The following is a 225,771-nucleotide window of genomic DNA, read 5'->3' on the forward strand; positions in this document are numbered from 1 at the left end:
ACCGAGCACCGTGATCGAGCACGGGATCATCGACCCCGGGCACCTGTGGACCGGCGAGGAGCCGCGCGCCGCGGTCGTCGTCAACGAACCCCTGCGCCGCGGCCGTACGACCGGAACCGACCTGCTGCCGGAGTTCGCCCGCGCCGTGCCGCTCGACGTGTTCGGCATGCGCACCGAAGGGCTCGCCGGCCACCTCGGTCTGCCGCCCGACCTCCTGCGCAGCCGCGACCTGCCGCAGAGCGCGCTGCACCGACAGATGGCGCGCTGCCGCATGTACCTCCACCCCGTCCGCTGGACATCCCTCGGACTGTCCCTGCTGGAGGCGATGTTCCTCGGGATGCCCGTCGTGGCCCTCGACACCACCGAGGTGCGCGAGGCCGTCCCCGAGGGGGCCGGGGTGGTGTCCAACCGGCTCGACGTCCTGCGGGACGCCCTGCGCGGATTCCTCGCGGATCCCGTGGACGCCCGCCTGACAGGGGAGGCCGCCAGGTCTGCGGCACAGGCCCGCTACGGAGAACGGCGCTTCCGGGACGACTGGGAACGCCTGATCAAGGAGGTCACCCGATGAGTGCCAGCCACCCTCCGGCCCGCCGGGTCGCCATGGTGTCCGAGCACGCGAGCCCCCTGGCCGCCCTCGGCGGTCCCGACGCGGGCGGCCAGAACGTGTACGTGGCACAACTCGCCGGCCGGCTGGCCCGCCGGGGCTACGACGTGGTCGTGTACACCCGCCGGGACGACCCCCGGCTCCCGGACCACGTCACCACACCCGACGGATTCCGCGTCGTCCATGTGCCCGTCGGACCGCCCGCCCCGGTCCCCAAGGACGAACTGCCGTCCTGCATGCCGGAGTTCGGTCAGTTCCTGGCCCGCCAGTGGGCGGCCGCACCCCCCGACGTGGTGCACGCCCACTTCTGGATGTCGGGATGGGCCGCGCTCACCGGGGCGAAGGGTCTCGGGGTGCCCGTCGTGCAGACCTACCACGCGCTGGGCACCGTGAAGCGGCGCCACCAGGGCGCCGCCGACACCAGCCCGCCCGAACGCGTCGCCATCGAGAAGGCCGTCGGCCGCGCGGCCGGCCTGATCCTCGCCACCTGCCGGGACGAGGTGGCCGAACTCGTCGCCATGGGCCTGCCCCGGCACCGGATCACGGTCGTGCCCTGCGGAGTCGACCCCGACCGGTTCGCGCCGGTCGCCGACGCCCGGCGGTCCGCCGCAGCACCCCGGCGGCTCCTCGCCGTCGGCCGGCTCGTGCCCCGCAAGGGCTTCGACCGCGCGATCCGCGCCCTGGCCGGCGTCCCCGACACCGAACTCCTCATCGCGGGCGGCCCCGACCCCGCCCTCCTGACCGCCGAACCGGAGGCCGAGCGGCTGCGCGCCCTCGCCGAGGAGCACGGCGTGGCCGACCGGGTCACCCTGCTCGGCGGGGTGAGCCCCGACCGGATGCCCCAGCTGATGTCCAGCGCGGACCTGGTGCTGTCCCTGCCCCGCTACGAACCGTTCGGCATCGTCCCGGTCGAGGCGATGGCCTGCCGCGCCCCCGTCCTCGCCACGGCCGTCGGCGGCCAGCTCGACACCGTCGTGCACGGCGTCACCGGCGAACTGGTCCCGCCCGACGGCGACCACGACCTCAGCGGCACGATCCGCCGCCTCCTGGACGACCCCGACCTGCTCGCCCACTACGGCGAACAGGGACGGCGCCGGGTGCTGGACCACTACACCTGGGACCGCGTGGCCGACGGCGTGACCCGGGCCTACAGCGCTGTCTCCTCCGTCCCCTCGCTCTCGGGAGCCGTCCGATGACACTCGCCACCGACGTCACCCACTGCGACGCCCTGATCAGGGCCCTCCAAGGGTTCCGCGACTACGGCGGCCCGCGCCTGGAACGCTGGGGCACCGATCTGGCCGCCCGCCTCGGCGCGGGCTCCCGGCTGCTCGTCGCCGGCAACGGCGGCAGCGCCGCCCAGGCCCAGCACCTGACCGCCGAACTGGTCGGCCGCTACCGCGACGACCGGCCACCGTTCTCCGCGCTCGCCCTGCACGCCGACACCTCCTCCACCACCGCCATCGCCAACGACTACGGCGTCCAGGAGATCTTCGCCCGGCAGGTGGCGGCGCACGGCCGCTCCGGTGACGTGCTGATGCTGCTGTCCACCAGCGGTGCCAGCGACAACCTCCTCGTCGCGGCGAGCGAGGCACACCGCCACGGCATGACGGTGTGGGCGCTCACCGGCCCCGCCCCCAACCCCCTGGCCGACGCCGCCGACGACACCCTGTGCGTGGCCGCGGCGACGTCGGCCACCGTCCAGGAACTGCACCTGGTCGCCGTCCACATGCTCTGCGAGTACTTCGACCGGACCGTCGGAGCGCCCCGGCACGCGGAGCCCTGGGCCTTCGTCACCCAGGACGCGGCGGGGGAGGTCACATGAGCGCCGCCGCCCCCCTGCTGGTCGTCGGGGACGCCCTCCTCGACCACGACATCTGCGGCCGGGTCGAGCGCCTGGCCCCCGACGCACCCGTGCCCGTCGTCAGCGACACCCGGCGCGCCACCCGCCCCGGCGGAGCGGCACTCGCCGCCTGCCTGGCCGCCGCCGACGGCCGGCCGGTCACCCTGGTCACCGCGCTGGGCGACGACCCCGCCAGCGCCACCCTGCGCCGGCTGCTGGCCGGCCGGGTCCACCTGGTGGAACTGCCGCTCACCGGAGCCCTGTCCAGCAAGACCCGCGTCCTCGCCGACGACCGGCCCCTGCTGCGCCTGGACGACGGCGACGGCCGGACCCGCGAGAGCACCCGGCAGGCGTGCCAGGCCGTCGCCGAGGGGTCGGCCGTCCTCGTCGCCGACTACGGCCGCGGCACCGCCGACGCCCTGCGCGACCCCCTCACCGACGCGGCCGGACGGGTCCCCGTCGTCTGGGATCCGCACCCGCGCGGGCATCAGCCGGTGGCGGGCGTACGGCTCGCGACACCCTCGGCGAGCGAGGCGCAGGCCTTCGCCCGCCGCGACGCCGAGGCCCGGCCGGGCGGCGAGCTGCACGCCGCCGCCCAGGACGCCGACCGGCTGGTGCACCTGTGGCGGGCCGCCTCGGTGGCCGTCACGCTGGGCGGCCGCGGCGCCCTGCTCTCGCACGGCGGCACCCCCCTGCTGGTGCCGTCGCCGGTCACCGCGGAGGGCGACGCCTGCGGCGCGGGGGACCGGTTCGCGGCGACCGCCGCCGGACTCCTCGCGGACGGCGAGATCGTCGAGACGGCCGTACGGGGTGCCGTGCACGCCGCCACCCGGTACGTCGCCGAAGGCGGTGCCGGGTCCGTCCATGTGACCCCGGACCCCGCCGCCCGCCCCGCCGAGCCGGAACCGACGGACGACGCGCTGCGCACCGCCGCCCGGGTCCGGGCCGCCGGCGGCACCGTGGTGGCCGCCGGCGGCTGCTTCGACCTCCTGCACGCCGGGCATGTCGCCCTGCTGCAGGCCGCCCGGCGCACCGGCGACTGCCTGGTGGTGTGCGTCAACTCGGACGCGTCCGTACGCCGCCGCAAGGGCGGGGGACGCCCCTTCGTCCCGGTCGCCGACCGGGTCCGGGTGCTGCGCGCCCTGGAGTGCGTGGACGCGGTCGCCGTCTTCGACGAGGACACCCCCGAACGCCTCCTCGGCGAACTGCGCCCGCACATCTGGGCCAAGGGCGGCGACTACGCCCGCACCCCGCTGCCGGAGACCCCGCTGGTGGAGAGCTGGGGCGGCCAGGTCGTCCTGTTCCCCTACCTCGACGGCCGCTCCACCACCGGCATCGCCGAACGGGCGGCCCTGACCCCCTCCACGGCCACCCCGGCACGGAGGCGACGGTGACCGAGCGACGCGGGTCCGCACGGCGTGAGGGGGTTCCAGGCGCGGGGATCGGTACGCCCTCGCGGCCCCGCCTGCTCGTGCTGCGGGCGCTGGGCCTCGGGGACCTGCTCACCGCCGTACCCGCCCTGCGGGGAATACGGCGGGCCTTCGCCGGGCACCACGTCGTGCTGGCGCTGCCTCCCGCGCTCCGCGAGGCGGCGCTGACCACCGGTGCCGTCGACGACGTCCTGCCCGCCGAGGCACCGGGCCGGGCGGTGCCGTCGCTGGACCACTGGGCCGGGCCGCCGCCGGACATCGCCATCGACCTGCACGGCAACGGCCCGGCCAGCCGCGACGCGCTCGCCGCCCTCACCCCCCGCCGGCTCCTGGCCCACGCCGACCCCACCCGGCCCCCCGTGTGGCGGCCCGACGAGCACGAGCGGCAACGATGGTGCCGCTTCCTGGCCTCCTACGGCATCGCCGCCGCCCCCGGCGATCTGCGGCTGCCCACCCCCACCACCCCCTCCTCGGCGCCGGGAGCGGTCGTCGTCCACCCGGGCGCGGAAGCCGCCGCACGCCGCTGGCCGCACGAGCGGTACGCCGAGGTGGCACACCGACTGCGCGCCGCCGGGCACCGGGTGGTCGTCACCGGCGGGCCCGCCGAGGACGCCCTGGTCGGCGCCGTCGCCCGAGGCGCGGGGCTGCCTCGGCGCGACGTACTGAGCGGGGGCCTGCCCTACGGCGAACTCTCCGCGCTCATCGCCGGGTCGCCGCTCGTCATCAGCGGCGACACCGGACTCGCCCACCTGGCCGTGGCCCACGGCACGCCCTCGGTGACGCTCTTCGGACCGGTGGCGCCCCAGCTGTGGGGCCCGCCGCCCCTCGCCCGCCACATCGCCCTGTGGAAACCGGGACCCCCCGGCGATCCGCACGGCGACGTGCCCGACCCCCGACTGCTGCGGATCACCACCTCCGAGGTCGCCACCGCGGCACTGGCCCTGCTGCACGCCGACGCACCGGACGAAGAGGCGCAGACCCGGGTCGATCCGCACGGGATGGCCGTACCGCCACCGGGGTGATGCCCGTTCCGCACGGATGCCAAGGGATGTGACCCGGCATCGTCACCGTGTGGCGGGTACCCGCCGAGAAATCCGCCGCCGCGGAAAAGACGCGCGGCACATTGCCACCCATACTGTCCCTAAGGCCGCACCGCTGTCGGCCAGGCCCGCCGTCAGATCGTTCCCGCAGCGCCCGGGCAACCCCGGGCCCGACGCCATGAGGGCGTGCTTCGACCACCGGACCCAGCCGCAGCCACGTGCCCGGCCCCCGGGTCCCGCACCTCCGTCGTAACAGGAGCTCCGGATGACCTACGACCACCTCGAGCCGACTGCTCCGCCGGACCTGCGGATCGGCCTGCTCGGCAGTTACGGCGGCTGCAACACCGGCGACGAGGCGATCCTCAAGTGCATCATGAGCTGCCTGCGCGCCCACCGCCCGCACGCCCGGCTCGTCGTCTTCAGCCGCAACGCCGAGCACACCCGCATCCACCAGCCGCAGGCCGATGAGGTCGTGGACTGGGAGGGCGTCCCGCAAAAGCCCGTGCTCGACACCCTCGGCAGCCTGGACCTGCTGGTCCTCGGCGGCGGCGGCATCCTCTACGACGGCGAGGCGCGCCGCTATCTGCGCCTGGTACGGGCGGCGCACGAACGCGGGGTGCCCACCTTCGCCTACGCCGTCGGCGCCGGCCCCCTGCGCGACGCCGACGACCGGGAGGCCGTCCGCGCCGTCATCCCGGAGATGACCGACATCGTGGTCCGCGACGAGGAGTCCCGCCTGGTCCTGGAGGAGGTCGGCATCGAGCGCGACCTCACCGTCACCGCCGACCCGGCACTGCTCCTGCCGCCGGAGCCCTTCACCGAGCAGATGATGCGGCAGGAAGGGCTGCCCCTGGACGCCCGGCTGGTCGGCATGTCCGTACGGGAACCCGGCAGAGCGGCCGAGAAGCTCGACGAGGCCGACTACCACGCCCTGCTCGCCGACGTCGCCGACTTCCTGGCCCGGCGCCTGGAGGCACACGTCGTCTTCGTCCCGATGGAACGCCAGGACGTACGGCACGCCCACGGTGTGCTGTCCCGGATGAGCGCCCCGGACCGCGGACGCATCCTCAACAACTCCTACAGCCCCGGCGAGATCCTCGGCTTCATGAGCCACCTGGACATCGTCGTCGGCATGCGTCTGCACGTCGTGATCTTCGCCGCGCTCACCGGGCTCCCCGTGCTGCCGCTGCCGTACTCCGGGAAGGTCTTCGACTTCGCCCGCCGCACCGGCGCGCCCGCCCTGGTCGGCGTGGCGCGGGAGCAGGCCGGACTGCTGCTGGCGGAGGTGGACCGGCTCTGGGACGAGTTCCCGCTGCGCCAGGACGACCTGAGGAACCGGGTGCACGGCCTGCAGACGCTGGCCCGGGAGACCTGCGTGCGCTGCGGGACCCTGCTGGACAGCCTCGACGGCGGCACGGGCGGCGCACAGCACGCCGAACACGCCCATCTGAGCCTGACCGGCCCGCAGGCGCCACCGGCCTGACCGCCCCCGACGGGAGCCCCCATGCCGATCCTCACCCCGCCCGAGCCCGACCGGACCGTCACCCTCCCGCCCCGTCCGGCCCGCCACGGCGGCCGGACGGACGTGCTGGTCGTCGGCGGCGGACCGGCCGGGACCGCGGCGGCGTACGCGGCGGCCGAGGCCGGCGCCGACGTCGTCCTCGTGGAGCGCTACGGCTTTCTCGGCGGCAATGCCACCGTGGCGCTCGTCATGCCGCTGATGTCGTTCCACAACGAGCAGAAACAGGCCGTCTTCGACGACTCCGGCCGGCTCGGCCGGCTGCTGCCCACCGACCACGGCGAGGGCGAGTCCGTGGTGGCGGGATTCCTGTGGGTGCTGCTGGACCGGCTCACCGCGCGCGGCGGCTGTGTGCCGCCGTCCCCCGAGACCGGCTACACCGTCCCCTTCGACCCGGAGATCTACAAACTCGTCCTCCTCGACCTGCTCGACGAGGCGGGCGTGCGGATGCTCTTCCACTCCTTCGCCTCCACCGCGCTGCCCCTCGACGACGGCTGGCGCGTGGTCTTCGAGACCAAGTCGGGCCCGGTCGTGATCGACGCCGGGATCGTCATCGACGGCACGGGAGACGGCGACATCGCCGCCGCCTGCGGGGCGCCGTACGAGATCGGACGCCCGGAGGACGGGCTCGTCCAGCCGATGACGCTCATGTTCCGCGTCGTCGACTTCCTCCAGCCGCGGTTCGCCGAGTACGTCCAGGACCATCCCGACCAGTGGCGGGGCGTGCACGGGCTGTGGGACCTGGTGCGGGAGGCCACCGAGGCCGGTGAACTGCGCCTGCCCCGCGAGGACATGCTCTTCTTCGGCACCCCGCACCCCCATGAGGTCAGCGTCAACAGCACCCGCGTCACCCGGGCGCTCGGCACCGACGTGTGGGACCTCAGCCGCGCCGAGTTCCTGGCCCGCCGTCAACTGGCTCAGATCGACCGGTTCCTGCGCCGGCGCGTGCCCGGCTTCGAGGACTCCTACATCGCGCAGAGCGGCGTCCAGATCGGCGTGCGCGAGACCCGCCGCATCCTCGGGGACTACCACCTCACCGGCCACGACATCCTCGCGGCGCGGGCCTTCCCCGACGCCGTCGCGCACGGCGCCTACCCCGTGGACATCCACAACCCCCGGGGCAGCGGCACCGTCCTCAAGCGCGTCCCGCGCGGCAGCTTCTACGACATCCCCCTGCGCTGTCTGCTGCCCCGGGACACCGAACGCCTGCTGGTCGCCGGACGCTGCATCTCCGGCTCTCACGTGGCCCACTCGTCCTACCGCGTCATGCCGATCGCCATGGCGACCGGCCAGGCCGCCGGCGCCTGCGCCGCCCTCGCCGTCCGCCTCGGCCGCACTCCCCGCGCGGTACCCCACCACCTCGTCCAGCGCACCCTCCTGCGCCAGGGCGCCCATCTGCGTCTCCAGCCGAGGGAACCGGCCCCGAGCGAGGACTAGAGGCAGCGGCGAGCCACCGCGCTCCCGCTCCGAAACGGCATCTCCCCTGATCGTTTGATCGCAAACGATCGATACGATGATGGGCGTAGAGTAAGGCACTCCGGGATCATGCCGCCGCCCGGATCTGTCACCGACCAGGGGGAACCCCATGCGACTCCATGTCGACCAGCGTCATGAGCGGGTGCTCGAGCTCGTCCGCGAACGGCGCAGCATCCGGGTCGCGGAACTCGCCGCCGAACTCGGCGTCTCCGCGGTCACGTTGAGACGGGACGTAGAGGCGCTGGCCGCCCAGGGGCGGGTGCACCGGCTGCACGGCGCGGTGGTCTGGCCGGAGGACACGGCGGCCGGGCCGCGCGAGCGCCCCGAGGGTGCCGGGAGCGCGGTGATCGGAATGATCGTGCCGACCACGAACTACATCTTCGCCGAGATCGTCCGCGGCGCCCGGGAGGCCGTCGCGGCCCAGGGCGGGCGGCTGGTCCTCGGGGTGTCCGGATACGTCGACGCGGAGGACTCCGTCCAGGCCGAACACCTCATCGCCGGGGGAGCGCAGGGGCTGCTCGTCGCGCCCAGCTGGTTCGGCGGCGTGCCCGAGGGCGGCCAGGAGAAGTGGCTGCTGGAGCATGACGTCCCGGCCGTCCTGGTCGAGCGCTCGGCCCCGCCCGGCAACCCCGCCGCCGTCCTGGACCGGGTCCGCACCGACCGCGCGCACGGCGCCGCCGTGGCCGTCGGCCACTTCGCCTCCCTCGGTCACCGGAAGATCACCGCCGTGCTCCAGGAGGGCCCGCACGCGGTGCAGATCTCCGCCGGATTCCGGTCCGCTGTACAGGCGTTGGGGCTCGACATCGACATCGACGCCCCCGCGGTGCGCGAGCACGGCGACTACGAGGCGAGCGTCGACCACCTCGTCGACGCCGTGCACAAGCGGGGCGTCACGGCGGCACTGGTGCACAGCGACGAGGACGCGATCGTGCTGGTGCCGCGGCTGCAGGCCGCCGGGGTACGGGTCCCGGACGACCTCGCGCTCATCGCCTACGACGACGAGGTCGCCGGCATGTCCGACGTGCCGCTCACCGCGATCGCCCCGCCCAAGCGCTCGGTCGGGGAACTGGCCGCCAGGCTGCTGCTCCAGCGGCTCGCCGAGCGCCGGAACGAACAGCCGCCCGGCCCGGGCCAGCACCTCGATCTGCTCCCGGTGCTGAGGGTCCGGTCGTCCTGCGGCGGCGAAGCGATCACTCCGTGAGCGTTACGTTCGTTGCGCGATCGTTTTGATTGTCTTGGTCGAACGCTCTTGACGTCGATCGTCCTGACCCAAAAGATGTCCTGCGACCGCCTCTTTCCGTACGAGGTCTCGTAGGAGACGTGCCATGACGCGCACTACCCGTTCGTTCCGCAGCACCGCCGCAATCGCCGCCGTCGCCGCCCTCGGCCTGCTCGCCACCGCCTGTGGCGGCGACGGCGACTCGACCGACACCGCCGCCGACGGCAAGCCGGTCACCCTCACCTACTGGACCTGGACCCTCGGGGCCAAGTCGACCGTCGACGCGTTCAACAAGACGCACAAGGACATCAAGGTCGAGCTCACCGAGATACCGAGCGGCACCGAGGGCTACAGCAAGCTGGCCAACGCCGTGAAGGCGGGCAACGCGCCCGACGTGGCCACCATCGAGTACCAGATGGTTCCCGAGTTCGCCAGCCAGGGCAATCTGATCGACCTGACCGAGCACGCGGGCGAAACGGTCAAGACGAAGTTCCCGCAGGGCATTCAGGACCTGGTGACCTTCGGCGGCAAGACCTGGACCGTCCCCTACGACGCGGCCCCGCAGCTGTACTACTACCGCACCGACCTGTTCAAGAAGTTCGGCATCGAAGTCCCCAAGACCTGGGACGAGTTCAAGGCCGCCGCCGCGAAGGTCAAGAAGCAGGACAAGAGCGTCCGCCTCGCCTCCATGCCGAAGAACGACCCCGCGCTGCTGGCCGCCCTGTCCTGGCAGGCGGGCGCGAAGTGGTTCTCCGTCGAGGGCGACGCCTGGAAGCCCGCCGTGGACGACGCCGCGACCAACAAGGTCGCCGGCTACTGGGACGGTCTCATCGAGGACGACCTCGTGCAGTCCTACACCGGCTACAGCCCCGAGGAGACCAAGGCCCGCACCTCCGGCAAGACCCTCTCCTTCCTCGGCGCCTCCTGGTCCGCGGGCGGCATGAAGACCGCGATGCCCGACCTCGCCGGGAAGTGGGCCGTCGCCCCCCTGCCCAACTGGGGCACCGCCGCCACCGGCAACTACGGCGGCACCTCCTACGGCGTCCTCAAGGGCAGCGACAACGCCGAGGCCGCCGCGGAGTTCATCACCTGGCTCACCACCGACAAGGCCGGCGTCCAGGCCCGCCTCGCCGACCTGGAGTCGCCCAGCAGCGCCCTGCCGGCCAACCCCGAGATGCGGGAGGTGGCCGCGGCGAAGTTCGACACCGGTTACCTGAACGGCCAGGACCTCTACGCCCTCGCCTCCGAGCAGGCCGAGACCATCGTGCCCGGCTGGACCTGGGGCCCGAACCAGATGGACGTCTACACCGCGGTCCAGGACGAGACCGCCAAGTCCGACTTCACCTCGGGCGTCAAGGCCGGCCAGCAGAAGGCCGAGTCCGGTATCACCGAGCGCGGCCTGAAGCTCGCGAAGTAGTCACACGGCCGCAGCCCGACGCCGGCACCGCCGGGACCCCACCGTCCCGGCGGCCCGCGGCCCCTCGGTCCTCCGGCCGGACCACCACCGTCCGGGCGGCCCGCGGCCCCCTCGGTCTTCCGGTCGGACCCCACCGTCCGGGCGGCCCGCGATCCCTCGGTCCTCCGTCCCGACACCACCCGCCCGACGGCCCCGGGCACCCCCGCACCACCCGACCCACGCGGCCGAGCTACCTCGCCAACCCCCCTCCACCGCCCAGCCCCGCGGCCGAACTACTCCCGCCGCCCAACCCCGCCGCCGTCCACCTCGGCAGTCTCCACCCCGCGCGCCCGAGTCACCTCCGCCGAACTCCGGGGCCGAGTCACCTCGCCCGAACCCCCTCCGCCGCCCAACCCTGCGGCCGAACCCCCTCCGCACTGCCCGCCCCGCGCCCGAGCCACCTCCGCCCAACTCCGAGGCCGAGCCACCTCCGCGGCCCAGCACCACGGCCGAGCCACCTCCACCGCCCAGCACCACGGCCGAGCCACCACGGCCGAGCCACCTCCACCGCCCAGCCCCACCGCCGAGCCACTCGCCCGACCCCGCGGCCGTACTACCCCCGCCGCCCAACCCCCGGCCACTCACCCCGCCGCCCACCAACCCCCAGCCACTCACACCGTCACCCACCAACCCCCCGCCCACCCGCCACACCCCCGCCAAGGAGCCCCTGTGGCAGCACCGTCCGCCCCAGTCGTGCGCCCCGTGGCCGTACGCGCGTCCGCGCCCCGGCCCCCGGCCGCCTCCCGACTCCGGCGCAGTCAGCGCCGCGCCGCCGCCCTGTTCATCGTCCCGTTCTTCGTGCTGTTCGCCGTGGTCATGGCCGCTCCCATCGTCTACGCGGTGTGGATGAGCCTGTTCCAGGAGCGCTCCTCCGGACTCGGCTTCGGCGGCACCGAGCGGGTGTTCGCGGGCCTGGGCAACTACACCAAGGCCCTGGCCGACTCCGGCTTCCGCGCCTCCTTCTCCCACATCGCGCTCTACTGCGCCCTGTACATCCCGGTCATGATCGGCGGCTCACTCGCGCTGGCGCTGCTGGTGGACTCCGCGCTCGCCCGCGCCAAGCGGTTCTTCCAGCTCGCGCTGTTCCTGCCGCACGCGATCCCCGGACTGATCGCCTCGATCATCTGGATCTACCTGTACACGCCCGGTCTGAGCCCGGTGCTCGACTGGATCGGCGCACTCGGCGGCTCCTGGGACTTCTACAGCAACGACCATGTGCTCAGCTCGCTGGTCAATCTGACCGCCTGGCAGTGGACCGGCTACAACATGGTCATCTTCTACGCCGCCCTCCAGGCCGTCCCACGCGAAGTGATCGAAGCGGCCGTCGTGGACGGCGCCGGCGCCCTGCGCACGGCCCTCCAGATCAAGGTGCCGATGATCGCCTCCGCGGTCGTGATGACCGTGTTGTTCACCTGCGTCGGCGCGATCCAGATCTTCACCGAACCCAAGCTCCTCAACCAGCGCGGCGCCCCCTCCATCGACACCGAGTGGTCCCCGACCCTGTACATCTGGAAGGCCGGTTTCGTGCAGCACGACTACGGCCTGGCCGCCGCCGCGTCGCTGATGCTCGCCGCCCTCGGCGTCGCCCTGTCCTACCTCGTCACCCGGATCGGCAACCGGTGGAAGGCCGCGCAATGAGCACCCTCACCCAGGACACCGCACCCACCACCCGCCCCGAGGCACCCGCCAAGCGCGCACCGGCCACCCGCCGCCGGGGCCCCTCCGGCGCCCTGCTCTCCAAGGGCGTCGTCAACGGAGTGCTGATCGTCGCCGCGTTCTACACGCTCATGCCCATCAGCTGGCTGCTCTTCGCCGCCACCAAGAACCACCGCGACCTGTTCGCCACCTCCGGCTTCGCCTTCGGCGACTTCAACCTCTTCGCCAACCTCGAACGCGTCTTCACCTTCAACGATGGCATCTACCTGCGCTGGTTCGGCAACAGCATCCTCTACTCCGTCGTCGGCTCCGCCGTCTCCACCTTCATCTGCGTCGCCACCGGCTACGCCTTCGACAAGTACGACTTCCGCGGCAAGGAGAAACTGTTCGGCCTGGTCCTGGGCGGCGTCCTCGTCCCGACCACGGTCATCCAGCTGCCGATGTACCTGCTGGCCACCAAGGCCGGCGTCGTCAACACCTACTGGGCGCTGCTGCTGCCCGCCCTGGTCAACCCCTTCGGCGTCTACCTGGCCCGGGTCTTCTCGGAGGGCTATGTCCCCAGCGAGGTCCTGGAGGCCGCCCGGGTCGACGGCGCCGGCGAGATACGCACCTTCGCCCGCATCGGACTGCCCATGCTGATGCCGGGGTTCATGACCATCTTCCTGTTCTCGTTCACCGCCAGCTGGAACAACTTCTTCGGCGCCCTGGTGATGCTCAACGACGAAGAGCTCTACCCCGTCAACCTCGGCCTGTTCATGTGGAACAGCGTCACCCAGCAGCAGCCCGAGTTCTACTCGCTCGTCATCACCGGCTCCCTCGTCGCCGTCGTCCCGCTGATCGTCGCCTTCGTCTGCCTCCAGCGCTTCTGGCGCTCCGGGCTGACCGCCGGCGCGGTGAAGTGACGATGCCCGCACCGGAAGGCACCCCCCTGAACAGCACCCCCCGCCCCCACACGGTCCTGGCCATGGGCGCCGGCATCCACCGCCAGCTCCTCGACGGGACCGCCCTCACCCGCCTGCGCGCGGTGGCGCACGTGGACACGACCGCCGCGGTCACCGACCTCGCCACCGCCGACCCCCGTCAACTCGCCGCCGCCGAGGTCCTCTTCACCCACTGGGGCGCCCCCCTGCTCACCGAGGACGCGCTGGACCTGATGCCCCGGCTGCGCGCGGTCGTGCACGCCGCGGGCTCCGTCAAGCACCACGTCACGGACGCCGTCTGGCAGCGCGGCATCACGGTCTCCTCCGCGGCCGCCGCCAACGCCCTCCCCGTCGCCGAGTTCACCCTCGCCGCCATCCTCTTCGCCGGCAAGCGCGTCCTCGACGTCGCCCGCGTCTACGCCGACACCCGCGCCCACCCCGACCTGCTGCCGTACTACAGCGGCCACGGCAACTACCACCGCACCGTCGGCATCGTCGGCGCCTCCCGCATCGGCCGCCGCGTCATCGAACTGCTGCGCCCCTTCGACCTCGACGTCCTGCTCTACGACCCCTATGTCGACGCCCAGGAGGCCCGCGCCCTCGGCGTCGAGCTCGTCGGTCTCGACGAACTGGCCCGGCGCGGCGACGTGGTGTCGATCCACGCGCCCCAACTCCCCGAGACCCATCACATGTTCGACGCCCGGCGCATCGCCCTCCTCAAGGACGGCGCCACCCTCGTCAACACCGCCCGCGGCAACCTCGTCGACACCGACGCGCTCCTCGCCCACCTGGTCACCGGCCGCGTCCACGCCGTCCTGGACGTCACCGAACCGGACGTGCCCCCGGCCGACTCGCCGCTGTACACGCTGCCCAACGTCCTGCTCACCCCGCACATCGCCGGCTCCCTGGGCAACGAACTCGGCCGGATGACCGACTGGGCCGTCGACGAGGTCGCCCGCTACGCCCAGGGCCTGCCCCTGGCGTACGAGGTCGCCCCCGACGAACTGATCCGCTCGGCCTGAACACCCCCCGCGAGAAAGGTCCTTCATGTCCGGCGCCGCACACCGCGTCCTGGTCGTAGGCATCGACGGCGTACGCCTCGACACCCTGAACCGGCTCGCCACCCCGCACCTCGACGCGCTGGCCGCCGAGGGCTTCCTCGCGCCGGTCGAGGTGGACGAGGAGACGCCCACCATGTCGGGCCCGTGCTGGGCGACCGTCGTCACCGGCGTCACGGTCGCCCGGCACGGCGTGTGGAGCAACGACTTCACCGGCCACCGCCTCGACGTCTTCCCCGACTTCACCACCCGGCTGGCCGTCCAGGACGGTCTGCGCACCTTCGTCGCCGCCGGCTGGGAGCCCCTGCTGCAGTCCCGCGCCGGCGGCCCCCTCTTCGCCGCCCCCTCCCGGTCCGCGTACGTCTCACCGACCGCCGACACCGCCGAGGCCTGGGAGCGCTGCGACGAACAGGTCACCGAGGCGGCGGTACGCGTCCTCGCCGACGCCTCCGACCGCGCCGACGATCCGGTCGCCTCCTTCGTCTACCTCGGCGCACCCGACGAGACCGCGCACATCCTGGGCTGCGGCGAGGCCTACGAGGCCGCGATCCGCCGGGCCGACGCCCGCCTGGGCCGCCTGCTGGACGCCGTCCGCTCCCGGCCGTCGTACGCCGACGAACGCTGGACCGTCCTGGTCGTCACCGACCACGGCCATGTCGACGCGGGCGGCCACGGCGGCCGTACGGCCGTGGAGCGCACGGCGTGGCTGGCCGCAGCGGGTCCCGGCATCGGCACCCCCGCCCGGGCGCTGCGCCACGCCGACGTCGCCGCCCAGGCGTTCGCCGCCCTCGGCCGTCACCCCGACCGGCACTGGACCCTCGACGGGGTGCCCTTCGCGGCCGCCCCGCACGCCGTGCTCCTGGACATGGACGGCACCCTCGTGGACACCGAGTCGCTGTGGCTGCGCACGGTCCGCGAGGCCGCTCCGGGCATCGAGCCGGACGACCTGTTCCAGGCCCTGGGCCGCTCGGCCGCCGACACCGCGGCCCTGCTGCGCCCCGAGGACGCGCGGACCCTGGCCGAGGAACTGGAGGCCCGCTTCCTGACCGCCGTCCAGCGCGAGACCACCGCACTGCCCGGCGCCCTGGACCTCCTCGACCTGCTCCAGGAGCTGGACATTCCGGCTGCCCTGGTCTCGGCGTCCTCGCGCCCGGTCGTGGACGCCGTCCTGAAGACGCTCGGCGCCGACCGGTTCCGCACCACGGTCGCCGAGGGCGAGACGCCGCGCACCAAGCCCGCCGCCGACCCCTACCTCGCCGCCGCGCGCGCCCTCGGCGTCGACCCCGCCGCCTGTCTCGCCGTGGAGGACTCGCCCACGGGCGTCGCCGCCGCCGAGGCCGCCGGCTGCCGCGTCCTCGCCGTCCCCTCGTACACGCCGATCGCGCCAGGGGTCCGGCGCACCGTACGCCGGGGCCTGGAGGGAATCGGCAGGCGGGAGCTGTGGGCGGCGGGACTGTGACGCCGTAACCCGACATTTGTTCGGGGCGTGGGGGCGTGCTTACGATCGCCTCCCGCCCGCCCCGAGGAGCCCGTATGCCGTCCGCCCGCCGCCGTCTGCTGTACGTCACCGACCTGGCCTATCCGGCCCGCGGGCGCCGGTACTGCGACGAGGACATCCACCTCACCTCCCGGCTGCGCGAGGACTTCGACCTCGCGCTGTGCCATCCGCGCGAGGCGGTGGCGCTGATGGACGGCTTCGACGCCGTCGTGGTGCGCAACAGCGGGCCGGTCCTGGAGTACCCGCAGGCCTATCAGGCGTTCCGCGAGCACGCGGCCGGCACCGGGGCGCTCGTCTACAACGAGCTGACCGGGCGGGGCGACATGGCGGGCAAGCGGTATCTGCTCGACCTGACCGCCGCGGGCTTCCCGGTCATCCCGACCGTGGACCGCGCACAGGACCTGGACCGGCTGCCGGCGGCCGAGCGGTATGTCGTCAAGCCCAAGCTCGGCGCGGACTCCATCGGCCTGGAGATCGTCTCCGCCGGACGGGCCCGCGAGCTGGCCGACGGCACCGTCCTCGTCCAGCCCTGCATCGACTTCTCCTACGAAGTCTCCTTCTACTTCGTCGACCACGACTTCCAGTACGCCCTGTACGCCCCGGACCCGAAGCGGCGCTGGGAGCTCCAGCCGTACGAAGCCACCGGCGACGACCTGGAGTTCGCCCGCCGCTTCATCGACTGGAACGCCATCGGCCACGGCATCCAGCGCGTCGACGCCTGCCGCGCCCCGGGCGGGGAGCTGCTGCTGGTGGAGCTGGAGGACCTCAACCCGTACCTGTCGCTGGACGCGCTCAGCGAGGAGCGCAGGGACGCCTTCGTCGTGGCGCTGAAGGCGTCCCTGCACGGGATGTTCAGCCGAGCCTGACGGTGATCCGCTGGGTGGCGCCCGCGGTGCCGCTCAGGTCACCGAAGGTGAGCCGGAGGGAGGAGCCGGTCGTCGCCGAGGTCACGGTGGCCGGCTTGGACGTCACCGAGGCGACCGCGCGGTTCCAGGTGAGGGTCAGACCCGTCCTCATCCGCATCGGATCGCTGACGCAGATCACCGCGGTGCCGTCACTGCGCTCACTGATCATCACGCAGCACGGGTCGCTCGCCACGAGGTTCCCCGCGGTGCCGCCGAACCAGAAGTTGACGGCGGTGAAGCCGAGCGAGGGAACGGCCACGCCCTGCTGGTCGTTGGTGTTGGCGAGGACGGTGAGCCAGCCGGTGGCGGCGGCCCGCGCCTGGGTCTGCGCCGCGGTGGCGCCCGGCATGAGCAGATAGGCGTAGCTGCCGGCGGTCGGGTCGGTGCCGTGGTCGACGTACATCGTCAGGTACTTGCGGTTGATCACGGCCGTGGAGCCGCCTCTGTTGATGTCGCTCCAGCGGCCGTCGCGCGCCTCGCGCAGCGCCTTGACGGTCGCCCCGCCGGGGAAGACGTACCCGCCGTGGCCGCCGATGTGCGCCCAGCGGGCGCCGGTGAGCGTCTCCGACCAGGGGTAGGCGAGCGGCTTGGTGGTGCCGTCCACGGTGAAGGAGGTGTTGCCGGTGGGGCCGAGGTTGCGGTTCTCGACGGTGGTCTCCACGGCGGTGCCGTCGGTGCTGCGGATGCCGGCGCCGAGGCAGACCACGGTGTCGTCGAGGAAGAACCACGACTTCTTCGCCAGCAGCGTGGACTGCAGCCCCTTGAGGTACTGCCCGATCGCCGCCCGCTGCCCGTCCGTGGCGCCGCCCACCCAGTGCACGTCGGGCAGGGAGGCCCCCCAGTCGCCCCCCGCCGCGTCCGCGAGGACCTTGCGCGAGGCGGTGGTGCCGGGCAGCCGGTAGGGGTCGACGGTGGGCCAGAAGGCGTCGCTGTACTGGCCGTTGGCGAAGGTGTCGCCCCACCAGGAGAGCATGCCGGAGCCGGTGTGCCAGCCGCGCAGGTTCTCGCCGTTGCCGGTCTCGTAGTAGGTGATCCTGCGGTCCGCCATGCTGAGCGACGCCGCCCAGCCGGGTCGGCGGTGGGTGGCCCGGGCCATGTTGGGGAAGAGCCGGTGGCCGGTCGGTTCGGCGAGCGGAGTGATCGTCGTGTCGTCCAGGACGGACTTCAGGCGGGCCAGGTTCGTCAGCCCGAGGGAGGGGTTGCTCATCGGCGGGCTGTAGTAGTCCCGCTGGATCCAGCCCTTCACCAGCCCCCGCCAGCGCGTGTTCTCCGTGGCGCTCGCGCCCTGTCCGAGCAGCACGATCGACGCGAGGATCGGATGACCGCGCAGGTGATCGTCCTGCTGGATCCGCTTGCTGTCGGAGGCGGCCACCCCCCGGCTGATCGCCCGGCCGGACACGGAGTCCATCACCAGGCCGTTGTAGAGGAAGGGCGCCCAGGCGTTCTCCACGGCGTCGAACACGATCTGCCGCTTGGCGTCGGTGACCGCCCAGCTCGACCCGTTCAGCAGCGCGAACAGCATGCCGAGCCCGCCGAGCAGGACCGAGCCGTAGGAGCCGGTGTAGGGCACGGTGGTGTGCTGGACGAACGATCCGTCGCTGTACAGCCCGTCCCCGCTGGTGACGTACGGGAAGACGGGCGACAGCGCGTCCCGGGCGAGCGCCACCTTGGCGGAGCTGCCCCCGACGATGCCGCGCAGCGCCAGCACCCGGCACAGGTCGACCCGGTTGGCCCCGGTGCTCGTCCCGGTGTAGTTCGCGACCGCGGAGTCGGGCACGAAGTGGTCGACGGCCGCGCAGTACTGGGCGAGCTGCGTGGCGGTGAGCGAGGAGTACATCAGGACGCAGACGTCCAGCAGCGCCTGCGGGGCGCCGATCTGCCAGCTGTACCAGTTGCCGTACCGGGTCCGGGTCGCGTTGTACACCTCGGCGTGGAGGTGGTCGAGGCCGGTCAGCACGGCGGTCCGGAGGGAGGCGTTGCCGGTCAGTCCGGTGCCGGGCTGGCAGTACGCCTGGGCGAGCGTGAGGAGCCGGTAGTAGCTGGCTGCCATGTTGCCCGAGTAGCCGTAGGACTCCTGGTCGGTGTCGGGTTCGGGGTCCGCGTAGACCAGGTCCGGCCACAGCGAGCCGGCGGCCGGGGCCATGGAGGACTGCAACTGGCTCGCGGTGCTGCCCAGTTCGGCGAGCCGGCTCTTGAAGGGCTCGGCGGTGGGGCTGAACCCCTCGCCGAGCAACAGGGTGCGCCACTTGGCCCGCAGGGTCGCGAACTCGTCGGCCTCGGCGGCGGCGCCGGCCGGAGCGGAGAGCGTGAGGGCGAGGGCGGTGGCGGTGCTCGCGGTCAGAAAGCCGCGACGGGACCAACGAGTCGTCATGACGGCGGTTTCTAGCACGCCATCGATCAAACGCTCAACAACTCTGACTGAATTGAACGTTCCGATCGCTTTACGGGCAGGGGTCGGGTGAACCTCGGACGAGACCGTCTCCCCGCCCCGCCTCGCCACTCCGAGGACGACACCCAGGAACTGCCGCCCGTCCCCATCGGTCCCGGCACCCCGCGACGCTCCCGGCGCCCCCTGCCCCGAGCCGCCGTCGCCGCGGCCCTGACCACCGCGGCCATGATCGGCTTCGGCGGCGCCCTCCTCCTGCCGCACGACCAGGACGCCCGCCCGGACAGCGGCGCCGCGCCCCCACCACCCCCGGCCGCATCCCAGCCCCCTGCCGCCTCCGTCTCGGCCGCCCCCGACCCCGACGGCCCCCGCACCCTCCGCGAGGGCGACACCGGCCCCGAGGTCACCGAACTCCAGCAGCGCCTGCTGCCCGTCCCGGACGTCTACGCCCCGGGCCCCACCACCGGCCGCTACGACGCTGGCCTCACCCGGGCCGTGGCCCGCTTCCAGCTCTGGTACGGCATCCGCGGCGACGAGACCGGCGTGCACGGCGACGACACCCGCCTCGCACTGGAGTCCCGCACGGCGGCGTTCGGCAACTGAGGCGCCCCGTCCGGCCCCCTCGAACGCCGGGCAAGGGGTGCGGAAAACGGCACGGCGAAAGGAGCGGCGGACGTCAGCATGGGCAGCGGGCCCCGCGCACCCGGCGCCCGGCCCGCTCCGACCCGAAGGCCCTGCCGATGAACGGCTCCCGCATCCCGGGCCTGGTGCTGCCCGTCGTCTTCCTGCTGGCCCTCGTCGTGGGCGCCGTCTGGTACTGGCGGCACCGCCACGACGACTGACCGCGCCCGGACGTCAGCGCCGCTCGGCCAGGGCCTGGGAAACCGCCCGCACGCTGCGCGCGATGTGCTGCAGCTGCATGACCTCCGCCGCGTACAGCTTGATCGTGTGCTCGATGACCGACTCCGGCATACCCAGGGCGGGAAGGTCGGCGCGCGCGGTCTGCAGCGCGGTGCGGGCGACCCGGATCTCCTGCTGGACCTGGAGCTGGGCGTGGCGGGCGAGCAGCACGGGGTGGCGGATCAGCGCGGGGTAGCTGGCGTAGCGGGCCGGCACCAGTTCGCGCAGCCACTTGGCGGCCGAGCGCTCCCAGTCGTAGGTGCCGGGCGTCTTGACCTGGCAGGGCCAGTCCGACGTGATCCGCGTGGTCATCAGGGTCATGGTGATCGCTTCCGGTGTGCGGCGTCGTGAGGGTGGTCCGACGAGGTCGGGGCGGCCCCGGCCTAGGGGATGACCGGGACCGCCCGGCCGAGCACCCTGGGCGCCGACGCGGGTAGGAGACGGCGGCTGCGGGTGCCCGTCGCGGAGCCCGCGGGGCTGACGGCGTGCGCACGGCGGATGGGGTGACGTGCGGAGCGGACCGTCGGCTTGCCGCGGGCGGTGCGGCGTGGAGCAGTATTTATATATGCCGTCCGCTTTGCAAGACGTATGAAAACATTCATGCTCGAAAAGGGGTGGATGCGGCCCCTGTGGCACGGTTTGGCGAAGGCGGCGGGGGAGGCCCGTGGGCCGCCGGCCAGGTCAGTCCCGGAGGAAGAACTGGTGCTGGTCGGAGATCTGCTCGTACTCCTCCAGCCGGGCCTGGGTGCGCTCCGGGTCGGCGTCGGTCATGGCCTGGAGCAGCGCGGCGGCCATCACGCCGGGCGCCGCGTAGGAGTCGAAGACCAGCCGCGATCCGGTGCCGGTGGCGAAGACGACGTCGGCCGCGTCGGCCACCGGACCGAGCGCCAGGTCGGTGACGAGCGCGACCCGCAGTCCCGCGCTGCGTGCCACCCGCACGGCCGTGAGCGTCTCCTGAGCGTGCCGCGGCATCGAGAATGCCAGCACCCAGGTGCCGCCCGCCTCGCGCGACTGGAGCAGTGCGTCGTAGGCGACGCTGCCGCCCCGGGTCACCAGCCGGACGTCGGGGTGGATGCGGCGCGCCGCGTAGGCGAAGTACTCGGCGAGGGACGCCGAGATGCGCAGGCCCAGCAGGGTCAGCGGGGTCGAGCGGGACAGCTCGCGGCCGACCTCGATCACCTGGTCGGGGTTGCCGAAGTCGCGCCGCAGGTTCTCCAGGTTGTCGATCTCGGCGTCGACGGCCGCCTGGAGTTCGTTGCTGCTGTTCTCCTCGGCCGCGCCCCCGGCCAGGGCGCCGAGCGCGATCGACTGGAGCTTCTCCCGTAGCGCCGGGTAACCGCTGAAGCCGACCGCCCCGGCGAAGCGGGTCACCGAGGGCTGGCTGACCCCGACCCGCTCGGCGAGATCGGTGATCGACAAGAACGCGGCCTCGGTGATGTTCTCGATCAGGTACTGGGCGACGCGCCGCTGTCCCGGGGACAGATGAGGGCCGTCGAAGAGCGTTCTGAGCTGGGAAGTCGGGGATGCCTCCGCCTCTGCGCCGATTTTCCCCGAGGTGATCGCGGATGCCTGTGCGCGTGCCTGCTGCGGCGATGGCACCGGTGCGCCTCCTTTGTCTTCCACAGTGCCTCAACATAGCTCACACACTGTGCAGGCCAGGAGGTTGGAAGCGGCCACGGGGGAAGCGGAAGGCGCGTGCGGGGTGACGCATGAGCGGGACGGCCAGAGCGATCACCATGATCATCGGCGATAAATGATGATCGAATGACCGACCGTGTCGATCGGACGACTGCTGTCGATCAACTCAGCGAGCCGACCGGTCGCCTTGGCCACCGACGAGTCCGACACGACCAGCAGCCCGCTGACCTCCCGAGGGGGCACCGTCCGCGGATCGGCGGCGTCGATGCCGTAGTACGACGGCACACCGCTGCCCTTGTACACGAGCCAGATCCGCTCGCCCCGGTACCGCTCGCGCAGCCGGTCCGCCAGCCGCCCCAGGTCCTGCCCCCAGTCCACGGCGGCATCGTGCAGCCGCAGATGCGTCTTGGCCGGACCGCCGAACGCCTCATTGGAGTACGGCAGATAGTAGGGAAACGTTCGCAGCGAGCTGACCGCCACGAACACCACCGCGACCGCCGTCACCACCGCCGCGCGCACCCGCACCCGGCCGCTTCCCATCGCCGGCACACAACCCGCCGCCACCGCCAGGAACATGGGCACGAACACGGCGTACCGCGTCCCGAAGTCCCGCGACCCCTGCATGGCCGCGGCCAGCAACACCGCCGTGGGCACGAGCAGATAGGGCGCCGCGGGCCGCAACCGCCGTACCGCGACGACCGTCACCGCGCCCGCGGCCCACAGCGCCAGCATGCCGAGCGGGGTCTTCACCAGCAGCGCGGCCGGCAGGTAGTACCAGAGCGAGCCGGTGTAGAGCCGCCCGAACAAGAACCCCTGCCACCGCTGGTTCTCGAAGGCGAACTGGATCCGCGTCCCGTCCCGGTACGCCTCCGGGAACGGCAGCAGGTCGACGACCAGGCCCCGCAGCCCATGCACCGCGGGCACGGGCTGCTCGGGCGCCCAGCGCAGCCGCGGATCGACCACCAGGTACGCGGCCCACACGACGGCCACCGCGGCCAGCAGGACGACACCCGCGCCCCCGACGGCCCGCCCGAGCGCCAGGCGCCGCCGGGGTTCCGACGCCGCACCCCACACGGACACCGCCGCGAGAGCCGTCAGCACCGGTACCGCGGGCAGCGCGCTCATCTTCGTGGCCAGCGCCGCCCCGAGGGCCGCTCCGGCGAGGGGGAGGTACAGGCGAGGCCGCAAGCGCGCCCGCCACAGCAGCCACACCGACGTCAGCAGGAAGCCCGCCGCCATGACGTCCAGCGTGGCCAGTGAGCCGTGGGCGATGAGGTCGGGGGAGAAGCAGTACAGGGCCAGCGCGGTCAACGCGGCCGCCGCCCCAACCAGTTCCCGCGCGAAGGCGAACACCACCAGCCCGAACAGCAGCGTCAGCACGATCACCGGCAGGCGCGCGAGCAGCATCAGCCGCCAGGGGTCGTTGCCCGACTCGTACAGCAGATGCCGCCCGACTTCGCCCTGGTCGCCCTCGAAGGACGCGTCGTAGCGCGGATCGGCGAGCGCCACCCCGGCCGCCACGACCAGCTTCCCCAGCGGGGGGTGCTCCGGGTTGAGGCGCAGGCTGTGCTCGTGGAGGTAGACGGCGGCCGTGCCCACGTAGACCGGCTCGTCGATGGTCGGCGTCTGCCGCACGGCCGTCGTCACCATCGCGACCGCCATCTGGGCGAGCAGGACGGTCACCAGGAGCGGCACGAGCCAGGGCCGACGGGCGGGGGGCGGCGACTCATGGGCCGCCGGGCGGGTCTCCAGGAGCTGGCGTGCCATCATCCGCCCACTGTGCATCAGCTCTCGCCGCCGGGTTGGTCACCGCGTCCGTGGAGGGATACGGCACGCGGCCGGTCGGGGTTCAGCTCGGCGAGCGATTTCTCGTCCGACGCGATGATCCGTCCTTCCCGCCGGGGCCGTCACTGCCTCTGCGGGCCTGGGCCGTACGGGTGGACTGCCTCGGCGCATGTGAGAAGCCCCAGACCTTAAGGGCCTGGGGCTGCCTCGTGGAGCGGGAGAACCGGTGGAGCTCAGGCTGCCTCGGTCCCCGCCCCGCGCACGCCCGGGTCGGGTGCCTGGGCATCCGTGAGCTGCGCGGTCTCGTCCTCCCCGAAGTCCGGGGACTGGAAGGGATTGGTCGTGGGAGGGGGCAGTTCTGCGGTGGAGCTGCGGGTCTGCCCTTCCAGCGAGGAGAACAGCGAGGTCAGGTCGATGAGAGGTCTCTCTTTCGGTACAGGCCCCCGAAGAGGCCTGGCGTGCCGTGATGGTGCACGGCGGTCCTAGAGCTTGGTCATCTTGGAGTACGGGCTCAGGATCCGCATTTGCGCGGAGCCGAAATCCACGAGGGCCGCGATTCCGTCCTCGATGCCGATCACCCGGCCGAGGCCGTAGACGTCGTGAGTGACCTGGTCACCCACGGCGAAGTGCTTGGGAGCCGGTGCCACCGGGGCCTTGAAAGGGCTGGTGGGCAGATGACGCTTCGGAGCAGCATGCTTTGTCATTGCTTCCCAGTATGTACCCAGCGCGGCCATCAGTTGTGTTGCAGTTTGGCTCACACGGGGCTCCGGCGGGTTGAAATGTCCGCATATGGGAGGTTCTGGGGCGAAGGTTGGGACGCACGCCACCCCTCCCGCGGGGCGTCTCAAGCGTCCGCGTCCACCCTCGGCATCGCCTCGACCGGAACCACCAGATCCGCCCGCCCGCGGGTCCCCGCCACCAGCTCGGCGTTGCGCTGGTCGGTCCGCAGCACCCAGGCCACCGCTTCCGCGTGGCTCTTGCCGAACTCCTCGTGGCGGGCGATCAGACGGCGCAGCCGTTCGTCCTCGTCCGGCTCGCAGAACCACACCTCGTCCAGCTGCGGACGCACCCGGGCCCAGGCGCCCGTCCCCAGCAGGAGGTAGTTGCCCTCGGTCACCACCAGGCGGGCCGTCGGCGGTACCGGGATCATGCCCGCGACCGGCTGTTCCAGGACCCGTTCGAACCCTGGGGCGTACACCACGTCCTCGTCGGCCTCCTCGCGCAGGCGCCGCAGCAGCGCCGCGTATCCCGCCGCGTCGAAGGTGTCGGGTGCGCCCTTGCGGTCGCGCAGGCCGAGCCGGTCCAGTTCGGCGTCGGCGAGGTGGAAGCCGTCCATGGGGACATGGGCGGCCCACGGGGCCCCGTCGCCGTTCAGTTCCCGTACGAGGTGCTCGGCGAGCGTCGTCTTGCCCGACCCGGGGCTGCCCGCGATGCCGAGGATCACGCGATGGCCACGGGACGTCAGCGAGCGGGCCCGGGCGAGGAGGTCGTCGAATGTCTGCGGCACGCGAGGAGTCTGCCATTCGCGGGTCGCCGGGTGCCGCCCGCCGCCGATGACTCGCGCCCGACGGGGCAGTAGCCATGTGGAGGAGGAAGGAGGCGCGCCATGGGGCGTGAGGGGTGCCCGGGGCCGGGTCGTGAGAGGTGGCCGGGACCGGGCGGCGCACCTGGCCGAACCCAGCGCTGCGCTCCCGCCGCCACGGCGTTAGTTTGTCCCTGTTTTCTCCGTTTCCCTGGCTGCCGGCTCCGGCCCGCCGGGCTGTGGGGTCGTAGCAGCCCTACGACGCGTAGCGGTAAGGGGTGGACGATGGCCCACGGCACCAACGCCCTGCTCGTCGGCAGGGGGCGCCGCGACCCGGCCGCCGTGTCCGGCAGGTCGCGGTGGATGCGCGGCACCGCCCTGCTCGCGGCCGTCTCCGGTGCCTTCACCGCCGCTCAGCTCCTCCTCGTCCCGCCGTCCATGGGCCTCGGCTGGGACGAGGCGGTCTACGTCAGCCAGGTCGGCGACCAGGCCCCGCCCGCCTTCTTCAGCGCCCCCCGCGCCCGCGGCGTCTCCCTCCTCGTGGCCCCGATCGCCTCCTGGTCGTCCTCCACCGGCCTGCTGCGGGTGTATCTCGCCGTGCTCTCCGGCGCCGTCCTCTTCCTCGCCCTGCACGCCTGGCGAGGGCTCTTCCCGGCCCGCGTCCTGGCCGCCGCCGGCGCCCTGTTCGCCTCCCTGTGGGTGACCCTCTTCTACGCCCCCCAGGCCATGCCCAACCTCTGGGTCGCCCTCGGCGCCCTCCTCGCCGTCGGCTGCTTCCTGCGCGCCCGCGCCGCGGACCGCCCCGACCGGCGGGCCCTGTGGGGTGTGGCGGCCGGCGCCGCGCTCATGGCGGTGATGCGCCCGACCGACGCCGTCTGGGTCGCCCTCCCGCTGCTGGCCGCCGCCGCGGCCGTACGGCACTGGCGGCTCGGCCTCGTCACCGCCGCGGGCCTCGTGGCCGGTGCCCTCCCCTGGGTGGCCGAGGCGTACACCTCCTACGGCGGCCTGCGCGAGCGGCTGGCCGAGGCCTCCCGGGTCCAGGGCGGCCTGGGCTGGCACTTCGCCGTCGACGACCAGATGCGCGGACTGATCGGCCGTACCCTGTGCCGGCCGTGCACCGGCTCCCTGCCCCACCCGGTGATCACCGTGTGGTGGTTCCTGCTGCCGCTGCTCGCCGTCCTCGGGCTGGTGATCGCCGTACGGGCCCGGCGCACCGCACGCACCCTGATCCCGCTCGCCTGCGCCGCCACCGCCGCCCTGCCGTACCTGTTCCTCATCGGGTACGCGGCTCCCCGCTTCCTGCTGCCCGCGTACGCCCTGCTGGCCGTCCCCGTCGCCGACGCCCTGCTGGTCACCGCGCCGGGCGGGCGATGGCGGCCGGTCGCCGCGTCCCTGCTCGCCCTCGGCCTCGCCGGGCATCTCGCGGTGCAGTACGTCGTCCTGGACCGCACCGTCGACCGCACCGCCGCCGACCGCCGCGCCTGGGCCAGGACCGCCGACGCGCTGCACGGCCTGGGCGTGCGCCCGCCCTGTCTGCTCACCGGGCACGAGGCGATCCCGCTCGCCCACTACGCCGGCTGCTCCTCCGGCGCGATCCGCGGGAACAACGCCAACACCACCACCGCGCAGATCCTGGCCACCGCACGCCGGGAACCGGTCGCCGTCCTCAGCGCGCCCGGCGGACGGCCGCCCGCCTACGCCCGCGGCTGGCAGCTGCACCGGCTCGACGCGGTGGACGTCCGGATCGCGCCACCGCCGCGCGCGGGCGGCACCGTATGACCCCCGAGCCGCTGCCCGCCGTCCCCACCCGCAGACGGGCCGCCTACGGGCACACCGCGCTCAGCCTCACCGTCCTCGTCGTCGCGATCTGGCTCGCCCGGCGGCACTGGCCGGTCCTGGAGACCGGAGCGGTGCGGCTCGCCGTCGCCGACCAGGGCTGGCTGCTGGTGGCCGGGACCGCCGCGATCGGCACCTGGCTGTGCGCCGCCCTCGCCCAGCAGGGCGCCGTGCCCGAGCGGCTGCCCCCGGGGCGGCTCGTCGCCGCGCAGTTCGCCGCCTCGGCCGCCAACCACGTGCTGCCCGCCGGACTCGGCGCGGGCGCGGTGAACCTGCGCTTCCTCATGCGCTGCGGGCTGGTCGCCGCGCGCGCGGCGACGGGCGTGGCCGTCAAGGGCGCCGCCGGCGTGATCGTCCGGGCCGTCCTGATCGCCTCGCTCGCCGTGGCCTGCCCGGGCGTGCTGCGCGCTCCGGAGGTCTCCCCGGCCGTCCTCGCCGCCGCGACCGGCGCCCTCGGAGTCGTCGCGCTGCTGGCCGGGCCGCTGCGCCGACGCCGCCGGCGCCTCCTCGGCCCGGCCCTCGCCGACATCAGGGCCGTGCACGCCCGGCCCCAGCGGGCGGCGGCGCTGTGGGGCGGCTCGCTCGCCTTCGCCGTACTGCACTGTGTGGTGCTGATCTCCGTCACCCAGGCCATCGACCTGGACCAGCCGCCGCTGCGGGTGGCGCTGCTCTACCTCGCCGCCAGCAGCGCGGCCGCCCTGCTGCCCACGCCCGGCGGCCTCGGCTCCCTCGACGCGGCCCTCGCCCTCGCCCTCACCGCGGCCGGAGCGCCCGCGGCCGGGGCCGCCTCCGCCGTCCTCGGGTACCGGTTGCTGACCATGTGGCTGCCGCTGCTGCCGGGACTGCTGGTGCTCGGGGTGCTGATCCGGCGCAAGGCCCTGTGACCCGCACGGAGTTTCCGGTGCGCGAGGTTCAGGTAGGACACCCGTTGTCGGCGGCGGACGAGGGGGAGACGGATGACGCAGGGCGAGTACGGCGGGGGACTGGGTGCGGAGTTCTTCACCCCGGGCTCGTCCTCCTTCACGGAGTTCCTCGCGGCCCACCGCCCGGAGCTGCTGATCACCCGCCGGGTCCTGCCGGACGGCGTCCGGATCGCCCCCGGCCAGGTGCCGCACGGCACCACCGTGCTGGCCGTCGCCTACCGCGACGGCGTGCTGATCGCCGGGGACCGACGGGCCACCATGGGCAACCTCATCGCCCAGCGCGACCTGGAGAAGGTGCATCCGGCGGACGATCTCAGCGCCGTCGCCTTCGCCGGGACCGTCGGTCTCGCGCTCGACATGGTCAAGCTCTACCAGGTGGAGCTCGCCCACTTCGAGAAGATCGAGGGCACCCCGATGACCCTCAACGCCAAGGCGCGCCGCCTGGCGGGCATGATCCGCGAGAACCTCGGACAGGCCATGCAGGGACTGGCCGTCGTCCCCCTCCTCACCGGCTACGACCCGTCGAAGCCGGAAGGAGAGCGCGGGCGCATCTTCAGCTTCGACATCGCCGGAGGACTGTACGAGAAGACGGACTTCCACGCCGAGGGGTCCGGGTCCCCTTACGCGCGGGGCGCGTTGAAGAAGCTGTTCCACCGGGGCATGTCCCGCCGCGAGGCATCCCTGGCGGCGCTCCACGCCCTGTACGACGCGGCCGACGACGACTCCGCGACCGGCGGCCCGGACCTCAATCGCCGTATCTACCCCATCGTTTCGGTCATCACGGAGGACGGCTTCGAGCGGCTGGGCGAGTCCGAGACGGAGGAGCTGAGCCGTGCGATGGTCGAGCAGCGCACCAGCCGCCCCGACGGGCCGACCGCCACCGCGTGAGATCAGGCCTCCGGCGTCGGTTCCTTGTGCCATTTGGTCAATTGCCTGACCGGGTCACCGGTGTACGACCACGGGGTGCGGGTCGCCCGCCGCCCCGCCATCCGCAGCAGCGCGCCGCCCATGTCGGGCAGCCCGGCGAGACAGGCGGCATGGGCGAGGCAGTGCAGGTCGCGCAGTTCACCGGGGGCGACCGCCTGCGAGGTGCGGCGGCCCGTGATCCAGCGTTCCCAGGTGCGCCGTACGTCGCCGATCGCGCCGTTGTGGTCCCAGTGCTGGCCGAGGCCCATGGCGGCACACTGGCCGTGGGCGGCGTCCAGGGCGTGGCGGTACTCCTCGACGCGGGCGTACTGGACCAGGACCGGCAGCGGGCAGCCCGGCGGGGCCGCACCGGCCGCGTCGCGCGCGAAGTCGTACATCAGGCCGTGCGTGCCGTGCCAGCGCGCCGAGTAGTAATGCAGCACTTGAAGGTGCCCCTCCACGCTGTACGGGTCGCGCCGGTGCAACTCGTCCCACCAGCGCGCCAGTTCCCGCCGCCCCACCCCGGACGGGTACAGACGCGCCACCGAGATCAGCGAGATCCACGGCGTGGGATCCTCCGGGTACGCCTCGGCGGCCCGCAGACAGGCCCGTACGGCCAGGTCGATGCGGTGCTGGTCGATGGGGACGCCCCGGCCCGCGGCGATGGCCACGGTGAACGCCCGGGCCGTCTCGGTGGCCGCCCGCAGCACCAGCGCGTCGGCGCTGTCCGGCTCGGCCGCCAGCCAGGACTCCATCGCCGAACTGTCCGCGCATGCCTGCGCCAGCGTGCGCACCCGGTGGCCCCGGGAGAGCCAGTCGGGCCCGGTGGCCCGCAGCAGGTCGCGCAAGCCCTGCCAGCGTCCGATGACGATGTCCTGGCGGGCGGCGGTCAGGGGCGCGTCCCCGCAGGCGGGGTCGAAGTCGAAGGTGAACCGGTATCGCGCCATCGCGGGCCCCTCAGAAGTCGGTGTGCAGGCCCTCGTGGACGCGGTCATGCCCGGGCGGGCGGCCCGCTGCAACGTAGTCGGACGCGATCGTGTGGGAGGCGTCGAGCTTCGCGGGCCGGTAGTAGTCGCTGCCCCGGCGCCAGTACCAGAGCATCGGGACCAGTCCGGCCGCCAGTCCGCCGATGCCGATCGCGATCGCGGCGGGGGACAGTTCGGCGAGGGACTCCAGGAACACCCAGAACATGAACAGTGCGCCGAACAGCGGCCACACCCCGCCGAAGACGAAGTCGGCCGGGGACTTCAGCAGCATCTTGCGGTACGCGACCACCACCGCGATGCCGGTCAGGCCGTAGTAGACGGCGATCTGCAGACCGATCGCCGAGATCGCGTCGGAGAGGATCTCACCGACCGAGCCGAGCGCGTTGGAGGCGACGAACATCGCCAGCGCCACCGCGCCCACCACGACGACGGCCACCCACGGCGTGTTCCACGTGGGGTGCACTTTTCCCAGCGCGGCGGGCATCGTGCGGTCGCGGCCCATCGCGAACAGTGAGCGGGTGACCTGGATGAGCGTGGTCTCCAGGGTGGCGACCGTGGACAGCATCACCGCGACGATCAGCAGCCGCCCGCCCCAGCCCGGCCAGATCTCCTCGCCGAGGACGGCCAGCACATTGGCCTCGTCGGCGCGGATCCGGTCCGAGGAGAGGACGACGTTCACCGCGATCGTGAACACCTCGAACAGCAGGAAGACCACCCCGAGCCCGATCAGGCCGGCGAACCCGGCCGTACGACGGCTGTTGCGGGTCTCCTCGCTGAGGTTGCTGGTGACGTCCCAGCCCCAGTAGTAGAACGCGGCGATCAGCGCGCCCGAGGCGAAACCCGACACGCCGTCGAAGTGGCCGAGGCCGAGCCAGGACCAGTCGAAGGCGCGGGCGTTGCCGGTGTGGAGGACGGCGAGCACCGCGAACAGCGTGAGCAGGGCGAGTTCGACACCGGACATGATGAGCTGCGCGCGGACGGTGAGCCGGGCGCCGCCCAGCACCACCAGCAGCATCAGCAGGAACCAGCCGGCGCCCACCACCGTGGACAGCGCGGTGTTCGCGGCGAGTTCGGCGTCGAACAGGGCGAGCGTCATCGACCCGGCGGGCAGCGAACCGGCCACCATGAAGATGGTCGCCGACACCACCAGCGCCCAGCCGCTGAGAAATCCCAGGAAGGGATGGAGAGTTCGCCCCACCCAGGAGTAACTGGCGCCCGCGTTCACATCGATGCGCCCCAGATAGCTGAAGGCCAGCGCGATGCCGAGCATGGGGATCGCGCAGTACAGCAGCGCGGCCGGACTGGCCGTCCCCACCGCACCGACCAGGACCGCGGTGGTCGCGGCGAGCGAGTACGCCGGAGCGCTGCCCGCGACGGCCATCACCACCGTGTCGAACGTACCGAGGGCCCCTGGCTGGAGTCCTCTGCCCCTGTTGTTGCTCATGGCCTGTGCTGCTTTCCGTCGTGCACACCGCCGGGACGGCGACGGGCCCGGACGGCGTATGGGGGGTGTGGGGGGGGATGCACCCGCCCCGGCCGGACGAGGACGACCTCGGCCGCGAGGCGGCGAAAACCAGCGAGCGGTGGCGCTCGTGCAGCCGCAGAGTCGGCAGACGATCACACCGTGTGCAAGTGATGAGTGATGATAGCCGCCCCCACCGACCGCCCAGGACACGCCTGGTGGTTGGCTCGCGCGGAACGGGAAACGCGTGCTGGAGAGCACTGGAGAGGAACCAGCGCACACGAGGGAATCCAGGAGGTACGCATGGGCACCGACCGCAGCACCCCCGAGCCGATGGCGGACGACGCCTACCAGCCCACCGGAGGCAACGAGGAGCAGGAGGACGCCGCGCCCCTGGACCTGCAGAACGCGTTGGACGAGCGGACCTACGACGACACTCTCGACGAGGGCTACTCGCCGCCGGAGAAGCCCCTCGGCGTCACCGCGCACGGCACCACGGCGGCCGAGCAGCAGGAGGGCGAGAGCCTCGACGACCGGCTCGCCCGGGAGGTGCCCGACGTGTCCCCGCCGGTCGGTGACGGCGTGGGCGACACGCCCGACGGCGAGGGCGAGCCCGTCGACCCCGAGGCGGGCGGCGAACGGGCCGGCCGGCTGGTCGCCCCCGACGAGGGGGCGCACGGCGTCGCCACCAAGGAGGAGGTGGCCTTCGACATGGGCGTGGACGGCGGAGCCGCGGGTGCCGAGGAGGCCGCCATGCACGTCGTCGAGGACGACACCCTGCTGCCGGACGAGGAGGACGGGACCGCCTGACGGGACGGACGGGTCCCGTCAGGCGGGCGGACGGGCGGGTCCCGTCAGGTGGGCGCGGGGCCGGCGCCCCGCGGCTACTCGCCCATCTGGTCGACCTGCCGGAGCCGGTTGGTCGCGTCGAGGGCGGCCACCTTGTAGGACTCGGCGAGCGTCGGGTAGTTGAACACCGCGTCGACCAGGTAGTCGACGGTGCCGCCGCAGCCCATCACCGACTGTCCGATGTGGATCAGCTCGGTCGCCCCGGAGCCGAAGCAGTGCACGCCGAGCAGCGTGCGGTCCTCGGGTGAGACCAGCAGCTTCAGCATGCCGTGCGAGTCGCCGATGATCTGCCCGCGGGCCAGCTCGCGGTAGCGGGAGATGCCCACCTCGAACGGCACCCGGTCCTCGGTGAGCCGGTCCTCGGTACGGCCCACGAAGCTGATCTCCGGGATGGTGTAGATGCCGATCGGCTGCAGGTGGTGCATCCGGCCGACCGGCTCACCGAAGGCGTGGTACGCGGCGCTGCGGCCCTGCTCCATCGAGGTCGCCGCGAGGGCCGGGAAGCCGATCACGTCGCCGACGGCGTAGATGTGCGGCACCTCGGTGCGGTAGTGCTCGTCGACCGTGATCCGGCCGCGCGGATCGGCCGAGAGGCCGGCCTTGTCGAGGTCGAGTTCGTCGGTGAGGCCCTGCCGGCCCGCGGAGTACATCACCGCGTCGGCGGGGATCTTCTTGCCGCTCTCCAGGACGGTGAGCGTGCCGCGGGGATGCCGTTCCACCGCGGCGACCGTCTCCCCGAACCGGAACGTCACCGCCAGGTCCCGCAGGTGGTACTTGAGCGACTCCACGATCTCGACGTCGCACATGTCGAGCATCCCGGCGCGCTTCTCCACCACGGTGATCTTGCTGCCGAGGGCGGCGAACATGGAGGCGTACTCCATGCCGATGACCCCCGCGCCGACGATCACCATCGACCGTGGCACCCGTTCCAGGGCGAGGACGTTGTCCGAGTCCATGATCGTGCGCCCGTCGAACTCGACGCTGGCGGGCCGGGCGGGCCGGGTGCCGGTGGCGATCACGATGTGCTCGGCGCTGAGCATGCGTTCCTGCCCGGTCACCTCGCGCAGGGCGACGGTGTGATCGTCGACGAACCGGCCCGTGCCGGCGAACAGGGCGACCTGGTTGCGGGAGAGCTGGCTGCGGATGACGTCGACCTCGCGGCCCACCACGTGCTGGGTGCGCGAGATCAGGTCGGAGACGGTGATGTCCTCCTTCAGGCGGTAACTCTGGCCGTACAGATCGCGCTGGGTGAGACCGGTGAGGTACAGCACCGCCTCGCGCAAGGTCTTGGAGGGGATGGTGCCGGTGTGGATGGAGACCCCGCCGACCATGTCGGGGCGGTCGATGACGGCCACCCGGCGGCCCAGCTTGGCCGCGGCGATGGCGGCCTTCTGGCCGCCCGGACCGGATCCGAGGACGAGCATGTCGAAGTCGGGCACCCTTGGGAGTCTGGCAGCCGCAAGACCGTTTCCGAAAGGGCGGACGGCGAACACGCCCCCGGAGCAGGGAGGTTGGCCGCGCGCCCGGCCCCGGCGAGTCAGGGCGCTCCGGCGGCGGGACAATAGCCCCTTGGATGCCCGACTCGGCACCGCGAGCCCGCCCGCCCTGCCGGGCCCGACGAGGCGACCGGGACGGCCGGGGGTGCGGGGTGCCGCTGCGGCTGCTGCCGGCCGGGGCCGGAGTCGGTGCCGTCGAGGCGGTGTTCACCGGCGTCGAGCAGGACTATCAGCGGGCCCTGCCCCTGGACGAGACCGAGGTGCCGGTCGCGCTCACCATGAACGGTGCCCCGCTACCCCCCGCAGCACGGGCGGCCCCTGCGCCTGGTCGTCCCCGGCTGGTACGGCATGGCACACGTGAAGTGGCTGCGGGAGATCCGGGTCGCCGACGCCCCGTTCACCGGGTTCCAGCGGAGCGTGGTCCGGCCGGGGCCCGTCACGCTGAAGGGGCGGGCCTGGGCCGGCTGGCGGCCGGTATGCGGGTCGAGGTCGTCGCGGACGGCGGGCGCGGCCCGCAGGAGGCCGGACCGGAGGCCGACGGAGGGCGTGGCGGCGCCGGCGGTGCGCCGGTACCGCGACGCCGGGCGAGTACGTCCTCGGCGTGCGGGACACCGACGCCGAGGGGCGCACCCAGCTGCTGCGGCAGCCGTGGAACCGTGGCGGGTTCGCGGGCCCGGGTGGTGTGCCCGGACCCGGCAGGCTTTTCCGAGGCCTGTGTCCGCTCAGGGGAGGATCTTGTCGAGGGCCGCGGGTCCTTCCGCCGCCAGCTTCCGCTTGGCCCATTCCAGATTGTGCGGGGTGATGTCCTTGCCCGAGGCAAGGACCAGGTCCTCCGGCGACACTTCGGTGCCGGTGCGGGTGTGGAGCAGGGCGTCCGGGGTGGTGCGGTCCTCGGACGGCCCGGACGCGGGCTGTGACGTCGGCATGATCTGCTCCTCGGGTCCGGATCACTCGGTGCGGTTCCCGGCGCTCGCGCGCAAGGGGTCCGCTATCACCATTCAACGCCTTGGCGCGCCGTGCATCCGGAAGGAGCCGTCGCCCGGGACGGGACGCGGTGATCGGACCGGCGTGCTATGCGGGTAGAGCGGGGTCCCGGGCGCACGGCGGGCGTCAGCCGGGACCTGTACCGAAGGCCGCTCAAGGAGGTAGGGTCGCGATCTTCGGCGGGCGGAAGCCACCGGAGTCCCCCTGAGGCTGCCGACGACCATGACCCTCGACGACACACGGCTCCGACTCGACCGAGCCCTGGACGACCTCACCCACACCTTCCGCGGCATGACGGCCCGGAGCGACGAGACGCAGTGCATCTGCCACTGGGGCAGCGACGACGAACTCGCCCTCCTGAAGATCCCCGGCAGGGAACTCGACCCGGACCTGCTGCGCCGCACCTGGGACGCCCCCGACTTCAGTGACCACGGCGCGGTCCTGCGCCGCATCCTGCCGCAGTTCGCCAGGGAGCTGGTCGCCGGCCGGATCGAGCCGATGTTCGGCATGTACGAGGTCGGCCGCTCCTTCGCCCGCGGTGACTGGCAACAGTGGCCCGCCCGACAGAGCGCGGCCGTGCGGGAGTTCCTGCACGCCTGGTGGGCCCAGGGCCTGACGGACCCGGATCCCGCGGTGCCCGTGCACCAGCTCCTCGCCCTGTGCGCGGAGGCATCCGGCACGCTCACCCCGTGGCTCGACGCCTGGGAGGCACTCGGCCACCCGGTCGCCGACCGGCAGTTGGCCGTGGCGGTGGAGCGGTGGGAGTACGCCCTGCTGGGGGACGAGCTGCCCTGGCAGAGCTGGGACGACGAGGACGCACTGCGCGCCGAACTCACCGCCTGGCTGGTGCGATACGCCCCCGACCGGCTGCGCACCCTGGACGGCACCGACGAACTCCTGCACCGCGTAAGGCTGCTGGGGCTCACCGGTCCCGCTCGCTGGGAGGACCCGCACTATCCCGTCCGGGCCTACTGAGAAGTCAGGGGGTCTACTGAGAGGCCAGAACCGTCTCCCACGTGTCCACCGCGTAGTGCACCGTCATCCCGTGGCGGGCATACAGGCCGGGCGCCCCCGTGGTGTTGCCGGTGTCCACTCCGAGACCCACCGTGTCCCGGCCGCGCGCGGCGAACGCGGCGAACGCGTGGCGCAGGAGCAGGCCGCCTAGGCCACGGGCGCGGGCCTCACGCAGGACGCCGATGCCGCGGATCCACCCCATGGCCTCGCGGTCGTCGCGGGCCAGCAGGAAACCGGCATCCCCGTGCTCCTCGGTGCTCGCGATCCAGACCAGGGACCAGTCGAGCCCCTCGGCGTCCACGTCGTGCAGCCACTGCTCGTAGGCGCGGGGGTGGAAGTCGAAGTGCTCGGCGAAGGTGGCCTGGTAGAGGGCGTGGACGCGCCTGCGGTCCGCCTCGTCGGCGCAGGCCCGCAGCCGTACTCCGGGCGGCGGCTGCGGGGTGCGGTCCTCGGCGGGATCCACCGGGCGGCGCAGCACGTGATGGCGCCGTACGACGGACCAGCCGCGCTTCTCGATCAGCGCGGTGTCCAGGGTGGGCTCGATGTTGAGGTGGAGGTGGACCACGGCCCGCTCCGCGCCGTTCTCCCGGGCCTTGGCCGACGCCCTGGCCTCCATCGCCTCGAACATCCGCTGCCCGGCCTCCTGGTGGTCGGGCAGCACATAGTGGTCGATGTCGATGCGGTCGCCGCCCGACTCGTCCCACAGCAGCCCGTAGGCCACCAACCGGCCCTCGTGGAAGGCCAGCCAGGAGTTCCGCGGGAGATCGGCCTCGGGATGCCGTAGATCCGCCTCGACGGTGTGCTGGTCGGTCTCGGGGCGGCCGATCTCGATCAGGTCGACCTGGTTCAGCAGCTCGGTGATGGCGGGCACGTCGGTGAGGCCGGCCGGTCGTACGACATAGGGCATGCGGAAAGGGTCGGGGGCGAGTCGGGCCACCGCAACGGGGTTTCCCGGTCAGGCGTCCTCGACCGAGGCGCTGACCGGCGTACCCGCCTCGATGGTGCGGCTGACCGTGCAGAGCCGGTCGTGGGAGGTCTTCACCGCCCGGGGGAGGATCGCGCGGGCGCGGTCGCCGCCCTCGCCGGCGGGGAAGGCGACGGAGAAGGTGACCTCCAGGTCGGTCAGCCGGTTGCCCTGGTCGTCGCTGACCTTGTGGCCGGTCACCGTGACCGTGAACCGGTCGGGCTCCGCGTGCCGGGTGGTGGCGACGTCGACGTCGGCCATGGTGCAGCCGCCGATCGCGGCGAGCAGCAGCTCCACCGGGGTGAAACCGGCGCCCTCGGTGCCGAACTCGACGGTGCCGCCACGGGCGTTGACGGCGGTGAAGTGGCCGGTGGCGGTCCGCTCGACGGTGACGGAGCGCAGGGAGGTGTCGGTCATGCCGCAGACCCTAATCGCGCCCGGTCCCCGAAATGGTGTGGACGCACCCGCGGAAGACCTCTACGGTGTGATCATCACGCCTTGAGACGACGGAAGGAGGCGAGTGCCGTGCAGTTCACCTACTCCAGCGCTCCCCTCACCGCTGTCCCGGCGTGCTTCGTGTGATCCGACCGGGAGCGCTCTTCGCAGCCTGTTTCCCGGAGGAATCCCCATGACCGATCTGGTCATCCGTACGCTCGACGAGAGCGACGCCCACCTTTTCGACGCCCTGCCCGACCCGCTGGGCGCGGGCGAGGCACACCGCACCACCGTGCACCGGCCCGACTGGAAGCGGGTGGCCCTGCGCGACGGCCGGGTCGTCGCGCGCGGCGCCTGGTGGGGCGGCCCCGACGACGCGGAGCCGATGCTCGTCAACTGGTTCGACGTGGCCGACGGGGAGGAGGAGGCGGGAGCCGAACTCCTGCGCTCCGCCCCGTGGCAGGTCGAGCTGGAGTTCAACCTGCCGGCCGGCTGGCGGGAGAACCCGGCCGTGCGCCCCGCCGCCGACACCGCGTTCGCCGCCGCCCGCGCGGCCGACTACGACCTCCTGGTCGAGCGGTACCTGTACCGGTGGACGCCGGAGTGCGGGCTGCCCGATCGGCCCGGACGGCTCGTCTTCACCCCCGAGCCCGACGACGCCGTGTTCTTCGACGCGCTGCGCCGCATCCACTCGGTCACGCTGGACGCCCATGCCCTCAAGGCGATCAAGGAGGGCGGCCTCGATCAAGCCGCCCAGGAGGAACTGGACTTCTTCCGCTGGTGCCCCTCGCCGCGCGAGTGGTGGCAGGTCGCGCGTACTCCGGAGGGCGAGCCCGTGGGCATCCACATCCCGGCCCGCAATCAGACCTCGCCCGTCATCGGCTTCATCGGCGTCCTGCCGGAACACCGCGGCCACGGCTACGCCTACGACCTGCTCGTGGAGTGCACGCACTTCCTGGTCGAGCAGGGCGCCGAGTTCATCAGCGGCGCCACCGACCAGGGGAACTTCCCGATGGCCGCGAACTTCACCAAGGCCGGCCACCCGGTGGTGCGGGAGCGGATCGACTTCCACCTCCCTGGCGCGACGATCTGAGAGGGCTGACTGTCAGTGCCGGATGACATGCTGATCCGGCACTGACAGTGACGGCGTACGGAGGCACGGTGGGATTCGACGGCACGGTGTGGCACATCCGCAGCGGTGACGAACCGGTCGGGGAGATCGCGATCGACGACGCCGACTTCCCCTGGCTGTCGGGCCGCTTCACCCCGGGTCCCGGCTATGCCTCCGTGCGCGACCTCTTCGCCCGCGAACTCGCCCTGGTGGCGCGGGTCGACGAGGAGGTGGAGGAGTGGGAGGCCGCCTACGACGAGATCCGCAGACGGGTCTCCCTCTCCTCGCCGGACGGACCCGTGGCCGAGTTCCTGCTGCACATCGAGGGGGACCGGGCCTGGTTCCGGTGGAGCGACGAGCCGTTCGAGGAGTGAGGGGCCGGTCTCAGCCGCCGTCGTTCAGCAGGGCGTCGGCCTGCGTGAGGATCTCGGTCACGCGCAGACCGAACGCCGCGTCGCACGGATGCGGGCGCCCGGTGCGGGCGGCGGCGAGCAGGGCGTCGGTCGCCCGGACGAAGGCCGGCACCACCCCCTGCGTGCTCGCCGGAAGACGGGTCACCCCGGCCTCGCCGCGCAGTTCCACCGCGGCCCCGGAGGCCGCCGACGGCGCGGTCAGGCTCAGCGTCAGCGTGCTCGACGCGCCCCCGGCGTGACTGAGGACCAGATGCGCGGTGTCACCGGGCCCGTGCGCGGCCGCCGCCACCTGCCGCACCTCGCCCAGCACCGGCAGCAGCACGGACAGGGCATGCGGTCCTACGTCCCACAGGGCGCCCTTCTCCCGCCGCCACGGCGAGTTCGCGAACGGGCTGCCGCCGCCGCTGAACACCGCGCCCAGCCACTGCGCGTGCGCCGTGAACCAGCCCTGCGCCGCGCCCTGCTGGGTGATCCACTCCTCGGTCTCCGGCTGGAACCGGGTGGTGAAGAACACCACCGACGCGACCCCGGCCGCCTCGGCCGCCTCGACCACCGCCCGCCCCTGCTCCACCGACGTCGCCAGCGGCTTGTCCAGCAGCAGATGACACCCCGCCCGCGCGGCCCGCACCGCCAGCTCCGCCTGCACGGCCGGCGGCAGGGCGACGGCGACCGCGTCCACGTCGGCGAGGAGCGCGTCGACGTCGTCGTAGGCCCGGATGTCATGGCGGGCGGCGAGATCCTTCGCCGCGTCCGGGCGGCGGCCCCACACCCCGACGAAGTCCACCTCCGTGTGCTCGCCGAGCGCCGGGGCATGGGCCAGCTGCGCCCACGGGCCGGTGCCGAGCAGTCCGATGCGCATACCGTCGCCTCTCCACGCTGCCGTCACGGTTGACGATCGAGCGTGTCACACCGACCCGGGCCCCGAGCAACCCGGCCCGCGCCCGGCACGGCCGGAACCGTGCGCACGAGACCGGTGAACTTGCCGGTCCCCGGCGCCGGGCCGGGCGCCCACAGTGGCACCGCCAGCCCAACGGCGGTCCCTGGCTACTCCCCAGCCAGCCGTCCGCCACGACAGAGAGGACCACCCCTCGTGCAGGTCCACCCCCACGTCCAGCCCCGCAGGACCGGAAGACTCGCCGCGGCCGCCACGGCACTCGCCGCGGTTCTCTCACTCGGCACCCTCGCCGGACCCGGCGCCCACGCGGCGGACAACCCCTACGAGCGCGGCCCCGCGCCGACCAACGCCAGCATCGAGGCGTCGCGCGGCTCGTACTCCGTCTCCCAGACGTCCGTCTCCTCCCTCAGCGTCACCGGGTTCGGCGGCGGCACGATCTACTACCCGACGAGCACCAGCGACGGCACCTTCGGCGCCGTGGCGATCTCACCCGGCTTCACCGCCTACGAGTCCTCGATCGCCTGGCTGGGCCCGCGCCTGGCCTCGCAGGGCTTCGTGGTGTTCACCATCGACACCAACTCCACCGTCGACCAGCCCGACTCCCGGGGCCGCCAGCTCCTCGCCGCGCTCGACTACCTGACGCAGCGCAGCTCGGTGCGTGCTCGCGTCGACAGCACCCGGCTCGGCGTCATGGGCCACTCCATGGGCGGCGGCGGCAGCCTGGAGGCCGCCAAGACCCGTCCCTCGCTGCAGGCGGCGATCCCGCTGACGCCGTGGAACACCGACAAGACCTGGCCCGAGCTGACCACACCCACGCTCATCGTCGGTGCCGACGGCGACACGGTCGCCTCGGTCTCCAGCCACGCCGAGCCGTTCTACAACAGCCTGTCGTCCGGCCTGGACCGCGCCTACCTCGAGCTGAACAACGCCTCCCACTTCACGCCCAACTCGTCGAACACGACGATCGCGAAGTACAGCATTTCCTGGCTCAAGCGGTTCATCGACAACGACACCCGCTACGAGCAGTTCCTCTGCCCGCTGCCGCGGCCGAGCCTGACCATCGAGGAGTACCGGGGCAACTGCCCGCACACCGGATGACCTTGTGCCCCCGCACGGCCGCCGCCCGGAAACTCTGGGCGGCGGCACAGTCCGTTCACCGCTCGTATCGCACCGAACCGCAGGTCACACCGCCGATCCGGGCGGGAAGCGGAATCTGCGGACGGCTTCCGTCCGGCGTTACGCGCAAGTAACCTCCCGTGAATGAGCGGTGACAGGAGCGTGCGGGCGACACAGCGCGGACGAGCCGAACTCGCCCGTGGAAGGGCGCAGTTGGCCGATGGGCCCGTTGATGACGCCCGGGAGACCCTGCTGGTGGCCGCGTCCTTGCTGACGGCCGAGGAGCCGGAGCAGGCGGAGGCCGCGCGGCTGGCCGCCGTGGACGCGGCCTGGGCGGGCGGCGACGTGGCCGCCTGTCTGAAGGTCCTGGAGGAGCCGGCCGAGGCCGGCTCGGTCCTCGGGGACTACCGCGCCGGGATGCGGGCCCTGCTGGAGCTGCGCCCCGACCTGGCGGTGGGACCGCTGCGGCGCGTGATCGACCGCGCGGACGACCGGCCCGAGCACCAGCTGCGCTCCGCGACGGCCGCCCTGCTGCTCGGGGACGTCGTCGCCGCCCGCCGGGCCGGCGCCCGTGCCCTCGCCGTGGCCCGGGACTCCCCGTCCCTCCAGGCCCGGGCCCTGGAATACCTCGCCTACGCCGAACTGCGCGCCGGACGGCACGCCCAGGCGCGCGCCCACGCGGAGGAAGGGGTGCGGACCGCGTACGGGGCCGGGCGGCGCAACACCGCCGCGAACCACCAGGCCATGCTGGCGCTGGCCGCGTCGATCGTCGGGGAGACGGCCACCGTCGCGGGCCATGCCACGGCCGCGCTGGCCACCGCCCGCCGGCACGGCCTCGCCCAGGCGGCGACGCTGGCGGAGTGGGCGGTGGCCCGCAACGACCTGGGATGCGGCCGTCCCCTCGACGCCGCCGACCGGCTCGGGCCGCTGGTGCTGCCCGGTCTACGGCGCGGCCATTTCGCCGTCTGGATGCTCGCCGTGCCCTGTTTCGTGGAGGCGGCGGTGCTGGCCGGGCGGCCGGAGGACGCGCGGGCGGTCGTAGCGGATTTCGCCGCGTGGGCCGCGCTGGGAGCCGATCCGCACGCGCCCGCCCAGCTCGCCCGCTGCCGTGCGCTGCTGGCGCCCGGGGACGAGGCCGACGAGCTGTATCTGCGGGCGCTGGCCCTGCACGACGGCACCGGCGGCGACTTCGAGCGGGCCAGGACCGAGCTGCTGCACGGCCGATGGCTGCGGCGCCGGCGGCGGCTGCGGGAGGCGCGGCTGCGGCTCGGGGGAGCGCTGGTGGGGTTCGAGCGGTGCGGGGCGCGGGCCTGGGCGGAGCAGACGCGCGGGGAGCTGCGGGCCAACGGGGCCGCCGCCTGCGAGGGGGCGGGCGGCGGGCTGGCGCGGCTGACGCCGCAGCAGCTGCGGATCGCCCGCCATGTCGCCGAGGGCGCCACCAACCGGGAAGTCGCGCTCCGCCTCGCGGTCAGCACCCGCACGGTCGACTACCACCTGCGCAACGTCTTCGCCACGCTCGGCGTGCGGTCCCGGATGGAGCTCGCCCGCATGATCGATCAAGAGGCCGGTGAGGGCCGACGTGCGGATCTGTGAGAGGTGGGCGGAAAAAGAGACGTGCACAACCCTAGGGACCGACCGGACGGTATGTCATCCTTCACGGCAGGACGAGTCGGGCGGCCGCCGCCGCCGTACGGGCGACGCGGGCGACCGGACACCGCAGAGTCTCCCGGCACGGGCGCACCGCCGGGAGTCCGAGGTTTGTGGGAGGACCGCGATGCATCCTGCCGTACGGACACGCGCGATGATCAGGACCGGCCCGGTGCCTGTTCCGCAGCCGCGGACCGGGCGGCGCGGCCGGTCATTGATCGACGCCGACGCGTTGCGTGTCCTGCACCGGGCCGCGCGCAGCCTGCTCGACGACCTGCCGGACCTCACCGAGCACCTGGTGGGTCTGATCCAGGAGCAGGAGACCGCCTACCGGACCGCGCTGGAGTGCGACTACGCGGGCACCTGGCAGGAGGTGCACCGCTCGCTGCGGCACAGTGTGCTGTCGCTGCTCGACCCGCGCGGCAACCGGGACGCGGCACGTCGCTGTTCGTGGAAGATCGGCGTGCGGCGGGCCGAGCAGGGCGTGCCGCTGGACGCCCTGCTGCACGCGTTCCGGCTGGGCGGGTCCCTGGTGTGGCAGCGGCTGGTGGAGGAGACCTCCCGCACGGCACCCGAGGACGTACGGCTGCTCGTCCATGTCGCGACCGACATGTGGAACTTCGTCGACGAGCACTGCACCCTCGTCGCGGACGCCTACCGGCAGGCCGAGCGGCAACTGGCCTGGCGGCGCGAGAACCGGGTACGGCTGCTCGCGGCCGCCCTCCTCGACGGCACCAGCCGCATCGCCGATCTGCCCGAGACCGCCGAGGGCCTGGGCCTGCCGGAACACGGCCGGTACGTCGTCGTCGCGGTCGCCGGCGGACGGGCCCCGGGACCCTCGGGCACCCGCGCCGCCGCCGTCCCGCCGAGCACGCGCGTGCACTGGCACACAGGAGTGGAAGTGGACTACGGCATCGTCCTGGTCGGCGACGAGGATCCGGAGGGCGGCGACGACCCGCTGGAGGGCCTGGAGCTGGCCCCGGGCAGCAAGGCCGGCGTCGGCAGCGTGGTCACCGGCCTGGCCGCCGTGGGTGACGCCCGGCGCCTCGCGGATCTCGCGCTGAGCATCTGCCCGCAGCAGGGCGGCACGATCCGGCTGACGGAACACCTTCCCGAGGCCCTGGTCGTCTCCTGCCCCGAACTCGGCGCGACCCTCGCCGACCAGGTCCTCGGCCCGGTGCTGCGCCTGGAGCCCGCCGACCGGGACGTCCTGCTGGACACCCTGGCCGCCTGGCTGGCCTGCGACGGCTCCGCCCAGCGTGCCGGCGAACGCCTCTACTGCCACCGCAACACCGTCCTCAACCGCCTGCGCCGATGCGAACAACTCACGGGCCGCTCCCTGGCCCGCCCCCTGGACGTGGTGGAAATAAGCCTCGCCCTGACAGCCCGCCGCCTGCTGCGCTGAGGGGGTACGACTCAGCGGTTGGGGGAGGCGAGGGCGGAGGGTTCGGTGGGCCGGGCGGGCTCGGCAGGTCCGGCAGGTCCGGCGGGTCGGGAGGGTTCGGCGGGTCCGGTGGGTTCGGCGGGCTCGGCAGGTCCGGCGAGTTCGGCAGGTCCGGCGAGTTCGGCAGGTCCGGCAGCCGAAGCTGACGTCCGCGGGCCGGGCATGTCCAGCAGTTGGAGACGTCCGCTCCGGCTGGTGAGCCGGGCGGCCGGGGAGCGGACCGCTGCTCCGGCCGGGTATGTCCGGCGGCCGGGGGCAGGACTCTGCTCCGTCCTGGGCCGAGCGGCCGGGAAGCAGCCTCTGCCCCCGCCCGGTAAGTCCGGCAGCCGGGGAGCAGTTCTCTGTTCCGGCCTGGTGGGTGGGGGATGGGCCTCTGCTCAGGCCTGGTGGGTGGGGCGGCCGTGGAGTGGTCCGCTGCTCCGGCCTGGTGAGTCCGGCGCCGTGGATCGGACCTCTGCGCCGGGCCGGTTTGACGGGCAGCTGGGGAGCAGTCCCCAGCCCGGTAAGCCCGGTAAGCCCGGCAGCCCGGGAGGCATACCTCTGTTCCGGCCCGGCATGGCGAGAGCCGGGGAGCAGGCCTCTGCTCCGGCCCGGTAGGTCCGGCAGGCAGGGAGCGGACCTCTGTTCCGGCCTGGTGGGTGAGGCAGGCAGGAAGCGGACCTCTGTTCCGGTCGGGTATGTCCGGCGCCGGGAGCGGACCTCTGCTCTGGGCCGGTATGGCGGGCAGCCGGGGAGCAGTCCCCAGCTGGGTAAGTGCGGCAACCCGGGGGGCAGGCCCCTGCCCCGGCGCGGTAAGACCGCCAGCCGATGCAGACCTCTTCCCCCGGCCCAGGAGACCCGCCAGCCGAAGCAGACGCCTGTTCTCGGCCCGCCGGCCGAAGCCGTGCCCGCGCCCTGTTCCCGCTTGCCGGAACAGGCCTCGGCCCGGCCGGTGGTCCGTACACGCTGCCCTTTCTCGGTACCGGTACCGGACGCCGCTGCCCTTGCGTGGCCACTCGCACCGGACGTCGCCTCCCTTGCGTGGCCACCGGCAGCGGACCCCGCCGCCCTTCCGCGGCCACCCGCTCCGGCCCCCGGTCCCCTCCGCGCCGCTTCATCCGTTCTCACCGGCCCTGCCTACCCGGCCCCCCGCCCCGGAACCCCCACCGCCTTCTCCCTGGGCACCCGCACAAGCCCTGACCGCCCCGGTTGGGACCGCGCAGCGAGCACGCCGGAAGACCTGTTCCGCGCGCCCGCGCCCGTGCTGTCGTGAGCTCCCCTTCCCCGAAAGCCCCGTGCCCGTTCCGGCACGGATCCGAGGAGCCGTGATGCCCGAAGCACCACCGGACGAGGAGCCGGCCCTGCACGTCGAAGCACTCGACGTGACCTACGGCCGTGCCCTGTCCGCCCTTCGTTCCGTGTCGCTGACCGTCCCGCACGGCGGCGTCGTCGCCCTGCTCGGCGCCAACGGCGCGGGCAAGACGACCCTGTTGCGGGCGGTGTCGGGCACCCTGCGCCTGCACCGCGGCGCGGTCACCGCCGGCCGCATCCGCTACGGCGCCACGGAACTCGACGGCCGCGACCCGGTCGCCGCGGTGCGCGCCGGCGTCGTACAGGTCCCGGAGGGCAGGCGGGTGTTCGCCGGGCTCACGGTCGACGAGAACCTCCGCACCGGCGGCCTCGGCCTCGGCCGCCGCAGCCCCGCCCTGGTGCGCGAGTCCCGGGACCGGGTGTTCACCCTGTTCCCGCGGCTCGCCGAACGCACCCAGCAGGCCGCCGGGCTTCTCTCCGGCGGCGAGCAGCAGATGCTCGCCATCGGCCGCGCTCTCATGGCCGCCCCGCGCCTGCTCCTGCTCGACGAGCCGTCCCTGGGTCTCGCCCCGCAGATGGTGGCCCGGATCGCGGACGTGGTGAAGGAGATCAACACCCAGGGCACCGCCGTGCTCCTGGTCGAACAGAACGCCGGTATGGCCCTCTCCCTCGCGGACAGCGCCTACGTCCTGGAGGTCGGCGAGATCCGGCTGTCCGGGCCGGCCGACGAACTCGCCCGCACCGACGCCGTACGCCGTCTGTACCTGGGCGAGACCGCCGACGGTCAGGGGGCCGCGTGAACGACCGCACCACCGCACCGCCCGTGCTCGCCGTACGGGACGTCACCGTCCGGTTCGCCGGACTCACCGCCCTGGACGACGTGTCCTTCACGGTCGCCCCGGGAACCGTGCACGCCATCATCGGGCCCAACGGCGCCGGCAAGTCCACCTGCTTCAACGTGCTCTCGGGCCTGTACCGCCCCGCCTCCGGCACCGTCAGCCTCGGCGACACCGAACTGACCCGCCTCGCCCCGCACCGCATCGCCGCCCTGGGCGTGGCCCGCACCTTCCAGAACATCGTCACCACCGAAGGCACCGTCGCCGACAACCTGATGCTCGGCCGGCACATCCTGTCCCGCGCGGGCTTCACCGCCAGCGCGCTGCGCCTGCCCAGTGCCGTGCGCGAACAGCGCGAGCACCTGGCCAAGGCCCGTGAGATCGCCGAACTCACCGGCCTCGGACCGCACTTCGACTCCTCGGTCGCGCTGCTGTCCTACGGCGACCGCAAACGCGTGGAGTTCGCCCGCGCCCTCTGTCTGGAGCCCAGTGTGCTGCTGCTCGACGAGCCCGTGGCCGGCATGAACGCCGCCGAACGGGCCCGTACCGCCGAGACGATCCGCGCCGTGCGCGCCGAACTCGGCCTGTCCGTGGTGCTCGTGGAGCACGACATGGGGCTGGTGATGCGGCTCGCCGACGAGGTCACCGTCCTCGACTTCGGCCGCGTCATCGCCCACGGCACCCCCGACGAGGTCCGCCGTGACCCCGAGGTGCTGCGCGCCTACCTCGGCACCGAGGCCACCGAGGCCACCGAGTCCACCGGGGAGGACGCGGCATGACCGGCTTCCTCGACAACGTCCTCAACGGCCTCGCCCTGGGCTCCGTCTACGCCCTGGTCGCGCTCGGCTTCGTCATCATCTTCAAGGCCTCCGGCGTCATCAACTTCGCCCACGGCTCCCTGCTCCTGCTCGGCGGCTACCTCACCGCCGTACTCCACGACGACCTCGGCTTCGCCGGCGCCCTCGCGGTCGCCGTGCTGGTCACGGCGGGCGTGGCCGGGCTCATGGACCGGTTCCTGCTGCAGGCGGGCGGGCAGGACGCACACACGGCCCATGTGCAGACGATCGTGACCATCGGCGTCGACATCGTCATCCTCACCGACCTGTCCCGCCGCATCGGCGGCGACCTGCTCTCCCTCGGCGACCCCTGGGGTGACTCGGTCAGCGGCCTCGGCCCCATCACGGTGGCCGACAGCAGGCTCGCCGCGATCGTGGTGTCCAGCGTCGTCATCGGCGGCGTCTTCGCGCTCTTCCGGTACACCAACTGGGGCCTGGCGCTGCGGGCTTCGGCGGAGGACATGGAGGCGGCGGCGCTGATGGGCGTACGGCTGGTGCGGATGCGCACCCTCGCCTGGTGTCTGGCGGGCGGACTCGCCGCGCTGGCCGCGGTGTTCCTCGCCGCGTTCCCGGCCCCCGGCCTGGAGCGCACGACCGGACAGATCGCCCTGAAGGCCTTCCCGGCCGCCATCCTCGGCGGTATGGCCTCACCGCCCGGCGCCCTCGCCGGCAGCATGCTGATCGGCCTGACCGAGGCGCTGGTCGCCGGTTACCAGTCCGATCTGCACGTCCTCGGCGAAGGGTTCGGCGATGTCGCGCCGTACGCCGTGATGGTCCTCGTCCTTCTGGTGCGGCCCAACGGGCTGTTCGGCGCGAAGGGAGCGGCCCGTGTCTGAACTGCTGCGCCGCTACCGCGTCTGGACCGTCCTGCTGGTCGTCCTGCTGTGTGTGCTGCCCTTCTACCTGGACGCCTTCTGGCTGCGCATCGGCCTGTTCTCCATGGCCGCCGCCGTCGGCGCCGTGGGCCTCGGGCTGCTGGCCGGCACCGCGGGCCAGCTCTCCCTCGGCCACGCCTTCTTCCTCGCCGTCGGCGCCTACGGCTACGTCTGGCTGGCCGGCGAGCCTGGTCCCGGGCTGCCGCCCGCAGTCGCCGTCGTCCTCGCGGTGCTGCTCGCCGGAGCCGCGGGCGGTCTGTTCAGCCCCGTGGCGGGCCGGGTGCGCGGCATCTACCTGGGCGTGGCCACCCTCGCCCTGGTCTTCCTCGGCCACCATGTGCTGCTCACCGCGGACTCGGTCACCGGCGGCTTCAACGGCCGCTCGGTGCCCCCGCTGGAGATCGGCGGCTTCTCCTTCACCGGCTCCGACCCCGACCTGACGGTGATGGGCATCCCGTTCGGCGCCGAGGAACGGCTGTGGTACCTGGGGCTCGCGCTGTTCACGCTCACCTGGTTCACCGCCCGCGGCCTGCGCCTGGGGCGCCCCGGCCGGGCCCTGGTGGCGCTGCGCGACAGCGAGACCGCGGCCGCGGTGATGGGCGTGCACGTCGCCCGCTACCGCTCGGCGGCCTTCGTGGTCTCGTCCATGTACGCGGGCCTGGCCGGGGTGATGCTCGCCCTCGCCTTCCGCCGCGTGGTCCCGGACTACTTCTCGCTGGCCCTGTCGGTCGACTACCTCGCGATGATCGTCATCGGCGGGCTCGGCTCGGTGGCCGGAGCCACCGCGGGCGCCGTCTTCGTCACCGCGCTGCCCCTGCTGATGACCCGCTACGCCGACCAGTTGCCCCTCGTGGCGGCCCCCGGCACCACCGACGGAGCGGTCGGCCCCACCGAGGCGGCCCGCTACCTCTACGGAGCGGCGATCGTCGTGATCCTGCTCTTCGCCCCCGACGGCCTGCACGGCCTGGTCCGGCGCACCCGCGCCCGGATCCAGCGCCGGCGGGCCGCACCCAAGGACGCGCACCCCGCGACCGAGACCCCTTCATCCGCCTCAGCTGTACGAGCCAAGGAGCCGACACCGTGAATCACCCCAAGCACCGCACCAGGACGGTTCTGGCCGCCGCCGCGACGGCCCTGCTCCTCGCGGGCACCGGCTGTAGCTCCAAGGGGGACGGCGACACCGCCGCGGACGGCGCCGACGGCGTCAAGGCCGGGCCCGGAGTCACCGACAAGACCATCAAGCTGGGCGCCCTGACCGACCTGACCGGCCCGTACGCCACCCTCGGCAAGAGCATCGTGCAGGCCCAGCAGATGTGGGCCGACGAGACCAACGCCAAGGGCGGCATCTGCGGCCGCAAGGTCGAGATTGTCGTCAAGGACCACGGCTACGACGTGCAGAAGGCGGTCACCGCCTACGCCGACATAGCCCCGGACGTGGTGGCGATGCCCCAGGTCATCGGATCCCCGGTGGTCTCGGCGCTGATCGACGACATCGAGCAGGACGAGGTGCTCACCTTCCCGCAGGCCTGGGCGGCGTCCCTGCTCGGCAAGGACTCCGTGCAGGTCCTGGGCACCACGTACGACATCGACATGATCGCCGCCGTCGACTTCCTCACCCGCACCAAGGGCCTGGCCAAGGGCGACACCATCGGCCACGTCTACTTCGAGGGCGACTACGGCGCGAACGCCCTGGAAGGCTCGGAATGGGCCGCGAAGAAGGCCGGGTTGAACGTCGTCGGCCAGAAGATCAAGGCCACCGACACGGACCTGTCCGCGCAGGTCTCGGCGCTGCGCAAGGAGGGCGTGAAGGCGATCCTGATCAGCGCCGGACCGGCTCAGACCGCCTCGCTGGTCGGCGTCGCCGCCTCCCGCGGGCTGAAGGTCCCCGTCGTCAGCAGCGCCCCGGGCTACGCCCCGCAGCTGATGAAGACGCCCGCCGCGGCCGCCCTGGAGGCCATGCTGAACGTGGTGAGCGCGGCCCCGGCCGTCAGCGCGGACATACCCGGCGTGAAGAAGATGGTCGCCTCCTACCAGAAGAAGTACCCGGGCGCGCTCGTCGACTCCGGTGTGCTCTCCGGCTACAACGCCGCCCAACTCATGGGCATGGACCTGAAGAAGGCCTGTGAGGGCGGCAGCCTGGCCCGGGCGGACGTGGTCGCCGCGCACCGCGCGCAGAAGAACGCCGACGCCGGTCTCGGTACCGCGCAGGACTTCTCCGACGTGACGAAGCCCGCGAGCCGTTCCGCGTATGTGCTCAAGCCCGACGCGAAGGCGGTCGGCGCGATGGTGATCGCCGAGGAGGCCAAGGAGGTGCCCGGAGCGGAGGAGTACCTGTCCTCGAAGGGTTCCTGACCCTCCGTCAGCAGCCCTCGGCCCGCGGTGCAGCACCGGCACCGCGGGCCGAGGTGCGTGCCGGCCCGTTCAGGCGCACCATCGAGATCGGGGGTTGCCGACTCCGGTGAGGCGGCCGAGGGTGGTCAGGGAGGCGTCGACCGGCCCAGGGATGGGGAGAAAGCGCTTGCGCAGACGATCATCCCGCACCCTGGGAAGGAACACCGCCCGTGGCCTCGCCGCTGGAAAAACCGCTCGACCACCGCTACCGGGGCGAACACCCCGTCCGTACCCTCGCCTACCTGCTCCGCACCGACCGCCGCCGACTCGGCGCAGCGGTCGGCGTGTTCACCGTCAAGCACAGCCCCATCTGGCTGCTGCCGCTGGTCACCGCGGAGATCATCGACACCGTCGTCGAGCACCACCCGGTCAGCCGCCTCTGGCTGAGCACCGGCCTGATCATGTTCATCCTGCTGGTCAACTACCCCCTGCACGTGCTCTACGTCCGCCTGCTCTACGGCAGCGTCCGCCGCATGGGCACCGCCCTGCGCTCCGCGCTGTGCACGCGGATGCAGCAGTTGTCCATCGGCTACCACTCCCGGGTCAGCGCGGGCGTGCTCCAGGCCAAGGTCGTCCGGGACGTGGAGACGGTCGAGCAGATGGTGCAGCAGACCGCCGAGTTGGGGCTCGGGGCGACCACCGTGCTCGTCGGCGGTCTCGTCATCATCGGCATCCGCACACCCGAGTTCCTGCCGGTCTTCCTGGTCGTGGTGCCCGCCGCCGCACTCGTCGTCGCCCGCCTGCGGTCCCGGCTGCGCACCCACAACGAGCACTTCCGCCACGAGGTCGAGACGCTCTCCTCACGGGTGACCGAGATGACCCGGCTGATCCCGGTCACCCGTGCCCACGGCCTGGAGGGCAAGGCCCTGCGCCGCATGGACGGCACCCTGCACCGGCTGCTCACCTCCGGGATGCGGCTGGACCTGGTCAACGGCCGGTTCGGCTCGCTGTCCTGGGTGGTCCTCAACGTCGTCGGCGTCCTGGTCCTGGCCGGCGCGGCCCTGGTCTCGTACTACAGCGTCTGGGGCGTCACCCCCGGCGACGTCGTCATGCTCAGCGCCTTCCTGACCACCCTCACCAACTCCACGACCACACTCGCCGGTCTCGCCCCCGTCATCACCAAGGGCCTCGAATCCGTCCGCTCCGTCGGCGAGGTGCTCCAGGCGCCCGAGCTGGAGGACAACGAGGGCAAGAAGGAAGTCACCGCCCTGCGCGGCGCCGTCACCTTCGAGCAGGTCGGCCTCGCCTACGACGACGACGGCCGGGCCGCGGTCCGCGACGTCACGCTGTCGGTCGCGCCGGGCGAGACCGTCGCGCTGGTCGGTGCGTCCGGCGCGGGCAAGTCGACCGTGCTCAACCTGGTCATCGGCTTCATCCGCCCGACCGCCGGCCGCATCCTCCTCGACGGCACCGACATGAACACCCTGGACCTGCGCACCTACCGGCGCTTCGTGTCGGTCGTCCCGCAGGAGTCGATCCTGTTCGACGGCACGGTCCGCGAGAACGTCGCCTACGGCATGGACGACGCCGACGAGGAGAGTGTGCGCGCGGCCCTGCGGGACGCCAACGCGCTGGAGTTCGTCGACCGTCTCCCGCAGGGCCTGGACACGCTGGTGGGGGAGCGGGGGGCCCGGCTCTCCGGCGGGCAGCGGCAGCGCCTGGCCATCGCCCGCGCCCTGATCCGGGACCCCAGGGTGCTGATCCTGGACGAGGCGACCTCAGCGCTGGACACCCGCTCGGAGGCCCTGGTGCAGCAGGCGCTCGCCCGGCTGATGCGCGGTCGCACCACCTTCGTGGTGGCGCACCGGCTGTCCACCGTGCGCGGCGCCGACCGGATCGTGGTGATGGCCGACGGGCGTATCGAGGAGATCGGCACGCACGAGGAGCTGCTGCACCGGGGCGGCGCCTACGCGGCGCTGCACAGCGGGCAGGTGGCCTGAGGGGCCGTATCGGCCCGCTAGCAGGGGAGGTCAGGCCGCGCTGCTGCGGGGGACGCGGTGCGGGCAGGTCCGGTCGTGGTCGCTGCCGAGGCTGGTCCACCAGCGTTCGCAGCAGGCGCCGTCGAGCTCGGCGCGCACGATGTGCTCGGCGGCGTCCTCGTCCGGCCCGGTGAACGGGTCGGACACCGCCCGTCGGGCCCACTGGGCCAGCGCCCGGTGCTGGTCGCCGATCACGCTCTCGCGCACCACCCCGATGAGCGGGACGATGCTGGCGGCCGCGAACAGGCAGGCGGCCCACATCGGCCCGTACTCGTATTCGAGGACCGCGGTCCAGGCGAGCCCGGAACTGGTGGCGATGTAGAGGGCGGCGAGGAGCCGGCTTGTGCAGTTCATGCGCGTACACCGTCCGTGGTGAAGGGGGATGCCCCCTGTCCAACGGCCCGCGGCGCCGGACGACTCGGGTGATTTTCCGCCCGGCCCCCTCGAACTGACGTCAGGTACCCGCCCCCACACGGGTCGACTTGGAGTGGAAGGCGGCGCGATAGGCGTACGGGGTGGTGCCGACGACCTTGCGGAAGCGCTCGCGGAACGCGGTGGGCGAGCCGAAACCGGCCTGCTGTGCGATGCGCTCGACGGAGTGGTCGCTGTTCTCCAGCAGGTACTGGGCCCGCCGTACCCGGGCCCGGAGCAGCCACTGCAGCGGTGTGGTGCCCATCTGCTCCCGGAAGCGGCGGCTGAAGGTGCGCTCACTCATCCCCGAGCGGGACGCCATCGCCGCCAGGGTGATCTCCTCGGAGAGATGGTCCTCGATCCATTCCAGCAGCGGCTCCAGGGTCGAGCCCCGGGGGACGGGCGGGTGCTCGTGCACGATGAACTGGGCCTGTCCGCCTTCCCGTTCGAGCGGCATCACGGACATCCGGGCCGCGTTGGCGGCGACGGCCGAGCCGTGGTCCCGGCGGATCATGTGCAGGCACATGTCCAGGGCGGCGGCTGCCCCGGCGGAGGTGAGGATCTGGCCGTTGTCGACGTACAGCACGTCCGGCTCGACCCGCACCCGCGGATAGCCTCGGGCCAGCAGGTCGGTGGCCACCCAGTGGGTGGTGGCGCGCAGTCCGTCCAGCAGTCCGGCCTCCGCGAGCACGAACGCGCCCACGCAGACCGACGCGATGCGGGTGCCGTCCTCGGCCGCCCGGCGCAGCGCGGCGATGACCCGGTCGGAGGGCGCGGGGGCTCCTTCGGCGCGGCCCGGCACGATGATGGTGTCCGCGTCCGCCAGGGCTTCCAGGCCCCGGTCCACCCGGAGGGCGAAGCCGCAGTCGGCGCGCACCTCCGGGGTCTCGGCGCACAGGCGGACCCGGTAGGCGGGGCGGCCGTCGGGCAGCCGCGTCCAGTCGAAGACCTGTAGGGGCGCCGCCATGTCGAACGGCACCACGTCGTCGAGAACCAGGATCGCCACCGTGTGCATGACGGCCACCCTAGGCGGATTCCCGCCGGGAGCACGAGCCCAGGTCAGCGGGGTGCCGTAGGCGAAGGCGCAGGACGGAGGTGTTGGCGGGAATCCGTTGGAAGCTGTCATTTCCGCCTCTGTGCGATCACTCGGGCGTCTCCTAGCGTGGCCGGGTACCCCCGCACCCCCGTGGACCGGAGACGGACGCCCCCTGATGACGAAGTTCCTGCTCGCCCTGCACGTCCTGGCCGCGATCGTGGCCATCGGCCCGGTCACCGTCGCGGCCAGCATGTTCCCGCCCGCCGCGCGCACCGCCCAGGAGGGCAGACTGAACACCGTCCGGCTGCTGCACCGGATCTGCCGGGTCTACTCCGGTGTCGGCCTGACCGTTCCCCTGTTCGGATTCGCCACCGCCGCCGCCATGGGTGTCCTCGGCGACGCATGGCTGATCACCTCCATCACCCTGACGGCGGTGGCCGCCGGCATCCTCGTCGCGTTCGTCCTCCCCCGTCAGGATGAAATCCTCGAGCAGCTCGCCGCGGACCAGGCCGTGGAGCGGTCCGGAACGGCCCGACTGGCCATGTTCACCGGCGTCTTCAACCTGCTGTGGGCGACCGTCACCGTCCTGATGATCGTGCGTCCGGGCTCCACGACAGGCGCCTGACCGTCGTCAAGCCCGATCCCGGAATTAGCACCCCCGTGTGCCCGGGCGCCTACACTCGGCGGTCGTGCTCATGTGGATGGGCCACGACACGAAAGGCGCGTTGACGGGTGTTCCAGGATTCCCCCATTTACGACCGACTGATCTCGGAGCGCGGCGACGTTCCCCTACAGGTGCGTCGGGAGGCCGAACGCGTCAGCAGGGAACTGGAGTTCGTCATGCAGCCGCTGAACTCCTTCGGTGCCCCGCCGGTGGAACGGCAGCCCCACCCGGGCGCCGGCTGGCAGCGCTCCGCCCTGCCGCCCGGGCAGCTCTGACTCAACAGGCCGCGGAGTTGACGGCGTTGAGCCGCGCGGGCCGGGGCGGAAGGGGCCGGGACAGCCACTCGGCGATGGTCCGCGCGATCGGCTGGCCCGTGTCCACCTCGACGAACCCGAACTGGCCGGACTGGTTGCACTCCAGGAACCACCAGGTCCCGTCGCCGTCCTCGACGAAGTCGAAGGCGCCGTAGGCCAGGCCGGCGTCCCGCAGATAGGCCCGCACGCTCTCGGCGACGCGCGGCGGCACCTCGGCCGGCTCCCAGGGGGCCGTGGACGAGGAGAACCGGACGTCCACCTCGTCCGGGTGCGCGTCGGCCCCCACCGGCTTACGGGCCACCAGCAGCCGCTCGCCCACGGCGGTCAGCCGGATGTCGGCCCGCTTGGCGACGCGCCGCTGGAGCAGGGTCGGGCCGAAGGCGACGGCGGAGAAGTCGGCGTCCGGGGGGACCCGGCTGGTCGGCACCGCCCGGGGCGGGTCCTGCGGATGGGCACCGGAGACCGGCTTGACGACCAGGTCCGGATAGCGGTCGGCGAACTCCCGGGCGGCCTGCGGGAAGGTCGTGATGAGCGTGGCCGGCACCGGCAGCCCGCAGCTCTGGGCCAGCCGCAGCTGCCAGGGCTTGTGCCGGGCCCGGTGGGCCGCGTCGGGGTCGTTCATCCACCGGGCTGCGCTGGAGCGGAGCATGCCGTACAGCGCCTGCGCGGACTCCTCCGTCAGCCACGGCGACGGGCGTGCGGCACGGGACGCCGGGACCCCCGGCCTGCGCACCCACACCGAGCGCAGCCCGTCGAGGCTCACCAGCCGTCCACCGGACGACAGATGGCCACGAAAGGCACCGTGCACGTACTCCCCGGACAGCGCGGCTCCACCGGTCAGGTCGGCGGGGTCGAGCCGGACCACCGGCACCGCGCAGGCGTTGAGGTGCACCACCACCATGTCGGCGGTGACGTCCTCTTCGGTGGTGAGAATCAACACGGTCATCGTGGCGGGTTCCGCGTTCAGTCGTCGAAGTGCGTCTTCGAACCCGCCGTGGACGTCGTCGTCCCCAGCTCCTTGAGCAGAGCGTGGTCGCTGGCGGCGATCCGCCCGTCCAGGAGAACGTTCAACTGCAGTCCGGAGTCGTAGGCATAGACAGCGTTGACCTCCACATCCGCTGCCGGACGTGCGTAGTTGAGCGCGAACGGTTGCATCGTCTCTCCCTCGCCGGTGCTGCTTCGATCAAGCGAGCCACCCACCCTGGGACGTCGCCTGGTCCGCCGACTTCCTTCGGCTTCCACCCACTTATACGAATCGAACGGGTGATTGGTTTCCTTACTCTGCGTCACCATCGCCGGGGCGAGTCCCCGACGGCCGCTCCCGGCGGGCCCGTTGGGCGCCGCCAGGTTCAGGCGGCATCACCGCGCCGACCGGCCCCCGAGGGCTCGGAAAGGGCCTCGGGACCACGCCGGTCGACGGACCCGCGCATGGCGCGCAGGGCCAGCAGAAGTACGCCGATGTCGTCCAGGTACACCGGATCGGGCAGGAGATCGGCCGGCAGGACGAAGTACGCCAGGGCGCCCCAGAACGCCCAGCGCGGCCCGGTCGGCAGGCCCGCGCGCCGCAGCCGGCGCCGGGTCCGCACCAGCCGGACCAGCACCGTTACGGCCACGGCCAGCAGGACGGCCGCGAGGATCGCGGCGACGAAGAGCACCGTTGTGGTCGAGTCCACCGACTCCTCCTCACCTCTCGGGCGTGCGCCGGGCAGCTCGGGCGCCCGCGTCTCCTGACGGATTCCCCCCTCCGGCGCGGCTATGGCCCGCGCGAGGCAACCGGAGCAATCGCCCGTCCGCCGAAGCGGTGGTGAGGGTGACTCATACTCCCGGCCCACCCCGGTGGCGGGCCGGTTCGGCAACACCTAGTAATGGAATCCGTACAGCCGCGTGTCGCTTCGGGGGCGCAGCAGCGGCAGCGCACCCTTCCCTGGAGCCGAGGATGACTACCCCCTCTTCATCGCCCAGCCCGTACGAGTCCGACATAACGCCCACCGAGCCCGAACCTCACGGCGACGACCCGGTCGGCAGCCTGGTGCACGCCGCCGTGGCCGACCGTCCCGTGGAGGAGGTCGCCCAGCTCATCACCCTGCTGGAACGCTCGCCCGAGCACGCCCGGGCCACGGTCGAAGCCCTGCGCGCGGTCGGTGTGGACCGGTCCGTGGAGGACGTGACCCGGCTGGTCGACCTGCTGACCAGGCCGCCGCGCGCCGCGGACGGGGCCGACGAGACGATCCGTGCCGCCGCCGAACAGCGGTCGCTGGACGACGTGTCCCGGCTGGTGGCGCTGCTGCACCGCACCGACCTGGAGCCGCACTGCGGCCAGGAGGCGGTCCGTGCGGCGGCGACCGGACGCCCGGTCGAGGAGATCGTCGAGCTGATCCGGCGGCTGTCCGAGGAGTGCGACAGCCCGCCGACCATCGACCAGCCCGTGCTCGACGCGTCCGTGCCCGAGGGGCCGGCCGCGGAGGCCGTAGCCCCCAGACGGGTGACGCCCCCACGCCCGGCCGGACCGGCGAACGAGGCCCCCGCCTGGCCCGGCCGGATCGCCGTCGGCGCCCTCGTGGTCTGTGCGGCCGCCTACTTCCCGCTGTACCGCGACGGCGCCTCCCTGCCCGTCTACGGACTCGCCCTCGGCATGTCGGTGGCGTGTCTGGCGGTGGCCCTGCTGCTGACCCTGCGGATCACCGTGCCGGTCCTGGCCTGCGGTGTCCTGGTGCCGGCGGTGCTGGCGGCGGCGCAGCTCCTCGCAGGGCAGCTGCCCCCGGGGGGCCTGTCCCGGGCGCTGGAGCTCACCCTCGCCCCGGTCTGGGCGGCCGGATTGGCCGCCGTCTTCGCGTCCCTGGCGTCCCTGGTGGCCCTGCTGGTGCATCTGGCGGTGCCGCCACCGGCGCGGAGGCAGGCGCCGGCACCGGAACGGGGCGCGGTCACGTCCGCGGCGGAATGAGCGTCAGCCGGCGTCGCTCCCGCGCGTCGGCGGCCGCTCCTCCTCCCGCGCGGGGTCCGTACCCGGCCGCAACGCCAGGGCGGTCTCCTTGAGCCGCCCGAACGTGCGGGTCAGCTGCTGGAGCGGCGAGTCGGGCCCCGGCCGCTGCTCGGGCAGGGCGCCGACCACCTCGCGGTAGGCGGCCAGCGCCTCATGGGCCTGCTCGGCGGCCTCCCGGTACAGGTCGCGGGAGTTCGTCATCGCCTCCAGTGCGTCCGCGTACATCGCGACCAGGGCACGCTGGCGGGCCAGCTCCTCCTCGACGGTGAACAGCCGCCACTGTTCGCGCAGCGCGGTGACGGCCTCCTCGGCGCCGTCCGGGAGGGGCCGCGGCAGCGCCGCGAACCGGGTGACGGCGGCGAGGAGCTCGGCCGGTTCGGAGCCGTCGAGGAACACGGTGCGCACGGAGAACCGGTCCGTGTCGTACTCCGCGGGGACGGGGGAGCCGGGCAGCACCACGGCGCCGCCCCTCGGCACCTGCGCACCGCAGTCCCGCAGCGCCCAGTTCACCACCCGCAGCTGGTGCGGGGCGGCGCGATGCTCCACCACCCGGTGCCGCAGCCCCGGCGGCAGCATGCCCGCGAGCGGGACGAGGCCGCGCTCGTCGGGGGTCATCGCCTCGTGCACGACGACATGGACGGCCCAGCCGTCACGGGCGGCGTCCTTGAGCAGGCGCCGGACCGCCTTGTCGTCCTGGGGGAGGGGGTTGAGGGCACGCAGGCGACCGCCGGTGACCGGGTCCCGGTCCCAGTCCGCGTCCTGCGGCCAGAACATGGCGGCGGGCGACGGCCAGTGCAGACCCCAGGGGCGCTCGGCCTCCGCCACCAGCAACCACGCGTGGCCGTCGCGGAGGGTCAGCCGGGCCCGTACGGTCACCGTGTCCTCGACCCGCCAGCGGGCCTCGAAGACCTGCTCGCCCTCGATGCGGGCCTCGGCGGGTTCATGGAAGTCGTCGATGCCGCCGCCGTCCTTGTGCCGTTCCAGACACGCGCGGACCACCTCCCCGGCGGCGGATCCGGCGTGGTGGCCGTGGGCCAGCCACACCGTGAGCGGAGTCGGGGGGCGCACGTTCGGCGAGCTCAGCATGAGTCCTGGGGGCGACGGGGGCAGGTGTCCGTCCAGTATCGATGCCGCAGGCAGTCATCTGTCACCGGGGGTGCGCACACGGGGTGTGCGCGGACCGCTCCGGACGGGTGGCCTTCACCCGTGGCCGGATCCGGCCCGGGTGGTGAAAATGGCCGGTGCGCAGGGCCCGCCCACCATCCGCATCGGGGCGGGCCCTGCGCGCGGCGGATCAGCCGTGGTACTTGATGTACCCGTTGCCGTCGGGGTCGGAGCCGCGCCCGTGGGCTTGTACAGGTCAATCGTGTCCTTGTCGTTGTTGCAGATGAAGCTGCAGTTGCCGCGGTAGACCACGTTGTCGGCGTCGCTGCCGTGACCGCCGCGCAGCTTCACTCGTCCTTGACGACATAACCCATGAGGTTGACCTTTTTGCTGTACGAGCAGTTCGTGATCTCCAGGTACTCGGCCTTGGAGTGGTCGCTGCCCGGGGCGTCGTACGGGACGCCCCGGATCTTCAGCGTCGAGGTGTACTCGGTGGCCGGGGCCGGCCCGGCGGCGAGGGCGCCCTCGGCGGCGGCCGTCGCGATGAGCAGGCGTATGCCCGCAGGCGAAGGCGGAATTACTCGGCCCGGGGAGTCAGCAGGGCGTGCAGCAGGCCCGGGAAGGCGTCCTCGAACTCCTCGCGGCGCAGCGCGTTCATCCGGGACGTGCCCACGTAGTACTGCCGGATCAGGCCCGCCTCGCGCAGCACGTGGAAGTGGTGGGTGGCGGTGGATTTGCTGACCGGCAAGTCGAAGGTGCCGCAGGCGAGTTCCTGGCCGCTGGTGTACAACTCGGCGACGATCCGCCGCCGTACGGGATCCACCAGCGCCTCCAGCACCTGCTGAAGGCTGACCGCCCGGATGTCCGGATGCGCGGGAATCCGCTCGCGCCCGCCTCGCCGTGTCACCGTCATCGCCTCTCGACCTCCGCCGCACATCGTAGGTCACAGAAGTTCGGTGTGCATCGAAGTTTGACAAGCATCGTACTTTCGGTTTGGGTGAGGCGGACGGTGAACCACCGGGCCGGATGGGGGTTGGCGATGGTCAAGGCGGTACGGTTCCACGAGCTCGGCGGGCCCGAGGTGCTGCGCGTGGAGGATGTGGGCGTGGCGGACCCCGGGCCCGGGGAGCTGCTGGTGCGGGTGGAGGCGATCGGCCTGAACCGTGCCGAGGCGCTGTTCCGCGGCGGCCACTACATCGAGCCGGTCGAACGGTTCCCGGCCGGTCTCGGCGCGGAGGCGGCCGGCGTGGTCGAGGCGGTCGGCCCGGGGGTCACCGGGTTCCCGGTCGGTGCCCCGGTGAGCGTGGTGCCCGCCTTCTCGATGAACGACTACAGCGTCTACGCCGAGCGCGCGGTCGTCCCCGCCGACGCGGTCCTGCCCCGCCCGCCCGGGCTCGGCGCGACCGAGGCCGCCGCGGTGTGGATGCCCTTCCTGACGGCGTACGGCGCACTGGTCGAGGTGGGCGGGGCGCGCGCCGGGGACACGGTCGTCCTGACCGCCGCCTCCAGCAGCGTGGGCCTGGCGGCGATCCAGATCGCGCGCCGGGTGGGCGCGGTGCCCGTCGCGACGACCCGCACCCGGGCCAAGCGGGAGGCACTGCTGAAGGCGGGCGCGGCCGAGGTGATCGTCACCGGGGAGGAGAGCGTCGTCGACCGGGTGCGCGCCGTCACCGGCGGCCGGGGCGCCGAGTTCGTCCTCGACGCCGTGGCGGGCCCCGGCATCACGGACCTCGCCAGGGTGGTGGCCCCCGGCGGAACCCTCTTCGTCTACGGCGCACTGAGCGGCGAGGCGACCCCGTACCCGGGGATCGAACTCGGCCTGCCCGCACTGAACATGCGCGCCTACACCGTCCTGGAGACCACCCGGGACCCGCTCCGGCTGCGCCGCGCCGAGGCGTTCGTGGCCTCCGGCCTGAGCGCCGGCGCGTTCACTCCGGCCGTGGACCGGGTCTTCCCGCTGGAGGAGATCGTCCAGGCGCACCGCTATCTGGAGGCGGGCAACCAGGTCGGCAAGATCGTCGTCACCGTCGACCGCTGAGCCGCCGCCGGGGCGTCAGTAACGCTGGGCCTTGGCGATCTTCGCTGTCAGGCGGGGCTCGGGGGGCTTGCGGCTGATGGCCAGGGGCTGGGCCCGCTCGCCGGGTCCGAGGTCCTCCGCACCGACGTAACGGGTCTCCACGACCTTGCCGTCAGAGTCGCTGAAGTCGACCTGGACGGCGTAGGAGGCCGTCTCGTCCGTGCTGTTGGTGATGTTGACGACGACGGCGAGCAGCCCGCCGGTCTGGGCCCGGGGCTTTCCGGTCAGCGAGACGTCCGCGGTCGCGTTGCCCCGGCCCTCGACGTCCTCCAACTGCTCCCTGGCCGCGGCGTTGGCGCGCTCGACCTCGGCGGAGACGGAGGCCTCGAACTCGGAGGCGCGGGCCGAGGCGGAGGACGCCGCGGCGGAGACGGACGCCTTGACGGACTCGGCGAGCGAGGCCACTGCGGAGGGCGGGGTGCCCGAGAAACGGGAGGTGTCCGGCGCCGTGGGCGTGGCGCTGGCCGCGGAACCGCTGTCGTCGTCGTCCGAGCCGCACGCCACGAGCGCGACGGCGCTCACTGCGGCGACGAGGACTCCGGCCAGTGCCCTGGTGGCGGGCCGCCTCGTCGTTCGAAGGGGACCTGTGCCCATGCCGGTGATCCTTCCCGTCGGACTCTCGCGCCCCCCGGCACATCGTGCACGACGCGTAGTCGGGCAGCCACTCGGCAGTGGCGCCCGGGAAGGACCAGGCTCTTTCGTCGTCGCGGCGCGAAGGGCGCGGGGCACTCAGGTGCCCCGCGCCCTTGCGGCGGTGAGGATCAGGCGCCGCTCTCGCGGAGCATGTCCTCCCGCTCGACGATCTTCACGCGCTCGCGGCCCTGCGGCTCGCCCAGCGCCTTCTCGGCGGCGTCCAGCTTGTACCAGCCCTCCCAGGTGGTGAAGCGGATCTCGCGCTCGGCGAGGAACGCCTCCACCGCCTCCGGGGCGGGCGCGTCCGGGGTCTGGAGCCGGCCGTGGGCGAAGTCGTCCAGCAGATTCGCGACCGTCTCGTTGGCGTCGCCCTTGGTGTGGCCGATCAGACCGACCGGGCCGCGCCGGATCCAGCCGGTGACGTACGTCGACGTCAGGTGCTCGCCGGTCTCCTGCATGACCCGGCCGCCCTCGTCCGGGACGGTGCCCGAGCCGATGTCCCAGGGCAGCTTGGGGAGCTTGTCGGAGAGGTAGCCGACGGCACGGTAGACCGCGCTGACGTCCCAGTCCTTGAACTCGCCGGTGCCCTTGACGTTCCCGGTGCCGTCCAGCTCCGTGCGCTCGGTGCGCAGGCCCACGACCTTGCCGTCCTCGCCGAGGATCTCCACCGGCGACTCGAAGAAGTGCAGGTACAGCTTGTGCGGGCGGTCGCCGACATCGCGGATCGCCCAGTTCTCCAGCGTCTTGGCGACCATGTCGACCTGCTTGTTGGAGCGGCGCTGCTCGATGGAGCCCGCGTCGTAGTCGATGTCCTCGGGGTTGACGATGACCTCGATGTTCGGGGAGTGGTCGAGCTCGCGCAGCTCCATCGGGGAGAACTTCGCCTGCGCCGGGCCCCGGCGGCCGAACACATGGATCTCCACGGCCTTGTTGGCCTTCAGGCCGTCGTAGACGTTGGCCGGGATCTCGGTCGGCAGCAGCTCGTCCGCGGTCTTGGCGAGGATCCGGGAGATGTCGAGCGCCACGTTGCCCACGCCCAGCACGGCCACCTTCTCGGCCTCCAGCGGCCAGGTGCGGGGCACATCCGGGTGGCCGTCGTACCAGGACGCGAAGTCCGCGGCGCCGTAGGAGCCGTCGAGTTCGACGCCGGGTATCTTCAGCTCGCGGTCGGCCATCGCGCCGGTGGAGAAGACCACGGCGTCGTAGAAGGCGCGCAGGTCGTCGAGGTGCACGTCGCTGCCGTAGGTCACATTGCCGAAGAGGCGGACCTGCGGCTTGTCGAGCACCTGGTGCAGGGCCGTGATGATGCCCTTGATGCGCGGGTGGTCCGGCGCGACGCCGTAGCGGATCAGGCCGAACGGGGCAGGCATGCGCTCGAAGATGTCGATGGAGACACCGGGCTCGGCGGCCACATCGGACTTGAGCAGCGCGTCGGCGGCGTAGATCCCGGCGGGGCCGGCTCCGACAATGGCTACCCGCAGGGGGCGGGGCATGATCAGGTTCCCTTCGAGCGATGACAAGCAACTCGACGGGAAGCCTAAGCTAAGGCAACCCTAAGTCGGTACGGGGGTCCGGTCTATGGGCTCATAAGCCCGCCTTATGGGTTCTCAAAGTCGCACGGGGGAGGGGTGACCTACGGCAGCGGCTGCTCCGCCCAGATCACCTTGCCCGCCGGGGTGTAGCGGGTGCCCCAGCGCTCGGAGAGCTGCGCGACGAGGAACAGACCGCGCCCGCCCTCGTCCGTCATGGCCGCGTACCGCAGATGCGGGGAGGTGTTGCTGCTGTCGTAGACCTCGCAGATCAGCGTCCGGTCGCGCAGCACCCGCACCCGGATGGGGTCGCCGCCGTAGCGGATCGCGTTGGTGACCAGCTCGCTCAGGATCAGCTCCGTGGTGAACGCCAGGTCGTCCAGGTCCCAGTGGGCCAACTGGCGGCTGACCGAGGAGCGCACCTTGGAGACGGCCGCCGGGTCGGACGGCACCTGCCACTCGGCGATCCGGTCGGCGGGCAGCGCCCGGGTCCGGGCGACCAGCAGGGCGATGTCGTCACCGGGCCGGTCCGGGAGCCGGGCGTCCAGCACGGTCCGGCAGGTCTCCTCGGGGGAGTCCCCCGCCCGCGACAGGGCCGCCCGCAGCAGTTCGAGGCCCTCGTCGATGTCCCGGTCCCGGTCCTCGACCAGCCCGTCCGTGTACAGCACCAGCCGGCTGCCCTCCGCCAGCTCCAGCTCGGCCGTCTCGAAGGGCAGTCCGCCCAGCCCCAGCGGGGGACCGGCGGGCACGTCGGGGAAGTCGACCGTGCCGTCCGGCCGGATCACCGCGGGCGGCGGATGGCCCGCCCGGGCGACCGTGCAGCGCCGCGAGACCGGGTCGTAGACGGCGTACAGACAGGTCGCGCCGGTCACCGGCGCGGTGCCGCCCTCCGCCTCCTCGTCCTGGTCGATCCGGGCGACCAACTCGTCCAGCAGCGCGAGCAGTTCGTCCGGCGGCAGGTCCAGCGCGGAGAAGTTGTGCACGGCGGTCCGCAGCCGCCCCATGGTGGCCGCCGCGTGCAGCCCGTGCCCGACGACGTCCCCCACGACCAGGGCGACCCGGGCGCCGGACAGCGGCAGGACGTCGAACCAGTCGCCACCGACCCCGGCCTGGGCGGGCAGATAGCGGTAGGCGATCTCCAGCGAGTTCTGCTGGGGCAGGGTGCGCGGCAACAGACTGCGCTGCAGGGTCACCGCCATGCTGTGCTCGCGGGTGTAGCGGCGGGCGTTGTCGATGGAGACCGCGGCCCGCGCGACCAGCTCCTCGGCGAGCTCCAGCTCCTCCGCGTCGAAGGGCTCCGGCTTCAGCGACCGCCAGAAGCTCACCACCCCCAGCACCAGCGATCCGGCGCGCAACGGCACCGCGATCAGCGAGTGGATGCCGTACTCCACGACCTGCGCCGAGCGCTCCAGGTCCTGTGCCTGCCAGCCGGGCGCCTCGGCGAGCACCGGCTCCAGCACCGGCCGTCCGTCGCGCAGACAGCGGCCCTGCGGCGACGACTCCACGAACGCGATCCGCTCGCCCACCGGGTACAGCGGCGCGTCCTTGCGGATCCCGCTGAGGGCCGTGCGCCGCAACGGGCTCACCGTCTCCGGCTGGCCGCCGCCGAGCACCGCGCCGGACAGGTCCACGGTGACGAAGTCCGCGAACCGCGGCACGGCCAGCTCGGCCAGCTCCTCGGCGGTGCGGGTGACGTCCAGGCTGGTGCCGATGCCCACCCCCGCGTCGTAGAGCATGCTCAGCCGCTCCCGGGCGGCCTCGGCACGCCCGGACAGGGCCCGCAGCTCGGTGGAGTCGCGCAGGGTGGCCACGCTGCCGTGCGGCCGGCCGCGCAGATGGGTCGGGCGCTGGTTCACGGCCAGCAGCCGGTCCTTGACCCGGAGCACCTCGTCCGTGGCCAGCCGGCCGGAGTCCAGCAGGTCCGCGGTGTCGGGAGCGAGCCCGAGGTCGGCCACCTGGCGGCCCTCGGCGTCGGGCGGCAGCTCCAGCAGGCGGTGCGCCTCGTCGTTGGCGAGCAGCAGCCGGCCCTCGTCGCCGACGATGATCACGCCCTCGCGGACGGAGTGCAGCACCGCGTCGTGATGTTCGTACATGCGGGTCATCTCGTGCGGGCCCAGGCCGTGTGTCTGGCGCAGCAGACGTCGGCTGACCAGTGCCGTACCGCCGGTGGCCAGGGCGAGCGCCGCCGCGGCCGCGCTCAGGACGAGCGGGAGCTGCCGGTCGGCGGTGCCGCCGACGGTCGCGGTCGTGATCCCGGCCGACACCAGGCCCACCACCGCGCCGTCGTCGTCCTCGATCGGTACGACGGCCTGCACGAGGGGGCCGATGGTGCCGGTGATCTCCTCGGTCACCACCTCGCCCCGGAGCGCGGGTTCGATGGTGCCGACGAACTTCTTGCCGATGCGGTCCGGCTTGGGGTGGCTGTAGCGGATGCCGTCGGTGTTCATCACGACGATGAAGTCCACCTCGGTCGCCTCCCGGGCCGCTTCCGCGCGGGGCTGGAACACCGACGAGGGGTCCGGATCGTCCAGGGCCTCACGGGTGCCGGGCGCGTTGGCGAAGGACTCGGCGACCGCGACCGACCGGTTGCGGGCCTCGCGCGTGCTGTCGTACCGGACCTGCAGCACCAGCGCCACCACCGCGGCGACGACCAGCAGCACCACGATGACGACCTGGAAGAGGAACACCTGGCCCGCCACACTGCGCGCGCTCAGCGGTGACCGCGGCCGGCTGCCGTGCGCGGTCCCGGGTCCTCCGGCGTCCCGCGCGCCGTCCGCGCGCACTGTGCGGGCGCGGCCGGGCGCACTGCGAGGGCGCGGACCGCTGCGGCGACCGAGGGACCTGGCACCGGATCGACCCGAGAGTCGGACCATGAGCCATGTCTACACTGCGCGACCTCCGGAGGCGAGAGGCGCCACCCGGTGACCGGCGGTCCCCGCTGCCCTCACGCGTCCCGCCGGGCCGTGAAGCGCCGGGTGGCGAGCAGCAGGGCGATGTCGTCGGGCCGGTCGGCGGTGTGCCGGGCCGTCGCGGTCAGCCGGTCGGCGAGCTTGGACAAGGACTGTCCGCCGGGCCCCCCGGCCAGCGCGCCGTTCTTGGCCAGGGCCACCCGGAGCGCGCCGATGCCGTCGTCGATGTCCCCGCCCGGCCGCTCCACCAGTCCATCGGTGTACAGGGCCAGTACGGCGCCGGGGTCCATCACCAGCCGTGTCACCGGATACCGGGCCTGCGGGTCCACGCCGAGCACGACTCCGCCGGGCAGGTCGAGGGCGTACGTACGGCCGTCCGGGCGCCGCAGCAGCGGCGGCAGATGCCCCGCCCGGGCCGCCAGGGCCACTCCGGTGGCGGGGTCGAGCCGGATGTAGCAGCAGCTCGCGAACTGCCCGGAGTCGATGTCGATGAGCAGCCGGTTGGTGCCGCTCAGCACCTCGTCCGGCGGCCGGTCGCCGAGCGCGAACGCCCGGACGGCCGTGCGCAGCTGGCCCATGGTGGCCGCCGCCTGCACCCCGTGTCCCTGCACGTCGCCGATGACCAGCGCCAGACCGTCCCCCGCGGCGACGACGTCGTACCAGTCGCCGCCGACCTCCATGCCCTGCGTCGCCGGCAGATACCGCCCGGTGGTCTCCACCAGCGGGTGAGCCGACAGCCGCCGGGGGAGCAGGGCCTGCTGCAGGCCGCGGGCGAGGGCCGCTTCGCTCTCGTAGCGCTGCGCCTTCTCCATCGCGTGCGCGATCAGTCCGGCCAGCGCGGTGAGCGCGGCCCGCTCCTCGGTGCTGAAACTGCGGGGCCGGTCGAAACCGAGGATGCAGGAGCCGACCGGCCGCCCGGAGGCGATCAGCGGCAGGAAGGCGCGGGCGCCCTCCGCGGCGTCCAGGGGGATGCCGGGGTAGGCGTCGGTGAGCTGCTGCATGGAGTCGAAGAACAGCGGGCGGCCGCTGGTCAGCGTCTCCACGCCGGGCACCCGGGCGTCCAGGCCGATCCCCTCGAAGCGGGCGAGGAAACCCTGCGGGAAGCCGCTTTCCCAGGCCAGATACAGATGCCGTTCCTGCAGCAGGTAGATCGCCAGCCGGCGCCCGCCGAACGCGGGCAGCAGCTCCCGCATGACCACCTCGGAGACCTGGCGGGCGGTGACCGCCTCGGTCAGCGCGATGGCCAGGACGATCGGCCGGTACAGCGGAGCCATCGACGGGTCGGCCGCGGGCTCGGCGTGCTCGCGGGAATCATCGGGCGGCGGCCCCGACGGTGCCTCGGTCACCCGGTGGGCCGGACGGACCGTGCAGGTCAGCAGGTCCCGCCCCGGATTGAGGGTCAGGGCCAGCCAGTCACCGTCGTACGCCTCGCCGGGCCGGGCCCCGGGCCGGGCGACGTGGCAGTGCAGCGGTTCCGGCGACAGCAGCGCCCCGCGCAGATGGTCCTCGCAGGCGGGCTGGGCCAGCCACGGCACGGCGTCCCACAGCAGCCGGCCGAGCAACTGCGGGCGGGGGAGTTCCAGCAGCTCGGCGGCGCGCGGATTGGCGTAGACGACGGTCCCCAGCCGGTCCAGCGCGAACACGCCCTCGGGCAGCAGATCGGCCGCCGCGTCGGCCGCGGCACCGGGTCCGGGATCGATGACGACGCCGTGCACGGCCCCCGGACCGGAGGCGTCCCTGACCCCGCCGCAGGACTCCCAGAGCTCGACGAGCCGCAGGGACCCGTGCGCGCCGCGTACGTACAGCGGCAGTGGTGGCGGGCGGCCCGCCGCCGTGTCCCGCAGCGCGGCCAGCAGCGCCGGCGCGTCCTCGGGGGCCGCGGCCGAGGCGAAGGCCCGCTCGCTCTTCCCGCACTCCTCGGCGGCCGCGCCCAGCACGCCGCGCAGCCGGTCGTCCAGGGTCATGGCACCGGTCGTGGGATCCCAGGTGAAGGATCCGGCCCGGCGGGAGGCGTGCGGGGCGGGCGGGCGTACGCACCGGGGCTCGCCGTCCCACCACAGCGCGCTGTCCTCCACACCGCCCAGCTGCCAGGCCAGCTCCTCGGCCAGCTGCGCCAGGCGTTCGCGTTCGGGCAGCAGCTCGGTGGCGTCGGCCGCGGACGGACGCAGGACCGTCAGGACCCCGTAGGCCGCCGTATCCGTGGCGACCGGCACGTACAGCGAGCCGAACTGGAACGGCAGCCCGGCCGCGAACTGGGGATAGCGGCGCATCGTGTCCACGGCGTTGGCGAGCACCACCTCCACGCCCAGCCGGTGCGCGTCGGCAACCGGGAACGGGCTGTCGACGTGCAGCCGCCACCAGGGCCTGAAGAGCCGGCCGGGCAGTCCCGCGAGGACCGACATGCGCAGCAGTCCGGGCGTGCGGGAGCGCAGATAGACCCCGGCCGCGTGGCCGTCGGCCGCCCTGATCGCCTCGATCGAGGCGTCGATCAGCAACGACGTCGGCCGCCCGGGCGTCCGCTGTCCGTCCTCGGCGCTCCCAGTCATCGGCCCCTACCTGTCCGTGCGCCGTCCCACGGGGCGACACAGCAAGAATGCGCCACGAAGTACGCCCGGCGCACCCGGGCGGTACGAAGATCGTCGCGGAATTGCCCCGACTGCCGCGAAATGCGCGGGAAGAGAGGGCGCGCGGGGCCGGTGCAGAGGATCACGGTGAGCTGGAGGACGTCGCTGACGGTGTCCAGGCGGCCGGCGTCCACCCGGCCGGTGCGGTGGCCCTCGGGGCGGGCGTGAAGCGGCGGACGCGGATGCCGACGACCTCCGTACGGCGCGGGGCTCGCCCGTGTGGTCCTGGCCCGTCGCCTGGCAGGCTGTCCGCGGAGCGTGGGCTCGGCGTTGCTCGCCATGCACGCTGTCCGGGGGAGGTGGACTCCGTCTGCGCCCAACCGATCTGCTGCCAAGGAGAGTTACCCGTGCGCACCTCCCTCGTCCTGCTCTCGGCCCGACTGCTCGACCCCGTCACCGGCCGGTACCTGCCGCACACCGCGCTCGCCGCCACCGGCGGACACATCACCGCTCTCGGCGACGACTCCGGGATCCGCGCGCTCGCGGACGCCTCCACCACGGTGATCGACCTGAAGGGCGCGGTCGTCACCCCCGGCCTGGTAGACGGTCACATCCACCCCGTCTCCGGCGCCGAACGCACCCACGGCTTGGACCTGTCCGGCTGCACGGACGTGCCGCAGGTGCGCGAAGCCCTGGCCCGCGCGGTACGCGAACTCGCCCCCGGCGCCTGGCTGCACGGCTGGGGCCTGGACCCCAACGTCTTCGCCGGGCACCCGGTCGAGACCGCCCCCTTCGACGCCGTACTCGACGGCGTGCCGGCCCTGTTGCTCCTCTTCGACGCGCACTCCACGCTGGCCAGCCGACGCGCGCTGGAACTCGCCGGCGTCGACGGGCCGCGCACCTTCGACCAGGCCACCGCCGAGGTGGTGTGCGACGCAGGCGGCCGCCCCACCGGACTGCTGCTGGAGGACGCCGCCTGCGAACTGGTCGAGCGCGTCGCCCCGCGGCCCAGCCGGCAGGAGCGCCGCGACCGGCTGGCCGCCGCGCTGCGCGCCATGTCGGCCGCGGGCCTGACCGGCGGCCATGTGATGGACGCGGGCGGCGACAGCCTCGCCTTCTACGGCGAACTCGACGCGGCCGGGGAACTGCCGCTGCGGCTGCGCGTCGCCCCGTGGTGCCGGCCGGGCACCGACGCCGACGGAGTGCGCGCCCTGATCGCGGGGCAGGGCCAGGGCGGCCGGCTGTGGCGGACCGCGGGCGTGAAGATCTTCATGGACGGCACGATCGACAACGGCACCGCCTGGCTGGAACAGCCCGACTGCCACGGCGAGTCCCGGCAGGCCTTCTGGCCGGACCCCGAGGAGTACACGCGCGTGGTCGGTCAACTCCACCGTGCGGGGGTGCCGGTGGCGACCCACGCCATCGGGGACGCGGCCGTACGGCATGTGCTTGACGCTGTGGAGAAGGCGCGGGGCGGGGGCGGGCCCACGGGCCCGGTCGCGGCCGGGGCCCCGGTGCGGCACCGCGTCGAGCACATCGAGACCGTGCCCGACGACACCCTGCGCCGGTTCGCCGAACTGGGCGTCGTCGCCTCCATGCAGCCCACCCACTGCTGCGACTTCACTCGCGCCGACCACACCGACAACTGGTCCCTCCGCCTGGGCGAGGAGCGCGCCGCACGCGCCTGGCGGTGCCGCGACCTGTACGACTCCGGAGCCGTGGTCGTCCTCGGCTCCGACTGGCCCATCGCGCCCTACCCGCCGCTCGGCGTCATGGCGGGCGCCCGCCACCGCCGCCCGACCCGCGACCTGACCCGGCCGCCGCACGGCCCGGACCAGGTACTCACCGCCCTGCAAGCACTCCAGGGCATGACCGTCAACGCCGCCTGGGCGGCAGGCGAGGAGCACCACGCCGGGCGCATCCAGGTCGGCCACCGCGCCGACCTGACCGTCCTCCCCGACGACCCGCTGACCACGAAGGCGACCGAACTCCCGGAACTTCCGGTCCTGTTGACCGTGGTCGACGGGAAGTCGACCCACCGGGACCCGAGCGTGTGACGGCCGCCGGCGACGCGGCTGTCGTTATCGCAGCGCCTGCGCGATCCGGTCGAAGACCGGGCCGAGCCGCCAGTAGGCGCTGTGCGACACCGGGAAGGGCTGGCGGCTGCGCACCTCGTGGTCGGTGACCCGGCTGTCGCCCGCGAAGACGGGCTCGGCGAGGTAGGCGAGCAGATCCTTGCGGTCGTAGATGTTGAGCCAGTGCGGGAAACCGGCGGGCAGCGCGGCCCCGGGCCCGAGACCGGCGAGGGCGCCCAGCTCGTGCAGGAAGGGGGCCTGCGAGCCGACGGTGACCAGGAGCCGTACGGGCAGCGGGGATTGGCGTACGGCGGCCAGGGCAAGGGTGTCCACCAGGGCGATGCCGCCGAGGCTGTGGCCGATCACGACCGGTGGCTCGGGGCTGCGGCCGATCACCTTCTCCAGATGGGTGCGCAGAGGCTCGCCGCGCGACTGGTAGCGCAGGATGTCGCCGATCTCGGAGGCCTTCCCATGGGTGAGGTCCCCGCGCCAGCGGTCGCGCGCGGCTTGGGTGGTCATGCGCTGCGCCAGCTTGAACAGCACGCCGAGGGTGGCGGTCACGACACTCCGGCCCGTGCCGCCGAGCCGGTCGCTGAGCAGGTCCACGAGCCGGTCCCGTTCGTCGCCGGTGCACAGCGTGGTGTCGCGGGCCTCGGCGAGCAGGACGGCGACGACGGCACGGCTGGTGAGGAGGGCGAGTTCGGCGGCGACCGCGTCGTCCTCGGCGGCGAGGCACGCGTCCTGGAACTCCTCGGAGTCCGACACGGTGTCCAGGGCGTACCGGTAGCCGTCGGCCAGCCCGGTCTCCCGGAGCAGTACGGCCAGTTCGCCGCCCGGATCGAGGTCGCGGGGCAGTCCCCGCAGCAGGTCGCCCACCCCCTCCCCGGCGGACCGCACCCCGGGCAGGCCGAACCCGCCGTCCTCGGCGCCGGTGCGGATCTCGGCGAGCACCCGGAGTTCGCAGAAGGGGTCGGTGAGGAGCAGCAGCCACTCGGCTGTCTCCGGGTCGTCGTCGATGTCCGCCGGAGTGAGGGGTTCGGTCCCAGGCACGGAGGCGCCGCCGGCACTGAGCGCGGCGCCGAACTCGTCCCCCCAGTAGCAGGGTTCGACCTCCGCCCCGGGGAACCTCTCCAGCAACCCCGTACTCACCTGCCGGAACAGCTCGTCGAACCGCTCCCACCGGACACCGGTGCCGTGCACAAAGACGAACCGCATGCGTCCCCCGCCCCCAACGTGGCTGTGCGGTAGGAGAATAGTCCTCGCCGGCGGATCGTCGCAGCAGGACGGCTGGCGCCGACGGGTGACGCGGGCAGGTCGGTCAGGCCGTCGTCCTCATGGCGGCCAGCGGCACCTCGCACGCCGCGGAGTAGCCCTGTGACGTGATGCCGTGGGCCGTGTTGTTCCTGGTCGACATGTTGGCGAAGGCGATGATCGCGGTGAGTTCGACCATCGCCGCCGGGCCGAGCCGGTCCAGCAGGCCCGCGTACAGCTCGTCGGTGACCGTGGGCGGGGTGTTCGTCATGGCCTCGGCGTACTCCAGCACGTCCCGCTCCAGCGGCGTGAACACCTGCGACTCCCGCCACCGCGGCACCTGGCTCGCCTTGTCGAGGTCCAGGTTCCGGTGCAGTGCCTGGAAGTAGTTGATGTCGAGGCACCAGCTGCATCCGACCTGCGCCGCGACCGCCATGTGCGCGAACGTCTTGAGACTCTCGTCGGCGATGTCCCACGCGTTCGCCCTGGCCCCGAGCTCCGCGGCGTCCTCGGCGACCTTGGGCTGGTGCGCCGACACCTCCCACGGCTCGGGCACGGCCCCGAACTGCTCGACCAGACTCGCGCGAACTTCGGCGGGAAGGTCGGCCTTGGCAATGCGCAGCGTCATCATGTTCTCCTTGTACGTCTGCTTGCGTGACGTCATGGAGACACCGCCGGGCCTGGATTTGTGACATCGGCGGTTCGCCGGCGCTCACCGAGCGGCGTTCAAATTGTCTTGCTGGAAAGGCAGTTCGGATAGGGCAGCCGGGATCAGCGAGTGGTTTGGTACGGGTCTCGATGTGCGGACGACGGTGTCCGGGCGGGACATCATGACGGCGTGTGAGGCCCTTCGGCCTCGCTGCCCCGGCGCTCGGCCATGAAGCGCTGCGTGGCGGCCGGGATGCCCCGGTCGGCGGTCGTCACGACATACCAGGACGGCACGGTCTTCCAGGCCGGTACGCCACTGGTTCCGCTCAAGGCGCCTAACACGGCACGGCCGTTGGACTGTCGCCATGACCCGGGTCTGCGAGCGGGCAGGTCCTGGGCGAAGACGTCGTGGAACTTGGCGGGGTCGATGTAGCCGTCCAGGCCGGGCCCCGCGCCGGGAATCGGGTGGGGACGCCCGACGAGGATGACGGGCCCGGGGATCGTGTCGATCACGCTGCGGACGTACGCCGAGTCCCCGGCCAGGTCCCGCAACGGGTTGGCCGGGGCGATCACCGGGAAGTCGGCCGAGGCCAGACCTTGGCGAAGCGTTCTTGATCCGGGCTGCCGATGCCGCGAAGCGACTCCGGAAGGGAGCTTGGCACGGGCGTCCACGGCCGTCTTTGCCGTGCGTGCCAGGCCCTGGTCCGTGGGTGCACGGCCTCCGCGATGTCAGCCGATGCGGTGCACCAGTTGGTCGGTCAGCTCGTACCGCGCCCCCACGACGGCGAGTTCACCGGCCGACACCTTGGCCGCGAGGTCCGGTTCCGCGGTGAGACGGTCGCGGACCAGTCGTATGTTGGCGTCGATCGTCGCGTCGGTGCGGGCGTCGCCCTCCTTGGTGTGGTCGATGGCCGGGGCGATCTGGTCGGCCAGGTACTGGATGTGCGCGGGCAGCTTCCCGCCGCTCTTCTCGGCCTCGACCGCAGCGCGTACGGCACCGCAGGACTGGTGCCCGAGCACCAGCACCAGCGGGATGCCGAGTTCGAGCACGCCGTACGCGACGCTGCCGAGCACGGCCTCGTCCAGGACCTCACCGCCGCTGCGGACGGTGAGCAGGTCCCCGGGGCCCTGGTCGAAGACGAGTTCCGGGGGGACGCGGGAGTCGATGCAGCCGAGCACCACCGCGAACGGGTGCTGCCCGGAGACCAGTTCCTGACGGATCGTGCGCGTCTCGTGCGGGTGCCTCTGCCGGAAGGCGCGCCAACGCGCGTTGCCCGCGGCGAGTTCACGCAGGGCCTCCTCGGGGGTGGCCGGCCGGGGCCGGTTCGGTGCGGCGGTCGCGGGGGTCGCGGTGCCGACGGCGAGGCCGGCGCCGAGGGCTGCGGCTCCGGTGAGTGCGCCGCGCAGCAGGGAGCGGCGGGCAGAATTGGGCTCGGCGGAGCGCGGGGCACCCGCAGGGGAATCTGAGTTCACGGACAGAACGTACGTCCGGAAGTGTGAACTGCTGCCTGACCTACGGAATCGTGGACGGGACGTGAACCGTCCATGGGGAAGTGTTGATGGGCTCTTGGGGAGAGTCATGAGGTGACTCTTGGGGCGAGCCTCTTGTCGAGGCGACAGGTGCTGGAAGGTCAGCTCAGGAGAGCGGCGGCGGCGATGGCGCGTGCGCAGTCCAGGGACTCGGTGCGGGTGGTGTCCACCTCCAGGTCGTAGACCACGCCCTCGTGCACCACGTCCGCCTGCGCCCCGGCCATCCCCGGCGTGCGATCCCCGCGTGCGATCTCCCGGCCCGCCGCGACGGCGGCATCGCAGCGGACGCCGACCCACAGCACCTTCACGCCGACCAGCGCCTTCCGCCACCGCTCCTGGGACGCCGCCCCGCCGAGGAAGACGTCGTCGACGATGATCCGGGCACCGGCGCGGGCCATCGCCGCGATGCCCTCCATCCAGGCCGCCTCGAGCGCCCTGAAGTCGGCCCCGACACTCACTCCGCCGTCCGCGGCGAACGTGATGCCCTCGTCCGAGGCCCGCATCCTCGCGGGCAGGGCGTCGACGAACCCGTCGACCCCGAACGCCAGCCACGGATCGGGCAGTACGGCCTGCAGGCAGCGCACGATCCCGGACTTCCCCGAGCTGGAGCCACCGTTGAGAATGATCAGCTGCGTCGTCACCGTGCCAGACTAGGGCGGCCGGCGCCTCACCACCCTGGGCCATGCGGGTAGCGACAGGCGGCGGTGCGGGAATGATCACGGCTCCAGGATTGGTTGACCCGTCACGCATGCCCGTCCGCCGACCAAGAAGGTGCACTCCGTGGCAACGACGCCGGCCCCTCCACGTGCCGCCCCACCCCGCCTGATCGCCACGGACCTCGACGGCACGCTGCTGCGCGGTGACGGCACGCTGTCCCCGCGCACCAAGGCCGCCTTGGCCGCGGTCGAACAGGCCGGAATCCGCGTCGTGCTGGTGACGGGACGTCCGTCACGATCGGTCCATGTGCTGCTGGAGACCGTCGGACCGCACTACGTCATCGCCGCCAACGGCGCCGCCGTACACGCTCCCGACGGATCCCTGGACCACCTCTCGCCGATCCCGCCCCGCGCGGCGGCACAGCTCGTGGCCCGCGTGCGCGCCGCGGTCCCCGGCGTCTCCTTCTCCGTCGAGTACGACCATGACTTCGGCCACGAGCCGGACTATCCGAGCTGGTCGTACGGCGAGGGCGCCGTCGAACTCGTCGGTACGGCGGAGGCCCTGGTGACCCGCACCCCGGCCAGAGCCCTGCTGAAGATCCTCGCCCACCACCCGACACTCCCGCTCGACGACTTCTACGCGCGGGCACTGCACGCCGCCGGCACCAGTGCCGAGACCACCCACTCCACCGGCCTGTCGCTCGTGGAGTTCAGCGCATCCGGCGTCACCAAGGCGAGCACCCTGATCGAGTGGAGCGGCCGGCTCGGCATCGCGAGCGACGAGATCGCGGCGTTCGGCGACATGCCCAACGACCTGCCCATGCTCAGCGCCGTGGGCCGCTCCTACGCGGTGGCCAACGCCCATCCGGAAGTCCTGGCCACCGCACGTCACCGCACCTCCTCCAACGACGAGGACGGCGTCGCCCGGATACTCGAAGGGTTCATCGACGCGCTCGTCCCGTGAAAGGGAACCCATGAACGCGGATGACCCCAAGAACGCAGATGACCCCACCGCCACCCACGACCCCGACCGCTTCCCCGCCGGCCGCCCCTTGCTCATTCGCGGCGCCACCGTCGTGACCATGGACACCGGTCAGGGAATCCTGCCGGGCACCGACGTTCTGACAACAGGCAACAAAATCAAGGCAGTCGGCGCGAACCTGTCCGCACCGCACGGCACCGCGGTCATCGAGGCGCACGGCGCGCTGCTGATCCCGGGCTTCGTCGACACCCACCGCCACATGTGGCAGTCGGCCCTGCGCGGACTCGGCGTCGACTGGACCCTGACGAACTACATGGACGCGCTGGGGCAGTTACTGCCACACTTCCGGCCCGAGGACGTCTACGCAGGCAACCACCTCGGCATGGTCGAGGCGGTGGCGGACGGTGTCACCACCGTCGTGGACTGGTCCCACGGCTGTTCCACCCCCGCCCATGCCGACGCCGCGGTGGACGCGCTGATGTCCGTGCCCGGCCGGGCACGATGGGCGTACGGCCGTATCGGCCCCGATCTCGCCTGGGTCACCGACGGGGAGGCGGACCGGATCCGGGCGGCGCGGTTCCCCGGCGACGACCAACTGGTCACCATGCAGCTGGCGTTGGACCTGCCACCGGACGCGTCCGCCGCGGACGCGGCCCTGGCTCACGCGGCGAAGCAGGCGCTCCCCGTGACCACCCATGCGGGCGTCTTCGGCATCGTCGGCGACGCGGCCGTCACCCATCTCGCCCGCCAAGGCGCCCTGAGCCCCAGCACGACACTGGTCCACGCCGCCTCCCTGAGCGACGACTCCTACCGCCGAATCGCCGACAGCGGCGCCCACTTGTCCCTGTCGGCGGAGAGCGAGCTGAACGCGGGCCAGGGCTATCCGCCCACCGGGGCCGCCCGTCGCTTCGGTATTCCGCTCTCCCTGTCCATGGACACCGTGGTGTGGTGGAGCGGTGACATGTTCTCCGCGATGAGGTCGACGCTCAGCGCCGAACGCGGCCTGGTTCTCCTCCAGGCACACGCGCGCGGGGAGCAGGTGAGCAGCCATGACCTGCGCGCCGCCGACGTCCTGCGCTACGCGACCCTCGGCGGCGCCGAGGCCCTCGGCCTGGCCGACCGGATCGGCTCCATCACCCCCGGCAAGTGCGCCGACCTCGTCCTGCTCCGCGCGGACACCCCGTCGATGACGCCGCTGAACAACCCGGTGGGACACCTGGTTTTCCAGGCCGGACGGGGAGACATCGACACGGTCGTCGTCAACGGCCGTGTGCTCAAGCACCGCGGGAAGCTGATCGGCGTCGACCTCGCCCACGCCCGCCGACAGGCCGAGGCCTCGCGCGACCACCTGCGGGACGCGGTAGGGGAAGCGGCATGGCACCACCTCGTCCATCCACCCGGCGCTAAAGGCTGACCGCCACCCGCAGCGGCGCCCGGAACGACAGCAGCCCCAGCATCGGGCCGTCCGCCACCGGGCGCGCCCCCGGCAGGCGGCGGGCCGCCGCGGCAAGGGCCACCGCCGCCTCCGTACGCGCCAGAGAAGCGCCCGGGCAGCGGTGGCGGCCGACGCCGAAGGCCAGGTGGCGGCGGATGTTCCCCCGGTGCGGGCACATCCGCTCCGGACCGTCGAAGACCTCCGGGTCCGATCCGCTGCCCAGGAGCATCAGGAGCAGCTGCGCCCCCTCCGGCAGGTCCACTCCGCCCAGCTCGACCGGACGCGCGGTGACCCTGCGCCAGGTGGTCACCGGCGGCTCCCGCCGCAGCACCTCCTCCACCCAACCTTGCGCCAGGCCCTCCTCGGACGCGACGCGGGCCCACATCCCGGGCTCGGTGAGCGCATGGCGCAGCACGGTGGCGATGAGCTGGCCCGTGGTGGACTGCCCGGCGATGAAGACGAAGAAGCACGCGGCGACGGCGGTCGGCACGTCGAGCCGTTCACCGTCGGGCAGGCGATGGTCGGTCAGTGCCCGGACGAAGGAGCCGGGCCGGGCTGCCCCGCCCGCCACCGTCTCGGTCAGCCAGCGGTGGAACTCGCCGACCAGCTCGGCCAGTTCGAGCTGACGCTCCGGAGTGGGGCGGCCCCAGAACAGCTCCAGGGCGGCGTCGCTCCAGCGGATCAGCGTCGCCGTGGGGACGCCCTCGATGCCGAGCAGCTCCATCAGCACCCGGCACGGCAGCACTTGGGCGAAGGACGTGAACAGATCGCAGCTGCCCGAGGAGCCCGAGGAGGGGGAGGGCAGGGCGTCGAGCAGGTCGTCGGCGATGCGCTCGATCACCGGCACGGCGGCGGCCACGCGCTGCGCGTTGAAGAACCGGGTGACCACCCGGCGCAGTCCCGGATGGCTGGCGGTGCCGTTGTTCGCCAGGGCGGGCGGGAGGTTGAAGCCCGCCCGGGCGAGCACCCGGAGCACGCCGAACGGCAGGGGGGTGACGGCGTGCTGGGCGTTGTCCGGCAGGAAGTCGTCCGGGGTGAGCAGGACATGGCGTACGTCCCGGTAGCGGCTGACCAGCCACAGCCCGGTACCGGCGTCGAAGTGCACCGGCGCCTCGGCCCGCAACGACTGCAGCCACGGGTACGGGTCGCGGGTGAAGTCGTCGCCGAACAGGTCCAGCGCATCGAGTACGGGGGCGGATGCGCCCGGAGCCGGGGAAGTCACGGCCGGGACGCTAACACGCGCCCGCCTGCCCGCCGCGCCGGTGTGCGCGGCATCACTCACGGCCTGGGCGCAGCCCCGAGGGCCGGCGCGGTGCGGCGGATGCGAAGCCTGCGGTCACCGCGCCGGGCAACACCGAGCCCCTGACGATCACGGGCTTCAGGCTGACGGCGGACGAGCAGCACGCCTGACCGACGTATCCGAAGGGCGGCAGGGGTTCCTGGATCTCTCCCAGGCGCTCGAATGGGAGAAGAGCCGAATGGCGCATCACATCGCCCGGATGGCAAGCGGGGCCTGGTGACCCGGGAGGAGTGCCCGGAGGACGGGCACGGCGCGTTCGTGGTGATCACTCCGGCCGGCCGCGAGGCCATCGAGGCGACCGCCCCGCTCCACGTCGAGGCGGTGCGCGCGCTGTTCCTCGACCACGTCACCCCGGCGGAGCTGAGGACACTGGCGCGGATCTCCGAGCGGGTCGTGGCACACCTCGACGAGGACCGGCGTGGGGGTGGCCGCCATAAGGACCGAACACCCGGTCTCAAGTACCGAGCAGCCGGTCTCAAGGACCGAACAAGGGGGAGACGGAAGCCGGCGCGGACCGTCCTGCTCGGTGGGGCCCTGCCGAACGCCACCATCACGCCGCGCCGGAACCCGCACCACCACTGACCGGCGCACCGCGGACCCCGCCGCGCCCTCGACCGCCGTACCACCCGGAACCCGCCGCGCCCCTGACCGCCGTACCACCGGAATACGACTGCCCGGACCGACGTTGGCGCACATGGTTGATGTATCAACCACCGATGCGAGGACTGAGGACATGACGACCGAGCGTTTCAACGAGTACGCCGCCCACGACGGAGTCGCGCCCGACCGCTGGGCCAGCGCCCTGCACCTGTTCGACAACGGCGTCGGCGTCCCGCGCGAGGAGACGGTTCTCGAGCGCTGGGAGCGGGCTCAACTCCTCTTCGAGGCCAAGGACTACATCGGCGCGGCCCGCCTCCTCGCCGATGTCGTCGAGGAGGTCCCGGAGCAGACCGGCCCCCGCCTCCTGCTGGCCCGCGCCTACTACCACTCCGCCCAACTGGGGCGCGCGGAGGAGCAGTTGCGCCGGATCATCGACCGCGACCCGGTCGAGCACTACGCCCACCTGATGCTGGGCCGCACCCTGGAACGCCAGGGCCGTCGCGAGGAGGCGGCGCCCTGGCTGCGGATGGCGGCCGCGTTCGCGGGCGAACTGCCCGCGGAGGACTGAGCTACCTACTGGTCGCGCTCGTGCGGTCCGCCGGTGTGCGCGAGCGCGCCGGCGGTTCGGCAGCCGACGATGGCCGGGGCCTCCTGGACCAGGCCGTCGTCGGTCAGCGCCTCGACCATGAACAGGGCGAAGTCCACCCGGCGGGTCAGGTTGCCGGCCAGCACCGGATCCCCCACATGCCTGCTCCACACGGGCAGCCCCTGGCTCTCCCCCTCCTCCAGGGAACTGCCGCGCACCACGGTCCACCGGGTGTCGCTGGCGAAGATCCGCCGGCAGGCCTCGACCTGGTCGTCGAGCTCGACGGCACGGACGAGCTTGGCCAGGACGGCGACGATCCGTACCCCGGCCCTGAACAGCCATGAGTACCGGTCCTTGCCGTCGCGCGTGATGTGCCAGCCGCAGGAGAACACCAGCCGCGCGCCCGGCCGGGCATGATCGAGCACCGCCTGGGCCGTTCCGGACGAGTACTGCCGCACCCCCCAGGGCACCAGCACCGTCAGCACCCCGTCGCACCCGGCGACCGCCTTCCGGATCACCTCGCGGTCGTCCGTCGGCCCGGGCACGACGGTGATCCGCCCCTCGAACTCGGCCAGCTTCGGCACACTGCCCTCACGGCAGACGCCGACCACCTCGTAGCCGCGTTCCAGCGCGTGCCGGACCATGTACCGCCCGAGCTTCCCGGAAGCTCCGACGATGCAGACCTTCCTCATCCGATCCGTGCCCATGGCGCAGCCCCTTCGCCGGTCTCGCCTTACGTTGTAAGGAAGGTAGCCTTATGCCGTAAGGCAGTCAATGGAGGAGGGGCGGATGCCCAAGGCGGGCAAGGCGGACAAGGACGGCGGGCGCGTCCCGCTCAGCCGGGAGCGAGTGATCCGTACGGCCGTGGCGGTGGCGGACGAGAAGGGCTCGGCCGCGCTCACCATGCGGGCCATCGCCGAACCCCTGGGCGTCGAGGCGATGTCGCTCTACCACCATGTGAAGGGCCGGGAGGACATCCTCGACGGCATGGTGGACGCGGTGTTCGCCGAGATCGACCTGCCGCCGCGCGACACGGACTGGAAGAGCGGAATGCGGCACCGCGCCCTCTCGGCCCGCGCCGCCCTCAAGCGCCACCCGTGGGCCATCGGCCTGATGGACTCCCGCTCCCGGCCCGGCCCGGCGACCCTGCGCCACCACGACGCCGTCATCGGAGCGCTGCGCGCCGGAGGCCTCTCCGTCCCGATGACGGCGCACGCCGTCTCCCTGATCGACAGCTACTTGTACGGCTTCGTGCTCCAGGAGCTGAGCCTGCCGTTCACGGGCGAGGGCGACCTGGAAGAGGTGGCGGGCGCCATCCTGAGCGACATGCCCGCCGACGCCTATCCCCACCTCACGGAACTCGCCACGGAGTACGTCCTCAAGCCCGGCTACGACTACGCCGACGAGTTCACTTACGGGCTCGACCTGATCCTCGACGCCCTTGGCGCATCAGGGCACCGGAGCCCGCACAGCTGACGCGGCTACACGGCGCCGAGATACGGGCCCTGCGCGATCCTCCGGTCCCGCAGGGCCGTCAGCCGCACGGCGAAGAACAGGGCGGCACCCGCCGCCACGATCCCCAGGGCGTCGCAGACCAGGTACAGCCGGACCGCGTCACGCAACTCCGCGAGGTCGTCGGCCCGGTCGAACCGCAGGGCGGCGTACCGGCTGAACAGGACGTGGGAGACGAACAGGCCCCACCACAGGTTCACCGGCCACAGCGGCGCACGGTACGCCTGCCCGTCGGTCGGCAGCGGCGAAGCGGCTCCCCACATGTCGAAGGCGACGCGATACGGCATCCAGAAGTGCGCGATCGGGATGAACCCGGCTCCGATCGCCCAGCCCGCGCCATGGCGGAACCGGTCCGGCGCCAGTCGGCCGGTGGCGCGCCGCATGCCGAAGAACCAGGCCAGGAACCCGAGGGCGCAGACCAGGTAGGCCCCGCCCTGGAACCTCCCGGCCCGCTCGTACAGCGACAACGCGGAGTGGAGTTCCGCCTGCGGGGCGGTGAGGAAGCCGGGGGCGCCGTCGATGACGCCGTACAGTTCCACCCCCGCGAACACGGCGAACCCGGCGCTGAGGGCCGTCCCCGCGAGCAGCACCGACAGCGTGATGAGCATCCCGTGCGAAGGGTGTGCGGCCCGCTGGGGGAGCGGGGCATGCGGACGCGGACTGTCGAACAAGGTCATGACGTGCGGCCCCCGCGAGGAAAAGAACAGGTGATGCCCCGCGGAAGATCGCGTGCGGAGGCACGATACAGCCGCCGCCGTCGGCGTGGGGCGGAAAATCCGCGGACGTATATTTCAGGTGTCGCAAGCGCGCGGAGGCACTGATGGGCATACGGGACCGGATCGCCGACGAGCTGAAAGCGACCGTGCACGGCGGTGATCTCAAGCTGGAGCGCTATGCGGGGCCGCCCGGTGATCCCGGGCTGTTCGGTATCGCCCCGGACAGCCCCGCCTGGCGGGTGCACGGGCATCCGGCCGGGATGCTCACCGGCGGTTTCGCCGCGCTGATGCTCCAGTCACTGCATCCGCTGGCGATGGCCGGCGTCGACCAGCACTCGGACTTCCGCACCGACCCCGTCGGCCGCCTCACCCGCACCGCGCGGTTCATCACCACCACCACCTTCGGCTCACAGCAGGCGGCGCGGCAAGTGATCGACGTCGTGCGGCGGATCCACACGCAGGTGCACGGGACGGCACCCGACGGGCGGTCCTACCGCGCGGACGACCCGGCGCTGCTGACCTGGGTGCACACCGCCGAGGTGTACAGCTTCCTGACGGGCTACCAGGTGTACGCCAAGCCCAGGGACCGTCTCGCTCCGGCCGAACGCGACATCTACTTCGCGCAGGTCGCCCCCGTCGCGGAGGCGCTGGGCGCGGAGCGCGTACCGCGCACGGCACGCGACGTCACGCGCTACCTGGCCGGTATGCGGCCCGAACTCCACGCGACTCCGGCCGCGTTGGAGGCCATGGGGTTCCTGCGAGGCTTCGGCCGCAATCGGCGGGAACGGCTGGTCGCGGGCGTGTTGATGAATGCCTCGCTGGGGCTGCTCCCGAGCTGGGCACGGGCCGAACTCGGCATCCGGCGGCCCGCCTTGGCACGCGCTGCTGTGGACCGGCCGCTGGCCACCGCGGTCGGCCGGGGCCTGGTGTGGGCACGCGGCCCGTCCCCGATCCAGGAGGCGGCCCGAACCCGTCTGACAGCCACGGCGAACAGCTGAACGGCGGCGGGAGTCCGCACCTTCGCCGCCGCCAGCCCACAGCTCGTGCAGCCATCCGGCCAGACCCTCCAGCCCCGCCGGAGCGATTGGCCGCAGCCCACCGGCCCCACCCCGACGCCGGTCTCAGAAGCGAGCGCGGCGTTCCGCCGCGGCATGCCACCATCCCGGCGGAGACGGCCCTACGGCCGTGGAGGAGGGCTGCTCGGGATGGAGCCCCAGCTTTCGCAGCGCGTCGGCGCGGACGCTCACCTCGAACGCACCCCACCAGTGGCCGTCTTCTCCGATACCGCAGGCCAGACTCCACCGGATCCGGTCCGGCCCGAAGGGCATCCAGTCGATACCCCGCTCACGCAGTCAACCGCGGAGGGCCGCCATCGGGTGGGGGCGTTCCGGCAGGTTGGCATACGAAGCGATGGCGATCCACTCGCCTGCGCCCTTGGTGCTCTCCATGACACCCATCATGCCGGGATCCGCTCGGCTACTCTCGGCGCAACCGATGATCACACAAGAAACGATCACCACTCAAGGGACGTCTTCGCATGCATACGCCAGCCGAATCAGCCATCCGGATCGGCGTCCTCGCTCCGCTGACCCGGCCGGGCTGGAGCGAGGCGGGCCAACACCTGCTCGCTGGAATGGAGTTGGCCGTCGGGGAGGTCAATGACGCCGGCGGCGTCGGCGGAAGAGCCGTGGAACTGCTGGTCCGGGACACCGCTGCCGATCCGCGGAGAGCCGTGGCGGCCGTGGAGGAACTGGCCGGCCTGGGAGTCGCCGCCCTGGCGGGGGAGTATCACAGCGTCGTCGCCCGAGCCGCCGCGACCACGGCCGACGCCCTGGGCCTGCCGTTCCTCTGCACGTCCTCCGTGCTCGACGCGCTCACCGAGCAACCCACGGAGTGGGTCGCGCGCCTGTCCCCGCCGCAGTCCCGCGGCTGGCGGACCTACGCCGACTTCCTCCTCGGCGCGGGACACCGTCGTATCGCCGTAACGACCCAGCCGAGCCTCTACTGGGCCACCGGCACCCGCATTCTGCGGGACCATCTCGCCGCACGCGGCGGCTCCGTCACCGAGTTCGACATGAACACACTCACGCCCGCCGCGGTCTGCGACGAACTCGCCGGGACCGGTGCGACAGCCCTCCTCCTGCTGGTCGGCCACCCGGAACCGGCCGTATCCCTCGTCCAGGCCGTCCGCCGGGACCAGCGCCTCGGCCAGGTCCTGATCGGCGCCCCGGCCGGGCAGCCGGAGTTCGCCGAATGGGCGACGCTGCTGGGCGAGGACGGCGCCGGGGTCCCCTTCCTGCGCTATCTGCCCGAGCACCTCACCCCCCTCGGTGCGCGCGTCGAGAGGGCCCTGCACGAGAGGTTGGCCCCAGCGCCCTCCTTCGTCGCCTTCGAGGGCTACGACACGATCGCCGTCCTCGCCGAGATCCTGCGTTCGCACGGCACCGACAGGAAGCGGATCGCCGAGGCCTGGCCGAGCGTCACGGTCGAGGGCGCCCGCGGGCGGATCGAGTTCTCCCGTACGGCGGACATCGGCGTGTGGCAGTGGGCCCGCCCGCCGATCCAGGTCGTGGACCGGGACCCGGCGCGACCGGATCGCTTCCGTGTCCTGCACACCGGTTGCGACACCCCGTGCCCGAAAAGCTGAACCGGTGGGCATGCGACGGGTGTTCGGACGTAGGTTGTGCGGTGAAAGATCCACGCCTTGGTTGAAGGACGGCCCCGACTCATGAATGACCCTGTGACGATGCCCGAACCGGCGGAGCATCAGAAGATCGACACGTCCGTTCCGCACTCGGCCCGGATCTGGAACTACTGGCTGGGCGGCAAGGACAACTACCCCGTCGACGAAGAGGCCGGCGACGCGTACACCGCCGTCTTTCCCGGCATCGTCAGCATCGCCCGGTCCAGCCGCGCCTTCCTGCGCCGCAACATCACGTACCTCGTCTCCGAGGCGGGCATCCGGCAGTTCCTGGACATCGGCACCGGCCTGCCGACCGCCCAGAACACCCACGAGGTGGCCCAGCAACTCGCCCCCGAGTCACGGATCGTGTACGTCGACAACGACCCGATGGTCCTCGCGCACGCCCGCGCCCTGCTGTACTCCACCCGCGAGGGCGCGACCGCCTACATCGACGCCAATGTGACGGACCCCGACCGCATCCTCGAAGCCGCCGCCGCGACGCTGGACTTCGACCGCCCCACCGGGCTCATCCTCAGTAACATCCTCGGCCACGTCGCCGATTACGACCAGGCCCGCTCCCTGGTCACCGGGCTGATGGACGCCCTGCCCCCGGGCAGTCACCTCTCCATCAACGACGGCTCGCGCGGCATCGACCCGGCCTTCGAGCAGGCCCAGGACGCCTACAACAACAGTGGCGCCGTCCCGTACAACCTGCGCAGCGTCGAGGAGATCACCGGCTTCTTCGACGGCCTGGAGCTCATCGACCCCGGCGTCGTCCCGGTCACGCAGTGGCGCCCGGAGCCCGGCGCTCCCGCCCCGGAGGTCATCGCCGAGCACGGCGGTCTCGCCCGGAAGCCGTAACGGCGCATCGGGGCATCAGCAGGTGGCGCCAGGGTTCACCCCTGGCGCCCATGATCCCGATTCAGCCGTACGAGGGATGGGCGGGGCCCAGCGCATCCCGCTTCACTGGAGGTGACAGTTTTCACCGGCCTGATCGGGAGAGACGGGACCTGTGACCCTGATGGCCCAGATCGATCCCTCCGGCCCTGCGGCAGCGGCCCAGTTGGCGTGCCTGCGACCCGTCGGGGGCAAGAACCTTCGAGGTGAACCGGTCTCCCCCGGCATGGCGTGGGCGGGACGAACCGGCGCGCGTGGACCGGGACAGCCACCGCCCCACCGAGATCGGAGGACTGACCATGGCCGCTCCCCTCACAGCAGACCGGCTGGTCGCGGCACTGCGTGCCGAAGGCTGCGCCGTCCGTGAAGTCGGTGGCTGGCGGACCAACAACCGTAACCACGTGGGACCTTGGGGGCCGGTGCACGGCGTGATGATCCACCACACCGTGACCGGGCCGAGCACGGACGTCGTGGGCCTGATCTTCCACGGTCACAGCGCTTTGCCCGGCCCGCTGGCCACCGGCTGCATCACCAAGGACGGCACCGTCCACCTCACCGGCAACGGCCGGGCCAACCACGCCGGTGGCGGCGACCCCGACGTACTCGCCGCCGTGATGAACGAGTCGTACGGCGCCCGCCCGCCCGCCACCGACGAGCACCAGGGCAGCGCGGGCGCCGTGGACGGCAACAGCCGCTTCTACGGCTGGGAATGCGAGAACGAGGGAGACGGCCGGGACCCGTGGCCGCGTGCCCAGTACGTCGCCATGGTCAAGGCCACCGCGGGGATCTGCCGTGCGCACGGCTGGAGCGCGAAGAGCGCGATCGGCCATCTGGAATGGTCGGACCAGAAGCCCGACCCCCGCGGCTTCGACATGAAGGACTTCCGCAGCGACCTCGCCGTATGCCTGGGCCTGCCGGCCGGCGTATGGGAAGGAGATGACGACCCCATGCCCCAATACGTCAACCTCGGCCTGGCGGAGCCGTACCGACTGGCGCCGGGCGCCTGGGACTCGGTCGAGCTGACCGCCGAGTGGACCGATGAACCGGGCGGCCACGGCGAGGGCGGCAGCGTCTTCGTCCGGGGCCCGGCCCGCTTCACCGGCTCCCTGAGCCTGCGCTTCGACGGCCTGCCCGACAGGTGCGTGGTCCAGGCCCGGATGTCGGAGTTCCAGGGCGCGGAGCATCGCACGGACCACCCCATCGCCGAAATCGTGGGGACCGGGGGTGACACGTTCGCCGTGGTGCCGCTGACCAAGCGCCTGGCGTCCGGCCGGAGCATGCGCGTGCGGCTCCTCAACCAGGCCGACGTGCCGATCACCGTGACCAGCGCGGTCGTCTCCGTACTCGTCTGGAAGGAAGGCTGACCCGGGCGGACCGAGCCGTCGGCGCCGCGCGATGTCTCAGGCCCGGATGGGCCGTTCGGCGTGCCCTGCCTCGTCCGCCCGGACGACGCGGGGAGCCATCCGAGGCGAACAAGCCCCGCATCGGAATTCGGCAGACCCTCGCCCCGTCGGCGGGCTACTGTACGGACCCAGTGTGCTACGCACGGTCAGTCGAGGAGGCGTCCTGTGCCATCCCCCTGCGACCCCCAGTACGCTCCCGTCGGCGATGTGGACGCCGCGCTCATGATGGTCGACTCCCGCCTCAGAGCCATCTACAGCGCCAAGACCTCGACCGACGCCGAACAGCAGGAACTGACCGACCAGTTCGCGGCGTCCTTGGGTCCCGGCGGGGTCGCCGACCTGCTGGACGGAGCCTGCACCCTCATCTACATGTACATGCAGTGGCTGCGGCGGGCGTACGAGGAGCACGGCAAGGACGTCATCGAGCGGGTCGTGCCCAACCTCGTCGCCTCGATGCGCATGATGCCCAGGAGCATCCGCCCCGAGGCCATCCCCACCATGGCCGGCCTGATCGTCGCCGCCGGCACAGGGCTGAGCCCCAACCTGTGGCGCAAGCGGTACGGGGAATGGACCGAGGACGAGATGAACCCCCTCGAAGCCACCGCCTTCCTGCTCGCGGAGCACATCAACCGCCTCACCGACGACCGTGACTTCGCCACCCGCCTGATCACCGAAGCGCTGTCCCGGGCGGACGAACGCTGACGACTCCTCGCCCGGGTGCGCGGCCCGGCGCCTGAACGTTCCGCCCTCGACCGGCGTCGTAGCAGCAGGAACCGTGTCGAAGGGACCGTCGCCATGAAGCCCGCATTCCCGCGCGCCGCCCGTACCGCCTCAACCGCCGTCCTGGCGGGGGCCCTGCTGACCATCACGGCCGCCTGCGGAACGGACGACGAGAACAACGGCCAAGTCGCACCGGCCCGAGCGGCCTGGGAAGAGCCCGCCGCGTACGCCTACACGCTGGAGTCGACGCAGGGCGAGCGCTCACTGCTCGGCAAGTATCGGGTGACGGTCCGGGACGGTGCCGTGACCAAGGCGGTCGGCCTCGACGACAGCGCCTGGTCGCCCGTTCTCCGGAGCAAGTTCCCACCCTCGGTGCTCTGCTGGCCGAACTGAACCAGGCCCGAGAGGAGAACGCGGACAAGGCGGAAGCCGAGTACGCGGCCGACGGCCATCCGGAACGGATCACCATCGACCGGCTGGAGAACGCGATCGACGACGAGGCCCTGTACGTCATCAGCGACTACGACGTGCCCGGCGCCGGTCCCTCTTCCTGAAGCCGCCCCGCACAGCTAATCAAGTTTGATTAGAATGGGGGCATGGATGAGAAGACCATTCCGATCCTTCCGTGCCGAACCCTCCCGCCCGTGCTCGACTTCTACACCGCTCTCGGCTTCGAGGTGACCTTCCAGCAGCGAAGCCCCAACCCCTACGCGGTCGTCGAACGGGGCGGGATCCAACTGCAGTTCTTCGGGATGAAGCAGTACGACCCGGCCAACTCGTTCAGTACCTGCTACGTGCTGACCGGTGACGTCGACGGGCTCCACGAGGCCTTCCGGGCCGGACTCAAGGCCGCGTACGGAAGGATCCCGACCCGTGGACTCCCCCGCCTGGGGCCGCTGAAGGACATGTCGTACGGCGTACGGCAGTTCCTCATGAAGGATCCCGGCGGAAACTGCATCCGCGTCGGGCAGCCCACGAGTGACGACCCGCACCACCGGACCGCGCCCGAGGAGACCTTCGCGCGCGCCCTGCACCACGCCTCCCTGCTCGCCGACTCCAAGGAGGACCCCGCGAGCGCCGCGAAGGTCATCGACCGTGTGCTGGGCCTGGAGGACGCAAGGCCCACGTGTGTGCAGCTGTTGCAGCTCCTCGTGCTGCGGGCGGACGTCGCCGGGCGGCTCGGGGACGACGAGGCGATGGCATCCGCACTCACCCGGGCCGCGGCCCTTCGTCTCACCGCCGAGGAACAGGACGCGGCCCGGGACGCCCTTGCGCGCCTCGACGATCTGCGATCCGGTGAAGGAGCGTGAAGCCATTGCCACCCCTCGCCGCCAAAGTCGGTTGATGCCCCGCGGGTTGTGAGACAGGCTCTGCGGCCATGGAGTACTTCTGCTACCACCGCGACCGGCCCCGCGCCCTGCCCTTGCGCGAGCAGCTGCTGGAAGAGCACTGGTCGTACATGGACGGGTACGCGGCGCGGATGATCGCCCGCGGCCCGACCTTCGCCGCCGGCGCCGATGCGCCGACCGGCAGCGTGCACATCGTCGATCTGCCCGATGCCGCCGCGGCCCGCGCGTTCGCCTTCGACGAGCCCAACTATCAGGCCGGTGTGTACCGGGACGTGCTGGTGCGCCGTTGGCGGAACCTGCTCGGGCGCACGATGTGGGACTTCCCCGGCGGCCGGGACGGCGGCAACCGGTACCTGGTGCTCGGCCTCGGCGAGGGGCAGGGCGCCGACCTCGCCGTGCCGACCGACCGAGGGAACGACCTCATCGCCTACGGGCCCCTGCTCTCCGACGACGGCTCCACCTGGCTCGGAACGGCGGTGCTGCTCAAGGCTCCCGATGCGGCAGCGGCACGCGCCGTCCTCACCCCGGACCGGTATGCCGACATCGAGGTTCATGACTGGCAGTTCGGCGGGCGCGAGGAGTGATCCGCGCGGCTTGGGGACCCGTAGAGCGTCCTGGTCACCTACTCGATGTGGCCGGTAACCGGGTCGACCTGAGCGAGGAAGTCCCGCGCGGCTTCTTCGAGTTCGGCGCGGCTGACCGGCGCCGGGGGATGGGTCTGGAAGCCGAACCCGTACTGTGGGTCGGGTCCGGTCAGCCAGCTGAGGTCATAGGAGCCGGGCCTGTCGTGCGGCTGGACGACCTCGAACTCCTCGCCGTCGACCGTGATCCGTGTCCGCTCGCCGTCGGAGGTCATGGGCAAGCTCCTTTCCCCGGCGGTGAGCCTACGTCACCCTTGGCGCAGCCCCGTCGGCGTTAGTCTTCTCCTCGCGTCGCTGCCCGCGCCGCGCGAGACGTGTCGACAGGACCAGGACGGAAGTATGTCGGGAGAGATGTCGCCCACCGGGAAGGGCTCCGGGCCCGGCTCGCCGCCCGAACTGCGCGCGTCTCATGCGGACCGGGACCGAGTCGTGGAGGTGCTCCGGATCGCGGCGGGTGACGGCCTGCTGACCGCGGACGAGCTGGACGAGCGCCTGGAGGCCGCCCTGTCGGCACGGACGCTGAGCGAACTGATCCCGCTCACCGCAGATCTGCCGCCGGTGTCGGCCACGGCCGGTGTGACCGGTGTGCCGGTCAAGGATGTCGTGCGCATCGAACAGGTCCACAGCGCCGCGGTCGAGCGCGTGGGGCGCTGGGTGGTGCCGCGGCGGCTGGAGCTCGCGGTGACGTTCTGCGATGTGACGCTGGACTTCACCGACGCCGTGATCACGCAGGACACCCTGCGGATCGACGTGGCGATGACGGGAAAGGCTCTGACGCTGGTCACGCGGCCGGGCGTCGTGGTCGACACCGACGGCCTGCAACTCATGCACAGCAAAATCAAGTACCGCCGCGACCCGGCGGACTCCGAAGCGCCGGTCGTGCTGCGAGTGGAACTGGTCGGCCGGAAGGTCCACGGGCCCGTGATCGTTCGGCCCCCGCGCCGGACACTCGGACAGTGGCTGCTGCGCAGGCCGGCGGGCGCTTGAAGCCGCGCCGGCCGGCCGCGGGCGCGCTACTCCGCCTTCCGCACTGACGCCGCCACCTCGGCCTCCACGCCACTGAGGGACGCACCCTGCTCCCTCGCGTACTCCGCGATGGCGGTATGCGCGTCCCGCTCAAGGTCCCGCCAGGCTCGCCAGGCGGTGTTGTACGTCTGCCGCTGCATCCCGGACCAGCCGCCGATGTGAGTCGCGGGCCCGTACTGCACAAGCAGGGCCTCGACCCGGCGATGCGCCTCGTCCGCGGCGCGCTGCTTCTGGATCAGCTCCTCGAAGGTGTGTGCCACTACACGAGCGTAAGAACCGTCGCCCGTTATCGCGCGCCGAGCGCCGGAGCACCTGGGTCCAGCAGCCTCGCAAGGGTCTGTAACACCTGTTACAGACCGTAAGTGAGCATGCCACTACGATCACCGCCCATGGACTGGCTCGAACGCACCGCGAAGCTCAGACAGTGGGCGAGGAACGGGACGCGCGCTCCCCATAAGCCGCTACTGCTCCTGTACGCCCTCGGCCGCTTCCAGGAAGACGCCGAGGGTGAGCTCCGGTACAGCGCGGTGGAGGAAGACCTGCAACGGCTCCTGACCGAATACGGCCCGCCCAACCGGACGACACCGGCCTATCCGTTCCACCACCTGGTCAGCGACGGCGTGTGGGAGGTGCACACCGACCGCGGACCCGGCAGCCCGGGAACCGGACTGCGAGAGCTCCGGGAAACGCGTGCCGCCGGACGCCTCGCGCCGGACCTCAGATCGGCCCTGCGACGGGACCCCAACCTCCTCGTCCGCATCGCACGCGTACTCCTCGACCTGCACTTCCCGCCCTCGCTGCACGGCGAGTTGTGCGAAGCCGTCGGACTGGAACTGGAGCCCGCGGAGACCGAGCTGCTCACGCCCGCGCGGCGACAGCGGGACCGGCGCATGAGGGAACTGGTCCTGACCGCTTACGAGTACCGGTGTGCCTTTTGCGGCTACGACGGCAGGATCGGAATGGTCCCGGTCGGTCTGGAGGCCGCGCACGTGCGGTGGTGGGCGTTCGGCGGCCCCGACGAGATCGAGAACGGCCTCTGTCTGTGCTCGCTGCACCACAAGCTCTTCGACAAGGGAGTCCTCGGCGTCGGCGACGGCCACCGGATCCTGGTCTCGCAGGGTTTCGTCGGCCACAGCCCCGCAGCCCGTGAGCACGTCATAGCCCTCGCCGGCCGCCCGCTCGTCGGTCCACAGCCGGGCATACGCCCCGTGGCGGACACCCATCGCGACTGGCACGCCCGTCAGGTCTTCCACGGCAGTCCGCGCCCAGCCGCTGCGCCCTGATCAGCGAGGCTCGCCGTACCAGCGCCACTCGGTTCGGCGGGGCCGGTGGGGGAGTTCGGTGCGGCCGGTGGCCCAGAGCAGGGTGAGCCAGGGGGCTGTGTCGGTCGGGGTGTCGGGGAAGAGCCGGGTGAGTAGGCGATCGCACAGGTCGGCCGGGGGTGTCCAGTCCACGCCCAGCCCTTCGGCGACGTCATGGGTGTGGACCAGGGTCTCGACGACACCCATCGCCGCGAATCCCTCGGGATCGGCCGCGCCGAAGATGTGATGCGCTCGAACCGTCGGGGGAGTGGTGCGGACCATGGCCGTCAGCAAGGCGCCGCAGGCTTCCAGTACTTGGAGCAGACCGGCCGGCCCCGCCTTACGGTCCGCGAAGACGGAGTTCGCGGGCCCACCCGGCCGCCGACGGGTCCAGTCGAAGGGGACGTGGGCGTCCAACGGCGGTGTCGCCGGGCCCAGTTGCACGGCATACGCAAACAGGTCGTCGGCCAGATGCTCGACGGTCTCCCAGCAATCCCACTCCAGCGAACCGGCCTTCACGCTCCAGTCCGCCCCCTCGGCCCCCCGCAGCGCGGCAACCGCCAGACGCACGGCCTGCTCGACATCGGCCGCGGTCACCGGCGCGCTGGATGATCTCTGATCTTCAACCATGGCGGGACGGTATCAATGATCAACAGGCGGGCGCCCTCGCCCGCGGCGAGGGGCTCGCCCTTTGGATACGCCACGGGGGCAGCACAGGTGGGGGCAATGCCCCGCACGCCCGTGCCACCCCCTGTGGGTGCTCAGCAGAGTCCTACGACGCGGAATTGCGGCGGACACCTCGGCTGCCGGCGCCGCGGCTGCCGGTGCCTCGGCCGGCGGTGCTGCCGCTGCCGCCCGTGCCCCCGGCCGCCGTAGCCCGGCGCCCGCCGGACGCGCGGACGGCCTTGCCGGAGGCGGCGCCCTTCGCCGTACCGCCCGTGGTCCTGGCCTCGGAGCCGCGGCCTCCCGCGGCGCCGGCGGCACCCGATCCGGTGCGCCGGGCCGTGCCGCGCCCGCCGGTCGTGGCAGCGCCACTCCCCGCAGACGTCCCGGCTCGGCGGTCCGTACCGTTCGCGGTGCCGGTCGTCGCTCCCGCGCGCGGGCCGCCACGGCGGCTGCGGGCGGACCGCTTGCCGGGCTCGGTGGCGGTCTTCCGGGCCGGGCGGGACGCCGCGGGCGTGGCCGGCTCGGGTACCGCGATGGTGACGGGGACGCCGGACGGCTCGCGGGCGCCGGTGATGGTGGCCAGGGCCGCGTCGCTGGAGGTGACGCGGGCCGTGCGGGGGCGGATGCCCGCGTCCGACATGAGCAGGGTGACGTCCCGCTTCTGTTCGGGGAGCACCAGCGTGACCACGCTGCCGGAACCGCCGGCGCGGGCCGTGCGGCCGCCCCGGTGGAGGTAGTCCTTGTGGTCGGCGGGGGGATCGACGTTCACGACCAGGTCGAGGTCGTCGACATGTATGCCCCGGGCGGCGACGTTCGTCGCGACCAGCGCGGTGACCTGGCCGGTCTTGAACTGTTCCAGGGTGCGGTTGCGCTGCGGCTGCGAGCGGCCGCCGTGCAGGGCCGCCGCGCGGACACCGACGGCCAGCAGCCGCTTGGTGAGCCGGTCGGCGGATCGCTTGGTGTCCAGGAAGAGGATGACCCGGCCGTCGCGGGCCGCGATGCGCGTGGTGACGGCCTTCTTGTCGGTCTCGTCCAGGACGTGGAGCACGTGGTGCTCCATGGTGGTCACCGCGCCCGCCGACGGGTCCACGGAGTGCACCACGGGGTCGGTGAGGAAGCGCTGCACCAGGCGGTCGATGTTGCGGTCCAGGGTGGCCGAGAAGAGCATGCGCTGTCCGTCGGGCCGCACCTGCTGGATCAGCTTGGTGATCTGCGGCAGGAAGCCCATGTCGGTCATCTGGTCGGCTTCGTCCAGCACCGTGATGCCGACGCTGCCGAGCACGCAGTCCCCGCGGTCCACCAGGTCGTTGAGGCGGCCCGGAGTCGCCACGAGCACCTCGGCGCCGCGCCGGAGCGCATTGGCCTGCTTGGTGATGGACAGGCCGCCGACGACGGTGGTCAGGCGGAGGTTCACCGCCGTCGCGTAGGGCGTCAGCGCGTCCGTCACCTGCTGGGCGAGTTCACGGGTGGGCACCAGCACCAGGGCGAGGGGCGCCTTGGGCTCCGCGCGCTGTCCGGCCGTACGGGCCAGCAGGGCGAGCCCGAACGCGAGGGTCTTGCCGGAGCCGGTGCGTCCCCGTCCTAGCAGGTCGCGGCCGGCGATCGAGTTCGGCAGCGTGGCGGCCTGGATGGGGAAGGGGGTGGTGACACCTTGCGCGGTGAGGGTCTTCAGCAGCCCCGCGGGCATGTCCAGACCGGCGAAGTCCTCGACGGCGGGCAGGGCGGGTGTCGTGTTTTCCGGCAGCCGGAATTCCCTGGGCGACGACGCGGACGGCACGGGGGACGAGACGCGCCGGTTCGGCTTCTGGGGCCTACGGGACATGCAGTTCTTTGCCTTCCTGGAAACAGCACAAAACCGGGGTCCGCACCAAGCGGTGCGGACCCCGGTCGAGCGGATACGCGTCCGGCCGATTAGGCGGGGACGATGTTCTCCGCCTGGGGGCCCTTCTGGCCCTGCGTGACGTCGAAGGTCACCCGCTGGCCTTCCTGGAGCTCACGGAAGCCCTGCGTCGCGATGTTCGAGTAGTGGGCGAAGACGTCGGGGCCGCCGCCGTCCTGCTCGATGAAGCCGAAACCCTTTTCGGCGTTGAACCACTTCACGGTTCCCTGTGCCATGACGTTCTCCTTCTGGGTAGGCAGAGGGCCCATCCGGAGATGCCGGTAAAAACTAAATATGCGCCCGAAGGAGAAACATTCCCGTCAGGCGCACATAGGTTCATGGGTACCACAACTGCAACGAAGAAAACGGTAGCACAGCTTGGCGGCCCGTGGTGGATCTTCGTGCGACGAATGTTGATCAATGGCAGGAGCCGTGCCGACCGAGGGTCTGTACGGGGCCGGCGCCGGGGCGGCTCCACTGCGGAACGGGGCGGCTGGTCGGGCCCCAGGTGGCGTTCCCGTCCGCGTCCGACCGCCACGACCAGCACGGGACGTCCCCCTCGGGCCAGCCCTCGGGCTTGTCCTCCCAGGCCTCGCCGCGGCCGTAGGGCGTCATGTCGAGCAGGCCGATGGACCCATTCGCCCGCTCGGTACCGCGGCCCGTCGTGGAGTAGGTGAGGAACGCGCGGTCGCCGTCGCGCAGGTAGCTGGTCAGGTAGCCCATGGCGCCGCCGACCGGCTCCTCCACGCCGCGCACCGAGTACCAGGGCTGGGTGTAGCCCATGAACCCGACGAAGGCGGCCACCTCCTCCCACGCGCCCGTGGTCACGAGCGCGAACGAGACACCGCGGGCGTTGAGGTAGACGGCGTCCTTCAGATGCCAGGCCGTGGTGGTGCAGCCCTCGCACTGCCCCTGGGGCGGCGCACCGTCGTACCACATGTGCTTGTAGACGACGAGCTCGTCGCGGCCCTGGAACAGGTCCAGGAACGGGACCGGGCCGTCGGGTCCGACGACCTCGGCCGTCCCGTCGAACTCCACCATCGGCAGCCGGCGGCGGGCCGCGGCGATGGCGTCACCCTCGCGGGTGTGGGCCTTCTCGCGGACCAGCAGCTCGTCCCGGGCGGCCTGCCAGGTGGCCAGGTCCACCACGGGCGGACGGCCGGGCGTCGGGTCACTAGGAGTGGTCGTCATGGTGTCCTCCGTGGGGTCGCGTGGCGGGCAGCGTCGTAACGACGCCGCCACGACGGTCACGGGTACAGACTCCCGGCCCGCCCGGAACTCATCGGCCGTGCTCGTGCTCGGCCACTCCTGTCACAGCAGCCCCTGGTCGCGCGCGTACAGCGCGGCCTGGGTGCGGTCGCGCAGGCCGAGGCGTGACAGGACGCGGGAGATGTGGTTCTTGACGGTTCCCTCGCTGAGGAAGAGGCGGGCGGCGATCTCGCGGTTGGTCGAGCCGTCGGCGAGGAGGCGCAGTACGTCGATCTCGCGGGCGGTCAGTCCGGTGGCGCCGGGAGGAGGGGCGGATGGGAGCCGTGGGGCTGGGGGAGGGGTCAGGTGAGCGGTCACCGCGGCGTCGAGCTGGGTGACCCCGGCGTGTGCCAGCCGCACCGCGTCGGCGAGCTGCGCCGCGGGCAGGTTCTTGAGCAGGTAGCCGCCGGCGCCCGCCCGCAGCGCCTCGACCACGTACTCCTCGTCGTCGAAGGTGGTCAGCATGACGACCTTGGACGTGCAGCCCCGCCGCCGCAGGATCGCCAGCGCCTCTACGCCGTCGATGCCCGGCATCCGTACGTCCATGAGCACCACGTCCGGCGCGAGCGCCAGCGTCTTCTCGACCGCGTCCGCGCCGTCGACCGCCGTGCCCGCCACCACGATGCCGGGCTGGATGCCCAACAGTGAGGCGATGCCGTCCCTCACCAGCTGCTGGTCGTCGACGACGAGGACGGACACGGGCAGGGACTTCGGATTGTCGGTCATGCGTCCGTCTCCGTTCCGGTGCGGGGGACCTCGACGGTGATCCGCGTGCCCGCCCCCGGGGCGCTGTCGATCTCGACCGTGCCGCCGACCAGCCGCGTCCGCTCCTGGATGCCGAGGAGCCCGAAACCCGTGACGGCCCCGGGCCGGAACCCGCGCCCGTCGTCCGCCACGACGAGACGCGCGCTGTCCGCGCCGAACGTCAGGACCACGCTCACCCGCCGCGCGTCCGCATGCCGCCGCACATTGGTGAGCGCTTCCTGGGCGGCGCGGTAGAGGGTGGTGAGCGCAGGCCCGGCGGGGCCGTCGTAGGGCTCTCCGTCGACGCGCAGGGACACCTCGACGCGGCCGTCGTCCAGCTGACGTACGAGGTCGGCCAGCGCGGACGGCAGCGGGAGGGGTGCGGAACGGTCGTCGCGCAGGGCGCGCACCGATGTCCGTACGTCCTCCAGCGCGCGGTCCGCCGAGTGCCGGGCGTCCGCCACGGCCTGGTCGGCGGCGTCCGGATCGTGGCCGCGAAAGGCGGCGGCCTTCTCCAACTGGACGGCGACCGCGGTGAGATGGTGCCCGAGGCTGTCGTGGATGTCGCGGGCCAGCCGGTTGCGTTCCGCGGTGGCGGACAGTTCGGCGATCCGTGCCGCGTACTCCTCCAGCCGGGCCCGGCCTTGCTGCTCGCCGATCGCGACCGCGGCCATGGCGAGGGCGAGGACCAGGCCGATGAGGAGCATGAGCAGATCGGAGACGTAGGCGGGGTCGGCGTACCAGGCGGGGTCGGACAGGGTGTAGAGAGCGAGGACCACGGCCACGCAGCCGCCGGCGAGGGCGAGCGCCGCCGTACGGCCGAAGGCGAAGTAGGCGGTGAAAGGGACCAGGACGAGCAGGGCGCGGGACAGGCCCGAGTCGTCGAGTGCGGTGACGGCGACGATGAGGCCGAGACGGGCCCCGAGCAGCGCCAGGGACCGGGACGGGACCGGTATGCGCTCCAGCAGGAGGAGCAGCAGGAGTCCTGCGACGAAGGCGGCGGTAGGGGCGGTGGCGAGGGAACCGTTGTGGGCCGCGGCGGTCAGGCCCGCCAGGAGGACGGCGAGGTAGAGCAGGGGCGCGACCCAGGGGACGGGCCGTGGGGGCGCCCCAGGCGCGGAGTCCGTGCCAGGGCTCGTGCGGCGGGCGCTCAGCCCCGGTGTCGCCATCGTTCCTCCCCGAGCCAGGCGCTCCAGGCTACGTGCCGTCGCCCCGCCACGGACCCTGCCGAAGGTCACGTGACCTTCGGACGCGAGGACTGGCCGCCCGGCACTCACGGCACCCGCCCGGCCGCTCCTACGTGGGGTACGGGGGCGGCCGGTCAGTGTGCCGCCCAGTCCAGGCCGAGGTCGGCCAGCGCCTGACGTCGGTCGGTGCTCAGCTGCGCCCGCCTGGTCTTGGTGTTCGTCAGCCATACGCCGAGCTTCACCTCGGTGCCGTCGTCAAGCCGCTCCACATGGGCCCGGGGAACCGTCAGGGAACCCGTGCGCGCCCGGTACTGCGCCAGGGCCGCGAGGCCCCGCTCGAAAGCACCGGCGCCGCCCTTGCGGTGCGTGGCGGGAGCCTGCGGCTCAGGCGGGAACGGTGCGATGCCGAGCTGTTCCAGGCGCTCGCGCTGCCCGGCCGCCAGCGCCTGCCACACCGCGGGCCGGCGCTGCTTGTGGAGCCACTTCCCTACGTCCATCCCGTGGCAGGTGACGCCAGGCAGCAGCTCGGGCCGGTCCTCCTCGCGCAGGAGCTCACGTACGGCGGCGTAGTGCCGTTGCCAGTCGGTGGGCCACGGGGGGTTCCAGTCGGGGTCGACGGCCCGCAACGCCTCCTCCCAGTCGGGGTGTTCGGCCAGCGCGCCGGGACGGCGGAGGTTGGACAGCCACTGCCCCAGCGGGCGGTCCAGGGCCGTCGCGGAGCGGGGCGCGCACAGGGTCCAGTGCTCGTCGTAGTAGACGCGGGCCGCCGCCAGGTTCTCCTGGAAGCGTTCGTCCGCCAGGCTCCAGACCATGCCCAGCTGCTCCAGCCGCCGGGCCCGCAGGCCGCTCAGCTGCCCGGCCCCGTACGTCCGTCGCTGCTCCGCGACCCACTGCCCGAGCGGGTAGGCGCCCTCCTTGTGCTCGTACGGGACACGGGCGTGACCGGTTCGTCCGGTGAACGCCTTCAGCTTCGCCCAGCCGCGTGCCCAGTCCTGCCGCTCGGTGTCGATCACGTTGAAGGACACCCAGGCCGCGACCGTCTGAGGGTCGCGCGGTGAAGCGAAGCGCAGCAGGAGCCGTGACTCCTCCTCACCCTCCTGGGGCGGCGGGCCGATGCGCAGCGACGGCTGCACCGCCTTCTTCGGTCCCTCTCTCGCGTGCCGTGCCCCCGGGCCTTGCGGCGTCGATCCTCTCGTACGCCAGGGGGAACACGCCTGAGGGTCCTGCGCCACGATCATCGAACAGATTGTCACATGGGTTAAATGGGAGGGTAAAACTGTTAGGGTCGCCGCGGAGGTGGGCGCGCATGGCATCCGAGGAAGAGCTGCTCCTGTCCGTGGAAGCACTGCTGGAGGAGGAGCCGCAACTGCCGCCGCCCGCGGAGCGGGTACGGCTGCGTGAGGCCGCCGGTATCACCCAGGCGCGTACGGCGAAGGCGCTGGCCGTGACCGAACAGACCGTGAAGAACTGGGAGAACGGCCGGAGTGAGCCCCGAGGCCCCCGGCTCGCCGCCTACAAGCGGCTCCTGGACGGCTGGGCCGAGAGGCACCCCGCCCCCGCCCCCGTCCCCGCCCCCAGTGTCACCGCGGCCGCGCAGCGCCCCGCCCCGCCGACGCCCTCGCTTCCGGAGGCGCCCGAACCCGAGCCCACGCCCGCCCCGCGGACGCGAGGCGCCGCGATCGTGCCGCAGGCCGGGCCTCCGCCGAGATCGCTGGAGGCGCCGACGAGCGGGCGGGTGGCCGCGGCCGGGGGCCGAGCGGCGAGGCAGCCCACCACGCAGCCCGCCGCGCTGCCCTTCGCCGATCCGCGTTTCCCGCACGGGCCGCTCGCGGTGGTGGACGGCGACGGATCCGCCTACTGCGTGGGCGGCATCGTCCTGGACTGCCCCGCGACCACCTTCCCGGAACTGGTGGAGTGGACCCTGCGCGAGTCCGGCCTCGGCGCGCCGAAGCTGCACCGCCACGGCAAGGACGCCGACCCGCTGATCGCGCTCACCGCCGAGGCCGCCGTGCGGTTCGGGCTTCCGGAACGGCTGGAGGACCGCCGCAACCTGCGCCTGCCCGACGACCACCCCGTCGTCCGGCAGGTGGTGAAGGCGAAGTGGCAGCTGACGCAGCGCGGGTTCGGGCCGTGGGCGCGGGTCTACCGCAAGGCTCAGGGGAGCGCGCGGCAGTGCGTGCAGTTCGCCACCCTGCCGTGGGAGGCACTCGACGAGCGGTCCTGGCCCGGCGTGGCCGACATGGCGCCGGCCGACATCGCCCGCGTCCTGGGCCTGTACGCCCAGCGGGTCATCACCCCGCGCGGATCGACGGCCGTGTCCGGGCTGGAGCTGATGACCGCGCTGCGCCCGCCCACCCGCCCCGAGCGGGACGGGACGACCGGCAACTGGACCTCCGGCCACAACCCCGGCAGCCTCGGCACGCAGCCGATGGACCCCGCGCCGCCGGAGGCCACCCAGGAGCACCCGGTCGTCGTCAACTCCGGCTGGCGGGGCGGGTTCCTGGACGAGGAGGCGTACCAGTGGGTCCGGCCCGTGGACCTGCTCACCGACGACGAGTGCACGCTGCCGCACGCGGTCGGCCTGGACCTCAACACGGCGTTCCTCGCCGCCGCGGCCCGCCTGGTCGTCGGCCTGTCCGCCCCCGACCACTTCCACGCCCCCGCCTTCAACCCGAAGATTCCCGGCTCCTGGCTGGTGGACCTGAGCCATGTCGAGCTGGACCCCCGCCTGCCCAGTCCGTTCACACCGACGGGAGAGCGCCCGCAGGGCCCGGCCTGGTATCAGACCCACACCGTCGCCTACGCCCAGGAGCTGGGGTACAACGTCCAGCCGCTGGAGGCGTACCTGCGGCGCGAGACCGGCGCCTACCTGGACCCCTGGCACGACCGGCTCAAGAACGCCTACGTCGACACCCTCGCCGACCTCGGCGTGACCAAGGACCTCTCCGACAGCGACTTCCTGGCCGCGATGGAACGGCACAAGGACATCGACCCGGCGCTGACCGCCGTACTGACCGCGATCAAGGCCACGGTCAAGGGCGGCGTGGGCAAACTGCGCGAGCGCCCCCAGGGCAGGCACTACAAGGAAGGCGAGCGCTGGCCGGCTCTGGAACGCCCTACCTGGCGCCCCGACATCCGCGCCGCGGTCATTAGCAAGGCCCGCGTCAACATGCACCGCAAGCTGCTGAACATGGCGAAACTGACGGGCCTATACCCGCTCGCCGTGCTGTCGGACTGCGTCGTCTACCCCTCACCCGGCCCGAGCCCCCTGGACTTCCTGCCGTACGCGGCCTCCGGCAAGCCCCAGCCCGGCGGCTTCCGGCTCGGGCCCACCCCGGGGCTGGCGAAACTGGAGGGCGTCCAGTCGATGCTCTGGGCGGTCGACCTGATGGAACAGGGCTTCAACCCGGCCCGCCACATCAAGGGCGGCGACGCCGTCCTCGAGGAAGGGGAGTAGCCCGGTGGGGGACATCGACGACGCCCTGGACCGCGCCGACCTCGAACACGTCACCAAGCCGCCGCCGAAGACACCGGCCGCCCAGATGCGGCTGCTGACCCGGGCGGAGAAGGGTTCCACGAAGGCCGTGGCGCGCCGTCTTGGCATCTCGCGGCGCCAGGTGGAGCGCTACCTCGCCGGGACCGCCAAGCACCCACGCCCCGCGCTGAAGGCGGCGCTGGAGCGGGAGGTCGCCAAGGCGTGGCAGCCGCGCGTGCGGCAGCAGGCCCGCAAGAAGGCGGCCACCAGCACCGGCCTGACCATCGAGACACGCGCCCGGTTCGGCTACACCGCCCCCGTCGGCACCACTGACGATCCCCGCATGCGCCGCCTGACCGTCCACCTGCCGCCCGAGTACGCCCACCGCCTCTTCGACGCCCGCCGGCAAGGCGCCGCGGATGCCCAACTGCGCGGGATCGTCGCCGAAGGACTTCAGGAGATCTATTTCAAGGACAGCGGACGCCGCGCCGACAACCTCGAAGTCGACATCACCGACATCGACTACTTCGACGTGTCCTTCTAGGAGCCCACGCCGCTGGCAGGAAGCCGACCGCTCCGGTGGCGAAGCCCAGAAGCGGAAGCCGTCGGCTGCCGGTGTATGAACCGGCCCAGTACGCCGAGCATGACCACCTCGCTGCCGAGCAGCAGGCGTTCCACCAGGCCGATGAGCTCCCGGCCGCCCGGACCGGCCGAGTAGGCCATCAGCGCGGCCCCGGCTATCGCGGCCCACGCCGAGCCGCGCAGCCATCGGACGGTGCCGGCCGCCCGCGGATCCGACCTGAGGCGCCGCGCCAGGAGCAGACCGGCGGCCGGCAGCGCACCGAACGCCGCGACCGAGGCATACCGATGGATAGAGGCAGACCCGCTCAACTCCGTGGTCAGCGGGTCCGTCGGCACCACCGCGGCCAGCAGCAGCCCGAGCCCCCAGACCGCCAGCAGAAGGGACGGCAGCCCGCGCACGGCCCTGACTCGCCCGCGCGCGACCACCAGCAGGAGCAGGGACATCCCACCCAGCAACGCCATGGTCGTCTCGATGGGCCCCCCGCGGTCCAGCGCGGCGAAGTCGCTGACGGTCAGCGACAGCGGACTGAGCTGAGGATCGGTGTCGAGAGGAGAGCACAGGGCCGCGTTCACCGCCAGGACGACGGCCCCCCAGACGGCGGGGCCGAGCAGGCGGCTGAGGGTGGGGTGCTCGGGAGTGATCATGGTTCATATCCTCGACCGGCGAGTGACCTCAGGACATCGGGGTCACCCCGGAGACACCCCTGACCCGGCCCCTACGTCAGTAGACGGACAGCCCGTACGCGGCGAGGGGCTCCTGGATGGGCTGGTAGTAACTGGTCCCGCCGGTGGTGCAGTTGCCGGAGCCGCCGGAGAGAAGGCCGATGACCTTGTCACCGGCGTAGAGAGGGCCGCCGCTGTCGCCGGGCTCGGCGCAGATGTTGGTGCGGATGAGGCCGTGGACGATCTGGCCGCCGGCGTAGTTGACGGTGGCGTTCAGTGCGGTGACCACGCCGCAGCGGACGCCGGTGGTCGCGCCACGGCGGCAGACGCTCTGGCCGACGTAGGCGGTCGCGGTGCCGGTGATGTCGACGGTTCCGATGGTGCCGGGGCGCGGCACGGTCGTGTTGGCGTAGCGGACGACGCCGAAGTCATTGCCCGGGAAACTGGTGCCGGTGGTGGGGCCGATCGCCGTCGTATAGGCGGAACTTGTGTACCAGGTGCCCGAGGAGCTGGTGCAGTGGCCCGCGGTGACGAAGTAGTACGTGGTGCCGCTGCGCACGTTGACCCCCGCCGAGCAGCGCACGCCGGAGGAGAAGACGGCGTCACCGCCCGACAGCAGGGTCCGCAGCCGGCCGTCCTGCCGTTCGACGGTGATCGCACCGGCGGAACGGGCGGCGAGCCGGTGGAGGCGGGCGAGATCGGTGTCCGTCACCGTGGCGTCCGCGTGGATCCGCAGCGTTCCCGTGCGCTGGTCCTCGGCCCAGGCCGTCCCGGCGATGTCCAGGGCTGCGACGGCCGAGGCGGCGCGTGCCGGTGCGGTGGGCGCTGCCTGTGCCGTGCCGGTTCCGGACACGGTGAGCGCGGCCCCGACGAGCAGGCTCAGCGCGCAGGCGGTCGACCGGAGACGTCCCATGGCGGTACGGCGTGTTCTCATCGCCCACAACTCCCCGATGACCGTTGGATGGTTGGCCAGGTGTGCCGGGTTCCGGTGCGGTGCTGCCGGTGTGACGCGACGTTTCCCCCGGCGTGCCGGTGCCGCCTGCGGGAAACGGGCAGCGCCCATTGTGCCGGGAGTCCGAGGGCGGGGGTAGGTCGGCTTCAGGCCGCGAGTACGGTACCGCCCCAGGCCCAACGCCCTTGCGCAGAGGAGGACTTCCATGCGGTTCGCACCCCGCTCCCCGTCCGGCTGGACCATGGCCGTGTTCGGCGCCCTGGCCGCCCTCCTGGGTGTCGTGGGACTGATCGCCCCGGATGCCCTCCTGACCGTCATGGGCTTCACGGACCCCGAGGGCTCCGAGCGCCCGGAGGGGGACCACACCCTGGTCTTCGTGACCGCCTCCTCCATGGCGGCGGTCAACATGGGCGTGTACTACGTGCTGGCCGCCTGCTCGGACTGGAAGGCGTTCTTCCGCTGGACCGTTCCCTTCCGCCTGCTGACGTGCACGGTCTTCACGCTCGCCGTGATCGGCGGGCGGGCACCTGCCGGGTTCCTGGGCGTCGGCCTGTGGGAAGGGCTCGGCGCCCTGGCCACCGGCATGGCGCTCCGCCACGAGGCCCAGCGGGCTCCGGCCGCCGAGAGGGTCGGCGCCTGACGCCATGGCACGAGCAGCGCGGCGCCGTCCCCGTGGACGCTAGTCCGTCTTGGGTGCCGCCTGCTGGACGACCTCGAAGGACCACAGCGTGGACCCGCTGGCCGCCGGCCGGGGGCGCTCGGCGCCCTCCGCGGCGCCGCCCTGATGGGCTGCCTTCATCGGGCCCTCCATCCACGCCTGGAAGGACTCCTCGTCGCGCCAGCGCGTGTAGACGAGGTAGCTGTCGGTGCCCTCGACGGGGCGCAGGAGTTCGAACCACTCGAACCCGTCGGAGCTCTCCACGGCGTGCGCACGGGAGGCGAAGCGCTTCTCCAGCGTCTCGCGCTGCTCGGCCGGCACGGTCAGTACGTTGATCTTGACTACGCTCATGCCGCTCATCCTGCCGCACGGCAACCGGCGAACGGGCGCCGCCCCGCCCCGGACGCGCTGTCGCCCGCTCCATCTCAGGCCTCTTCGTGGAGCAGGTCGCCCAGTGGCTCGCCCGCCCCCCAGCGCCGTAGCGCGGAGCCGTCGAGCAAACAGGTGCGGCCCTCCCGCCGGGCCCACCGCCGGTCGCGGGCCGCGAAGGTGCCGCGGTGCACGACGAGGCGCAGGCCCTCCTCGTTCGTCTGTCCTCGGGGCGTGGGGGGATGCGGCGCCTCCTCGTCGGGCAGCGGCTCGGCCACCGGGCGGAAGGCCACGTCCAGGTGACGGCCGTGGGTGTTGCGCGCGCACACCCGTGGCCGGTCCGGGGCGGGTATCAGCCGCACCCGCCAACCGTCCCGGCGCAGCATGCGCGCCACGGCGAGCGCGAGGCCCTCGGTGTCGAGTTCCAGAAGGTCGTCCGGTGTGTAGTACCCAAGGCGGCGACGGGCCCCTGGGCGTTGACGGCGTACCCAGAGCGTCACCGCGCAGGCGATGATCAGGGCACCGGCGAGCGGCACGGCGATCCCCGCGGCGCGGTAACCCCAGGTGAGCAGCGCCACGAGGGCGCACACCGCGGCCACCACGACTGCGAGCGCCGGCAGTACGTCGCGGAACCGGGGCCCGTACAGCCCTCGGGCGCGCAGCAGGCGTACGGTCTGCCGCCGCCTCGCGCGACGTGACTCGACGGTGCCGGACGTCCCCCACAGGCGCGCCATAGTCAGCCCCCCCTACGCCGCCCCGATGCCCACCGTGATGTCACTACCCACTGCGGCGCGAAGTGCCGTACGGGTGGCGGGAATTCGGCCATCGGTGCCCGCGCACCGAAGCGCGAGGGGGCGCACGCGAGGGGGGTGTCCTCGTCTGGGCGTAGACCGCGTCAGGCGAGTTTTGCTTCCGTACGGCTGAGGATCCGGGTCCGCCCGACGCCGCCCGTCAGCCCCCGCTGCTCTCCCGCACGATGACCTGGTGCCCGGCCACATGATCCCGTACCGGGCTCCCGTCCGGGTCGTCGATCCGCTCCAGCAGCAGGGAGACGGCAGCACGCGCGATCTCCTGCTTGTCCGGTGCGACGGTGGTCAGCGAGGGCACGCTGAAGCGGGTGGCCTCGATGTCGTCGAAGCCGACGACGTCGAGGTCGCCGGGGACCGAGCGGCCCCACTCGTGCAGGGCGCGCAGGGCGCCCAGTGCCATGTGGTCGTTGAGGCACAGCAGGGCGTCCGGGGGAGCGGCGCGCTCCATGAGGGCCGCGGCGGCGCGGGCCCCGTCCTGCCAGTGGTAGGCCTCCACCGGGACCACCAGGTCGGCGTCGAAGGGCAGACCGGCCGCGCCGAGGGCCTCACGGTAGCCGTCGGTGCGCAGCCGGTCGGTGCCCTGGCGGCCGCGGACGGCGCCGCCGATCACGGCGATGCGGCGCCGGCCCCGGGCGAGCAGGTGCTCGGTGGCGTCGCGGGCCGCCCTGGTGTTGTCGATGCCGACGTGGTCGGTGCTGCCTTCGGCGGAGCGTTCGCCGAGCAGGACGACGGGCAGGCGTCGGTCGCGGGTGGCGAGGTCGTGGGGGAGGAGGGCGAGCGGGCTGAGGATGAGGCCGTCGGAGAACTGGGTGTCGAAGCCGCGCAGGGCGGCCAGCTCGCGTTCGCGCACGGCGCCGGTCTGGTGGAGCAGGACGGTGCGGCCGCGGCGGTCGGCCTCGGTCATGACGTGTTTGGCCAGCTCGGAGAAGTAGGCGACGTCGAGTTCCGGTACGGCGAGGGTGATCATGCCGGTCCGGCCCTGCCGTAGCTGGCGGCCCGCGATGTTGACCCGGTAGCCCAGCGCGTCGATCGCCTCGCGGACGGCGGTGCGGGTCTGTTCCGAGACGTGCTCGAAGTCGTTGATCACGTTGGAGACGGTCTTGGGGGAGACCCCGGCGTACTCCGCCACGTCCTTGAGTCTTGGTCTGGCCGCCACGCTGTCTCCTGTTCCTTTCGGTCGGCATGATCGTACCGACCGTCAGAAAGCGGTTTCCGCACCCTTGTATCGGACTGGTCGCCGCACGGGTGTTTACATCGATGTAAATCCCATGGTGACATGTGCCTCGCACCGACCGGACTCTCGATGCAAGGAGCACCATGCCCGTCCCGCACCTCCCGGACCTGCCCCGCCCGGAACACCCCCGGCCGCAGTTCGTCCGTGCGACCTGGCTCAATCTCAACGGTGAATGGCAGTTCGAGATCGACCGCTCGGACACCGGCCTGGAGCGCGGCCTGCTCGCACGCGACCTGGCCGGCACGATCGTCGTCCCCTTCTGCCCGGAGTCGGTGCTCTCCGGGGTCGAGGAGACGGACTTCCTGGAGGCCGTCTGGTACCGCAGAACGGTCACCGTGCCCGCCGACTGGTCCGACGCCCGGGTCCTGCTGCACTTCGGGGCGGTCGACCACGACACCACGGTGTGGGCCAACGGCAGCGAAGTCGCCCGGCACCGCGGCGGCTTCACCCCCTTCACCGCCGACCTCGGTGAGATCGCCGTACCCGGCGAGGAGTTGACGATCGTCGTACGCGCCCGGGACAGCCGCCACGGCGTCCAGGCCCGCGGCAAGCAGGCCACCTGGTACGCCAACTCCCACTGCCACTACACCCGCACCACCGGCATCTGGCAGACCGTGTGGCTGGAGGCCGTACCGCGCACGGTCGCCCTCAAGCGCCCGCGCATCACCCCCGACCTGGCCTCCGGCTCCTTCTTCCTGGAACTGCCGCTGACCGCCAATGCGCCCGGCCACCGCGTACGCGCCACGCTCTCCGACGGCCAGGGCGACATCACCGCCGCCGAGGCCCGCGCGGACCTCGACCTGTGCCCCCGGCTCGTCCTGCCGCTGCCCGCCGACCGCCTGCGCGTCTGGTCTCCGCAGGATCCCCACCTGTACGACCTGACCCTGGAAGTCCTCGCCGCCGACGGCACGGTCGTCGACACGGCACGCTCCTACGCCGGACTGCGCTCGGTCGCCCTGCACGGCAAGCGGCTGCTGCTCAACGGCGCTCCCGTCTTCCAGCGCCTCGTCCTCGACCAGGGCTACTACCCGGACGGCCTGATGACGGCTCCGAGCGACGCCGACCTGGTCCGGGACATCGAACTGGGCCTGCGCGCCGGCTTCAACGGCGCCCGGCTGCACCAGAAGGTCTTCGAGGAGCGCTACCTCTACCACGCCGACCGGCTCGGCTACCTGGTCTGGGGCGAGTTCGGCGACTGGGGCTGCGAGGTCGGCGTCCGCGACGACAACCAGCGCCCCGACGCCAGTTACGTCGCCCAGTGGCTGGAGGCGCTGGAGCGGGACTACTCCCACCCGTCGATCGTCGGCTGGTGCCCGCTGAACGAGACGTACCAGCACCTGCACGACCGCATCACCCAACTCGACGACGTCACGCGGGCGATGTTCCTGGCCACCAAGCAGGCCGACCCCACCCGCCCGGTGATCGACGCCTCCGGTTACGCGCATCGGGTGGCGGAGACCGACGTGTACGACTCGCACTGCTACGAGCAGGACCCGGCCGCCTTCGCCAAGACGATGGCGGGCCTGGCGCAGGACCGGCCGTACATCAACCGGGCGCCGGACGGACGGCCCTGGTCGGTGACCTACCGCGGACAGCCGTACTTCTGCAGCGAGTTCGGCGGCATCTGGTGGGATCCGCAGGCGGCCGCGGCGGCGGGCAACGAGCCGGACAGCTCCTGGGGGTACGGCGAACGGCCGCGCACCGCCGAGGAGTTCCTCGACCGCTTCGCCGGGCTCGCCGGCGTCCTGCTGGCCGACCCGGACATGTTCGGCTACTGCTACACCCAGCTCACCGACGTCTTCCAGGAACGCAACGGGGTCTACCGCTTCGACCGCACCGACAAGGTCGACACCGCGCGGCTGCGGGAGGCCCAACTGCGCCGGGCGGCCTTCGAACAGGAGCCGTAACCCCCTCGCGCACACCTCGCAAGCAGTGCACCCCGCCCGTCAATTACATCGATGTAATACCGGACGGCGGCGGCAGCGGGTGAAGCACCCGCCCACCCCCTGCCGCCGCCCCGGGGAAGGAGCCCCATGACCGGCCTGCCCGCACCAGTCGGTCGCCCCGGACCGAGCAGGCGCCGCCTGCTCACCGGCGCCCTCGCCTCCGGGGCCGCGGTCCTCGGCGCCGGCGCGCTCAGCGGCTGCGGATCCGCGCTCGCCGCCGACGACTCGACCGTCCGCCTCTGGGACCTGTTCAGCGGCGCCGACGGCGGCCTGCTCAACGACATGGTGCGCGCCGCGGGTCCCGACATGCCCGGGACCGGCATCGAACGCACCGTCCTGGAGTGGGGCACCCCCTACTACACCAAGCTCGCCATGGCCTCAGCCGGCGGCCGGGGCCCGGACGTGGCCGTCGCCCACATGTCCCGGCTGGCCGGATACGCGCCCACCGGCCTGCTGGACCCCTGGGACCTGGACGCCCTGGCGGAGTACGGGGTGGGCCAGGACGACTTCGCCGAGGCCGTGTGGTCCCGCACCCGGTTCGACGGCAAGACCTACGCCATCCCGCTCGACACGCACCCCTTCATCGTCTTCTTCCACCCCGAACCGGCCGCCAAGGCAGGGCTGTTGACCAGCGACGGCGCCCTGGACACCGGAGCCTTCGACTCGCCCGCCAACTTCCTGGCCGCCGCGAAGGAACTCGCGAAGGCCTCCGGCGAGCAGGGCATCGCCTTCGGCTACGTCACCGACACCGCCCAGGGCTGGCGCCTGTTCTACGGCCTGTACCGGCAGACCGGCGGAGTCTTCCGGCTGCCCGAGGGCGGCCCCGCCGAGGTCGACGTGGACCGCATGGCCGAGGTGATCGCCTTCATGGCCCAGCTCGTCGACGGCACGGTCAATCCCCGCCGGCTGGACTACACCGCGGCCATCGCCGCCTTCGCCAACCGGCAGACAGCGATGATCCTTTCGGGGGAGTGGGAGCTCGGCACCTTCCGTGCCGCGGACGAGAACGTCGGAGCGGCCCCCTTCCCCACGGTGTTCGGCACCCCCGCCGTGTACGCCGACTCCCACGCCTTCGTCCTCCCGCACCACCCCGACCCGGACGCCGAGCGCCGCCGCCGCACCCACCAGGCGGTCGCCGCCCTGCTCAAAGCGGGCCAGATCTGGGCCACCGCCGGGCACATCCCGTCCTACCGGCCCGCCACCCGCACCCAGCAGTACGAGGCGCTGAAGCCGCAGGCCCACTACGTGCAGGCGCAGAGCCATGTAGTGCTCGACCCGGCCGTCTGGTTCGCCGGCGCCGGATCCGACTTCCAGAACGCCATGTCCCAGGTCCTCCAGCAGGCCCTCCTCGACGGCCTCGCCCCCGACCGCGCGGCCCGCGCCATGGTGCGGCGCCTGAACACCTTCCTCTCCAAGCCCAGCCCGGCCTGACCCGGCTGCGAACGACCCGCGCAGGAGGCACCACGATGTCCTCGCCCCACGCCTCGCCCCGCCCCGGGGCCCTGTCGGTACGCCGGCTGCTCCCGCCCGGCCTGCTCTTCGCCCTGCCCTTCCTCACCCTCTTCGCCGTCTTCATGCTCTGGCCGCTGGGCCAGGGGCTGTGGATGAGCCTGACCGACCAGTCCCTGTCCGCCCACGATCCCTCCTTCATCGGCCTGGACAACTTCACCGAGGCCCTCAAGGACGCGGAGATGTGGCGCGCCCTCGGCCACACCCTGTGGTTCACCGCCCTGTCGACCGTGCCGCTCGTCGCCGTCGCCCTCGGCATGGCCCTGCTCGTGCACACCGGACTGCCCGGCCAGTGGGTGTGGCGGCTGGCGTTCTTCGCGCCCTACCTGCTGCCCGTCGGCGTCGTCAGCCTGCTGTGGCTCTGGCTGTACCAGCCCGACCTCGGCCTGTACAACCATCTCCTGGCCCTGCTCGGCCTGGACCAAGTCGCCTGGCTCAGCGACGAGTCGGTCGCCATGTGGGCGATCGTCCTGGCCACCCTGTGGTGGACCGTCGGCTTCAACTTCCTGCTCTACCTGGCCGCGCTGCAGTCGATCCCGGACCACCTCTACGAGGCGGCCGCCATCGACGGCGCCGGCGCCTGGCGGCGGCTGTGGTCGGTCACCCTGCCCCAGCTCAGCCGCATCACCATGGTCATCACGGTCCTGCAGATCCTGGCCTCGCTGAAGGTCTTCGACCAGGTCTACCTGCTCACCAAGGGCGGCCCCAACAACTCCACCCGCCCGGTGATCGAGTACGTGTACGACGTCGGCTTCACGGGCTACCGGCTCGGCTACGCCTCGGCGATCAGCTACATCTTCTTCGCCCTCGTCGTCCTCGCCTCCGCCGCCCAGTACGCCGCCCTCCGCCGCCGGGAGAAGTGACATGACCTCCACCCACCTGCCCGTCCGCCCGACTCCTCAAGCAAGCGGCCACATACGGGAGCTGACGGTTCGTCGGCACGCCGCACGAGGGCGTACGCATCTCAGCCTGGGCGAGGGCAGGACCTCCCGCGTGCTGGCCCTGGCCGCCCTCACCGTGACGGCGGCGGTGTGGCTGCTGCCCATGGCGTGGGCGCTGCTGACCGCGTTCAAGACCGAACAGGACGCGAGCGACCCCGACCACTGGTTCTGGCCCCAACACGGACTGACCCTCGACGGCTTCAGCGCCGTCTGGAAGCGCGGCGACCTGCCGCTGTGGATGCTCAACAGCTTCCTCATCGCGGCCGCCGTCACCGTGATCACGGTCCTGGTCTCGGCGATGGCCGGATACGCCTTCTCCCGCACCCGCTTCGCCGGCCGGCGCAAGCTCTTCGCGCTCACCGTCGCCGCCGTCCTCGTCCCGCCCCAGCTGCTCATCGTGCCGTGGTTCCAGCAGATGCTCAGTTTGAATCTGCTCGACACCTACGCCGCGGTGATCCTGCCGCAGACCGTGGCACCGGTGATGGTGTTCATCCTGAAGAAGCATTTCGACTCGCTGCCCCGGGAGTTGGAGGAGGCGGCACGCATCGACGGCGCCGGACACTGGCGCATCTTCTGGTCGGTACTGCTCCCGCTGTCCCGCCCGATGCTCGCCGCCGTCGCGATCTTCGTGTTCATCGGCGCCTGGAACAACTTCCTGTGGCCGTTCGTGTCCACGTCCGACCCGGCCCTGATGACCCTGCCGGTCGGCATCACCTCGGTGAAGGACGCCTACGGCATCCAGTACGCCCAGTCCATGGCCTCCGCCGTACTGGCGGCGCTGCCCCTCGTCGTGGTCTTCCTGTTCTTCCAGCGGCACATCGTGAAGTCCGTGGCGACGACCGGCCTGGGCGGCCAGTGAGGCGGAGGTGCGCACGAATCGAGGCGGGTGCTCGGAGCGTGCGGAGGCGCGACTTTCCTGTACCACAAGTAACATGATCCACTTCTGTCGCGTAACCCTCCGCAAGCAATTTCGAGGACTGCGATGCCCACTGAAGGCGATGCCCTCCAGCAAGCCCGTACCGACTATGAACAGCACCTGCGCACGTGCCGGCAGTGCCATGCGGACACGGTGCCGTGCCCGGTCGCCAAGCATCTGCTGCGCGTGTACAACAACGCCCGGCGCAACGGCACCGGCCGGCAGGGCTGACCCCGCCGGCTCTGCCGCTCAGGAGAACGGGTCGAGGGTGACGTACGCCTGCCGGGGGCTGCCGTCGTGGACCAGGGACTCGTGGTGGCCGACGTCGTCGAACGCGAAGCCGTAGGCCTTACCGTCCACCATCCGCTCATGGATGATCCGGGAGTAGTGGTTGGTCACCGCGTCCTTGTAGAAGTCGGCCGCCGAGGTGTCGGGCTGGTTGGGGTTGGTCAGCAGGGTGGCCCGGTTGAAGCCGGCGCACAGGGTGCGTGAAATCGGCCCGCGCACCAGGTCGTTGGGGGCGTCCAGGAGGCGGTGGCAGCCGAAGACGCTGGGCGCGTCGGGCTTCTGGAAGCTGGTGACGACGGCCCCGGAGGAGTTGGTGAAGTTCATGACACCGCCCGAGACCCGGCCGTAGTACTTGGTGTTCGGCTGGTTGGCGAACGGGGTGACCGTGAGCGTGGTCGTGGCGTACTTCTGCCAGACGCGATTGATGTAGTCGTCCAGTACGTTCGCCGGGAGCGCCCCGGTCTCCAGGCCGTAGGTGGGGGACAGGGCCCGGAGGACGGTGCCGTCGGAGCGGGTCTGGATCAGCCCGCCCCAGCCGCCGGGCTGGGCGCGCAGGGCGGCGAACACCCCGTTGTAGCCACCGGACTTGAGGCGGCCGGTGCTGGCGACGCTGCCGTCGGCGCGCTGGACGCCGACCGAGTAGGGGGCCGAGAACATGTCGACCTGGGTGCTGTTGATCCACAGGCCGTCGTTGTTCAGGGTGAACTCCGACCAGTTGAAGAGGATGTTGCGGTTGGGGTCGGACGGGTTCTGCACGGCGGGTTGCACCAGACCGCCGGTGGCCAGCTTGAACACGAGTTTCTGGCCGTAGGAGAAGTAGATGCGGCCGCCCGCGAGCTTGGGGATGCTGATCGTCCTGGACTGTCCGGCAGCCGGCCCCGGTATGGACGCGTCGGGCGCCGGGACGGGCGGATTGCCGCCGGCCGGCCACGCGTGGAAGACGCCGCTCGCGTCGGCCCAGCCCAGCTGACCGGTCGTCAGGGAGGTGCCGAGGACGTAGACATGGACCGCGTCGCCGCGGCCGGAGTTGTTGGTGATCTTCAGCGGGATGGTCGCGGGCACCGCGGCGGCGGCCGGCGAGGGGCTCGTGGCTGTGAGGATGCCGCCGAGCAGCGCGGCCGCCGCGGCGAGCGCGGGCAGGCGGCGTTTGAGGCCTCTGAACATGCGTGTCTCCTGGAGGTGATCGGCTGTGGGGGTTGGTCCGGACCACTGTGAGAGCGCTCTCAATGTCTTGCGAGGGACGGGTGCATGTCAATGGGGGTGGCAAGGGGAATGCGTGCGCCACTCTTCGCGCTGCGGAGCTGATCAGCTCTCCTGCCGCGTCCCGTAACAGGCGGCCAGGGCTGTGGCGCGGTGGTGCAGGGAGGTGCGCAGCGACTGGGGGGTCAAGGCTTCCGCGTCCGTGCCGAGTCGCCACAAGGCCCACTCGGCGTGGCGGAGGTCCTGGAAGGTAACCTCCAGGCGGAGCCAGCCGTCCGTGTCGGGTTCCGTGGCGCGGACGGCAACCGCGTGGCTCAGCAGGTCCTCGCGTCGCTCCGGTCTCACCCGTACCTGTACGGCGAGGTGGTCGCTGGAGAGGAACCGCGCGCAGCGCTCGCGCCAGGCCCGGTCCAGGTCGACGCGGTCGGTTCGCTGGGCCGGTTCGGGGAGTTCCTCGGCGGCGCGTACGCGGGACAGCCGGTAGGTGCGGTCCGCGCCGCAGCGGGTGGCCAGCAAATAGCGCCGGTCGCGCACGGTGACCAGGCCGATCGGGTCGACCGTGCGCCACCGAGGTGCCTGGTCCGTGGCCTCGTAGTGGATGCGCAGTTTGTGTCCGGCGAGCACCGCCCGCCGGATTTCGATCATCGTGGTGTCGGGCACCTCGTCGGTGACCGGCCGCCGGGAGAGCAGATCGGTCTCCGGTTCGAGGAGGAAGCGCTGGGCCGCATCGCTCGCGGTGGCCCGATGGTCCTCGGGCAGGGCGTCCACCACCTTGCGCATGGCGGAGGCGAGGGCCGAGCCGAGGCCGAACAGCTGCTCGGCGCGCCCTGATCCGGCGGTCAGCAGGGCAAGGGCCTCGTCGTGGTTCAGTCCGGTGAGTTCGGTCCGGAAACCGGGCAGCAGCGCGAACCCGCCGTGCCGGCCGCGCTCGGCGTAGACCGGGACACCGGCCGCCGACAGTGCCTCGATGTCGCGCAGCACGGTGCGAGTGGACACCTCCAGCTCGCGGGCGAGCGTGTCCGCTGTCATCCGGCCGCGCTGACGCAGCAACAGAACCAGCGAGACCAGCCGATCGGCGCGCATACCAGGACCCTATCGAATACGTGACCGAGGGTGTCATGTTTTGTTGGCAGGCTCCTGAGCACGGACTTCACCCGTGGCGGCTGCCGCGCCGGTGGACGTTCGGACGTACTTCCCCTGAGTCGAATGGAGCTGATGTCGCAGTGGAACGAACCGCGGTCAACCCGGTGACGTGGTCGGTGGAGATGGGCTTCAACCAAGGTGAGCTCGTCTCCGGGCACACGCGGACCCTGTACTGCTCGGGGCAGACCGCGATGAGCGGCGACGGCAAGCCCCAGCACGAAGGGGACATGGCCGCGCAGTTGGCGCTGAGCGTCGAGAACCTGGAGGCCGTGCTCGGCGAGGCCGGCATGTCCCTCGCGAACCTCGTCCGGCTCAACGTGTACACCACCGACGTCGACGCGCTGTTCCCGCACTACGGCGTGCTGGCCGCGCGGATGGGGGCCGCCGGGGTGGCGCCGGCCACCACGATGCTCGGGGTGACACGGCTGGCGATCCCGGGCCAGCTGGTCGAACTGGAGGGGACCGCGGTGGCGTGAGGACGGGTGCCGGACGGAGGGGGTCCGCCCGGCACCCACGGTGCTTCACTTCAAGTAGGGTCCGGCGGTGCCGATCTGCCCGGGTCCGTTGAGGACGTAGGCGCGCAGGTTGCCCTTGCCGGGCGCGGCGACGGTGAGGGTGCCGGTGGTGACCTGGCGGACGTCGCCGGTGACCGCGTCCACGTAACGGCCGTTGGGGATGCCGGTGAAGGTGGCCCCGCCGGTGACGGTGACCAGGGCGAAGGTGTCCGTCGAGCCGCTGGTGAAGCGGCGCTTGAAGGCCATGCCGCCCGAGATGCCCTCGGTGGAGTACTGGCCCACCTGGAGGGCGGGGATCGCCCGGCGGATCTGGTTGAGCCGCTGCACATGCTTGACCAGGGGCTTGTCCAGGGTGGCGGCGACGGCGCCGGTGGCGGACTCCACCTTCGAGAAGTCGGCCGCCTTGATGTCGCCCGCGATGTGGTCGCCGAAGTAGGCGCGTCCGGTGGTGGCGAGGGGGCAACTGGGGCCGCAGTCGATCTTCTTGCCGGCCTGGAACTCGACCTCGGAGCCGTAGTAGAGGGTGGGGATGCCGCGGAAGGTCCACATCAGGGACATGTTCTCGGCCCAGGCTTCCGTGCCACCGGTGTAGCGCTCGCTGGACTTGTTGGGGCCGTAGTCATGGCTGTCGACGTAGACGACGTTGTAGGTGGCGTCGTTGTAACTGTCGTCGGAATCCTTGCCGTTGGAGAAGGCGTTGTGCGCGTCGCCGAAGTTCATGTGCATCCGCATGTCGATGACATGCATGCCGGAGAACTTCGAATGGTCCGGGGTGTGGTAACTGTTGCCCTGGAGGAAAGCGTTGGTGGAGGTGGGCTGGTTGCCGGTGCCCAACTGCTGTTCGTAGTCGTACATTTCCAGCGCGGCCTTGGCGTCGTCGGCGGCGTAGTCCTTGCGTTCCTTCCAGGTGTAGAACTGCGCGGAGTGGTTGACCGAGCCCCGGTTCCACTTGTCGTTGACGAACGCGGCGACCTCGCCGAAGACGAAGAAGTTACGGGCGGCCTCGGCACCGAACCGCTGGGTGACGCGCTCCTGGATGGCGGGCAGGAAGCGGCGGTTCCACGTGGTGCGCGGGACGTGGACGGCGGTATCGACGCGGAAGCCGTCGACACCCATGTCGATGTACTTGTCGAAGGCGCCGATGAGGTAGTTCTGCACGGCTGTGTTCTCGGTGTTGAAGTCGGCGAGGTCCTCGTGCAGCCAGCACGAACGGGAGTCCTCACCCTCCCAGTTGCCGATCCAGCACTGGTGGTAGAGCGCCTGGGGGAACATGCCGGACGTAGGGCTGGGCCACTGGCAGTTGTAGAGGGTGTAGCCCTCGGGGCTCTTGCCGCCGGTCGGCCTGCCCCAGTTGAGGCAGGTGTTGCCGGACGGCTCCGCTGTCGACCACAGGTCGCCGTTGTAGTACGACTTGCCGCTCTTTGTCTCGACGGTCAGGCCGTCGTACTCGAAGCCGTCGTTGCGCTCGTCGTAGTACCAGCTCCACTGCGTGTCACGCACGCCGTAGACGGTCGGTGTGAACAGCCCCTTGGCTCCCCAGCGGGAGGAGTGGTTGTGGACGACGTCCTGGTAGATCTTCATGCCCTTGGCGTGGGCGGCGTTGATCAGGTCCTGGTAGGAGGCTCCGGCGGATTCCAGTCGGGGGTCGACCTTGTAGAAGTCGTAGCCGTGGTAGCCGTGGTAGTCGTAGTCGGAGCGATTGAGGACGACCGGGGTGATCCAGACGGCGGAGAAGCCGAGCGCCTTGATGTAGTCCAGTTTCTGGACCAGGCCCTTGAAGTCGCCGCGGAACATGGGGTCGTTGTCGGCCGCGTTGCCGGACTTCACGTGCTGGCTGCCGCCGCGGTTGTTGGAACTGTCGCCGTCGTTGAAGCGGGCCGTGAGGACGAAGTAGATGGGGTCCTTGCGCGGGTCGGTGCCGAGCGGTGCGCCGGGCGCCGGGGCCGCGGGTTTCTCGCCGGTGGTGACCCGTGCGGAAGCGGAGGCGGCGGAGACGTTGCCGGCCGCGTCCACGGCCTTGACGGTGTAGGTGTACGCGGTCCTCTCCTGCAGTCCTGTGTCGGTGAGGACGGTCGAGCCGACGTCCGTGACGGTGGTGCCCGTGCTCCCGCCCGTCCGGGTGACCTGGTACTTGGCCACACCCTTGTTGTCGGTCGAGGGTTCCCAGGTCAGTACGACGGACACGCCGTCCGCGCTCGCGCTCACGCCGGTGGGGGCGGTGGGCGCCTCGGTGTCGGGCGTCTGCGTGGCGCACGGGTCGGCGGCGTCCTTGACGACGGTGCGGTTCTTCACCGTGCTGGTGCCGGCGGGGAGGGTGTAGTCGGCGCCGTTGTTGTTGTCCCAGGTGCCGTTGCCGTTGTTGAACGCGGCCTTCAAGGAGGTGGCGGAGCCGAGGGCGACGGTCTGTTTCCACCATCCGGCGCAGGCGGCCCGCATGCCGGTGCCCGGGACGGTGGTCCAGGTTCCGCCCGCGGGCTGGTAGTGGATGTTCGCCGTCGACCAGCCCAGGGCCTCGGTCGAGTAGTACACGGTGGCGGTCCGGTCGGACGGGGGTTCCGTGCCGGCGCAGGGGTCGGAGTGGGCGACGACCCCGTCCTTGACGGTGATGTCGCCGGTGCCCAGCGCGTAGTTCGCGCCGCCGTTCTTGTCCCAGGTGCCGCTGCCGTTGGTGAAGGTGGCCTGCAGACCGGCCGCTGAGCCCAGGTCCACCGTCTTCTTGACCCAGTCCGTGCAGGCGGCCTCCATGGCCACGCCCGGGACCGTCGTCCAGGCGCCGCCGTCCGGGGCGTAGTGCAGGCGGTACTGGGACCAGTTCCTGGTCTTCGTGTAGTAGAAGACCGTCGTCGTGTTCACCGCTTCCCTGGTTGCCGCTTCCGCGACCGGATCCATGGAAGGGCCGGCGGCGGCCCGGGGCACGGCCTGCACCAAACTCAGCAGCGTGCCCGATACCAACAACGCCGTCAGCGGCCGTCTCAGCCGTCGGGCGGGACTGCGTTTCATGAGACTCCCTCGAAGGCGGACCGCGCCAGGGCGGGCAGGGCTGGGGCAGGCATGGGGGTGCCGAAGGCGCCGCCGCAAGAAGTGTCGGAAAGTTGCTGCAAGTGATTTCGAGGCTGGAAGTTACCGCCGCATGAAGGCGCCGTAAAGAGAGTCAACGGCTCTTTCATGGCGGGCCAGTTGGTAGTCCGGATGCCGCCTTGCCGGTGTCGGCATGCGGACGCCGCGGTGGTCAGACTCCCTGCTTGGCGGCGCCGCAGGCTCGGCGGGCGCCATGGGGCGCTCATTCACGCGCCCAACGAGAGCGTCGTCCTAGGGAGATCGAGCACATGGCGCACGTGGAAGCGCTGTTTCTCCGGGAGTTCGCCGCCTCGGTCCGCCGCTGACGGATCGGCTGGCCCGTCTACCGCACGGGACGCGCGGCCTCCAATTCGATTGCCGCGCGGCAGGCCGGTCGGATAGGAAGCTCGCATGCTGCGGGGTAACAAGGTCGGGCTCAGGGCCCGCCACGAGGAAGACATCCCGGTCCTGCGGACCGAGCTCCACGACGACGTGGCCGGCGCGTCACGGGCCGAGGCCGGGCCGTGGCGGCCGCTCTCGCCCGGCTCCAAGGACCCGCTGCTCGCAGGGGACGACACGGAGCAGGGGCGCGTCCCGTTCTCCGTGGTGGAGTTGGACGGCGGCACGCTGGCCGGCCTCGCGACGCTCTGGGGCCTCGACACCCACAACCGGTCGGCGCACATAGGGCTGGGGCTGCTGCCCACCTGCCGCGGCAAGGGCTACGGCACCGATGTGGTCGCGGTGCTGTGCCACTACGGCTTCGTCGTGCGCGGCCTGCACCGGCTGCAGATCGACACGCTGTCGGACAACACCCCGATGCTGCGCGCCGCCGAACGCAACGGCTTCGTCCGCGAGGGCGTGCTGCGCTCATCGGCCTGGGTGATGGGGGAGTTCCTGGACGAGGTGCTGCTCGGTCTGCTCGCCGAGGACTGGAAGCCGGGCTCGGCAGGCTGACGGCACCGGCGCCGGGAGGTGCCTGTATCGCGGGCGTATGGAAAATCGGATACGCCACCACAACGGCCCTCACCCTGCAATGGAGGGCATGGACTCCAACACATCCGTGTCAGCGCCCGCCCGACGCACACGCGGGATCGTGAGCGCCGCCCTCGCGGTGCTCGCCCTGGCGGGCGTCCTGTTCTTCCTGCGGCGGCCGCTCATGATGGCCGCGCCGACCTGCATGGCCGGGCGGTGGCACGGCTGCTTCGACACCTTCAACGGCGTGGTGCTCATGACGCTGGTCACCGTGCCGGTGGCCTTGCTGGCGGCGTGGGTGCTGGCGCGGTGTCGGCGTGCCGCCGGTGCTGGGTCGGCGTGGCGGAGGTCGGTGGCCGAGGTGGGCATGGTCCACGGGACGGCGCCGTTCCTGTGGCTGACCATGATGCCGGGCGGTGAGGCCGGAACCGCGCCCGCCCGGGTGAGCCTGGTGCCCCTGCGGGACCTGGTCACGATGGGGCCGCTCGGAATCGTCGGCAACCTGCTGGTTTTCGCGGCACTGGGGTTCTTCGCGCCGATGCGGTTCGCGGCGCTGGCGTCCGTGCCGAGGGTCCTGGCACTGGGGGCGGGCTGCTCGGTCCTGGTGGAAACCGCACAGTACGTCCTGAGCCTTGACCGGGTGTCCTCCGTGGACGACGTCCTCGTCAACGCCGCCGGTGCCGTACTGGCCGGGCTGGCGTCGCGCCGCTGGTGGCGTACGGGGACGCAAGCGGGGCCGGACGAGCATCGCGCGGGGCTGGTTGGGGTGGGCTGAGTCGTGCCCGCGGCTGGCCGGGGTGACCTGGGCCGTGCCCTGTGCTGGCCGGGGAAGTTGAGCCGTGCCCGACGCCGGCCGGGGCGGCTTGGGCCGTGCCCTGTGCTGGCAGCGGTGAGCTGAGTGTCACCCTGGGCTGGCAGCGGTGGGCTGAGCCGTGCCCGACGCTGGCAGGGAAAGCTGAGCCGCGCCCTGCGCTGGCAGCGGCGAGCTGAGCGTCACCCCGGGCTGGCAGCGGCGAGTCGCCCCCGCCCCACGCCAGCAGCGGCAAGCCGAGCCGCGCCCGGGGCGGCCGACGCGGTCGGCGCGGACGACGGCGCGCCGGACGAGACCGGGCCCCCCGCGGCAGCGCCCCGCGGCAGCGCTCCCCGACGCCCCCCGCTCCCGCATACGCCCCCGATATGCCCCGCTGCCTAAGCTGCCGACATGCGCGTACTGATCGTGGAGGACGAGCCGTACCTCGCCGAAGCCGTCCGGGACGGTCTGCGGCTGGAGGCGATCGCCGCCGACATCGCCGGCGACGGTGACTCCGCCCTGGAACTGCTCAGCGTCAACTCCTACGACCTCGCGGTCCTCGACCGTGACATCCCCGGCCCCTCCGGCGACGAGGTCGCCCGGCGCATCGTCGCCTCCGGCAGCGGCATCCCGATCCTCATGCTCACCGCCGCCGACCGCATCGACGACAAGGCCTCCGGGTTCGAGCTCGGCGCCGACGACTACCTCACCAAGCCGTTCGAGCTGAGGGAGCTCGTCCTGCGGCTGAGGGCGCTCGACCGCAGGCGGGCGTACGCCCGGCCCCCGGTCCGCGAGATCGCGGGCCTGCGTCTGGACCCCTTCCGCCGGGAGGTCTTCCGCGACGGGCGCTACGTGGCGCTCACCCGCAAGCAGTTCGCCGTGCTGGAGGTCCTCGTCGCCGCCGAAGGAGGCGTCGTCAGCTCCGAGGAACTGCTGGAGCGGGCCTGGGACGAGAACGCCGACCCCCTCACCAACGCCGTCCGCATTACCGTCTCCGCACTGCGCAAACGGCTCGGCGAGCCGTGGATCATCGCCACGGTGCCGGGGGTCGGCTACCGCATCGACACCGACCGCCCCGGCCGTACGGATGACATCGTCGCCGACCGCCCCGGCCGTACGGATGACATCGTCGCCGACCGCCCCGGCCGTACGGATGCCTAGGAGCCCAGGGCTCAGCCCTAGAAGCCCAGGGCTCAGCGTCCGGCTGAAACTCACCCTCAGCTACGCGGGCTTCCTCGCCGTCGCCGGTGCTCTGCTGCTGGCCGTGGTGTGGTGGTTCCTGCTGCGCTACGTCCCCGACAACTCCCAGGGCCTGCTCGGGGTCTCGCCCAACCGCTACCTCCTGGTGCGCACCTTCGCCCCCGCCGCCGCCTGGGCGATGGCCTTCCTGCTCGCGTTCGGCCTCGTCGGGGGCTGGGTTCTCGCCGGGCGCATGCTCGCACCGCTCACCCACATCACGGCCGCGACCCGACTGGCCGGAAATGGATCACTGTCCCACCGCATCCACATGACGGGCCGCCAGGACGAGTTCCGTGAACTCGCCGACGCCTTCGACACCATGCTCGAACAGCTCGAGTCGCACGTCGCCGAGCAGAGGAGATTCGCCGCGAACGCCTCGCACGAACTGCGCACCCCGCTGGCCATCTCCCAGACCCTGCTCGACGTCGCCCGCAGGGACCCGGCCCGGGACCGGGGCGAGCTCATCGAACGCCTCCAGGCCGTCAACGCCCGCGCGATCGACCTCACCGAGGCCCTGTTGCTGCTCAGCCGCAGCGACCGCGGGAACATCGTCCGGGAGAGCGTCGACCTCTCCCTGGTGGGCGAAGAGGCCGCCGAGACGCTGCTTCCCCTCGCCGAACAGCGCGGCATCACGCTCGACGTCACCGGCACGGCGGCCCGTACCAGCGGCTCCGCGGAACTCCTGTTGCGGATGGCGACGAACCTCGTCCAGAACGCCGTCGTCCACAACCTCCCCGCCGGCGGCACGGTGACCGTCCACACCGCGGCGCAGGGCGGCGCGAGCGTGCTGCGGGTCGAGAACACGGGCCACCCGATTCCCCCGGAACTGGTGCCGACCCTCACCGAACCCTTCCAGCGCGGAACGGAACGCGTCCGCACCGACGAGCATGCCGGGGTCGGGCTCGGCCTCGCCATCGTGCACAGCATCGTCCGCGCCCACGACGGCACCCTCGACCTGGCCACCCGCCCCACCGGGGGCCTTGTCGTGACGGTCCGGCTGCCCGGCATGCCGTAGGGGCCGGGCCGTTGGCGGGGCCCCGTCGATCCTTTACCTTGTCAGCCTGGCGACACGCCTGTATAACGTGCCTGTATAACGTTGTAAAAGTCACGTACGGGAACTCGGCGCACGGCCCACGGTGACGACCCCGTACCCGCACCGGCCACACCGGCCGGGACGCTGTGAAGGGATTGCCGTGCGGGTCAGCCTCAAGGACGTTGCCGCGCACGCTGGGGTCTCCATCAAGACCGTCTCCAACGTGGTGAACAACTACCAGCACGTCACACCGGCCATGCGCGAGCGCGTCCAGCGGTCCATCGACGCGCTCGGCTACCGGCCCAACCTCGCCGCCCGGCACCTGCGCAAAGGACGCACGGGCATCATCGCGCTCGCCCTGCCCGAACTCGGCAACCCCTACTTCGCCGAACTCGCCGCCGCCGTCATCGACGCCGCCGCCGCTCACGACTACATCGTCCTGCTCGACCACACCGGCGGCCTGCGCGAACAGGAAGTCCTGGTCAGCCAGGGATTCCGGGCCAGGGTGATCGACGGGCTCATCCTCAGCCCCATCGAGCTGGAGGCCGAGGACCTGCGCGACCAGTCCGAGCACGTCCCGCTGGTGCTGCTCGGCGAACGGGACTACGACCTGCCGTACGACCACATCGCCATCGACAACGTGGCCGCCGCCCGCGCCGCGGTGCGCCACCTGCTCGACCTGGGGCGGCGGGAGGTGGCGTTCATCGGTGCGCGGCGCGGTCGCAGCGAACCGGCCCAACTGCGCGTGCGCGGCTGGCGCGAGGAACTCACCGCCGCCGGACTGCCTGCCGACGACGCGCTGGTGGCCGCCACCGACGGCTGGGGCCATGCGGACGGGGCGGCGGCCATGGCACGCCTGCTGGACTCCGGGCGGTGCCCGGACGCGGTCTTCGCCTACAACGACCCGATGGCCATCGGCGCGATGCGGGTCCTGCACGAACGGGGGCTGCGGGTGCCCGAGGACATCGCGCTCGTCGGCTTCGACGACGTGGTGGAGGGGCGGTTCGGCGCGGTGACGCTCACCTCGGTGTCACCGGACAAGGAGGCCATCGGCCGGCTGGCGGTGGAGTCGGTGCTGGCCCGGCTCGGCGACGGGGCACCGCCCGAGCCGCGCCGGGTGTGGGCGGACTACCGCCTGGTGCAGCGGGAGAGCACGCTGGGGCGCTCCCAGGGGTGAGCCCCGGGCCCGCTCCCCGCTGACCTTCCGTCCCGACGCCCGGTGTGAAGGCGTGTGCACAGGGGGTTTACAGCGTCCTTCCAACGATGTAAAAAACCTCTGTGCGGCGGGCTGAACGACCTTTCCCGCCGGGGGAGAAGCACCACTGTGCTCGACATCCGCTCGGTCTTCGTCCGTTCACCACCTCCCCCATTCCCTTCCAGCGTCGCCCGGATCGGGGTCACCATGCAGCGCACCACTCACCGCCGTCGCCTCCTCGCCCGTCCCGTGGTCGTCTCCCTCGCCGCCGCGGTCGCCCTGACCGCCACTTCCTGCGCGAAGTCGGAGGACGACGCGGCCGGTGCCGACACCTCCTCCGCGTCCAACGCGGACGCCGAACAGAAGGTCGCCTCGCCCGCGCCGGGCGGCAAGACCTGCACCATCGACGCCTACGGCGCCGAGAAGCTCGACCTCAAGGACGCCACCGTCGGCTTCTCCCAGTCCGAGAAGGAAGCCAACCCGTTCCGTATCGCCGAGACGCAGTCCATCAAGGACGAGGCGAGGAAGCGGGGCGTGAAACTGCTGACGGCCAACGCCCAGTCACAGTTCTCCAAGCAGATCAGCGACGTACAGGATCTGCTGGCCAAGGGCGCCGACCTGCTGGTCATCGCCCCGCTCAACTCCGACGGCTGGGACCCGGTCCTCCAGGCCGCCGCCGCCAAGAAGGTCCCCATCGTCACCATCGACCGCAAGATCAACGCCACGGCCTGCAAGGACTACGTCTCCTTCATCGCCTCCGACTTCGTCGAGCAGGGCCGGCGCGCCGCCGACCAGATGATCGAGGCGACCGGCGGCAAGGGCGAGGTGGCGATCCTGCTCGGCTCGGCGGGCAACAACGTCACCACCGAGCGCACCAAGGGCTTCAAGGACCGCATCGCGGAGAAGGCACCCGAGCTGAAGGTCGTCTTCGAGCAGACCGGCGACTTCGCCCGAGAGAAGGGCCAGCAGGTCACCGAACAGCTCATCCAGTCCAAGCCCGGCATCAAGGGCATCTACGCCGAGAACGACGAGATGGGCCTCGGCGCGGTCGCCGCGCTGAAGGGCGCGGGCAAGAAGGCCGGCGAGGTCAAGATCGTCACGGTGGACGGTACCCGCAACGCCGTCCAGGGCGTCGTGGACGGCTGGATCAGCGGGGTCATCGAGTCCAACCCGCGCTTCGGTCCGCTGGCCTTCCAGACGCTGGAGACCTTCACGCAGGGTGAGGAAGTCGCCCAGGACATCGTTATCGAGGACGGTGCCTACGACGAGGCCAACGCGCAGAGCGACATCGGCAAGGCGTACTGACGTGCCCCGGGGGCCCGTCGAGCCGGGCCCCCTTCCGCCCCCGCAATCCCTTCCCCGCATCCTGGAGGCACAGGTGGCACCCCCCGCCGAAGTCCTTGCCGTCCGCGGACTGAGCAAGACCTTCCCCGGCGTCCGGGCCCTGGACGACGTGGACCTCACCCTGCGCGCCGGCGAGGTGCACGCCCTGATCGGCGAGAACGGCGCCGGCAAGTCGACCCTGATCAAACTCCTCACCGGTGTGTACCGGCCCGACGCGGGCGAGATCGTCTTCCTGGGCCGCACGGTCTCCTTCGCCACCCCGCTGGAGGCGCAGAAGGCGGGCATCTCCACCATCTACCAGGAGGTCAACCTCATCCCGCTGCTCAGCGTCGCCCGCAACCTCTTCCTGGGCCGCGAGCCGCGCAACCGCCTCGGCGTGCTGGACCTGCCCCGGATGAACCGCGAGGCCGAGGAGGCCCTGCGCGGCTACGGCGTGCGGGTGGACGTCCGCCGCCCCTTGCGCACCCTCGGCGTCGGCGCCCAGCAGATGGTCGCCCTGGCGCGGGCCGTCGCCACCGAGGCGCGGATCGTCATCATGGACGAACCGACCTCCTCCCTGGAACCGCGCGAGGTGGAGACCCTCTTCACGGTGATACGGCGCCTGCGCGACGCGGGCATCGCGGTCGTCTACGTCAGCCACCGCCTGGACGAGCTGTACGAGGTGTGCGGCACCGTCACCGTGCTGCGCGACGGCCGCCGCGTCCACCACGGCGAACTGGCCCGGCTCGACCGCCTCCAACTGGTGTCGACCATGCTCGGCCGGGACCTGGGCGAGGTCCGCGCGGAGGGCCTGACCAAGTTCACCGGCGAGCACGGCGCGGCCGACGCCGAACCGGTGCTGCGGGCACAGGAGTTGACGGTCCCGCACAAGCTGCACGGTGTCTCGGTGAGCATCCGCCCCGGCGAGGTCGTCGGCCTGAGTGGTCTGCTCGGCTCCGGCCGCACCGAGACGGCGAAGACCATCGCCGGTGCCCTGCAACCGCGTTCGGGCACGGTCACGGTGGCCGGGGTGCCGCTGCGCGCGGGCTCCACGCCGGCCGCCATCCGGGCCGGCGTCAGCCTGCTGCCCGAGGACCGCAAGAGCGAGGGCATCGTGCCGGGCCTGTCGGTACGGGAGAACATCGCCCTCGCCGTACTGCCGCGCATGTCCCGCTTCGGCCTGGTCTCCGAGGCGCGCGTCGACGCGGTCGTGGACACCTTCATCGAGCGGCTGCGCATCAAGGCGTCCTCACCCCATCAGAAGGCGGGGGAACTCTCCGGCGGAAACCAGCAGAAGGTGCTGCTGGCCCGCTGGCTCGCCATGAACCCCAAGGTGCTCCTGCTCGACGAACCCACCCGGGGCATCGACGTCGGCGCCAAGGCCGAGGTGCAGAAACTCGTCGACGAACTGGCCGCCGACGGCCTGGGCGTCCTGCTCATCTCCTCCGACCTGGAGGAACTGATCGAAGGGTCCGACCGCGTGGTCGTGCTGAAGGACGGTGCCGTCGTCGGCGAGTTGAGCGGCGACGACGTCACCGAGGAGAAGCTGATGCGGACGATCGCCGGGCACGGCCCCGCCGGGGACGCCCGCGAGGAGGCGGCCGCCGATGGCTGAAGTCACCCTGCGCACCGTCCCGTTGGACAAGGACCGCCTGCTGCACTGGCTGCAGACCTACGGCGTCTACGCCGGTGTGACGGTGCTGCTCGTCGTCAACGTCCTCATCACCCCGCACTTCCTGTCCGCGGAGAACTTCCGCACCCAGGCCGTCCAGGTCGCCCCGGTCATCATCGTCGCGCTCGGCATGGCCCTGGTCATCGGCACCGAGGGCGTCGACCTGTCCGTCGGCGCCGTGATGGCGCTGGCGGCCTCCGTCACCGCCCTCTACCTCGGCTACGGCCTCCTGCCGACCCTGCTCATGGTCGCCCTGTTCGCGGCCGGTGTCGGACTGGCCAACGGAGCGCTGGTGGCGTTCATCGGCGTCCAGCCCATCGTCGCCACCCTGGCGTTGATGGTCGGCGGCCGGGGCCTGGCACTGGTGCTCCTCCCGCAGCTGGAGGACTTGCGCAACCCCGCCCTGGCCTCCCTGGGCTCCGGTGACGTCCTGGGCGTGCCGTACCTGTTCCTGATCGCCTCGGCCCTGGCGCTGCTCGTCGCGTTCGTGGTGCGCCGCACCACCTTCGGACGCCGGCTGCTGGCCATCGGCGACAGCCGCCCCGCGGCGCAGCTCGCCGGTCTGCCGGTGCGCCGCGTGCTGATCATCGTGTACGTCGTGTGCGCGCTGCTCGCGGCGGTCGCGGGCGTGCTGGCCACCGCACGCCTTCAGGCCAGCGACCCGACCTCGCTGGGCAATCTGATGGAACTGTCCGCGATCACGGCGGTGGTGGTCGGCGGTACCCCGCTGACCGGCGGCCGCGTGAACATCGCGGGAACCGTGGCCGGAGCCGTCCTCATCCAGCTCCTGACGGCCACGCTCATCAAGCACGACCTGCCGCCGTCCTGGACGCAGATCGCGCAGGCCATGGTGATCGTCGCCGCGGTCTACGCGGCGCGGGGACGGGGGAAGCGATGACCGCCACCGGGACGGACACGCCCGTGACCACCGCGAGCATCGAACACAAGGAGCGCGCCGAGCCGGTCGGCTCCGCCCGGGCCGAACGGCTCAGCGCGCTGGTCCAGCAGCACGGCGCGCTGGCCGTGCTGGCGCTCGTCTCCCTGGTGGCGTCGTTCTCCTTCGACTCCTTCGCCACCGGCGACAACCTCTCCAACATGGCGACCAGTTCGGCCTTCCTGGCGATCGTCGCCCTGGGCATGACCTTCGTCATCATCACCGGCGGGATCGACCTGTCCGTCGGTTCCCTCTTCGCCCTCGGCGGCGTCCTGGCCGCCTGGGGATCACGCCACGGCACCCTGGCGGCGCTGCTGCTGCCGCTCGCGGTCTGCGGGCTGATCGGCGTGGTCAACGGCCTGCTGGTGGCCCGGTCCCGGCTCGCCCCCTTCATCGTCACCCTCGCCGCCATGCTGGGCGCGCGCGGGCTGATGCTCGCGATGACCGACGAGGGCGCCGACACCTACCTCATCGGCAAGGGTTCCTTCCTCGCCGAACTGGGCCAGGGCAGCACCCTCGGCCTCGGCAACCCGGTGTGGATCACGCTGGCGCTGTTCGTCGCGGGCGCCGTCGTGCTGCGCCGGGCCCGCTTCGGGCAGCATGTGTACGCCGTCGGCGGCAACGAGGACGCGGCGGCTCTGATGGGCGCCCCGGTGGCCCGTACGAAAATCCTGGTCTACGCCCTGTCCGGACTGCTCGCCGGCCTGGCCGGCGCCCTCAACGCGGCCTGGCTGGCGTCCGGCGTCACCATCGTCGGCAACGGCATGGAGCTGGAGGCCATCGCCGCCGTCGTCATCGGCGGCACCCTGCTCACCGGCGGCCTCGGCTACGTCAGCGGGTCCCTGGTCGGCGTCCTGCTCCTCAAAGTGATCCAGAACGTCATCAACCAGATCGGTTCGCTCGACTCCTCCTACCAGCAAGTCGTCAGCGGCGCCTTCCTGGCCGTGGTCGTCATCGCCCAGACCTGGCTGGGCCGCAGACGCCGACTGATGTGACGAGCCCCGGACGCGGCAGCCGTGCCTCCCCCGGCCCCCCGGCCGCCGCGTCCGGTTCCCCCTGGCCGGCCGCGCGCAGCACGCGGCGACCGAGCCGTCCCCCCACTCCTCGGAGGTCCAGCCATGACCGCACGATCGACCGGGATCCTCGCCAAGTCCGGTGCCTCGCTGCTCGTCGGCGGGCTCCTTGCCATGCTCTCGCCGTCCGCCGCCGTCGCCGCCCCCGTGTACGGCACGTCCGAGGCGGGCAACCCCTTCGTCGACGGCTGGTACGCCGATCCCGACACCGAGTTCTACGACGGGCGTTACTGGGTCTACCCCACCACCTCCAAGGCCTACTCCGAGCAGACGTACCTCGACGCGTTCTCCTCCACCGACCTGGTCAACTGGACCAAGCACCCGAACGTGCTGTCGACGGCGAACGTCTCCTGGGCCAAGTACGCCCTGTGGGCCCCGGCGCCGGTGAAGCGCAACGGCAAGTACTACCTGTACTTCGCCGCCAACGACATCCAGAACAACGCCCAGCTCGGCGGCATCGGCGTCGCCGTCGCGGACAAGCCGGAGGGCCCCTACAAGGACGCGATCGGCCGGCCGCTGATCTCGCAGTTCCACAACGGCGCCCAGCCCATCGACCAGGACGTCTTCATCGACGACGACGGTCAGGCGTACATGTACTACGGCGGCTGGCACCACGCCAACGTGGTCAAGCTCAACCCGGACATGACGAGCCTCGGCACCTTCGCCGACGGGACGACCTACAAGGAGATCACCCCGGAGAACTACACCGAGGGCTCCTTCATGTTCAAGCGGAACGGCAGGTACTACCTGATGTGGTCCGAGGGCGGCTGGACCGGCCCGGACTACTCGGTGTCGTACGCCATGTCCGACTCGCCCACCGGCCCCTTCAGGAAGATCGACAAGGTGCTCGCCCAGGACCCGGCCGTCGCCAGGGGTTCCGGCCACCACTCCGTCGTCAACGTGCCCGGCACCGACGTCTGGTACATCGTCTACCACCGCCGCCCGCTCAGCGAGACCGACGGCAACCACCGCCAACTCGCCTACGACCGGCTCCACTTCAATGCCGACGGAACCATGCGCCGGGTGCAGATGCAGGTGAAGGACAACTTCGCCGACGGCAACGCGCTGGGCTGGAAGACCTACGGCGGATCCTGGTCGGCCGGTGACGGGCGCTACCGGGTGAACCAGTCGCTGGGCAGCAAGGCCCTGCTCGACACGAACTTCGCCGACTTCACCCAGGACGCCGATGTCACGGTCACCTCGGGCGGCGGTGACGCCGGGCTGACCTTCCGGGTGACCCGGCCGTCGGTCGGCTGGGACAGCTACTCCGGCTACTACGCCGGCCTCAGCCCCAGCGGCAAGGTGGTCCTGGGCCGGGCGAACGACAGCTGGACCGAGCTGGGCACCGCCCGGATGCCGATCGCGCCCGGCTCGACCCACCGGTTGCGCGTCACGGCCGTCGGTTCCTCGATCAAGGTGTACGTCGACGACATGACGACGCCGAAAATCTCCGTCACCGACGGCACCTACCGCAGCGGTGCGAACGGCGTCCGCGTCTTCGACGCCGCCGCGTCCTTCGACAACGTGGCGGTGAGCCCGGCGCAGTGACCGAGCGCTCCCCGAGAGGTTCGATACCTCTCGGGGAGTCACGGGTGGATCAGGGCGCCCACGGGGCCGCGAGGTCCCAGCTGCTGTCGGCCGTCAGGGTCTGCGGACGGTCGAAGACGTCACCGCCGCCGTTGCCGGAGGCGATATACACCTGCGAGTCGTGATGCCGCAGGAACGAGCCGGTGATGTTGATCGACTCGAAGGTGACCCCCGTCCCGCCGATCCCCGGGCGGGCGCAGAAGGTGGCGTCCTGGCGGAACAGCGCCGCGCCGTCGTCGGGCGAGTTGCGCACCCGGCTGTCGGCGTGCCGCAGGAACTGGCCCGGGTAGTTCACCGACTCGAAGGAGTAGCAGGAGGAGTCGGCGAGCCCGCGCCGCACGGTGTACGTCGCGTCCTGCTTGAGCAGTGCGCTGCTGCCCGCGTCGACGATGTCGGTGCGGGCGAGGCTGTCGGCATGCCTCAGATAGCGGTTGGTGTGCCCCCAGGTGGTCACCCGCAACGACCGCCGCACATCGGTGGGCAGCAGTGCGGAACTGCGCCACAGGGCCGGGTCGCCGGTGTTCCAGGTGGCGTCGGCGGCGAAGGAGGCAGCGGTGTCCCAGGCGTTGGGTCCGCCGCTGCGGGCGAGGTACACGTTGTCCGCGTAGTGCCTCAGGTAGTGGCCGGGGTGGTTCAGCGACTCGAAGGACGTGCCGCCCGCGGCGAGGCCGGCCCGGCTGCACCAGGTGGCGTCCGCGGCGAACGGGCCGCCGGTGTCCGCGTCGACGCGGACCCGGCTGTCGGCGTGGCGCAAATAGCGGCCGGGCTGGTTGACCGACTCGAAGGAGTAGCAGCGCGGATCGGCCAGTCCGGGGACCGTGCGGAAGGAGGCGTCCTGGCGGGCGCCGTCACCGGAGGCGCTGCTCAGCACATCCGTGCGGACAACGGAGTTGGCGTGCCGCAGGTAGCGGTCGGTGAAGCCCGGCGTGGTCACCTTGAAGGAGCGGACGTGCCCGAGGGTGAGGGCGACCGGGGCGTTGAGGTTGCGTGAGGCGCGGACGAGCGCGCCGTGGGCCGCGCGCAGTTGGTTGGTGTCGACCTTCTGCACGCGCCGGTCGTAGGTGAACAGTCCGTTGTACTCGCCCTCCACGTCGGTGATCTCGGTGTAGACGTACGCCGACAGGCCCTTGGTGGTCATCAGCTGCTGTGCGTCACGGACCATGCCGGTGTAGCGGTCGTTCAGCTGCTCGCGGCTGGAGACCTGCTCGTAGGCGAAGAACTGGCCGTTCGGGCTGTACTCGTGACCGGGTGTACGCAGACCGATGCCGCCGAACTCGCCGAGCACGGAGATCCGGGTGGCCGACGGGCGTGGGGCGTCGGGGCCGGTGTAGACGTGCCAGTCGATGATGTCACCGGTGCCGGGGTCGCCCCTGGAGTCGCAGCAGTTGTAGCCGCTGTGCGGGTTCATCAGCCGGGTCGGGTCGTAGTTCTCCAGGTCGGTGGTGACGCGCCGGGTGGCGGCGAGGTCCCACTCGCCCCAGCCCTCGTTGAACGGGACGTAAGTGACCACGGCAGGGGAGAAGCGGTGCTCGTCGATGATCTCGTGGGCCTCGGTCTCGAACTGCGCGATCTGTGCCGGGGTGCGGTTGTGGTCGAACGCGGGCGTGGAGGGGACGTCCTGCCACACCAGCAGCCCGAGCCGGTCGGCGTGGTAGTACCAGCGCGCGGGCTCGACCTTGATGTGCTTGCGCACCATGTTGAAGCCCAGGTCCTTGTGCTTTTGCAGGTCGAAGGCGAGGGCCGCGTCGGTGGGCGCGGTGTAGAGGCCGTCCGGCCAGAACCCCTGGTCCAGGGTGCCGATCTGGAAGACGAACTCACCGTTCAGGGTGGGGCGCATGACCCCGTTGAGCATCTTCTTGCCGACCTCGCGCATGCCGAAGTAACTGGTGACCCGGTCGACGGGGTTGCCGGCGGCATCGCGCAGGGTGACGCGCAGGTCGTACAGGAAGGGGTCGTCGGGCGACCAGCGGCGAGCGTCGGGCACGGGGACGGAGAACTCGGTGAAGCCGCCGGTCGAGCTGCCCACCACCTGGGAGCCCGACATCGCCTCGGCCAGGACGGTGTGGCCGCCGACGTTGCCCCGGGTGAAGACGCGGACCCGCGCGGTGTTGTCCGAGAGGTTCGGCACGATGTCGACGGAGTAGATCGAGGAGGCGGGAGTGGGTTCCATCCACACCGTCTGCCAGATGCCGGAGGAGGGGGTGTAGAAGATGCCGCCGGGGTTGTTCACCTGCTTGCCGACCGGCTGCTTCTCACCTCGTCCGTCGGTCGGGTCGTAGACGCGGACGATCAGTTCGTTCGTGCCGCCGCTCAACTGCGGGGTGATGTCGACCTCGAAGCGGTCGTAACCGCCCTTGTGGGTGGTGACCTGGGTGCCGTTGACCCAGACCGTGGCCTCGTGGTCGACGGCCCCGAAGTGCAGTTGCACCCGCTGGCCGGCCCAGCTCTGCGGGACGGTGAAGGTGCGCTTGTAGAACATCAGGTCCCGGTTGTCGTTGCGCATGATGCCGGACAGCGCCGACTCCACCGGATAGGGCACGAGGATGCGTTCGGGCAGGGTCTGGCCGACCGGCGGAGCGGCGTTGCGGTTGACGTTGCCCGAGCTGTCGGTCGGCGGGTTGAGGAACTGCCACTCCCCGTTGAGGGACTGCCAGTCCGGTCTGGTCATCTGCGGCCGGGGATAGTCCGGCAGGGGATTGGTGGTGGACACCTGACCGGTCCACGGGGTGCTCAGCGGCGGTGTCTTGGGGGTGACGGCGGCGGTGGCGGTGGTGGTGCCGGAGACGAGTAAGCCTCCGGTCATCGCCAACAGGGCCGCCAGGCAGGCGATGATGCGGCGCATCGAACTCCTCCAGGGCAGACGGGCACGGGGAGTCCCGCTGCCGCGCGGCCGACGGCACGAGCAGCGTGCGGGAGTCCGTGCGGGGGTGAGCGAAGGCGGAGGTGAAGGGCCCCGCCCGGGGGTTCCGGTGGCGGGAGGTGGCCTCCTGCCACCGGAACCGTTTCCTGTGCGCTGTCGGTCAGGGCTTCTCGTCGGCGTGGAGGCCGCCCACCTCCTCGGCTGTCAGTGCCTTGTCGAAGGCGTGGACCTCGTCGACCGCCCCGTTCCAGAAGTCGACCTGGGAGCCGTCCCAGTGGGCCCGGCCCACGGTCAGCGGGCCGGTGCTCGGATACGCGGTGCCGCCGGTGCCGGTCGCCGCGAGCGCGCCGTCGACGTACAGCCGGATCTCGTTGTCGGCGGCGTCGCGGACGCCGACGAGGTGGTACCAGCGGCCCGTCTCCACGGCAGCGGGCACCTGGGCGCGGCGTTCGCCGGGCGTGCTGAAGGCGAAGGTGCCGTGCCCGTACTGGAGGTAGAAGGAGTTGGCCGTGGCGCGGGAGTCCTGGCTGACGGCGGTGGCGTAGTTGCCGGGGAGCTGGTCGAGCCGGACCCAGGCCGCCACGGAGTAGCTGCCGGCGGTGTCGAGCACCGGTCCGGCGGTCGCCGCGTACTGCTTCTGGCCGTCGAACTTCAGCGCGCTGCCGCTGACACCGGGGGTCCAGGAGGCACCCTCGCGCAGGGTGAGGGGTCGGTCGGCGGGGCCCTGGTCCTGGGCGGTGGTGCCGGCGTTCTCATCCAGGCTCCAGTGCCCGCCGCCCGTCAGCGGCTTCTGCGAGCCCGCGGCGGCTCCGGCGGCGATCACCTTGCGGTTGATGTCCCGCACCTGGGCCGGGTCCACCTTGATCTCGCGACGGTCGTAGGTGTAGAGGCCGTTGAGTTCGTTCTCCAGGTCGGTGATCTGGGTGTACACCGATCCGGACAGCTCCGCGCCGGCCTGCGCGAGATAGAACCGCTCGGTGTTCTCGACGTACTTGCGGGTCAGCTCCTCCTTGGTGGTGACACCGCTGTAGATCACGGTCGGGGCGCCGGGCCACATGTGTCCCGGGGTGCGCAGGGTGAAGCCGCCGTGCTCGCCGTCCATGGCGGCCCGGGTCCCGTCGGGGAAGGCGGGATCGGTGTTGTTGTAGTCGTGGTGGTCGATGATGTCGCCCTTGCCCGAATCACCCTTGGAGTTACAGCAGTTGACCCCGCTGTGGGCGTTCACGACACGGGACGGGTCGGCGGCCTTCACGGGCTCCGCGATGCGGCCGGTCTCCTCGCGACTCCACTCGCCCCAGCCCTCGTTGAAGACGATCCAGCCGATGACGGACGGTGCGTCGTGGTGCTGCCGCATCATCTCCCGGCCCTGGTCCACGAAGGCCTTCCGACCCGTCTCGTCGGTGATGTTGCCGGAGACGAAGTCCTGCCAGACCAGCAGCCCGAGCCTGTCGGCGTGGTAGAACCAGCGGTCCGGCTCCACCTTGATGTGTTTGCGGACGGCGTTGAAGCCGAGCTTCTTGTGCGCCTTGAGGTCGAAGGCGAGGGCCTCGTCGCTGGGCGCGGTGTACAGACCGTCCGGCCAGAAGCCCTGGTCCAGGGTGGCCAGGGAGAAGACCGGCTTGCCGTTGAGAACGAGCTTGTTGAAGCCGCCGACCTTCTCGATGCCGACCTCGCGCATGCCGAAGTAGCTGTCGACCGTGTCGGTGGACCTGCCGTCGGTGAGCTTGACGTCGAGGTCGTAGAGGTAGGGGTCGTCCGGGCTCCACAGATGCTGCTCGGCCACGGGCAGGGTGAGTTGCTCGTTCGCCGGTCCGCTGACCCGGCCGACGACCGTGCCGCGGGCGTCGCGGGCCACGGCCTCCACGCGGGCGGCGGGGGAGGCGCCGTCGGCGTCGACCGTCACGGCGAGGGTGCCCGTGTCGATGTCGGGGGTGGTGACGATGTCGTCGATGGACGCGGGCGCGACGGGCTCCATCCAGACGGTCTGCCAGATGCCGGACGTCTGGGTGTAGAAGATGCCGCTGGGGTGCGTGGACTGCTTGCCCATGGGCTGGTTCGCGCCGCCCGTGTCGGTGACGGCGACGACGATCTCCTGGGGGCCGGTGCCCTTCAGCGCGTCGGTGATGTCGGCGCTGAAGGCCGTGTAGCCGCCGGTGTGTTCGGCGACCTCGGAGCCGTTGACGTACACGCGGGCGCGGTAGTCCACGGCGCCGAAGTGGAGCTTGAGCCGGTTGGCGCGGCTGTCGGTGCCCACCTTCCAGTCCCTGGGGACGTCGACGAGCCTGCGGTAGAACATGTGGTCCTCGTGCCGCTCCAGGCCCGACAGCTGGGACTCGACGGGGAACGGCACGATGATCTTCTCGTCGAGGCTCTTGCCGAAGACCGGCTCCTCGCCCTCCTCGGCGGCGCTGAACTGCCAGGGCCCGTTGAGGTTCTTCCACGCGGACCGCACCTGCTGCGGGCGCGGGTACTCGGGCAGCGGATGCTGCTTGTCGAGTTTGTCGCCCCACGGTGTGGTGAGCCGGTGGGCGGAGGCGTTCTCGGCGTAGCGGATGACCTTCGGCACGCTCTCGCCGCCGACCGTCAGGCCGCCCTGGCCGTCGTAGGAGACCCGGACCAGCTGGTTCTTCTGGATCGGCTTGGTGAGCGTGACCAGCAGGGAGGTGTCGTCGCCCGGGTAGGGCGCGACCGACCCGATGGGCATGGCGGTGGTGTCCGCCTCGATCTCGAGGTGATCCCCGATCGCCTGGAGCCCGCCCACGCGGCCGTCGAAGCGCAGGCGCAGCCGCTTGCCGTCAGCGGCGACGGAGGGCTCCACCGGGTAGACCTCGAAGCCGGCCGGCGGGGTGAACGCCGACATCGGCACGATCTGTCTGGGCAGGGTCGGTGTCGACCAGCGCAGATACATGTTGGCTCCGCCGGTGTCCTGGAACATCTCCAGGCGGAAGTCGTGCGGTTCACCGGCGGTCAGCCGTACGGGGGCGCTGGTCTGTTCGCGGTCCCAGTCGCCCACCCAGTGGTCGATGACGGGCTCGTCGTCGATGTAGAGGCGGAAGCCGTTGTCGCCGATGGCGTGGAAGGTGTAGTCGCCGGTGGCGGGCGCTGTTATGTGTCCCGTCCAGCGTGCGGTGGTGTGTTCGGTCTGCCCGGTCAACTCCTCGAAGGTACTGGTGAGTCCGGAGAAGTTGATCTGGGGGTCGAGGAGGGCGCCGCCCAGTTCGGCGAAGTCGCGGGCGCCGGGCGCCGACATGCTGAAGTACTCGCCCTTCAGGCCGTGCGTCTGGACGGCGGTCCGTTCGGCCGGGGGTGCCGACACACTGCTCGGCTGCTCCGCGGCCGTCGCGGTGGGCAGCAGGCCCACCGGCGTCAGGGTCAGGGCGGCCGCCGCGAGCAGCGCCCACCATCTGGCTCGGGTACGGGTGCGGTGTGGTGTCATCGAACCTTTCCTCGTGCAGAGGCCGTGACCGGTCGGGGGCGCCGGAGCGGGCCTTTTCAACGTTGGAAATGGGTGACAGCGGTATGACAGCACGGCCTCTCACAGCTGTCCAGACCTCTCGCACCCCTGGGTTGACTTACCGTCACAAGCCCCGGCGCCGGATCGTCACCCCCTGGCCCGGCCGATGTCGTCGGCGCGGGAGACGAAGCGGGCGGTGCGGTCCGTCACCCGGTGGAGGAAGGCGCCGGCGTCGTCGTGCACTTGGAAGAACTCGTTGCCGGCGTCGTAGCGTCCGGTACCTCACGCCGGTCGCGCCGTCGGCGCCGAAGACGGGACGGCCGGTGGCCGCGTGGGCACTTGCCGCCGAAGTGATCCGGTCGCGTGGTGAGCCCCCGGCGAACGCGACCGCCTCGGAACGGATTTGCGGCACAAACTCCTCGGCCACCGTGTACGGCTCGTCCTCTGCCGCGGTCCCCCAGGCACTGGCCCCGCCCGCGCCGCCACTTGCTCCGCGCCGGACCGGTCGTCGTACGCCCGCCAGGGTCCTCGTCCGCCCCACGGGTGCATCCGGAACGTCGCCCGATCACCAACTCGACCGGTCCGGGACGGACTTGGCACATCGACACCGCTTGGCCACGACGGTGTGGCGGAGACCGAGTGGTCCGGCTCAGCGTCGCTCGCCGACCTCCTTCACCGACGTCGGCCCCAACTGCCTGGCGCTCGCGTACTCCGGCATCGTCATGGGCTTGTCGAACAGGAAGAAGGACTGGTTCGTGCCGACGGTGAACTCCATGTACGCACCCGTCGTGGCGTCGAAGCCGTAGTAGGCGTTGCACGTGGAGCCCGAGGAGTACGTGCCGTCCATGCCGGGCTGCGGGAGGACCGCGATGCCGTCGGAGGAGGACTCCACGCGCTCGGTGGGGGTGAGCATCTTGCAGCGGGGCACCGGGAGGCCCTTCATGATGAAGTACCCGTACTCGCCTTTGGCGTTCTGAATGTAGACGTACGAGAGTTTGCCCCGTTTGCCCCACGTCTTGATCCACTGGTTGATCGCTTCGCGGGTGGGGGAGTACTCCATGCGGCCCGCCGGCTGCTGGGCCACCAGGTGGTCGTAGTTCTCCTGCTTGGCCTTGTTCTCCTTGTCCTGGCTGGAGTCGCCGGTACAGGAGGTGAGGGCGAGGCCCACGGCGAGCGCTGCGACGCCGAGCAGGACCGTGTGCACGAGCTTCTTCATCCCTTGCCGTCCTCTTCCCGGAGTGGTGGGATCAATGGGCGCATGTCGTACGCTCCGCGTCGGCGTCCAGCCGGTACGGCAGGTCCTGGTCGCGGAAGGGCGCGCGGTGCTCCTGAGCGGCCTTGGCGTTGTAGTCGTTGACGGACTCGATCCGAGTGGCCTTGAGCGCGGTGATCGACTGATCGATCTGCGTCGCCCGTGCCTCCGAGGCGGTCTCCCGCTCCTCGAGGAGCGCCTGCATCGTTCCTTCGGCGTTCTGTACGGCCGCGCACAGATCGAAGAACGTCTCGTAGGTGGTCCGGCGGAACTCCCCGGACGCCACCGTGTTCTCGCGCTCGTCCACCTCCCCCCGGAAGGGCGCGGTGATCCACGCCGCGCCGCCGAAGGCGAACGCCCCGATCACGTACAGCACGGCGAGGCCGATGACCCCGCTGACGGCCCATGCGCCGACATGAGCCCCCTCGCGTAACTGCCCCATGGCTCCCCCTTCACCGGTGGCCCCGTGGCGTGGAACCACCACTTTTGAAGGAGGACACGGCGGCCGGGGGATCGGTTCCGGGGGCGGCTTCTCCGTCGCGGGCGCCAGGCACTGGCCAGCCCTGTGCGGTCGGTGCCCGGGGAAAACCCTTCGAGGACACCACGCCTGACCTGCCACCCTGGTGCGATGCTGCTCAAGCTGACCGGTTCCAGCTGTTCGGGCAAGACCACGCTCGCTTACTCCGTCGGTGAGCGGCTGGGGCGGCTTGCCGTGCACGACTTCGACGAATGCGGCGTACCCACGGGCGCCGATCGCCGGTGGCGCCACCGCATGACCGAGATGTGGGTGCGCCGTGCGCTGGAGTACCAGGATCGCGGAGTCGACCTCCTGCTGACCGGGCAGTCCCCGCTGGGAGAGGTCCTGGCCACCCCCTCCGCTCCCTTGCTGGACGGAATCGCGGTGTGCCTGGTCGACGTGTCCGACGAACTCCGGTGCAGCAGGCTCACCATGCGCGACGCGGGCCGGTGGGACACTTCGGCGGTTGGCGCCTTCCTCCGCTGGGCCGCCTGGCACCGCGAGCATGCCAGGGATCCCCGGCACCGACCCGAGGTCATCATCGACGACAGCTGGTCCCGTATGGCCTGGCACCGTTGGACCGGGTGGAAGGCCGATGACTGGCGATGGCGCACCCACTTGCTTGACACCACAGACCAGCCCGTCGCGGAATCCGTGGATCAGGTTGAGCAATGGGCGACCGAACAGCGCGACGCGCTCCGATCCGGCCGTCTCCCCCTGTCGCGGGGCTGGGCAGGACCGACAGGTGCCCATACCGACCACGAGTCGTGATCGACTTTCACAACAGGCCGTAACCGCAAGGCCGTTGTCAGTCCCGGTACCCGGCCCTACGCCCTACGTCGCGCTCCGGGCCCCGGCTTCGCGGAGACCTCGCGGGGCGACAGCGCGGCATGCTCCTCGGCGCACTCGACGACGACGCGGACCGGGGCCCCGCAGTCGGCGTGGCGCAGGTCGAGGACGGGTCCCTGAGGATCCGGGGCGTAGGTCTCGCCCCACTGGCGCAGCGCGACGAGGACGGGCCACAGGTCCCAGCCCTTGCGGGTCAGCCGGTACGCGTTGCGGGAGCGGCTGCCCGGCTCGCGGTAGGGGACGGTCGTCAGGATGCCGGCCGCGGTCAGCTTGCGCAGCCGGTCGCTCAGGACCGCCTCGGACAGGCCGATATGGCGCCGGAAGTCGTCGAACCGGCGGACGCCGTTGGCGGCGTCCCGCAGGATCAGCAGCGTCCACTTCTCGCCGACCAGGTCGAGGGTGCACTGGACGGGACAATTCTCGGTACTGACGTCAAGCCACTCCATGCCCCCATGCTAGCGCTGGCTTCACCTTTGACAGCCAGGTGAGCACCCCGCTAGCTTCATCGAACGAAGTCAGCGGAGAGGATGCCGGGGCATGGGACGCACACGCACGTACGAGTGGGAGGACCCCTCGATCACCGCCGCCGCGGTGGGGCACGCCTCCGGGCTGGACCTGCTGCGGGAGATGCTCGCGGGCCGACTGCCCGCGCCGCCCATCGCGGGGACCCTCGACTTCACCCTCGACGAGGTGGACGAGGGCCGGGCGGTGTTCTCGATGACACCGGGCGAGGAGCACTACAACCCGATCGGCAGCGTGCACGGCGGTGTCTACGCCACCCTGCTCGACTCGGCGGCGGGCTGCGCCGTGCAGTCCACGCTGCCGCCGGGCATGGGCTACACCTCGCTCGATCTGACCGTGAAGTTCCTGAAGCGGATCACGGTGGACACGGGGCGGGTCCGGGCCATCGGCGCGATCGTCAGCCGAGGCCGGCAGACCGCGCTCGCGGAGGCCAGGCTCATCGACACCAAGGACCGCCTGCTGGCCCACGCCACGAGCAGCTGCATGCTCTTCCCGGTGCCTCCCCCGGCGGCCTGAGGCCACTGTCGCGCCCGGGGGCGGCGCCGACGGCGTCGACACTGCGGAGGGTTCGCGATGAGTGAGCCGCTCAGGCCTGCCGACCCGTCCCGGATCGCCGGGTTCCGGCTGCTGCGGCGGCTCGGCGCGGGCGGTATGGCGTGGTCCATCCGGGACGCGCCGACGACGGCACGCTCGCGGCGGTCTACGTGATCCGGGGCGAGAGCGCGGGCGACCCCGCGTTCCGGGCCCGGTTCGCGCGCGAGACGCAGCCGGCACGGCGGGTGGCCAACCGCTGGGTGGTGCCGGTGCTCGGCGCGGACGGGGAGGCGGCCGAGCCATGGCTGGCGACCGCGTTCCTCCCGGTTCCCTCGCTGGTCGGGGCGGTCGCCGAGCACGGCCCGCTGCCCTCCGCGACGGTGCGCTCGCTCGGCAGGCTGCTGGCCGAGGCGCTGACGGAGTCGCGGAAACCGGGATGCCGCGCGAGGCGGTGCTCCGGTAGCGTGCGGGACATGTCGAGTCCTGAGTCAGACGAGTCGGGGGCTTTCGGTCACGCCGTCAGCCCCCTGAACCACTGAACTCCTGACCGCCCCACCGCCGTTGCGCGGCGGACGAGTGTGCTCCGGGGGCCGACCGCGGTGACGAGACGACCCTCTCCTCTCCTCACCTCGGAGCCACTCGATGCCTCTCCCGCTGTATCTGCTCGCCCTGGCCGTCTTCGCCATGGGGACCTCGGAGTTCATGCTCGCCGGTCTCGTACCGGACATCGCCGCGGATCTCGACGTCACCGTCGCAGCGGCGGGCACGCTCACCTCCGCCTACGCGATCGGCATGATCGTCGGCGCCCCCCTCGTGGCCGCGTCCGCCCGCAACTGGCCCAGGCGCTCAAGCCTTCTCGGGTTCGTCCTTGCCTTCGCGGCGGCGCACGCCGTGGGTGCCTGCACCACCAGCTTTGCGGTCCTGTTCACCGCCCGGGCCGTCGCCGCGATCGCCAACGCGGGGTTCCTCGCCGTCGCCCTGACGGCTGCCGCCTCACTGGTCCCACCGGACAGGAAGGGGCGCGCGCTGGCTGTGCTGCTGTCCGGCACGACGGTGGCCACGATCGCCGGGGTCCCCGGCGGGTCGGTCCTCGGCACACTGCTCGACTGGCGGGCCACCTTCTGGGCGGTTGCCGTGCTGTGCCTGCCCGCGGCGCTCGGCGTGTACCGGGGAATCCCGGCGGGGCGACCGGAGGAAGCGTGCACGGACGCGCCGGCCTTGCGAGCCGAACTCGCCCAACTCACCAGCCCGCGGCTGCCCTTGGCGATGCTGCTCGGCGCACTGGTGAACGCGGCCACGTTCGCGAGCTTCACCTTCCTCGCACCCGTGGTGACCGACACCGCCGGGCTGAGCGAGCTGTGGATCTCCGTCGTACTGGTCCTGTTCGGTGCCGGTTCCTTCGTCGGGGTCTTTGTCGCCGGCCGCCTCTCCGACCGGCGTCCCGGCCTGGTGATCACCGCCGGCGGCCCGCTGCTGCTCATCGGCTGGCCCGCCCTGGCCCTGCTGGCCCACGAACCGGTGGCCCTGTGCACCCTCGTCCTCGTCCAGGGCGCGCTCTCCTTCGCCCTGGGCAGCACGCTGATCACGCGGGTCCTCTACGAGGCCGCAGCGGCCCCCACCATGGCAGGCGCGTACGCGACGGCAGCGCTCAACGTCGGCGCCGCCGCGGGCCCTCTCATCGCCGCGGCCACCCTGGGCACCACGGCGGGGAACCTCGGGCCGCTGTGGGTGAGTGGCGTCCTCGTCGCGGTCACCCTGTTCATCGCGTTGCCCTTGCGCGGCATGGTTACGCCGGACCGAAGCGCTGACCTGGTCCGGTGACGTCCGCCCTCCACACCGCAGCGGCGGACGCTGTGCCGGAGGGGAGGTGGTGCGCAGGCTGGTGCGGTCGGCACGGACGTGGCAATCAGCCCGCCGAGCGTCGGCCCAGGACGTGGGCGACCAGGAGGCCGGCCAGCAGCCCCCATGCCAGTGCGCTGCGGCCCATATGGGTCCAGCCCAGTCCGCCCACGACCACAGCGGTCAGCGAGCCGCCGGCCCAGGCCGCCTTGTCCGAGACCCAGGCCCACTCCCGTCGCGCGCTGCCGGGTTGCCGTATCTCCAGCACCGCGGCTCGGACGACCAGGGCGGCGACGATGATCGCCACGGTCGTCACCGAAGCCGAAGGATCCACAAGCCGCCTCTTCCCGCTTCAGCGTTCCGTGGATGAACTGTATTGGTAGATGTCGGGGATGCCGTCGTGGTTGTCGTCGCGGGTCTCCTCCTCGTACAGCCGGCGGTAGATCCGGTTGCGCCGCTTGACCAGGATCGCGGCGAGCGCCGCGGCGGTCAGCGAGCCGACGAGGACGGCGGCCTTGGCGGCTTCCGCGGTCGCCGGGTCGGTGAAGGCGAGGTCGCCGATCAGGAGGGCGACGGTGAAGCCGATCCCGGCCAGCGCCGACAGCGCGAAGACATCGGCCCAGGCCAGGTCCGGGTTGAGCCGGGCGCGGGTGAAGCGTGCGGCGAGGTAGGTACCGACGAAGATGCCGACGGTCTTGCCGACGACGAGCCCCAGGACGACGCCGAGCGGTTCCGGCTCGGTGAACACCTCACCCAGTGAGGCCACGGAGACGCTGACACCGGCGGCGAAGAGCGCGAAGAGGGGGACGGCCACCCCCGCCGACACAGGGTGCAGCAGGTGGGAGGTGCGTTCGCCGGGGGAGAGGTCCTCGTCCTTGTCGCGGGTGGTACGCAGGATGAGGCCCATGGCCACGCCGGCGACGGTGGCGTGGATGCCGCCGTTGTACATCAGCGCCCAGATCGCGATCCCGAGCGGGGCGTACCACCACCATCCGCGGACGCGGAAGCGCTGGAGCAGATAGAAGACGAGGAGGCCCGCGAACGCTCCGCCCAGAGCCAGGAAGTTGAGATCGCTGGTGAAGAAGACGGCGATGACGAGGATGCCGCCGAGATCGTCGACGACGGCCAGGGTCAGCAGGAAGGCGCGGAGCGCGGCCGGCAGGTGGGTGCTGAGCACCGCGAGCACGGCCAGGGCGAAGGCGATGTCGGTGGCCATGGGCACCGCCCAGCCGTCCGCACTGCCGCCTCCCGCCGAGGCGGTGGCGGCGTACACCGCGGCGGGGACGATCATGCCGGAGACGGCGGCGATGACCGGCAGGGCGGCGGTGGCCGGGGTGCGGAGCTCGCCGACGACCAGTTCCCGTTTGAGTTCTATCCCGGCGATGAGGAAGAAGAGGGTGAGCAGACCGTCCGCGGTCCAGTGCCCGACCGAGAGGTCCAGGCCGAGGGCCGGTATCCCGAAGTGGACATCGTCGCGGAGGTATTCGTAGGCGTCGGACCAGGGGCTGTTCGCCCACACCAGCGCCACCACGGCCGACACCAGCAGCACCAGCCCGCCGACGGTCTCCGTCCTCAGGGCCCGGGTGATGGCCATGCTCTCGGGCAGCGGCAGTAGACCGAGGAAGGGGGAACGCTCGCGCGGCGTGGCAGCCATGAAGAAGCCTCCGGGGATCGGTATGAGGGCATACGAGCCCCTGACGCCGACCAGACTTCCCGGCACACCGCGCGTCGGCGGGATGCCCTCGAGAAGGGTTGTCGCTGACGCGTTCCTTACACCCTAACCGGCGACCTCCTGTGCCGCTAGAGGCCATTTCACCTGCGGAAATGCCCCGCTGGGCACGACGAGCGGGCCCGTCCACACCAAGGCGCCAGGTGTGTACGGGCCCGCTCGGGAGCCGGGCCGCGGGGGCGGTCAGACGGTGGTCTTCGCCGACTCCTGGTCTTCCTCGTCATCGCCCGCACCGGCATTGCGGGCACGGACGAACTCCAGGAAGGAGTTGAGCTCGCGCTTGACGACCGGGGCGAGCAGGTACAGGCCGATGATGTTGATGACGGCGAGCATGAAGAGCACCGCGTCGGCCAGGTCGATCAGCGTCTGCAGGGTGAGCAGCGAGCCCGCCACCGCGAAGAGGGTGTAGAGCGACTTGTACGTCACCTCGCTGGCCTTGCTGCGACCGAAGAGGTACGTCCACGCCTTGAGGCCGTAGTAGCCCCAGGTGAGCACCGTGGAGATGGCGAACAGCAGGACGGCCACGGTCAGGACGTACGGGAACCAGGGCAGCACGGTCTCGAAGGCGTCGGAGGTGATGGTGACGCCGCCGATGCCTTCCTCGCCGCCGCGGTAGCTGGCCGGGTTCGCGATGATGATGGTCAGCGCGGTCATGGTGCAGATGATGACCGTGTCGATGAACGGCTCGAGCAGGGCGACCAGGCCCTCGCTGGCGGGGTGCTTGGTCTTCACCGCGGCGTGGGCGATCGGGGCGGAGCCGAGACCTGCCTCGTTGGAGAACGCGGCGCGCTTGAAGCCGACGATCAGGGCGCCGATGATGCCGCCCGCGACGCCTTCGGGGTTGAACGCGCCCTCGATGATGGCGGAGATGGCGGAGGGCAGCTCGGTCACGTGGACGACGATGACGACGAGGCAGGCCGTGATGTAGATGATCGCCATGGCCGGGACCAGACGGCTGGTGACGGAGGCGATGGAGCGGATGCCGCCGAGCAGCACGATGCCGACCAGGGCGGCGACCAGGATGCCGAAGAAGAGCGCGCCGGCCGAGGAGCCGAGGGCGCCGTCCTCGCCGCCGGCGACGGAGACGAGGAGGGTGTAGCTCTGGTTGACCTGGAAGAGGTTGCCGCCGAAGAGGCCGAAGAAGAGGATCATGACGGAGGCGAGGATCGCCAGTAGCTTGCCGAGCTTGGCGCCGTTGCTGCCGAAGCGCTCCGTCAGGCCCTTGGGCAGGTAGTGCATCGGGCCGCCGGAGACGGTGCCGTCCTCGTGCACCTCGCGGTACTTCACGCCGAGGGTGACCTCGACGAACTTGGTGGCCATGCCGAGCAGGCCGCACACGATCATCCAGAAGGTGGCGCCCGGGCCGCCGATGGTGACGGCGACGGCGACACCGGCGATGTTGCCGAGTCCGACGGTGCCGGAGACGGCGGCGGTCAGCGCCTGGAAGTGGTTGACCTCACCCGCGGACCCCTTCTCGTCGTACTTGCCGCGCACGGTCTGCACGGCGAGCTTGAAGTGCTTCAGCTGTATGAAGCCGAACCAGGTGGTGAAGACGAGACCCGCGACCACGAGCCAGGCCACGATCAGGGGAAGGTCGGTGCCTCCTACGGGGACCGTGTAGAAGACGACCTCCCCGAGCCAAGTGGCTATGGGTTCGAAGAATCCGCTGACTGCCTCGTCGACGGACGTGGTGATGGAATCGAGTGACACGATGGCTACCTCGGTGGCGCGGACCGGTCCAGCAGGCTGGACCGGAAGGAAGAGCGGTCTTTGGGCGAACGCCGTTGTCCGGTCGGCGGCCGGGGTGACGTGTTCGGGGACTCGAACGTCATAGCCCTGGCCTGGGGAGTTGCGTCGTTCTATCACAGCCTTTACGGGTTCTTTAGTGATGCAGGTCACTTAGGCTGTGATTGCGAGCGAAAACACCAGCGAGCGAGGCCAGACCGTTATACGGGACGCGATGTCCGTTCATCGGACACTTATCGTCTCCGGCACCGGTCGGGGCGGGCACGGACTCTCGGTCCGTGCCCGCCCCGGGCGTGTGTCTGTGCGACCGGCTGTCAGCCGCCTACGTACCAGCTGAACCCACCGTTGTTGGCCGCGACGATCAGGAGCACGATCCAGAGGACCACGTCGACTATGCCGAGGATGATGCCGGCCTTCGCCATCCCCGCGCCGTTCTTGACCGCTGCCTGACGCCGGGCCACGGCACCGAAGATGATGGCCAAGGGGCCCAGGATGATGTTCAGGATGAACAGCCCGACGACGCCGCAGCACAGGCTCGCGATCGCCAGACCGTTGGTGCGTGAGCCAGCGGACGCGGCCGAGGAACTGCCGTAACTCGCCATTAGACACTCCCGGTTGTCGGTTGCACGGACCGATCGGGCCGCACACTCCCTACTGTTTGGCTGCTTTCCCGAATGCCCCTTCGACGCGGTGTCATGTCTGAAATCTCGTGCCTCAGCCGAAGTCAGGGAACGGCCGCGGGGCCTCCGGCATCAGCCGGAGGCCCCGCGGCTCGTGATCGTTTGCCCGCGCTAGGCGGCCTGGGTCAGTTCCGCGCGGCCGAACAACAGGGCGTATCCGGCGGGGAGTTGGTCCAGGATGCGGGTGAGCAGGTCGTGGCCGGCCAGGGCCGCGACGGCGGTGAGGACGGAGCCCGTGTCCCAGCGGGTGGTGGCCAGGCCGGCGCCGTTACGGGCGGCGAGGTCCTTCACGAAGGCCCAGCCGGTCAGCGGCTGGGTGTCGGGGATCTGGGCGGTGAGTACACGCGCGGCTTCGACGGGGAGGCAGGCGGCCAGTTCCACGCGTTCGTCACCCGTCACCTGACGTCCCAGCCCCGCGAGGACCAGGCGGACGGCCTCCTCGGCACGCTCGCGGGTGGGATAGGCGCCTTCGTAGCGGACCTTCTCCAGCATCTGCTCGTATGCCGTCCCGTAAGGCTGCTGAAGCGGTGCGCGCCGGTCGGACATCTGCGGTCGTTGCCTTTCTGTCTACGGGGTGGTGGTGCCGGTCCCTGGCCGGGGCCGGGGGTGTGGGTGTGGGTGCTGGGGTCACGTGGGCTCAGGGCGGCCGAAGAGCAGGTCGTAGCCCGCGGGGAGCTGGAGCAGGATCTGCTCGAGCAGGTCGTCGCCGGCCGCGTCGGCGACCGTGCTGAGGACGGCACCGACGTCCCAGGCGGCGGTCTGGGCGGTGGCCCCCTCGATCCAGGCCGCCGTCGCCCGTACGAACCGTTCCGGGGACAGGGGCTCGGCGCTCTGGAGGGGGTTGAGCAGGATCAGCGCGAAGTCCTCCGGCAGCCGTGCCGCCAACTGGGATCGCACCTCGCCCACCAGGTGTGCGCCCAGCAGGGCGAGGATCACCCTGGCCGCACGCTGGGCCTCCTGCCGGTTCTCGTACTCGCCGCGTTCCTTGACCCGGTCGAGGAACGCATCCATGTGCAGGGTCACGTCAGCCGCCGCCCTTCTTCGAGCCCGAGGGGTGCGGAGGACGGGTGGAGGGGGAGATCAGATACCCGTCCTCCGCGCGCTGATCGGCGTGGGTCGCCGCGTTCAGCCGGAGATCTCCTTGCGGGAGGATTCCCCGCTGATGGTGATCTTGCGGGGCTTGGCGCGCTCGGCGATCGGGATGCGAAGGGTGAGCACCCCGGCGTCGTAGTCGGCCGCGATGCGCTCGGTGTCCAGGGTGTCGGCCAGCACGATCTGGCGGGAGAAGGCACCCAGCGGTCGCTCGGAGAGTTCCACCTGCACGTCGTCGCCCTTGGCCACGGGCCGCCGCTCGGCCCGGACGGTCAGCATGTTCCGCTCGACGTCGATGTCGATCGCGTCCGGGCTGACGCCGGGGAGGTCGAAGGCCACGACGTACTCGTCACCGTCGCGGTACGCGTCCATCGGCATCGCGGACGGCCGCGACCAGGTGCCCGGCCCCATCAGCTGCTGGGCCAGCCGGTCGAGCTCACGGAAGGGGTCAGTGCGCATCAACATCGCGAAACACCTCCAGGAAGGTCAGGGGCAGTACCTGCCAATGCGCTTCACTGAAACCGTTGTAACATGTCATCCGATGGATGACAAACCCGATGTCGTCAAAAGGATGACAGTCCGGAAGGAGGTGCCCATGACCACAGCCGACCACTCGGCCGTCTCCCGCACCGACGCCCAGAGCCCGGCGTCGTTTCTCGCCGCCGCGGCGGCGCTGGAAGCCATCGACAAGGCCCTTGCCGACGCCCGGCACGAGGAGCCCGGCGCGGCCGCCGCCGAGGACGCGGACCCCGAGCAGGCCCTGGCCTCTCTCCTGCTGCTGCGGCAGGTGCGCGAGCAGCTCGCCGGATGGGAGACCGGTCTGATCGAAACCGCCCGGCAGGCAGGTGCCAGCTGGGCCGACCTGGCCCACCCCCTCGGTGTCGCGAGCCGTCAGGCAGCCGAACGCCGCTATCTGCGCAACCGGCCCGGCCCCGCCGGAACCACCGGCGAACAGCGCGTCCAGGCCACCCGCGAACGTCGCGCCGCCGACCGCACCCTCGCCGCCTGGGCTCGCCACAACGCCGCCGACCTGCGTCGCGTCGCCGGTCAGATCAGCGCCCTCACCGACCTGCCCAGGGCCGCCCGCCGTCCGCTCAGCCAACTCGACGCGGCCCTCGCCCAGGACGATCCCGCGGCTCTCCTGCGCCCCCTGAACGCCGCCCGCCCGCATCTGACGGACGCCCACCCCGACCTCGCGGCCCGAGTGGACACCCTCACCGACTCCGCCACGGCCGCGGCCGACGGCTCGCGGTAGCGCGGGGCGGGTGAGGGCTCCTGGTCGCGCGAAGGGAGCTCAGTAGGTGAGCGCGTCCTCGGCCGTGCTGAAGAGGCTGGTGACCTGGCCGTCGTTGACCGTGACGGGACCGCCGTCGATCGCCACGGGCGACGGGCTCTCGGCCGCACTGAGAGCGACCTCCACCTTGTCCGCGCTCTTGCCGCCCGCGGTGTCGGCGCGCGCGAACAGGATCCCGGCGTAGGCGCTCTCACCGGCCTTCAGCATCCGGTCCTTGACCTCCGGCCCCGCGTGCTCGGCTGATCCGTCCAGCCCCGGAATCGTGATCACCAGCTCGTTGGCCGCCAGCAGGCACGGGTCGCCGCTCGTGTTGGTCGCGGTCAGCAGCGCGTGGTTCACCGGACTGGACGCGACGGTGACCTTGTAGCCGAAGTCCTTGGTCTCGCACATGCCCACCCCTCCGTCCTGGTCGTCCTCGGCGCCGGGCTCCGAGGGCGCGGTGCTGCCGGCGGAGGCGCCGCTGTCGCCCTCACTCGGGCCGGCCGTCGAGGGGGTGTCGGCGCCCTGGCTCGTACCCGAAGGGGACGGGCTCGTCGCGGTGCTCGGGGCGGCCGCGTCCTTGTCCCCGTCGCCGTTGCAGGCGGTCAGGGTCAGGACGCCGAGGGAGAGAACGGCGAGTGCGGCGGCGGTACGGCGTGAACGAGCGGTGTGAGCCATGAGAGGTCCCCCGGGGAGTCGCGATGTTCCGGTGATCGTGCCGCATGGCGACGAGGTTGCCGCCCCCGCGAACCGACAAAGGTCCGACTGCGGACACGTTCGTGACACTGTGACAGCGGCCATGGGTGCAGCAGACCCGTGAACTCCAGGCTCACGTGACCCACATCACATCCGGTTCCTGTCAGCAATCGAGGCTCTGTCCCGCTCAACCCTCGAAGGCAAGCGATCCGACAGGAGCCACTCATGAAGCACCGCATCGTCGTCCTCGGCGCCGGTTACGCCGGGGCCTTCGTGGCCGGGAACCTGGCCCGCCGACTGTCCCCGGCGGACACCGAGATCACCGTGGTCAACGCCGAGCCGGACTTCGTCCAACGGCTGCGGATGCACCAGCTCGCGGCCGGCCACGAAGTCGAGGCCCCGAAGCTCGCCGACATCTTCGCGGGCACGGGAATCGCGCTGCGCCTGGCCCGGGTCACGTCCGTCGACCCCGAGCACCAGGTCGTCGCCGTGGCCGACGCCACCGGAGGCGGCGAACTCGGCTACGACACCTTGGTCTGTACGCTCGGCAGCCATGTCGCCGACCAAGGCGTCCCCGGCGTGACCGAGCACGCCTTCAACGTCGCCGCCCGGCCCTCGGCACTGCGCCTGCGCGAGCGTTTGGACCGCCTGGACCAGCGAGGCGAAGGCGGAAGTGTGCTGGTCGTCGGCGAGGGACTGACCGGCATCGAGACCGCCACCGAGATCGCCGAAGCCCGGCCCCGCCTGTTGGTGACGCTCATCGCGCGCGGTGCACTGGGCGCCCCGCTCTCCACCGGAGCCCGCGGCCACCTGCGCCGGGCCTGCGACCGGCTGGGCATCACCGTCCTGGAGCACACCACCGTCGAAGCCGTCGAAGCGACACGCGTGCTGTGCGCCGACGGCACCGTCCTGGCGTCCGACGCGACCGTGTGGACGGCCGGGTTCGCGGTCGACCCCATCGCCGCCGCCAGTGGTCTCGAGGTCACCGAAGGAGGCCGGATCGTCGTCGACGGCACCATGCGCTCGGTCTCGCACCCGAGCGTCTACGCCGCCGGTGACAGCGTCCACGCCATCGGCGACAACGGCCGGCCGCTGCCGATGTCCTGCGCCTCGGCCGGATACACCAGCAAGCAGGTCATCGAGGCGATCGTGGGGAACCTGACCGGCCGCAAGATCGCGCACGTCAAGCTGGCCTACGTGGGCAACCACATCAGCCTCGGGCGGCGCGACGGCATCCTGCAGATGGTCGACGCCGAAGGCCGGGCGAAACGGAAGTACATGGGCGGCCGGAAAGCCGCGCGCATCAAGTCCGCCATCCTCAACGGCTCGTTGTGGGCCACCGCGCACCCGACCTTCTGCCTGCCCAAGCGCAAGCACCGCCTGGTCGCGACGCCGGATGCGGCCGCCGCGAAGACCACCGCCCCATAAGGTGATCAGCGTGGACAGCGCCGCCACCGATCGCTTCGACACCAGTCGCTTCGAGGCCAGCCGCAACCGGCTGGCCTCCTTGGCCTACCGTCTCCTCGGCTCGGCCACCGATGCCGAGGACGCGGTGCAGGACGCGTTCCTGCACTGGCAGGCCGCCGACCGGCACCGCATCAAGGTGCCGGAAGCCTGGCTGACCAAGGTCGTCACGAACCTGTGCCTCGACCGGCTCCGCTCGGCGCAGGTCCGCCGCGAACGCACCGTCGGCGCCTGGCTTCCCGAACCGCTCCTCGACGGCGACCCGATGCTCGGACCGGCCGCCACCTTCGAGCAGCGCGAGTCGGTCTCCCTGGCCGTGCTGACGGTCATGGAGCGCCTGTCGCCCGTGGAGCGGGCCGTGTACGTCCTGCGCGAGGCGTTCTCCTACGGCCACGCCGAGATCGCCGAGATCCTCGACATCACCGAGTCCGCGAGCCAGCAGCACCTGCACCGGGCCCGGCGCCGTATCACCGCCGCGCGCCGCGGCGGCGAGGTCGACGCGGCGGCCGCCCGCCGGATCGTCGAGGAGTTCCTCGCCGCTGCCTCCTCGGGCCGCACCGAGCGGCTGGTGGCGCTGCTCACGGACGACGCCATCGCGGTCTCCGACGGCGCCGGCGGCACGGCCGCGAAGCTGCTGCGGTTCGACACTCCGCAGCGCATCGCCGCCGTCGTACGGGCCGGACTCAAGCCCACACCGGCCAAGCGGCGCCTGATCGGCGGCACGCCCGCCCTCCACTACGCGGTCGTCAACGGCGCCCCCGCCCTCCTCTTCGTGCTCGGCGACCGGGTCATCGGCTCCGCGATGTTCGACATCGCCGACGGCAAGATCGCGACCGTACGCGGGATCGCCGCCCCCGCCCGCCTCGTCCGTCTCACCAAAGCCTGGCGTCAGCGCGAACCGGATGCACCCCTCATCGCCCAGTGGTGACCGAAAGGCGCATTCACCGTAAAGGGTGAGGAAGTTGGACGCATGCGAAGGCGAACGGCAGCATGGCCCGGCGGCGGCCAACCGGACGCCACGTCTTCGGTGCTCAACGCGCCTCATTTCAGGAGTACTTGGTGTTCAACGGATTTCGCTCGTTCCTCCTGCGCGGCAATGTGGTCGACCTGGCGGTCGGCATCGTGATCGGTGCGGCGTTCACCGCCGTCGTCACCGGTTTCGTCACCGCGTTCCTCACGCCGCTGATCGGCGTGGCGACCGGAGCGGTGGGCGACTTCAGCAAGCAGACGTTCACCGTCGGCGAGACCACCTTCCCCTACGGCGCCTTCCTGAACGCCCTGATCAGCTTCCTACTGGTCGCCGCCGTCATCTACTTCGCGGTCGTGGTGCCCGTGGGCCGCCTCCAGGCGCGCTTCAACCCGGTCAAGGACCAGCCCGTGGCCAAGGCCGACTGCCCGGACTGTCTCAGCATCGTGCCCGCGGCGGCGATCCGGTGCGCCTTCTGCACCTCCGACCTGGCCGGCCGCCCCGGATTCCCCGCCCAGGCGACGGCGTCCCTGCACTGACCGGACCCCGACGAAGCGATTCCTCCAAGTTCAGGTCAGCTGCCGCTTCTCACGCGCAGGGCGAGGCCGCAGGTCTCGGAACTCGTCGCGCCGTCCTGTCCCGTCAGCTCCACGACGGCCTGGCCCTCGGCGTCCTGGCTGTAGGCGATCGTGCAGATCAGTTGGGCCAGAGCGGTGCTGTCGAGGCTGTCCAGGGCCAGCGGTACGCGAGCCGTCACCCGGTTCTGGGGGAGAGCCTCGATCTCGACGCTCCCGCCACGGGCGGCCGGGGGAAGGGCGGTTCCCAGACCGGCGGCCCGGTCCTCCTTCCGCGGCCCGCTGAGCAGCGCGGCGACGACCTTCTCCGCCGCCACCGGTCCGGCCGGTTCGCCGGAGCCTTCTCCCCCGTATCGGCCTTCGGCTCCCTCACCCACGTATTGGCCGCTGAACTCGTCCGAGGGCCCGGTCGTACGGATCACCGGGCGCAGTCCTCCGTCGGCGGAGCGGAAGAAGAGCACCATGTCGTAGTCGCGGTCGAGGAACGCCTGGAAGCTGGCGGGACCGCCCGCCTCGATGACGTCGGTCTCCTGGATGCCGCAGGCCCCGAGCAGCGGCAGGGCCATGGCGAGTACGGCTGCCGCCGCACGTCGGCGCCTGCGCGCACTCCTCATGTCCCGGTCTCCTCGGCGTGCAGCGGCAGTTCGACGGTGAAGACGGCACCGCCCCCCGGAAGGTTCCCCGCGCGGATCGTTCCGCCGTGCAGCTTCACGTTCTCCAGGGTGATCGCCAGTCCCAGGCCGCTGCCGGCCGAGCGGGTGCGGGCCGCGTCGGCCTTGTAGAAGCGGTCGAAGATGTGGGGGAGCACCTCGGGCCGGATGCCGGGGCCGCTGTCGGCGACCTCGGTGATCAGCACGGGCGGCCCCTCGGGGCGGGCCGCGGTGCGCAGGCCGACGGTGACGGGTGCGGCGCCGTGCCGCAGGGCGTTGCCGACGAGGTTGGCGATCACGAGGTCGAAGCGGCGCGGATCGAGCCGGGCCCGGATGGCGCCGGGTAGGTCGGCGCGGATCCTGTCGTCGGTCCAGTGCCTGCTCTGCAGGGTCTTGCGGATGGCCTCGGCGACGTCGACCTCGTCGGTGTTCAGTTCGGCGGCGCGTGCGTCGAAGCGGGAGATCTCCATCAGGTCCTCGACGAGCACGGCGAGCTTTCCGGTCTCCGCGCTGACCAGCCGGACCGCCCGGGCGGTGTCGGCGTCGAGGCGGTCCGCCTCCTCGTCGAGCACCTCGGTGACGGCGAGCATGCCGGCAAGGGGGGTGCGCAGTTCGTGCGAGACGTCGGAGGCGAAGCGGCGGGCGCGTTCCCCGGCCTCGCGCAGTTCCCGCACCGAGCGCTCCAGTTGGGCCGCCGACTCGTTGAAGGTGTGTGCCAGGTCCGCCAGTTCGTCGCTGCCGCGCACCCGGATCCGGGTGTCGAGTCTGCCGCTTCCCATGTTCCGGGCCGCGTGGCGCAGTTCCCGCACCGGGCGCAGCACGCTGCGGGAGGCGATCAGGCCCGGTATCAGCGCGATGGCGAGGCCCGGCAGGGCGCCGTCCCGAGCGGCCATGAGGAGGGCGTCGACGTTGATCTGCTCCTCGTTCATCGGCATGACGGCGTACAGGACGAGTCCGCTGGGCAGCAGGCTGTCCGGGCTCGTCTTGAAGACCATGGGCATGGCGATGGTCAGGTAGGGGACGCCGTCCTTGACGACCCGCTCGAAGCTGCCATGGGGGTTGGCCAGTGCGGTGCGGCGCAGTTCGGTTGTGATGACGGTGGATTCGGGATTCTCGCCGGAGGAGGCGCGCAGCGACCCGTATTCGGCGAACACCACCCAGGGGTGCGGCTTGCCCTTGCGGGCGATGTCCCGCAGGACTTCCTCCAGGCTGTCCCCTCCCCGCAGGGGCAGGGCGAAGCTCGTCTGCTGCACCTGTTCCCGGAACGACGTGACCGCCGTGTCCTGGGCGGTCTCCAGCAGCGCGTTGCGGGCCTCGCGGTAGGTCAGCGCGGCGGTGGTGCCCGCGCTGACGGCGGCGACCAGCAGGAAGGCGAGCAGCAGCCGCGTCCGCAGCCCGAACGCCCGGATGCGGCGAGGGTCCTTGATCACAGCGGCCCGAAGCGGTAGCCGAAGCCGCGCAGGGTCTGGACGTAGCGCGGGCTGCCGACCTCGTCCTCGATCTTGCCGCGCAGGCGGGCGACGCAGGCGTCGACCAGCCGGGCGTCGGCGGAGAAGCTGTGCTCCCAGACGTGTTCCAGGAGTTGCTGCCTGCTGAAGACCTGCTCGGGGGCAGCCGACAGGTAGAGCAGGAGCTTGAGCTCCGAGGGCGCGAGCGCGAGCCGCCGGCCCGCTTTGGTGACGGTCAGTCCGCCCCGGTCGATGGTGAGTTCGCCGTACACCTCGATGGCCGGGCGGCCGGGGCTGTCGTCCAGGCGGCGCAGCACGGCACGGATGCGGGCCTCGATCACCTCGGGCCGGGCGGGCTTGACGATGTAGTCGTCGGCACCGGCTTCCAGGCCGATGACCACGTCGAAGTCGTCGCCGCGCGCGGTCAGCATGATGATCGGCAGTTGGCTGTGCTCGCGGACCTGCCGGCAGACCTGCACGCCGTTCATCCCGGGCAGCATCAGGTCCAGCAGCAGCAGGTCCGGGCGGAATTCGGCCAGCGCGACGAGACCGGACTCACCGGTCGCGGCCGCCCGTACCTCGTGGCCGCGGCGGCGCAGACCGATCTCGACCCCCTCGCGCACGGAAGGGTCGTCCTCGATGAGGAGCACGCGGGACATGAGTGGTTCTCCCTCGGTGGTGTTCAGGTCCGGGTCGCCGCGCGGCGTACGCGGCGGAGCAGCGCGTCGAGTTCGGTGAGGCGCAGGGGACGGGCGAGCAGGGCGAAGACGAGCACGACGACGGCCGCGCCGGCACCCGTGGAGACCACCGCTCCCGCCGGTGCGGTTCCCGTTGCGGTGAGATGACCCAGCGCGGTGGCGGGGAAGCCGGCCAGCAGCAGCCGGGCGTGAGCGCCGACGGGGGTCGAGCGCAGCGGCCGTTCGACGGCGAGTCGGCGGCTCAGCACCCGGGCGGTCAGCGCCCAGCCCGCGCACAGGGCCAGGGAGTACGCCGCCGCCATGCCGGTCACGGCCCAGCGCGCCGGCAGCAGGTGGGCGGCGGTCAGGGACAGTCCCGCGTTGAGGGTGACGATGACCAGGTTGAGCAGGAACGGCGTACGGGTGTCGGAGAGCGCGTAGAAGGCGCGGGACAGGACGTACTGGCCCGACAGCGCGACCAGTCCCGGTGCGAACGCCATCAGGATCCCGGCCATGGCGGCCGTGTCGGAGGCGCTGGTCCTGCCGTAGCCGAAGACCAAAGCCATCACCGGCTGGGCGAGAGCGAGCAGCGCGCAGGCGGCGGGTACGACGGCGGCGGCACTCACGCGCAGGGCGTGGGAGACGTCGCGTCGTACGGCGGGGAGGTCCCCGTCGGTGGCGGCCGCGCTCATCCGGGGCATCAGCGCGGTCACCACGGAAACGGTGATGATGCCGTGCGGGACGACCCACAGCGCATAGGCGTTGTTGTACGCGCCGTACCCGGGACCGCCGTCCTGGCCCGCGGACGTGGCCAGCCGGGTGGTGACCCAGTAGGCGGCCTGGTTGGCCAGGACGAGCAGCACCAGCCAGCCGGCCGCGCGCAGCGGGCGGGTCAGCCCGCTGCCGCGCCAGTCGAAGCGGGGCCGCCAGCGGAAGCGGGCCGCACGCAGGGCGGGCACCAGGGCGAGGGCCTGGACGGCGATACCGGCGGTCGTGCCCCAGCCGAGCACGGCCGTCTCGGTCACGGTGAGGGTGTCCCCGCCGCCCATGGCCAGGGCGAGGTACAGCCCGAAGACGGTCATGACGACGACGTTGTTCAGCACCGGCGCCCACATCATGGCGCCGAACCGGCCCCGCGCGTTGAGCACCTGCCCGAGCAACGTGAACAGACCGAGGAAGAAGATCTGCGGCAGGCAGTAGCGGGCGAGCGCGGTGGTCATGGCCGCCTGCTCACCGGTGTAGTCGGTGTACACGTCGATGATGGCGGGGGCCGCCCACACCGCGGTCGCGGTGATCGCCAGCAGGGCGGCCACGCACACCGTGACGAGCCGGTCGGTGTACGCGGCACCCCCGTCGGCGTGTTCCTTCGCCGCCTTGACCAGCTCCGGCACGAAGACGGCGTTCAACGCGCCGCCGAGGAGCAGCATGTAGACGATGGTGGGCAGTGCGTTGCCGACCGCGTAACCGTCGGGGACCGGCCCGATGGTGCCCAGCGCCGCGGCGACCACGGCGGACCGGGCGAAACCGGTGGCCCGGGAGACGACGGATCCGGCGGCCATGACAGCGCTGCCGCGCGCGGCGGAGGCAGCCTTCGCAGCCGGTACGTCCGCGGCCTGCGTACCGGTCGGCGTGGGCTGCCTCATCGGCGGTTCAGGTACGCCTGGAAGGCGCGGTAAAGCGTGTGGTTGGCGCTGCCGCTCAAGGGTGTCTCCCATTCCCCCAACGTCTCGACGACCCGTCCTCCGGTGCCGAGCTTCCACCGCAGCAGTCCGTACGCACGTTCCCCGGGATCGAGAGTGGAGGGTACCCCGCGCATGTCGTAGACGTCGGCGCCGAGGGCGAGGGCGTCCTGCAGCATCCGCCATTGCAGGGCGTTGGAGGGCCGGACCTCGCGCCGGTGGTCGGCGGAGGCGCCGGTCTGGTACCAGGCCCGTCGGCCCACCGTGATCAGCGTGTGCGCGGCGAGGATCTCGCCCCGGTGCCGGGCGAGGTACAGCTTCATCCGGCCCGGCTCCTCGGCGTTGAGCGCCGCGTACTGGCGCTCGTAGTAGGCGAGCGAGCGGCCGAGCCGGAATCCGTCGCGGCGCTCGGTGATGCCCAGCAGCCGGTAGAACTCGGGGAGTTCCGCCGCACTGCCCACCACCACCTCCACGCCCTCCTTCTGCGCTCGGCGGACATTGCGCCGCCACTCCTGGTTGAGCCCGGACCACAGGTCCTCGGGGGTGCGTCCGGCGAGCGGCACATGGAAGACGTGCCGCGGCTGGGCATCCCCGTCCTGTCCGGTGTCACCACCGCAGCGCCGCCAGCCGCGGGCCCGCAGCCGTTCGGCCACGGCGGTACCGAGCGGGTCGACCTCACTGGCGAGGACGTCACCGAGGCGTCGGCCCGGCCCGGTCAGCGGCTTGAGCAGGGCGGCGTCCCAGCGCCGGTAGGCGGGCGACGGCCCGATGCGTACGGCGAAGACGCCCGCGCGGCGCAGGTGTTCCAGCAGCGGACCGAGCCAGCCGTCGACGTCGGGGTCGCTCCAGTCGGCCACGGGCCCTTCGGGGAGGTAGGCGAAGTACTTGCGGGTGCCGGGGAACTGCCGCAGCAGCACCAGGGCCACGCCCGCCAGCTGCCCCGCCTCCGGATCCGGTCCCCAGCCGAGCAGTTGGGCGCGCCAGCCCTCCTTGACCTCGGCCCAGGACGGGCATTGCAGGAAACCGGCGCCGAGGGCCGCGCCGTCGGGGGACGCGAGGAAGGCGCGGTAGGTCTGCGCGGTGATGGGGCGCAGGGCGAAGCCCTGGGGGTGTGCCCGGGACGAGCGGCTGGGCGGAACGAGCAGCGCTGACACAGTGTGAGCCTCTCCTTCTCCCCGGCCCTGTCGCGGGGACACACAGGAGGCTCACAGCGGCCCATGACCGCTCCGTCCGGCGAATGTGACCGGACCATGACCGTTCCGCACCAGTCGCCGTCACCTTGCTCCACCGCCGCTGAGCTCGGGTTTCACGGCTCTACAGTCACGACATCGCCGCATCTCCCACCCGTGAACGTCCTTCTTCGGAGGTCCCGTTGTCGCGCACCCGTGCCCGCACTCACGCCCGCGTCCGAGCCGCCACCGCCCTGCTGGCAGCCCTCACCGCCTGCTCGTCGAACGGCTCCGGTGACTCCCAGGACGGGGAGGCACCGCCGGCCACCGACGACCGCCCGGTCACGGTCGCCGTCACACCCAAGGGAAAGCAGGTCGCGGCGGGCGAGCCCGTGCGCGTCACCGCCACCGGCGGCAGACTCACCTCGGTGAGTGTCACCGACGACGAGGGCCACCGGCTCACCGGCAAGGTCGCCGCCGACGGCCGGTCGTGGGTCTCCGACCGCAAGGCCGTACCCGGCGCGGCATACACCGTGACGGCGGTGACCCGCACCGCCGCCGGAACCGCCAAGAGCACCAAGGCCGCCTTCACCACCGCGCCGGCGGACAAGGTCAACAAGGTCGACTGGCGGCCGGGCACCGGCGCCACAGTGGGCGTCGCCCAACCGATCTCCCTGGTCTTCGACCATCCGGTCAAGAACCGCGCCGAGGTCGAGAAACACCTGAGGATCACCACCTCGAACAACACCGAGGGGTCCTGGGGCTGGATACGCGACTGGTCGGGCCGGGACCGGGTGGACTGGCGGCCCAGGACGTACTGGAAGCCCGGCACCGAGGTCACCCTGAAGGCCGAGCTGAACGGCACCGACTCGGGCACGGACGGCGGCTGGTTCGTACGCGACTACACGACCAGGTTCACCATCGGCGCCCAGCAGATCGTCGAGGTCGATCTCGACCGTCACCAGCTCACCCTCGTGCGCGACGGCGAGACGGTGCGACGCATCCCGGTGTCCGGCGGCACACCCGGAGGCGACAAGCGTTCCTGGCGCGGAACCGCCGTGCTCATGGCCAAGGAGGGCACGATCAACATGAACTCCGAGACCGTGGGCCTGGGCGACGCCTACGACAAGATGGTCGACTACTCGATGCGCCTCACCTGGTCGGGCATGTACGCCCACGCCGCCCCGTGGAACGCCCGCTACTTCGGCAACAGCAACCAGAGTTCCGGCTGCATAGGCATGAGCGACGCGAACGCGGCCTGGTTCTACGGTCAGGTGCGCCCGGGTGACCCCTTCGAGATCACCGGCAAGGACACCAAGGGCGTGGTCGACCCCGGGAACGGGTTCGGCGCGTGGAACCTGTCGTGGACCCAGTGGCAGCAGAAGAGCGCGCTGCGCTGAATCCGGCCACAGCGTCACCGCGCCGGACACATCCCCGTCCCAGGTGGCTGCCTGGAGCCCCGCACTCGCACCGCGCCGCATCCCGGGCCGCTGCCTGACCAGCGCCCGGTGCCTGCGGCTCTACCGCTCAGGACGACTGGGGCGCGGTCTCCTCGTCGGCCGCGGCGGAGTCCGCCGCCTCGGGGGTGGTGTAGAAGACGGAACTGCCCTGCTTGGTGCGCTGCGCGCGGTTCTTGGCGACGAGGCCCTCGAGCGTGGTGCGCACGACGGTCGTCTTGATGCCCCGCTCCGGGTACTGCTGGGCCAGTGCGGTGCTGATTTCCGCGGCTGAACGGGGTTCGCGCTGGTCGGCGAGGTGGCCGTGGACGAGGTCGACGAGCGTGGGGGACGCGGAGGCAGCGGCCGGTGCCTTCTCGGCGGTCTTCTCGGCGGTCTTCTTGACGGTGCGCTTGCGGCTCGCGGCAGGCTTCTTGCCCTTTGCCTGCTTGGTCGCCTGCTTGGTCGCCGTGGATGCGGCGGCCGGCTTCTTGCGGGCGGCGGGTACCTTCGCGACGGCCTCCGGAGCGGGTTCCGCGGTGACACCGAGGGCCTGCTGGATGCTGACGAGGACCGCCTGGTCGTGCCGCAGGGCCGCCAACTGCGCCTGGAGCGCGGCGATTTCGTCGTTGAGACGCTCCTGCTCCTTGAGGTTCCGCTCGAGGTCGCCGACTACTTGGGCGCTGTACTGCGAGGTCAACTCGGTGTTCGGAGCGGTGGTTTCGGACATGTTGCTCACGCCCTTCCTGGTTGCCGCCGTCAACAGTCATCCGTCGGCGGCGTATGCGATGCCTAATGTGGGTGCTGTTCGGGCTGGTACTGCGCGCTCGGTGAAAGTTACTGCCGCACAGTCGTGTCGTAGTGATACTACGGAAAAGGGCCGCGATGTTCTCTGCTGTGTGGCTGAGATACAGCAGCGAGAACAGACTTACGGTGTTGTGCCCCTGCTTCACTTCCCGGCGGGGACGGTTGGCGAGGGCAGTGTCCGGCCCAGGCGGGCCAGTGGGGAGAGGGCCATCAGCACTGGTGACAACAGCATGCCCGAGGCTGTCACCAGCAGGCTCGTGCGTGTCCCCCATGCCTCCGCGAGAAGGCCGCCGAGCAGCGAGCCCAGTGGAGTCAGTCCCATGCCGACGAAGGTGATGGTCGCGGCCACGCGGCCTTGCACGCCGTCAGGAGTGACTGTCTGCCGGACGGCCATGACCGTGACATTCACCAGCTGGCTGAAGGTCCCGAAGACGAAGTTGACGGCAAGGAGCGCGGGAACTGTCACCGCGGAGGAGCCGCCCAGCGCGGGCACGAGCAGGAACACGCCGTCGCCGATCGCCGCCGCGGACACCAGCACGGTGCCGTATCCGAAGCGGTTCGGCAGGCGGGCCGCCAGCAGCGAACCCAGGAGCGCACCCGGCCCGGTCGCCGCCAGCGCCAGTCCGACGGCGGTGCCCGACAGGTGCAGGTCCCGCGGCAGGAACAGCAGATATACGGTCATCACCGCCGCGAAGGAGAACTGAAAGGCGGCCGATGCGAGGCACACCGTCCGCAGCCAGGTGTCACCGGTGACGAAGCGCAGGCCCTCATGGATGCGCCGCCAGACCCGATGAGGACGTGCCGAGCTGTCCGGGACGGATTCACGGCGAGCGATCCGCCGGATCGACAGGAACGACAGCGCGAAGAACACCGCGCCGGAGGCGGCGGCGACCGGCGCCGACAGTGCGGACACCAACGTACCGCCGAGGGCGGGACCGCCGATCTGTGCGGCGGACCGGCTGCCCTCCAGTGCGCTGTTGCCCCGTACCAACTGATCCCGTTCCACCAGCCGTACCAGCGACGCCTGGTAGGCCACGTCGAAGAACACGGACAGTGCCCCGACGGTGAAGGCGACCACCAACAGCGCCGGCAGCCCGAGACAGCCCAGGAGGCGGCGACGGCCGCGGCGCCGAGTGCCAGGGCCCGACCGGCGTCCGTCAGCACCATCAGCGTGCGGGTGCGCCACCTGTCCACCCACGCACCGGCGAACAGCGACAGCAGCAGGATCGGCGCCTGCCCCACCGCGCGCAGGGCGCCCAACTGGCCGGGATCGGCCTGGAGCGTCAGGACGGCGAAGAGCGGCAGCACCACCAGAGTGGTGTGTTCGCCCAGTTGGGAGGCCGTCTGACCCACCCATAGCCTGCGGAAGTCACTGTCCCGCCACAAGCTTCTACGACCGTGCGGACCGCAATCGGATCCAGCGGAGGCAGAGGACGGCACAGGGACCCCTCGGATGACCGAAGACGAGAGCCACCACCACGTTCAGGTAATCACTCGCCGCAGGCACACTAACTCCGCCTCGCAGGGTCACGAAAGGCAATTACGGACGGGCAGCCCCGGCCCCTGCTCCTGCCTCCGTCTTATGGACGAGCAGGTGCACTTCCTTGAACTGCCGCCGGTCAGTGGGCTGCGGCTCACGGACCATCCGCGCCACCTCGGCCAGACCCGCCGTGCGCAACATCGCGGCGAGGTGATCCGGCCACCACCGATAGGCCGGCGCGACCGCGTGGTCGAAGACCTGCGACGGCTGAGCGGGACCGTCGCTGGCCGAGAAGCCGACCAGCAGGTGGCCGCCAGGTGCCAGCACGCGACGGAACTCCGCCAGGATGGCAGGGAGCTCCGGCGGCGGCGTATGGATGAGTGACCACCGTGACAGGACGCCCGCCAGCGTGCCGTCAGCGAGGTCCAAGGCGGCCATCGAACCCACGTCGAACCGCAGCCCCGGGTACGCCTGCCGAGCTGACGCGATCATCGCAGGCGAGGCATCGACACCGAACACCTCCAGCCCCAGCTGATCCAGGTGAGCGGTGACATGGCCGGGCCCACACCCCAGGTCCCCGACCTGACCACCACCACTCGCCCGCACGGCCTCGGCGAAAGCACTCAACATGGCCCGGTCCAAGGGACGGTCCCGCAACTCGTCCCGGAACATCTGCGCGTACACGGAGGCAGCGGCGTCGTAGGCATCACGGGTGACACTGAGGGCGTCAGGTTCGCCACGCGCAGCCTGTGGCCGGGAGAGGACGAGCCTGCGCTGCTCCTGGTCGCTCTCCGCGATGACGACCGTGATCTTGTCACCGACTTGGGTGACTTCCTCCTTGGTGACGTGCCCCTCCAGCGACTGTCCCACCGAGGCGTCATCGGTGAAGGTGCGGAAGGGGTCGGGCTGTGTGGCACGCAGGGACAGCCTGGCCTCTCCCTTGCTTGTGTCGAAGTGAAGGAACTCGCAGGAAACACGCTGTCCCACCCGCACGACGTCCGAAGCCGCTTCGAATTGCCGCCAGGACAATTCGGGGATCGTGAGGAATCCGACGCCGGGGTAGACCGGATGAGCGGGGCCGTCGTCCAAGGCCACGAACACCCCGAACCGCTCGATCGACGCGACGCTTCCCGACAGCACCTCACCGACGCGGAGGGCTTTGAGGAACGCCCAGAGCTCGGGGTTCTCCGTGGCGGCCATGGACAGCCGGACCTGGCCCCGGTCCGGGTCGACGGCGGTCACCTCGGCGGTGATCCGCTGGCCGACCTCGACGGCCAGGGACGGGCTCTGGCGCCAGGACAGGTCCAGCGGCCCGACGAACCCCAGCGGACGTGCGGCGAATCCGTCCAGGATCACCGACACCCCGCGAGCCACCTCCGCCACGGTTCCCCCGCACAGGTCACCGACCTGCATCTCAGCCAGAAACGTGCGGGCACCTTCATGGTCCGACACTCCACCCATGGCGCCGACCCTCTCATGAGCGGTCGTGTGCCCGCCCGGGCGGACTCGCTGCCCCGGGCGGGTGGATCAGCCGGTGTCGGGTGCGGAGCTGTCGGGTACCGCGTGGCCGGCGCGGCGGCGGTACTCGGCGTTGATGCGCTGTGCCTCCTCGAGCTGGTCCTCAAGGATGACGATGCGGCAGGCCGCCTCGATCGGGGTGCCCCGGTCGACGAGCTCGCGGGCGCGCGCCGCGACCCGTAGCTGGTAGCGGGAGTACCGGCGGTGCCCGCCCTCCGAGCGGAGCGGCGTGATCAGACGAGCCTCACCGATGGCTCGGAGGAAGGCCGGGGTGGTGCCGAGCATCTCGGCGGCCCGTCCCATCGTGTAGGCGGGGTAGTCATCGTCGTCCAGACGACCACTGAGGGGGGTATCCGCTGTCATGTCACCTCGTTGAGCAGCAATGCGTCGAGGGGCCCTGGTGCCGTACGGCACCAGGGCCCCGAAGGAAATTCAACACCATCTGTCGGCCCTCATGCTCTGCCGACCTTCTGTTTCCGCTACCAGCCCTGCTCAGAGGGGTGCGGGGATCGCGGCTGCGTGACCGGGGACCACCTTCCAATCCGGGGTCTTGCGGTACCCGGCCCAGTACTGCTCCGGCCGGGCGATCCTGATGGCGTCTACTCCTCCGTCCTTCTCTCGAGCTTCGCTTGACCGTTTCTATGAGACATAGCCTAGCCACGCCGCAGCTCAATGTCTACTCTGACAAAAGTAGATTTTGGTTCTCGGAGGGATCAGATCCCGGGACAGAAGTGAGGGCCCCGCCGACATGTGCCGGCGGGGCCCTCACTGGGTCTGAGCTATGGAGCGGTCAGGTCACGCGGTTGCCGGGTGATACGGCCCCGGGGCGACGTCCCTCAGACGGATCCGGTCCGTGTACGTGGAGCTGCCACGGTGGACGGCGAGTTCGGCCCGGGTGATCGAGCCTGTCAACTGGTCGTCCCCGTCGCACAGCAGGAGGTACTCGACCCCGGCCCCGGTCAGGAGGGACAGGGCGACCTCGACGGTCATGTCGTCCCGGACCCGCGGTCCGGACGCGTCCAGGCCGTCGACCATGGTCGCAAGAGTGGGGTCGTGCACCGCTGTCAAAGCTGTCTCCTCGCAGATGGGTGAGCCCAAGATCAATGCCGTCAAGCCGTCAAGCCGTCAAACCGTCAGGCCGTCGCGTCGAAGGCGGGCCGCTGCGGCCTGCGCCGTGCCGGTCGTGCGGTGGCGCGCCCCTGAGCGGGGCGCTCGTAGCGGCCTCGGGACGAGGGAGCCCCGGAAGCCCCCGCACGGCGGGGGCGGGTCACGGCCGGCGCGGCGATGACGACGGGGACACCGGAAGGGGCCTGGGCGCCGGTGATGCGGCTCAGCTCCTCCTCACCCGAACGCACCGCGGTGATCCGGGGTGCGATGCCCGCCGAGGTCATCAGCCGGGTCATGCCGCGGCGCTGGCCGGGGGTGACGAGGGTGACGACGCTGCCGGACGCGCCGGCGCGGGCGGTACGGCCGCCGCGGTGCAGGTAGTCCTTGTGGTCGGCCGGCGGATCCACGTTGACGACCAGGTCGAGGTTGTCGACGTGGATGCCGCGGGCCGCGACGTTGGTCGCCACCAGCACCGTCACCTGGCCGGTCTTGAACTGGGCGAGGGTCCGGGTGCGCTGGGGCTGTGACTTGCCGCCGTGCAGGGCCGCGGCGCGGACACCGTTGGTCAGCAGGTGCTGGGTGAGCCGGTCCACGGCGTGCTTGGTGTCCAGGAACATGATCACCCGGCCGTCGCGTGCCGCGATCTCGGTGGTGGTCCGGTGCTTGTCCGCCTCGTGCACATGGAGCACGTGGTGCTCCATCGTGGTGACCGCTCCGGCCGACGGGTCGACGGAGTGGACGACCGGATCCGTCAGGTAGCGGCGGACGAGCAGGTCGACGTTGCGGTCGAGGGTGGCGGAGAACAGCATGCGCTGGCCTTCGGGGCGGACCTGGTCGAGCAGGGCGGTGACCTGCGGCATGAAGCCCATGTCGGCCATCTGGTCGGCCTCGTCGAGGACGGTGATGTCGACGTCGTCCAGTCGGCAGTGGCCCCGGTCGATGAGGTCCTTGAGCCGCCCCGGTGTCGCGACGACCACCTCGGCCCCGGTGCGCAGCGCACCGGCCTGCTTGCCGATCGACATGCCGCCGACCACGGTGGCCATTCGCAGCTTCACGGAGCGGGCGTACGGCGTGAGTGCGTCGGTGACCTGCTGGGCGAGCTCGCGGGTGGGTACGAGAATCAGGGTCAGCGGCTGCCGCGGCGCGGCGCTCCGGCCCGCCGTACGGGCCAGCACCGCCAGGCCGAAGGCGAGGGTCTTGCCCGAACCGGTGCGGCCACGGCCCAGTACGTCACGGCCGGCCAGCGAGTTCGGCAGAGTGGCCGCCTGGATCGGGAACGGCTCGGTCACGCCCTGACGGCCGAGCGTGGCCAGCAGCGGCGAGGGAAGAGCGAGCTCGGTGAACGCCTCGACAGCGGGCAGCGGGGGCGTCGTCGTCACCGGCAGCGCGAACTCGCCCTGCGGGGCGGTCGGCCGGCGGCTCGAGCCCTGGTAACGCCGCGGAGCTGCCGAGCGCTGGGCCGGGGCACCCCCGGAGCGGTCGTAGGTGCGGGGCGTGCGGGTAGTGCGTGCGCGGTTCAAGCGGAACCTTCCTCGATGTGGGTGCGTAGGCACGTAGCAAGGAATTTTCCGCAGCAAGATGAACGGCGCAGAGAATCGCGAGAACGGGCCGGTGATGAGGGGCGCCGAGTCGGATCGACGGGGAATGCGTCACCGAAAGGTGAAGCGGTGGGGTCTCCCGTCACGCGCCCTGGAATGCAGCGAGCTGGGGCCCGCACCCCAAGGTGCGGGCCCCAGCTGCGAAGTATGCGTTGCTGCCGTGTCAGGCGGGAACGATGTTCTCCGCCGTCGGGCCCTTCTGGCCCTGGGCGATGTCGAAGGACACCTTCTGGCCTTCGAGCAGCTCACGGAAGCCCTGGGTGGCGATGTTCGAGTAGTGGGCGAAGACGTCGGCGCCGCCGCCGTCCTGCTCGATGAAGCCGAAGCCCTTTTCCGCGTTGAACCACTTCACGGTGCCAGTAGCCATGTTAATTCTCCTTCGGAGACGATGTTCGAAATTCACCCTGTGTGAATCTCGTGTCGCCCGTGCTGATTACCCCGTAGGAAAATGAACCTTCTGGCAACCACACCTGCAACTGACGACGACATTAGCACGGGGTGATCGTCCCCGCACGGCCCTCGATTTCGTCCCGGTGGGGAGGTCGGGGAATACTCGCGGTGTGCCGCAGTTATTTCTTATGTGGCGACGACAGATATTGATTCACGCGGGCGTAGAGTTCCTGCGGGTTCTTCCGGCCGCAGCGCGGTGACCTCCTGCGATGCGCCGGGGGCCGCCGTTCTCGTCCGTGCCGGGCGGGTCAACGGCGACGCCCTGAATACCCCCGTGGGGACGAAGGTCACATCCCTGCGCGGTCGGCGTGGCCAGGGGTCCACGTGATGTGCGGGGGTTCGACTCGGGCGCACAGGGGCCCGCCTTGCGCGTCGGTCAAACCGAGGTGTCCGACCAGCAGCCCGTCGCGCGCGGCGGCGACGAGTATGTCGGCGGGTATGACGTCGAGCATGAGCTTGGCGCGGCGGAACATCGAGAGGGTGCCCGACTCGTCGGCCGTGCACCACGACAGGTAGATGAACCGTCGGCCCAGCCGGTTCTGCACGTAGGGGCCCGCGATCTCGGTGCCGGTCGGCGAGGCGCTGGTGGTGCACTCCAGGGTCCAGGTGGCGGACGGGGCGTCGCCGGGCTGGGGGTCGAGGAGTTCGGCGGGACGGTCACGGCGTTGCACCGCGACGTGGAGACCGGCGTAGGCGGGCACTTTGCCGTCAGGACGGGCGGGGCGGGTGAGACCGGGCAGGTCGACGGCGTCGATGCGGATGCGCATGGCGGCCATCATCCACCCATGCCGATCCAGCGGGGACAGGCGTCCAGGTCGACGTTGCTGCCACACACGACAGTGACGACGTGGCGGCCGGCGAAGCGGTCGCGGTCTTCGAGGATCGCGGCGATGCCGAGCGCCGCCGAGGGTTCGACGACGAGGCCGGCATGGGTGAGGAGCATCCGCATTCCGGCGATGATCGACGCCTCCTGGACCAGTACGGCGTCGTCGGCGACCAGGAGGAGGTCGTCCAGGACGGCCGGGATGGGGTGTCGGCCCGCGACGCCGTCGGCGACGGTGTCGGCCGAGTCGGTGGTGACGACCCGGCGCTGGTGCCATGAGCGGGTCAGCGCCGGTGCGCCGAGCGGCTGGACGCAGATCACCTCGACGCCGGGTGCCAGGGCCTTCATGACGTGACCGATGCCGGTGGCCAGCGCTCCGCCGCCGAGGGCGATCAGGATCGCGTCGAAGGACGGGGTGCTGCCCACCAGTTCCAGGCCGATGGTCGCCGCACCCTCGCAGGTCTCCAGGTCCAGGCTGTCCTCGAGCAGGCGGATGCCGTCGTACCGAGCGATGGCCACCGCCCGCTCGCGGGCCGTCTCGTGGTCGCCGTCCACCAGCTCCAGCCGGGCGCCCAGCGCGCGGATGCGGTCGAGCTTGGCCGCGGTCGCGAAGCGGGAGGCCACCACGGTCACGTCGAGCCCCCGGCCGCGACCGGACCAGGCGAGGGCCTGGCCGAGGTTGCCCGCGCCGGCGCACACCACGGCCGCCGGGCCGTGCTCGGCGAGCAGGCTCGCGACCAGCTCGGTGCCGCGGGCCTTGAAGCTGCGGACCGGGTTCGCCGTTTCGAGCTTGATGCTCACCGGAACTGTGGGTCGATCACTCGGTGGGCTGCCCGGATCCGGGCGGTGTCAAGGCGCGTCTCCTGCACGGCACGCAAGCGTAACGCCGCCGGCTCCGACCCTACGCAGGTGTCGCGGTCACACCGTCCGCGAGGTGCGGCCGGTGACGTCGGCCCAGTGGAGGGTGCGGTCGCACCAGCGGTCCAGGAGCACCTGGTCGTGGCCGACGGCGAGCAGACCGGCGCCGGTGGTGGTCCGGTACTCCTCGACGGCTGTCACGAGCGCGGCGGTGGTGGACGCGTCGAGCATCGCGGTCATCTCGTCGCAGATCAGCCAGCGGGGGCGGAGGACCAGGGCGCGCGCCAGACAGGCGCGTTGGAGCTGGCCGTCACTGACCTCGTGGGGGCGGCGGCGCAGGAGGTCGGGGGTGAGGCCGACGGTCGACGCCAACTCGGCCACCCGGTCCGGGACTTCGTGACGCGAGCCGCCTGCGCGCAGGGGCTCGGCGATGAGGTCGGTGAGCGACAGCCGGGGATCGGCGGACAGGCGGGGCTGCTGGAAGACGACGCCGATGGCGGTGCGCTGGGCGCGCGGGGCGCGGTGGCGCCAGCGTCGTACGGGTTCGCCGTCGAGCGTCACGGTGCCGGTGTCGGGGCGGTGCAGCAGCGCCGCGACCCGGGCGAGGGTGGACTTGCCGCAGCCGCTGGGGCCGAGGAGACCGACGGCCTCGCCGGGGGCGACGGACACGGCGGCACCGCGGACGACGGGGGCCTTCCTGTCGTATCCGGCGGTGATGTCGTGCAGGTCAAGCACGGAGGTCCTCCCGTACGTGCGGGTGGTGGCAGGCGATGCCGTCGGTGGTCCGGGGGAGCGCGGCGCAGGCGTCCGTGGCCCGCTCGCAGCGGGGGGCGAAGGCGCAGCCGTCGGGGAGGTCGCCGAGTTCGGGCGGCAGGCCCGGGATCGGGGCGAAGGCGCGGTCGGGGAGGGCGTCGAGGAGGCCGCGACTGTAGGGGTGGCGAGGGCCCGGCGCCCCGAAGAACGCCTTCGCGTCGGCGAGTTCGACGATCCGGCCCGCGTACATCACGGCCACCCGGTCGGCGATGCGTTCGGCGGCGGCCAGGTCGTGGGTGATCATGAGCAGGGCGTGCCGGCCGGTGTCGACGTGACGGCGCAGTTCGGTCACGGTGTGGTCGACCAGGTCGCGGTCGAGGCCGGTGGTGGGTTCGTCGGCGAGGAGCAGGGGTGCGTCGCCGACGAGGGCGAGGGCGGTGGCGGCGCGCTGGGCGAGGCCGCCGGAGAGTTCGTGCGGATGGCGGTCGAGGTGGTCGGCGGGGAAGGCGGCGCGTTCGGCGGCCGCCTCGGCCGCGTGCCGTAGCGCGGCCCGCCCTCGGACCTCGGTCAGCGCGCCGACCGTCTCCTCCAGGTGGGACCGGACGGTGCGGACGGGGGTGAGGTGGGCGGCGGGGCTCTGCGGGACGAGCCCGATCAGGCGGCCCCGTACGGTGCGGGCGAGGGTGCGTTCGTCGGCGGCGAGGACGTCCAGGTCGCCGACGCGGGCCTCGCCGGCGGCCTGCGCGTTGGCGGGCAGCAGCCCCAGCAGGGCCGAGGCGAGGACCGACTTGCCGCAGCCGCTCTCCCCGATCAGGGCCAGGCACTCGCCGGCGGCCACTTCGAAGTGGACGTCGGTGACGGCCGCGATCCGGCGGGCGCCGGGCATCAGGAAGCGTACGGACAGTCCGCGTACGGAGAGCACGGGAGGGCCGGCTGGGGGAGTCACAGCATCAGCTCCGATCGGCGCCGGGGGTTGATCCGCTCCCGCCAGGCTCCGGTGAGACCGGCGATGGCGAGGGTGGGCACGATGATGAACAGGCCGGGGAAGAGGGTGGGCCACCACTGCCCGGCGAGCAGGGAACCCTGGGCGCCCTGGATGAGGGTGCCGAGGCTGGCGGTGTGGGTGGGCAGGCCCAGGCCGAGGAAGGACAGCGCCGACTCGTGCCACATGGCGTGCGGCACCATGAGCACGGCGGCCAGCGCGGCCTGGGGCAGGACGCCGGGCAGCAGATGCCGTACCGCCACGCGTCGGCGGGAGGCGCCCCCGGAGACGGCGGCGTCGACGTACGGCCGCGAGCGCAGGGACAGCGTCTCCGCGCGCACGATCCGTGCGGTGGACAGCCAGTGGGTGAGCGCCACGGAGACCACCACCGGCCACACACCGGGCCGGAACATGGCCACGATGAAGATGCCCAGCAGCAGGTGGGGCACGGCGGAGACCGTGTCGACGAGCCGCATGAGACCCCGGTCGACCCAGCCGCCCAGCGCTCCGGCGGTCGCTCCGACGGCCGTGCCGAGCACGGTCGCCGCGAGCGCCGCCACCACCCCGACCAGCAGGGAGACGCGCAGTCCGTAGACGCAGCGCACCAGCAGGTCCCGGCCGAGGTCGTCGGTGCCGAAGGGGTGGGACCAGCTCGGCGGGAGCAGCTTCGCGGACAGATCGACGGCCTGCTGGTCGAGTTGGACCAGCGGCGGTACGAGGAGCACGGCGAGGACGGTCACGGCCACCACTGCGGCCGAGACACGTACGCGCACCGACCGGGTGGAACGGCGGTCGGCGCCGTAGGACCGCCAGGCCGTCGCTGGAGGCGATTCACATGTCACTGAACTTCACCCTCGGGTCGAACAGGCCGTAGAGCAGGTCGGCGAGGAGGTTGCCGAGGAGTACGGCGGCGGTGGCCAGCGTGGTGAGCGCGGCGAGGAGCGGGAAGTCGACGGCGGTGGCCGCCTCGACGGTCGCCGCCGCGATGCCGGGCCAGCTGAAGACGCTCTCCACCAGCAGGGCGCCGGTGATGAGTTCGGGGACCCTGGAGCCGACCAGGGTGAGGACCGGCAGCAGCCCGGAGCGCAGGGCGTGGCCGAGCAGCACGGTGCGTTCGCTCAACCCGCGTGCGCGGGCGCCCCGTACGGGATCCTCGGCGAGCGCGTCGCCCACGCCCTGGCGGACGTACAGGGTGAACCAGGGGAGTTGGGAGACGGCGAGCACCCCGGCCGGCAGCACGAGGTGGCTCGCGACCTGACCCGCTGTGACCTGCTCGCTCGCGGTGTCGGTCAGGCCGCCCGCCGGGAGCACTCCGAGTTGGAGGGCGAACAGCCAGACGGCGAGCAGGGCGAGCCAGAAGACGGGGGCCGCCTCCAGGGAGTACGCGACGGCGGTGATCGTCCGGTCGAGCAGCGAGCCGGGACGACGGGCCGCCAGGACGCCCAGCAGTGTGCCCGTCAGCACCGCCACCACGAACGCGGCCGCGCACAACAGCGAGGACCAGACGAGGCGTTCGCCGATCACCTGGGCCACCGGCTGCCGCATCACGCTGGACTGGCCGAGGTCGCCACCGAGCGCCGCGGTGAGCCAGTTCCACCAGCGGCTGGTGAACGGCTCGTCCACGCCCAGGTTCTGGCGCAGCCGCTCCAGTGTCTCCGTGTCGGCGCCGAGCGCCGCCGTGCCGGCGTACGCCTTGACCGGGTCGAAGGGGGAGGCGGCGGCGATCGCGAAGACACCGAAGGTGACCACGAGCAGGATCGGGGCGATGAACAGCAGCCGTCGCCCCGCCAGGCGTGCCATCGCTCCCCAGGGGAGTGCGGTCACTTCTTCGGCTGCCAGGCTTCGAGGTTCCACCAGGGGCCGCTGGCGAAGCCGTGCTCGTGCGGCTCGGTCTGCGTGGTCAGGCCCGCCCAGCGGTCGGCGAGGACGTAGACGTGGTCGATGTGGGTGAGGAAGGTGTAGCCGGGGTTCTTCACCAGCTCGCGCTGGAGGTCGGCGTAGGCGGCCTTCCGGGTCGACTCGTCCGAGCTGCGGCGGCCGGTGTCGAGCGCCTCGTCGACGACCGGGTCGTCGTAGCGGCCCATGTTGTTGAAGCCGTCGCCGGCGAGGGAGGAGTGCAGCAGCGTGTAGAGGCCGAAGTCGGGGTCGCCGTTGCTGCCGAAGCCGGCCAGTACCGCGTCGTTCTTCATGCGAGGCTCGATGACCTCCCAGGTGGCGCTCTCCACCTTCACCTCGATGCCGGCCTTCTTGGCGTCGGAGGCGTAGGCGAGGGCGTGGTCCTGGCGGACCTTGTCGCCGGAGGGATACAGGAGGGTGAAGGAGGCCCGTCGGCCGTCCTTGGCGCGGACACCGCCCTCACCGGTCTTCCAGCCTGCCTCGTCGAGGATGCGTTGCGCCTTGGCGAGGTCGTGCTCGCGCTCGATGCCGGGGGCGAACCAGGGGTCGTCGACGGGCAGCGGCCCGTACGCGGGGCGGCCGGCGCCGTCCAGGATCGTGTCGACCATGGCGCGGCGGTCCACGGCCGCGTCCAGGGCCTGCCGGATCGCCCGGTCGCCGGTGACCTTGTTCTCCTGGGGGAGGGTGACCGCGCGGAAGTCGTAGGTCTTCGCCTCGTACGTCTTTCTGCCGCTGTCGTTCGCGAAGGTGGCGGCGAGGTTGGGCGGCAGGACGGCGCCGTCGAGGTCGCCGGAGCGCAGCCGGGTGGCGCGCACGTTGTCGTCCTCGATGATCGCCATGGTCACCTTCGTCACCTTCGGCGCACCGCCCCAGTAGTCGGGGTTGGCCTTGAAGGTGAGCTTCTCGCCCTTGCTCCAGGAGGCGAGCACGTAGGGGCCGGTGCCGACCGGCTTGCTGTTGAACGAGCCGGTGTTGGGGTCCTGCTCGGCGGCGATGTGCTCGGGGACGATGGGCAGCACGGTGCGCCCGGCGAAGGGGGCGTAGGGGTACTTGAGGTCGAAGACCACCTTGTCGTCGCCGTCCGCGCGGACCCGCTCGATGGCGTCCAGTTCGCTGCGGCTGGTGTTGTTGGTCTTCGCGTCGAGGATCGTCTCGTACGTGAAGACCACGTCGGCGGCGGTCAGGGGCTCGCCGTCGCTGAACTTCACGCCGTCGCGCAGGGTGTACGTGTAGGTGAGGCCGTCGTCGGCGACCTTGGGCAGCGCCTTGGCCAGGGCGGGCTTCAGCTGCAGGTCGGCGTCCCGGGCGAGGAGTCCGTCGAAGATCTTCGAGTTGCCGTCCTTGCCGTAGCCGAGCAGCGGGCTGAGCGTGTCCGGCTCGGAGGCCACGCCGATCACGACGGAGTCGGCCGTGTCGCCACCCGTGCTGCTGCCGGGGGCCGAGCAGGCGGCGACACCCGTGAGTATCGCCGCCGTGGCGGCGGCTGTCCGTATCCGTCGGACCGTCATGCGACCTCACACCCTTATCGAAGATCCAAAGCTGTTGCATATTAATTGCAATAAGGGGTGCGGTGTCACGCGGGGTGGGGGTGGCGGGATGGGGGAAGGGAAGGCGCGGGGTTACGGGTCGCTCAGCGCAGGTCGAGCAGCATGACGTCGTGGAGGTCCGCACCGCCGCCTCCGGGCCGTCCCTCGCCGACCTTGCGGTATCCCCACGCGCGGTAGGCGGCCGACGCCGCCCGGCCCGCCGGGTGGACGTTCAGCAGCACCCGCTCGGCTCCGACGGTGGTGAGGAGGGCGGTGTGCAGACGTCGTGCGACGCCCTGTCCGCGCCACGGCTCGCGCACGGCGAGTTCCAGGAGACCGAAGGTGCGGTGTCCGTCCTCGCGCCGCAGGTCGTCGGGCACGGGCTCGGTCAGTTCGTCCCACCACACCGCGTCGGGCCCGAGCAGGTGGCCGTAGGCCATGCCGATCGGCTCGTCGTCCTCGGTGCGGGCCAGAGCGGCGCGAAACGTGGGGTTGCGGGTCTGCGCAGGGAAGCGGCGGAAGGCGGCGGCGACGTCGTCCGCGGTCTCGTGGTAAGGAGGCTCGGCGAACGCTTCGGCGTAGATCAGCCGGAACGCGTTCGCGGCCTCCCCGGCGGCCGTTCCGTCCAGGTGCGCTACGGCGATGGTCTGCCGCCGCGTCATGTGGCCTCCTCAAAGCCCGCTGACCTTGCCGCTCGCGGCGACCTCGTACACGAGGGTGACCGAGCGCCGTGCGCCGGGCGGCAAGGCGATGTCCCAGCGGACGATGCCCTCGTCGTCGACCGCGTCCGGCGCGGGGGAACAGCCCTCCTTGCGGAGCCGTACCTCCACTGCCGAGACCTCGGAGACCGGCATCCGTTCCCGCAGCACGACGGTCCGATCGCCCTGCGCTCCCGGAGCGGAGAAGCGGGACAGGTGCAGGCGTACCGTGTGGGTGACCGTGGTCCGCTGGGTCATGGTGGCGGTGTCGCGGGACTCCTCCGCGTACCGCACCACCCGGTAGTCGTCGTGGCTGCCGAACGCGAGCTCGACGGGCCCGCCGGGAGCGGTGAAGTCGAGGGTGCCGCGCCCGCTGAACCCGCTGCCGCGCACCAGGTCCACGGGGCCGGCGAGCAGCGCGTGCCCGGAGGAGTTGTCGAACCGCACCACCTGGGTCACCAGCGGGGACAGTTCGGGGGCGCAGGCGTACTCACTGCGCGCGGGCGCCGCGACGGAGGAGAGCGGCACGCGGTGGGCGCGCCCGTCGGCCGGGACACAGACGGGTGCGGGGGAGCGCAGCACCCTGGTCTCGCCGCCGTCGTCCACGCCGGGCAGGCCGAGCACGGGGGCCGGGCCGAGGTCGGCGATCTCCTGCTCGCGCACCTCCACCTCGACCGTACGCCGCTCGGCGGGGGAGCGGTCGGTCAGCGTCAGCCGGTCCTCGACCAAGGTGGGTGGCTCGTTCGCCGCAGCGGAGCGGGCCGTCGACAGCGTGAGGGCCACGTCGGACCAGTCCTCGCCGGTGCGCTGCCACACCATGGCGTCCGTCTCCAGCGTCACGGTGTCCGCGTCGAGCACGGCCCGGTAGGCGGGGCGCCACAGCGCGCAGGGTACGAGGTGGGTCAGCCGCAGCCGCGCCGGCCCCGCCGCCGCGGACCGCACGGTCAGCTCGACATGGCCGAGCAGTTCGGCGGGCCCCTGCTCGGACAGATGGATGGCGTGCTCGGTCTCCTGGAGTTCGGTGGCGAGCACCGTCAGCCGGGCCTGCGCGGTGCGCAACTCCTCGCTGCGGACGTCGCGTTCGTCGTCCACGCGGTCGAGTTCCCGGCACCAGCGCGTCGGATCCGTCTCGCCCGTACCGGCTCCCTCCCCTATCTCGCGCAGGAGGTCGGCGGCGAGTCGGCCCAGCAGGTCGAGGCGGGTGCGCAGCCGGTCGGTGCGCTGCTCCAGCGTGCGGCGCTCCTCCTCCAGAGCGTGGACGCGCAGGCGCAGCACCGAGTCGTCGGTGGCGGGCAGCGGCCCGCGCGGCGTCCAGGCGCGGACGATGCGGGCGTCGAGGACGCCGGCCTCGTGGTCGGCGGTCAGCTCGGCGTGCAGGGTGCGGTCGACCGCGAGCGCGCTGACCGGCCCGAGCCGCAGCCGCTGCACGCCCGCGCGCAGGTCGAGGGCGAGGCTGCGTTCGACCTGCGCGCGGTCCTCCAGGCAGGTGACGGCGGTGACGGGCGCGGGGATCAGTTCCGGATCCGTGGGCATGGTGTGTGTCAGCTCCTGCGGTTGCCGCCGACCAGGGCCTTCGCGGCCGGGATACGGATTTCGTAGCCGCCGTGCAGCGCGACGGTGCCGCCGGGCGGCAGGTCGACACGCCACACGCGGGTGCCCGGGGCGTGGTGATCGGGCCCCGCGCCGTCGTCGGGCACCGTCCAGTCGGCCCGTTCGTCGATCCGCACATCCGGATCGGAGGTGACCGGCACCTGCTCGCGGACCTCGACGGAGACGGGCCGGGCGAGGCGGTTGGCCAGGTCCACCTGGACGCGGTGGTCGAGCACGGTGACGTTGTTGCGCAGGCCCGCCGTGGACTCGTCGAGGTGGGTGCGTCGGGTGACCTGGACACCCTCCGCGGGTCCGAGCCCCATCCGGCGGACGCCGCCCGGGGCGAGCGTGGGCAGCGCGGCGGTCAGCAGGGAGTCATCGTCGACGGTGACCTCCACCGGGCCGGCCAGCAGCGCCTGGTCGGTGGCGTTGGAGAGGACGAGCGTCCCGTACACCCGCTGCTCCGCGGACGGCACGCACAGGTACTCGGTGCGCAGACCGACCGGGATCTCGCTGATGGTGACGGTGTGCCAGGTGCCGTCCGAGGGGATGTCCGCGCGGGCGGCGGCGTCGTAGCGATGATCGAAGGAACCCGCCGACTCGCGGGGCCGCACGGCGTGTCCGGGCAGCGGCAGCGAGGCCACCGCTTCGGCACGGCGGCGGTGTTCGGCGGCCACCGGGTCGAACGGCGCGTCGGGGAACAGCCGGCCCCTGCGCGCGGCGGGCTCGTCGGGGCCGCTGAGGTGGAGCGCGGCGTAGTCCAGTTCGTCGCCGCTCGGGCGTGGCGGACCGGTCACCGGCGCGGGGGGCGGCGGTGAGAGCGGGGCGATCGGGCCGGAGGGGGCCGGTGGCGGCGGGGGTCCTCCGGCGGCCGGTGCCATGGCGGCGAGAGCGGGGGCCGGTGCGCCGCCTGTTCGGGGGCGGGCGAGTGGCTGCGGCGGGGCCTGCCCGTAGGCAGTGGAGCGGTCGGGCGCGTCGGCCTGTGGCCTGCGGGCGCTGCCCGGTTCGCCGGGCCGTACTGGTGCTCCGCTGTATGCCGGGGGCGCGGGGAGGGGAGGCGGGACGGGGCCGCCGACGGCGTTCGGGGGCGCAGTCGTACGCGGTTGAGGGCGCGGGCCCGCCGAGTCGTACCCGGTGAACAGGTCGGCCAGGCCCGCCGGGGGCTCGCGCCAGCCGGACGGCGCGGGGACGGGCTGGCGGCGGCCGATGCGCAGCGAGCGCAGCTTCGGCAGGTCGGTGCGGCGCCGCAGATCGGCGGTGGCCAGGGCGATGCGCACCCCGGTCCAGTCCTCTCCCGTGCGCTGCGCGACCGAGGCACGCAGCACCAGGCTGCCGCTGTCGGCGCTCTGCCGGTAGGCCAGCCGGTACGCCGGGACCCAGACGGCGCCCGGCACGCCGTACTCCAGCTCCAGTTCGACCTCACCCGGTCCGTCGAGGGTCAGGACGGCGCAGACCGTGGTCCGGACGTGGGCGGAGGGGGCGTCGGTGGAGGCCCGGGCCAAGCGGTCGGCGGCGACGCTGAGTTCGTGTCCGAGGCGGTCCAGCTCCGCCTCCAGTTCGGTGAGGCGGTGGTGCAGGGCCGTCAGCCGCTCGTCCACGAAGTCGGCGAGGGTCAGCCACGCCTCGGCGGGGGTGCGGCGGTGCGGGTCCTCACGCTTGCGCGGCGGCGGCACCGGACGCAGGTCCGTGACCTCCTTGATGCGCGCGAGCACCCGGTCGCGGCGCCCCTGCACCGCGCCGTGGGCGTCGCGCAGCCGCTCCACTTCCTGCCGCACCTCAGGGGAGGAGCCGGTGACGGACGGCTCGGCGTCCACCTCCACGCGCACCTCGGTGACCCGCACTCCGCTGTCGCCGAGCACCCGGGCGCGCAGGGACCCCGGGTCCATCGAGCGAGGCAGCCCCGTGACCCGCACCCGCCCGTCCGGCGGCACGGAACCCCGGACCCGCCTGCTGCACATCGCGCCCTGCGCGTACACCACGACCGCGTCGAGGGCCGACGCCCACCGCGGTGTCTCCTCGGACTTCATACGTGCCGCCCCCGTCGTATCCGTGCCGCGCGAAGCCTAGCGCCCACGGCACTTCAGGTGCCGAGCGGTGGCCCGAACCGGCGTCCCGCTGGGGCGGACGGGCGGTCCGCGGAGTTCGTTCGAAGCCCCGGCACTGATCCGGTGGGCCGAGGTGTCGAAGAACAGCGGCACCGTCAGCGAGGGCGGCAAGCTCCTCGTCGGTCTGGCGCTCGCCGCTGCCCGTAAGGACGCCCCCGCATTCGGTGCCCGCATCAAAGCGGCGGCCGAGTCGGCGATCGCCCCGAGCTGAGCTGTTGATGAACCGTCAGGGACAGGCGTACGTGAACTGAGCGGTGGCCGTATCGCCGGTCGGCGAGAGGATCTGGAGTTCGGCCCGCGCCGTGCGGTGGCCCTCGCCCTGGAAGGTCCACCTCAGGTGCAGGCGTGCCTGCTCCTGCCCCCTCACCAGCACCTCGCGCAGGACGCCTGAGGTGGTGCCGTCGCTTCTGGTCCAGCGGTAGGAGAGCGTGCCGGGACTGCCGTTCGTCGTCACCACGCCCACGATGTCGGCTGTTTCGTCGCACCCGAGAACCGTCGGCCGGGCCGTGACAGCCACCGTGCTCACCTCGACGGACGGCCCCAGGCGCTGCCAGGCGAGGAAGCCGAGGACACCGACCAGTACCAGGGCCGGGAGCGCGTGTCTGCGCATCCGCCGGCGAGGGGGCGCCGGGGGTGCGGTCATCGTCGGGAGGGTCACGTGCGTGCGGTGCGCGACGGCGGCGGTGACGCCCGGGCCGAAGCGCAGCACGGTGCCGTCGACGCGGTCGGGTGGGGGCGCGGACGGGGTCTCCTCGACGCGCGTGTCGCTGGAGGCCGGTCCCTGGACCCAGTGGCTGGCCAGCACCGTGGCGCTGTACTCCGCGGATGCGGGGACCCGCGTCGGTTCGCGGTCCTCGGTCCGTGCGGGCGTGCGGTCGCCGTGAGCGGTCATCGGATGTCGCACCGCCTGGTCAGGAGCTGCTGGGAGGCGGTACCGCCGGCGGCGGCGGGGTCCGTCGTGGCCTGGACGGTCCAGTAGCAGCCGGTGTTCTGGAACGTGTGGTCGACGGTGATCGCGTAGGTGGTGGCTCCGCTGCGCGTGAAGGTCTGCGGCGCACCGTCGGCGGCGCCGGGCTGTCCGCCGGTGTCGCTCGTGGACCACGAGACGGTGAGGGAGATCGGCCCGGTGCCGTCGGTCGTGACATTGAGGGTGGCGGTGGCGGTCGTGGCGCCGGTCTGGCTGAAGCCCGACACCGAGACGGCCTTGACGGTGGGCGCGGCAGGGGACGGGGGAGCGTCGGTCGTCGGGGCCGCCGTGGTCTCGGTGCCCGCGGGCGGCGGCGTCGTGCCCTCCCCTGCGGCGGCGGGGGGTGCTTCGCCCTCGGTGGCCGCCGGGTCCGAGGGCGACGGGCTCTCCGACGTGGTGGCCGAGGAGGGGGAGGGGGAGGCGGACGCCGTGGCTACGGCGGTTCCCGCGGGTTCCGCGTCGGGCCGGGCGCTGGTCGTGGCCAGGGCTTGTGCCGCCTGCTGAGCGGCGGGCCCGGGGTCGAACGGGGTGCCGTAGGCCAGGAGCGCTCCGAGGACGACGGCCGCGACCGACACCAGCATGCCGGGCCGGCCGGGCAGCCACGACCGTGCGGGGACGGGGCCGGGCCCTTGCCGGGGCAGGATCGTGCGGGCGGTGTCCGTGGTGCTGCGCGGGGTGCCCCGGCCCGAGGGCAGCAGCAGGGGCAGCAGCGCCACGAGGGCGGCGAGCCGTCCCCGGCCCCGTTCCTCCCAGTCGGGCCCGTAGGCGGTGCCGGCGACGGCCTCCAGTTCCGTGACGAACTCCGCTGCCTGCGCGGGCCGTTGCTCCGGGTCCTTGGCCAGACCGCGGCGGACCAGCTCCCGTACGGCCTCGGGAGCCTCCTCGGCGGGGACGGGCGCCTCGACATGCTGCAACGCCAGCTCGGCGAAGTTGTCGCCCGAGAAGGGCCTGCGGCCCGTCAGGCACTCGAAGAAGGTGGCCGTGGCGGCGTAGACGTCGGCGGCGGGTGAGGCGGGCGCGCCGGTCCACTGCTCGGGGGACATGTACGAGGGGGTGCCCGCCACGCCGGCGCTGGTGCCCGAGTCCACCGCGATCCCGAAGTCGACGAGCTTGGACGATCCGTCCGGCACGACCAGGACGTTCTCCGGCTTGTAGTCGCGGTGGACGACGCCGACGCGGTGGGCGTCGGCCAGGCCGAGCAGCGATCCCTTCAGGATGGCGAGCGCGGCTTCCGGGTCGAGCGGGCCGTGCCGGGTCAGCAGGGTCCGCAGGGAGGCGCCGTCCACCAGCTCCATCACGATGGCGGCGCCGTGCGGGCTCTCCACGTACTCGTACAGACCGGTGACGTACGGGCTCTCCAGGCCGCCGAGCAGCCGGGCCTCGGCCCGGAAGCCGTACACGAAGCCGGGCCGGGTGAGCAGCGCTTCGCTGAGGTACTTCACGGCGACCGCGACGCCGGTCTCCTCGTGGACGGCCAGCACGACCCGCCCGCTGGCTCCCGAGCCCAGCTCCAGCGAGTCGGTGTAGCCGGGCACTTCCCATGTGCTCATGCGCTCAGAGACACCGTTTTCAGCCAGTGCGGTTGCGGGACCAGACGTAAAGGTGAGACGTACCCGGACCGTGACACACCCCGGAACCATGATCGAAAAGAGAACAAACCGGTAACGGCGGGCAACGAAAAGGGGATTGGAGAGGTCTAGTCCGCCATGAAGATCTCTTTTCTGATCCACAACGCGTACGGCATCGGAGGCACGATCACCACCACCCTCAACCTGGCCCAGGCGCTGGCGGCGCGCCACGACGTGGAGATCGTCTCGGTGTTACGCCATCGGGAACGCCCGAATTTCACCGTGGACCCGAGAGTCCGCCTGCGACCGCTGGTGGACCTGCGGACGGAAAAGGACGATCCGCTCCACTGCAGACCCGCGCGCGTGTTCCCCGCCGCCGAGTACCGCTACCAGCAGTACAGCGAGCTGACCGACCGGCGCATCGCCGAGTGGCTGGAAGGGACCGACGCCGACGTGGTGATCGGCACCCGCCCCGGGCTCAATGTGCACCTGGCGTCCCAGGCCCCGCCCCAGGTCGTCCGCGTCGGGCAGGAGCATCTCACCCTCGACAAACATCCGCCCGCGCTGCGCACCGCGCTGCGCCGGGCCTACCGAGGGCTCGACGTGCTCACCACCGTCACGGAGGCGGACGCCGCCGCCTATCGGCGCAAGATGCGGTTGCCCGGGGTCAGGGTGCAGGCGCTGCCCAACAGCGTCCCCGACCCCGTGCTGCCTGCCGCGGACGGCCGCGCGAAGGTGGTGGTCGCGGCCGGGCGGCTGGTGCCGGTGAAACGTTACGACCTGCTCGTGGGGGCGTTCGCCCGGGTGGCCGCCGAGCACCCGGACTGGCAGCTGCGGATCTACGGCAAGGGGGAGGAGCGGGACCGGCTGCGCCGGCTCGTCCAGCGCCTCGGCCTGTACGACAACGTCTTCCTCATGGGTGCGGCCGCCCCGATGGAGGCGGAGTGGGTCAAGGGCTCGATCGGCGCGGCCGCGTCCGACTTCGAGCCGTTCGGCATGACCCTCGTCGAGGCGATGCGCTGCGGACTGCCCGTGGTGAGCACCGACTGTCCCTACGGCCCCGGCGAGATCATCAAGGACGGGGAGGACGGCCGGTTGGTGCCGGTCGGGGACAGCGGGGCGCTGGCGGAGGCTCTGCTCGAACTCGTGGGCGACGACGAGCGACGCCGACGCATGGGCCGTACGGCCATGGAGAACGCCCGGCGCTTCGCCCCGGGTCCCGTCGTCGAGCAGGCCGAGCGCCTGATCGACGAGGCGATGTCGGCGAGAAGGGCCGGCCGGCCGGTCGCCCCGGCACGTGACGGGTTCCAGCGCGCCCTGGTCAGCCGGGGCTTCGCCGCGCGCGACGCCGCCCATGCCGCGGCCGGCGGTGCGCTGCGCGCCGTACGGAAAGGACAGCGATGAACCGGGAACCGGGCACGACCCAGGACACACAGCTCCGTGTCCACTGCACGGCCGACGCGGACGGCCGCATCACCTTCCGCCTTCCCGCCCTCGACGCGCCACAGCCCCAGGTGCTGCTGCGACTGCGTCCGAAGAAGGGACAGACCGAGGAAACCGTTCAAGTCCTCCCGGCCGAGGCGGTGGACGACGGCACCCGGCGCGCCGTCCTGGAGCCGCAGCCCGCTCTCGCCGAGGGACGGTGGGACGTGTACCTGCTGCCCGAACCGGGAGCGCCGCGACAGCGCCTGCGTCCCGCCCTGCGGGACGTGCGGGCCCTGGTCGACGGGCACACCCGTGACCGGCCCTCGCCGGTGGCGGTGCGGGTCCCGTACACCACCAAGGACGGCTATCTCGCGGTACGGACATGGCTGCGCACCGCGCATGCCGAGGTCGAGGGCATTGCCGTGACGGACGGGTCGATGACGGTCACGGCGCGCTCGCACGGGGCCACGCTGGCGGCCGGAGCCGTCGTACGACTGCGCGCGAGGGGCACCAAGGGCGCTGTGCTGACCCGGGAGCCACAGGTCGAGAGCGGTGGCCGGCGGTTCTCCTTCACCGTGGACTTCGCCGAGCTGGTCGCCGCCCGAGCCGGGAGTGACCGCGTCTGGGACCTCAGCGTGCAGCCTCGATCCGCCGCCGGAGCCACCGCCCGTATCGGCCGTCTCCTCGACGACCTGGCGGAGCGCAAGGAAGTCTTCGTGTACCCCTCGGCCACCCTCGCCGGTGCCGTGGTACGCCCGTACTACACGGTCGACAACGACCTCTCCGTGGAGGTGACAGCTGTCCAGCCCCAGTGAGTCCCAGGGTCCGTCCTTCGGCGGCTACCGGACGGGTGGCCTGTGGGCCGCGGCAGCGATCTCCTGCGGAGCGCTGGTCGTCGGCTCGGCGGTCGCTCTGTTCGGCATGATCGAGTTCGACGAGCGGTGCATGCAAGGGCTGACCACAGGGCCGGGCGAACTCCTGCGGACGCGGGAGCAGGCGTTTCCGCCGGCGACGGTCTGCGAGTTCCAGCACGGGGACGTCGTCTCGATCGGCGGCCGCGGAGTGCTCGGTGTGCTGCTCTGGGGCAGCCTGCTGGTCATGGTCGTCTGCCTGTTCGTGGCGCTGATCGCGGAGTGCTGCGAGCCGCCGCTCGGCAGTGACCTGGTCGAGCCGAGGTCGCGCACGGAAAAGCTCCGCCGCACAGGGACGGCGCTCTTCGTGACCGGCTCGGTGTTCCTCATGTTCTACGCGCTGGCCGGATGGCGGCTGTTCACGGGACCGTCGTCGGTCTGCTCGGCGGGCGGGGACTGGGGAGAGCACGCGCCCAGGACACTGGAGTACAGCTTCTTCCCGCCCCAGGCGACCTGCCAGTACACCAGCGGCATGACACGGCGGATGAACCCCGACTGGCTGGCCTCACTGACGGTTCAGTTGTCGCTCCCCGCGCTGGTGGCAGGCATCGGCTTCGCCCTGGCCTGGCGGCGATGTCGATCAGGGAGCAGACCGGAGCCCGCAGCCCCGTACAGGTGATCGTCAGCACCCCGAAGGGAGTACTGCCAGGGCCCCGTGACCCGTTCGCTTCTATCGTGGAACGTCTCACCCACGCTCGGCGCCGAGGCAGGGCAGTACATGCGGGAACCGCAGATCGACTACGCGGCGGTCTTCCATGCCCTGCCCGGCATGGTGGCGCTGCTCACCCCCGACCTGGTCTACGTCGACGCCAACGAGGACTTCCTCCGGCTTGCCGGGCGCACCCGCGAGCAGATGCTGGGCCGGTACATCTTCGACGTCTTCCCCGAGAACCCCAACGAACCGGCCGCGGCCGGCATGCGCGAGACCCGGGAGTCGATGCAGCGGGTCGTCGCCACCGGCGAGCGCGACACCATGGCGCTGCTCCGCTACGACATCGAGGACCCCCAGCGGCCCGGTCACTGGCAGGAGCACTACTGGAGCCCGGTCAACGCGCCCGTCCTCGACGCCGACGGACAGGTGGTGCTGCTGGTGCACCGGGTGGAGGAGGTCACCGACCTCATCCGCGCCTTCGGCCGCCGGGGCGGCGACAGCCGTGACCGCGTCCTGGAGGCCGAGCTGTACACCCGGGCCCGCGAACTCCAGCAAGTCAACGAAAGGCTGCGCAAGGCGCACGCCCGCGAACGTGAGGTCGCCCTGGCACTGCAGGCGGCGCTGCTGCCGCCGCCCGGCCCGAGCGGCCCGCACCCCGCGGCCGTGCGCTACCAGCCCGCCATCGGCGCCCTGAACGTGTGTGGTGACTGGTACGACCTGGTCGACCTGCCTGACGGGGACCTCGCGGTCGCCGTGGGCGATGTGGTCGGCCACGGTCTGGCGGCCGCCTGCGCCATGGGCCAGCTGCGCAGTGCCCTGAGCGCGGCGTGCCGGGTCGCGGACGGCCCGGCCCAGGCCCTGGACGCCCTCGGCCTGTACGCCCGCTCGGTCGAGGGCGCCGAATCGAGCACCGCGGCCACCGCTTTCGTCGACCGGGGCGCCCGCTGCGTCCGCTACAGCTGCGCCGGTCACCCGCCGCCCCTGCTGCTCCGCCCCGACGGCACCGTGACCTTCCTCGACCAGGCCACCGACCCCCCGCTCGGCGCCCGGCCGGAGCACGTCCCCCGCGTCCAGGCCAGTACGCCGTTCACCGAGGGCAGCGTCCTGGTCCTGTACACCGACGGTCTGATCGAGCGCCGCGACGAGGACATCGACGTCGGCCTGGGCCGCCTGGCCGACTCGCTCACCCGGCATCGGCACGCCGAACCCGAGGCCCTCGCCGACGCTCTGCTGTCCGACCTCCTCCCGCCCACCGGAAACACCGACGACACGGCCCTGGTCGTCATCCGCCTCTGAGCCGGCGTACCGGCATGCCCGTCACCGCCGACGGGCCCGGCTACCCCAGCCGCTGCCGATTCCGGCGACGTGCAGGGCCAGCAGGGCCAGCCCGATCAGCATCACGTTGGTCGAGGTGAACACGTCGTTGGTCCCGATCTCCGCCGCATTGATGAGCCAGGCGATGAAAAAAAGGACCGCCGCAATGATCGCAAGCACGTTTGCCTCCCAGTTCGTCCGGTTGTCGTATGCCGTATGCCCCCGGCGAGGCGATGGACACGGTCACGCCCGTTGTGAACGCGCACGCCCGGTGTGAAGCCGACGGGGCGCCCGCCGTCATCGCCCCGCCGTAGAGTGGAAGGTCCGGATCCGCCCCTTGCGGCACTCCCGCACGACCCCACCGGAGCCCGCATGCACCACCCGTCCACCGGCCCGGACGACGGCTCCGGCACGCTGTTCGGGCTGGACGCCCTCGACCCCGGACCGGCCCCCGCCCCCTCGCGCGCCCAACCCTTCCGGGACTCCGTCGCGGCACGCCGGCTGCTGCCGGTGCGGGAGATCCACGCGGAACCCGCCGCGGCGGCGTCCCCGCGAGGCAGACAGGTCCTGAGCCGCTTCCCCGAGGCGCGGCTGATCACCGTGGACTCCCACTGGCGCATTCCCGGACTGCACGGCAACGGGGGCAACGTCGACCGCTGGGTCCGGATCAAGGGCGAGACGGTCGTCCTCGGCGAGAAGAAGACGCTCACCACCCGCCCCAACGGCAGATCCGCCGACTGGATCGCCCCGGGCACCTCCAACGGGTGCGCCATGGCCTGCGCGTACTGCTACGTGCCGCGCCGCAAGGGGTACGCCAACCCGATCACCGTCTTCACCAACATCGACCGGATCATCGCCCACCTCGCCCGGCACATCGCACGCCACGGACCCAAGCCGGAGCCGAACCAGTGCGACGCCCACTCCTGGGTGTACGACATCGGGGAGAACGGCGACTGCTCGGTGGACGCCCTGATCTGCGACAACACCGCGGACCTCGTCCACGCCTTCCGGCGCTGGCCCACCGCCAAGGCATCGTTCGCCACCAAGTTCGTCAACCCCGACCTCCTCGCCCTGGACCCCGGCGGCCGCACCCGCATCCGCTTCTCGCTGATGCCGCCCGACGACTCCCGCCTGCTGGACGTACGGACCTCACCCGTCGCCGAGCGCATCGCCGCCGCCGCGGACTTCCTCGACGCCGGTTACGAGGTGCACTTCAACCTCTCGCCGGTGGTCGTCCGGCCCGGCTGGCAGGACGCCTGGGCGGAGCTGCTGAGGCAGCTCGACGACGTGCTGCCCGAGCGGGTGAAACGGCAGGCCGCCGCCGAGGTGATCATGCTGACGCACAACCGGGAACTGCACGAGGTCAACCTCGGCTGGCACCCCCGCGCCGAGGACCTGTTGTGGCGGCCGGAGATCCAGCAGCCCAAACGGTCCGAGAACGGCGCCCTCAACGTCCGCTACCGCAATGGCGTCAAGGCCGAGGCGGTCGCTTCCCTGCGGTCCTTGATCCACCTCCACGCCCCCTGGCTGGACGTCCGCTACGCCTTCTGACCGGTCGCCCTCCGGGGGAGCCGGGAGCCGGGAGAGCGCTCCCCGAAGGCGCCGCCCAGCGGGTAGGGTGCGGGAATGATCAGGCGGCTGCCGACCCTGGAGGACGTCGCGCGGGAGGCGGGGGTCTCACGGGCGACCGTCTCCCGGGTCATCAACGGGGTGCGCAACGTCGATCCCGCCATCCAGAGCGTGGTGCGCGACGCCGTCGCGCGTACCGGGTACTCACCGAACAGGGCCGCGCGCTCCCTGGTCACCCGCCGGACCGAGACCATCGCGCTGGTCGTCTCCGGAGCGGGCGAACCCCAGGACGGGAAGGGCTCGTTCGCCGCGCGGATGCTGGCGGACCCCTTCTTCGGCCGGGTGGCTGGGGGAGTGATCGACTTCCTGCGCCCGCGGTCGATGCACCCCGTGCTGATGTTCGCCGACTCCGAGGCGACCCGTGCGGAGGTGGTGGCCTTTGTGCGGCAGGGCAGCGCGGACGGCGCACTGGTGGTCTCCACGCACGCGGAGGACCCGCTGCCCGAGCAGCTGGCCGAGGCGGCCCTGCCCTGCGTGCTGTTCGCGCGCCCGGCACGGCCGGTCCCGGTCAGCTACGTGGACCTCGCCCACGCCGACGGTGGCCGACTGGCCGCCGAGCATCTCCTGGCCCGCGGTCGCCGACGGCTCGCGACGGTCACGGGACCGCTCGACGTGCCCGCCGGACAGGACCGGCTGGCCGGGTTCCGGGACGCGCTGGCGCGGCGCGGTCACCCGTACATCCCGATCGTCGAGGGCGGCTTCACCTACGACAGCGGTGCCACGGCGATGGCGCGGCTGCTGACCGAGCACCCGCACATCGACGGGGTGTTCGTGGCCAACGACCTGATGGCGCAGGGAGCCTGCGACGTGCTGCGGGAACACGGCAGACGGGTGCCGGACGATGTCGCGGTGATCGGGTTCGACGACTCCAGCGCGGCCCTCGCCTGCCGGCCCGCGCTGACCACCGTCCGGCAGCCGATGGAGGAGATGGCGGGCACGATGGCGCAGCTCCTCCAGGAGCACATCGAGGGCGGCCGCACCGAACCGACCTCGGTCATCTTCGAACCGGAGCTGGTGGTGCGCGCGTCGGCGTAGGAACGGGATCAGGGCCGTACGCCGACGTCGCCTAGATGTCGGCGCGCAGCGGCTCTCCCACCTCGTACATGTGCCGCAGCGCCTGACGGTAGGAGTCGACGAGGCCGGTCTCCGCGTAGGGGATGCCGAGGTTGCGGCAGTGGGCCTTCACCATGGACTGGGCGAGCCTCAGGTGGGGGCGGGGCATGCTGGGGAACAGGTGGTGCTCGATCTGGTAGTTGAGGCCGCCGAGGAACCAGTCGGTGGCGATGCCGCCCTTGATGTTGCGCGATGTCAGGACCTGGCGGCGCAGGTGTCCCCACTTCTCGCCGTCGGGGTCGGGCATGTCCATCCCCTTGTGGTTGGGCGCGAACGCCAGGCCCAGGTGCAGCCCGAACAGGGCCTGATGGAGCGCGGCGAAGACGAGTGCGTGCGCGAGGGGCATGGTCGTCAGGAGCAGGGTGACGTACCCGGCGACGTGGGCGATGAGCAGCGCGCCCTCGACCAGGCGTTCGCGGCCGCGCCGGCGGCGCACGTCCTGGAAGCCGGAGAGCTTCAGAGCGAGGCCTTCCAGGAGGGTGAGGGGGAAGAAGAGCCATGCCTGATGGCGGGTGAGCCAGCCGCGGAAGCCCGTGCGGCCGGCGGCCTGCCCGCTGGTGAAGACGAGGACGTCGGCGGCGACGTCCGGGTCCTTGTCGATGTGGTTGGGGTTGGCGTGATGGCGGTTGTGCTTGTCGTTCCACCACCCGTAGCTCATACCGAGCAGCAGATTGCCGTGGATGAGCCCGATGGTGCGGTTCGTGGCACGGTTGCCGCTGATCTGGGCATGGCCCGCGTCGTGCCCGATGAACGCCGTCCGGGCGCACAGGGTCGCGAGGACCGGGGCGAGAGCGAGGACCCACCACGAACCGCCGAGGAATGCCATGCCGGTGCCGACGGTGACCAGGCCCAGGGCGTTGGTGACGATGGTGCGCGCGTACCAGCCGGTACGCCGGTCGAGGAGCCGTTGTCCCTTGACGGCCCGCAGCAGGGGCGTGAACTCGCTGCTCGTGTCCGGTGGCGCTTGCCTCGCGGTGGCTGGATGGTGGTGCTGCGTCGCGTGGCTCGTCAGCCCGTGCGAATGAACCTACGGAGCCGATGGGCCGGCGGCCATGGAGCCATCACCCGGCCGACCCGGGGGAGCGCCCGCGTGCTCATGGGGGGTTGTCCGCAGGTCACGCGGCGGATGGCGGCAGCCCGCCGCCAGGGTCGACGCCCCCTGGTCGCGCCCGACCGCCGACGTCCCGGAAATTTCTTTTCCGGGAATCGGTGTGTGGGGGATTCTTCGGGGTAGACGCGCCTCTGCCGGTCACTGGACCGGTGTTGATCGGCATTGTTCTACAGGGAGGGGTGTGTGATGGTCGCGACGACCGTGCAGGCTGCTGAGCGGACCACGGACGTCTTGGAGGGGGTGGAGGCGCGGCGCGTGGCCCCCCGGGACGCGCGAGAGCTGTCGCGGCACTTCTTCGACCAGCTGGCGGTGCTGGAAGAAGGCACTGAGGAGTTCCAGTACGTCCGCAACACCCTGATCGAGATGAACATGTCCTTGGTCCGGTATGCGGCGGGCCGGTTCCGCAGCCGTGGGCCGCAGGAGATGGAAGACATCGTCCAGGTCGGCATGATCGGTCTGATCAAGGCGATCGACCGGTTCGAGATTTCCCGCGAGGTCGAGTTCACCTCCTTCGCGGTCCCCTACATCGTGGGTGAGATCAAGCGGTTCTTCCGTGACACCTCGTGGGCGGTGCATGTGCCGCGGCGTCTTCAGGAGGCGCGCGTGCAGCTGGCCCGCGCGACCGAGGAGCTGCGCAGCCGCCTCGGCCGTACGCCCACCACCAAGGAACTCTCCGAGCTGATGTGCCTGCCGGAGGAGGAGATCGTCGAGGCCAGGCTGGCGTCCAACGCCTACACCTCCGCCTCCCTGGACGCCGCGATCAACAGCAGTGACGACGGGGAGACGGCACTCCAGGACTTCATCGGTGCCGAGGACGCCGCCCTCGACCTGGTCGAGGACCTGCACTGCCTCGCGCCGATGATCGCCGAACTGGACGAGCGCGATCGCAAGATCATTCACTGGCGCTTCGTCGAGGAGCTGACTCAGGCCCAGATCGCCGAGCACCTGGGGATCTCGCAGATGCACGTCTCACGGCTGCTCTCACGCCTGCTGGCCCGCCTGCGCGAAGGCATGCTGACCACGCGCTGACCCTCCCCGGGCGGGAGGCGGTCGGGCTGATCAGCCCCTTGGAGGTGACGTACTCCAAGGGGCTGCGGCGTTGTCTTTCCCCCTGTAAGAGGTGGATACCGAGTTCGGGGCCAAGGAACTCCAGGAACGCGACGTCTCCGAGCTCGTCGCCCTGGTGAACGAAGCCGAGCGCCTCCTCCGACGGGGCGCCGCTCGTCAGATGCGGCAGGCCGGGCTCGAAGGACGTCACCACCTGGCCGTCAAGGGCGTAAGTAACGCGGCTGAAGCCCTTGGCTGTCCGTATGGCGGCTGTGCGCCTCCAGCGCATACGCCCACCCGGCCACCGAGCCCGCTCGGACGATGACGGTCGGCGGAGTGGGCAGAAAGCCGCCGCTCGTCAGCCTGGCGATCACCGCTTCGTTCCCAGTCCGGGAAGTCAGGGTCACCCCATCCCGTCAGCAGCAACTCCGCCGCTGACCGGGTGAGCGGGACAATCCGGGCGTCCCGGGCACCGACAGCGCGCAGCAGCTCGTACGGGGAGAGCCCTTCGCTGAGGGTGAGCGTGAATCCGATGTCGTAGGCGTCGGCTGTCCACCGCAGTCTGTTCTCCCCGAGTCTCTGATCCACCGGTTCCCCCTCCGCACGATGCCTGCCGCGCGCGGGCGGCCTTCGCGGAGAGACGTTGGCGCCCGGCACTGACACCGCCCCCGGAAGCCGAGAAGGTGCCGCGATGTGGGTACTCATGAGGAGTCTGGGAGGAGACCTGGGGCTGTGGACATAGATGCATGGCTGTTGACCGCGGAGGAGCGCGGTAACCGCGCGACGCGGCTGGACCGGCGTCGGTCGGATGGTGCGGGTTGGTCGTGCGGAAATGAGGTGCGTCCTCTGGTTCATGGGGCGACGTACTTCGCGGAGCTGCTCCGCGCGGTCCGGGCGCAGCGGGCCGGCGATCTGCTGCTGGTCACCGACTGGCGCGGCGACCCCGACGAGCGCCTCGACGGTCCCGGGAGCGAGATCGGGGCCGTCCTGGCAGCGGCGGCCGAGCGCGGTGTGATCGTCAAGGGGCTGGTGTGGCGCTCCCACCTGGACCGCTTCCAGTTCAGCGAGGCGGAGAACCGCCACCTCGGCGAGCAGGTCGCCGCGGCGGGCGGCGAGTTCCTGCTGGACATGCGGGTACGTCCGGGCGGATCGCACCACCAGAAGTTCATCGTGCTCCGGCACGCCGACCGACCCGAGCTGGACGTCGCGTTCGTCGGAGGCATCGACCTGTGCCACAGCCGCAACGACGACGCGAGCCACCGCGGCGACCCCCAGCCCTTGCCGCTCGCCGCCGCGTACGGCCCCAATCCGCCGTGGCACGACCTCCAGCTCGCGATCCGCGGACCGGCCGTCGGCGACCTGGAGGCCTGCTTCCGTGAACGCTGGGAGGATCCGGCGCCCCTCACCCGCAGCCCGCTCGTCCGCCTGCGCGAGCTCGTGCACCACGAGGACGTCCACGCCGACCCGCTCCCGCCCCAGCGACCCGACCCTTCCCCCCGCGGCACGGCCACGGTCCAGATCCTGCGCACCTACCCCAACCGCCTCCTGCGCGGCTACGACTTCGCGCCCGACGGCGAACGCAGCATCGCGCGCGGCTACCGCAAGGCATTGCGCCGGGCCCGGGCCCTGATCTATCTGGAGGACCAGTACCTGTGGTCCCCGCGCGTGGTGGAGTGCTTCGCCGAGGCCCTGAGCAGCAACCCCCGCCTGCGCCTGATCGCGGTCGTCCCTTCCTTCCCGGACCAGGACGGTTCCGTCAGCCTGCCGATGAACCTGGTCGGCCGCGTCGCCGCCCTGAACAGGCTGCGGCAGGCCGGGGGCGACCGCGTGGGGGTGTACGGCCTGGAGAACCATGCCGGAACCCCGGTGTACGTACACGCCAAGGTCTGCGTGATCGACGACGTGTGGGCCTCGGTCGGATCGGACAACGTCAACCTGCGCTCCTGGACCCACGACTCAGAGCTGTCCTGCGCCGTCCTGGACGAGTCCAGGGACCCGCGCGAGCCGCACGACCCCGGCGGCCTCGGCGACGGCGCCCGCGGCTTCGCCCGCAACCTGCGCCTGGAGCTGTCGCGCGAGCACTTGGACCGCGAGGACATGGAGGTGCAGGAAGCCGACGAACTCTGCGATCCGGTAAGCGCCTTCGACGCCTTCGCGCAGAGTGCCGCCGCCCTGGACTCCTGGCACCGCAACGGCCGCCACGGCCCTCGACCGCCGGGCAGGCTGCGTCCCTACCGCTCACCGAGGATGTCCCGTACGGCGCTGACGCTCGCGAAGCCGCTGCACCGTATCCTGGTCGACCCGGACGGCAGGCCCTTCATGCTGCGGCGCCGCAATGAGTTCTGACGCAGGGCGGCGGATCTGCACCGTCGTATCCCTGGAGGCGGGTTCACCGGCGCGACAGGGGCGCACCCGATCCCCAGGGACCCGGCACCTCTCAGCCGCTGATGTCGAGCGCTGTTCCGTACAACCGGTCGACCTTCAGCCGGATGACCACGCGACGCTCGGCGACCAACTGCTCCAGGAACGCGTCCTCGTCCTCCGGCTTCGCGGCGGCGGGGATCATCCCGAGCAACTCCCGCCCGACCGCGTCCCCGGGCTCCGTCGTGGTCTCGGAGACCTCGGCGTCACCCTCGGCGACAGCGAAGGACCACACGTCGCCGCCCTGCACATGCACCGAGGCACGGGGATTGCGGCGCAGATGCCCGATCTTGATCCGGTCGGCCGTGGTCGAGAACCGCACGATGCGCGCCTCGGGGTCCCAGCTGTACAGCATGGTGGTCAGGTGGGGGTGGCCGCTGCGCTTGACGGTGGCGAGCGTTCCGAACTGCTGCTTGCCGAGCAGGGCGGAGAGGGCTTCGTCGGACAGGGCGCGAGGTGCTGGTCCTTGAGTCATGACGTGATCAACGCCCGTGACTGCTCAGCTATTTCAGGCCCTCTCGGGCCCCTTTCGTCACCCCTGTGCCGCCAGGGCCTGCTCTGCGGCTCGCAGATGCCCGGCGACCGGTCCGAAGGAGATCAGCCCACTCGTCGCGCCCGCCAACTCCCCCTTGGCGGGGCTGAGTTCCTCGACCGCGCGCCGCAGGATCTGCGTGTGCCCGACGGCTTGGGCGCTGCGGGCGAGCAAGCACCACAGGGCCTCCTGGAGCAGGTCGTGCGGGGGCCGCGGTACCCGGTCGAGTGCCTGCCGGGCCAGGTCGGCCGCGCCGGAGCCGGCCAGCAACAGGGGCTCCACCCAAGGCTGGTAGGGGCCGGCGTCGAGGCCGGCGAAGTCGTCGGGACGCGGCAGGGCGTGCTCGGCGCGCAGCACCGGCACGAGCGCGACCAGCGCGTCGGCTCCGTGGGCGAGGCCGGGCATGCCGCAGTCGGCGGTCGCCTCCAGGGCGTCGGAGTAGAGCGGGCGGGCGGCGGCCCAGCCGTCGGTCTCACAGGTGCGCAGTGCCCGGAACCAGGAGGTGAACACGCCCGCCAGAGGCCGTTCGTGCTGTTCGGCCAGCCGGTCGGTGGCCTCCGCCTCCGCTTGTGCGCCGGTGAAGTCCCCCAGTCCGGCGAGGGCTTGGAGGCGTACGAGTCGTCCGAGGACTTCGTGGTTGGGCAGTTGGTGGCGTTCGGCGAGGCGGATCAGTTCCCGGCCGGTGGCGTCCCGGGAGGCGCTGTTGCCGCAGTGGCCGAACGACTGCATGAAGGCGCCGTTGAGGGCGAAGGCGAGCAGCGTCGGGTCACCGAGCCGCCGTGCGAGAAGGACGGCTTCCTCGGCGGCCCGCTCTGCGCGCGCCCGCCATCCTTCGCGGACCGGCGGGGCGGCGGCCGGGGCGGGCGGGGTGTCGGCTGCCGCGTCCCCGCGGGACTCCACGGCGATGACCGACAGCAGCCGGGCGCGCAGGGCCGGGGTGTCACCGGGGGCCAGCGCCGCGGCGGCGCGGGCCGCGGCCCGGGCGAGCTGCCCGGCGCTTTCGGGGTCGTCGGCGCGGGTCCAGACCGCGGGGACGTCGTAGGACCCGATGACGCGGGCCGTCAGCTCGGCGTCTCCGGTGGCCTCGGCCGCCGCCACCACGTCCCGGCGGTATTCACGGGCCTCGGCCAGGCCGTCGGCGCCGGTGACGGCGAGATCGCGCAACAGGCCCGCCGTGGCGTGCAGCCGGGCCCTGGAGCGGGCCGGCACCGAACGCTCCCAGGCGGCCGCCGCCCGGCCCCACACCCCGTCGGCGATACCGGCGTCCAAGCCGAGATCGCCAGCGGGGGAACCCTTGAGGATCTGCGCCTCGACGCGGGCCAGTGCCGGTCCCGGCCCGGTGCCCGGCTCCCCGCCCAGCGCACCCCGGGCGCGCCGCAACGTCTCCAGGGCGTCCGCGCGCCGACCGGAGCGGGCCAGCGCGGTGGCCAGCAGCACCCAGCCGTCCTCCCGTGCCGGATGCGCCGCGACATGGGCCTCCAGGTCGACGGCCGCTTCCCGGGCGGCGCCGGTGGCCAGCAGTGCGTCGGCCCGGCGCTCCATGGCGTGCAGGCGCAGGGCCTCCAGCCGGGCACGGTCGGCGGCGGCCCATCGGGCGGAGGGGAAGTCGGCGAGGACCGGTCCGCGCCACAGGGCGAGCGCCCCGTCCCACAGCGCTATGGCCGCCTGCGGGGCCGCCGTACCGGCCTGCTGCACCGCATCCTCGAAGCGCCACGCGTCGACCGCGTCACGGCTCGCGCGGAGCGCGTAACCGGGGCCCTGCGTCACCAGGAGCCGGGACGCCTCGCGGGGCGGCCGCCCGGGTTCCAGGGAGCGGCGCAGCGCGGCGACGAAGGTGCGCACCGCCCCCACCGCCGCGGCGGGCGCCTCGTCCTCCCACAGATCCGCCACCAGCCGGTCCACCGTCACCACCCGGCCCCGTGCGGCCAGCAGCCTGCCCAGCACCTCCCGGTGCCGCGGAGCCCCGAGGGCCAGCGGCTCGCCGTCCGCGCTCCAGGCGGCCACCGGCCCCAGCAGTCCGAATGCGACGCCCACGGCACGGTCCCTTCGCGGACGGCTCCGTTGCCGGCGCGCCGTTCCCGTTCACTCATCGATCACTGATCCGGCGCCCGCAGCCTGGATCACGTCCCCGGACGAGCCCGGCCCCAGTCGCCCGGAGCGTCCACTCTGCCACGAGCACCAGGAGTATCCGCGTGTCCCCCCTGAGCATCCCCGGCTTCACCGAACAGCGAGTGACCGTCGACGACGGTGTCGCCCTGCACGCCGCCGTCGGCGGCAGCGGCAGCCCGGTCGTGCTGCTGCACGGCTTCCCGCAGACCCACCTGATGTGGCGGCACGTCGCGGCCGACCTAGCCGCCGACCACACCGTCATCTGCCCCGACCTGCGCGGCTACGGCGCCAGCGACAAGCCCGCCGGGACCGGTCCCGACGTCTACTCCAAGCGCACCATGGGCCGGGACATCGTCCGCCTCGCCGAAGCACTGGGTCACCCCCGCTTCACCCTCGCCGGCCACGACCGGGGCGCCCTCGTCGCCTTCCGCACTGCCATGGACCATCCGCAGGCCGTCGCCCGCGCACTGTTCCTCGACGTGCTGCCGACCCTGGACATGTGGGACGCCCTGCGCGGCGTGTCCGGTGCGGTCGGGTTCCACCTCTACCTGATGGCCCAGGCTCCCGGTCTGCCGGAGGAGATGATCCGGGGAGCCGCCGACAGCTTCTTCTCGTACTTCCTCGACGCCTGGACCCACGACCCCGCCGCCCTGCCCGCCGACGTCCGCCGCCACTACCTCGACGCCTCCGCAGCGGCGGTGGACTCCATCGTGGCGGACTACCGCGCCTCGGCCGGTATCGACGTCGAGCACGACAGCGTCGACCGCGAGAACGGCGACCGGCTCGCCATGCCGGTCACCGTCCTCCAGCAGGACTGGGGCGCCGCCCTCGGCTACCACGCCGAGGACCTGTGGAGCGCCTGGGCACCCGACCTCCGCCACCGCACCGTCTCGTGCGGCCACTTCATGGCGGAGGAGGACCCGAAGCTGATCGCGGCGGAGATCCGAGCGCTCGCCGATCGCTGAACCGGGGCGCTCGGCACTCGGGGGACGACGTACGGGGCCGGCGGGGACAAGGGGTGCTGTCACATCACCGTGGATCGCTGCTCCTGGGAGGAAACGCCGCGTACAGGGCTTCGGCGTGCACTGCGTCCCATTGGCTGATCAGCAGGCACTCCACTTCACCGTCCCGCATGCGCAGTTCGACTTCCTGTCCCTTGTCGAACTCCACGCGCACCTGCGGGTTCCTGCAGACCGCCTCGGCCTCACCACGCATCACCTCGAACCAGACACCGCGTACGGCATAGCGGAGGTCATTGCCTCGGTGACGCAGCACTCGTAACCGACGGTCGGTCAGCAGGAGCGAAGCACGACGTGGCACCAGGCCCCACAGCGTGCGTCCGTACGTCACCGCACAACCGGCCGTCATCCGCTCGCCCTCAGGAACCCACTGAGACAAGCGCTCACGGTCCACCGACCACCTGGCCGCATCCACCGCCATCCCCCCTTCGTCTCCCAGCGCCACTGTCCGGGGCTCATCTACCCGGAAACACGCGCAAACCAGCCTTACTGCTCACCCAGGGCGGTGGCGCGTTGGTCGACCTCGGTCTTTGCGCGTGGGGCGCCGATGAAACGGGCGGGCCGGAAGGGCCGTAGGAGGTCCTGTTCCTGGTCGGTGGTGATCTCGCTCGCGGCCAGCCGTCCCAGGATCGGTGCCAGGGTGATGCCGCTGTGGGAGACGAGGCAGTAGATGCGGGACTTGCCGGAGGCGTAGCCGGCGACGCTGTGGCCGTCCGCAGCTACCTGGACCGGTGCGCAGGTCGAGGCGGACGTCTCGCTCGCGACCGAGATGCTCGGGATGGGCCTTGAGGGGTGGTTGGCCGACCTCAAGGCCGCGGCGGAGGCGCGGGGTTGCGCGGCACCGCGGTTGCCGAGGCACTCCCCTGCGACCTGGCCGGGAAAGCCAGGACATGGGGGACCGCCTCCCGCAGGTTGACGAAGTGACGGTGCACCCCTCCACCGCGGCGGCCGCGTCCACGATCACTTCGGGCACCGGCAGACCCGTCCGCAGGAAACGGCCGCGCATCCGGTGCTCGTAGTTCGAGGTGACCAGCGCCCAGGTTCCCGCGGTCCCGTGGGCAGACCGTGCAGCAGTTCCGACGCCCCGTCGCAGGCCGTGTGCACCCCGGATCGGACGTCCTCGTCCTCCAGTTCGTGCAGCGCGGCGAGGCACTCGCGCGGATCCCGGTCCGCTGCGACCTGGGTGAAGGTCTCCATCGGCCGGGTCCGCAGGGCCACTTGATACACCTCGGCCGCATCCAGCCCGTACCGTTCCGCCCAACTTCCCCACACCCGGCGTTAGTTGCTCATCGCGTCGATCAACGTGCCGTCGACGTCGAACAGGACGTACTTGGTGCGGTCCGGCCGCGCGGGGTCACTGGTCACCCGTCGATCATGCCAGGCAGCGACCAGACGATCGCGGGGCGCCGCCCGGGCGGGACGAGGCCTCCTCACATTCCTGGGTCGTTGCGGCGCAGCCAGGTGCCGATGGCGCTCGCCAGCTCGTCGCGGTCGGTGAAGAGATGTCCGTCCATGCCGACGCCCTGCGCGGCGCTGACGTTCTCCGCGCGGTCGTCGACGAAGAGGAAGTCGGTCGGGGCGGCCCGCATGGCGTCGACGGAGTGCTGGAAGGCCGCCGGAGCGGGCTTCGCCACGTTGATCCGGCCGGAGAAGGCGACGTGGTCCAGCTCGTGCAGCCACGGCTGCGCGGCGAGGAAGGCGTCCGCGTGGTCCGGGGGGATGTTGGACAGCAGGGCGACCTCGGCGACACCGCGCAGGGACCGGACGTAGGCGACCATCCGGTCGTCGACGCGGGACCAGCTGTCGATGTCGGTGAGGCGCAGTTCCTCGATCGTGTCGGCGTCCGCGGGCAGGGCCAGGCGTCGCAGTACGGCGGTCCAGTACTCGGGCGGGGACTGGCGGCCCGCGTCGTAGGGCGGGCGGCAGGCCCAGTAGGCCGTGGTGAATGCGGGAGTGGACGCTCGGCAGCGGGCGGCCATCTTGTCCAGGGCGCCGGGGCGTTGGTGGCGGGCGACGACCCCGAAGAGGTCGAACAGGATGATGTTGCGCTCGGTCGGCATGGTGGTGGGATCCTCCGGATTCCGGGAGACCTTCAGTGGCTGCTCGCCGCTGTTTCGCGGGTGGGCTCGGATCCGGTGCGCAGGACCGCCGCTGCGGCCGCGGTGATCGCACACAACAGGGTGAGCAGGAGGAAGGTGTGGTTCAGGGCGACGAGGTGGGTCAGCCAGCCGATGACGGCGGGGCCGGCGAGCATGCCGACGTAGCCGAGCCCGGCGACGCGGGAGACGTTGGCCCCGGCGGCGGAGGGGTCGGCGTGCCCGGCCGCGCTGAACAACTGCGGGACACAGCCGGACAGTCCGAGCCCGAACAGCGCCCAGCCCGCGAACGCGGCCCACGTCCACGGTGCGAGGGCGACGAGTGTGATGCCGACGGCAGCGGTGGCCGCTCCGTGGCGGAGGATCGCCATGGACCCGATCCGGGCGGCGAGGCGGTCGGCGAGCAGTCGGCCGACGGTCATCGTCGCCGCGAAGGTGCCGTAGGCGAAGGCGGCCGTGCTCGCGGGAGCCCCGAGGACGTCCTTCAGGTGCAGCGCGCTCCAGTCGTTGGCGGCTCCTTCGCAGAGCATGACCATCATGGCGAGGGCGGCGAGGATCCAGATGCGCCCGCTGGTCTTGCGGTGCTGGGTGGTGGGCGCTTGCGCGGCCTCCTCGGCGGCAGCGGTGGGTTCGGTCGGCAGCAGAGTGCGGGCCGGCAGGAGAGCGAGGACCGCGCACAGGGCTCCTACTGCGGTCATGCTCGTGGCCGGGCTCAGGCCGGCGCTCGCCGTGGCCGCGCCGACGAGTGCGGCGAGGACTCCGCCGACCGAGAACGTGGCGTGGAAGGCCGACATGGCGGGACGGCCGTACTCCTTCTCCACGTGCACCGCGTGGGCGTTCATGCTCACGTCCAGGCTGCCGTTGCAGAACCCGAAGACCAGCAGCGCACCGGCCAGCGTCCACGGATCCTGGGCCAGCCCGGGCAGCACCAGGGCCGCGCCGCACAGGACGCCGGTGGCGGGGACGACGATGCGTGCTCCCAGCCGGTCGGTGAGGCGTCCGGCGACCTGCATGCCGGTGAAGGCTCCCAGTCCGAGCAGCACCAGGAGGCCGCCGAGCGTGGAGTGGCTGATGTCCACGCGCTCCTCGATGGCGGGGATGTGCACGACCCAGGCGCCCATGGTCGTGCCGCAGAGGATGAAGTACGCGAAGGTCGCCGCTCGGGCTGAGCGCAGCGAATGATTCATGCCCAGGACCGTAACGAACATGTGCGGTGATTGAACACTGGCGTTTCGCACACATTGACTGTTCATTTGCGGGCGTGTTGAATCGAGGTATGAGCAATGGGGACCGGCACGGGATCATCGCGCAGGCCGTCCGGGAGTCGGGCAGGACCACGGTCCAGGAACTCGCCGCGCTGACCGGCGCCTCCGAGATGACCATCCGGCGCGATCTCGACGCGCTGGCCGCGCAAGGTGTCCTCGAACGCGTTCGTGGCGGCGCGCGCACCCTGCTGCTGCGGGGCGAGGAGCCGCCCTTCGCGCTCCGCGCTCACGAGGCCGTCGACGCCAAGCGCCGTATCGCTGTCGAGGTGTCCTCGCTCATCGCCGACGGCGAGACCGTCCTCCTCGACAGCGGCACCACCTGCCTGGAGATCGCCCATCTGCTGCGCCGCAGACCGGTCACGGTGATGCCGCTGTCCCTCCAGGCCGTCCAGGTGCTCGGCGAGGGCCCGGCCCCGGCCCGGCTGCTGGTGCCCGGCGGGCAGCCACGGGCCGCCGAGGGAGCGCTCACCGGCCCGCTCACGCTCGCGTCACTGGCGGCACTGCGCTTCGACACGGCCGTCATGGGCTGCTGCGGTCTGAGCGCGGCAGAGGGCCTGACCGCCTACGACCTCGACGACGCGGCCGTGAAGAAGGCCGGCCTCGCCTCCGCGCGCCGCATCCTCGTCGCCGCCGACGGCAGCAAGCTCGGCCGCACCGCCTACGCCTACGTCGGCCCCTCCACCCTCCTGCACACCCTCGTCACCGACAGCTCGGCCCCCGCCGACGAGATCGCCGCCCTCGAAGACACCGGCACCCTTGTGAGGACCGTCTGACAGAACCGCGGCAGACCCCGCCAGCCGGTCCACCCCGCTTGCACCGAGCGCCCCCGAGGCCGCCCCTTAGACCCTCGTCGGCCGGTTCGCCCTGCTTCCTCCGAGTGGCCCGGAGCCGCCCCTCAGACCCTCGTCAGCCGGTCTGCCCCGCTTGCACCGAGCGCCCCCGAGGCCGCCCCTTAGACCCCCGCCAGCCGATCCACCCCGCTTCCACCGAGCGCCCCGGAGCCGCCCCTCAGAACCCCGGCAGCCGGTCCGCCCTGCTTCCACCGAGCGGCCGGAGCCGCACCTGAGAATCCCGGCAGCCGGTCTGCCCCGCTTGCACCGAGCGCCCCAAAGCCGCCCCTGAGAACCCCGTCAGCCCGTCCACCCCGCTCCCACCGAGCACCCCCGAAGCCGCCCCTCAGGACGACTCCCGCACCACCAGCTCCGTAGGCAGCGTCAACTGCCGCTCGGCGGACGGGACCTCGCTGATCTCGTCGAGCAGGATCGCCGCCATCGTCCGGCCCAGTTCCTCGACCGGCTGCCGGATCGTGGTCAGCGGCGGGTTGGTGTGGCGGGCGAGGACGGAGTCCTCGAAGCCGACGACGGCGACGTCGCCCGGCACCTGCCGTCCCTGGCGGCGCAGTTCGCTCAGGGCGCTGACGGCCATCAGGTCGGACGCGGCGAAGACGGCGTCCAGATCCGGCGCACGTTCAAGAAGCGAACGCATCGCCCGGCGGCCGCCCTCTTCGGTGAAGTCGCCCACCTCGACCAGGAGTTCATCGGCCGGAACCCCCGCCTCCGCGTGGGCGGCGCGCCAGCCCTCGAGGCGGCTGCGGCCGACGTCCATGTCGAGCGCGCCGGTGATCGTGGCGATGCGGCGCCGGCCGCTGTCCAGCAGATGCCGGACGGCCGCGGCGGCGCCCCCGGCGTTGTCGGCGGTGACGTAGCTCAGCGGCTCGTTCTCGTCGCGGCGGCCCGCCAGCACCGTGGGCAGGCCCATCTCCTCCAGCATGCCGGGCAGTTGGTCGTGGGCGTGGACCGAGACCAGCAGGACGCCGTCGACCCGGCGGGTGGCCACCGACGCGGCCAGCTGGTCCCGTTCGGACTGGTCGCGGACGAGCATCAGCTGGAGCTGGGTGCGGGTCTCGGAGAGCGCGCCGCTCACGCCGCGGATCAGGGCGGCGAAGTAGGGCTCCGAGCCGAGCCGGCTCTCCGACTCGGGGATCACCAGGGCCACCGCGTTGGTGCGGTTGGTGACCAGTCCGCGGGCGACCGAGTTGGGGACGTAGTCCAGCTCCTTGATCGCGGCCAGCACCCGGGCCCGCGCGTCGGCGCTGACGAGTTCCGAGCCGTTGATGACGCGGGACACCGTGGTCCGACCCACCCCGGCACGGGCGGCGACCGTCTTGATCGTGGGACGGCGGTTCCCTGTCATGTGCTCCTCCCGGCAGCAGCCGCGGCGGCACCGGCCGCGGACGTGACCAGCGGCAATTGTGGCAGACGCGGAACGGGGGACAGCACCCCCGCCAAAGTCACGAACCGAACACCGAACCAGGGCTTCAGTCACGAATTGTTTTCAAGTTATTGACATAGCCGATCCCTGCCACGAGTCTTCCATCCACTGGTGGGCACGTTCCCACCCCTCGGTGGGAACGTGCCCACCGACAAAACGCCCCACCCCGTAGATCGCGGAACCCGCTGCTCCGGTGCGTCAGCGCCGTCGCTTGGAGGAAGAAACATGGCAACTGTTCGAAGGTCATCACGGACCAGAGCGCTCGCGGCCGTCGCGGCCACCGGCGCGCTCGCGCTCGTCGTCGGCTGCGGCGGCAACGACGACTCCGTCACCGGCGGCGGCAAGAAGGACGGCAAGGTCGTCATCACCGTGGGCCTGTACGGGGTGATGGGCTTCAAGGAGACGGGCCTGCTGGAGCAGTACGAGAAGGAGAACCCGGGCGTCGAGATCAAGGCCGAGATAGCCGGTGACGAGCAGACGTACTACACCGCGCTGCAGACCCGGCTCGCGGCCGGCAAGGGCCTGAAGGACATCCAGGGCATCGAGATCGGCCGCGCCAAGGAGATCGTCGACACCCAGGCCGACAAGTTCGCGGACTTCTCCGACGTGGCGGGCACCGACCACTTCCTGCCGTGGAAGCAGTCCCAGATCACCACCGAGGACGGCAAGGTCCTGGGCCTGGGCACCGACATCGGCCCGATGGCGGTCTGCTACCGCAAGGACTACTTCGAGCAGGCCGGCCTGCCCAGCGACCGCGACGAGGTCGCCAAGCTGTGGGAGGGCGACTGGAAGAAGTACGTCGAGGTCGGCCGCACCTTCAAGAAGGACTTCAAGGACGGTGACGTGGCGTTCATGGACGCCGCCAGCGGCCTGTTCAACGCCATGGTCTACGGCTACCCCGAGCAGTACTACGACGCCCAGGGCGAGCTGATCTACGACAAGAACCCGGCCGTCAAGGAGGCCTGGAACCTCGCCGCGGACGCCGCCGAGGACGGCCTGTCCGCCAAGCTCCGCCAGTTCCAGCCCGGTTGGGACCCCGGCCTGGCCAACGGCACGTTCGCCACGGCCGTCTGCCCGGCCTGGATGCTCGGCCACATCGGTGAGAAGGCCGGCGAGGCGAACAAGGGCAAGTGGGACGTCGCCAAGGCCCCCAAGGGCGCCAACTGGGGCGGCTCCTTCCTCGGCGTGGTCGAGCAGAGCCCGGTGAAGGAGGAGGCGAAGAAGCTCGCCGCCTGGCTGACCGCGCCGGAGCAGCAGGCGCACATCTTCGAGAAGCAGGGCAGCGTCCCGTCCTCGCAGAAGGCGCTGGAGAGCCCGGACGTCAAGAGCATCACCTCGGAGTACTTCAACAACGCCCCGATCGGTGAGATCTTCGGCGCCGCCGCCCAGGAGATCCCGGACAAGCAGGTCCTCGGCCGCAAGGACGGCACGATCAAGGACACCTTCTCCCAGGGCCTGACCCTGATCGAGCAGCAGGGCACCTCACGTGACAAGGCGTGGGAGACCACCGCGGAGCGCATCGAGAAGGCGGTCGGCTGACCCGTCGACCGCTCCGGCCGCCCGGGCCCGCCCGTCCTCGACGGCGGGCGGGCCCGGGCCCCGGCCCCTCATCCGCTCTCAGGAAGGAAATCCGGTGGCCACCTCCACCACCAAGGCCCAGGTCGGCGAGGGCCGTCGGGGTCCGACCCCGCACCCCGGCGGCGGCAAAGGCGCCGGCCGGCGCCGCGGCGCGCTGCTGCACCGCATCGACGTCAAGGGCGCGCCCTACGCCTTCGTCGCTCCGTTCTTCGTCGTGTTCGCCGCGTTCAGCTTCTACCCCCTCGTCTACACCTCCTGGATCTCCCTGCACCGGGTGGAGCTCGCCACCCTGGACCTCATGGAGTGGGTGGCGTTCGACAACTACGTCGAGCTGTGGAACGACGAGCGCTTCTGGAACGCGCTGGCCAACACCATCACCATCGGCATCATCTCCACGGTGCCGCAGCTGCTGATGGCGCTCGGGCTGGCGCACCTGCTCAACTACCGCATGCGCGGCTCGCTCTTCTTCCGGGTCGCCTCGCTCGTGCCCTACGCCACCTCGGTCGGTGCCGCCGCCCTGGTGTTCACCATGCTCTTCGAGCGTGACTTCGGCATGATCAACTGGGCGTTCGGCACGGTCGGCCTGGACCCGGTGGACTGGGAGGCCGACAAGTGGCCCGCCCAGATCGCCATCTCCACCATCGTCATCTGGCGCTGGACCGGCTACAACGCGCTGCTCTACCTCGCCGCCATGCAGGCCATCCCCGCCGACCGGTACGAGGCCGCCGCCCTCGACGGCGCCTCCCGCTGGAAGCAGTTCACCCACGTCACCGTGCCCGGGATCCGCTCCACCATCGTCTTCACCATCGTGCTCTCCACCATCGGCGCGACCCAGCTCTTCGGTGAGCCGCTGATCTTCGGCCAGGGCCCCAACGGCATCTCCGGCGGAGCCGACAACCAGTACCAGACGCTGGGCCTGCTGCTGTACGAGGAGGGCTGGAAGAACTACCAGATGGGCCGCTCGGCGACCGTCGCCTGGGCGATGTTCCTGCTGCTCGTCGTCGTCTTCGTGGCGCAGCGCCTCATCACGCGCCTGCGTGCCCGTACGTCCTGACCAGGAGTCGTCATGACCACCGAAAGCCTCCCGGTCCGGACGGACGCCCCCGCCCGGATCCCCGTCACCAAGCCCGCCGCCCGCCGCAGCCTCCGGGTGTTCCGGCCGGGCGCCGGCCGCCAGCACCACGCGGGCCCGCTCTCCTACGTCCTGCTCGGGATCGTCGCGATCGTGTCGATCTTCCCGCTGTACTGGACGATGGTGGCGGCCTCGACCGACAACACCCGCGTCAGCCAGACGCCACCGCCGTTCCTGCCCGGACCGAACCTGTTCAGCAACCTCGCCCGCGCCTGGGACGAGGCGGCCATGGGCAAGGCCATGATCAACAGCACGATCGTGGCCGGGGTGATCGCCCTGTCCACGGTGATGTTCGCGACCCTGGCCGGCTTCGCCTTCGCCAAACTCCGCTTCAAGGGCCGCAACGTCCTGCTCATGCTGGTGATCGGCACGATGATGGTGCCGCCCCAACTCGGCGTCGTACCGCTGTTCATGATGATGTCCGAGCTGGGCTGGTCGCAGCAGCTGCCCGCCGTCATCTTCCCCACCCTGGTCAGCGCCGTCGGAGTGTTCTTCATGCGGCAGTACCTCACCGAGGCGCTGCCGGACGAGCTGGTCGAGGCGGGCCGGGTGGACGGCGCGCACTCCCTGCGGATCTTCTGGAGCATCGTGCTGCCCGTCGCGCGCCCCGCGATGGCGGTCCTCTTCATGATCACCTTCGTGCACGCCTGGAACGACTTCTTCTGGCCGTTCGTGGTGCTCGACATGAGCAACCCGACCGTCCCCGTCGCCCTCACCCAGCTCAGCGCCGGTTACGTCCGCGACCAGTCCCTGATCATGGCGGGCGCGCTCCTCGGCACGCTCCCGCTGCTGGCGATGTTCATCGTCTTCGGCCGCCAGATCGTCAGCGGCATCATGGCCGGCGCGGTCAAGGGCTGACCCTCGTCCCACTCCCACCGATTCCCCCCATTTCCGAAAGGACCTCCGTGGTCACCGCAGCACGACAGCAGCCCGAGTCCGCCCCGGACGCCTCCCGCACCTTCCCGAAGGGCTTCCTCTGGGGCACCGCGACCGCCTCCTACCAGATCGAGGGGGCCGCCGGCGAGGACGGCCGCACCCCGTCCATCTGGGACACCTACGCCCGCACCCCGGGCCGGGTCCGCAACGGCGACACCGGTGACATCGCCACCGACCACTACCACCGCTGGCGCGAGGACGTCGCCCTCATGGCCGAACTCGGCGTCGGCGCCTACCGCTTCTCCCTCGCCTGGCCCCGCATCCAGCCCACCGGCCGCGGCCCCGCCGTACAGAAGGGCCTGGACTTCTACCGGCGTCTCGTCGACGACCTGCTCGACAAGGGCATCCAGCCGGTCGCCACCCTCTACCACTGGGACCTGCCCCAGGAGTTGGAGGACGCCGGCGGCTGGCCCGAACGCGCCACCGCCGAGCGGTTCGCCGAGTACGCCTCACTGGCCGCCGAAGCCCTCGGCGACCGGGTGCGCACCTGGACCACCCTGAACGAGCCCTGGTGCAGCGCCTTCCTCGGCTACGGCTCAGGCGTGCACGCCCCCGGCCGCACCGACCCGGTCGCCGCCCTGCGCGCCGCCCACCACCTCAACCTCGGCCACGGCATGGCCGTACAGGCGCTGCGCGACCGCCTGCGCGCCGACGCCCAGGTCTCGGTGACCCTCAACATCCACCACGTACGCCCGCTCACCGCGACGGAGGCCGACCTCGACGCCGCGCGCCGCATCGACGCCCTGGCCAACCGCGTCTTCACCGGCCCGATGCTGCGCGGCGCCTACCCGGAGGACCTGTTCAAGGACACCGCCACCCTGACCGACTGGTCCTTCGTGCGCGACGGTGACCTGGAGACGGCACACCAGCCGCTGGACTTCCTCGGCGTCAACTACTACTCGCCCACGCTCGTCTCGCAGGCCGACGGCAGCGGCACCCACACCTCCGACGGGCACGGCAAGAGCGCGTTCAGCCCGTGGCCGGCCGCCGACGAGGTCGCCTTCCACCAGTCACCGGGTCAGACCACCGCCATGGGCTGGGCCATCGACCCGAGCGGTCTGTACGAGCTGCTGCGCCGGCTGTCGTCCGAGTTCCCTCGGCTGCCGCTGGTCATCACCGAGAACGGCGCGGCGTTCGACGACTACGCCGACCCCGAGGGCAACGTCAACGACCCGGGCCGGATCGCGTATGTGCGCGACCACCTGGCCGCCGTGCACGACGCCCTGCGCGACGGCTCCGACGTGCGCGGGTACTTCCTGTGGTCGCTGCTGGACAACTTCGAGTGGGCGCACGGCTACAGCAAGCGCTTCGGCGCCGTCTACGTGGACTACCCGACCGGGCGGCGCATCCCCAAGGCCAGCGCCCGCTGGTACTCCCAGGTGGCGCGCACCGGCGTCCTGCCCGGCGCCTGACCCACGCCTGGCGCGGCGCCTTCCAGCCCGCCCCGCACGGGTGCCGCGTCCCGCAGCCCGTCCTCCGGCCCGGACCACCGGGCCGGAGGACGGGCTCGCGTGCGTCACTCGCCGGGGTAGCGCACGCCGGTCCGTTCGCGCACCTGGTCCAGGGTGTCCATCACGGCGAGGGTGTGGGCCGGGGGCAGCAGCGGTGACGCCGTCAGGCCCGCCCGCAGGCAGCGCATCACCTCTCGGGCCTGGTGCCCGTAGCCGTGTCCTTCCTGCGGTGCGGCGGTCACGGTCCGGGGCTCGTGGCCGTCGCGGTGCAGCACGAAGGAACGGGGGTTGTAGAAGTCGGCCGGTATCTCGATGCGGCCGGTGGTGCCGTACACCGTCGCCCGGTGCTCGTCCTGCGCGAGCAGCGAGCACGTCAGGACGGCCATCGCGCCGTCCCGGTAGCCGAGCAGGATGCCCGTCTGCTCGTCGACACCGCGCGGCGAGAGCCGGGCGTGGGCGGTGACCGTCTCCGGGGCGCCGAGGATCAGGTGGGCGAAGGAGACGGGGTAGGTGCCCAGGTCCAGCAGGGCGCCGCCGCCGGCCGCGGGGTCCCACAGGCGGTGGTCCTGGGGCGCGTCCACGCGGGCGCCGAAGTCGGCGTGCAGGGCGCGGACCTCGCCGATGGCCCCCTCGGCCACCAGCTCCGCGATGCGCAGGACGGCCGGGTTGAGGCAGGTCCACATCGCCTCCATCACGAACAGGCCCTGCTTCTCGGCCAGTCCGGTCAGTTGGCGGGCCTGCCGGCCGCTGAGGGCGAACGGCTTCTCGCACAGCACCGGCTTGCCGGCCTCCAGACAGGCCGTCGCGGCGGCGACATGCTGGGCGTGGGGGGTGGCGACGTAGACGACGTCGACCTCCGGGTCGGCGGCCAGCTCCCGCCAGCTGCCGTGGGCGCGGGGGATGCCGAACCGGGCCGCGAACGCCTGCGCGGACTCGGCCGACCGGGACCCGACCGCGGTGACCCGGGCGTCCGGCAGTCGCAGCAGATCCTCGGTGAAGGCGGCGGCCATGCCTCCGGTGGCCAGGACACCCCAACGGACGGGCTGATCGCTCACGTGCTTCTCCTGTTCAGCGGTGCTCGCGTACACCCCGCACTCTATGGGCACGTTCCCAGCGGGTGTGTCCCGGCACCGTCAATTCGATGAGCTGACGCTTCATCACATTGCGGGAGGCGAGTTGTGGCCGTACGGGGGTACTCGCGCTGTCGGGAGCGTCGAGCGCTGAAGAAGAATGAACGGGCGGAGGGGTGTATGAACGGCAAGCATTTCGAACCGGGCGGGAAGAACCGTGCGACCAGCGGGCTGGAACCGTTGTCCTTGACGGTGCACCAGGTGGTGGGGGAGTCCAGGGCTCCGCTGCAGGCTGAGTTCTCCTACGATCCGGCCGACCCGCTGTTCGTGACCCTGGTCTTCAGGCCGGCGGGGGAGCCCGCGGTGACCTGGCAGATCAGCCGTGACCTGCTGGTGGAGGGACTGTCGGAGCCCAGCGGCATCGGCGATGTGCGGATCCGGCCGACGCGGTACGGCGCCCTGGTGCGGGTGCGCCTGCAGGAGCACGGCGCCACGGCCCAGTTCGACGTCGGCCTGCCCGAGCTCCAGGAGTGGCTGACCCGGACGTGCGCGCTGGTGCCGATCGGCACGGAACTGCGTGACGTCGACTGGGACGCCGTCACCCGGGAGCTGCTCGGCGGCTCGTGAGCCGGCGGATCGGGATGGACCGGCTGACGGGGTGGCACCGCTGGGTCGGTTTCGGCGCCGGCTCCGGTACGAGGTGTGGCACGGACTGCACCTGCTGCTCTACGTCGCCTGGGGCTGGCGTTCGTGCACAGTTGCAGGAGACGACGGTCTCGGTGTACGGCACCGGACGGCACCTCGACCGGTTCCCCGCCCTTGCCGGGCAGTTCTGCATCTGGCGCTTCCCCGGACAGAACCACTGGTGGACCGCCAACCCCTTCTCCCTGTCGGCGGCGCCGGGCGGACAGGGACGTCGTCGTGCTGTACCGGGTGCGCAGCGAGGCCGAGGCCGTGCTGCTGAACGAGGTGCGCCATCTGGTCGCCCAGCGGGGCGGACGGTTGCACCTGCTCGCCGGCCGGACCGGTGAGCAGGGCGTCCCGCCGTTCGGCCCGAGCGCCAGGTGCACGCCGAGCGGTTCGGCATGGCCTGACCCGGGAGCGGCCCGGCGCCCCCGTCACCTCCGCGTCGGCTGCTCCACGCGCAGCGGAGCGTCGGTGTGCGCGGCGATCTCCTCCACCGTGACCCCGGGGGCGGTCTCGACCAGGGCGATGCCGTCCGGGGTGATGTCCAGGACCCCGAGGTCGGTGATGACGCGGTGGACGCACCGTTCCCCGGTGAGGGGGAGGGTGCATTCCTCGAGGAGCTTGGGGCTGCCGTCCTTGGCGGTGTGCTCCATCAGGACGATGACCCGGCGTGCGCCGTGCACGAGGTCCATCGCCCCGCCCATGCCCTTGACCATCTTCCCGGGGATCATCCAGTTGGCCAGGTCTCCTCGCTGCGAGACCTGCATGGCGCCCAGGACGGCGGTGTCGATGTGCCCGCCGCGGATCATGCCGAAGGAGAGCGCGGAGTCGAAGAAGCTCGCTCCGGGCAGGACGGTGACGGTCTCCTTGCCCGCGTTGATGAGGTCGGGGTCGACCTCCGGCTCGGTGGGGTAGGGGCCGGTGCCGAGGATGCCGTTCTCGGAGTGCAGGACGACGTGCACGCCGGGCGGGAGGTGGCCGGGGATGAGGGTGGGCAGGCCGATGCCCAGGTTGACGTAGGAGCCGTCGGTGAGTTCGGCGGCGGCGCGGGCGGCCATCTGGTCGCGGGTCCAGGCCATCAGGAACGTACCGTCCTCTTCTCGATCTGCTTGTCGGCGGCTTCCTCGGCGGTCAGCACCGTGACCCGCTGGACGTAGATGCCGGGCACATGGACCTCGTTCGGGTTCAGGTCGCCCGGCTCGACGAGTTCCTCCACCTCGGCGATCGTGACGCGGCCCGCCATCGCGGCCAGGGGATTGAAGTTGGCGACGGCCCGGCGGAAGCAGAGGTTGCCGTGGCGGTCGCCGCGCCAGGCGCGGACGAGGGCGAAGTCGGTGGTGATGCCGTGCTCCAGGACGTGCGGGCGGCCGGCGAACTCGCGGGTCTCCTTGGGCGGGGAGGCCACGGTGACCGAGCCGTCGGGGGCGTAGCGCCAGGGCAGACCGCCGTGCGCGACCGCGGTGCCGACACCGGCGGGGGTGTAGAAGGCCGGGATGCCGGCGCCGCCCGCGCGCAGCCGCTCGGCCAGCGTGCCCTGCGGGACCAGTTCGACCTCGAGCTCTCCGGAGAGGTACTGGCGGGCGAACTCCCGGTTCTCACCGACGTAGGAGCCGGTCACCCGCGCGATGCGGCCGGCGGCGAGCAGGACGCCGAGGCCGCGGCCGTCCACGCCGCAGTTGTTGGAGATGATCTCCAGGCGGCCGGCGCCCTGGGCGTGCAGGGCGCGGATGAGGGTCTCGGGCACGCCGCTGAGGCCGAAGCCGCCGACGGCCAGCGAGGCGCCGTCCGGGATGTCGGCGACCGCCTCGGTGGCGCTCGGGCGGACCTTGTTCATGCGGGGGAGTCCTTTCGGGGAGTCGCGCCGGGCAGCACGGGGCCGGCCGCCGTCGACGACGAGATGGGCGCCCGTGATGTACGTGGCCGCGTCAGGGCGGCCGAGGCGGCCGAGCGGGATGTGGCGGCCGACGGCGCGCATCGGAGGCTCGTCGGCGCAGAGATCGGCGAAGAGATCGGCGCGGAGACCGGCGCGGGACCCGGGGTGCCGAGCATGCCGGGGCTGGCGCCATTGGCGCGGATGCCGTGCGGGACTCCTTCGGCGGCGAGTTGCCGGGTCGGCGCGAGCCGGTCGGCGAGCGAGCCGGTGAGTCCCGTCGTGGAGCCGACGGTGCGGATGCAACCGCGGCTGCGGGCCAGGCGCGGCCAGGCGGCCAGCCGCACCGAGTCCGGTTCCGCGCGCAGCGCCGCGGCCCGGCCCTGGCCGCGGGCGGTCCCGGAGATCAGGGCCACCTCGCCGTTGCGCCGCGTCATGCCCGGTTCTCCGCGAGGAGGGCGTCCGAGACGGACTTCACGCCGCCGTGTGCGGTCAGGCCGCCGTCCACGGGGATCTCGGCGCCGGTGATGAAGGACGACTGGTCCGACAGCAGGAAGACGACGAGCGGGGCGATCTCGTGGACGGTGCCGGTGCGGCCCAGGGGTGTCTCGCGGATGTTGGCCTCGCGGAAGGCCGGGGCGGCGGAGGCGGTCATCTCGGTCTCGATGTAACCGGGGTGGATGGTGTTGACGCGGATGCCGCGCGGTCCGAGGTCGAGGGCCGCGGTCTTCGACAGCCCGCGCAGGGCCCACTTGCTCGTCGTATAGGCGACCGGGTAGTGCGCCGTGAGGGCCGCAGAGGAGCCGACGTTGACGACGGAGGAGCCGGGCGGCATGAGCGGGCTCAGGTGCTGGATGCCGAGCAGTGGGCCGGTGACGTTGACGGCGTGGACGCGTGCCATGTCCTCGGCACGCACATCGGCGATGCGGGCACGCCAGGTGACGCCGGCGTTGTTGACCAGGCCGTGGACCCGCCCGTACGCCTCCTTGAGCTCGGCGGCGAGGGCGGCCCACTCCGTCTCGCTGGTGACGTCGAGGCGGCGGCAGCCGTCGCCGGGCTCCACGTCGGTGGCGATGACACGGGCCCCCTCCCGCACCAGGGCCTCCGCCTCGGCGGCGCCCTGTCCGCGGGCCGCGCCGGTGACCACGACGACCTTGCCGGCCAGCCGCTTGGGGTGCAGGTCGTTCACGGCCGCTCCCGGGGCCGGCGCCTGCCGGTCGGCAGGGGGACGGGGTCGGCGCCGGGGACGACGGTGTTGGAGACCGAGCCGATGCCCTCGACGGTGAGCGTGACGGTGTCGCCGGGCTTGAGCGGCGGCGGCGTCTTCTCGCCGCGTACGCCCCACAGTTCGGCGAGGCAACCGCCGTGACCGCAGGTGCCGGAGCCCAGGACGTCGCCGGGCATGACCCGGGTGCCCCGGGAGGCGTAGGCCACCATCTCCTCGAACGTCCAGCTCATGTTGGACAGCAGGTCCTCGCCCACGATCTCGCCGTTGACCTCGGCGGTGAGCGCGAGCCGCAGGAAGCCCTCGTCGTCCCGGTACCGGTCCAGCTCGTCGGCGGTGACCAGGACGGGGCCGAGGGTGGTGGCGGTGTCCTTGCCCTTGCAGGGGCCGAGGCCCACCTTCATCTCGGCGGACTGGAGGTCGCGGGCGGACCAGTCGTTGAAGACGGTGTAGCCGATGATGTGCTCGCGTGCCTGCTCGGGGGTGAGGTCGCGGCCTTCGCGGCCGATGACGGCGGCGACTTCCAGCTCGAAGTCGAGCACCGCGGAGCCGGGCGGCATCGGGATGTCGTCGCCCGACGCGTAGATGGCGTGCGGGTTGGTGAAGTAGAAGGTGGGCGCGGCGTACCACTGCTCGGGCACCCCGCCGGTGCCCTCCACCGACCGGCGCACGCCCTCGACGTGTTCCTCGAAGGTGACGAAGTCGCGTACGGAGGCGGGTTGCAGCGGTGGCAGCAGGCGCACCTGGGAGATGTGCGGGCCGGGCGGCACGTCGAGGGTGGCGGCGCCGAGGTCGAGGAGTGCGCCGGGTCCGTCCCCGGCGGCGATGACCTCGGTGAGCGAGCGCACCCCGGGTACCGGGTACAGCACTCCCTGGTCGTCGACGACCGCCAGGCGGCGCCGGTCGTGGTGTTCGTAGGCGGCGAAGCGCATGGGCAGCTCCTGGCTGGGGCCGGTCCCGGGGCGCGGCGCGAGCGTGACAGGGCTGCGGCCGCACCCCGGGGCAGGGGGGTGGGATCAGACCGGCGGGGCGATGAAGCAGCCGCGGTCGGGGTCGTTGAAGGACTCCTTGGCGATGAGTTCGTTCATCGGGTTGGCGGTGCCCCACTGGTCGGTGACCTCGGGCTGGGAGAAGTCGTAGACGTGCGGGTGCCAGGTGTCCTCGTCCAGGCACTCCAGCTCGGTCGTGTACTCGACCGTGTTGCCGTGCGGGTCGAGGAAGTAGGTGAAGGTGTTGTCACCGGCCATGTGGCGGCCGGGGCCCCAGATCTTCTTGAATCCGGCGCGCATGACACGGCCCGAGCCGCGCATGTACTCGTCGATGCCGCGCATCTCGAAGGAGACGTGGTGCAGGGCGGTGTGCGGGCCCTTCGCCAGCGCCATCGAGTGGTGCTGGCTGGAGATCCGCATGAAGTGCATGACCTCGCCCATGTGCGGGGAGCTGAGCGTGTCGGAGAGGCGGAAGCCGAGGTGCCGCTCGTACCAGTCCTTGGTGCGGTCCAGGTCGGGGGAGTTGAGGACGACGTGGGACAGCTTGACCGGGATGGACTCCTTCTCCTCGATCTTGCGGTGCCGGCGCACCTCCACGTCGGCGGAGACCTCGATGGTGCGGCCGTCCACGTCGAAGAAGCGGAAGCCGTAACCGCCTCCGGGGGTGTCGACCTTGCCCGGCTGCGTGATCAACTGCACGCCGCCCGCGAGGAGTTGCTCGGCGAGGGTGTCGACGTCGGCCGGCGTGGCGGCGCCGTAGGAGACCAGGTCGAGACGCTTCTCCTCGGCCTTGCGCAGCCGGATCACGTACTGCTCGGGCGATCCCTCGGCGGCGAGGAAGGAGATGCCGGAGTCCTCGGCGACCTTGGTCAGGCCCCAGACGCCGGCGTAGAAGTCGAGCTGCTTGTCGTAGTCGGGCACGGCCAGGTCGACGTGGCGCAGATGGGTGAGCAGGCGCATGGTGGTCAGTCCTTCCGGAGGAGGGCGATGGCGTTGCCGCCGCGTACGGCCTCGAAGTCGGCCTCGGGCAGCTGGGCGGCGCGCAGTGCGCCGAGGGGGTCCCGCGTGCCCATGTCGAAGGGGAAGTCGGAGCCGAGCAGGACCTGGCCGGGGCCCGCGGCCCGCACCAGCTCGCGCAGGACGGCCGGGTCGTGGACGAGGGAGTCGAAGTACAGGCGCTTGAGGTAGCTGCTGGGCGGGTGCGCGCAGCCGGCGCCCGCGTCGGAGCGGGCGGACCAGGCGTGGTCGGAGCGGCCGATGTGGGTGGGCAGATAGCCGCCGCCGTGAGCGGCGAGCACCTTCAGCCCGGGGTGGCGGTCGAGCACTCCCGAGAAGATCAGATGGGACAGGGCGACGGCGTTCTCGGTGGGCTGGCCGACCGTGTTGGACAGGTACCACCGGTCCAGGCGCTCGTCGAGCGTGCAGCCGAAGGGGTGCAGGAAGACGATCGCGCCCGTCTCCTCGGCGCGCGACCACAGCGGCTCGTACGCCGGGTCGGACAGTTCCCGGCCCGGGGCGTGGCTGGAGATCTCCACCCCGGCCAGGCCCTGCTCCAGGGCGTGGTCGAGCGCGCGGACCGTGTGCTGCGGGTGTTGCAGCGGCACCAGCCCGAGGCCGTGCAGCCGGTCGGGGGCGGCCGAACAGTGCGCGGCGGTCGTCTCGTTGGCGAGCCGGTACAGCTTCTCGGCGGTCCCCTCGTCCGTCCAGTAGTGGTAGTGGGAGGGGGAGGGGCTGACGAGCTGGAGGTCCACACCCTGCGCGTCCATCGCGGCCAGCCGGGCGGTCACGTCGGTGAGCAGGGGGATGCGCTCGCCCACCATGGGGCCGCTGACCGCGAGGGCGGCGGGGCCGTTGCGGCGGGCGTCGAGCGCCTTCGCCTCCGCGAGTCCCGGCAGGTCGGCCACCAGCGCCTCGACCTCGGGCAGCAGCACGTGGGCGTGCACGTCGACGGTGGGACAGGTGCGGGCGCCGGGTGACTGGGGGGCGGTCACGGCAGCTCCCTGAGCATGGTCATGGTGCGGCCCATCAGGCCGGGTACGTCCGCGTCGCGCACCCCGTCGAGCTGCCACTGCCCGATCTGTACGGACGCCTCCACGACCGGCCGCACCCGCGTGATCCGCCGCTCGTAGTACGTCTGGAACAGCGCGTCGTCCCACTCCTCGCCGCTGGTCAGCAGCTGGGCGAGGACCCAGGCGTCCTCCAGCGACAGTGCCGCGCCCTGGGCCAGGGTCGGCGGGCAGCAGTGGGCGGCGTCACCGACGAGGACGACCCGGCCGCGGTGCCAGGATCCCTCGACCAACAGGCGGTCGAACCAGGTGTAGTTGACCTGCGCCGGGTCGGTGATGTGCGCGGTGATCTCCGGCCAGCAGCCGCCGTAGGCCGAGGCCAGGCGCCGCATCTCCTCGGCGTAGGTCTCCGGCGGGATCGAGGACCGGTCGCGGTTGGCCTCGACGACATAGGCGTACAGCGTCGTGTCGCTGGTCGGGCAGTAGCCGGCGATGTAGGCGGGGCCGCCGTAGGCGAGGTCGGTGCGGGTCACGCCGGCCGGGCGGGGAGCGGCGACGCGCCAGATGGCCATGCCGGTGGGTTCGGGCTTGGCGGTGATGCCGACGGCCGCGCGGGTGGCGGAGCCGAGGCCGTCCGCGCCGATCACCAGGTCGTAGCGGCCCTCGCTGCCGTCGGTGAAGCGTACGGTCACTCCGTCGTCGTCCGTGTCCAGGGACTCGGCGCGCACTCCGAGGCGCACACCGGCGCCCGTGGCGCGGACGGCGTCGATGAGGATGCGCTGGAGCCGGGGGCGCTGCATGCCGACGGTGGCGGGCAGGTCGTCGCCGCCGGTGCGGATGTCGCGGGCGACGTGCAGGACCGTGCCGTCGGGGGCGGTGATGCCGACCGAGCCGAAACCGAAGCCGGATGCCTTGACCTGGTCCCACACGCCCAGTTCGCGCAGTACGCGAAGGGCGTTGCCCTGGAGGGTGATGCCGGAGCCGGCGGTGGCGTTCCAGTCGTCCTTGGCCTCGATCAGGTCCACGGCGAGACCGGCACGCCGCAGCAGGATCGTCACGGCGTTGCCGGCGGCGCCACCACCGATCACCAGGACCGTGCGGGCTGTGCTCATGGGGGAACTCCCTTGTTCCGCTGGTTACTTGACGGCGATGGGGTTGATGGGTGAGCCGACGGCGCCGGTGATGGGCAGGGGAGCGGCGGTGAGCCAGAATTCATAGGTGCCGTCGGCCGCGCAGTCCTCGGCGAGGGCTTCCAGGTCCCACATCTCGCCGATGAGGAGGCCGATGTTGGGGATGGCGACCTGGTGCAGCGGCTGGAAGGCGTCGTCGAACTCGTTGGGCCGTACCTCGAAGCCCCAGGTGTCGGTGGCGATCGCGGCGATCTCGGTGCCGTGCAGCCAGCCCGCGGTGGTGAAGGACAGGCCCGGCGCGGGGCCGCCCGCGTACTCGCCCCAGCCCTCGCGCCGTACGCGCGCCAGCTGGCCGGTGCGCACCAGCACGATGTCCCCGCGGCCGACGCTCACCCCGTGCGCCCCGGCGGCCGTCGTCAGATGCTCCTCGGTGATCGCGAACCCGTCGGGCAGCTCGCCGTCGGTGCCGATGACCCGGCCCACGTCCAGCAGCACTCCGCGCCCGGCGACGTGCGGGGCCATGTGCTCGATACCGGTGACGAGGTCGCCGTCGGAGGTGACGACCCGCTCGGCCGGGCGGCCGTTCCAGGCCTTGCCGTGGTCGAAGATGTGCCCGAGGCCGTCCCACTGGGTGGAGCACTGCAGCGGCATGGCGATCACGTCGTCGGCGCCGCCGATGCCGTGCGGGAAGCCCTGGTGGCCGAGGGCGGCGTCGGTGCCGGTGTCCAGCATGGTGTGGACCGGGTTGGTGCGCCGGCGCCAGCCCTTTTGCGGGCCGTTCATGTCGAAGCGCTGGGACAGCGAGAAGCTGACGCCGCGCCGGACGAGCGCTGCGCCCTCGCGGCGTTTGCCCTCGTCGAGGAAGTTCAGGGTGCCGAGGACGTCGTCCTCGCCCCAACGGCCCCAGTTGGAATACGACTTGGCGGCCTCGGCGATGGCGCCCTCGGGGTCGTGCCGGTTCACGCCGTCTCCCCGACGCAGCGGGTGCGCTGGACGCCGAGTCCCGTGACGGAACCCTCCATGACGTCGCCGTCGCGCAGCAGCCGGCCCCAGTGCATGCCGTTGCCGGCGGGGCTGCCGGTGAGGACGAGGTCCCCCGGCAGCAGACGGGCGGTCCGGGAGGCGTAGGACACCATCCGGGCGACCTTGAAGATCATGTCCTTCGTGGACTCGTCCTGCATGGTCTCGCCGTTGAGCTTGAGCGTCAGGCGCAGGTCGTCCGGGTCGGCGATCGACTCCGTGGGCACGATCCACGGCCCGAGCGGGGTGAAGCCGGGCGCGTTCTTGCTGCGCAGCCAGTCGGTGCCGATCTGCGGCATGTCCCGGCGGAAGACGGTCGCCCGGTCGGTCAGGTCGTTGGCGATGGTGTAGCCCGCGATGTGCGCCGCCGCCTCCGCCACGGACACCTGGTAGGCGGGCCGGCCGATCACGACCGCCACCTCCAGTTCCCAGTCCGGCTGCTCGGCCCAGGCGGGCAGGACGACGTCGTCGTAGGGGCCGGTGATCGCGCTGGGCAGGCCGATGAACACGTACGGCAGGTCCTCGGCGGCCCGCCGGTCCATGATCTCCGCGGCTTCCGCCCGCCGTTCGGCCTCGGGCCGGTCGTCGCCGGGGGCGCGGTGGGCGACGTGCAGGTCGATGACGTGCTGACGGTAGTTGGCGCCGGACTGGAAGACCTGGCGGGGTGCGACCGGGGCGTGCACGCGCAGGTCGGTGACGGGGGTGCGGTCGGTGCCGGGGTCGGCGGCCAGGGCGCGCAGCCTCGGCAGGAGGGCCTCCCAGTCGTCCAGTACGTCGAGCATGGTGAGCCGTTCATCGCCCAGGACGGACCGGAGATCGAGGGCGGTCCCGTCGGGGGTGACGAGGGCGGGAAAGCGGGGCCCGTCCGGGGCCGAGAGGGTGGCGAGGGCGAAGGGTCCGGCGAAGAGCGCGGACGCGGTGTCAGGTTTCACGGACATGTCCTCCTGATGGCGATGCGACTAATCTGGACCTCGCACCCACGATCAGGGAAATAGATTCTGTGGATGACTGGCATCCACCCGATGGATTCCGCCCTGGTTGACGCCGTACCGCACAGGACCGCAGAGGAAAACCGATGAACCTGGCCCGGCTGGATCTCAATCTCGTCGTCGCCCTGCGCGCCCTGCTGGAGGAGCGCAACGTCACCCGTGCCGGGCAGCGCGTCGGCCTCAGCCAGCCCGCCATGAGCGCCGCCCTCGCACGGCTGCGCCGCCACTTCGACGACGACCTGCTCGCCCGCGTCGGCGGCCACTACGAGCTGACCGCGCTCGGCCAGGTGCTCCTGGACCGCACCTCCACCGCCTACGACGTGCTGGAACGGCTCTTCGCCAGCCAGGCGGACTTCGACCCGGCGAAGGAGAACCGCGAATTCAGGCTGGTGGCCTCCGACTACGCGGTGGCGGTCTTCGGCACCGAACTGGCCCGTGTCATCCACGAGGAGGCGCCCGGGATCCGGCTGCGCTTCTCCCAGACCCCGACGACCGTGGTCGACGACACCGCCACCCTGCTGAGCGCCACCGACGGCCTGTTCATGCCGCACGGCGTCATCAGCGACTTCCCCGCCACCGACCTCTACGACGACCGCTGGGTCTTCCTCGTGGCACGCGACCACCCGAGCGTGGACGACCGGCTCACCCGCAAGGACCTGGCCCGGCTGCCCTGGGTGACGTACCAGCGGACCTACGACGCCCCCGCGGTGCGCCAGCTCGGCATGCTCGGGATCGAACCGCGCGTCGAGGTCTCCGTCGACAGCTTCCAGCTGCTGCCGCTGCTGGTCGCCGGGACCCGGCGGATCGCCCTGGTGCAGGCGCGGATGGCCCGCATGATGGAACCCGTCGCCGCGGTGCGGGTGGTGGAGCCGCCCTACGAGGCGGTGCCGCTGCGTGAGGCGCTGTGGTGGCACCCGGTCCACACGCACGACGCGGCGCACATCTGGCTGCGCGAGACGGCCGCCCGCGTCGGCGCGCGCCTGGGGCCCGAGGGCTGAGCCGGTGGCCGCTCAAGGGAGGGCGGCTCGTGAAGGCGCACCGCCATCCATCCGCTGGATCGATCCCATCGGCAACTTGGATGGCGCGAGGGCTGGGCAGAGCGATACCCGGAACGCATAGTCGTGGGACACCGCCGCGCCCGTACGCCGCTCGCCGGAGCCGTCACACCTCCGGCCCGTCCCCGCCGCGGTGCCCTCCTTCCCCGCGTCCCCCGGAGTGCCGCCATGCCCGCTTCCGCCGCCCTGCCCACCCACGAACGCACAGGAAGCGGCGGCCTGTTGGGCAGGCTGCCCGTCGTGCTGCTGATGGCCGGGAGCTGCCTTCCGATCCTCGGCGCCGTGCTGATCGCGCCCGTCCTGCCGCGCATCGAGGACCACTTCGCGCACGTCGCCGGCAGCGCCGCCCTGGTCCCGCTCGTCCTGACCGTCCCGGCCCTCTCCCTGGCCGTGCTCGCGCCGTTCGCGGGGGTGCTCGTCGACCGGCTCGGCCGCAAGCGGCTGCTGGTCGCCGCCACCGCGCTGTACGCCGTGTTCGGCACCGCGCCGCTGTGGCTGGACTCGCTGCACGCCATCCTGGTCAGCCGCGTCCTGGTGGGCATCGTCGAAGCGGCCATCATGACCTGCTGCACGACACTGATCGGTGACTACTACGAAGGCCGGGTGCGCGACCGCTACCTCGCGCTCCAGACGATGTGCGCGTCGGCGTCCGCCACCGTCTTCTTCGCCGTCGGCGGCGCCCTGGGCTCGGTCGGCTGGCGGGCGCCCTTCTGGCTGTACGCGGTCGGCCTGCTGCTCGCCCCGGTGATGGCCTGGGCGCTGCCCGCCCCGGGCCCGGTCCCCGCCACGGCCCTGGAGCCGGCCCCCGCGGAGGAGCGGCGCCCCTTCCCCGTCCGGCGCATGGCGGGCATCTGCCTGCTGACCGTCTTCGGTGCCGCCGTCTTCTACACCGTGCCCGTGGAGATGTCCTTCCTCATGGACGACCTGGGCGTGCAGTCCACCGCAATGGTGGGCGCGGTCACCGCGCTCGCCAGTGCGGCCACCGTCCTCGGGTCGGTCATCTTCACCAAGCTCGGCGACCACACCCGCCGCCGTCTTCCCGCTCTGTTCCTGCTGTGCGCGGTGGGCTTCCTGCTGATGGGCGCGACCGACCACCTCGCGCTGCTCATCATCGGCGCCGTCGTCAACTGCGTGGGCACCGGGCTGCTGCTGCCGTCGCTGCTGACGCTGGCGCTGTCGCGGCTCGACTTTGCCGATCGCGGCCGGGGCACCGGCCTGTGGACGGCGGCCTTCTTCCTCGGCGAGTTCCTCTGCCCGCTCGCGCTCCTCGCCGCCCAGGGCGTCCTGGGCACCCTCGCCTCGGCGGTCCTGCTGCTCGGCCTGCTGACCTTGCTGATGTCGGCCGCGCTGATGCTGCTGACCCCGCGCGCACCGAAGGCGCCTCCGCAGCATGCCGGCGTACAGGCCTGACCGGGCCGGCTCACCGGGTGGTCGTCCGCATGGTGGACCTGCGGACGACCAGTTCCGGTTGCAGGACGACATGGGCGTGTTCGTGACCGGAGTGACCGGAGCCCTCCGCCGTGTCCTGCAGCAGCAGGCGGCCGGCCTCGCGGCCCAGCGCGACGGCCGGCCGCCGCACGGAGGTGAGCGGTACGACGGCGGACGCCGCGAACTCGATGTCGTCGTAGCCCATCACCGCGATGTCGTCCGGCACCCTCAGGCCCGCTTCGTAGAGCGCCTGCAGCACCCCGAGGGCGAGCAGGTCGTTGGCGCAGAACACGGCGGTGGGCCGCTGCGCGAGCCCCAGGATGCGGTGACCGGCGTCCTTCCCGGCGCTGACGGTGAGCGCCGGGCAGAGCAGATCCCGCAGGACCGTCGCGGGAAGACCGGCCAGGCCGACGGCGATTGCCGCGCCCCGGCGCCGGTCGCGTACCTGCTGGAGACGGTCGGGTCCGCTGACGTAGCCGATCGAGCGGTGTCCTTGCTGGAGCAGATGGTGCACGGCGGCCCGGCCGCCGGCCACGTCGTCGATGCCGACCGAACACGCGCCCAGCTGGGGGGCGTTCTGGTCCGCGATGACGAAGGGCACGTCGTTGCGGCGGAAGGCGGCGACAGTACGACCCGCACCCTCGCCCGCGGCCAGGACGGCGCCGCGGATCTGGTGCGAGGTGATCAGCGACAGATGGCGTGCCTCGTCGGCCGGTCCCCGGCCGGCGGTGCCCACCATGATGCCGAGGTCCGCCTCGCCCGCGGCCTGCTCCACACCGGCGGCCAGCGCGGTGAAGAAGGGATTGGCCAGGTCCAGCACCAGCACCGCCACCAGCCGGGACGTGAACCCGCGCAGCTGACGGGCGCCTTCGGACCGGACGTAGCCGAGGGCGTCGATGACGTCCAGGACACGTTGCCTGGTCGGCTCGGCGACGATCTCGGGGCGGTTGAGGACGTTGGAGACCGTGCCGAGGGAGACGTCGGCCTGCCTCGCCACGTCCTTGATGCCCACTCTGCGCCGCGCCCCGTCCCCGCGGGCGGCCGAGGTGCGGTGATGGCTCGCGCGCCGGGCCGCGGGAACGGCGGGCACTCCCCGCTCCACCGTCTACCGGCCCTGTGCCTCGGCCGTGCTGGCCCGCACGACGAGGCGTGGCGTCATGGTGGTGCGGATGGCCCGGTCGCGTTTGCCCTCGACCCGTTCGATGAGCATCCGCGCGGCTGCCGAGCCCATCGTGTGCCCGGCCTGGTCGACGCTGGTCAACTGCACCGGCGCCAGGGCGGCGAGGGCGGTGTTGTTGTAGCCGACGAGGGAGAGGTCGCCGGGGATGCGCAGGCCGAGTTCGTGGGCCGCGCGGTAGATGCCCAGGGCCGCGACGTCGGCGCCGGTCATGATGGCCGTGGGGGGCCGTTCCGCGGTGAGCAGGGTGAGACCGGCCTTGAAACCGCCGTCGTCGGAGTAGGCGGCGTGGTGCACCTGGGCGTGGTCCGCGAGGCCGTGCCGCTCCATTGCCTCCAGGTATCCGGTGGCGAGCACGATCTCCGGGGTGCGTTTCCACTGGCCGGCCTTGGCGCCCGGGGCCGAGACCAGGGCGATGTCCCGGTGGCCGAGGGCGACGAGGTGGTCCACCACCAGGCCGGCGCCCACGTCGTCGGCGTCGACGACGGAATCGTGACCGGCGTCGGCGTCGTGATGCCCGATCACGACCGTGGGCGTGGACGCGGCGGTGGAGAGCACCTCCGGCCGGGGGGTGCCGGGCGCGATGAGGATCAGCCCGTCCATCTGGCGGTCCACCATGGACCGGATGGTGCGGGCCTGGTCCTGCGGGTCGAAGCCGGCCGCTCCGATCAGCACCGTGTAGTCGGTGCTGCTGAGTTCGTCGCGGATGCCGTCCAGGATGTCGGCGAAGAAGGCGTTGCGGACGTTGTCCAGCAGCACCCCGATCGTGTACGTCCGGCCGCGCATGCCGCGTGCGGCGGCGTGCGGGCGGTAGCCGAGTGCGGAGATGGACGCCTGCACCTTCTCGTGCATCGCGGGGCTCACGCCGTAGGCGTTGTTGAGCACCTTGGACACCGCCGCGGTGGAGACTCCCGCGTGCCGGGCGACATCGGTGATGGTCACCCGCTTGTTCTGCCTGGGTCCCGCGGCCCCGTCCATCGTCAGCACTCCGGATCTCGTAGTCGTTGGTGTAACGGTTTACAGGATGTCATAGGTGTGACGTCAAGTCTCCTGCCGACGAATCCGGTGTTACAGCTCCGTGTCTTGACGAAGTTGGGCGGCGAGTGCAGGGTGTTGCCCACTCGCTTCGGAGAACGTTTTACGAACCCTCGCACGGCGCGGCTCTCAGATGCCCCCGGCGCCGTTCTTCCGTTCCTCGCCTGACGTCTCGCTTCCCTCTCCAACCCACTGGGAGTCACCCGTGTCGATTCGCATGTCCTCCGCTCGGTGTACGCGGCTGAGCCTGCTCACGGCCGGCGCCGCGTCGATGGCGCTGCTGGCCACCGCCTGCGGCGGCAGCGGGGGTGGTACCGCGTCCGCGCCGAGCAACTTCAGCTACCTCAGCGTCACCGAGAACACCACGGTCAAGACGGCCCTGACCACCATGTCCGAGGGAGCGTGCAAGTCGGCGAACGACGAGCTGCCCCTGAAGGTGGAGACCGTGCCGCAGAGCAGCCTGGACCAGCGGCTGCAACTGCTGGCCGGGCAGAACGCCCTGCCGGTCCAGTTCGCCGCGGGCAACGCCCCCGCGCTCACCCAGAAGCTCGCCAAGTCGGGGCACGTGGCGGACCTGGAGGCCGAGCTGAAGAAGCTGGGCGTCCTCGACCAGCTCGAGCCGGCTGCCGTCTCCACCATCAAGGCGCTGTACGGCGGAAAGCTCCAGGTGCTGCCGTACGAGTACAACATCGAGGGGATCTTCTACAACAAGGAGCTCTTCACCAAGCACGGCCTGAAGGTGCCCGGCACCTGGGACGAACTGACCGCCGCCGCCGCGAAGCTGGAGGCCAAGGGCGTCCAGCCGTTCTCCGCCTCCGGTCAGCAGGGCTGGCCCCTGACCCGGCTGATCAGCGGCTACCTCTACCGCAGTCTCGGCCCCGACGCCCTGCAGAAGGTCGCCGACGGCACTGCGAAGCTGACCGACCCCGAGTACGTCAAGGCCGCCGAGGAGATCGCCGAGCTGGGCAAGAAGGGGTACTTCGGCAAGGGCGTCGGCTCCATCGACTACGACACCGCGATGAACCAGTTCCTGACCGGCGAGGCCGCCATGTTCTACATGGGCAGCTGGGCGCTGGCGAACATCGCCGACGACAAGCAGAACGAGGTCGGTGCCGAGAACGTCGGCTTCATGCCCTTCCCCGCCGTCGCCGGAGGCAAGGGCTCGGTCGACCAGTACCCCTCCAACGTCGGCCTCGGCATCGCGCTGGGCGCCAAGTCCCTCGACAAGAAGACCGGCGACTGGGTCACCTGCATCACGGAGAACTACGGCAGCACCGCGCTGAAGGACCACGGCGCCATCTCCGGCTTCAAGGTGAACACCCCGGTCAAGGACGCCAACGAGGTCACCACCCAGGTCCGCGACACGATCAGCGCCTCCCAGCAGAACGTGCTGTGGTTCGAGGCCCTGTTCAGCACCAAGGCCACCACGGTCAGCCAGACCAACGCCGCGAGCCTCATCGGCGGCAGCATGAGCGCGAAGCAGTTCATGCAGACCGTCCAGGACGCTCTCGGCGCCCAGTAGTCCGGCCGGGGCGGCGCACACCCGGCCGCGCCGCCCCGCCTCCGACCCGGCACCTCCCCCTCAACGCCATCGAAGTGGATACCACCCATGCACCGCGTACTCGGTGACCGCAGGGCCATCGCGATCCTGCTCGGTCCCGCACTCGTCGTCTACTCACTGATCATGCTGGTCCCCATGGTGTGGTCGCTGGGCTACTCCTTCACCAAGGGCAACTCCATCGACGGCTTCACCGGCAACGGCGTCGCCAACTTCTCCCGCCTCTTCTCGGACCCGGCCGTCCACGACGCCTTGTGGTTCACCCTCAAGTACGCCGCCGTCGTCACCGTCGGCCAGGTCGTCGCCGGCTACCTGCTGGCGCTGCTGTACGTCTTCTTCCTCAAGCGGGCCTCGGCGCTGGTCCGCACCCTGGTGTTCTTCCCGGTGGTGCTGCCCACGGTCGCGGTCGGCCTGCTCTTCCAGAAGTTCTTCCAGGTCGCCCCGCAGACCGGACCGGTCAACTCACTGCTCAACGCGGTCGGGATGGACTCGATCGACTTCTTCGGCAGCGCGGGACACGCCTTCTGGGTGCTGATCGTCATGGACATCTGGCGCTCGATGGGCTTCTACGCCGTGCTCCTCTTCGCCGGCCTGGTCGACATCCCCGACGAGATCCTGGAATCGGCCCGCCTCGACGGAGCGTCCGGGCTGCGGCTGATCCGGCACATCGTGCTGCCCCTGTCCCTGCCCGTGCTGATGTCGTCGCTGATCTTCAGCATCAACGGCACGCTCAAGGTCTTCGACTCCATCGTGGCCCTGACCAACGGCGGACCGGGCACCGGCACCACCCCGCTGACCCTGTACATGTTCCAGACGTCGTTCACCTACAGCGACTACGGCTACGGCAGCACGATCGCCCTGCTGCTGACCGTGGTGTGCCTGCTGGTGAGCCTGGTCGTCTACCGCGTCTCGCGGCGCGACCTCACGGAGGGCTGAACCCATGGCCGTCGAAACACCGCTGAAGACCTCCGCCCGCCGGGCCGGCCGCGGACCGTCCGCCGCCACCGGACGCCTCCGCAGGCGCCCGCGGGTGAGCAAGGTGTGGGTGAAGGTCGTCGTCGCACTGCTGCTGGTCGTCGAGATCTATCCGCTCGTGTGGATGTTCCTCACCTCGCTGAAGTCCAACAGCGACTACCTGAACAACTCCACCTGGAGCCTGCCGACCACCTGGGAGTGGGCCAACTACTCCGAGGCCTGGACCACCGGCAACATCGGCCTGTACGTCCGCAACAGCCTGCTCGCCGTCGGCCCGGCGCTCGCGCTGATCCTGCTGCTGGGCACGGCCGCCGGCTTCGCCCTCCAGGTCATGGTGTGGAAGGGCCGCAGCCTGACGTTGGTGATCTTCCTGGCGGGCATGATGGTGCCGCCGCAGATGATCCTGCTGCCGCTGTTCACCGTGTACTTCCAGACCGGCCTGTCCGGCACTCTGTGGCCGCTGATCCTCACCTACACCGGCACCGGTCTGCCGCTCACCGTGTTCATGATGGCCACGTACTACCGGGCCGTCCCGCGGGAGATGTTCGAGGCCGCCACGCTCGACGGCGCGGGAATCCTGCGCTCCTTCTGGACCATCAGCGTCCCCATGGTCCGCAACGCCCTGCTGACGGTCGGACTGGTCGAGTTCTTCTTCATCTGGAACGACCTGCTGATCGCCCTCACCTTCACCAACAGCCAGGATCTGCGCACCGTCCAGGTCGGCCTGCTCAACTTCACCGGTGACTTCGGCGCCACCCAGTACGGCCCGCTGTTCGCCGCGATCTGCATCAACGTCTTCGGCACCCTCCTGATCTACCTCTTCCTCAACCAGAAGGTCATGAAGGGCCTCACCTCCGGAGCGCTCAAGGGCTGACGCCCGGCCCCCCTTCAGCTCCCGCGCACCTGACGAAAGGTTCCTCTTGCTGTCCCCTCAGCCCTCGCCGGTGTCCTTCGAACACCTCCCGGACGGCCTCGGCATCGGTACGGCCACCCCCCGGCTGACCTGGACCCTGCCCCCCGGTTCCGGCGGCCAGCAGGCGTACGACGTCAGGCTCCTCCGCGCCGGCCGTGCCTACGGCAGCGGCCGGGTTGACGGCCCCGACCAGGTACTGGTGCCCTGGCCCGGCGCACCGCTGGCCTCCCGGGAGCGCGTGACCGTACAGGTCCGGGTCTGGACGACCAACGCGGCACAGCCCTCCGCATGGAGCGAGCCCAGTGTGGTCGAGGCCGGGCTGCTCGACCCGGCGGACTGGCGGGCGGTTCCCGTCGGCGCCGGATGGGCCGAGGACCCGGACGCCGAACGCCGCCCCGCCCGGGTGCGCAAGGACTTCCACCTGGAACGCCCGGTGGCCCGGGCCCGGTTGTACGTCAGCGCGCACGGCCTGTACGAGGTGGAGATCAACGGCCGCCGGGTCGGCGAGGAGATCCTCGCCCCCGGCTGGACGGTCTACCCGCACCGGCTGCGCTACCGCACCCATGACGTCACCGGGCACCTGGCCGCGGGCGCCAACACCATCGGCGCCTGGCTCGGCGACGGCTGGTACCGCGGCAAGTACGGCTTCGACGGCGGCACCCGCAACATCTACGGCACCGACCAGGCCCTCATCGCCCAGCTCGAAGTGACCTACGACGACGGCACCACCGCGGTCATCGCCACCGACGGGACCTGGACCGCGGCCCCGGGGCCCATCATGCGCAGCGGCCTGTACGAGGGCGAGGTCTTCGACGCACGCCTGGACGACCCCCGTTGGGCGACCCCCGCCGCGGCCGACCACGCGGAGTGGACCCCGGTACGGCCCGGAAGCCGTGACCCGCGCACCCTCGTCGCACCGCAAGGGCCTCCCGTGCGCTGCACCCAGGAGATCGCCCCCACCGGCATCACCCGCACCGCCGACGGCCGCCATCTGCTCGACTTCGGCCAGAACCTGGTGGGCCGCCTCCGCGTCACGGTCGACGGCCCGGCCGGTACGACCCTGGTGCTCCGGCACGCCGAAGTACTGCAGGACGGCGAGCTGGCCACCCGCCCCCTGCGCGAGGCGTACGCCACCGACACCCTGATCCTCGCCGGACACGGTCCGTGCACCTGGGAGCCGCGCTTCACGCTGCACGGCTTCCGCTACGCAGAAATCACCGGCTGGCCGGGGGAGTTGACCGAGGGCGCGGTGACCGCCCGGGTGTACCACACCGACATGCGCCGCACCGGCTGGTTCGAGTGCAGCGACCCGCTGATCAACAGGCTCCACGAGAACGTCGTCTGGAGCATGCGCGGCAACTTCGTCGACATCCCCACCGACTGCCCGCAGCGCGACGAACGCCTCGGCTGGACCGGCGACCTCCAGGTGTTCGCCCCCACCGCCGGTTTCCTCTACGACTGCGCCGGCATGCTCGAATCCTGGCTCACCGATGTCGCCCTGGAGCAGCTGCCCGACGGCACCATCCCCTGGTACGTCCCGGTCATCCCAGGCGAGCCCATGTGGACGCCGATCCAGCCCGGCGCCGCCTGGGGCGACGTCGCCACCCTGACGCCCTGGACGCTGTACCGGCGCTTCGGCGACCTGCGGATCCTGCGCCGCACCTACCCGATGGCCCAGGCCTGGGTGGACCTCGTCGCACGGCTGGCCGGCCCCAGCCGCCTGTGGGACACCGGCTTTCAGCTGGGCGACTGGCTCGACCCCGCCGCTCCGCCCGACGACCCGGCGGCCGGCTGCACCGACCGCTACCTGGTGGCCACAGCCTACTTCGCGCATTCGGCCCGGCATCTCGCCCTGTCCGCTGCCGAGTTGGGCGCCGAGCAAGACGCCGAGAAGTACGCGGCACTGGCCGAGGAGGTCACGGCCGCC

At 71.8% G+C, this 225,771-nt stretch carries 205 protein-coding genes and 9 pseudogenes (2 of these 214 cut by a window edge); 102 read left to right on the forward strand and 112 right to left on the reverse strand.

Annotation, left to right across the window (positions count from 1 at the left end):
• The 14 genes from ACFYW5_RS13790 to ACFYW5_RS13855 form a co-directional block, all read left to right on the forward strand.
• Positions 1-568, forward strand: the 3' portion of a protein-coding gene (locus ACFYW5_RS13790; protein ID WP_389417164.1) for a glycosyltransferase. It extends 395 nt beyond the left edge of the window; 568 of the gene's 963 nt are visible here — the last part of the coding sequence; the start codon falls outside the window, past its left edge; the stop codon is at positions 566-568.
• Positions 565-1,800, forward strand: coding sequence for a glycosyltransferase (locus ACFYW5_RS13795; RefSeq protein ID WP_389417165.1), 1,236 nt, complete (start codon positions 565-567; stop codon positions 1,798-1,800). The genes ACFYW5_RS13790 and ACFYW5_RS13795 overlap by 4 nt, the downstream gene beginning before the upstream one ends.
• Positions 1,797-2,426: an SIS domain-containing protein gene (locus tag ACFYW5_RS13800; protein WP_389417166.1), complete on the forward strand. Its 630-nt coding sequence runs from the start codon at positions 1,797-1,799 to the stop codon at positions 2,424-2,426. Before ACFYW5_RS13795 ends, ACFYW5_RS13800 begins: the two co-directional genes overlap by 4 nt.
• Positions 2,423-3,838 (forward strand): PfkB family carbohydrate kinase, encoded by a 1,416-nt coding sequence (locus tag ACFYW5_RS13805; RefSeq protein ID WP_389417167.1) that lies wholly within the window; start codon positions 2,423-2,425, stop codon positions 3,836-3,838. The genes ACFYW5_RS13800 and ACFYW5_RS13805 overlap by 4 nt, the downstream gene beginning before the upstream one ends.
• On the forward strand, positions 3,835-4,896 hold the full coding sequence (locus tag ACFYW5_RS13810) for a glycosyltransferase family 9 protein (RefSeq protein WP_389417168.1): 1,062 nt from the start codon (positions 3,835-3,837) through the stop codon (positions 4,894-4,896). The genes ACFYW5_RS13805 and ACFYW5_RS13810 overlap by 4 nt, the downstream gene beginning before the upstream one ends.
• Before the next feature lie 283 nt (positions 4,897-5,179).
• Positions 5,180-6,397, forward strand: a complete 1,218-nt coding sequence (locus ACFYW5_RS13815; RefSeq protein ID WP_389417169.1) for a polysaccharide pyruvyl transferase family protein — start codon at positions 5,180-5,182, stop codon at positions 6,395-6,397.
• 21 nt (positions 6,398-6,418) lie between these two features.
• The gene (locus ACFYW5_RS13820; protein ID WP_389417170.1) at positions 6,419-7,870 is read left to right on the forward strand and encodes an FAD-dependent oxidoreductase; all 1,452 of its coding nucleotides are present in this window, start codon (positions 6,419-6,421) and stop codon (positions 7,868-7,870) included.
• Positions 7,871-8,018: 148 nt separating this feature from the next.
• A complete protein-coding gene (locus ACFYW5_RS13825) occupies positions 8,019-9,110 on the forward strand; it encodes a substrate-binding domain-containing protein (protein WP_389417171.1) in 1,092 nt (363 codons plus the stop codon).
• Between the two features lie 124 nt (positions 9,111-9,234).
• Complete coding sequence (locus ACFYW5_RS13830; RefSeq protein ID WP_389417172.1) at positions 9,235-10,545, forward strand: ABC transporter substrate-binding protein; 1,311 nt, start codon at positions 9,235-9,237, stop codon at positions 10,543-10,545.
• A 708-nt stretch (positions 10,546-11,253) separates the two neighbouring features.
• A complete protein-coding gene (locus tag ACFYW5_RS13835) occupies positions 11,254-12,222 on the forward strand; it encodes a carbohydrate ABC transporter permease (protein ID WP_389417173.1) in 969 nt (322 codons plus the stop codon).
• Positions 12,219-13,142: a carbohydrate ABC transporter permease gene (locus tag ACFYW5_RS13840; protein WP_389417174.1), complete on the forward strand. Its 924-nt coding sequence runs from the start codon at positions 12,219-12,221 to the stop codon at positions 13,140-13,142. The genes ACFYW5_RS13835 and ACFYW5_RS13840 overlap by 4 nt, the downstream gene beginning before the upstream one ends.
• Before the next feature lie 2 nt (positions 13,143-13,144).
• A complete protein-coding gene (locus ACFYW5_RS13845) occupies positions 13,145-14,182 on the forward strand; it encodes a hydroxyacid dehydrogenase (RefSeq protein ID WP_389417175.1) in 1,038 nt (345 codons plus the stop codon).
• 25 nt (positions 14,183-14,207) lie between these two features.
• Positions 14,208-15,677, forward strand: a complete 1,470-nt coding sequence (locus ACFYW5_RS13850) for an HAD-IA family hydrolase (protein ID WP_389417176.1) — start codon at positions 14,208-14,210, stop codon at positions 15,675-15,677.
• 74 nt (positions 15,678-15,751) lie between these two features.
• Positions 15,752-16,582 carry a hypothetical protein gene (locus tag ACFYW5_RS13855; RefSeq protein ID WP_389417177.1) on the forward strand — a complete coding sequence of 277 codons (831 nt, stop codon included), beginning with the start codon at positions 15,752-15,754 and terminating at the stop codon, positions 16,580-16,582.
• Here ACFYW5_RS13855 and ACFYW5_RS13860 read toward each other — a convergent pair.
• Positions 16,569-18,992, reverse strand: a complete 2,424-nt coding sequence (locus tag ACFYW5_RS13860; RefSeq protein WP_389417178.1) for a polysaccharide lyase 8 family protein — start codon at positions 18,990-18,992, stop codon at positions 16,569-16,571. The two genes, ACFYW5_RS13855 and ACFYW5_RS13860, sit on opposite strands and share 14 nt — an antisense overlap.
• A gap of 87 nt (positions 18,993-19,079) precedes the next feature.
• On the opposite strand from ACFYW5_RS13860, the gene ACFYW5_RS13865 reads away from it, so the two are divergent.
• The gene (locus ACFYW5_RS13865; RefSeq protein ID WP_389417179.1) at positions 19,080-19,610 is read left to right on the forward strand and encodes a peptidoglycan-binding protein; all 531 of its coding nucleotides are present in this window, start codon (positions 19,080-19,082) and stop codon (positions 19,608-19,610) included.
• Positions 19,611-19,862: 252 nt separating this feature from the next.
• On the opposite strand, the gene ACFYW5_RS13870 is transcribed toward ACFYW5_RS13865, so the two are convergent.
• The 5 genes from ACFYW5_RS13870 to ACFYW5_RS13890 form a co-directional block, all read right to left on the reverse strand.
• Entirely contained in the window at positions 19,863-20,228 is a 366-nt protein-coding gene (locus tag ACFYW5_RS13870) for a hypothetical protein (protein ID WP_389417180.1), read from the reverse strand.
• 360 nt (positions 20,229-20,588) lie between these two features.
• The gene (locus tag ACFYW5_RS13875; RefSeq protein WP_389417181.1) at positions 20,589-21,506 is read right to left on the reverse strand and encodes a MurR/RpiR family transcriptional regulator; all 918 of its coding nucleotides are present in this window, start codon (positions 21,504-21,506) and stop codon (positions 20,589-20,591) included.
• A gap of 141 nt (positions 21,507-21,647) precedes the next feature.
• Complete coding sequence (locus ACFYW5_RS13880) at positions 21,648-23,315, reverse strand: phospholipid carrier-dependent glycosyltransferase (RefSeq protein WP_389417182.1); 1,668 nt, start codon at positions 23,313-23,315, stop codon at positions 21,648-21,650.
• 497 nt (positions 23,316-23,812) lie between these two features.
• On the reverse strand, positions 23,813-24,034 hold the full coding sequence (locus tag ACFYW5_RS13885; RefSeq protein ID WP_250071676.1) for a CarD family transcriptional regulator: 222 nt from the start codon (positions 24,032-24,034) through the stop codon (positions 23,813-23,815).
• A 140-nt stretch (positions 24,035-24,174) separates the two neighbouring features.
• Complete coding sequence (locus tag ACFYW5_RS13890; protein WP_389417183.1) at positions 24,175-24,837, reverse strand: nucleoside/nucleotide kinase family protein; 663 nt, start codon at positions 24,835-24,837, stop codon at positions 24,175-24,177.
• A gap of 300 nt (positions 24,838-25,137) precedes the next feature.
• Between ACFYW5_RS13890 and ACFYW5_RS13895 the strand changes: the two genes are divergently transcribed.
• From ACFYW5_RS13895 to prcB, 3 genes are all read left to right on the forward strand, one after another.
• A complete protein-coding gene (locus tag ACFYW5_RS13895; RefSeq protein WP_389417184.1) occupies positions 25,138-26,631 on the forward strand; it encodes a hypothetical protein in 1,494 nt (497 codons plus the stop codon).
• On the forward strand, positions 26,628-27,572 hold the full coding sequence (locus ACFYW5_RS13900; protein WP_389417185.1) for a lysylphosphatidylglycerol synthase domain-containing protein: 945 nt from the start codon (positions 26,628-26,630) through the stop codon (positions 27,570-27,572). The genes ACFYW5_RS13895 and ACFYW5_RS13900 overlap by 4 nt, the downstream gene beginning before the upstream one ends.
• A gap of 72 nt (positions 27,573-27,644) precedes the next feature.
• Positions 27,645-28,499, forward strand: a complete 855-nt coding sequence (gene prcB / locus ACFYW5_RS13905) for a proteasome subunit beta (RefSeq protein ID WP_389417186.1) — start codon at positions 27,645-27,647, stop codon at positions 28,497-28,499.
• Positions 28,500-28,501: 2 nt separating this feature from the next.
• On the opposite strand, the gene ACFYW5_RS13910 is transcribed toward prcB, so the two are convergent.
• A complete protein-coding gene (locus ACFYW5_RS13910; RefSeq protein ID WP_389417187.1) occupies positions 28,502-29,464 on the reverse strand; it encodes a hypothetical protein in 963 nt (320 codons plus the stop codon).
• A 10-nt stretch (positions 29,465-29,474) separates the two neighbouring features.
• Positions 29,475-30,947, reverse strand: coding sequence for an APC family permease (locus ACFYW5_RS13915; protein WP_389417188.1), 1,473 nt, complete (start codon positions 30,945-30,947; stop codon positions 29,475-29,477).
• 321 nt (positions 30,948-31,268) lie between these two features.
• On the opposite strand from ACFYW5_RS13915, the gene ACFYW5_RS13920 reads away from it, so the two are divergent.
• Positions 31,269-31,775, forward strand: coding sequence for a DUF5709 domain-containing protein (locus ACFYW5_RS13920; RefSeq protein ID WP_389417189.1), 507 nt, complete (start codon positions 31,269-31,271; stop codon positions 31,773-31,775).
• 74 nt (positions 31,776-31,849) lie between these two features.
• On the opposite strand, the gene sthA is transcribed toward ACFYW5_RS13920, so the two are convergent.
• A complete protein-coding gene (gene sthA, locus ACFYW5_RS13925; RefSeq protein ID WP_389417190.1) occupies positions 31,850-33,253 on the reverse strand; it encodes a Si-specific NAD(P)(+) transhydrogenase in 1,404 nt (467 codons plus the stop codon).
• A 779-nt stretch (positions 33,254-34,032) separates the two neighbouring features.
• Positions 34,033-34,236: a hypothetical protein gene (locus ACFYW5_RS13930; RefSeq protein ID WP_389417191.1), complete on the reverse strand. Its 204-nt coding sequence runs from the start codon at positions 34,234-34,236 to the stop codon at positions 34,033-34,035.
• A 280-nt stretch (positions 34,237-34,516) separates the two neighbouring features.
• Here ACFYW5_RS13930 and ACFYW5_RS13935 point away from each other — a divergent pair, with 280 nt between their 5' ends.
• On the forward strand, positions 34,517-35,269 hold the full coding sequence (locus ACFYW5_RS13935) for a hypothetical protein (protein ID WP_389417192.1): 753 nt from the start codon (positions 34,517-34,519) through the stop codon (positions 35,267-35,269).
• Positions 35,270-35,282: 13 nt separating this feature from the next.
• Here ACFYW5_RS13935 and ACFYW5_RS13940 read toward each other — a convergent pair whose 3' ends face one another.
• Both ACFYW5_RS13940 and ACFYW5_RS13945 read right to left on the reverse strand, forming a co-directional pair.
• A complete protein-coding gene (locus tag ACFYW5_RS13940; RefSeq protein ID WP_389417193.1) occupies positions 35,283-36,215 on the reverse strand; it encodes a GNAT family N-acetyltransferase in 933 nt (310 codons plus the stop codon).
• Between the two features lie 48 nt (positions 36,216-36,263).
• The gene (locus ACFYW5_RS13945) at positions 36,264-36,689 is read right to left on the reverse strand and encodes an OsmC family protein (RefSeq protein ID WP_389417194.1); all 426 of its coding nucleotides are present in this window, start codon (positions 36,687-36,689) and stop codon (positions 36,264-36,266) included.
• A 211-nt stretch (positions 36,690-36,900) separates the two neighbouring features.
• On the opposite strand from ACFYW5_RS13945, the gene ACFYW5_RS13950 reads away from it, so the two are divergent.
• Positions 36,901-37,800, forward strand: coding sequence for a GNAT family N-acetyltransferase (locus ACFYW5_RS13950; RefSeq protein WP_389417195.1), 900 nt, complete (start codon positions 36,901-36,903; stop codon positions 37,798-37,800).
• 68 nt (positions 37,801-37,868) lie between these two features.
• Positions 37,869-38,192, forward strand: a complete 324-nt coding sequence (locus ACFYW5_RS13955; protein ID WP_389417196.1) for a hypothetical protein — start codon at positions 37,869-37,871, stop codon at positions 38,190-38,192.
• 10 nt (positions 38,193-38,202) lie between these two features.
• On the opposite strand, the gene ACFYW5_RS13960 is transcribed toward ACFYW5_RS13955, so the two are convergent.
• Entirely contained in the window at positions 38,203-39,090 is an 888-nt protein-coding gene (locus ACFYW5_RS13960) for a Gfo/Idh/MocA family protein (RefSeq protein ID WP_389417197.1), read from the reverse strand.
• 231 nt (positions 39,091-39,321) lie between these two features.
• On the opposite strand from ACFYW5_RS13960, the gene ACFYW5_RS13965 reads away from it, so the two are divergent.
• The 9 genes and pseudogenes from ACFYW5_RS13965 to ACFYW5_RS14005 all read left to right on the forward strand — a co-directional run bounded on the left by ACFYW5_RS13965 (position 39,322) and on the right by ACFYW5_RS14005 (position 51,501).
• A complete protein-coding gene (locus ACFYW5_RS13965) occupies positions 39,322-40,224 on the forward strand; it encodes an alpha/beta hydrolase (RefSeq protein WP_389417198.1) in 903 nt (300 codons plus the stop codon).
• Between the two features lie 186 nt (positions 40,225-40,410).
• Positions 40,411-41,835 (forward strand): annotated as a pseudogene (locus ACFYW5_RS13970) (LuxR C-terminal-related transcriptional regulator); the annotation flags it as partial.
• 181 nt (positions 41,836-42,016) lie between these two features.
• A complete protein-coding gene (locus ACFYW5_RS13975) occupies positions 42,017-43,294 on the forward strand; it encodes a PucR family transcriptional regulator (RefSeq protein WP_389417199.1) in 1,278 nt (425 codons plus the stop codon).
• Between the two features lie 1,346 nt (positions 43,295-44,640).
• Positions 44,641-45,423, forward strand: coding sequence for an ABC transporter ATP-binding protein (locus tag ACFYW5_RS13980; protein WP_389417200.1), 783 nt, complete (start codon positions 44,641-44,643; stop codon positions 45,421-45,423).
• Positions 45,420-46,238 (forward strand): ABC transporter ATP-binding protein, encoded by an 819-nt coding sequence (locus ACFYW5_RS13985; RefSeq protein WP_389417201.1) that lies wholly within the window; start codon positions 45,420-45,422, stop codon positions 46,236-46,238. Before ACFYW5_RS13980 ends, ACFYW5_RS13985 begins: the two co-directional genes overlap by 4 nt.
• Positions 46,235-47,131: a branched-chain amino acid ABC transporter permease gene (locus tag ACFYW5_RS13990; protein WP_389417202.1), complete on the forward strand. Its 897-nt coding sequence runs from the start codon at positions 46,235-46,237 to the stop codon at positions 47,129-47,131. The genes ACFYW5_RS13985 and ACFYW5_RS13990 overlap by 4 nt, the downstream gene beginning before the upstream one ends.
• Entirely contained in the window at positions 47,124-48,254 is a 1,131-nt protein-coding gene (locus tag ACFYW5_RS13995; protein ID WP_389417203.1) for a branched-chain amino acid ABC transporter permease, read from the forward strand. The genes ACFYW5_RS13990 and ACFYW5_RS13995 overlap by 8 nt, the downstream gene beginning before the upstream one ends.
• Positions 48,251-49,522 (forward strand): ABC transporter substrate-binding protein, encoded by a 1,272-nt coding sequence (locus tag ACFYW5_RS14000; protein WP_389417204.1) that lies wholly within the window; start codon positions 48,251-48,253, stop codon positions 49,520-49,522. The genes ACFYW5_RS13995 and ACFYW5_RS14000 overlap by 4 nt, the downstream gene beginning before the upstream one ends.
• Positions 49,523-49,731: 209 nt before the next feature.
• Positions 49,732-51,501, forward strand: a complete 1,770-nt coding sequence (locus ACFYW5_RS14005; protein ID WP_389417205.1) for an ABC transporter ATP-binding protein — start codon at positions 49,732-49,734, stop codon at positions 51,499-51,501.
• Between the two features lie 30 nt (positions 51,502-51,531).
• Here ACFYW5_RS14005 and ACFYW5_RS14010 read toward each other — a convergent pair whose 3' ends face one another.
• Together ACFYW5_RS14010 and ACFYW5_RS14015 are read right to left on the reverse strand one after the other, a co-directional pair.
• The gene (locus ACFYW5_RS14010; RefSeq protein WP_389417206.1) at positions 51,532-51,894 is read right to left on the reverse strand and encodes a hypothetical protein; all 363 of its coding nucleotides are present in this window, start codon (positions 51,892-51,894) and stop codon (positions 51,532-51,534) included.
• Between the two features lie 100 nt (positions 51,895-51,994).
• Complete coding sequence (locus tag ACFYW5_RS14015) at positions 51,995-52,966, reverse strand: GlxA family transcriptional regulator (protein ID WP_389417207.1); 972 nt, start codon at positions 52,964-52,966, stop codon at positions 51,995-51,997.
• 196 nt (positions 52,967-53,162) lie between these two features.
• Here ACFYW5_RS14015 and ACFYW5_RS14020 point away from each other — a divergent pair, with 196 nt between their 5' ends.
• Positions 53,163-53,612: a hypothetical protein gene (locus ACFYW5_RS14020; RefSeq protein ID WP_389417208.1), complete on the forward strand. Its 450-nt coding sequence runs from the start codon at positions 53,163-53,165 to the stop codon at positions 53,610-53,612.
• Between the two features lie 107 nt (positions 53,613-53,719).
• Positions 53,720-53,926, forward strand: a complete 207-nt coding sequence (locus ACFYW5_RS14025; protein ID WP_389417209.1) for a hypothetical protein — start codon at positions 53,720-53,722, stop codon at positions 53,924-53,926.
• 1 nt (position 53,927) lies between these two features.
• Here the strand turns inward: ACFYW5_RS14025 and tgmB are convergent, their stop codons facing one another.
• From tgmB to ACFYW5_RS14040, 3 genes are all read right to left on the reverse strand, one after another.
• A complete protein-coding gene (gene tgmB, locus ACFYW5_RS14030; RefSeq protein ID WP_389417210.1) occupies positions 53,928-54,911 on the reverse strand; it encodes an ATP-grasp ribosomal peptide maturase in 984 nt (327 codons plus the stop codon).
• Positions 54,912-54,928: 17 nt separating this feature from the next.
• Positions 54,929-55,120, reverse strand: coding sequence for a putative ATP-grasp-modified RiPP (tgmA, locus tag ACFYW5_RS14035; RefSeq protein WP_389417211.1), 192 nt, complete (start codon positions 55,118-55,120; stop codon positions 54,929-54,931).
• A gap of 194 nt (positions 55,121-55,314) precedes the next feature.
• Complete coding sequence (locus tag ACFYW5_RS14040) at positions 55,315-55,638, reverse strand: YkvA family protein (protein ID WP_389417212.1); 324 nt, start codon at positions 55,636-55,638, stop codon at positions 55,315-55,317.
• 263 nt (positions 55,639-55,901) lie between these two features.
• Here ACFYW5_RS14040 and ACFYW5_RS14045 point away from each other — a divergent pair, with 263 nt between their 5' ends.
• Positions 55,902-56,906, forward strand: coding sequence for a hypothetical protein (locus tag ACFYW5_RS14045; RefSeq protein WP_389417213.1), 1,005 nt, complete (start codon positions 55,902-55,904; stop codon positions 56,904-56,906).
• Between the two features lie 3 nt (positions 56,907-56,909).
• On the opposite strand, the gene ACFYW5_RS14050 is transcribed toward ACFYW5_RS14045, so the two are convergent.
• From ACFYW5_RS14050 to ACFYW5_RS14060, 3 genes and pseudogenes are all read right to left on the reverse strand, one after another.
• A complete protein-coding gene (locus ACFYW5_RS14050) occupies positions 56,910-58,031 on the reverse strand; it encodes a hypothetical protein (RefSeq protein WP_389417214.1) in 1,122 nt (373 codons plus the stop codon).
• A gap of 208 nt (positions 58,032-58,239) precedes the next feature.
• Positions 58,240-58,606: pseudogene (locus ACFYW5_RS14055) on the reverse strand (lamin tail domain-containing protein).
• Between the two features lie 20 nt (positions 58,607-58,626).
• Positions 58,627-58,962, reverse strand: coding sequence for an ArsR/SmtB family transcription factor (locus ACFYW5_RS14060; RefSeq protein WP_389417215.1), 336 nt, complete (start codon positions 58,960-58,962; stop codon positions 58,627-58,629).
• Positions 58,963-59,088: 126 nt separating this feature from the next.
• Between ACFYW5_RS14060 and ACFYW5_RS14065 the strand changes: the two genes are divergently transcribed.
• Complete coding sequence (locus ACFYW5_RS14065; RefSeq protein ID WP_389417471.1) at positions 59,089-60,087, forward strand: zinc-dependent alcohol dehydrogenase family protein; 999 nt, start codon at positions 59,089-59,091, stop codon at positions 60,085-60,087.
• Positions 60,088-60,102: 15 nt separating this feature from the next.
• Here the strand turns inward: ACFYW5_RS14065 and ACFYW5_RS14070 are convergent, their stop codons facing one another.
• The 4 genes from ACFYW5_RS14070 to ACFYW5_RS14085 form a co-directional block, all read right to left on the reverse strand.
• The gene (locus tag ACFYW5_RS14070) at positions 60,103-60,720 is read right to left on the reverse strand and encodes a hypothetical protein (RefSeq protein WP_389417216.1); all 618 of its coding nucleotides are present in this window, start codon (positions 60,718-60,720) and stop codon (positions 60,103-60,105) included.
• Positions 60,721-60,887: 167 nt separating this feature from the next.
• Positions 60,888-62,252, reverse strand: coding sequence for an FAD-dependent oxidoreductase (locus ACFYW5_RS14075; RefSeq protein ID WP_389417217.1), 1,365 nt, complete (start codon positions 62,250-62,252; stop codon positions 60,888-60,890).
• Between the two features lie 140 nt (positions 62,253-62,392).
• Positions 62,393-65,161: a SpoIIE family protein phosphatase gene (locus tag ACFYW5_RS14080; protein WP_389417218.1), complete on the reverse strand. Its 2,769-nt coding sequence runs from the start codon at positions 65,159-65,161 to the stop codon at positions 62,393-62,395.
• A gap of 71 nt (positions 65,162-65,232) precedes the next feature.
• Positions 65,233-67,743, reverse strand: a complete 2,511-nt coding sequence (locus ACFYW5_RS14085; RefSeq protein ID WP_389417219.1) for a SpoIIE family protein phosphatase — start codon at positions 67,741-67,743, stop codon at positions 65,233-65,235.
• A gap of 425 nt (positions 67,744-68,168) precedes the next feature.
• Between ACFYW5_RS14085 and ACFYW5_RS14090 the strand changes: the two genes are divergently transcribed.
• Complete coding sequence (locus ACFYW5_RS14090) at positions 68,169-69,818, forward strand: amidohydrolase (protein ID WP_389417220.1); 1,650 nt, start codon at positions 68,169-68,171, stop codon at positions 69,816-69,818.
• Between the two features lie 24 nt (positions 69,819-69,842).
• Here ACFYW5_RS14090 and ACFYW5_RS14095 read toward each other — a convergent pair whose 3' ends face one another.
• The 5 genes from ACFYW5_RS14095 to cpt all read right to left on the reverse strand — a co-directional run bounded on the left by ACFYW5_RS14095 (position 69,843) and on the right by cpt (position 73,906).
• On the reverse strand, positions 69,843-71,051 hold the full coding sequence (locus ACFYW5_RS14095; RefSeq protein ID WP_389417221.1) for a hypothetical protein: 1,209 nt from the start codon (positions 71,049-71,051) through the stop codon (positions 69,843-69,845).
• A 103-nt stretch (positions 71,052-71,154) separates the two neighbouring features.
• Positions 71,155-71,715: a carboxymuconolactone decarboxylase family protein gene (locus ACFYW5_RS14100; protein ID WP_389417472.1), complete on the reverse strand. Its 561-nt coding sequence runs from the start codon at positions 71,713-71,715 to the stop codon at positions 71,155-71,157.
• Positions 71,716-71,915: 200 nt separating this feature from the next.
• The gene (locus ACFYW5_RS14105) at positions 71,916-72,308 is read right to left on the reverse strand and encodes a hypothetical protein (protein WP_389417222.1); all 393 of its coding nucleotides are present in this window, start codon (positions 72,306-72,308) and stop codon (positions 71,916-71,918) included.
• Between the two features lie 156 nt (positions 72,309-72,464).
• Positions 72,465-73,208 (reverse strand): carbonic anhydrase, encoded by a 744-nt coding sequence (locus ACFYW5_RS14110; RefSeq protein WP_389417223.1) that lies wholly within the window; start codon positions 73,206-73,208, stop codon positions 72,465-72,467.
• Between the two features lie 158 nt (positions 73,209-73,366).
• Entirely contained in the window at positions 73,367-73,906 is a 540-nt protein-coding gene (gene cpt, locus ACFYW5_RS14115; RefSeq protein ID WP_389417224.1) for a chloramphenicol phosphotransferase CPT, read from the reverse strand.
• Positions 73,907-74,045: 139 nt separating this feature from the next.
• Here cpt and ACFYW5_RS14120 point away from each other — a divergent pair, with 139 nt between their 5' ends.
• Positions 74,046-74,885 carry an HAD family hydrolase gene (locus ACFYW5_RS14120; RefSeq protein ID WP_389417225.1) on the forward strand — a complete coding sequence of 280 codons (840 nt, stop codon included), beginning with the start codon at positions 74,046-74,048 and terminating at the stop codon, positions 74,883-74,885.
• Between the two features lie 10 nt (positions 74,886-74,895).
• Entirely contained in the window at positions 74,896-76,317 is a 1,422-nt protein-coding gene (locus ACFYW5_RS14125; RefSeq protein ID WP_389417226.1) for an amidohydrolase family protein, read from the forward strand.
• Here the strand turns inward: ACFYW5_RS14125 and ACFYW5_RS14130 are convergent.
• A complete protein-coding gene (locus ACFYW5_RS14130) occupies positions 76,307-77,560 on the reverse strand; it encodes a cytochrome P450 (RefSeq protein ID WP_389417227.1) in 1,254 nt (417 codons plus the stop codon). The two genes, ACFYW5_RS14125 and ACFYW5_RS14130, sit on opposite strands and share 11 nt — an antisense overlap.
• A 178-nt stretch (positions 77,561-77,738) precedes the next feature.
• On the opposite strand from ACFYW5_RS14130, the pseudogene ACFYW5_RS14135 reads away from it, so the two are divergent.
• Positions 77,739-78,049: pseudogene (locus tag ACFYW5_RS14135) on the forward strand (MarR family winged helix-turn-helix transcriptional regulator); the annotation flags it as partial.
• Between the two features lie 322 nt (positions 78,050-78,371).
• Positions 78,372-78,806 carry a tetratricopeptide repeat protein gene (locus ACFYW5_RS14140; RefSeq protein ID WP_389417228.1) on the forward strand — a complete coding sequence of 145 codons (435 nt, stop codon included), beginning with the start codon at positions 78,372-78,374 and terminating at the stop codon, positions 78,804-78,806.
• Positions 78,807-78,811: 5 nt separating this feature from the next.
• Here ACFYW5_RS14140 and ACFYW5_RS14145 read toward each other — a convergent pair whose 3' ends face one another.
• Complete coding sequence (locus ACFYW5_RS14145; RefSeq protein WP_389417229.1) at positions 78,812-79,531, reverse strand: NAD(P)-dependent oxidoreductase; 720 nt, start codon at positions 79,529-79,531, stop codon at positions 78,812-78,814.
• A gap of 82 nt (positions 79,532-79,613) precedes the next feature.
• Here ACFYW5_RS14145 and ACFYW5_RS14150 point away from each other — a divergent pair, with 82 nt between their 5' ends.
• Positions 79,614-80,300 (forward strand): TetR/AcrR family transcriptional regulator, encoded by a 687-nt coding sequence (locus tag ACFYW5_RS14150; RefSeq protein WP_389417230.1) that lies wholly within the window; start codon positions 79,614-79,616, stop codon positions 80,298-80,300.
• 5 nt (positions 80,301-80,305) lie between these two features.
• Here ACFYW5_RS14150 and ACFYW5_RS14155 read toward each other — a convergent pair whose 3' ends face one another.
• Positions 80,306-80,944, reverse strand: coding sequence for a DUF4328 domain-containing protein (locus tag ACFYW5_RS14155; protein ID WP_389417231.1), 639 nt, complete (start codon positions 80,942-80,944; stop codon positions 80,306-80,308).
• Between the two features lie 212 nt (positions 80,945-81,156).
• Here ACFYW5_RS14155 and ACFYW5_RS14160 point away from each other — a divergent pair, with 212 nt between their 5' ends.
• The 9 genes from ACFYW5_RS14160 (at position 81,157) to ACFYW5_RS14200 (ending at position 88,688) form a co-directional block, all read left to right on the forward strand.
• A complete protein-coding gene (locus ACFYW5_RS14160; RefSeq protein ID WP_389417232.1) occupies positions 81,157-82,050 on the forward strand; it encodes an oxygenase MpaB family protein in 894 nt (297 codons plus the stop codon).
• Positions 82,051-82,589: 539 nt separating this feature from the next.
• A complete protein-coding gene (locus ACFYW5_RS14165) occupies positions 82,590-83,699 on the forward strand; it encodes an ABC transporter substrate-binding protein (RefSeq protein WP_389417233.1) in 1,110 nt (369 codons plus the stop codon).
• A gap of 81 nt (positions 83,700-83,780) precedes the next feature.
• Positions 83,781-84,596, forward strand: a complete 816-nt coding sequence (locus ACFYW5_RS14170) for an SAM-dependent methyltransferase (protein ID WP_389417234.1) — start codon at positions 83,781-83,783, stop codon at positions 84,594-84,596.
• Positions 84,597-84,931: 335 nt separating this feature from the next.
• Positions 84,932-85,996 (forward strand): N-acetylmuramoyl-L-alanine amidase, encoded by a 1,065-nt coding sequence (locus ACFYW5_RS14175; protein WP_389417235.1) that lies wholly within the window; start codon positions 84,932-84,934, stop codon positions 85,994-85,996.
• A 204-nt stretch (positions 85,997-86,200) separates the two neighbouring features.
• Entirely contained in the window at positions 86,201-86,737 is a 537-nt protein-coding gene (locus tag ACFYW5_RS14180) for a hypothetical protein (RefSeq protein WP_389417236.1), read from the forward strand.
• Between the two features lie 93 nt (positions 86,738-86,830).
• Positions 86,831-87,148 (forward strand): hypothetical protein, encoded by a 318-nt coding sequence (locus ACFYW5_RS14185; RefSeq protein WP_389417237.1) that lies wholly within the window; start codon positions 86,831-86,833, stop codon positions 87,146-87,148.
• Positions 87,145-87,309: a DUF6174 domain-containing protein gene (locus ACFYW5_RS14190; RefSeq protein ID WP_389417473.1), complete on the forward strand. Its 165-nt coding sequence runs from the start codon at positions 87,145-87,147 to the stop codon at positions 87,307-87,309. Before ACFYW5_RS14185 ends, ACFYW5_RS14190 begins: the two co-directional genes overlap by 4 nt.
• Before the next feature lie 42 nt (positions 87,310-87,351).
• Positions 87,352-88,065 carry a VOC family protein gene (locus ACFYW5_RS14195; protein WP_389417239.1) on the forward strand — a complete coding sequence of 238 codons (714 nt, stop codon included), beginning with the start codon at positions 87,352-87,354 and terminating at the stop codon, positions 88,063-88,065.
• 68 nt (positions 88,066-88,133) lie between these two features.
• On the forward strand, positions 88,134-88,688 hold the full coding sequence (locus ACFYW5_RS14200) for a YciI family protein (protein WP_389417240.1): 555 nt from the start codon (positions 88,134-88,136) through the stop codon (positions 88,686-88,688).
• A 38-nt stretch (positions 88,689-88,726) separates the two neighbouring features.
• On the opposite strand, the gene ACFYW5_RS14205 is transcribed toward ACFYW5_RS14200, so the two are convergent.
• Positions 88,727-88,960, reverse strand: coding sequence for a hypothetical protein (locus ACFYW5_RS14205; RefSeq protein WP_389417242.1), 234 nt, complete (start codon positions 88,958-88,960; stop codon positions 88,727-88,729).
• Positions 88,961-89,084: 124 nt separating this feature from the next.
• On the opposite strand from ACFYW5_RS14205, the gene ACFYW5_RS14210 reads away from it, so the two are divergent.
• Positions 89,085-89,732, forward strand: a complete 648-nt coding sequence (locus ACFYW5_RS14210; protein ID WP_389417244.1) for a DUF1707 domain-containing protein — start codon at positions 89,085-89,087, stop codon at positions 89,730-89,732.
• Positions 89,733-89,758: 26 nt separating this feature from the next.
• On the opposite strand, the gene ACFYW5_RS14215 is transcribed toward ACFYW5_RS14210, so the two are convergent.
• Complete coding sequence (locus ACFYW5_RS14215; RefSeq protein WP_389417245.1) at positions 89,759-90,031, reverse strand: hypothetical protein; 273 nt, start codon at positions 90,029-90,031, stop codon at positions 89,759-89,761.
• 129 nt (positions 90,032-90,160) lie between these two features.
• Between ACFYW5_RS14215 and ACFYW5_RS14220 the strand changes: the two genes are divergently transcribed.
• Positions 90,161-91,054 carry a phosphorothioated DNA-binding restriction endonuclease gene (locus tag ACFYW5_RS14220; protein WP_389417246.1) on the forward strand — a complete coding sequence of 298 codons (894 nt, stop codon included), beginning with the start codon at positions 90,161-90,163 and terminating at the stop codon, positions 91,052-91,054.
• Here ACFYW5_RS14220 and ACFYW5_RS14225 read toward each other — a convergent pair whose 3' ends face one another.
• From ACFYW5_RS14225 to ACFYW5_RS14255, 7 genes are all read right to left on the reverse strand, one after another.
• Positions 91,055-91,702: a hypothetical protein gene (locus ACFYW5_RS14225; RefSeq protein ID WP_389417248.1), complete on the reverse strand. Its 648-nt coding sequence runs from the start codon at positions 91,700-91,702 to the stop codon at positions 91,055-91,057. It abuts the gene before it with no gap.
• A gap of 142 nt (positions 91,703-91,844) precedes the next feature.
• Positions 91,845-93,560 (reverse strand): DEAD/DEAH box helicase, encoded by a 1,716-nt coding sequence (locus ACFYW5_RS14230; RefSeq protein ID WP_389417250.1) that lies wholly within the window; start codon positions 93,558-93,560, stop codon positions 91,845-91,847.
• Between the two features lie 89 nt (positions 93,561-93,649).
• Complete coding sequence (locus ACFYW5_RS14235) at positions 93,650-93,853, reverse strand: cold-shock protein (protein WP_031486274.1); 204 nt, start codon at positions 93,851-93,853, stop codon at positions 93,650-93,652.
• Positions 93,854-94,034: 181 nt separating this feature from the next.
• Positions 94,035-94,808, reverse strand: coding sequence for a DUF899 family protein (locus tag ACFYW5_RS14240; protein ID WP_389417251.1), 774 nt, complete (start codon positions 94,806-94,808; stop codon positions 94,035-94,037).
• A gap of 120 nt (positions 94,809-94,928) precedes the next feature.
• The gene (locus ACFYW5_RS14245; protein ID WP_389417252.1) at positions 94,929-95,591 is read right to left on the reverse strand and encodes a response regulator; all 663 of its coding nucleotides are present in this window, start codon (positions 95,589-95,591) and stop codon (positions 94,929-94,931) included.
• Positions 95,588-96,778, reverse strand: a complete 1,191-nt coding sequence (locus tag ACFYW5_RS14250) for a sensor histidine kinase (RefSeq protein WP_389417253.1) — start codon at positions 96,776-96,778, stop codon at positions 95,588-95,590. Before ACFYW5_RS14250 ends, ACFYW5_RS14245 begins: the two co-directional genes overlap by 4 nt.
• Before the next feature lie 152 nt (positions 96,779-96,930).
• Positions 96,931-97,929, reverse strand: a complete 999-nt coding sequence (locus ACFYW5_RS14255; RefSeq protein ID WP_389417254.1) for a helicase associated domain-containing protein — start codon at positions 97,927-97,929, stop codon at positions 96,931-96,933.
• 173 nt (positions 97,930-98,102) lie between these two features.
• Between ACFYW5_RS14255 and tap the strand changes: the two genes are divergently transcribed.
• Together tap and tpg are read left to right on the forward strand one after the other, a co-directional pair.
• Positions 98,103-100,253: a telomere-associated protein Tap gene (tap, locus tag ACFYW5_RS14260; protein WP_389417255.1), complete on the forward strand. Its 2,151-nt coding sequence runs from the start codon at positions 98,103-98,105 to the stop codon at positions 100,251-100,253.
• 4 nt (positions 100,254-100,257) lie between these two features.
• The gene (gene tpg / locus ACFYW5_RS14265; RefSeq protein ID WP_389417256.1) at positions 100,258-100,815 is read left to right on the forward strand and encodes a telomere-protecting terminal protein Tpg; all 558 of its coding nucleotides are present in this window, start codon (positions 100,258-100,260) and stop codon (positions 100,813-100,815) included.
• Here the strand turns inward: tpg and ACFYW5_RS14270 are convergent.
• Positions 100,812-101,498 carry a DUF998 domain-containing protein gene (locus tag ACFYW5_RS14270; RefSeq protein ID WP_389417257.1) on the reverse strand — a complete coding sequence of 229 codons (687 nt, stop codon included), beginning with the start codon at positions 101,496-101,498 and terminating at the stop codon, positions 100,812-100,814. The genes tpg and ACFYW5_RS14270 overlap by 4 nt on opposite strands.
• Before the next feature lie 76 nt (positions 101,499-101,574).
• Positions 101,575-102,429, reverse strand: coding sequence for a S1 family peptidase (locus tag ACFYW5_RS14275; RefSeq protein WP_389417258.1), 855 nt, complete (start codon positions 102,427-102,429; stop codon positions 101,575-101,577).
• A 244-nt stretch (positions 102,430-102,673) separates the two neighbouring features.
• On the opposite strand from ACFYW5_RS14275, the gene ACFYW5_RS14280 reads away from it, so the two are divergent.
• The gene (locus ACFYW5_RS14280; RefSeq protein WP_389417259.1) at positions 102,674-103,108 is read left to right on the forward strand and encodes a hypothetical protein; all 435 of its coding nucleotides are present in this window, start codon (positions 102,674-102,676) and stop codon (positions 103,106-103,108) included.
• A 39-nt stretch (positions 103,109-103,147) separates the two neighbouring features.
• Here ACFYW5_RS14280 and ACFYW5_RS14285 read toward each other — a convergent pair whose 3' ends face one another.
• From ACFYW5_RS14285 to ACFYW5_RS14295, 3 genes are all read right to left on the reverse strand, one after another.
• Complete coding sequence (locus ACFYW5_RS14285) at positions 103,148-103,477, reverse strand: antibiotic biosynthesis monooxygenase family protein (protein ID WP_389417260.1); 330 nt, start codon at positions 103,475-103,477, stop codon at positions 103,148-103,150.
• Between the two features lie 74 nt (positions 103,478-103,551).
• A complete protein-coding gene (locus tag ACFYW5_RS14290; protein WP_389417261.1) occupies positions 103,552-104,229 on the reverse strand; it encodes a hypothetical protein in 678 nt (225 codons plus the stop codon).
• 217 nt (positions 104,230-104,446) lie between these two features.
• Entirely contained in the window at positions 104,447-105,460 is a 1,014-nt protein-coding gene (locus ACFYW5_RS14295) for a LacI family DNA-binding transcriptional regulator (RefSeq protein ID WP_389417262.1), read from the reverse strand.
• Positions 105,461-105,621: 161 nt separating this feature from the next.
• Here ACFYW5_RS14295 and ACFYW5_RS14300 point away from each other — a divergent pair, with 161 nt between their 5' ends.
• The 5 genes from ACFYW5_RS14300 to ACFYW5_RS14320 all read left to right on the forward strand — a co-directional run bounded on the left by ACFYW5_RS14300 (position 105,622) and on the right by ACFYW5_RS14320 (position 111,081).
• Positions 105,622-107,445 (forward strand): glycoside hydrolase family 2 protein, encoded by a 1,824-nt coding sequence (locus tag ACFYW5_RS14300; protein WP_389417263.1) that lies wholly within the window; start codon positions 105,622-105,624, stop codon positions 107,443-107,445.
• 126 nt (positions 107,446-107,571) lie between these two features.
• Complete coding sequence (locus ACFYW5_RS14305) at positions 107,572-108,915, forward strand: extracellular solute-binding protein (RefSeq protein WP_389417264.1); 1,344 nt, start codon at positions 107,572-107,574, stop codon at positions 108,913-108,915.
• Between the two features lie 35 nt (positions 108,916-108,950).
• A complete protein-coding gene (locus tag ACFYW5_RS14310) occupies positions 108,951-109,856 on the forward strand; it encodes a carbohydrate ABC transporter permease (RefSeq protein ID WP_389417265.1) in 906 nt (301 codons plus the stop codon).
• Position 109,857: 1 nt separating this feature from the next.
• The gene (locus ACFYW5_RS14315; protein WP_389417266.1) at positions 109,858-110,793 is read left to right on the forward strand and encodes a carbohydrate ABC transporter permease; all 936 of its coding nucleotides are present in this window, start codon (positions 109,858-109,860) and stop codon (positions 110,791-110,793) included.
• A gap of 123 nt (positions 110,794-110,916) precedes the next feature.
• Positions 110,917-111,081 carry a hypothetical protein gene (locus tag ACFYW5_RS14320; protein ID WP_389417267.1) on the forward strand — a complete coding sequence of 55 codons (165 nt, stop codon included), beginning with the start codon at positions 110,917-110,919 and terminating at the stop codon, positions 111,079-111,081.
• An 18-nt stretch (positions 111,082-111,099) separates the two neighbouring features.
• On the opposite strand, the gene ACFYW5_RS14325 is transcribed toward ACFYW5_RS14320, so the two are convergent.
• Both ACFYW5_RS14325 and ACFYW5_RS14330 read right to left on the reverse strand, forming a co-directional pair.
• Positions 111,100-112,302: a glycoside hydrolase family 64 protein gene (locus ACFYW5_RS14325; protein WP_389417268.1), complete on the reverse strand. Its 1,203-nt coding sequence runs from the start codon at positions 112,300-112,302 to the stop codon at positions 111,100-111,102.
• Positions 112,303-112,443: 141 nt separating this feature from the next.
• A complete protein-coding gene (locus ACFYW5_RS14330) occupies positions 112,444-113,421 on the reverse strand; it encodes a helix-turn-helix transcriptional regulator (RefSeq protein ID WP_389417269.1) in 978 nt (325 codons plus the stop codon).
• A gap of 140 nt (positions 113,422-113,561) precedes the next feature.
• Here ACFYW5_RS14330 and ACFYW5_RS14335 point away from each other — a divergent pair, with 140 nt between their 5' ends.
• A complete protein-coding gene (locus ACFYW5_RS14335; protein ID WP_389417270.1) occupies positions 113,562-113,957 on the forward strand; it encodes a RidA family protein in 396 nt (131 codons plus the stop codon).
• Positions 113,958-114,002: 45 nt separating this feature from the next.
• On the opposite strand, the gene ACFYW5_RS14340 is transcribed toward ACFYW5_RS14335, so the two are convergent.
• Positions 114,003-116,996, reverse strand: a complete 2,994-nt coding sequence (locus ACFYW5_RS14340; protein WP_389417271.1) for a carbohydrate binding domain-containing protein — start codon at positions 116,994-116,996, stop codon at positions 114,003-114,005.
• A gap of 468 nt (positions 116,997-117,464) precedes the next feature.
• On the opposite strand from ACFYW5_RS14340, the gene ACFYW5_RS14345 reads away from it, so the two are divergent.
• From ACFYW5_RS14345 to ACFYW5_RS14390, 10 genes are all read left to right on the forward strand, one after another.
• Positions 117,465-118,007 (forward strand): GNAT family N-acetyltransferase, encoded by a 543-nt coding sequence (locus ACFYW5_RS14345; protein ID WP_389417272.1) that lies wholly within the window; start codon positions 117,465-117,467, stop codon positions 118,005-118,007.
• A gap of 88 nt (positions 118,008-118,095) precedes the next feature.
• The gene (locus ACFYW5_RS14350) at positions 118,096-118,800 is read left to right on the forward strand and encodes a VanZ family protein (RefSeq protein WP_389417273.1); all 705 of its coding nucleotides are present in this window, start codon (positions 118,096-118,098) and stop codon (positions 118,798-118,800) included.
• Between the two features lie 426 nt (positions 118,801-119,226).
• Entirely contained in the window at positions 119,227-119,976 is a 750-nt protein-coding gene (locus ACFYW5_RS14355; RefSeq protein WP_389417274.1) for a response regulator transcription factor, read from the forward strand.
• Positions 119,969-121,069, forward strand: a complete 1,101-nt coding sequence (locus tag ACFYW5_RS14360) for a sensor histidine kinase (protein WP_389417474.1) — start codon at positions 119,969-119,971, stop codon at positions 121,067-121,069. Before ACFYW5_RS14355 ends, ACFYW5_RS14360 begins: the two co-directional genes overlap by 8 nt.
• A gap of 178 nt (positions 121,070-121,247) precedes the next feature.
• Positions 121,248-122,264, forward strand: coding sequence for a LacI family DNA-binding transcriptional regulator (locus ACFYW5_RS14365; RefSeq protein ID WP_389417275.1), 1,017 nt, complete (start codon positions 121,248-121,250; stop codon positions 122,262-122,264).
• A gap of 225 nt (positions 122,265-122,489) precedes the next feature.
• Positions 122,490-123,587 carry an ABC transporter substrate-binding protein gene (locus ACFYW5_RS14370; RefSeq protein WP_389417276.1) on the forward strand — a complete coding sequence of 366 codons (1,098 nt, stop codon included), beginning with the start codon at positions 122,490-122,492 and terminating at the stop codon, positions 123,585-123,587.
• A gap of 73 nt (positions 123,588-123,660) precedes the next feature.
• Entirely contained in the window at positions 123,661-125,220 is a 1,560-nt protein-coding gene (locus ACFYW5_RS14375) for a sugar ABC transporter ATP-binding protein (RefSeq protein ID WP_389417277.1), read from the forward strand.
• Complete coding sequence (locus tag ACFYW5_RS14380) at positions 125,213-126,175, forward strand: ABC transporter permease (RefSeq protein WP_389417278.1); 963 nt, start codon at positions 125,213-125,215, stop codon at positions 126,173-126,175. Before ACFYW5_RS14375 ends, ACFYW5_RS14380 begins: the two co-directional genes overlap by 8 nt.
• Positions 126,172-127,206: an ABC transporter permease gene (locus ACFYW5_RS14385; RefSeq protein WP_389417279.1), complete on the forward strand. Its 1,035-nt coding sequence runs from the start codon at positions 126,172-126,174 to the stop codon at positions 127,204-127,206. The genes ACFYW5_RS14380 and ACFYW5_RS14385 overlap by 4 nt, the downstream gene beginning before the upstream one ends.
• A 123-nt stretch (positions 127,207-127,329) precedes the next feature.
• Positions 127,330-128,832 carry a glycoside hydrolase family 43 protein gene (locus ACFYW5_RS14390; protein ID WP_389417280.1) on the forward strand — a complete coding sequence of 501 codons (1,503 nt, stop codon included), beginning with the start codon at positions 127,330-127,332 and terminating at the stop codon, positions 128,830-128,832.
• A 49-nt stretch (positions 128,833-128,881) separates the two neighbouring features.
• Here the strand turns inward: ACFYW5_RS14390 and ACFYW5_RS14395 are convergent, their stop codons facing one another.
• The 5 genes and pseudogenes from ACFYW5_RS14395 to ACFYW5_RS14415 all read right to left on the reverse strand — a co-directional run bounded on the left by ACFYW5_RS14395 (position 128,882) and on the right by ACFYW5_RS14415 (position 136,879).
• On the reverse strand, positions 128,882-129,343 hold the full coding sequence (locus ACFYW5_RS14395; protein ID WP_389417475.1) for an AbfB domain-containing protein: 462 nt from the start codon (positions 129,341-129,343) through the stop codon (positions 128,882-128,884).
• A 36-nt stretch (positions 129,344-129,379) separates the two neighbouring features.
• Positions 129,380-131,713: pseudogene (locus tag ACFYW5_RS14400) on the reverse strand (AbfB domain-containing protein); the annotation flags it as partial.
• 178 nt (positions 131,714-131,891) lie between these two features.
• The gene (locus ACFYW5_RS14405) at positions 131,892-135,167 is read right to left on the reverse strand and encodes a LamG-like jellyroll fold domain-containing protein (protein ID WP_389417281.1); all 3,276 of its coding nucleotides are present in this window, start codon (positions 135,165-135,167) and stop codon (positions 131,892-131,894) included.
• Between the two features lie 667 nt (positions 135,168-135,834).
• Positions 135,835-136,401: a hypothetical protein gene (locus ACFYW5_RS14410; RefSeq protein WP_389417282.1), complete on the reverse strand. Its 567-nt coding sequence runs from the start codon at positions 136,399-136,401 to the stop codon at positions 135,835-135,837.
• 31 nt (positions 136,402-136,432) lie between these two features.
• Positions 136,433-136,879: a hypothetical protein gene (locus ACFYW5_RS14415; protein ID WP_389417283.1), complete on the reverse strand. Its 447-nt coding sequence runs from the start codon at positions 136,877-136,879 to the stop codon at positions 136,433-136,435.
• A gap of 186 nt (positions 136,880-137,065) precedes the next feature.
• Here ACFYW5_RS14415 and ACFYW5_RS14420 point away from each other — a divergent pair, with 186 nt between their 5' ends.
• Entirely contained in the window at positions 137,066-137,725 is a 660-nt protein-coding gene (locus tag ACFYW5_RS14420; RefSeq protein WP_389417284.1) for a hypothetical protein, read from the forward strand.
• A 56-nt stretch (positions 137,726-137,781) separates the two neighbouring features.
• Here ACFYW5_RS14420 and ACFYW5_RS14425 read toward each other — a convergent pair whose 3' ends face one another.
• The gene (locus tag ACFYW5_RS14425) at positions 137,782-138,249 is read right to left on the reverse strand and encodes a winged helix-turn-helix transcriptional regulator (RefSeq protein WP_389417285.1); all 468 of its coding nucleotides are present in this window, start codon (positions 138,247-138,249) and stop codon (positions 137,782-137,784) included.
• Between the two features lie 91 nt (positions 138,250-138,340).
• Here ACFYW5_RS14425 and ACFYW5_RS14430 point away from each other — a divergent pair, with 91 nt between their 5' ends.
• The 3 genes from ACFYW5_RS14430 (at position 138,341) to ACFYW5_RS14440 (ending at position 140,680) form a co-directional block, all read left to right on the forward strand.
• Complete coding sequence (locus ACFYW5_RS14430) at positions 138,341-138,841, forward strand: PaaI family thioesterase (protein ID WP_389417286.1); 501 nt, start codon at positions 138,341-138,343, stop codon at positions 138,839-138,841.
• Between the two features lie 140 nt (positions 138,842-138,981).
• Entirely contained in the window at positions 138,982-139,398 is a 417-nt protein-coding gene (locus tag ACFYW5_RS14435; protein WP_389417287.1) for a hypothetical protein, read from the forward strand.
• 103 nt (positions 139,399-139,501) lie between these two features.
• On the forward strand, positions 139,502-140,680 hold the full coding sequence (locus ACFYW5_RS14440; RefSeq protein WP_389417288.1) for a Cmx/CmrA family chloramphenicol efflux MFS transporter: 1,179 nt from the start codon (positions 139,502-139,504) through the stop codon (positions 140,678-140,680).
• Positions 140,681-140,765: 85 nt separating this feature from the next.
• Here the strand turns inward: ACFYW5_RS14440 and ACFYW5_RS14445 are convergent, their stop codons facing one another.
• The 7 genes from ACFYW5_RS14445 to ACFYW5_RS14475 all read right to left on the reverse strand — a co-directional run bounded on the left by ACFYW5_RS14445 (position 140,766) and on the right by ACFYW5_RS14475 (position 146,410).
• On the reverse strand, positions 140,766-141,005 hold the full coding sequence (locus ACFYW5_RS14445; protein WP_389417289.1) for a hypothetical protein: 240 nt from the start codon (positions 141,003-141,005) through the stop codon (positions 140,766-140,768).
• A 45-nt stretch (positions 141,006-141,050) separates the two neighbouring features.
• On the reverse strand, positions 141,051-142,352 hold the full coding sequence (nhaA, locus tag ACFYW5_RS14450; RefSeq protein WP_389417290.1) for a Na+/H+ antiporter NhaA: 1,302 nt from the start codon (positions 142,350-142,352) through the stop codon (positions 141,051-141,053).
• 258 nt (positions 142,353-142,610) lie between these two features.
• Positions 142,611-144,137: an alanine/glycine:cation symporter family protein gene (locus ACFYW5_RS14455; protein WP_389417291.1), complete on the reverse strand. Its 1,527-nt coding sequence runs from the start codon at positions 144,135-144,137 to the stop codon at positions 142,611-142,613.
• A gap of 350 nt (positions 144,138-144,487) precedes the next feature.
• On the reverse strand, positions 144,488-144,775 hold the full coding sequence (locus tag ACFYW5_RS14460) for a DUF4190 domain-containing protein (RefSeq protein ID WP_389417292.1): 288 nt from the start codon (positions 144,773-144,775) through the stop codon (positions 144,488-144,490).
• A 189-nt stretch (positions 144,776-144,964) separates the two neighbouring features.
• Entirely contained in the window at positions 144,965-145,399 is a 435-nt protein-coding gene (locus tag ACFYW5_RS14465) for a DUF2267 domain-containing protein (protein WP_389417293.1), read from the reverse strand.
• Positions 145,400-145,480: 81 nt separating this feature from the next.
• Positions 145,481-145,876: a DUF2267 domain-containing protein gene (locus ACFYW5_RS14470; RefSeq protein WP_389417294.1), complete on the reverse strand. Its 396-nt coding sequence runs from the start codon at positions 145,874-145,876 to the stop codon at positions 145,481-145,483.
• A gap of 102 nt (positions 145,877-145,978) precedes the next feature.
• Entirely contained in the window at positions 145,979-146,410 is a 432-nt protein-coding gene (locus ACFYW5_RS14475) for an Hsp20/alpha crystallin family protein (protein ID WP_389417295.1), read from the reverse strand.
• 130 nt (positions 146,411-146,540) lie between these two features.
• On the opposite strand from ACFYW5_RS14475, the gene ACFYW5_RS14480 reads away from it, so the two are divergent.
• Positions 146,541-147,200 (forward strand): type III effector protein, encoded by a 660-nt coding sequence (locus tag ACFYW5_RS14480; RefSeq protein WP_389417296.1) that lies wholly within the window; start codon positions 146,541-146,543, stop codon positions 147,198-147,200.
• Positions 147,201-147,239: 39 nt separating this feature from the next.
• Here the strand turns inward: ACFYW5_RS14480 and ACFYW5_RS14485 are convergent, their stop codons facing one another.
• Positions 147,240-147,896 (reverse strand): DUF4232 domain-containing protein, encoded by a 657-nt coding sequence (locus tag ACFYW5_RS14485; RefSeq protein ID WP_389417297.1) that lies wholly within the window; start codon positions 147,894-147,896, stop codon positions 147,240-147,242.
• 243 nt (positions 147,897-148,139) lie between these two features.
• Here ACFYW5_RS14485 and ACFYW5_RS14490 point away from each other — a divergent pair, with 243 nt between their 5' ends.
• The 3 genes from ACFYW5_RS14490 to mscL all read left to right on the forward strand — a co-directional run bounded on the left by ACFYW5_RS14490 (position 148,140) and on the right by mscL (position 150,884).
• On the forward strand, positions 148,140-149,342 hold the full coding sequence (locus ACFYW5_RS14490) for an NAD(P)/FAD-dependent oxidoreductase (RefSeq protein WP_389417298.1): 1,203 nt from the start codon (positions 148,140-148,142) through the stop codon (positions 149,340-149,342).
• Between the two features lie 10 nt (positions 149,343-149,352).
• Positions 149,353-150,306 (forward strand): sigma-70 family RNA polymerase sigma factor, encoded by a 954-nt coding sequence (locus ACFYW5_RS14495; RefSeq protein ID WP_389417299.1) that lies wholly within the window; start codon positions 149,353-149,355, stop codon positions 150,304-150,306.
• A gap of 131 nt (positions 150,307-150,437) precedes the next feature.
• The gene (mscL, locus tag ACFYW5_RS14500) at positions 150,438-150,884 is read left to right on the forward strand and encodes a large conductance mechanosensitive channel protein MscL (protein WP_389417300.1); all 447 of its coding nucleotides are present in this window, start codon (positions 150,438-150,440) and stop codon (positions 150,882-150,884) included.
• A gap of 35 nt (positions 150,885-150,919) precedes the next feature.
• Here the strand turns inward: mscL and ACFYW5_RS14505 are convergent, their stop codons facing one another.
• The 5 genes from ACFYW5_RS14505 to ACFYW5_RS14525 are packed head-to-tail and all read right to left on the reverse strand — an operon-like array spanning position 150,920 to position 156,528.
• Positions 150,920-151,534 carry a hypothetical protein gene (locus tag ACFYW5_RS14505; protein ID WP_389417301.1) on the reverse strand — a complete coding sequence of 205 codons (615 nt, stop codon included), beginning with the start codon at positions 151,532-151,534 and terminating at the stop codon, positions 150,920-150,922.
• Entirely contained in the window at positions 151,531-153,000 is a 1,470-nt protein-coding gene (locus ACFYW5_RS14510) for an ATP-binding protein (protein ID WP_389417302.1), read from the reverse strand. Before ACFYW5_RS14510 ends, ACFYW5_RS14505 begins: the two co-directional genes overlap by 4 nt.
• A complete protein-coding gene (locus ACFYW5_RS14515; RefSeq protein WP_389417303.1) occupies positions 152,997-153,677 on the reverse strand; it encodes a response regulator in 681 nt (226 codons plus the stop codon). Before ACFYW5_RS14515 ends, ACFYW5_RS14510 begins: the two co-directional genes overlap by 4 nt.
• Before the next feature lie 23 nt (positions 153,678-153,700).
• A complete protein-coding gene (gene murJ / locus ACFYW5_RS14520) occupies positions 153,701-155,338 on the reverse strand; it encodes a murein biosynthesis integral membrane protein MurJ (RefSeq protein WP_389417304.1) in 1,638 nt (545 codons plus the stop codon).
• Positions 155,335-156,528, reverse strand: coding sequence for a lipid II:glycine glycyltransferase FemX (locus ACFYW5_RS14525; protein WP_389417305.1), 1,194 nt, complete (start codon positions 156,526-156,528; stop codon positions 155,335-155,337). The genes murJ and ACFYW5_RS14525 overlap by 4 nt, the downstream gene beginning before the upstream one ends.
• A 218-nt stretch (positions 156,529-156,746) precedes the next feature.
• Between ACFYW5_RS14525 and ACFYW5_RS14530 the strand changes: the two genes are divergently transcribed.
• Entirely contained in the window at positions 156,747-157,943 is a 1,197-nt protein-coding gene (locus ACFYW5_RS14530; protein WP_389417306.1) for an Ig-like domain-containing protein, read from the forward strand.
• Positions 157,944-158,070: 127 nt separating this feature from the next.
• Here the strand turns inward: ACFYW5_RS14530 and ACFYW5_RS14535 are convergent, their stop codons facing one another.
• The 18 genes and pseudogenes from ACFYW5_RS14535 to ACFYW5_RS14620 all read right to left on the reverse strand — a co-directional run bounded on the left by ACFYW5_RS14535 (position 158,071) and on the right by ACFYW5_RS14620 (position 176,092).
• A complete protein-coding gene (locus tag ACFYW5_RS14535; RefSeq protein ID WP_389417307.1) occupies positions 158,071-158,709 on the reverse strand; it encodes a hypothetical protein in 639 nt (212 codons plus the stop codon).
• Positions 158,710-158,928: 219 nt separating this feature from the next.
• Positions 158,929-160,226, reverse strand: a pseudogene (locus ACFYW5_RS14540) (MFS transporter).
• Positions 160,227-160,326: 100 nt separating this feature from the next.
• Positions 160,327-160,950, reverse strand: a complete 624-nt coding sequence (locus ACFYW5_RS14545) for a class I SAM-dependent methyltransferase (RefSeq protein WP_389417476.1) — start codon at positions 160,948-160,950, stop codon at positions 160,327-160,329.
• 243 nt (positions 160,951-161,193) lie between these two features.
• A pseudogene (locus ACFYW5_RS14550) lies at positions 161,194-161,727 on the reverse strand (S1 RNA-binding domain-containing protein); the annotation flags it as partial.
• 66 nt (positions 161,728-161,793) lie between these two features.
• Positions 161,794-162,147, reverse strand: a complete 354-nt coding sequence (locus ACFYW5_RS14555) for a helix-turn-helix domain-containing protein (protein ID WP_389417308.1) — start codon at positions 162,145-162,147, stop codon at positions 161,794-161,796.
• A gap of 432 nt (positions 162,148-162,579) precedes the next feature.
• Positions 162,580-162,819, reverse strand: coding sequence for a hypothetical protein (locus ACFYW5_RS14560; RefSeq protein WP_389417477.1), 240 nt, complete (start codon positions 162,817-162,819; stop codon positions 162,580-162,582).
• Between the two features lie 98 nt (positions 162,820-162,917).
• A complete protein-coding gene (locus tag ACFYW5_RS14565; protein WP_389417309.1) occupies positions 162,918-164,411 on the reverse strand; it encodes a DEAD/DEAH box helicase in 1,494 nt (497 codons plus the stop codon).
• 241 nt (positions 164,412-164,652) lie between these two features.
• The gene (locus ACFYW5_RS14570; RefSeq protein WP_028799214.1) at positions 164,653-164,856 is read right to left on the reverse strand and encodes a cold-shock protein; all 204 of its coding nucleotides are present in this window, start codon (positions 164,854-164,856) and stop codon (positions 164,653-164,655) included.
• 370 nt (positions 164,857-165,226) lie between these two features.
• Positions 165,227-165,706 carry a DUF5990 family protein gene (locus ACFYW5_RS14575; protein ID WP_389417310.1) on the reverse strand — a complete coding sequence of 160 codons (480 nt, stop codon included), beginning with the start codon at positions 165,704-165,706 and terminating at the stop codon, positions 165,227-165,229.
• Positions 165,707-165,714: 8 nt separating this feature from the next.
• Positions 165,715-166,631, reverse strand: a pseudogene (locus ACFYW5_RS14580) (threonine/serine dehydratase).
• A gap of 49 nt (positions 166,632-166,680) precedes the next feature.
• Entirely contained in the window at positions 166,681-167,355 is a 675-nt protein-coding gene (locus ACFYW5_RS14585) for an ABC transporter ATP-binding protein (RefSeq protein ID WP_389417311.1), read from the reverse strand.
• Positions 167,348-168,259 carry an ABC transporter ATP-binding protein gene (locus tag ACFYW5_RS14590; protein ID WP_389417478.1) on the reverse strand — a complete coding sequence of 304 codons (912 nt, stop codon included), beginning with the start codon at positions 168,257-168,259 and terminating at the stop codon, positions 167,348-167,350. Before ACFYW5_RS14590 ends, ACFYW5_RS14585 begins: the two co-directional genes overlap by 8 nt.
• Positions 168,260-168,315: 56 nt before the next feature.
• Positions 168,316-169,197: an ABC transporter permease gene (locus tag ACFYW5_RS14595; RefSeq protein WP_389417312.1), complete on the reverse strand. Its 882-nt coding sequence runs from the start codon at positions 169,195-169,197 to the stop codon at positions 168,316-168,318.
• On the reverse strand, positions 169,187-170,155 hold the full coding sequence (locus tag ACFYW5_RS14600) for an ABC transporter permease (RefSeq protein ID WP_389417313.1): 969 nt from the start codon (positions 170,153-170,155) through the stop codon (positions 169,187-169,189). The genes ACFYW5_RS14595 and ACFYW5_RS14600 overlap by 11 nt, the downstream gene beginning before the upstream one ends.
• A gap of 20 nt (positions 170,156-170,175) precedes the next feature.
• A complete protein-coding gene (locus ACFYW5_RS14605; protein ID WP_389417314.1) occupies positions 170,176-171,759 on the reverse strand; it encodes an ABC transporter substrate-binding protein in 1,584 nt (527 codons plus the stop codon).
• Between the two features lie 122 nt (positions 171,760-171,881).
• Positions 171,882-172,439, reverse strand: a complete 558-nt coding sequence (locus ACFYW5_RS14610; protein ID WP_389417315.1) for a GNAT family N-acetyltransferase — start codon at positions 172,437-172,439, stop codon at positions 171,882-171,884.
• 9 nt (positions 172,440-172,448) lie between these two features.
• A complete protein-coding gene (locus ACFYW5_RS14615; protein ID WP_389417316.1) occupies positions 172,449-174,008 on the reverse strand; it encodes a mucoidy inhibitor MuiA family protein in 1,560 nt (519 codons plus the stop codon).
• 8 nt (positions 174,009-174,016) lie between these two features.
• Positions 174,017-176,092 carry a DUF4139 domain-containing protein gene (locus tag ACFYW5_RS14620; protein WP_389417317.1) on the reverse strand — a complete coding sequence of 692 codons (2,076 nt, stop codon included), beginning with the start codon at positions 176,090-176,092 and terminating at the stop codon, positions 174,017-174,019.
• A gap of 112 nt (positions 176,093-176,204) precedes the next feature.
• Here ACFYW5_RS14620 and ACFYW5_RS14625 point away from each other — a divergent pair.
• A pseudogene (locus ACFYW5_RS14625) lies at positions 176,205-176,381 on the forward strand (polyketide cyclase); the annotation flags it as partial.
• 15 nt (positions 176,382-176,396) lie between these two features.
• Here ACFYW5_RS14625 and ACFYW5_RS14630 read toward each other — a convergent pair.
• Both ACFYW5_RS14630 and ACFYW5_RS14635 read right to left on the reverse strand, forming a co-directional pair.
• Positions 176,397-177,062, reverse strand: coding sequence for a hypothetical protein (locus tag ACFYW5_RS14630; RefSeq protein WP_389417318.1), 666 nt, complete (start codon positions 177,060-177,062; stop codon positions 176,397-176,399).
• Positions 177,059-178,687, reverse strand: a complete 1,629-nt coding sequence (locus tag ACFYW5_RS14635; RefSeq protein WP_389417319.1) for a protein kinase — start codon at positions 178,685-178,687, stop codon at positions 177,059-177,061. Before ACFYW5_RS14635 ends, ACFYW5_RS14630 begins: the two co-directional genes overlap by 4 nt.
• A gap of 156 nt (positions 178,688-178,843) precedes the next feature.
• On the opposite strand from ACFYW5_RS14635, the gene ACFYW5_RS14640 reads away from it, so the two are divergent.
• From ACFYW5_RS14640 to ACFYW5_RS14655, 4 genes are all read left to right on the forward strand, one after another.
• Complete coding sequence (locus tag ACFYW5_RS14640) at positions 178,844-180,109, forward strand: glycosyltransferase family 4 protein (protein ID WP_389417320.1); 1,266 nt, start codon at positions 178,844-178,846, stop codon at positions 180,107-180,109.
• Positions 180,106-180,945, forward strand: coding sequence for a transferase (locus tag ACFYW5_RS14645; protein ID WP_389417321.1), 840 nt, complete (start codon positions 180,106-180,108; stop codon positions 180,943-180,945). The genes ACFYW5_RS14640 and ACFYW5_RS14645 overlap by 4 nt, the downstream gene beginning before the upstream one ends.
• Positions 180,946-181,051: 106 nt before the next feature.
• Positions 181,052-181,660, forward strand: coding sequence for a hypothetical protein (locus tag ACFYW5_RS14650; RefSeq protein WP_389417322.1), 609 nt, complete (start codon positions 181,052-181,054; stop codon positions 181,658-181,660).
• A 99-nt stretch (positions 181,661-181,759) separates the two neighbouring features.
• Positions 181,760-182,989, forward strand: coding sequence for a PP2C family protein-serine/threonine phosphatase (locus ACFYW5_RS14655; RefSeq protein WP_389417323.1), 1,230 nt, complete (start codon positions 181,760-181,762; stop codon positions 182,987-182,989).
• A 21-nt stretch (positions 182,990-183,010) separates the two neighbouring features.
• Here ACFYW5_RS14655 and ACFYW5_RS14660 read toward each other — a convergent pair whose 3' ends face one another.
• Complete coding sequence (locus tag ACFYW5_RS14660) at positions 183,011-183,187, reverse strand: hypothetical protein (protein ID WP_389417324.1); 177 nt, start codon at positions 183,185-183,187, stop codon at positions 183,011-183,013.
• 192 nt (positions 183,188-183,379) lie between these two features.
• On the opposite strand from ACFYW5_RS14660, the gene ACFYW5_RS14665 reads away from it, so the two are divergent.
• Both ACFYW5_RS14665 and ACFYW5_RS14670 read left to right on the forward strand, forming a co-directional pair.
• A complete protein-coding gene (locus ACFYW5_RS14665; protein WP_389417325.1) occupies positions 183,380-184,558 on the forward strand; it encodes a spore photoproduct lyase family protein in 1,179 nt (392 codons plus the stop codon).
• 75 nt (positions 184,559-184,633) lie between these two features.
• Positions 184,634-185,671 carry a LacI family DNA-binding transcriptional regulator gene (locus ACFYW5_RS14670; RefSeq protein ID WP_389417326.1) on the forward strand — a complete coding sequence of 346 codons (1,038 nt, stop codon included), beginning with the start codon at positions 184,634-184,636 and terminating at the stop codon, positions 185,669-185,671.
• A gap of 31 nt (positions 185,672-185,702) precedes the next feature.
• On the opposite strand, the gene ACFYW5_RS14675 is transcribed toward ACFYW5_RS14670, so the two are convergent.
• Positions 185,703-186,761: a fatty acid desaturase family protein gene (locus tag ACFYW5_RS14675; RefSeq protein WP_389417479.1), complete on the reverse strand. Its 1,059-nt coding sequence runs from the start codon at positions 186,759-186,761 to the stop codon at positions 185,703-185,705.
• 285 nt (positions 186,762-187,046) lie between these two features.
• Between ACFYW5_RS14675 and ACFYW5_RS14680 the strand changes: the two genes are divergently transcribed.
• On the forward strand, positions 187,047-187,889 hold the full coding sequence (locus tag ACFYW5_RS14680; protein WP_389417327.1) for a SigB/SigF/SigG family RNA polymerase sigma factor: 843 nt from the start codon (positions 187,047-187,049) through the stop codon (positions 187,887-187,889).
• A gap of 855 nt (positions 187,890-188,744) precedes the next feature.
• Positions 188,745-190,253, forward strand: a complete 1,509-nt coding sequence (locus ACFYW5_RS14685; RefSeq protein WP_389417328.1) for a phospholipase D family protein — start codon at positions 188,745-188,747, stop codon at positions 190,251-190,253.
• A gap of 91 nt (positions 190,254-190,344) precedes the next feature.
• Here the strand turns inward: ACFYW5_RS14685 and ACFYW5_RS14690 are convergent, their stop codons facing one another.
• Positions 190,345-190,803, reverse strand: a complete 459-nt coding sequence (locus ACFYW5_RS14690; protein ID WP_389417329.1) for a PPOX class F420-dependent oxidoreductase — start codon at positions 190,801-190,803, stop codon at positions 190,345-190,347.
• A gap of 57 nt (positions 190,804-190,860) precedes the next feature.
• Complete coding sequence (locus tag ACFYW5_RS14695; RefSeq protein WP_389417330.1) at positions 190,861-192,894, reverse strand: BTAD domain-containing putative transcriptional regulator; 2,034 nt, start codon at positions 192,892-192,894, stop codon at positions 190,861-190,863.
• A gap of 158 nt (positions 192,895-193,052) precedes the next feature.
• Between ACFYW5_RS14695 and ACFYW5_RS14700 the strand changes: the two genes are divergently transcribed.
• Complete coding sequence (locus tag ACFYW5_RS14700; protein WP_389417331.1) at positions 193,053-193,934, forward strand: alpha/beta fold hydrolase; 882 nt, start codon at positions 193,053-193,055, stop codon at positions 193,932-193,934.
• A 64-nt stretch (positions 193,935-193,998) separates the two neighbouring features.
• Here the strand turns inward: ACFYW5_RS14700 and ACFYW5_RS14705 are convergent, their stop codons facing one another.
• The 5 genes and pseudogenes from ACFYW5_RS14705 to ACFYW5_RS14725 all read right to left on the reverse strand — a co-directional run bounded on the left by ACFYW5_RS14705 (position 193,999) and on the right by ACFYW5_RS14725 (position 197,271).
• On the reverse strand, positions 193,999-194,409 hold the full coding sequence (locus ACFYW5_RS14705) for a hypothetical protein (protein WP_389417332.1): 411 nt from the start codon (positions 194,407-194,409) through the stop codon (positions 193,999-194,001).
• Positions 194,410-194,474: 65 nt separating this feature from the next.
• Positions 194,475-194,798: a hypothetical protein gene (locus ACFYW5_RS14710; RefSeq protein ID WP_389417489.1), complete on the reverse strand. Its 324-nt coding sequence runs from the start codon at positions 194,796-194,798 to the stop codon at positions 194,475-194,477.
• A 121-nt stretch (positions 194,799-194,919) separates the two neighbouring features.
• Positions 194,920-195,260: pseudogene (locus tag ACFYW5_RS14715) on the reverse strand (phosphatase); the annotation flags it as partial.
• Between the two features lie 158 nt (positions 195,261-195,418).
• Positions 195,419-196,048: an HAD family hydrolase gene (locus tag ACFYW5_RS14720; protein WP_389417333.1), complete on the reverse strand. Its 630-nt coding sequence runs from the start codon at positions 196,046-196,048 to the stop codon at positions 195,419-195,421.
• A gap of 32 nt (positions 196,049-196,080) precedes the next feature.
• Positions 196,081-197,271 (reverse strand): MFS transporter, encoded by a 1,191-nt coding sequence (locus ACFYW5_RS14725; RefSeq protein WP_389417334.1) that lies wholly within the window; start codon positions 197,269-197,271, stop codon positions 196,081-196,083.
• An 89-nt stretch (positions 197,272-197,360) separates the two neighbouring features.
• Here ACFYW5_RS14725 and ACFYW5_RS14730 point away from each other — a divergent pair, with 89 nt between their 5' ends.
• Entirely contained in the window at positions 197,361-198,122 is a 762-nt protein-coding gene (locus ACFYW5_RS14730; protein WP_389417335.1) for a DeoR/GlpR family DNA-binding transcription regulator, read from the forward strand.
• 403 nt (positions 198,123-198,525) lie between these two features.
• Here ACFYW5_RS14730 and ACFYW5_RS14735 read toward each other — a convergent pair whose 3' ends face one another.
• Positions 198,526-199,542 carry a LacI family DNA-binding transcriptional regulator gene (locus ACFYW5_RS14735; protein ID WP_389417336.1) on the reverse strand — a complete coding sequence of 339 codons (1,017 nt, stop codon included), beginning with the start codon at positions 199,540-199,542 and terminating at the stop codon, positions 198,526-198,528.
• A gap of 303 nt (positions 199,543-199,845) precedes the next feature.
• On the opposite strand from ACFYW5_RS14735, the gene ACFYW5_RS14740 reads away from it, so the two are divergent.
• From ACFYW5_RS14740 to ACFYW5_RS14755, 4 genes are all read left to right on the forward strand, one after another.
• Positions 199,846-201,159 carry an ABC transporter substrate-binding protein gene (locus ACFYW5_RS14740; RefSeq protein ID WP_389417337.1) on the forward strand — a complete coding sequence of 438 codons (1,314 nt, stop codon included), beginning with the start codon at positions 199,846-199,848 and terminating at the stop codon, positions 201,157-201,159.
• Positions 201,160-201,253: 94 nt separating this feature from the next.
• Positions 201,254-202,252 (forward strand): carbohydrate ABC transporter permease, encoded by a 999-nt coding sequence (locus ACFYW5_RS14745; RefSeq protein WP_389417338.1) that lies wholly within the window; start codon positions 201,254-201,256, stop codon positions 202,250-202,252.
• Positions 202,253-202,264: 12 nt separating this feature from the next.
• The gene (locus ACFYW5_RS14750; RefSeq protein ID WP_389417339.1) at positions 202,265-203,188 is read left to right on the forward strand and encodes a carbohydrate ABC transporter permease; all 924 of its coding nucleotides are present in this window, start codon (positions 202,265-202,267) and stop codon (positions 203,186-203,188) included.
• 47 nt (positions 203,189-203,235) lie between these two features.
• A complete protein-coding gene (locus tag ACFYW5_RS14755) occupies positions 203,236-204,678 on the forward strand; it encodes a GH1 family beta-glucosidase (protein WP_389417340.1) in 1,443 nt (480 codons plus the stop codon).
• 104 nt (positions 204,679-204,782) lie between these two features.
• On the opposite strand, the gene ACFYW5_RS14760 is transcribed toward ACFYW5_RS14755, so the two are convergent.
• Positions 204,783-205,772, reverse strand: coding sequence for a Gfo/Idh/MocA family protein (locus ACFYW5_RS14760; RefSeq protein WP_389417341.1), 990 nt, complete (start codon positions 205,770-205,772; stop codon positions 204,783-204,785).
• Between the two features lie 195 nt (positions 205,773-205,967).
• On the opposite strand from ACFYW5_RS14760, the gene ACFYW5_RS14765 reads away from it, so the two are divergent.
• Positions 205,968-206,414, forward strand: a complete 447-nt coding sequence (locus ACFYW5_RS14765; RefSeq protein ID WP_389417342.1) for an SsgA family sporulation/cell division regulator — start codon at positions 205,968-205,970, stop codon at positions 206,412-206,414.
• 491 nt (positions 206,415-206,905) lie between these two features.
• Here the strand turns inward: ACFYW5_RS14765 and ACFYW5_RS14770 are convergent, their stop codons facing one another.
• From ACFYW5_RS14770 to ACFYW5_RS14815, 10 genes are all read right to left on the reverse strand, one after another.
• Positions 206,906-207,553 (reverse strand): CoA transferase subunit B, encoded by a 648-nt coding sequence (locus ACFYW5_RS14770; RefSeq protein ID WP_389417343.1) that lies wholly within the window; start codon positions 207,551-207,553, stop codon positions 206,906-206,908.
• On the reverse strand, positions 207,553-208,308 hold the full coding sequence (locus ACFYW5_RS14775; RefSeq protein WP_389417344.1) for a CoA transferase subunit A: 756 nt from the start codon (positions 208,306-208,308) through the stop codon (positions 207,553-207,555). The genes ACFYW5_RS14770 and ACFYW5_RS14775 overlap by 1 nt, the downstream gene beginning before the upstream one ends.
• Entirely contained in the window at positions 208,305-208,781 is a 477-nt protein-coding gene (locus tag ACFYW5_RS14780) for a hypothetical protein (protein WP_389417345.1), read from the reverse strand. Before ACFYW5_RS14780 ends, ACFYW5_RS14775 begins: the two co-directional genes overlap by 4 nt.
• The gene (locus ACFYW5_RS14785) at positions 208,778-209,533 is read right to left on the reverse strand and encodes an SDR family NAD(P)-dependent oxidoreductase (RefSeq protein WP_389417346.1); all 756 of its coding nucleotides are present in this window, start codon (positions 209,531-209,533) and stop codon (positions 208,778-208,780) included. The genes ACFYW5_RS14780 and ACFYW5_RS14785 overlap by 4 nt, the downstream gene beginning before the upstream one ends.
• The gene (locus ACFYW5_RS14790) at positions 209,530-210,501 is read right to left on the reverse strand and encodes a fumarylacetoacetate hydrolase family protein (protein WP_389417347.1); all 972 of its coding nucleotides are present in this window, start codon (positions 210,499-210,501) and stop codon (positions 209,530-209,532) included. The genes ACFYW5_RS14785 and ACFYW5_RS14790 overlap by 4 nt, the downstream gene beginning before the upstream one ends.
• An 84-nt stretch (positions 210,502-210,585) precedes the next feature.
• Positions 210,586-211,518 carry a VOC family protein gene (locus ACFYW5_RS14795; RefSeq protein ID WP_389417348.1) on the reverse strand — a complete coding sequence of 311 codons (933 nt, stop codon included), beginning with the start codon at positions 211,516-211,518 and terminating at the stop codon, positions 210,586-210,588.
• Positions 211,519-211,523: 5 nt separating this feature from the next.
• Positions 211,524-212,549: an amidohydrolase family protein gene (locus ACFYW5_RS14800; RefSeq protein WP_389417349.1), complete on the reverse strand. Its 1,026-nt coding sequence runs from the start codon at positions 212,547-212,549 to the stop codon at positions 211,524-211,526.
• Entirely contained in the window at positions 212,546-213,676 is a 1,131-nt protein-coding gene (locus ACFYW5_RS14805; RefSeq protein ID WP_389417350.1) for an FAD-dependent oxidoreductase, read from the reverse strand. The genes ACFYW5_RS14800 and ACFYW5_RS14805 overlap by 4 nt, the downstream gene beginning before the upstream one ends.
• Before the next feature lie 24 nt (positions 213,677-213,700).
• Positions 213,701-214,657 (reverse strand): cyclase family protein, encoded by a 957-nt coding sequence (locus tag ACFYW5_RS14810; RefSeq protein ID WP_389417351.1) that lies wholly within the window; start codon positions 214,655-214,657, stop codon positions 213,701-213,703.
• Complete coding sequence (locus ACFYW5_RS14815; protein ID WP_389417352.1) at positions 214,654-215,652, reverse strand: fumarylacetoacetate hydrolase family protein; 999 nt, start codon at positions 215,650-215,652, stop codon at positions 214,654-214,656. Before ACFYW5_RS14815 ends, ACFYW5_RS14810 begins: the two co-directional genes overlap by 4 nt.
• Before the next feature lie 137 nt (positions 215,653-215,789).
• On the opposite strand from ACFYW5_RS14815, the gene ACFYW5_RS14820 reads away from it, so the two are divergent.
• Both ACFYW5_RS14820 and ACFYW5_RS14825 read left to right on the forward strand, forming a co-directional pair.
• Positions 215,790-216,701, forward strand: a complete 912-nt coding sequence (locus tag ACFYW5_RS14820) for a LysR family transcriptional regulator (protein ID WP_389417353.1) — start codon at positions 215,790-215,792, stop codon at positions 216,699-216,701.
• A gap of 225 nt (positions 216,702-216,926) precedes the next feature.
• Positions 216,927-218,168: an MFS transporter gene (locus ACFYW5_RS14825; protein WP_389417354.1), complete on the forward strand. Its 1,242-nt coding sequence runs from the start codon at positions 216,927-216,929 to the stop codon at positions 218,166-218,168.
• 10 nt (positions 218,169-218,178) lie between these two features.
• Here ACFYW5_RS14825 and ACFYW5_RS14830 read toward each other — a convergent pair whose 3' ends face one another.
• Together ACFYW5_RS14830 and ACFYW5_RS14835 are read right to left on the reverse strand one after the other, a co-directional pair.
• Positions 218,179-219,198 carry a LacI family DNA-binding transcriptional regulator gene (locus tag ACFYW5_RS14830; protein ID WP_389417480.1) on the reverse strand — a complete coding sequence of 340 codons (1,020 nt, stop codon included), beginning with the start codon at positions 219,196-219,198 and terminating at the stop codon, positions 218,179-218,181.
• 93 nt (positions 219,199-219,291) lie between these two features.
• Complete coding sequence (locus ACFYW5_RS14835) at positions 219,292-220,305, reverse strand: LacI family DNA-binding transcriptional regulator (protein WP_389417355.1); 1,014 nt, start codon at positions 220,303-220,305, stop codon at positions 219,292-219,294.
• Between the two features lie 298 nt (positions 220,306-220,603).
• Here ACFYW5_RS14835 and ACFYW5_RS14840 point away from each other — a divergent pair, with 298 nt between their 5' ends.
• From ACFYW5_RS14840 to ACFYW5_RS14855, 4 genes are all read left to right on the forward strand, one after another.
• Positions 220,604-221,920 carry an ABC transporter substrate-binding protein gene (locus ACFYW5_RS14840; protein ID WP_389417356.1) on the forward strand — a complete coding sequence of 439 codons (1,317 nt, stop codon included), beginning with the start codon at positions 220,604-220,606 and terminating at the stop codon, positions 221,918-221,920.
• An 87-nt stretch (positions 221,921-222,007) separates the two neighbouring features.
• Entirely contained in the window at positions 222,008-222,892 is an 885-nt protein-coding gene (locus tag ACFYW5_RS14845; RefSeq protein WP_389417357.1) for a carbohydrate ABC transporter permease, read from the forward strand.
• A gap of 4 nt (positions 222,893-222,896) precedes the next feature.
• Complete coding sequence (locus ACFYW5_RS14850; RefSeq protein ID WP_389417358.1) at positions 222,897-223,805, forward strand: carbohydrate ABC transporter permease; 909 nt, start codon at positions 222,897-222,899, stop codon at positions 223,803-223,805.
• Between the two features lie 70 nt (positions 223,806-223,875).
• A protein-coding gene (locus ACFYW5_RS14855; protein WP_389417359.1) for a family 78 glycoside hydrolase catalytic domain crosses the window boundary here: on the forward strand, positions 223,876-225,771 show its 5' portion. Its footprint extends 678 nt past the window's final position; the window shows 1,896 of its 2,574 coding nt (coding positions 1-1,896); the start codon lies at positions 223,876-223,878; its stop codon lies beyond the right edge, outside the window.

It is taken from the genome of Streptomyces sp. NPDC002779 (assembly GCF_042888685.1).
In the GTDB taxonomy this organism is placed as follows: domain Bacteria; phylum Actinomycetota; class Actinomycetes; order Streptomycetales; family Streptomycetaceae; genus Streptomyces.

Excerpts from the sequence above, each read along its gene's own strand:
- ACFYW5_RS13795 (WP_389417165.1), top strand. The coding sequence starts at position 565 with ATGAGTGCCAGCCACCCTCCGGCCCGCCGGGTCGCCATGGTGTCCGAG.
- ACFYW5_RS13800 (WP_389417166.1), top strand. The coding sequence starts at position 1,797 with ATGACACTCGCCACCGACGTCACCCACTGCGACGCCCTGATCAGGGCC.
- ACFYW5_RS13805 (WP_389417167.1), top strand. The coding sequence starts at position 2,423 with ATGAGCGCCGCCGCCCCCCTGCTGGTCGTCGGGGACGCCCTCCTCGAC.
- ACFYW5_RS13815 (WP_389417169.1), top strand. The coding sequence starts at position 5,180 with ATGACCTACGACCACCTCGAGCCGACTGCTCCGCCGGACCTGCGGATC.
- ACFYW5_RS13820 (WP_389417170.1), top strand. The coding sequence starts at position 6,419 with ATGCCGATCCTCACCCCGCCCGAGCCCGACCGGACCGTCACCCTCCCG.
- ACFYW5_RS13825 (WP_389417171.1), top strand. The coding sequence starts at position 8,019 with ATGCGACTCCATGTCGACCAGCGTCATGAGCGGGTGCTCGAGCTCGTC.
- ACFYW5_RS13830 (WP_389417172.1), top strand. The coding sequence starts at position 9,235 with ATGACGCGCACTACCCGTTCGTTCCGCAGCACCGCCGCAATCGCCGCC.
- ACFYW5_RS13840 (WP_389417174.1), top strand. The coding sequence starts at position 12,219 with ATGAGCACCCTCACCCAGGACACCGCACCCACCACCCGCCCCGAGGCA.
- ACFYW5_RS13845 (WP_389417175.1), top strand. The coding sequence starts at position 13,145 with ATGCCCGCACCGGAAGGCACCCCCCTGAACAGCACCCCCCGCCCCCAC.
- ACFYW5_RS13850 (WP_389417176.1), top strand. The coding sequence starts at position 14,208 with ATGTCCGGCGCCGCACACCGCGTCCTGGTCGTAGGCATCGACGGCGTA.
- ACFYW5_RS13855 (WP_389417177.1), top strand. The coding sequence starts at position 15,752 with ATGCCGTCCGCCCGCCGCCGTCTGCTGTACGTCACCGACCTGGCCTAT.
- ACFYW5_RS13860 (WP_389417178.1), bottom strand. The coding sequence starts at position 18,992 with ATGACGACTCGTTGGTCCCGTCGCGGCTTTCTGACCGCGAGCACCGCC.
- ACFYW5_RS13870 (WP_389417180.1), bottom strand. The coding sequence starts at position 20,228 with ATGACCCTGATGACCACGCGGATCACGTCGGACTGGCCCTGCCAGGTC.
- ACFYW5_RS13880 (WP_389417182.1), bottom strand. The coding sequence starts at position 23,315 with ATGATGGCACGCCAGCTCCTGGAGACCCGCCCGGCGGCCCATGAGTCG.
- ACFYW5_RS13885 (WP_250071676.1), bottom strand. The coding sequence starts at position 24,034 with ATGACAAAGCATGCTGCTCCGAAGCGTCATCTGCCCACCAGCCCTTTC.
- ACFYW5_RS13895 (WP_389417184.1), top strand. The coding sequence starts at position 25,138 with ATGGCCCACGGCACCAACGCCCTGCTCGTCGGCAGGGGGCGCCGCGAC.
- ACFYW5_RS13900 (WP_389417185.1), top strand. The coding sequence starts at position 26,628 with ATGACCCCCGAGCCGCTGCCCGCCGTCCCCACCCGCAGACGGGCCGCC.
- prcB (WP_389417186.1), top strand. The coding sequence starts at position 27,645 with ATGACGCAGGGCGAGTACGGCGGGGGACTGGGTGCGGAGTTCTTCACC.
- ACFYW5_RS13910 (WP_389417187.1), bottom strand. The coding sequence starts at position 29,464 with ATGGCGCGATACCGGTTCACCTTCGACTTCGACCCCGCCTGCGGGGAC.
- ACFYW5_RS13915 (WP_389417188.1), bottom strand. The coding sequence starts at position 30,947 with ATGAGCAACAACAGGGGCAGAGGACTCCAGCCAGGGGCCCTCGGTACG.
- ACFYW5_RS13920 (WP_389417189.1), top strand. The coding sequence starts at position 31,269 with ATGGGCACCGACCGCAGCACCCCCGAGCCGATGGCGGACGACGCCTAC.
- ACFYW5_RS13930 (WP_389417191.1), bottom strand. The coding sequence starts at position 34,236 with ATGCCGACGTCACAGCCCGCGTCCGGGCCGTCCGAGGACCGCACCACC.
- ACFYW5_RS13935 (WP_389417192.1), top strand. The coding sequence starts at position 34,517 with ATGACCCTCGACGACACACGGCTCCGACTCGACCGAGCCCTGGACGAC.
- ACFYW5_RS13940 (WP_389417193.1), bottom strand. The coding sequence starts at position 36,215 with ATGCCCTATGTCGTACGACCGGCCGGCCTCACCGACGTGCCCGCCATC.
- ACFYW5_RS13945 (WP_389417194.1), bottom strand. The coding sequence starts at position 36,689 with ATGACCGACACCTCCCTGCGCTCCGTCACCGTCGAGCGGACCGCCACC.
- ACFYW5_RS13950 (WP_389417195.1), top strand. The coding sequence starts at position 36,901 with ATGACCGATCTGGTCATCCGTACGCTCGACGAGAGCGACGCCCACCTT.
- ACFYW5_RS13960 (WP_389417197.1), bottom strand. The coding sequence starts at position 39,090 with ATGCGCATCGGACTGCTCGGCACCGGCCCGTGGGCGCAGCTGGCCCAT.
- ACFYW5_RS13975 (WP_389417199.1), top strand. The coding sequence starts at position 42,017 with ATGCATCCTGCCGTACGGACACGCGCGATGATCAGGACCGGCCCGGTG.
- ACFYW5_RS13980 (WP_389417200.1), top strand. The coding sequence starts at position 44,641 with ATGCCCGAAGCACCACCGGACGAGGAGCCGGCCCTGCACGTCGAAGCA.
- ACFYW5_RS13990 (WP_389417202.1), top strand. The coding sequence starts at position 46,235 with ATGACCGGCTTCCTCGACAACGTCCTCAACGGCCTCGCCCTGGGCTCC.
- ACFYW5_RS14010 (WP_389417206.1), bottom strand. The coding sequence starts at position 51,894 with ATGAACTGCACAAGCCGGCTCCTCGCCGCCCTCTACATCGCCACCAGT.
- ACFYW5_RS14015 (WP_389417207.1), bottom strand. The coding sequence starts at position 52,966 with ATGCACACGGTGGCGATCCTGGTTCTCGACGACGTGGTGCCGTTCGAC.
- ACFYW5_RS14020 (WP_389417208.1), top strand. The coding sequence starts at position 53,163 with ATGACGAAGTTCCTGCTCGCCCTGCACGTCCTGGCCGCGATCGTGGCC.
- tgmB (WP_389417210.1), bottom strand. The coding sequence starts at position 54,911 with ATGACCGTGTTGATTCTCACCACCGAAGAGGACGTCACCGCCGACATG.
- tgmA (WP_389417211.1), bottom strand. The coding sequence starts at position 55,120 with ATGCAACCGTTCGCGCTCAACTACGCACGTCCGGCAGCGGATGTGGAG.
- ACFYW5_RS14045 (WP_389417213.1), top strand. The coding sequence starts at position 55,902 with ATGACTACCCCCTCTTCATCGCCCAGCCCGTACGAGTCCGACATAACG.
- ACFYW5_RS14050 (WP_389417214.1), bottom strand. The coding sequence starts at position 58,031 with ATGCTGAGCTCGCCGAACGTGCGCCCCCCGACTCCGCTCACGGTGTGG.
- ACFYW5_RS14060 (WP_389417215.1), bottom strand. The coding sequence starts at position 58,962 with ATGACGGTGACACGGCGAGGCGGGCGCGAGCGGATTCCCGCGCATCCG.
- ACFYW5_RS14065 (WP_389417471.1), top strand. The coding sequence starts at position 59,089 with ATGGTCAAGGCGGTACGGTTCCACGAGCTCGGCGGGCCCGAGGTGCTG.
- ACFYW5_RS14070 (WP_389417216.1), bottom strand. The coding sequence starts at position 60,720 with ATGGGCACAGGTCCCCTTCGAACGACGAGGCGGCCCGCCACCAGGGCA.
- ACFYW5_RS14075 (WP_389417217.1), bottom strand. The coding sequence starts at position 62,252 with ATGCCCCGCCCCCTGCGGGTAGCCATTGTCGGAGCCGGCCCCGCCGGG.
- ACFYW5_RS14080 (WP_389417218.1), bottom strand. The coding sequence starts at position 65,161 with ATGGTCCGACTCTCGGGTCGATCCGGTGCCAGGTCCCTCGGTCGCCGC.
- ACFYW5_RS14085 (WP_389417219.1), bottom strand. The coding sequence starts at position 67,743 with ATGACTGGGAGCGCCGAGGACGGACAGCGGACGCCCGGGCGGCCGACG.
- ACFYW5_RS14095 (WP_389417221.1), bottom strand. The coding sequence starts at position 71,051 with ATGCGGTTCGTCTTTGTGCACGGCACCGGTGTCCGGTGGGAGCGGTTC.
- ACFYW5_RS14100 (WP_389417472.1), bottom strand. The coding sequence starts at position 71,715 with ATGACGCTGCGCATTGCCAAGGCCGACCTTCCCGCCGAAGTTCGCGCG.
- ACFYW5_RS14125 (WP_389417226.1), top strand. The coding sequence starts at position 74,896 with ATGAACGCGGATGACCCCAAGAACGCAGATGACCCCACCGCCACCCAC.
- ACFYW5_RS14140 (WP_389417228.1), top strand. The coding sequence starts at position 78,372 with ATGACGACCGAGCGTTTCAACGAGTACGCCGCCCACGACGGAGTCGCG.
- ACFYW5_RS14145 (WP_389417229.1), bottom strand. The coding sequence starts at position 79,531 with ATGGGCACGGATCGGATGAGGAAGGTCTGCATCGTCGGAGCTTCCGGG.
- ACFYW5_RS14150 (WP_389417230.1), top strand. The coding sequence starts at position 79,614 with ATGCCCAAGGCGGGCAAGGCGGACAAGGACGGCGGGCGCGTCCCGCTC.
- ACFYW5_RS14155 (WP_389417231.1), bottom strand. The coding sequence starts at position 80,944 with ATGCTCATCACGCTGTCGGTGCTGCTCGCGGGGACGGCCCTCAGCGCC.
- ACFYW5_RS14160 (WP_389417232.1), top strand. The coding sequence starts at position 81,157 with ATGGGCATACGGGACCGGATCGCCGACGAGCTGAAAGCGACCGTGCAC.
- ACFYW5_RS14165 (WP_389417233.1), top strand. The coding sequence starts at position 82,590 with ATGCATACGCCAGCCGAATCAGCCATCCGGATCGGCGTCCTCGCTCCG.
- ACFYW5_RS14170 (WP_389417234.1), top strand. The coding sequence starts at position 83,781 with ATGAATGACCCTGTGACGATGCCCGAACCGGCGGAGCATCAGAAGATC.
- ACFYW5_RS14175 (WP_389417235.1), top strand. The coding sequence starts at position 84,932 with ATGGCCGCTCCCCTCACAGCAGACCGGCTGGTCGCGGCACTGCGTGCC.
- ACFYW5_RS14185 (WP_389417237.1), top strand. The coding sequence starts at position 86,831 with ATGAAGCCCGCATTCCCGCGCGCCGCCCGTACCGCCTCAACCGCCGTC.
- ACFYW5_RS14195 (WP_389417239.1), top strand. The coding sequence starts at position 87,352 with ATGGATGAGAAGACCATTCCGATCCTTCCGTGCCGAACCCTCCCGCCC.
- ACFYW5_RS14200 (WP_389417240.1), top strand. The coding sequence starts at position 88,134 with ATGGAGTACTTCTGCTACCACCGCGACCGGCCCCGCGCCCTGCCCTTG.
- ACFYW5_RS14205 (WP_389417242.1), bottom strand. The coding sequence starts at position 88,960 with ATGACCTCCGACGGCGAGCGGACACGGATCACGGTCGACGGCGAGGAG.
- ACFYW5_RS14210 (WP_389417244.1), top strand. The coding sequence starts at position 89,085 with ATGTCGGGAGAGATGTCGCCCACCGGGAAGGGCTCCGGGCCCGGCTCG.
- ACFYW5_RS14220 (WP_389417246.1), top strand. The coding sequence starts at position 90,161 with ATGGACTGGCTCGAACGCACCGCGAAGCTCAGACAGTGGGCGAGGAAC.
- ACFYW5_RS14225 (WP_389417248.1), bottom strand. The coding sequence starts at position 91,702 with ATGGTTGAAGATCAGAGATCATCCAGCGCGCCGGTGACCGCGGCCGAT.
- ACFYW5_RS14230 (WP_389417250.1), bottom strand. The coding sequence starts at position 93,560 with ATGTCCCGTAGGCCCCAGAAGCCGAACCGGCGCGTCTCGTCCCCCGTG.
- ACFYW5_RS14235 (WP_031486274.1), bottom strand. The coding sequence starts at position 93,853 with ATGGCACAGGGAACCGTGAAGTGGTTCAACGCCGAAAAGGGTTTCGGC.
- ACFYW5_RS14240 (WP_389417251.1), bottom strand. The coding sequence starts at position 94,808 with ATGACGACCACTCCTAGTGACCCGACGCCCGGCCGTCCGCCCGTGGTG.
- ACFYW5_RS14245 (WP_389417252.1), bottom strand. The coding sequence starts at position 95,591 with ATGACCGACAATCCGAAGTCCCTGCCCGTGTCCGTCCTCGTCGTCGAC.
- ACFYW5_RS14250 (WP_389417253.1), bottom strand. The coding sequence starts at position 96,778 with ATGGCGACACCGGGGCTGAGCGCCCGCCGCACGAGCCCTGGCACGGAC.
- tap (WP_389417255.1), top strand. The coding sequence starts at position 98,103 with ATGGCATCCGAGGAAGAGCTGCTCCTGTCCGTGGAAGCACTGCTGGAG.
- ACFYW5_RS14270 (WP_389417257.1), bottom strand. The coding sequence starts at position 101,498 with ATGATCACTCCCGAGCACCCCACCCTCAGCCGCCTGCTCGGCCCCGCC.
- ACFYW5_RS14275 (WP_389417258.1), bottom strand. The coding sequence starts at position 102,429 with ATGGGACGTCTCCGGTCGACCGCCTGCGCGCTGAGCCTGCTCGTCGGG.
- ACFYW5_RS14280 (WP_389417259.1), top strand. The coding sequence starts at position 102,674 with ATGCGGTTCGCACCCCGCTCCCCGTCCGGCTGGACCATGGCCGTGTTC.
- ACFYW5_RS14285 (WP_389417260.1), bottom strand. The coding sequence starts at position 103,477 with ATGAGCGTAGTCAAGATCAACGTACTGACCGTGCCGGCCGAGCAGCGC.
- ACFYW5_RS14290 (WP_389417261.1), bottom strand. The coding sequence starts at position 104,229 with ATGGCGCGCCTGTGGGGGACGTCCGGCACCGTCGAGTCACGTCGCGCG.
- ACFYW5_RS14300 (WP_389417263.1), top strand. The coding sequence starts at position 105,622 with ATGCCCGTCCCGCACCTCCCGGACCTGCCCCGCCCGGAACACCCCCGG.
- ACFYW5_RS14305 (WP_389417264.1), top strand. The coding sequence starts at position 107,572 with ATGACCGGCCTGCCCGCACCAGTCGGTCGCCCCGGACCGAGCAGGCGC.
- ACFYW5_RS14310 (WP_389417265.1), top strand. The coding sequence starts at position 108,951 with ATGTCCTCGCCCCACGCCTCGCCCCGCCCCGGGGCCCTGTCGGTACGC.
- ACFYW5_RS14315 (WP_389417266.1), top strand. The coding sequence starts at position 109,858 with ATGACCTCCACCCACCTGCCCGTCCGCCCGACTCCTCAAGCAAGCGGC.
- ACFYW5_RS14320 (WP_389417267.1), top strand. The coding sequence starts at position 110,917 with ATGCCCACTGAAGGCGATGCCCTCCAGCAAGCCCGTACCGACTATGAA.
- ACFYW5_RS14325 (WP_389417268.1), bottom strand. The coding sequence starts at position 112,302 with ATGTTCAGAGGCCTCAAACGCCGCCTGCCCGCGCTCGCCGCGGCGGCC.
- ACFYW5_RS14330 (WP_389417269.1), bottom strand. The coding sequence starts at position 113,421 with ATGCGCGCCGATCGGCTGGTCTCGCTGGTTCTGTTGCTGCGTCAGCGC.
- ACFYW5_RS14340 (WP_389417271.1), bottom strand. The coding sequence starts at position 116,996 with ATGAAACGCAGTCCCGCCCGACGGCTGAGACGGCCGCTGACGGCGTTG.
- ACFYW5_RS14345 (WP_389417272.1), top strand. The coding sequence starts at position 117,465 with ATGCTGCGGGGTAACAAGGTCGGGCTCAGGGCCCGCCACGAGGAAGAC.
- ACFYW5_RS14350 (WP_389417273.1), top strand. The coding sequence starts at position 118,096 with ATGGACTCCAACACATCCGTGTCAGCGCCCGCCCGACGCACACGCGGG.
- ACFYW5_RS14355 (WP_389417274.1), top strand. The coding sequence starts at position 119,227 with ATGCGCGTACTGATCGTGGAGGACGAGCCGTACCTCGCCGAAGCCGTC.
- ACFYW5_RS14360 (WP_389417474.1), top strand. The coding sequence starts at position 119,969 with ATGCCTAGGAGCCCAGGGCTCAGCCCTAGAAGCCCAGGGCTCAGCGTC.
- ACFYW5_RS14370 (WP_389417276.1), top strand. The coding sequence starts at position 122,490 with ATGCAGCGCACCACTCACCGCCGTCGCCTCCTCGCCCGTCCCGTGGTC.
- ACFYW5_RS14380 (WP_389417278.1), top strand. The coding sequence starts at position 125,213 with ATGGCTGAAGTCACCCTGCGCACCGTCCCGTTGGACAAGGACCGCCTG.
- ACFYW5_RS14385 (WP_389417279.1), top strand. The coding sequence starts at position 126,172 with ATGACCGCCACCGGGACGGACACGCCCGTGACCACCGCGAGCATCGAA.
- ACFYW5_RS14390 (WP_389417280.1), top strand. The coding sequence starts at position 127,330 with ATGACCGCACGATCGACCGGGATCCTCGCCAAGTCCGGTGCCTCGCTG.
- ACFYW5_RS14405 (WP_389417281.1), bottom strand. The coding sequence starts at position 135,167 with ATGACACCACACCGCACCCGTACCCGAGCCAGATGGTGGGCGCTGCTC.
- ACFYW5_RS14410 (WP_389417282.1), bottom strand. The coding sequence starts at position 136,401 with ATGAAGAAGCTCGTGCACACGGTCCTGCTCGGCGTCGCAGCGCTCGCC.
- ACFYW5_RS14415 (WP_389417283.1), bottom strand. The coding sequence starts at position 136,879 with ATGGGGCAGTTACGCGAGGGGGCTCATGTCGGCGCATGGGCCGTCAGC.
- ACFYW5_RS14420 (WP_389417284.1), top strand. The coding sequence starts at position 137,066 with ATGCTGCTCAAGCTGACCGGTTCCAGCTGTTCGGGCAAGACCACGCTC.
- ACFYW5_RS14425 (WP_389417285.1), bottom strand. The coding sequence starts at position 138,249 with ATGGAGTGGCTTGACGTCAGTACCGAGAATTGTCCCGTCCAGTGCACC.
- ACFYW5_RS14430 (WP_389417286.1), top strand. The coding sequence starts at position 138,341 with ATGGGACGCACACGCACGTACGAGTGGGAGGACCCCTCGATCACCGCC.
- ACFYW5_RS14440 (WP_389417288.1), top strand. The coding sequence starts at position 139,502 with ATGCCTCTCCCGCTGTATCTGCTCGCCCTGGCCGTCTTCGCCATGGGG.
- nhaA (WP_389417290.1), bottom strand. The coding sequence starts at position 142,352 with ATGGCTGCCACGCCGCGCGAGCGTTCCCCCTTCCTCGGTCTACTGCCG.
- ACFYW5_RS14460 (WP_389417292.1), bottom strand. The coding sequence starts at position 144,775 with ATGGCGAGTTACGGCAGTTCCTCGGCCGCGTCCGCTGGCTCACGCACC.
- ACFYW5_RS14465 (WP_389417293.1), bottom strand. The coding sequence starts at position 145,399 with ATGTCCGACCGGCGCGCACCGCTTCAGCAGCCTTACGGGACGGCATAC.
- ACFYW5_RS14475 (WP_389417295.1), bottom strand. The coding sequence starts at position 146,410 with ATGTTGATGCGCACTGACCCCTTCCGTGAGCTCGACCGGCTGGCCCAG.
- ACFYW5_RS14480 (WP_389417296.1), top strand. The coding sequence starts at position 146,541 with ATGACCACAGCCGACCACTCGGCCGTCTCCCGCACCGACGCCCAGAGC.
- ACFYW5_RS14485 (WP_389417297.1), bottom strand. The coding sequence starts at position 147,896 with ATGGCTCACACCGCTCGTTCACGCCGTACCGCCGCCGCACTCGCCGTT.
- ACFYW5_RS14490 (WP_389417298.1), top strand. The coding sequence starts at position 148,140 with ATGAAGCACCGCATCGTCGTCCTCGGCGCCGGTTACGCCGGGGCCTTC.
- ACFYW5_RS14505 (WP_389417301.1), bottom strand. The coding sequence starts at position 151,534 with ATGAGGAGTGCGCGCAGGCGCCGACGTGCGGCGGCAGCCGTACTCGCC.
- ACFYW5_RS14515 (WP_389417303.1), bottom strand. The coding sequence starts at position 153,677 with ATGTCCCGCGTGCTCCTCATCGAGGACGACCCTTCCGTGCGCGAGGGG.
- murJ (WP_389417304.1), bottom strand. The coding sequence starts at position 155,338 with ATGAGGCAGCCCACGCCGACCGGTACGCAGGCCGCGGACGTACCGGCT.
- ACFYW5_RS14535 (WP_389417307.1), bottom strand. The coding sequence starts at position 158,709 with ATGTCCGAAACCACCGCTCCGAACACCGAGTTGACCTCGCAGTACAGC.
- ACFYW5_RS14555 (WP_389417308.1), bottom strand. The coding sequence starts at position 162,147 with ATGACAGCGGATACCCCCCTCAGTGGTCGTCTGGACGACGATGACTAC.
- ACFYW5_RS14560 (WP_389417477.1), bottom strand. The coding sequence starts at position 162,819 with ATGGTCGACGGCCTGGACGCGTCCGGACCGCGGGTCCGGGACGACATG.
- ACFYW5_RS14570 (WP_028799214.1), bottom strand. The coding sequence starts at position 164,856 with ATGGCTACTGGCACCGTGAAGTGGTTCAACGCGGAAAAGGGCTTCGGC.
- ACFYW5_RS14575 (WP_389417310.1), bottom strand. The coding sequence starts at position 165,706 with ATGCGCATCCGCATCGACGCCGTCGACCTGCCCGGTCTCACCCGCCCC.
- ACFYW5_RS14590 (WP_389417478.1), bottom strand. The coding sequence starts at position 168,259 with ATGCCCGGCGCCCGCCGGATCGCGGCCGTCACCGACGTCCACTTCGAA.
- ACFYW5_RS14600 (WP_389417313.1), bottom strand. The coding sequence starts at position 170,155 with ATGGCACGCCTGGCGGGGCGACGGCTGCTGTTCATCGCCCCGATCCTG.
- ACFYW5_RS14605 (WP_389417314.1), bottom strand. The coding sequence starts at position 171,759 with ATGACGGTCCGACGGATACGGACAGCCGCCGCCACGGCGGCGATACTC.
- ACFYW5_RS14610 (WP_389417315.1), bottom strand. The coding sequence starts at position 172,439 with ATGACGCGGCGGCAGACCATCGCCGTAGCGCACCTGGACGGAACGGCC.
- ACFYW5_RS14615 (WP_389417316.1), bottom strand. The coding sequence starts at position 174,008 with ATGCCCACGGATCCGGAACTGATCCCCGCGCCCGTCACCGCCGTCACC.
- ACFYW5_RS14620 (WP_389417317.1), bottom strand. The coding sequence starts at position 176,092 with ATGAAGTCCGAGGAGACACCGCGGTGGGCGTCGGCCCTCGACGCGGTC.
- ACFYW5_RS14630 (WP_389417318.1), bottom strand. The coding sequence starts at position 177,062 with ATGACCGCTCACGGCGACCGCACGCCCGCACGGACCGAGGACCGCGAA.
- ACFYW5_RS14635 (WP_389417319.1), bottom strand. The coding sequence starts at position 178,687 with ATGAGCACATGGGAAGTGCCCGGCTACACCGACTCGCTGGAGCTGGGC.
- ACFYW5_RS14640 (WP_389417320.1), top strand. The coding sequence starts at position 178,844 with ATGAAGATCTCTTTTCTGATCCACAACGCGTACGGCATCGGAGGCACG.
- ACFYW5_RS14645 (WP_389417321.1), top strand. The coding sequence starts at position 180,106 with ATGAACCGGGAACCGGGCACGACCCAGGACACACAGCTCCGTGTCCAC.
- ACFYW5_RS14650 (WP_389417322.1), top strand. The coding sequence starts at position 181,052 with ATGATCGAGTTCGACGAGCGGTGCATGCAAGGGCTGACCACAGGGCCG.
- ACFYW5_RS14655 (WP_389417323.1), top strand. The coding sequence starts at position 181,760 with ATGCGGGAACCGCAGATCGACTACGCGGCGGTCTTCCATGCCCTGCCC.
- ACFYW5_RS14665 (WP_389417325.1), top strand. The coding sequence starts at position 183,380 with ATGCACCACCCGTCCACCGGCCCGGACGACGGCTCCGGCACGCTGTTC.
- ACFYW5_RS14670 (WP_389417326.1), top strand. The coding sequence starts at position 184,634 with ATGATCAGGCGGCTGCCGACCCTGGAGGACGTCGCGCGGGAGGCGGGG.
- ACFYW5_RS14680 (WP_389417327.1), top strand. The coding sequence starts at position 187,047 with ATGGTCGCGACGACCGTGCAGGCTGCTGAGCGGACCACGGACGTCTTG.
- ACFYW5_RS14690 (WP_389417329.1), bottom strand. The coding sequence starts at position 190,803 with ATGACTCAAGGACCAGCACCTCGCGCCCTGTCCGACGAAGCCCTCTCC.
- ACFYW5_RS14705 (WP_389417332.1), bottom strand. The coding sequence starts at position 194,409 with ATGGCGGTGGATGCGGCCAGGTGGTCGGTGGACCGTGAGCGCTTGTCT.
- ACFYW5_RS14720 (WP_389417333.1), bottom strand. The coding sequence starts at position 196,048 with ATGCCGACCGAGCGCAACATCATCCTGTTCGACCTCTTCGGGGTCGTC.
- ACFYW5_RS14725 (WP_389417334.1), bottom strand. The coding sequence starts at position 197,271 with ATGAATCATTCGCTGCGCTCAGCCCGAGCGGCGACCTTCGCGTACTTC.
- ACFYW5_RS14730 (WP_389417335.1), top strand. The coding sequence starts at position 197,361 with ATGAGCAATGGGGACCGGCACGGGATCATCGCGCAGGCCGTCCGGGAG.
- ACFYW5_RS14735 (WP_389417336.1), bottom strand. The coding sequence starts at position 199,542 with ATGACAGGGAACCGCCGTCCCACGATCAAGACGGTCGCCGCCCGTGCC.
- ACFYW5_RS14740 (WP_389417337.1), top strand. The coding sequence starts at position 199,846 with ATGGCAACTGTTCGAAGGTCATCACGGACCAGAGCGCTCGCGGCCGTC.
- ACFYW5_RS14750 (WP_389417339.1), top strand. The coding sequence starts at position 202,265 with ATGACCACCGAAAGCCTCCCGGTCCGGACGGACGCCCCCGCCCGGATC.
- ACFYW5_RS14765 (WP_389417342.1), top strand. The coding sequence starts at position 205,968 with ATGAACGGCAAGCATTTCGAACCGGGCGGGAAGAACCGTGCGACCAGC.
- ACFYW5_RS14770 (WP_389417343.1), bottom strand. The coding sequence starts at position 207,553 with ATGGCCTGGACCCGCGACCAGATGGCCGCCCGCGCCGCCGCCGAACTC.
- ACFYW5_RS14775 (WP_389417344.1), bottom strand. The coding sequence starts at position 208,308 with ATGAACAAGGTCCGCCCGAGCGCCACCGAGGCGGTCGCCGACATCCCG.
- ACFYW5_RS14780 (WP_389417345.1), bottom strand. The coding sequence starts at position 208,781 with ATGACGCGGCGCAACGGCGAGGTGGCCCTGATCTCCGGGACCGCCCGC.
- ACFYW5_RS14790 (WP_389417347.1), bottom strand. The coding sequence starts at position 210,501 with ATGCGCTTCGCCGCCTACGAACACCACGACCGGCGCCGCCTGGCGGTC.
- ACFYW5_RS14795 (WP_389417348.1), bottom strand. The coding sequence starts at position 211,518 with ATGCGCCTGCTCACCCATCTGCGCCACGTCGACCTGGCCGTGCCCGAC.
- ACFYW5_RS14805 (WP_389417350.1), bottom strand. The coding sequence starts at position 213,676 with ATGAGCACAGCCCGCACGGTCCTGGTGATCGGTGGTGGCGCCGCCGGC.
- ACFYW5_RS14815 (WP_389417352.1), bottom strand. The coding sequence starts at position 215,652 with ATGTCCGTGAAACCTGACACCGCGTCCGCGCTCTTCGCCGGACCCTTC.
- ACFYW5_RS14820 (WP_389417353.1), top strand. The coding sequence starts at position 215,790 with ATGAACCTGGCCCGGCTGGATCTCAATCTCGTCGTCGCCCTGCGCGCC.
- ACFYW5_RS14825 (WP_389417354.1), top strand. The coding sequence starts at position 216,927 with ATGCCCGCTTCCGCCGCCCTGCCCACCCACGAACGCACAGGAAGCGGC.
- ACFYW5_RS14845 (WP_389417357.1), top strand. The coding sequence starts at position 222,008 with ATGCACCGCGTACTCGGTGACCGCAGGGCCATCGCGATCCTGCTCGGT.
- ACFYW5_RS14850 (WP_389417358.1), top strand. The coding sequence starts at position 222,897 with ATGGCCGTCGAAACACCGCTGAAGACCTCCGCCCGCCGGGCCGGCCGC.